Here is a 170,573-nt window from a genome sequence, read left to right on the forward strand (position 1 = left end):
AGTACGCGCGCACCGCGGAGAGCGTCCTGTCCGCCGACGTTCGTGACCACTTCGACGTCGTCGGTTTCGACCCGCGCGGGGGTCCGGCCGTCCGGGGTGGTTCAGGCGCCGATGAGCCGCGCGGCCAGCCAGCCGGTGACCTGCGACAGGCCCACGCGCTCCTGCGCCATGGAGTCGCGTTCGCGGATGGTCACGGCCTCGTCCTCGAGGGTGTCGAAGTCGACCGTGATGCAGTACGGCGTGCCGACCTCGTCGTGGCGGCGGTAGCGGCGGCCGATGGCGCCGGCGTCGTCGAACTCGACGTTCCAGTGCTTGCGCAGCTCGGCCGCCAGGTCGCGCGCCTTGGGCGAGAGCTGCTCGTTGCGCGACAACGGGAACACCGCGGCCTTGACCGGGGCCAGGCGGTGGTCCAGCCGCAGCACGGTGCGCTTGTCCACGCCGCCCTTGGTGTTCGGGGCCTCGTCCTCGGTGTAGGCGTCGACGAGGAACGCCATGAGGGAGCGGGTCAGGCCGGCGGCGGGTTCGATGACGTAGGGGACCCAGCGTTCACCCTTGGTCTGGTCGAAGTACGACAGGTCCACGCCCGATTCCTTCGAGTGCGTCGACAGGTCGTAGTCGGTGCGGTTGGCGATGCCCTCGAGCTCGCCCCACTCCGAACCCTGGAACCCGAAGCGGTACTCGATGTCCACGGTCCGCTTGGAGTAGTGCGACAGCTTCTCGGCCGGGTGCTCGAAGAACCGCAGGTTGCCGGGGTCGACGCCCAGGCCGGTGTACCAGGACATGCGCTCGTCGAGCCAGTACTGGTGCCACTGCTCGTCGGTGCCGGGCTCGACGAAGAACTCCATCTCCATCTGCTCGAACTCGCGGGTGCGGAAGATGAAGTTGCCGGGGGTGATCTCGTTGCGGAAGCTCTTGCCGATCTGGCCGATGCCGAACGGCGGCTTCTTGCGGGCCGAACCCATGACGTTGGCGAAGTTCACGAAGATGCCCTGGGCGGTCTCGGGGCGCAGGTAGTGCAGGCCCTCCTCGTCGTCGACCGCACCGAGGTAGGTCTTCATGAGCCCGGAGAAGTTGCGGGGTTCGGTCCACTGCCCGCGCACGCCGGTGTCCGGGTCCGGCACGTCGGCCAGGCCGTTCGCCGGCGGGTGACCGTGCTTGGCCTCGTAGGCCTCCAGCAGGTGGTCGGCGCGGTAGCGCTTGTGGGTCTGCAGCGACTCGACCAGCGGGTCGGTGAAGACCTCGACGTGACCGGAGGCCTCCCACACCTTGCGGGGCAGGATGACCGAGGAGTCCAGGCCCACGACGTCGTCGCGGGAGGAGACCATCGTGCGCCACCACTGGCGCTTGATGTTCTCCTTCAGCTCCACGCCGAGCGGGCCGTAGTCCCACGCCGACCGGGTGCCCCCGTAGATCTCCCCCGCGGGGAAGACGAAACCGCGCCGCTTGGCGAGGTTGATGACGGCGTCGAGGCGGGAAGTGGCCACGCTGGGGTCTCCTGTCCGGCTGGGTGTCGGCGGTGCGGCGCGGGGTCCGCGCACGCGAGGAGAGGTTACGCGCTGAGCGCACAACCGCGCCGACCGGTCACACGTCCCCCGGCGACGACGTAGGGTGACCTGACTCTCCCGGTGCGAGCGGGGGCGGACGAAGGAGGACGACCAGCCGTGTCGGCGCCAGCCCGTCGGTCGACCAAGCAGCGTTCGGCCGTGTCCGCGGTCCTGGACGAGGCCGACGCGTTCCTGTCGGCCCAGGACCTGCACGCCAGGCTGCGCGAGCGCGGCGAGAACGTCGGCCTGGCCACCGTCTACCGCGCCCTGCAGGTCCTGGCCGAGGACGGCGACGTCGACGTCCTGCGCACCGACGACGGCGGCGAGGCCGTCTACCGCCGGTGCAGCACCGGTCACCACCACCACCTCGTGTGCCGCCGCTGCGGCGCGACCGTCGAGGTCGAGGGTCCCCAGGTCGAGGCCTGGGCCAAGCGCGTCGGGGCCGAGCACGGTTTCACGGCCGTCCAGCACGTCGTCGAGGTCTTCGGCGTCTGCGCCGACTGCAGCGCCAAGGCCTGAGCCCGCTCCCCGGCCTCCCCGGCCTCCCCGGCCTCCCCGGCCCGGCGGGGGCCGGGTGGGCTCAGCGCTGGCCCAGCCACGGTTCCAGGCCGTCCTGGGCGGCCTTCCAGCCCCGGGCCTCGGCCGGTGTCGCGAGGATCCGTCCGAACGCGGCGCTGACCCGCTCGGCGTCGCCCTCGTCGACACCGGTGACGACGAGCCGGGTCTGCGCACGTTCACCGCGCGAGGTGTCCCACTGCCCGATCGCGCCGATGCTCAGCTGACCGCCGGCGCCGTCCCAGGCGCACACGACCCCCGGTCGCGAGGGGACCCAGAACACCCCGCGGGCCCGCAGCCGGCCCGCGCCGACGGCCTCGATCTCGTCGAGCAGGCGCTGGGGGTGCAGTCCCGCCGCAGTCCGCAGGTCGAGGGTGAACACCCCCAGCCGGTCTCCCGCGCCGCTGGGCCGGGCGGCGCGCGGGTCGCTGCGCGGCGACGGTTGCGCCGCGGCGGGGCGACGTCCGGCGAGCACGTCGGCGGCGTCGGCGGCCAGCAGGTCGGCCACGACGCACCCCGGGGCGGTGACGTGCTCGAGCAGCACGGCCGACCGCTGCGGCAGGTGGCCCTCGACGAGCACGAGGTCGGCCTCGTCGAGCTGGTGGGCGAGCACCTCGCCCACGGCGCGGTCGTCGTCGTGCGGGAACCGGTCGGCCAGCAGCTCGTCACCGAGCAGGTCCACCAGCAGGTCCGGGCCGGAGCAGACGGTGACGACGCCGGTCACCGACACCAGTTCGCCGACCTCCTCGTCCAGCGCGAGCGCCTGCAGCGCGGGCAGTGGTTCGGCCGCCACCGGCAGGGCCAGCACGAGCCGGGCGAAGCGGCCGCTGCGGGCGATGGCCGCGAGGGTCGGCAGGACGTCCTCGCGCAGGGTGCAGCCCAGGCAGGCGTGCTCCAGCGGCACGCGGACGTCCTCGAGGACCTGCCCGAACTCGCTCACCAGCCGGCGCAGCGACTGCGGCGACACGTCGTAGCGCAGCAGCACGGTGCCCGGCTCGCCCCACAGGGCGGCTGCGGTCGCACTGTCGCGCAGCACGGGGTCCATCGAGGTCAGCACGGTCACCGGGAGTCTCACAGCACGCTCCTTCTTGAGATTCGTTCTCAGTAGGGTGACGCTAGCAGACGCCCGACGCGCCCCGAGCGCTGCCACGTGCTGAGCACGAGCAGTGACCACAGGTAACGTCAGGGCCCGACCACCGCCCCAAAGACCCAGGGAGAACCTGTGAACCGCTCCGAACTGGTCACCGCCGTCGCGCAGCGCGCCGGGCTGACGCAGTCCGACGCCGACTCGATGCTCAACGCGCTGGGTGACGTCCTCGTCGAGGCCGTCGCCAAGGGCGAGGCCGTCAAGGTCCCCGGCCTGCTGACCGTGGAGCGCGTCGAGCGCGCCGCCCGCACCGGCCGCAACCCGCGCACCGGCGAGACCATGGAGATCGCCGCGTCCTTCGGCGCCAAGCTCACCGCCGGTTCCAAGCTGAAGGCGGCCGCCGCCGGCAACTGACCGGCCCGCCGGACAGCGGCGACACGCACGCCCGCCTCCCCCGGTTTTCGTCCAGAGCGGCGAACGCGCAAGACTGCCCCCGCTGCTCGCCCGCGAGCGGTGCTGTGACAATCGACACAGCAAGGGAAGTCAGCACGTGCACTCGGAGTCAGCGTCGACCCCCGGGCACCGGCAGGGAGGCGAGGCGTCGCATGACGAGCGTGGACGAGGGCCTGGGCGATGGCCTGGACGAGGCCACCGGCGTGACCGGTCCCGGGGACGGCCCGGTACGCACGTCCGCCGACGTGCTGGCCACCGACGGCGTCTCCTCCGACGAGGGCCACGCGGCGCTGCGCGCCTCGGTCCGCAAGCTCGGTGAGCTGCTCGGGGCGTCCCTGACGCGGCACGAGGGCCGTGAGCTCCTCGACCTCGTCGAGCAGGTCCGGGCCCTGGCCCGCCGCCCCGACGACGGCGCCGAACTGGCCAAGCTGCTGTCGGGCGTGGACGACGCGACCGCGATCAACCTGGCCCGGGCCTTCACGGCCTACTTCCAGCTGGCCAACGCCTCCGAGCAGCTGCACCGCGGCCTGGAGCTGTCGCGGGCCTCCACCGGCGGCCTGGACGGTGCCCTGGAACGGCTCGGCGACGCCGTGCGCTCCGGCGACCTGGACCGCGCCACGGCCCAGGAGATCCTCGGGCGCCTGCAGCTGCGGCCGGTCTTCACGGCCCACCCCACCGAGTCCAGCCGCCGCTCGGTCCTGGACCTGCTGCTGCGCATCACCACCATCGTCGAGGCGTCGGAGGACACCTCCCAGCGTCCCCTCGACGCCCAGCGCGGTCAGCGCCGGCTGGCCGAACTGGTCGACGAGCTGTGGCAGACCGACGAACTGCGCGTCCTGCGTCCCCGCCCCACCGACGAGGCCCGCTCGGCGCTGCACTACCTGCGCAACCTCACCTCCACCGTCCTGCCCGACCTGCTCGAGGACCTCGCCGTGGGGCTGGCCGACCTCGGCCTGGAGCTGCCGGCCGACGCCCAGCCGCTGCGGTTCGGCAACTGGGTCGGCGGCGACCGCGACGGCAACCCCAACGTCACCCCCGAGGTGACGGCCGAGGTGCTCGCGATGCAGCACGACGCCGCCCTCGACGTCCTGAGCGCCGCGACCCGCGACCTCATGACCGAGCTCGCCGCCTCCACCCAGATCGTCGGGTTCTCCGAGGAACTGCTGAGCTCCCTGGAGGCCGACGCGGAGGTCCTGCCCGAGGTGCGCGCGGCGCGCGAGCACCTCAACGGCGAGGAGCCCTACCGCTTCAAGCTGTCGTACGTGCTGGCCCGCCTGGAGGGCACCCGCGCCCGGCTGCACAGCGGCGCCGAGCACGTGCCCGGCCGCGACTACTCCTCGGTCCAGGAGTACACGGCCGACATCCGGATGCTGCAGGAGTCGTTGCGCGCCAACGACGGCGAGCTCGTCGCCGACGGCGCCGTCGCCCGCCTGCTGCGCGTGACCCGCGCCGTCGGCTTCGGCCTGGCCACCCTGGACGTGCGGGAGGACGCCGGAAAGCACCACACGGCGCTGGCCGCGATCTACGACCGGCTCGGCGAACTGATCACCCCCTACGCCGACCTCGACCGGGCCGCGCGGACCAAGCTGCTGTCGAAGGAGCTCACCGGGCACCGCCCGCTCATCGGCGCGGCCGCGCGCACCCTGACCGGCACGCCGGCCAAGGTGGTGCAGCTCTTCTCGACCATCCGCACCTCGCTGGACCGTTACGGCGACGACGTCATCGAGACCTACATCGTCTCGATGACCAAGGGCATCGACGACCTGTTCGCCGTCGTCGTCCTGGCCCGCGAGGTGGGTCTGGTCGACCTGGCCGAGACGCCCGGGGCGAACGACGTCGCGCGCATCGGTTTCGCGCCGCTGTTCGAGACGGTCACCGAGCTGGAGAACGCCGAGGAACTGCTCGAGGGGCTGCTGTCCGACCCCTCCTACCGCCGCGTCGTCGCCGCCCGCGGTGACGTGCAGGAGATCATGCTCGGCTACTCCGACTCCTCCAAGGACGCCGGGATCGCCGCCTCGCGCTGGCAGATCCACCGCGCCCAGCGCGCACTGCGCGACGTCGCGGCCCGGCACGGGGTGACGTTGCGCCTGTTCCACGGCCGCGGCGGTTCCGTCGGCCGCGGCGGCGGCCCCACCGGCGAGGCGATCCTGGCCCAGCCGTACGGAACCCTCGACGGCCCGATCAAGGTCACCGAGCAGGGCGAGGTGATCTCCGACAAGTACGTCCAGCCGCGCCTGGCCCGGCACAACCTGGAGGTGGCCCTGTCGGCCGCGCTCGAAGCCTCCACGCTGCACCGCGCACCGCTGCAGGCCGGGGAGACGCTGCAGGGCTGGGACGAGACGATGTCCGTGGTGGCCGCCAAGGGCCAGGAGGCCTACCGCGCCCTGGTCCGCGACCCGGGCCTGGTGCCGTTCTTCCTGTCCGCCACCCCGGTCGAGGAGCTCGGCAACCTCAACATCGGCTCCCGGCCCTCCCGCCGCCCCGGCGGCACCGGCGGCCTGGAGGACCTGCGGGCCATCCCGTGGGTCTTCGGCTGGACCCAGAGCCGCATCAACGTCCCCGGCTGGTTCGGCGTCGGCTCGGGCCTGGAGGCCGCCCGCGCAGCCGGCCACGGCGAGGACCTGCGCGCGATGTACGCGGACTGGAACTTCTTCCGCAGCTTCGTGTCCAACGTGCAGATGACGCTGGCCAAGACCGACCTCGGGATCGCCGCGCACTACGTCGAGGAACTCGTGGCCCCCGAGGCCCGCGACGCCTTCGACACCATCCGCGCCGAGCACGCCACGACGCTGGAGCAGATCCTCTGGCTCACCGGCCAGGACGAGCTCCTGCAGTCCTCCCCGGTCCTGAAGCGGACGCTGGAACTGCGCGACGCCTACCTGGCCCCCCTGCACGCGCTGCAGGTCTCGCTGCTGGCCCGTTCCCGCGCCAGCGGTCAGGACGTCGACCCCGCGCTGCGCCGCGCACTGCTGCTGACGATCAACGGCATCGCCGCGGGGATGCGCAACACGGGCTGACGCGCGTGGCCCGGGTTCGGACCGTTGACGCATCGGGCCGGTAGGTCCGGCCGGATGCGTCGACGGTCCGCTCTCAGGGGGCCGGCGTCGGGGTGTCCGCGGCGCCGCCGTAGCGCCGGTTGCGCGTCGCGTAGGTCTCGATCGCCTTCCACAGCGCCAACCGGTCCACGTCGGGCCACAGGACGTCGGAGAACACCATCTCCGCGTACGCCGACTGCCACGGCAGGAAACCCGACGTCCGCTGCTCGCCCGAGGACCGCCAGAACAGGTCCACGTCGGGCATGTCGGGTTCGTCGAGGTACTTCGCGACGGTCTTCTCGTCGACCTTGTCCGGGTTCAGCTTGCCGGCGGCGACGTCGAGGGCGATGAGGCGCGCGGCGTCGGCCAGCTCGGCCCGGCCGCCGTAGTTCACGCACATCGTCAACGTGCAGACCGTGTTGTCCTTGGTGAGTTCCTCGGCGGCCTCGAGTTCGTTGATCACGCTGCGCCACAACCGGGGACGACGTCCCGCCCAGCGCACCCGGACGCCCCAGGAGTTCATGACGTCGCGCCGCCGGCGGATGACGTCGCGGTTGAACCCCATGAGGAAGCGGACCTCGTCGGGGCTGCGCTTCCAGTTCTCGGTGGAGAACGCGTACGCCGACACGTGCGTCACGCCGATCTCGACGGCTCCGGCGACGACGTCCAGCAGCGACGCCTCGCCCATCTTGTGGCCCTCGATGCGCGACAGGCCCCGCTGGTTGGCCCACCGGCCGTTGCCGTCCATGACGATCGCCACGTGCTGGGGGACCAGGTCGGCGGGCAGCTGCGGCGGCCGCGCCCCGGACGGGTGCGGCGGCGGCGCGACCACCTCCCGCGGCTCGGGACGGCTGGCGGCACGACGAAGACCTGGCACGGACCCAGGGTGCCAGGTGAGACGATGCACCACGTGCACGCCCACACACCTCTCCCCCTCACGGCACTGGTCCGCCACGGCGAGACCGACTGGAACCGCGACGGCAGGCTGCAGGGCCGCACCGACATCCCGCTCAACGACACCGGCCGCGCCCAGGCCCTCGACCTGGCCCGTCAGCTCGTCGGCCAGGGCTGGGTGGCGATCACGTCCTCCCCGCTGTCGCGGGCGCGCGAGACCGCGCAGATCATCGCCGACGTCCTGGACCTCGAACTGCTCGCGCCGCACGACGACCTGGTCGAACGCGACTTCGGGCAGGCCGAGGGCGGCGACCGCGAGGACCTGGCCGCGCGGTTCCCGGACGGCGAGCGCCCCGGTCAGGAGTCCTGGGCGGACCTGGCCGCCCGCGGCGCCGGGGCGTTGCGCCGGCTGCGTGCCGAGCACGGCGACGACCCGCTCATCGTCGTGGCCCACGGCACCTTCATCCGCGGCACCGTCGACGGTCTGGTGGGCGTCGAACTGCCGCGGCTGGCCAACGCGACGTCGGTGCTCGTCGAGGGTTCGGGGGACGACTGGCGGCTGGCCCGGGAACCCCAGAAGGCCTGAGTCAGAAGGCGCAGCTCCAGAACTCCTCCAGGAACGCCGGCGTCACGGGCGAACCGAACTCGGTCTGCGTCAGCAGGATCCCCACGGTCGCCGTGGTGGGGACGACGTGCGCGCTGGTGCCCGATCCGCCGACCCAGCCGTACCGCCCGGTGTCCGGGTGCACCGAACCGCCGAAACCCCACCCCTCGGCCTGGAGGAACAACTCCCCCTCCCGGCGCTGCCCCTGGCCGAGGTGGTTCGTCGTCATGAGCCGTACCGACTCCGGGGACAGGACACGTCCGGGGACGAGGAGTTCGCGGGCGAAGGCGTACCAGTCGTCGAGGGTTCCCACGAGCCCACCGGCTCCCGAGGGGAACGCCGGCGGCGCGCCCCACCGGCCGTCGGCGGAGTCGGTCGGTTCCAGACCGTTCCCGGTCGACCGGTAGGCGGCGCAGAACCGGTCCAGGTCGGTCACGTGGAAACCCGCGTCGCGCATGCCGAGAGGGCGCAGCACGCGGTCCGAGACCACCTCGGGGAACGGCCGGCCGGCCACCCGGGACAGCAGGACGCCCAGCAGGTCGTAGCTGGTGCCGTACAGGAACGCCTGCCCCGGCTGGTGGCGCAACGGCACCGCGGCCAGGTCCGCGATCCAGCGGTCCGGCGGCTGCATCAGGTCGATCTCCAGCCCGGGCTGCAACGTCAGCAGCCGTTCCACCCAGGCGCCCTCGAACGTCGAGGGGAAACCCCACCCGCAGCACGACGTCAGCACGTCGGTCACGGTGATCGGCCGCTCGGGGGGCACCGTGTCGTCCAGGCCGGCGCCGGGCTCGCGCAGCACCCGCACCCCGCGCAGTTCCGGCAGCCACCGCTCGACCGGGTCCTCGAGCCCCAGCGCCCCGTCCTGGACGAAGGTCATCGCGGCGGCCGCGGTCACGGGTTTGGTGATCGAGGCGTAGCGGACGATCGTGTCCCGCCGCACGGGGCGTCCCGTGGCGAGGTCGGCGACCCCGGCGGCGGCGACCTCCTGCTCCCCGGCCCGATCGACCAGGGCGACCGCCCCGGCGACGGTGCCCTCGCGCACCCAGCTCTCCAGCAGTTCCGTCAGCACGGGACTGCTGACCGCGCGGTCAGCGGGAAGTCATCGACTCCTCCCGTTCGACGTGCCGCAGCGAGCGGATACCGCGTTCGAGGTGCCACTGCAGGAACGCCGCGACCAGGCCGCTGCCCTCCTTGCGGCAGCGCTCCTCGGTCTCGTCGGCGACCGACCAGTCGCCGGTGAGCAGCGCGGCCAGCAGCTCCAGGGTCTGCGGGTCGGGGGCGGCCGAGCCCGGTGGCCGGCAGGGGGTGCACACCGCGCCACCGGCGGCGACGTGGAACGCGGCGTGCGGTCCGGGTTCGCCGCAGCGGGCGCAGTCGGCGAAGCTCGCGGCGTACCCGGCGATGGCCAGCGAGCGCAGCAGGTAGGCGTCCAGGACGAGCGGGGCGTCGTGCTCGCGGCGCGTCAGCGTCCGCAGCGCCCCGACGAGCAGCAGGTGCTGCTGGGTGGCGTTCTCCCGTTCGACCTCGGTGAACCGCTCGGCGGTCTCCAGCAGGGCGTGCCCGACGGTGTAGAGGCCGTAGTCGGCGGCCAGCACCTGCCCGTAGGGCGCGATGACGTCGACCTGGGTGATGGTGTCCAGCGACCGGCCGCGGTGCAGCTGCACGTCGACGTAGGTGAACGGCTCGAGCCGGGCGCCGAAGCGCGAGGACGTGCGCCGCACCCCCTTGGCCACGGCGCGGACCCGGCCGTGGTGGCGGGTCAGCAGCGAGACGATGCGGTCGGCCTCACCGAGCTTGGTGGCGCGCAGGACGACGGCCTCGTCGCGGTAGCTCTTCGCTCCCCCGATGCTCGACCCGCTCGCTCTGACAGCCACCGGGCCACTGTAGGCGCCGGTTCCGACACTGCGGCTCAGGCGGTGGTCAGGCGGTCGCGCCCCGAGCGCTTGGCCAGCGCGCAGGCCCGGTCGGCGGCGGCGAGCGCCTCGGCGGCCGGGGCGGGACCGGCCAGCCCGACCGACACCGTGACCCGCAGCCCCAGGGAGATCTCCAGCCAGGGTTCCTTGCGCACGACCTCGAGCAGCTTCTCGGCCGTGGCCGCCGCCCCGGCTCCCCCGCCGGGCACCAGGACGACGAACTCGTCGCCGCCGTAGCGGACCACGACGTCGTCGTCGGAGACGTTGCGCTGCACCAGGTCGGCGATCCGCTGCAGAACGGCGTCACCGGTGTCGTGACCGTGCTCGTCGTTGACGGCGCGGAAGCGGTCGACGTCGAGCAGGACGGCGCTGAACCGCTGGTCGGGCCGTTCCAGCACCTGCTGCAGGCGGCGCCGGTTGCCCAGCCCCGTCATGGGGTCGACCAGGGCGGTGCGGCCGATGCGTTCGTGCTGCTCGGCCATCTCGCGCTGGCGGATGCGGTCCTGCAGGGCCTCGAACCGGCTCTCGCGGTCCTCCCACAGCCGGGTCAGCGACACCTGCGCGAGCTGCTCGAGGGCGTCGGCGGCCTCGCTGCGGCCTTCGTGCCGCACGGCGTTGCGGGCGCGGACGGCCAGGGCCGTCAGCCCCCACACGTCCAGCTGCGTCGCCGAGGACACGCGCTGCACCGCGTTCAGCAGCTCGGTGGCCCCGGCGCGGTCACCGGCGTCGGAGGCCGCCGTCGCCGCAGCGATGCGGGCGATCTGGGTCTCGGCCAGTTCCTCGCGCAGCCGGAAGGCGGCCATCGCGGGTCGCAGCCGGGCCTGGGCGAGGTCGGCCTCGCCGGTGCGCTGCAGCACGAACGCCTCGAGGGCGTCGGCGCGCGCGGCCATCTCGGGGTAGTCGGTCTCCAGGGCCAGCCGGCGCATGCGCGCGACCCGGGCGAGCGCGACGGCGTAGTGCGGCCAGGCCTCCCCGCCGCGGCCGGCGACCTCGAGCATCGCCCCCCAGGAGACCTGCAGGACGGCCGCCTCCTGGGCGACGTTGAGCCGGACCCGGGCGGGCGGGAACGTCAGGGCCAGCATCTGGACCATGAGCTCGTCGGCCGGTTCGAACAGGGCCAGCGCGTTGAGCGCCAGGGCGACCGACATGGTGGCCGACAGGTGGTCGTAGCCGCGGATCGGCTGGGCGGCGACGATGAGCTGCCCCTCGGCGAGGTGGTCCATCGCCAGCGCGGTCATGCCCAGGTCGACGCGGGACTCGGCGAGCAGGGCGAGCGCCTTGGCGCGCCACACCTGGTCGACGCCGGGGCCGAGCCGGCGCAGCAGGCGGCCGGCCTCCTCGCTGGCCTCGCCCGCACGGCCGAGCTGGTGCAACGCGACCCCGCTGATGAACTGCAGGTACCGGGCGGTGCGCTCGTCGCCGGCGGCCTCGCAGAAGGCCAGCGCCTCGCGCGCGGCGACGATGGCGCGTTCGCCGTAGCCGTCGAGGTAGAGCTTGTGCGCCCACTCCGCCAGCGCGTCGAACGCCCCGAAGGGACTGACGGGTTCGAGCTCGGTGCCCACCGTGCCCCTCCGTCCCGTTGATCACTCGTGGTGACTGATCTTAACGGCCCGCGAGTCGTTGCGAGGGGTGGACCTTCTAGATGCACGCTCAACCACATCCCCGTCGTGATCCCGCACGGTACACCGCGCAAGATCACGACGGGCTGCGTCGATCAGCGCAGGGCGCGGTTGACCGCCGAGACGATGGCCTTCAGCGAGGCCGTCGTGATGTTGTGGTCGATGCCGACGCCCCACAGGACGCGGCCGTCGACGGCGCACTCGACGTACGCCGCGGCCTGCGCGTCGCCACCGGCGGACAGCGCGTGCTCGGCGTAGTCCAGGACCCGCACGTCGACGCCCTGGCTGCCCAGCGCCGAGCAGAACGCCGCGATGGGCCCGTTGCCGGTCCCCTGCACGGTGTTCTCGGCGCCGCCGTCCAGGAGGTCGACCTCCAGCACGTCGGCCCCGTCGACCTGGCTGACCGAGCGGGTGGCGCGCAAGGCGAATCGGCCCCACTGCGGCGTTCCCGTCTTCGAGGGCAGGTACTCGTCGGAGAAGACGTCGAAGATCTGCGCGGAGGACACCTCCCCGCCCTGGGCGTCGGTGCGCTCCTGGATGACGCGGGAGAACTCGATCTGCAGCCGGCGCGGCAGGTCCAGCTGGTGCTCGGCCTTCAGCAGGTAGGCGACCCCGCCCTTGCCGGACTGGGAGTTCACCCGGATCACGGCCTCGTAGGAGCGGCCGACGTCCTTGGGGTCGATGGGCAGGTAGGGCACGGCCCACTCGATCTCGTCGACGGTCTTCCCGGCGGCCGCCGCGTCGCGCTCCATCGCCTCCAGGCCCTTCTTGATGGCGTCCTGGTGCGAGCCGGAGAACGCCGTGAAGACCAGGTCGCCGCCGTAGGGCACCCGCTCGCCGACGGGCAGCTGGTTGCAGTGCTCCACGGTGCGGCGGACGAGGTCGATGTCGGAGAAGTCGATCTGCGGGTCGATGCCCTGGCTGAACAGGTTCATGCCCAGCGTGACGAGGTCGACGTTGCCGGTGCGCTCGCCGTTGCCGAACAGGCAGCCCTCGATGCGGTCGGCGCCGGCCAGGTACCCCAGTTCCGCCGCAGCGACTCCCGTGCCGCGGTCGTTGTGCGGGTGCAGCGACAGGATGACGTTCTCGCGGTGGTTCAGGTGCCGCGACATCCACTCGATGGAGTCGGCGTAGACGTTGGGGGTGGCCATCTCGACCGTGGCGGGCAGGTTGACGATGACCTTGCGCTCGGGGGTCGGCTCGAAGACCTCGACGACCTCGTTGCAGATGCGGGCGGCGAACGCCAGCTCGGTGCCCGTGTAGGACTCCGGCGAGTACTCGTAGTAGACCGTCGTGTCCGGGATCGTCTCCTCGAACTTCCGGCACAGCCGCGCCCCCTGCAGCGCCAGGTCGACGATGCCGTCCTCGTCCATCCCGAAGACCACGCGCCGCTGCAGCACCGAGGTGGAGTTGTAGAGGTGGACGATCGCCTGCTTGGCCCCGCGCAGGGACTCGTAGGTGCGCTCGATGAGGTGCTCACGGGCCTGGGTCAGCACCTGGATGCGCACGTCGTCGGGGATCAGGTCGTTCTCGATCAACGTGCGGACGAAGTCGAAGTCGGTCTGGGAGGCCGAGGGGAAACCCACCTCGATGTCCTTGTAGCCCATCTGCACCAGCAGCGTGAACATCCGCAGCTTGCGCTCGGAGTTCATCGGGTCGATCAGGGCCTGGTTGCCGTCGCGCAGGTCCACGGCGCACCAGCGCGGCGCCTGCGTGATCGTCTTCGTCGGCCAGGTGCGGTCGGGCAGGTCGACGACGATCTGCTCGCCGAAGGGCCGGTACTTGTGGAACGGCATGGCCGAGGGCTTCTGGGTGTTCTCCACTGTCTTCTCCTCACGGGGCTGGCTGCTGTGGCGGCCGGCGCGCACGACGAGGTCCCGCGACGGGGAGACCGGCCTAGCTGGCCCCGCCGCGGCGACGAAGGAGGAGGTTCTCCAGTCGAGCCATGCGACCACCGTACCCCCATCGCCGTGGCACGGACACCTCGCCCGACGGGCCCACGTCTGCGGGCGTTGTCCGCCCATGTGGACGTGTGGCACGATGGCGGCACCTCCGACGACGAAGGACGGACGATGACCAGCAGAATCACCGAGGTCACGATCACCCCGGTCGCCTTCCGCGACCTCCCGCTGCTCAACAACGTCGGCGTCCACGAACCCTTCGCCCTGCGCAGCGTCGTCGAGATCCGCACCGAGGACGGGGTCAGCGGCCTCGGCGAGAGCTACGGCGACGCCGCCCACCTCGACCGCCTGCGCGCCGCGGCCCAGCGGCTGGAGGGCCTCGACGTCTTCGACCTGCACGCCCTGGGCCGCGAGGTCGTCGCCTCGCTGGCCGGCGACACCACCACCGGCGGGCACGGCATGGGCCTGCAGGTGACCAGCTCGAACACCGCCGACCGCGTCCTGTCCCCCTTCGAGGTCGCCTCCCTGGACGTGCAGGGCAAACTGCTCGGCCGCCCCGTCAGCGACCTGCTCGGCGGCGCCGTGCGCGACGAGGTCGCCTACAGCGCCTACGCCTTCTACAAGTGGGCCGGGCACCCCGGGCAGGACGAGGACGAGTGGGGCGCCGCGCTCGACCCAGCCGGTGTCGTCGCCCAGGTCCGCCGCATGGTCGACGAGTACGGGTTCACCGCGGTCAAGCTCAAGGGCGGCGCGTTCCCACCCGAGCAGGAGGTGGAGGCGATCAAGGCCCTGCGTGCGGAGTTCCCCGACCTGCCGCTGCGACTGGACCCCAACGGCGCGTGGACACCGGAGACCTCCGTGTGGGTCGCCGAACAACTCGAAGGCGTCCTGGAGTACCTCGAGGACCCCACCCCCGGCATCGAGGGCATGGCCACCGTCGCGGCGAAGCTCAAGGGCCGCACGGACATGCCGCTGGCCACGAACATGTGCGTCGTGGCGTTCGGGCACCTGCCGCCGGCCATCGCCGCCGACGCCGTGCAGGTCGTGCTGTCCGACCACCACTTCTGGGGCGGTCTGCGGCGCTCGCAGGACCTCGCGCGGATCTGCGAGGTGTTCGGCCTGGGGTTGTCGATGCACTCCAACTCCCACCTCGGCATCAGCCTGGCCGCCATGACCCACCTGGCGGCGGCGACCCCGAACCTCGACTACGCCTGCGACACGCACTGGCCGTGGAAGCGCGTCGAGGACGACGTCGTCGTCCCCGGCGTCCTGTCGTTCTCCGGCGGGGCCGTGAAGGTCCCGACGACGCCCGGGCTCGGCGTCGAACTCGACCGCGACGCCCTGGCCCGGTTGCACGAGCAGTACCTGGGCTGCGGGATCCGCAACCGCGACGACACCGGGTACATGCGGACGGTCGATCCGGGTTTCTCCCCCCGCACCGCCGTCTGGTGACCCGCGGGGAGCACCCTTCCCGCTCTCCTCGAGTCGTCCACGAGGTCGGGAAGGGTGCTCTCCGCCGGATCAGCGGCGGCGCAGCACCGCGTGCTCCAGCCCACGGGCCAGGGCGTAGCCGGCCACGGACAACGCCGCCACGACGGCGGCGACGATCCACATCATCCGGTAGTCCAGAGTTCCGCGGCTGGCGCCCAGCAGGTTCCCCAGCCCGGTGCCGGTGACGAACTGCTCGGCCAGCACGACGCCGGTCAACGCCCGCGGCACCGCCAGGCGGACGGCCGACAGCACGTGCGGCAGCGCCTGCGGCAGGACGTACCGGCTCAGGACGGTGGTCCGGGAGGCGTTCACCGACCGCAGCACCTGCAACGGACCGGTGGGGGCGGCGGCGATCCCCTGCGAGATCGCCACCAGGGCCGGGAAGAACGTCACCGACACCGTGACGAGCACGATCGTCAGCGTGCCCCGGCCGAACAGCAGCGCGATGAGCGGGGTCAACGCGACCAGCGGCATCGTCTGGCTGAGGAACGCGAACGGCAGCACCGTCCGCGCCGCCGCGGGGAACACGCTCAGCGCGACCGCGAGGACCAGCGCCAGCAGCAACCCGGCGCCCGCACCGAGCACGGCCGGCGGCAGGCTCACCGACAGCGCGTCGAGCAGCTCCGCCCGGCGCTCGGCCGCGATCGGTGCCGTCGTCAGCGCCTCGACGACGTCGAGCGGGGAGTTCATCAGCGTGCGCGGCAGCCCGGTCGCGGCCAGGAACGCGTACCAGGCGACGACCACCACGGCCAGCCCGCCCAGCGGCCACAGGAACCGCACCGGGTTCCGCGTCGTGCGACCCTGCGCCGGCACCTCGGCGGCGAGCCGCGCCGTGTCCGCCCCGGCCGCCGCCCGCAGCACCCCGAAGACCCCGTACACGACGACGCTCAGGACCGTCGCGGTCAAGCCGACGGCCCACAGCGCCGCCGGATCCGCGCGCCCCATGGATCCCAGCAGGTAGACACCGAGACCGTCTCCCCCACCGAGGAACTCACCGAGCATCGCACCCAGCACCGCGGCCGGGGCCGCGACCTGCAGACCACCCAGCAGGTCCGGCAGGGCCGCCCGGGCACGCACCAGCGCAGCCGCCCGGAACGCGCCACCACCGGCGGACCGGACCACCGCGAGCGCGTCACCGGGCGCCTGGGACAACCCCAGACCGGTCGCGACCAACGTCGGGAAGAACACGCACAACGCCGCGAGCAGGACCCGCGGCCACGGCGCCTCGAACGCGATGCCCAGGATCGGCGCGACCACCACGACCGGCAGGCAGAACAGCACGACGGTCAGCGCCCGGCCCAGCCGCTCGGCCACGGGCGACAACGCGAACAGCACCGCCACGAAGACCGCCACGAGGTTGCCCAGGGCGAACCCGGCCGCCGCGCTCGTCGTGGTGGCGAGCACGTGGTCGGGGTAGTCGGCGCGGTGCTCCCACCACGATCCCGCGATGGCGGTCAGCGGGGGGAAGGCGGAGACCAGACCGCTGCGGCCCAGCAGTTCCCACAGCACGGCCAGGACGAGGAACGAGGCCCCCGTCCGGGCGACCCTCACGCCGCGACTCCCGCCACCGCCGCCGCCAGCCGCCGCGAGACGTCGTCGCAGAACGCGTGGAACTCCGGTGCGCGCAGCAGTTCGACGTCCCGTGGCCGCGCGAAGGGCACCTCGACGACGTCGCACACCCGGCCGGGCCGGGCGCCCATGACGACCACCCGGTCGGCCAGGAACACGGCCTCGGAGATGGAGTGCGTGACGATGACGGTCGTGCTGCGCCGCCGCGTCCAGATGCGCTGGAGCTCGACGTTCATCGACACGCGCAGCAGTTCGTCCAGCGCGCCGAACGGTTCGTCGAGCAGCAGCAGGTCCGGATCGAGCGCCAGCGCGCGGGCGATCGCCACCCGCTGCCGCATCCCACCGGACAGCTGCCGGGGCCGGGCGTCGGCGAACCCGTCCAGCCCGACCAGGGAGATGAGGTCGTCGATCGCGGAGCGGTCGACCTTCCGGCCGGCGGCCTCCAGCGTCAGCGACACGTTGCGGCGCACCGAACGCCACGGCAGCAGCGAGGGGTCCTGGAACGCGACCCCCACCCGGCCGGTGCGCCGGGCCGCCGAGGGGGACCCACCGTCCACCTCGACGACCCCGCTGGTCGGTTCGTCCAGGTCGCCGAGCAACCGCAGCAGGGTCGACTTCCCGCACCCCGACGCACCGATGAGCGCGGTGAACGAGCCGGCCGGGAACTCCAGGTCGATGCCGTCCAGCGCGGTGACGTCGCCGGACCGTCCGGCGTAGGTGCGGCGCAGACCGCGGACCGAGACGGTCGCACTCACGCGCCGGCCCCGTCGCGCCAGGCGCGCAGTTCCTCGATGGGCGGCAGGAACTCGTGCTCGGTGCCGGGCAGCATGTCCCAGCGCACGAAACCGGCGGTCCGGCCGTGGTCGGGAACGTGCAGCGCGCGGGTCGGGGTGACGATCCAGTCGACGGCGACGTCGTGCGGTTCGCCGTCGAGGTGCTCGTCGACGACCTGCTCGTCGTGGACGACGTCGACGACCACGGAACCCGCACCGGTCAACCCGATCTCCGACAGCACCGCCCACTCCAGGTCGAAGTAGCCGTGCCCCTTGCCGAAGCGGATCCCGTTGCTGCTCACGGCCGATCCGCCGGTGATCAGCAGCGGCAGTTCCGGTCCGCCGCGCAGGTCGGCGAGGCTGACGGGCGTGCCGTACCAGTCCAGGCCGTCCAGCGTCGCGGCGTAGTTCACGTCCCGCTCCGGGACGACGCCGGGACCGATCTGCAGGAACCCGCGGCGGATGCCGTAGGTCGTGACCAGCAACGTCTTGCCGGCGTACAGCGCCTCGCGGCGCAGCAGTTCGGTGGAGTTGTCGGGCGTGATGAACACGCGCTCGGCCCGCCGCCAGGCGTCGAGCTCGAGGACGCGGGCGGTGGCCTCCGAGCTGCCCTCGAAGTCGGCGATGAAGGAGGAGAAGTCCCAGTGGAACCGGGAGTCGGGGCGTCCGACGCGGCGCAGGGCCGCCCAGATGCGGTCCCGGTGCTGCTGGACGATGTCGACGCTCACGAGGTGCGGCCCTTCAACGGTGCGGTGCGCTCGCCGGGGGCGGGGCGCAGGGACTTCAGGTACGGGTTGTCGGTGAGGCGTTCCTCGCCCACCGCGTTCCAGGTGATCCCGGCCGGCCGGGCCGGCGGGACGGTGTTCTCGTGCGAGCGCGACGGGGTCAGCACCGTGTCGACCCGCACTCCCCCCGCCAGCGGTTGCAGGGGGACCGAGACGACCTGCTCGTCGTGGGCGATCCCGACCACCGCGGTGGCGGCGTCGGCCAGGCCGAGTTCGGCCAGGATGCCCCACTCCAGGTCCAGGTAGGCGCTCTCGCTGCCGACGTGGACGCCGTCGGTGCTGAACGCGACGGCGCCGGTGACCAGCAGGTCGACGTGCGACAGGACCCGCAGCGCGGCCAGGTCCAGCGTCGTCCCGAACCTCTCCAGACCGTCGAGCGTCGCGGCGAACTCCCGGTGCTCGGCCGGGACCGCGGAGGCGTCGAGCCGGACGAAACCGCGCCGCAACCCGTAGGTGGGCACGACGACGGTCTTGCCGTCGTCGAGGGCGGCCCGCACGAGGGCGCGCAGGCTGTTGTCCGGGGTGATGACGACGAGGTCCGCGGCGCGGTACTCGGCGCGCTCGCGCAGGGTGGCGAGGCACTGCTGCGACCCGGCGAAGTCGGGCACGAAGGCGTGCACGTCCAGGTGCCACCGGCTGTCCGGGATCGCGATGCCGCGCAGCCGTTCCCCGATCAGCGCCCGCAGCTGGGCGTGCCGGCGCACGTACGTCCCGCGGCCGGGCTCGGAGCTGAGCAGCCCGTCCCGGACGAGTTCCTCGGTGGCCCGACGCAGCGTTCCCCGGCTGACGCCGAAGCGTCCCGTCAGCACGCTCTCGGCCGGTAGCGGCCCGTCGTCCTCCCAGGGGTGGGTCAGCGCGAGTTCGCGCAGGGCCGCAGCGACCTGCGCGTACGCCGGACCCGTCGTCACCGGGATCACAGGTCCTCGAGCAGCGAACCGTCGAACATGTCCTCGGTGGCGGTCAGGCCGACGAGGGCGAGGGACTCGATGGTGGCGGCGATGCTCTCCGGGGTCAGCGCGAAGATCCCGGCCTGGTCCTCGACGAGAGGCTTCTGGGCCTGGTTGAAGAACAGCTCGTTCTCCAGGGTGCGGCCGGTGCCCTCGAACCAGGTGTCCATGAACTGCGGCGGGTACAGCGCCGGGTCGGCGAGGTTCGCCTCCCAGCCGCGACGGCTCGCGCGCAGCCACGCCACGACGTCCTCGCGCCGGTCCTCGAGCAGTTCGCGGGTCACGACGACGGTGTCGTTGGGGATCCGGTAGCCCGCGTCGTACAGCAGGAAGGAGGAGGCGGCGGCGCCGGCCTGCTCGAGGGTGAACGGCACGTTGGTCACGAAGTCGAGGGTCGCGTCGACCTCGCCGTTCAGCAACGGGGTCGGGTCGTAGGCGTAGGGCACGACGCTCACGCCGTCGAGGGCGATGTCGTTGACCGTCAGCATCGCCTCGAAGGCGAGCCGGTTCACGTCGGGCACCGCGACGGTCCTGCCGACGAGGTCAGCCGGGGTGGCGATGCCGCTGGCCGCCAGCGAGACGACCCCGAGCGGGTTGCGCTGGTACTGGGTGCCCACGACGACGAGCTCGGCGCCCTGCTCGGTGATGGCCGACACGGTGGTGTCCGGGCTGGTGAGCGCGATGTGCGCGGCGCCGGACAGCAGCGAGCTCTCGGGGATGACGCTGGGGCCGCCGGAGACGTACTCCAGCTGCAACCCCTCCTCGGCGTAGTACCCCTCGTCGATGGCCACGAAGTAGCCGGTGAACTCCGCGTCGTTGATCCAGGAGGCCTGGAAGGTCAGGGAGCGGTCCCCGGCGTCGCCGGTCGCGGAGTCGTGGCGCGAGCAGCCGGCCGCGAAGAGGCCGAGGGCGCCGAGGGCGGCGCCGCGCAGGACGGTGGCACGGGTGGGGTTGCGCACGGGTACTCCGGATCTCGCGACAGGTGGTGAGGGCCCATGGTGCACGACCCGTGTTTCAGAGGTGTAAACGTCTAGTCGTTTGAATGTCTTCTCGGAGGACGTGCGAGCATGCACGCGTGTCTGCCTTCGCCGCGCTGCCCAAGGTCGAGCTCCACCTGCACGCCGAGGGGACCCTGGAGCCCGAGCTCGCCTTCGCGCTGGCCCGGCGCAACGGCGTCGAGCTGCCGTTCGCGACCGAGGACGACCTGCGTGCGGCCTACGACTTCACCGACCTGCAGTCCTTCCTGGACCTCTACTACGCCACCACGGCCGTCCTGCGCACCCGCCGCGACTTCCACGACCTGCTCTGGGCCTACCTGGAACGTTCTGCGGCGCAAGGCCTGCGGCACGTGGAGGTGTTCTTCGACCCGCAGGCCCACACCGTGCGCGGCGTGGCCTTCACCGACGTCGTCGACGGCCTGACCGACGCCCTGACCCGCGCGGGGACCGAACTGGGCGTCACGGGCGGGCTCATCCTGTGCTTCCTGCGCGACCGTCCCGTGGCCGAGGCCGCGCAGACGCTGGAGGAGGCCCGCACCCGGCTCGACGTGCTGCTCGGCGTCGGCCTGGACTCCGCCGAGGTCGGCTTCCCGCCCACCCCCTTCGCCGGGGTCTTCGCCCGCGCGGCCGAACTGGGCCTGCACCGCGTCGCGCACGCCGGTGAAGAAGCGCCGGCGTCCTCAGTCCTGGAGGCGCTGGACGCCCTCGGCGTCGAGCGGATCGACCACGGGGTGCGCTCGCTGGACGACCCCGACCTCGTCGCCCGCCTGGTGCGCGAGGAGGTCCCGCTGACGGTCTGCCCGCTGTCGAACCTGCGGCTGCGGGTCGTCGACGACCTGGCGGAGCACCCGCTGCCGGCGATGCTGGCGGCCGGGCTGAAGGTCAGCCTGAACTCCGACGACCCCGCCTACTTCGGCGGGTACGTGGGCGACACCTTCGACGCCGTGGCCGAGCACCTCGGCCTGGACGACGCGACGGCGGCCCTGCTGGCCCGCAACGCCGTCGAGGGGTCCTTCGCCGCACCCGCGCGCAAGGCGGAACTCCTGGCCGGCATCGACGCCTGGCTCGCCACCCGCTGACCCACCCCACCCCCTTCCCGACGATCGAGGACTCGAGAACGACGATCGAGGATTCGCGACGTCTGCCGAATCCTTGATCGCCGGGGTCGAGTCCTCGATCGCCGGGGTTGAGGGGCGGTCAGACGGCGACGGGGGTGCTGGACACGAGCGGGTGGAAGCACTCCGCGACGTGCTCGCTGCCGTGCTGGTCGCGCACCAGCGGCGGCGCGGCCACCGAGCACTCCTGCGTCGCCTTCCAGCAGCGCGTGCGGAACCGGCACCCCGACGGCGGGTCCAGCGGCGAGGGGATCTCCCCCGACAGCACGATCCGTTCCCGCCGGTGCTCGGGGTCCAGCGTGGGCGCCGCGGACAGCAGGGCCGCGGCGTAGGGGTGCTGGTGGCGGTCGTAGACGTCGTCGGTCGCGCCGGACTCCACGATCCGGCCCAGGTACATGACCACGACGCGGTCGGCGACGTGCCGCACGACCGACAGGTCGTGGGAGATGAACACGTAGCTCACGCCGAGTTCGCCCTGCAGGTCGGCCAGCAGGTTCAGCACCTGCGCCTGCACCGACAGGTCCAGCGCCGACACCGGTTCGTCGCAGACGATGACGTCCGGTTTCAGCGCCAGTGCACGGGCGATCCCGAGCCGCTGCCGCTGGCCGCCGGAGAACTCCGAGGGGAACTTGCCGGCGTCGCTGGGCCGCAGGCCGACCAGGTGCAGCAGTTCGCGGACGCGGGCGGCCCGGTCGCGCGAGGTCCTGTACATCCCGCGGTGGGTGCGCCAGGGTTCGGCGACGATGTCGCCCGCGCTCATCCGCGCGTTGAGCGAGGCGAACGGGTCCTGGAACACCATCTGCACCCGGCGGCGGAACTCGAGGAGCTCCTTGCCGCGCAGCGTCCACGGGTCGACACCGTCGAACCGCACGGTTCCGGCGTCGGGGCGTTCGAGCATCAGCAGGGTGCGGGCCAGCGTCGACTTCCCGCAGCCGGACTCCCCCACCAGGCCCAGGGTCTCCCCGCGGCCCAGGTCGAGGTCGATCCCGTCCAGGGCCCGCAGCCCCTGCGTCCTCCCGTGCGAGGTGACCGGGAACGTCTTGGTCAGACCCCGCACCTTCAGCAGCGCCTCGTTCACGCGATCGCCCCCTCGAACCCGAGTTCCTCCGCGAAGTGGCAGGCGACCCGGCGCTCCCCCGAGGACCGCACCGCGGGCCGTTCGGCCCGGCACCTCTCCCGCACCAGCGGGCACCGGTCCTGGTAGACGCACGAGGCGGGGATCTTGTGCAGTTCCGGCGGCGACCCCCCGATCGAGGCGAGTTCGGTCCCCTTCGGCGTCCCGGCCGGCACCGAGTCCAGCAGCCCCCGCGTGTACGGGTGGTGCGGGTGGGCGAAGACCTCGGCGACGGGACCGGCCTCCACGACCGTCCCGGCGTACATGACGACGACGTCGTCGGCCTCCTCCGCGACCAGCGCGAGGTCGTGGGTGATGAGGACGACGGCCATGTTCCGCTCGGTCCGCAGTTCCCGCAGCAACTGCATGATCTGCGCCTGGACCGTCACGTCGAGCGCCGTCGTGGGTTCGTCGGCCAGCAGCACGGCGGGGTTCAGCGCCACGGCCATGGCGATGAGCAACCGCTGCCGCATCCCGCCGGAGAACTGGTGCGGGTAGGCGTCGACCCGCGTCTCCGGGCTCGGGATCCCCACCCGCGCCATCAGCCGGACGGCCTCGGCGCGGGCGGCCTTCCTCGACATCCCCTGGTGGATGCGGAACGGTTCGGCCAGCTGGGTCCCCACGGTGTAGACGGGGTTCAGGGCGGTCAGCGCGTCCTGGAACACGATGGCCAGCCCCGGGCCGGCCAGCCTGCGCCGCACCGAACGTCCCGCGGTGACGAGGTCGGTGTCCCCCAGCCGCACGGCACCGCCGGCGACGGAGGCCACCGGTTCCAGCAGGCCCACCAGCGCCTGCGCGGTCAGCGACTTCCCGCAGCCGGACTCCCCGAGCAGGGCCAGGGTGCGGCCCGAGCGGGCGCCGAAGCTCACGCCGTCCACGGCGCGCACGGTTCCGGCGGGGGTGCGGATGTCGACGCTCAGGCCGTCGACGTCCAGGGCGGGTGCTCCGGTCAGGACGGTCACAGTTCCTCCGAACGCTTCGCGGCGAGCCTGTCGGCCCGCCGCAGCCGACGACGCTGGGACCGGGGCAGCGTCAGCCGCCACCGCTGCGCCGGGTCGGTCGCCAGCCGCGCCCACGCGGCCAGGACCGTCGCGGACACCGTGGTGACGACGATGCACAACCCCGGGAAGAACGACAGCCACCAGGCCGTCGCGAGGTAGGTGCGGCCCTGGGCCACCATGAGCCCCCAGCTGACGTCCGGCGGCTGGATGCCGATGCCCAGGAAGCTCAGCGAGGACTCGCTGAGCATGACGAAGCAGAACTCCAGCGTCGCCACGGTCAGCAGCGTGGGCAGCACGACGGGGAACACGTGCCGGCGGATGATGGACCGCGCCGGGGTGCCGAAGGTGCGGGCCGCGTCGACGAACAGCCGGGTGGACAGCTCGGCCGACTCGGCCCGGGCGGTGCGCAGGTAGATCGGGATCCGGGTGACCGCCAGCACCGCGACGATGTTCGCCGCGCTGGGGTTGAAGACGAACAGCACGACGACGGCCATCAGCAGCGAGGGGAAGCTCATGATGACGTCGGCGACGCGCATCGCCACGGTCTCGCGCCGGCCGCGGTGGAAACCGGCCCACATGCCGATGAGGGTGCCGACCACGAGGGCGATGAGCACGGCGGGCACGGCGACCGAGAACGTCGTCCGCGCCGCCAGGACCAGCCGCACGAGCACGCTGCGGCCCAGCGGGTCGGTGCCCAGCAGGCCGGCGACGCCGTGGTCCAGCGAGGGCGCCCGGCGGGCCTCGCGCAGGTCCAGGTCGTCGGCGGTGTCGGACAGCAGCACCGGCCCGAACAGCGCGACGAGCGTGATGAGGGCGAGGACGACCGCCGCGCCGAACGCGACCCGGTCGCGCAGCAGCATGCGCCACAACGACACCTTCGAGGTCGGCTTCTCGACCGCGACGGCAGGCGCTGCCCCGGTTTCTTCGACAGTTGCCACGTCACACCGCGACCTTCTCGCGCACGCGCGCGTCCAGCAGCGCGTACCCGACGTCGATGAGGATGTTGAGGACGAAGATCGTCACGGCCGTCAGCAGGACGGCCGCCTGCAGGACGGCGAAGTCGCGGCCGAGGATCGAGTCGATCATGAGCTTGCCGATGCCGGGCCAGCCGAAGATCGTCTCGACCACGACGGCGCCGTTGACCAGGCCGACCGTGAGGTCGCCGGCCACCGTCAGCGCCGGGGCGGCGGCGTTGCGCAGCGCGTGGTGGGTGACCACGCGCAGGTCGTCGGCGCCCTTGCTGCGCGCCAGCCGCACGTAGGGCGCCGACAACGCCGAGACCATCGCCCCGCGGACCACCTGGGTCAGCACCCCGACGGGCCGGATGACCAGGGTCAGGATCGGCAGCACCCAGCTCGCCGCCCCCGCGTCGACCCCGGAGGTCGGCAACCAGCCCAGGACGACCGCGAACACCAGGACGCCGGTGATGGCGAACCAGAAGTCCGGGACGCTGGCCGCGGTCATCGACAGGAACGAGGAGATCCGGTCGGCGATCGAGTTCGGCCGGAACGCGGCCCAGGAACCGATGACGACGGCCGCCAGGACCGCGATGAGCATGGTCGTCGCGGCCAGTTGCAGCGTGGCGGGGAAGGCCCGCAGCGCCATGGCCGCGGCGTCCTCACCGGTGCGCAGCGAGGTGCCGAAGTCCAGCTGCACCACCCCGGCGAGGTAGTCCAGCAGCTGCCGCCACCACGGGTCGTCGAAACCGTTGGCCGCGGCGAACTCGGCGCGTTGCTCGGCGGTCGCCGACTCGGGCAGGTACAGCGAGGTCGGGTCGCCCGTCAGCCGGGCCAGCAGGAACACCCCGAGCAGCACGACGAACAGCGGGACCAGGCTCGTCAGCGCCCGGCGGGCGGCGAAGCGCACCATTCAGCTCACCTCCGGCGTGGGTTCCATGGCAGCGAGGTGCATCTCGTCCCCCGTCGCGGAGTTCGGTTCGTAGTCGACACGGTCGGACCGGGCGATCGCCCCGGTCATGTGGGCGATGTAGGCGTACTGGCCGACGGTGTCGGGTTCGTCGGCGAACACCTGCGCGAGGGCGTCCTGCCGCTCCTGCCCGGACAGCGCCTCGGCCGCCCGGATCCGCTCGTCGAACGCGGGGTCGCCGCCGGAGCTCTGCTGGCCCTCGCTCAGCAGGTACTGGTCCATGCTGAACGCCGCGTCGCCGGCCTGGTTGCCGTGCTGGATGACCAGCAGGTACGGACCGGGGTCGTTCGGGAACGGCCGCTGCTGGAACTCCACCGACTGCACGGTGTCGACCATCCGGATCGAGACGTCCAGCCCGAGGTCGGCCAGTTGCTGCTGGACGACCTGCACGGCCTCGTCGATCATCGGGAACTGCCCGGTGCGGCCGATGAGCCGGATCGGGACGTCGAGGTCGACACCGTCGGCGCGGGCCTCGTCGAGCAGCTGCTGCGCCTGCGCGGGGTCGTAGGGCACCGGCTCCAGGTCGGGGTTGAACCCCACGATGCCCTCGGGGACGAGTTGCGCGGCGGGTTCGGCCCCGTTGCCGAAGAGGATCTGCGCCAGGCTCGTCCGGTCGACGGCCAGGTTGATCGCGCGCCGGACGCGCGGGTCGTCCAGCGGCGGTTCGCCGACCTGCATGCGGATGGCGGTCGTCTCGTTGTTGCGGTAGTCGACCTCGGTGGCGCCGGCACCGTCCTCGGGGCCGATCGAGGTGGCGATCTCCGCCTCTCCCCCGACGACCATGGCGGCCCGCACGCTGCCCTCGGTGCGCCACTCGTACTCGGCCGCGGCGTACGCGGGCGCCTGGCCCCAGTAGGTGTCGTTGCGGGTCAGCAGCAGCCGCTGGCCGGCGTCCCAGCGCTCGACCCGGAAGGGGCCGGTGCCGACGGGTTCGCGGACCTTGGCGTCGGTGCTGGTGGAGGTGGGGACCACCTCGATGAAGGACACCCGCAGCGGCAGGATCGGGTCCGGCTCCGGCGTGGTGACGACGAGGGTCTGCGGGTCGACCACCTCGGTGCCGAGGTCGACGTCGCCGAAGACGTACCCCTCGACGTCGCAGCTGACGTCGGAGTCGAGCGTGCGCTGGATGGAGAAGGCCGCGGCCTGCGCGTCGAACGGGGTGCCGTCGCTGAACGTCACGCCCGGCCGCAGGTGGAAGGTCCAGGTCGTCGGCGAGCTCTGCTCCCACGCCGTGGCCAGCAGCGGCAGCAGGTCACCCGTCGCCGGATCGCGTTCGACGAGGGGTTCGGTGATGTTGGAGCGGACGACGACGCCCGTGGAGGTGAGCGAGGCGTCGCACGGCTCGAGGGTCGGGGGTTCCTGCGGCAGCACGATCCGGACCGTGTCCGGCGAGGCCGGCGAACCGCTGCCGGAGTTGGCCACCGAGCAGGCGCCGAGCAGCAGCACGGCGGAACCTGCGGCCAGCGGCCGGACGAGGTGGTGCGTCATTGCGGTTCCTCCACCGGACGGCAGTGTCTACGGGTGTGGATGGAGTCTGGCGACCGAGACGGAATCTAGGCTGCTCACGACCCGACGTCAAGCAGTGCAGTCGCCGTACACATCCGTGGACAATGTTCCCATCCGTGGCGATGGCTGGTACGGTCGGCACCACCGCGCGAGGCACGGGCGCCTCCCGGAACCGACACCCGGAGAATCATGAGCCAGAGCAGCTACGCACCTGACGACCTCCGCCGGGCCCTGGGCTCGGGGCTGCTGTCGTTCCCGGTCACGCACACCCGCCCCGACCTCTCCTTCGACGAAGCCGGCTACCGCGAGCACGTCAGCCACCTGTCCGGCTTCGGGGCCTCGGGCCTGTTCGCCGCCGGCGGCACCGGGGAGTTCCCCGCGCTGACCCGCGAGGAGGTCGTCGCGATCGTCGCCGCCACCGTCCAGGCCAACGCCGGGGCCAGCCCCGTCGTCGGGCCGGTCGGGTACGGCACGTCGACCGCGGTCGCGATGACGAAGGAGGTCGAGGCCGCCGGCGCCGACGGCATCTTCGTCCTGCCGCCCTACCTCAACGAACTGACCCAGGACGGGCTCTACGAGCACGTCGCCGCGGTCTGCCGCAGCACCTCCCTCGGGGTCGTCGTCTACCACCGGGCCAACGCGAGGTTCACCGCCCGCACCGTCGCCCGGCTCGTGGAGGAGTTCCCGAACTTCGTCGGGTTCAAGGACGGCATCTGCGACATCGACCTGATGGCGACCCTGTACGCCACCCACGGCGACCGGCTCGTCTACGTCGGCGGCCTGCCCACCGCGGAGACCTACGCGCTGCCCTACCTGGAACTGGGTGCGACGACGTACTCCTCGGCGATCTTCAACTTCGCCCCGCAGTGGGCCACCGACTTCTACGCACGGGTCCGCGACCGCGACCGCGAGGGGGTCTACGAACGGCTGCGCGAGTTCGTCATCCCCTACCTCGACATCCGCAACCGCGCCAACGGCTACCCCGTCTCGATCGTCAAGGCGGGCATGACCGCGGTGGGTCGCCCGGCCGGTCCGGTGCGGCCACCGCTGACCGACCTGACCGCCAGTGAACTGGCCGAACTCACCGACCTCGTCAAGAAGGTGATCTGATGACGCTCACGGGACAGATGTTCCTGGCCGGCGACCGCGTCCTCGGCTCCGGCGGCGAAGTGCACGCCACCGACCCGCGCACCGGCGCCACCCTGGAACCGGCCTACCGCTACGGCACCGCCGCCGACGTCGACCGCGCCGCGACCGCTGCCGGGCAGGCCTTCCGCACGTTCCGCCGCACCGATCCGAAGGTCCGGGCCGAGTTCCTCGACGCGATCGCGGACAAGCTCACGGCGCTGACCGAGCAGGTCGTCGAGCGCGTGCAGGCCGAGACGGGCATCGCCGAGGCCCGCGTGCGCGGGGAACTGGCCCGCACGACCAACCAGCTGCGGCTGTTCGCCGGTGTGGTCCGCGACGGCTCCCACACCGGCGTCCGGATCGAACCCGCACTGCCGGAGCGCACTCCCCTGCCCCGTCCGGACCTGCGCCAGCGCAAGGTGCCGATCGGCCCGGTCGCGGTGTTCGGGGCCAGCAACTTCCCGCTCGCGTTCTCCGTCGCCGGCGGCGACACCGCGTCGGCGCTGGCCGCGGGCTGTCCCGTCGTCGTCAAGGCGCACTCCTCGCACCCGGGCACCTCCGAGCTGGTCGCCGGCGCGATCGCCGAAGCCGTCGCCGAGCACGGCCTGCCGGCCGGCGTGTTCTCGATGCTGTACGGCGAGGGCCGCGAGGTCGGCACGGCGCTGGTCGCGCACCCCGCGATCGCCGCGGTCGGGTTCACCGGTTCCCGCTCCGGGGGCACGGCGCTGGTCGCCGTCGCCAACGCCCGGCCCCGCCCCATCCCCGTCTACGCGGAGATGTCCAGCATCAACCCCGTCGTCCTGCTCCCCGGCGCGCTCGCCGAACGCGGCTCGGCGATCGGCGCGGCCTTCGTCGGGTCCCTCACGATGGGCGTGGGGCAGCTGTGCACGAACCCCGGCCTCGTGTTCGCCGTCGAGTCCGCCGGTCTGCAGGACTTCCTCGAGGGCGCCGGCGCGGCGGTGCGCGAGTCGGCCGCGGCCCCCATGCTGTCGGCGACGATCTGCTCGGCCTACGACCGCGGCGTCCAGGCACTGCGCGAGAACCCGGCCGTGGAGGAGGTCGCCACCGGCCTGGACGACGAGTCGATCTCCGCCCGCGGCGTGACGCACCTGTTCACCACGACGGGTGAGGCCTTCCTGGCCGACGAGAGCTTGTCCGCGGAGGTCTTCGGTGCGTCCTCGCTGGTGGTGCGGGTGCCCGACGCCGCGCTGCTGCCCGAACTCCTGGAGCGGCTCGAGGGGCAGCTCACCGCGACGGTCCACCTCGCCGAGCAGGACGTGCCCGCCGCCGAGGAACTGCTGCCCGTGCTGGAGGAGAAGGTCGGCCGGATCGTCGTCAACGGCTGGCCCACGGGCGTCGACGTCGGAGCCGCGATCGTCCACGGCGGGCCGTTCCCCGCGACCAGCGACGGCCGGTCCACCTCGGTCGGCACGCTGGCCATCGACCGGTTCCTGCGGCCGGTCGCCTACCAGGACGTGCCGGCCGCGCTGCTGCCCGCGGAGGTCCGCGGTGAGTGATGCGCCCGTCGTCGTCGGCGTCCGGGTCGTCCCGGTCGCCGGCCACGACGACATGCTGCTGAACCTGTCCGGGGCGCACGCCCCGTACTTCACGCGCAACGTCGTCGTGCTCACCGACTCCGACGGCCGCACCGGCGTCGGCGAGGTTCCCGGTGGCGAGGCGATCCGCACCACCCTCGTCGAGGCCGGCGAGCTCCTCGTCGGGCAGCCCGTCGGGCGGTACCGCACGCTGCTGCAGCAGGTGCAGCAGACGTTCGCCGGGCGCGACGCCGGCGGCCGCGGGCTGCAGACGTTCGACCTGCGCACCACCGTGCACGTCGTGACCGCCCTGGAGGCGGCGCTGCTGGACCTGTTCGGCAAGTTCCTCGGGGTTCCCGTCGCCGACCTGCTGGGCGAGGGCCGGCAGCGCGACCGGGTGCAGGCGCTGGGCTACCTGTTCTTCGTGGGCGACCGGACCAGGACCGACCTGGCCTACCGCGCCGAACCCGACGCGGCCGACGACTGGTCGCGGTTGCGGCACGAACCGGCGATGGACGCCGCGTCGGTCGTGCGGCTGGCCGAGGCGGCGCAGGCGAAGTACGGGTTCGCCGACTTCAAGCTCAAGGGCGGGGTGCTGCCCGGCGAGGAGGAGGTCGAGGTCGTCACCGCGCTCGCGCAGCGCTTCCCGGACGCCCGCATCACCCTGGACCCCAACGGCGGCTGGCTCCTGGCCGACGCCGTCCGGTACGGCAGGGACCTGCGGGAGGTCCTGGCCTACGCCGAGGACCCGTGCGGCGCCGAGGGCGGGTACTCCGGCCGCGAGGTCATGGCCGAGTTCAAGCGCGCGACCGGGATGACCACGGCCACCAACATGATCGCCACCGACTGGCGGCAGCTCGGGCACGCCGTGCGCACCAACGCCGTCGACATCCCGCTGGCCGACCCGCACTTCTGGACGATGGCCGGTTCGGTGCGGGTGGCGCAGTTGTGCGCCGCGTGGGGACTGACCTGGGGTTCGCACTCGAACAACCACTTCGACATCTCCCTGGCGATGTTCACCCACGTCGCGGCGGCGGCTCCGGGCGACGTCACGGCGATCGACACGCACTGGATCTGGCAGGACGGACAGCGGCTGACCCGCGAGCCGCTGCAGATCCGCGAGGGGTTCCTCGACGTCCCCACCGCTCCCGGCCTGGGGGTGGACCTGGACGAGGAACGTCTCGCCGCGGCGCACGAGCTGTACCAGCGCGAGGGGCTCGGGGCACGGGACGACGCGATCGCCATGCAGTACCTGGTTCCCGGGTGGACGTTCGACCCGAAGCGACCGGCTCTGGACCGCTCGTGAGCGTCCTGGTCGTCGGCGCGCTGAAACCCTCGCTGGTCCAGACGCTGCGCTCCCGGTACGGGGCGCGGGACGTCCCCGCCGACGACGTGGACGTCGTGGTGACCTCGGGACGGTTCGGCGTCGACGCCGAGCTCATGGGGCGGTTGCCGAACCTGCGGGCGGTGCTGAACTTCGGTGTCGGGTACGACACGACCGACGTCGCCGAGGCGACGCGGCGGGGAGTCGTCGTGACGAACACGCCCGACGTGCTGACCGACTGCGTGGCGGACACCGCCGTCGCGCTGGTGCTCGCCGTGCTGCGGGGTTTCAGCGCCGCGGACCGCTGGGTGCGCGCGGGCCGGTGGCCGGAGGGCGGGAACTTCCCGCTGACCCGCCGGGTCAGCGGGTCCCGGGTCGGGATCCTCGGCCTGGGCCGGATCGGCCGGGCGGTCGCGCACCGGCTCGAGGCGTTCGGCTGCCCGATCTCCTACCACAACCGCCGGGAACTGCCCGACGTCGCGTACGGGTACGCCCCCGACGCGGTGTCGCTGGCCGCCGCGTCGGACGTGCTGGTCGTCGCGGCCGCCGGCGGGTCCGGATCGGCCGGCCTGGTCTCCGAGCAGGTGCTCGAGGCCCTGGGTCCGCGGGGGTACCTGGTGAACGTCGCCCGCGGCAGCGTCGTCGACGAGGACGCGCTCGTGAAGGCCCTGCAGGACGGCCGGATCGCCGGCGCCGGGCTCGACGTGTTCGCGCACGAGCCGCACGTCCCGGCCGCCCTGCTCGATCGCGACGACGTGGTCCTGCTGCCGCACCTGGGCAGCGGGACGGTGGAGACGAGGAACGACATGGAGCGACTGGTGCTGGACAACCTCGAGGCGTTCCTGCGCGAGGGACGTGTGCTGACCCCTGTCCCGGAGTGCACGTGAGCGGCGAGCGGCGCGACGCCGTGACGGAGCGGAGGGGTGTGGTGGCATGAGCGTCGTCGTGGGCTGGATCTCCTCCGACGCCGGGCGGACCGCGTTGCAGCACGCGGTGCAGGAGGCCGGACGTCGTTCCACCGACCTCGTCGTGCTCGGCACGCGCCCCGGCTCGGCCGAGGAGGCGGAACTGCGCGCCGACGTCGAGCTCCTGCGCGCCTCGAGCGGGGTGGAGGTGTCGATCCGGCACCTGACCGGCGACCGCGACGCGGCCGAGGAGCTCATCGACGTGTCCTTCGAGGAGGAGACCGAGGTCATCGTCCTCGGGATCCGCCGCCGCTCCCCCGTCGGCAAGCTGCTGCTGGGCAGCACGTCTCAGCGGGTGCTGCTCGAGGCGCAGTGCCCAGTGACGGCGGTGAAACCCCCGCTCCCCGCCTGACACCCCGCCCCGCCCCGCCCGCGATCACGGTCCGGCGCTGCCCGGCACCGCGGCCGTCGTGCCCCCGCGACCGCACACCGGTACGTTGCCGACGTGAACGCGCTGACGTGGGACCCCGCCCAGTACGCCCGTTTCTCCGCGCCGCGGGCCCGCCCGTTCCACGACCTGCTGGCCCGCGTCGAGGCCTCCGACCCCGACCTCGTCGTCGACGTGGGGTGCGGCCCGGGGAACCTCACGCTGGAACTGGCCCGGCGCTGGCCGGGGGCGCGGGTGCGGGGTTTCGACTCCTCCCCCGAGATGATCGCCAAGGCGCCGGTGGACCACGGCGTGGAGTTCGCGGTCGCCGCGGCCCAGGACTTCGACGCGACCGGGGTGGACGTCGTCGTCAGCAACGCCGTCCTGCAGTGGATCCCGGAGCACCGGGACCTGCTGCGCCGCTGGGCCTCGCAGCTGGCCCCCGGCGCGTGGCTGGCGTTCCAGGTGCCGTCGAACTTCGACGCCCCCTCGCACCGGCTGATGCGCGAACTGGCCGACTCCCCGCCGTGGCGGCACCGGCTGGCCGGGGTGCTGCGCGGCAGCGAATCGGTGGCCACCCCCCAGGAGTACCTCGACCTGCTGGCCGGGGCCGGGTTGCTGGCCGACGTGTGGCAGACCGAGTACCAGCAGGTCCTGGCCGGTGAGGACCCGGTGCTGGAGTGGGTCCGCGGGACGGGGCTGCGCCCGGTGCTGCAGGCCCTGGACGCCGCCTCCGCCGCGGAGTTCGAACGCGAGTACGCCGCGCTGCTGCGCGAGGCCTACCCGGCGCGCGACTACGGCACGCCGTTCCCGTTCCTGCGCACGTTCGCCGTCTCGACCGTGCCGGGCTGATCGGCCTCCAGCAGTTCCAGCAGGTGCGGGGCGGGTGAGGCCGCCGTGGAACTCACCACCGAGACCACCCACTGCGGGGTGTCGGCCGGCATCGGGACGACCGCCAGTCGCGCCGCCTCGGGTTTGGCGGCGACGTGCCGGGGCACGATGGCGATCCCGAGACCCCGCCCGACGAGGTCGAGCAGGGCGTGCACGTCCCCGACGCTGAAGCGGACCCGCCGGTGCACGCCGTGCCCGGCGCAGGCGGCGTCGGTGATCGGCCGCACGCCCCAGGAGGGGACGAAGTCGATGAACGGCGAGGTCGTCAGGTCCGGCCAGGCCACGACCGACCGGCCCGCCAGCGCGTGCTCCGGCGGGGCCAGCAGGACGAGTGGTTCGCGGCCGAGCTCGGTCGCCGGCAACGCCCCCAGGTGCTCGGTCGTGGCGACGAAGGCGAGGTCGAGCTCCCCCTCGCGCACCCGGCCCACCAGGTCGTGCGAGCCGGCCTGCTCGAAGTGGACCTCCACCTGGGGGAAGCGCCGGTGGAAACGTTCCAGCAGCGTGGAGACGTCCACGACGCCGAGGCACTGCTCGGCCCCCACCCGCAGCGTTCCGGACAGCCGCCGGGTGGCCTGGACGACGGCGTCCCGGGCGGCCGTGGCCTGGGCGAGCATGGTGCGGGCGAAGGGCAGCAGCGCCAGGCCCGCGTCGGTGGGCTGCACGAGGCGGGGGCTGCGGTCGAACAACGCCGTGCCCAGTTCGTCCTCCAGCGTGCGGATGGCGGCCGACAGCCCGGACTGCGAGACGCCGCTGAGCGCCGCCGCGCGGGTGAACTGCCGTTCGTCGGCCAGGGCGACGACGTACTGCATCTGACGCAGGTCCATCCAGAAACTGTACTTCTGCCCGCGAGAAGAGGCAGTTGTTGGACTTCTGGGGTGGTGGTTCCTAGGCTCGCGCCGTGAAGCAGCGCAGCCTCGGGCGCCCCGGCGCCCCCACCACCCGGCAGGTCTCCGCCATCGGTCTCGGCGCCATGCCGCTGAGCATCGAGGGCCGCCCGGACACCGACCGGGCCATCGCCACGATCCACGCCGCCCTCGACGCCGGCGTCACCCTCATCGACACCGCCGACGCCTACCACCGCGACGCGGGCGAGGTCGGCCACAACGAGGAACTCATCGCCCGCGCCCTGCGCGAGTACGGCTCGGCCACCGACGACGTCGTCGTCGCCACCAAGGGCGGCTCCCTGCGCCCCGGAGACGGGACGTGGTACCAGAAGGGCGACCCCGCCTACCTGAAGGAGGCGGCGAAGGCCTCCGCCCAGCGGCTCGGCGTGGAGGCCATCGGCCTGTACCAGTTCCACCGCCCCGACCCGAACGTCCCGTTCGCCGACTCCGTGGGTGCGCTGGCCGAACTCCTCGACGAGGGCGTCATCGTGCGCGCCGGCATCTCCAACGCCGACGTGGCCCAGATCGACGAGGCGGACGCCGTCCTGTCCGGCCGGCTGACCTCCGTGCAGAACCAGTTCTCCCCCGCCTTCCTCAGCAGCCGCGGCGAACTGGAGCACTGCGCACAGCAGGGCATCTCGTTCTTGCCGTGGTCGCCCCTGGGCGGCATCTCCAACGCCGCCGAGCTCGGCTCGCGCCACGCGGTGTTCGCCGAGGTGGCCGGCGAACGAGGCGTCAGCCCGCAGCAGGTGGCCCTGGCCTGGGAACTGTCCCTGGCCGACCAGGTCCTGCCGATCCCCGGATCCTCCCGGCCGGCGAGCATCCAGGACTCCCTGGCCGCCGCGGACCTCGTCCTGTCCGGCGAGGAACTCACCCGCCTCGCCGAGGGGACCCGCTCGTGAAGACCCTGGCCCTCGGTGGCACGGACCTGCAGGTCCCCAACGTCGTGCTCGGCCTCATGCGCATCGCCGAGATGGACGACGAGGCCATCCGCACCCTCGTCGCCACCGGCCGCGAAGCCGGCATCACGATGGTCGACCACGCCGACGTCTACGGCGGATCGCTGCACAAGTGCGAGGAGCGTTTCGCCCAGGCGGTGAAGCTGTCGTCCTCCGAGCGCGAGAACACCGTCATCCAGACCAAGTGCGGCATCGTTCCCGACGGCCCGTACTTCGACTTCTCCCACGAGCACATCCTCTCCTCGGTCGAGGGTTCGCTGAAGGCCCTGGACACCGACCACATCGACGTCCTGCTGCTGCACCGCCCCGACGCCCTGGTCGAGCCCGACGAGGTCGCCCGGGCGTTCGACGAACTCCACGCGGCCGGCAAGGTGCGCGCGTTCGGCGTCTCCAACCACACCCCCGGGCAGCTGGAACTGTTGCGCCGCAGCGTGAAGCAGCCACTGGTCGCCAACCAGCTGCAGCTGTCCGTCACGCACGCGCCGATCGTCGCCCAGGGTGTCGCGGCGAACATGCAGGACCTCGACCAGTCGATCTCCCGCGACTCCGGGATCCTGGACTACTGCCGCCTGCACGACATCACCGTCCAGGCGTGGTCACCGTTCCAGGCCGGGTTCTTCGACGGGGTGTTCCTGGACAACCCGAAGTACCCCGAGCTGAACGCCGTCCTCGACCGGCTCGCGGCGCAGTACGACGTTCCGACGATCGCCGTCGCGACGGCGTGGATCACGCGCCACCCGGCGAACATGCAGGTCGTCCTGGGCACGACCAACCCCGAGCGGGTGCGCGCCGCGGCCCAGGGCTCGGACCTGCCGCTGACGAAGGCGGAGTGGTACGAACTGTTCCGCGCCGCGGGTTACCGCGTCCCCTGACGCTCCGCCCGGACGGTGGCCGTCTCGTCGAGTGCGAGGCGGCCCCCGACCGGCAGGTGCACCGCTCCCGGCACCCCGAGCCGGCGGGCGTGCGCCACGAACCGCGGTCCGGGGTCGACGAACCGGTCGCCCATCGTCCGCCCGAGGGCGATGGGGTGCAGCGTCCCCCAGTGCACGGGAACCGAGTGGGCCGGCCGGACCCGGGACACGAGTTCGGCGGCCTGGCGGGGGTCGAGGTGGTGCGGGCCGAGGGTGTGGCCCCAGCCGCCCACGGGGACGAGCGCCACGTCGGGGGCGCGACCGGCCGCCGACACCACCTGGTCGGACTCGTCGAACTCCCCGGTGTCCCCGATGGCCCACAGCAGCAGGTCGTCGGGGTCACGCTCCGGGAACGCACCCGGAACCCGCACCACGTGCTCGACGGCGACGGCGTCGCGCGGGGCGCGGCTGAACCCGCTCGCGGTGCGGTGCCCCGCGTGGTGGGCGGGCAGCGCCGTGACCTGCACCGCGCCGCCCCCGAAGGGCAGGTCGACGCTCGCTCCGACGGCCACCTCCAGGACGCGGGTCGCCGGCAGCCGCAACCGCCAGCGGATCCAGTCCGAGGAGCCCGGCGGGGTCACCAGCACCGCGGGGCGCAGCCGCCGCAACGAGGGCAGGTCCAGGTGGTCGTGGTGCAGGTGCGAGACGAGGGCCAGGTCGCACCCGGCGGACGCCGAGGGATCCGGGGTGCGCGGGCGCCGGCGCAGGTGCGCCAGCCCGGGCCGCAGCACGGGGTCGGTGACGATCCGCAGGTCCCCCTCCGGCCGGGTCACGTCGACCGTCACCGTCGAGTGCCCCAGCCACCTCACCACCACACCCACGCTCTGAACCCCCTCGGTGATCGAGCACGACAGTGCTCGATCACGGTCGTAGTCGGACTTCGCGCATCCAGCGCACGAGTTGTTCGTGGACGGTGGCCGCCCCCACCAGCGGGGCCTCGCCCGGCACCGAGCGGTCGCGCAGGTCCTCCTCGACCTTCCACTCCGCCGGGTGCACCAGCACCGCCTGCGTCTGCCACCCGCCCAGGCCGCCGTGGGAGCCGACCTGCTCCTCGAACGCGTGGACCTCTCCCGTCACCGGGTCGACGGTGGAGTGCACGAACAACGCGGGAGCGTTGCGGAAGCGCATCACCCGCAGCAGGTCCCCCGCCGCGCGCGGGCCGACGGCCAGCAGCGGATCCGTGCCCGTGACGCGTCCGGAGACCAGGTCGTGCTCCCCCTCGGGGCCCAGCACGACCACGTCGGAACCCCGGCGGCCCACCACGAAACCCACCCCGCGGGTCTCCAGCAGACCGGGCACGAGGGCCGGCCAGCGCCGGTCGAACTCGGCGAGGTCGATGCGCCCGTCGGGGGCGTCGGGCACCGACAGCAGCGCCGTGCAGCCCGAGGTGGCCACCACGACCGCGTCGCGGGAGGGAACCGGTTCGCTCTCGTGCCGGGCGCTGACCCGCTCGGCCTTGGCCTGGGTGCCGAAGTCGCGGACCAGGACGTCGACACGGCCGCGCATCTCCTCCCCCGCCGCCGTCGTGACGACCGGGTGCGTGGGACCGGCCTCGTCGAGCAGCCCGGCCACGACGTCGCGCAGGGGCCGGCCGCTGACCTGCAGGAACGTCGGTCCCTGCGCCTGCCCGTGGTCGGACAGCAGCACCACCCGGTACTCGCGCGGGGACACCGCGGCCACGTCGGCCAGGGTCTGCAGCACGCGGTCGATCCCGGCGAGGGCGTCGAGCGATTCGGCGCGGGCGACCCCGGCGTGGTGGGCGACCTCGTCGTAGTCGAGGAAGTCGACGAACACGACCGGCCGCCCGTCGGTGAGGGCCTGGGCGACGAGCGAGACGTTCAGGTCGCGCAGCAACCCGTTCGTCAGGGCCCGCAGCAGGACGTACCAGCCGCGCCGCGGGATGCGCGGTTCGATGCGGCGGACCCGCTGCTGCCAGCCCTGGTACAGCTCCTTGACGACCTCCCCGATCGTCAGGATCACGCTGCGCACCAGCACGAACGGGCGCGCCACGTACCGCAGGTAGGGACGGCCGGAACCTCCGGCCCGGGAGGTGGACACGACGAGGTGGGCGTGCGTGGCCTCACCCGAGAACAGGTTGCCGATGCTGGCCCCGCCGCCCGCCAGCAACCCGGTCCGCCCGGCCGCGTGCGCGGCCTCGCGGGCCCGGCGCTCGATGACCGCGGCGTCGGCGGGCCGGTTCGCGACCAGCACCCGCCCCAGTTCGGGGTCCCACCAGCGGAACGCGGGGATGTCCTCGGTGGACCCGTGCAGGAAACCCGCCTGGCTGGCCGGTGTCGTGGACGGCAGTTGCGCGCGCCAGCCCTCCGCGACGTGACTGCCCTGCCGCAGCCAGCGCGCGACCGTCGTCAGCGTTCCGGAGTGCAACCCGAACTGCAGCAACGGCATCGACAGGCCGTCGACCTGCACGACCAGCAGTCCCGGCGGCCGGTCCTCACCGGTGCGGCCCGGCCGGCGGCGCAGCAGTTCACGCACCACCCAGCGGCTGTCGTTGGAGCCGACGACCCAGCGGGCGGTCACACCGACCAGCCCGGTCCACAGGTAGACCTGCCACAACGCGTTGAGCGAGGTGAGGTCCAGTCCGGGCACCACGGTCAGCGCCGTGTGCAGCAGCAGCAGCTGCACCGCGACGCCGAGGACCACCGTGACCATGGGTCCCAGGACCGCCACCAGCGGCCCCAGCACCGGCCGGAGGAGCAGGTCGCCGATCGCCAGCACGGCCGCGGAGGCGATGAGCCAGAACGGCGAGCCGTACTCGACACCGGTGACCAGGTGGGCGCTGATCCACAGCGCGAACGCCGTGGGCAGCAGGGACAGCACCAGGTCGCGCAGGTCCCGCGCGGTGAACGCGAACCAGGTGCGCACGTCGGCTGTCTCCCGGACCCGCCGTCTCAGAAGCCCAGTCGCTGCAACTGCTTGGGGTCGCGCTGCCAGTCCTTGGCGACCTTGACCCGCAGGTCCAGGTGGACGCGGGTGCCCAGCAGCGCCTCGATCTGCCGGCGGGCGCGCGTCCCGACGTCCTTCAGGCGCGAGCCGCCCTTGCCGATGACGATGCCCTTCTGGGAGTCGCGCTCGACGTAGAGCCAGACGAAGACCTGCAGGACCCCGCCCGCGCCCTCGGTCATCTCCTCGACCACGACGGCCAGGGAGTGCGGCAGTTCGTCACGCACCCCCTCCAGCGCGGCCTCGCGGACGAGCTCGGCGACCATCACCGTCTCGGGTTCGTCGGTCAGTTCCCCCTCGGGGTACAGCCGCGGCCCCTCGGGCAGGTGCGAGAGCAGCACGTCGGCGACGGTGTCGACCTGTTCACCGGTCTTGGCCGAGGCCGGGACGACGTCGGCGAAACCGCCGAGGACCTCCTCGCCGAGGGCGGCGACGGCCAGCAGCTGCTCGGCCACCTGCTGCCTGGACGCCTTGTCGGTCTTGGTGACCAGCGCCACCTTGACCGAGCGCGGCACCGCCCCGAGCGCGTCGGCGATGAACCTGTCGCCGGGGCCGATCTTCTCGTCGGCCGGGATGGTGAGGGCCACGACGTCGACCTCGGCGAGCGTCTCGTGGACGAGGTCGTTCAGGCGCTGCCCGAGCAGGGTCCGCGGCCGGTGCAGGCCGGGGGTGTCGACCAGGACCAGCTGGGCGTCGGGCCGGTGCACGATGCCGCGCACGGTGTGCCGGGTCGTCTGGGGCCGCGAGGACGTGATCGCGACCTTCTGCCCGACCAGGGCGTTGGTCAGCGTCGACTTCCCGGCGTTCGGTCGCCCGACCAGGCAGGCGAAACCCGAACGGTGCGGGGCGTTCTTCTCAGTCATCTTCTCGCCCTCCGGCGCGTTCCTCGACGAGTTCACGGTCCCGCTCGCCCTCTCCCTCGGGCAAGCGGTGGACGAGGACCGTCCGCACCTGGTTGCGCCGGCCGGCGCGGGCGTCGGCCTCCAGCCGCAGGCCGTGGACCTCGGCGACCGCGCCGGGGACGAGCACCTCCCCCAGGGTCTTGGCCAGCAGCCCGCCGACGGTGTCCACGTCCTCGTCCTCGATCTCCTTGCCGAACAGCTCCCCGAGGTCCTCCACGTGCAGCCGGGAGGACACCCGGTACCCGCCGTCCTCGAGCCGTTCGACCTCGGGCGCACCGCGGTCGTACTCGTCGGAGATGTCCCCGACGATCTCCTCGATGATGTCCTCGATGGTCACCAGCCCGGCCGTCCCGCCGTACTCGTCGACGACGATCGCCACGTGCACGTTGTCCCGCTGCATCTGCTTGAGCAGGTCGTCGACGGGCAGGCTGTCCGGTACGAAGACCGCCGGCCGCGCCACGTGCTCGACCAGCTCGCTGCGGGCCCCCGTGGGGTCGGCGTGGAAGCGGCGCGCGATGTCCTTGAGGTAGACGACGCCGAGCACCTCGTCGGCGTCGTCGCCGACCACCGGCATCCGGGAGAAGCCCGAGCGCAGGAACAGCGCCTCGACCTCGTGCAGGCCGGTGCCGCGGCGGGCGGTCACCAGGTCGGTGCGCGGCACCATGACCTCGCGGGCCAGGGTGTCGCCGAGCTCGAAGACCGAGTGGATCATGCGGTGCTCGCCGGCCTCGATGACGGAGGTCTCCCCGGCGAGCTCGACGATCTCGCGCAGTTCGGTCTCCGACCCGAACGGGCCGTAGCGCAGCCCCCGCCCGGGCGTCACCGCGTTGCCGACGGCGACCAGGGCCCGGGCCAGCGGCCCCAGCAGGGCGGCCAGCGGGGCCAGCACCGGAGCGGCCATGAGGCCGACGGCCTCGGCGTGCAGGCGGCCCAGCGTCCGCGGGCCCACCCCGACGAGGACGAAGTCCAGCGCCGACATGCCCAGACCCGCCAGGACCAGGACCAGCCACCAGGACTCCACCCAGCTGGCCACGACGACCGTGACGCAGACCGCGGCCAGCGTCTCGAAGACCACGCGCAGCAGCGTGCAGACCGCGATGACGGAGGCGGCCGACTCCAGCACCCGGGACAGGGCGGCCGCACCGCGCCGGCCGTCGGCCTCCAGGTCGCGGGCCCGGCGCCGGGAGGTCCCGGCGACGGCGGACTCGGCCGCGGCGACCAGACCGGCCGCGACGACCAGCACGACGGCCAGGACCAGGAGCGGGACGGCGGGTGCGCCCACGTCTCAGTCCCCCGACGGCAGGGCGCGGTGCCCGACCGTGGGGGTGGGGTCCCCGGGGCGGCCGATGCGGGCCAGGAAGCCCAGCACCAGGCGCCGCTGCAGGGTGAACATCTCGCGTTCCTCGTCGGGTTCGGCGTGGTCGTAGCCGAGCAGGTGCAGGATGCCGTGCGTCACCAGCAGCAGCACCTCGTCGGCGGTCGCGTGCCCGGACGCCTTGGCCTGCGCCGCGGCGACCTCGGGGCAGACGACGACGTCGCCGAGCAGTCCCGGCTCCGACATGCCGCCCTCACGGCCGGGACGCAGCTGGTCCATCGGGAAGGACATGACGTCGGTGGGACCCGGCTCGTCCATCCACTGCACGTGCAGCCGGGACATCGCCTCGGTGTCGACCATGAGGATCGACAGCTCGGCCAGCGGGTGCACGCGCATCTCGTCCAGCACGTACCGGGCCAGCTGCGACACCTCCACGGTGTCGACCCCGCGGCCGGCCGCGAAGCAGCTCTCGTCGACGACGTCGATGCTCATCGGTCGCCCATCCCCCGGGTCACCGCTTCCTGCCGTGCGCCCCGGTGGACCGCGGACGCGAGTCCTCCCAGCGCCCGTAGGCGTCGACGATCTCCGACACCAGCCGGTGCCGGACGACGTCGGAGGAGGTCAGGCGGGAGAAGTGGACGTCCTCGATGCCCTCCAGGATGTCCTGCACGACCCGCAGCCCCGACTCGGTGCCCGCGGGCAGGTCGACCTGGGTGACGTCACCGGTCACGACGATCTTGGAGCCGAAGCCCAGCCGGGTCAGGAACATCTTCATCTGCTCGGCCGAGGTGTTCTGGGCCTCGTCGAGGATGATGAAGGCGTCGTTGAGCGTGCGGCCGCGCATGTACGCCAGCGGCGCGACCTCGATCGTCCCGGCGGCCATGAGCCGCGGGATCGAGTCCGGGTCGAGCATGTCGTGCAGCGCGTCGTACAGCGGCCGCAGGTACGGGTCGATCTTGTCGGTGAGCGTGCCGGGCAGGAACCCCAGCCGCTCGCCCGCCTCGACCGCGGGCCGGGTCAGCACGATCCGGTTGACCTGCTTGGCCTGCAGCGCCTGCACGGCCTTGGCCATCGCCAGGTACGTCTTGCCGGTGCCGGCCGGGCCGATGCCGAAGACGACGGTGTGCTCGTCGATGGCGTCGACGTAGTGCTTCTGGTTCACCGTCTTGGGCCGGATGGTCTTGCCCCGGCTGGACAGGATGTTCAGCGTCAGGACGTCGGCGGGACGGTCGCCGGCCGTGCCCGCGGCCTGGGCGCGCAGCATCGCGACGGAACGTTCGACGGCGTCGGGCGACAACGGCTGGCCCGCGCGCAGGACGGCGGTCATCTGGTCGACGAGCCGCTCGACGAGGGCGACCTCCCCGGCCGTGCCGCTCACGGTGATCTCGTTGCCCCGCACGAGCACGTCGACGTGGGTGAAGGCCCGTTCGAGGACGCGCAGCAGTTCGTCGCGGGCTCCGAGGAGCCCGACCATCGGCACCTCGGGCGGCACGACGATGACGTGCTTGGTCTGGCCGGTCGCCTCGGGGGTCGTCGGGGTCGCGTCGGGTTCGGGAGTGGTGTCGGTGCTGGCCATGATCGCCCCGAGGGGCTGTTCGCCTCCGTGTGAGTGCTCTTCGTCGCTCCGATCCTAACGAGCGGACCCGCGCGGGTCTTCCTCGTTCGGCGTCCCGGCCGTCGTCGTTCCCAGTCGCTGCACCAGGCGCAGCGCGTCGTGCGGGGCGTGACCGTGCGCGTCGTTGTCGAAGTACACGACGACGTCGGCCTGCCGGGCCCAGTCGCGGACCCGGGCCGCCCAGGCGTCGAGGGCCGCGTCGGAGTACCGGCTGGTGTACAGCTCGGTGTCGCCGTGCAGGCGGACGTGGACCAGGTCGGAGGTGACGGCGTCGATGAGCGGCCAGCGGCCGGCGGAGTCGGCGACCACCGTCGCCACGCCGTGCGCCCGCGACAGCTCCAGCGCCGCGCAGGTGCCGAAGGACTCGTGCCGGGCCTCCAGGGTGTGCCGGATCCGGCGTGCGCCCAGACCCGGCGGGACCTCGGTCGCCGTCCGGTCCCCGGCCAGCCGGCCGTCGTGCCGGCGGGCCAGCGCGGCGGCGTCGGCGACCGTCCGCGGCAGGAGGGCGAAGAAGTCGGCGAGCAGGACCGGGTCGAACGCGACGGTCTCGGGCAGCTGCCACAGGACCGGCCCGAGCCGGTCGCGCAGCTCCAGCACCCCGGAGGCGAAGAAGTTGGCCAGTGGCGTCTGCACGTCGCGCAGCCGCTTGAGGTGGGTGATGTACCGGCCGCCCTTGACGGCGAAGGTGAAGCCCTCGGGGGTCTGCTCGCGCCAGGAGGCGTAGGAGGTGGGCCGTTGCAGGGAGTAGAAGGACCCGTTGATCTCGATCGAGGAGAACCGCTGCGCGGCGTAGGACAGCTCCTCGCGCTGCCGCAGGCCCGCGGGGTAGAAGTCCCCCCGCCAGTGCGGGTAGGTCCACCCCGAGATGCCGATCCGGACGTCCCCCACGTGGTCATCGTCGGCGGTGCGGCGGTGGTGTGCGCGGCGAGCCGTGGCACGTCGCGCACACCCGCCACGCGTCCCCTTCCCCCGCCGCCGCGGCGGTGCCACAGTCGCGGGGTGGACAGTTCGACGGTGGACGACCCGTTCGACGGCGGTCAGCTGACCGTCTGCCTGGTACCGGAGGCGGACCAGGAACTGCGCTGCCTGCGGACGCTGCGCGAGGCCGGCCTGCAGGCCACGATCGAGCACTGCACCCCGACCGCGGAGGACCCCGTGGTCGTCGTGGCCGTGCCCTGCGGCCACCGGCCCACCCACGACGACACCGTCGCCGCGACCGCCCGGGTGACCAGGGCGCTGCGGGCGGCCGGTCTGCACGCCGAGGTGCAGGGCACGGGTCACCGGACCCTGGTCGGCTGACCCCCTCAGCGCTTGCGCAGGTCCCGGGCCAGTTCGGCCTGGGCCACGACCTCGGCCAGGCCCGCGCCCGTCGAGGCGGTGACGGCCGCGGCGACCGCACCCTCCAGGAAGGGCGCGTCGACGAGGGTCACGGCGGCGTCCTCCAGGTCGAGCAGGACGCTCCTGGCCGTCAGCACCGCGCTGCCGAGGTCGACCAGCACGGCGACCTCCTCCCCCTCGGCCACCGCCGTGCGCAGCGCCTGCTCCAGGGCGTCCGCGTCGGTGCCCAGCCGGCCGTCGGCCGTCCCCCCGACCGCGACGAGGCGGGCGGAGCCGGCCACCTGACCCGCCAGGTCGGCGACTCCCCGGGCCACGTCGGCGCTGTGCGAGAGCAGGACCACCCGCACGCTCACGCGCTCACCCTGACCAGGGCTGCGAACAGCAGCACGATCGACTCCGCCCCCGGGTCCCGGTGCCCCACCCCGCGTTCACCCAGGTAGCTGGCGCGACCCTTGCGGGCCACGAGCGGTTCGGTGGAGGCGGCCCCCTCGGCCGCGGCCGCCGCGGCGACGCTGACCGGACGCCCCGCCTCGAGCGCCTCCACGGCCGGGGCGAGCGCGTCGAGGAGGGTCGCGTCGCCGACCTGCGCCGCGCCGAGCGAGACGACGCCCTCGAGCCCGGCCCGCAACGCCGCCGCCAGCGCCGGCTGGTCGACCTCGGTCGCAGCGCCCAGCGACTTGCCCGCCCGGCGCAGCAGGGTCCCGAACAGCGGCCCGCTCGCGCCGCCGACGGTGCTGACGAGCGTCGACCCGGCCTTGGTGAGGACCGCCCCCGGGGTGGAGGGGGCCTCCTCGTCCAGCGCGGCGACGACGGCCCGCATCCCGCGCTGCAGGTTCACCCCGTGGTCGGAGTCGCCGATCGGGCGGTCGAGGTCGGTGAGGTCGGCGGCGCGGTCCTCGACCTGCGCCGCGAAGGCCCGCAGCCACTCGGCCGCCGACTTCGCGTCCAGGGTCACGGTGTCGGGGGTCACGCGCGCCACCTCAGGGCCGGGGTCCGCACGGGCGCGTCCCACAGGTCGAGCAGTTGCGGCGTCGCGCGGCACACGCTGACCATGCTGCCGGCCATCTCCAGACTGGTGACGTAGTTCCCCACCAGCGCCCGCGCGATCCGGCCTCCCCGACCGGTCAGCTCGGACACCACGTCCCCGGCCAGGACCTGCAGCTCCAGCAGCGGGGTGCCGCCCATGCCGTTGACCAGCAGGATGAGGTCCTGGTCGTCCACGGGCATGTCGTCGGCGATCGCCGCGACGGACGTGCGGGCGATCTCGCGGGCCAGTTCCCCGTCGGGAACCCGGACCCGCCGGCGGCCGGGTTCGCCGTGGATGCCGATGCCCAGTTCCATCTCACCGGGAGCCAGGTCGAAACCCGGCTTGTCCGAACCCGGTGTCGTGCAAGGACTCACCGCGACCCCGAAACTGCGGCTGGCCGCGACGACGTCGCGCCCCAGCGCCGCCACGTCGGCCAGGCCCATGCCCTGCTCGGCCGCGGCGCCGAGGATCTTCTCCACGAACAGCGTCCCCCCGGTTCCCCGCCGCCCGGCGGTGTAGGTGCTGCCGGAGACGGCGACGTCGTCGTCGACCAGCACGGTCTCGACGGCCACGTCCTCGTCGTCGGCCAGTTCGGCGGCCATCCGGAAGTTCATGACGTCGCCGGTGTAGTTCTTCACCACGTGCACGACCCCGGCCCCGTCCGCGGCGGCTCGCGTGGCCGCCAGGACCTGGTCGGGCACGGGGGAGGTGAACACCTCCCCGCAGGCGGCGGCGTCCAGCATCCCGAGCCCGACGAAACCGGCGTGCAGCGGTTCGTGTCCCGAGCCACCGCCGGAGACCAGCCCCACCTTCCCCGGGCGTCTGTCGTCGGCACGGGACACGACGTGCTGCTCGAGGTTCACGGAGAGTTCAGGGTGGATCGCGGCCAGTCCGCGCAGCGCGTCGGTGATGGCGTCGGCGGGGTTGTCGAGCAACTTGACGACGGTGTCCATGAGGAGCTCCTCTGCCCGGGAGCGCCCAAGGTATCCCCAGTCCGCGACCTGCGGAATCGGTTGGCGGACATCGGCAGACCGGCCCCGCGGTTCCTGCCGCTCCTGCCGACCCGGCGCGGTCACGTCGACGGGTGTGCCTGCTCACCGCTGCGAGGAGGCACCGCGGCTCGGAGCGCCGGTCCGTTCCCGGCACCGCCCGTCACCGCCGTACGGTGAGGGGCGTGGCCCTGCACCTCCGACTCGTCGCGACCCTGCAGGACGACCAGCTCGTGCTGACCATGCTCGACGGCCGCGAGCACAGCAGGATCTTCGTCGACGACGGCATGGACGCGGCCGGGCTCGAGCTCTACGAACTCGGCGCCGTCCCGGCCCGCCTGCTGTGGTCGCTCGAGGAACTCGACGCGGCGCTGGACCGCAACGGCTACGCGCGGACGACCCCGTGGCGCTTCGGCCCGACCGCCGAGATCACCCGCGTCGACTGAGGCGCGCGCCGGTCGGTCACCGGGCGTGGACGGCTGCGGGGTCCTCGAGGTACACCAGGTCGTTGCCGTCGGGATCGGTGAAGTGGAACATCGGCGGAACGCCCTGCCAGCGCAGGACCTCCTCGTTGTGCATCCTCACCCCCTCGGTGCCCGACAGCCGCTCGTGGGCGGCGCCGGCGTCGGTCGTGCCGAGCCGGATCGCCATGGGCAGCGGGCTGCCGGGCGGCAGCAGCACCAGGCCGACCTGCGAGCCCGGCGGCACGACCTCGACGTAGCGGGCCCCCGGCATCGCCTCCACGTCGGTGCGCAGTTCGCAGCCCAGCACCTCGGTGTAGAACTCCAGCGCGGCGTCCTGGTCGGCCACGGGCACCGCCACGCTCAGCACGGTCGTCGTCATCGGCATGCCCTGCGGACTCCGGGGCGGTCGGGAAGTCATCGCCGGCGCCGTCACGACTGGCGGGCACCGGGTCCGGCGTCGAAGGTGGCCTGGTGCCCTCCCCCACGCCCGGCCGCGGTCCCAGCACGTCGCCCACCCACGCCGAGGTCCTGATCGTCGGCGCCGGCAACGCGGGGATCTCCCTGGCCGCCAGGCTCCTGCGCGACGGCGCGCGCGACGTCGCGATCGTCGAGCCGTCCCCGGTGCACCGCTACCGCCCGCTGCTGAACTACGTCGGCACCGGGCACGCCGCACCCCCGGACGTGGAGCGGCCGACGGGCTCGGTCATCCCCGCCGGGTGCCGCTGGATCCAGGACGCCGTCGAGACCGTCCACGCGCAGGCCCGCACCGTGCGCACCCGACGGGGAGCGGACCTCACCTACGGCACGCTGGTGCTGTGCCCCGGCATGCGCGAGGACTGGGCGGCCACTCCCGGACTGCAGGACGCCTACACCGCCGGCTGGGCCGGCTCGACGTACGTCCCGAGTTCCGCGCCGCTGGTGTGGCCGGCGCTGAGGAACGTCCGGGAGGGTTCGGTGGTCTTCACCGTCCCGCCCGAGCCGGCGCCGTGCGGGCCCACCGCGCTCAAACCCGCGCTCACGGCGTGCGACCACTGGCGCCGTCGCGGAGTGCTGCCCGACCTGGACGTCACCGTGGTGCTCCCCGAGGCCCAGCCCCTGGGGGTGGCCGGCGCCGACGAGCACCTGGAGGCGGTGTTCGCCGCCTACGGCGTCACCGTGGTGCGCCGGGCGCGCGTGGACAGCGTGGACCCGGTGCTGCGCTCGGTGGACGTCGCCACCCCCACCGGCACCCGGCGGCTGGACCACCTCGCCTACGCCCACGTCGTCCCGCACTACCGCGCCCCGGAGTGGATCACCCGCAGCGGGCTGGGCGAGGCCTCGCCCGCCGGGCTCGTCGACGTCGACCCCACCACGCTGCGCTCCCGGCACCACCAGGACGTCTGGGCCCTCGGCGACGCCGCCGCCCTGGCCACCCGCTCCTCGGGCGGGGCGCTGCGCAAGCAGGTGAAGGTCCTGGCCCACAACCTCGCCGCCGCCGCCGCGGGCCGCCGGCTCCGGTCCTACGACGGCTACACCGTGATGCCCGTGACCACCTCCCGCACCCAGCTCATGCTGGTGCAGGCCGACCGGAGGCGTCCCCGTCCGCTGCCGCTGCCGGACCCGTTCGCGCCGCGCCGCTCGGCGTGGTGGTTCGACCGTCACGTCCTGCCGCAGGTCTACTTCCGTCGTCTGCTGCGCGGCAAGGTCTGAGGACGGCAGCGGCGGTTCAGTCCACGACGACGGTGCGGTCCACCGGTTCGGGGTCGGCGGGCTGGACGCTGGTGCTGGGGAAGTCGGCCAGCCGACCGGACTCGGCCAGGTCCCAGTCGTCGAACGTCAGCCCGCTCTGCAGGTAGACGACGAGCAGGCGGGCCAGGGCCACCAGCCCGTCGACGTGGGCGCGTTCGTGGCCGTGGCTGGACTCCAGCCCGAACCCCAGCAGCGCGTGCCGGGCCTCGATCCCGGCCTCCAGCGCGGGAGCGGCGTCGGAGCGGTAGTGCCGGTAGACGTCGCGCACCGCGGGGATGCCGTGCTCGCGGGCCAGCCCGTGCAGGCGCCGGGTCAGGTGGTAGTCGAACGGCCCGGTCATGTCGAGCATCGCGATGCTCACCAGTTCCTCGCGGGAGGCCTGTCCCTCGGCGACCACCGCGTTGTCGACCGCCACGAGTTCGGCCACGTCGGGAGCCAGGCCGTGCGTCGCGCCGAAGCCGACCTCCTCGCCGATCGTCACGAGGAACTGGGCGCTCACCTTCAGCGGGAGCCCGGCGTCGCGCAGCGCCTTCAGCGCCGCCAGGCAGGCCGCCAGACCCGCCTTGTCGTCCAGGTGCCGGGACTTGACGTAGCCGCCGCGGGTGATCTGCGGGGCCGCGTCCAGGGCCACGTAGTCGCCGACCTCGATGCCCAGGGCGGCCACGTCGCGGGCGGACTCGACGGGCTCGTCGATGCGCACCTCGACGTAGGGCCAGCCCACGCCCTGGGTGTCGATCTCGTCGCCGAAGGTGTGCCCGCTGCTCTTGAGCGGCAGCACCGTCCCGGTGTACACGCGGTCGTGGTCGTCGGTGAAGATCGTCACGTGGGCGCCCTCGGAGAAGCGGGCGCTGTGGCTGCCGACCGGGACGACCTCGAGGCGGCCGGTCGGCTTCACCCGCTTGACCATCAGCCCGATGGTGTCGGCGTGCACGACGACGGCCCGGCGCACGCAGGCGGACTCCCCCGTCAGCGTGGCGCGCAGGATCCCGCGGCGGGTCAGGTCGAAGGGCAGCCCGAGCGCGGCGATGTGGTTGCCGACGGTCTGCATGACGGCGTCGGTGCGCCCCGAGGGGCTGGGGATGCGCAGGAGCTCCATCAACGTGGTCGTGAGGTACTCGACGTCGATCGCGACGTCCTGGGGACCAGCGGGGACCTGGGGCTTCTTCGCGGTGCTCATCGCAGGCGATGCTGCCAGGGAACGCGGCAGGATGCCCTGGTGGACCTCGCAGACGTGCTGGACGACCTCTACGGCTCGCCCCCGGCGGAGTTCACCGCCACCCGCGACGCCTACGCCCGGCAGGCGCGGGACGAGGGCGACCGGGACCTGGCCGCGCGCATCGCGGCGCTGAGGAAGCCGCCCGTGCCCGCGTGGGCGGTGAACCTGCTGGTCCGCGAGCGCGGCGACGACGTCGAGCAGCTGCTGCAGCTGGGCGCGGCGATGCGCGAGGCCACGGCGTCGCTGGCCGGTCCGGAGCTGCGCGAACTCGGTGTGCAGCAGCACAAGGTGCTCGACGCCATGCGGGTGCAGGCGGGGCGGCTGACGCTGGCGGCCGGGGTGAGGCTGTCCCTGGACGTGGGCGAGAAGGTCGTCGCCACCCTGCGGGCGGGCATGAGCGACGCGGCCGCCGCCGATGCGGTCCGCACCGGGCAGCTGGTGCGCACGCTGGAGGCCACCGGGTTCGGCGAGGTCGACCTCGAGGGCGCGACGGCCGCGGACGTGGCCCTCGCCTCCCCCGGGCCGGCGCCGGCGACGAGGGCCGCGGTCCGCAGGAAGGCGCCGCCGCGCGACGAGCTGAAGGCCCGTCGCGAGGAGAAGGCGCGCCGGGAGGCCGAACGGCAGCGCGCCGAGGCCGAACGCCGCGACCGTGAGCGCCGGGAGCTGCAGGAGGCCCTGGAGCAGGCGCGCGAGGACCTCGAGGACGCCCGGCGGGAGGCGTCGTCGGCCGCCGGCGACCTGACGTCGGCCCAGCGCCGCGCCGAGGACCTGACCCGCCGGCGGGAGGACCTGCAGGCCGAGCTGGACGCCGTGACCGGACTGCTGGAGACGGCGTCGGAGTCGCTGCGCAGCGCCGAGCGGGCCGCACACGCCGCCGACGAGCGGATCGGGCACGCCGAACGCGAGGTCGAGCGCCTCCGGGCCCGCCTCCCCGACTGACCGCTGGCACGCCCGGCTGCCCGCTGGTACACCTCGCTGCCCGCGGAAACAACAGTCTCCGTCGCGGGACGGCCCCGCAGGCGACGGAGACTGTTGTTTCCGCGGGGGAAGAGGTGACGGAGCGGGTCGGTCAGCGCTGGTCGACGGGGCAGACCCAGGCGACCCGGCCGGCGAAGGTCCAGTTCCGCACCGGTGTTCCGCAGCGACGACACGTCTCGCGCTTGTAGACCCAGCGTTCGTCGGGGGCGGTGGGGTCGGAGACGACCTGCCCGGCGTCCACCCCCACCCGCAGGTGCTCGACGGCGAGGTCCCACAGCAGGCCGGCCTCGTCCTCGTCGACCCGGCGGGTCGGGTCGATGCCGGCCAGGAACAGCAGTTCGGCCCGCCAGGCGTTGCCGATGCCGGCCCAGACCGACTGGTCGAGCAGGGCGGCGCCGACCGCGGCCCGGGCCGAGGCCAGCCGGTGCGCGGCCTCGTCACGACCGGCCTCCCCGACACGCAGCGGATCGGGGCCCAGCGTGGCCAGCAGGGCGGTGAAGGCCTGCTCGTCCATGGCCTCGCACCGGCTGGGGGCGATGAGCGAGAACGCCGTCGTCTCCCCCGCCAGCCGCATCCGCGTGCCCCCGCGCGGGGGCAGGGACAGGTCGTCGGTGCGCAGGAAGATGCCCTTCATGCCCAGGTGGACGTGCACGTCCGGGGCGCCGTCGAAGGAGTAGACCAGGTGCTTGCCGTAGGCCTGCACGTCCTGCAGGCGGTGCCCGTCGAACGGGGTCGCGTCGAACTTGCGTTGCGGGCTGGTGACGGACAGCACCTGCCCGGCGAGGGCCTCGCGCTGGTCACGGGCGTGGCGGTGCAGGGAGTGGGCTTCGGGCACCTGCCCAGTTCACCCCAGCGAGGCGGGTTTCGCAGGCGTGAACAGCCACTCGGTGAAGAACTCGTCCAGGTCGGCGCCGCTGACCTCCTCGGCCAGGGCGGTGAACTGCGGGATCGTCACCGCCTGCCCGCGGTGCCCGGCGTACCAGGTGCGCAGGATCTCGAAGAACGCCGCGTCGCCGACCTCCTCGCGCAACGCCTGCAGGGTCATCGCCCCGCGGTAGTAGACGGCCGCGTCGAACAGGGCGTCGGGGCCGGGGTCGCCGATGGTGACCGACCAGAACGGGTCGTCCGCCGCGAGGCCCTCGGCGTAGAGGTCCAGCAGCTGCGCGGGGGTCTCGTACCCCTGCGCACCCGACCACAGCCACTCCGCGTAGGTCGCGAACCCCTCGTTGAGCCAGATGTGCTCCCAGCCGGCCAGTCGCAGTTCGTCGCCGAACCACTGGTGGGCCAGTTCGTGCACGACGACGCTGTCGCCGGTGAACGCCGAGGAGAAGAACACCGGGGAGTACACCGGCCGGGTCTGCGTCTCCAGGGCGAACCCGAGCGTCGGGTCGTCGTCGACGATGCCGCCGACCGTCTCGAACGGGTACTCGCCGAACTGGCCCGACAGGAAGTCGACGATCTCCGGCTGGCGGTCCAGCGAGGCCCGGGCCACCTGCCCCGCGGTCGGGGCTTCCGGGTCGTCGGTCAGCACCAGCCCGTCCAGGTCGGGGTCGAGGGCGTCGATGTACGTCAGCCCGCCGACCTCGCGGGTGGTCACGTCGAACTCCCCGACCGCCAGGGTCAGCAGGTAGGAGGCCATCGGGTCGCGCGCCGACCAGGTCCAGGTCGAGAGGCCGTCCGCGGTGCTGACCGGACCGGGCGTGCCGTTGGAGACCACGGTCAGCCCGTCGGGCACGGTCACGCTGAGGTCGTACGTGGCGGCGTCGCGCGGGTGGTCGTTGACGGGGAACCACGTCGCGGCGCCGTCGGGCTGCCCGGCGACGATGGCGCCGTCGTCGGTGTGCATGAACCCCGAGGTCCCCAGTGCGTCCTGGACCGGCTGGGGTGTCCCGGAGTAGGTGACGACCGTCGAGAAGGTCCGGCCGACGCCGACGGGGGTGTCGGGCAGCACGACGAGTTCGGAGCCGAGACGGACGAAGGCGCTCGGGACGCCGTCGACCGTCACGGACGCCACGTCCAGCCCGGACAGGTCCAGGTCGAAGCTCGTCAGGTCCTGCGTCGCCGTCGCCGTGATGGCCGCGGACCCGCTGAGCAGGTCGGTGGCGGGGTCGTAGGCCAGGTCCAGTTCGTAACCGGCGACGTCGTACCCGCCGTTGCCGTCCAACGGGAAGTAGCGGTCACCGATCCCGGGCGCGCCGGGACTGAACCCGGCCGACGGATCGGGCAGGGCCGCGGCCGAACCCGCCGACCCCGCACCCAGCACACCGCTCAGGACCAAGGAGGAGACCGCCAGCCGTCGCCGCATGCCGGGACCCTAGTGCCGCTGAGCGTTCCCTGTGAACCCTCGGGTCTCGGGGAAGAGCAGGTCCAGGAACCGCTCGGCGGTGGGCCGCGGGGCGTGGTTGGCCAGGCCGGGTCGTTCGTTCGCCTCGATGACGACGTGATCGGGACCGGAGACGTCGGGGACCAGGAAGTCCAGGCCGGTCACCGGGATGCCGATCGCGCGGCTGGCCGCGACGGCCGCCTCGACGAGGGCGGGGTGCAGCTCGTCGGTGACGTCGTCGATCGTCCCGCCGGTGTGCAGGTTCGCGGTGCGGCGGACCTCCAGCCGCTCCCCCCGGGGCAGCACGTCGTCGAGGCAGTACCCGGCGTCGGCGACGACGGCCTCGGTGGTCGTGTCCAGCGGGATGCTGGACTCGCCGCCGGTGGCCGCCTCGCGACGCCTGCTCTGCCTCGCCACCAGGGTCCGGATGGAGTCCGACCCGGTGCCGATCACCGCAGCCGGACGCCGGACCGCGGCGGCGACGACCTCGTGGTCGATCACGACGACGCGCAGGTCCTGCCCGGCGACCAGTTCCTCGACGAGGACGTCCGGGCAGTGCGCGGCCGCCGCGGCGACCGCCGCGCGCAGCTCCTCACCGCCCCGCACGCCGACGGTGATGCCCTTGCCCTGCTCGCCGCGGGCGGGTTTGACCACGACGGGCCCGGTCTCGGCCACCAGCTGCTCGACCTCCTCCAGCCCCGCGGTGTCCCGCAACGGGTCCTGCGCCAGCTCCACGGCCCGGGGCACCCGGACCCCGCGGGCGGCCAGGAGCCGGCGGGTGACCCGCTTGTCGTCGCAGCGGCTCATCGCCACGGCGCTGGTCAGTTCCGACAGCGACTCCCGCGTCAGCAGCGACCGGCCGGCGTACGTCAGCCGCATCTCGCCGCTGGGCGCGTCGGTGACCTCCACGCGCACCCCGCGCCGCAGCGCCTCGTCGGCGATGATCCGCGCGTACGGGTTCAGCCGGGCCAGCCCCTCCGGTTGCGGGGAGAACAGCGGCCGGTTGATGGGGTTCTTGCGCTTCACGACCACCGGCGCGGCGGGCTGGAAACCCAGCCGCCGGTACAGGGCGATGGCGCCGGCGTTGTCGTGCATGACCGACAGGTCCAGCATCGCCCGGCCCCGCGCGACGTAGCGCTCGGCCAGCGTGCGCACGAGGCACTCCCCCACCCCGCGCGGGGCGGCCTGCGGGTCGGCGGCCAGGCACCACAGGCTCGCCCCTTGGTCGGGGTCGCCGAAGGCCAGGACGTGGTCGACGCCGGTGACGGTGCCGACGATCCTGCGGGTGCGGGTGTCCTCGGCGACGAGGTAGGTGAACGTGCGGGTCCGGTGGTTGGCCCACATCACGTCGACGTCGGAGGTCACCATGCCGCAGGCGGCGTAGATCCGGTTGACCTCGTCGAGTTCGGCACGCTCGCGCACCATCCGCACGAACACGTCGTGGTTCCGGTCGCGCGGGGCGCGGTAGCGGGCCAGCGGCAGCCGGAACGTGATCGAGGGATCCATGAACAGCTCGTGCGGGGCCAGGCCGACGAGGACCTGCGGGTCACGCACGTACATGGCGATGTCGCGCTCGCCGGTCTCCTCGGCCCGCAGGGCGTCGACGACGTCGCGCTGGTCGGTGAAGGTCTGGCCGAAGACCAGCCGGCCCCAGCCCATGTCCAGGACGACGTCGGAGGTCATCTCCGCGGTCAGCCACTGCGAGGGGCGTTGCCAGTTGCGGCTGGAGATCGCCGGGGCGTCGTAGCTGCGGTGCCGCAGCCCCGCGACGGGGCCGCGGCGCTTGGTGCTGGAGTTCACGGTCCGGCTCCGTCTCAGTCGATGCCGTGCTGCTGCAACCACATCTCCAGCAGCCCCAGTTGCCACAGCTTGTTGCCGCGCAGCGGGGTGAGTTCCCCGTTCGGGTCCCGGAGGAGTTCGGCGACGTACCCGGGCCGGAACAGGGCCCGGTCGCGCGCGGCCTGGCTGGACAGCGCGTCCTTGACCATGCCGAGGACCTTGCCCTCGAGGTGGGTGATGGCCGGCACCGGGAAGTAGCCCTTGGGCCGGTCGATGACCTCGCGCGGGATCACCCGGTACCCCACCTGCTTGAGGACGCCCTTGCCGCCGTTGGCCAGCTGCAGTTCCGGCGGAACGGCGGCCGCGAGTTCGACGAGTTCGTGGTCGAGGAACGGGACCCTGGCCTCCAGCCCCCACGCCATCGTCGTGTTGTCGACGCGTTTGACCGGGTCGTCGACGAGCATGACCTCGGTGTCCAGGCGCAGCGCCGCGTCGACGGCGGTGTCCGCGCCGGGGCGGGCGAAGTGCGCGGCGAGGAACTCGCGGGACACGTCGTGCCGGGGCAGCCACTGCGGGTTCAGGACCTGGGCCATCTGGGCGTGGTCGCGGTCGAAGAACGCCCGCGCGTAGGCGTCGACGCCCTGCTCGGGGGTGAGGCCGGTGAGCGGCGGGTACCAGTGGTAGCCGCCGAACACCTCGTCGGCGCCCTGACCGGACTGCACGACCTTGATGGTCTGCGACACGTGCTGGGACAGCAGGTCGAACGCGACGACGTCGTGGCTGACCATGGGTTCGCTCATCGCCCCCACGGCGTGCCCGAGCGCGCCGACGAGTTCGTCGCCGGTCACCCGGATGCGGTGGTGGTTCGTCCCGAAGCGCTCGGCGATGACGTCGGAGTAGGCGAACTCGTCGCCCTCACGGCCGCCCACGGACTCGAACCCGATCGAGTACGTCGCCAGGTCGGTCTGACCCTGCTCGGCCAGCAGTGCGGTGATGAGGCTGGAGTCCAGGCCCCCGGACAGCAGCACCCCGACGGGCACGTCGGAGACGGTGCGCCGCTTCACGGCCGTGCGCAGGGACTCCAGGACGGCGTCCTCCCAGTCGCGCGCGGAGAACCCGGCGAACTCCTCGCGGCGCACGTGGTTCGGCGCCCAGTACCGGTGGTCCGTCGACGTCCCGTCCGGTTCGACGACGCGGACGGTCGCCGGCGGCAGTTTGCGGACGCCCGTCAGGACCGTGCGCGGGGCCGGGACGACGGCGTGCCAGGACAGGTAGTGGTGCAGGGCGACGGGGTCGATCGTCGTGTCGACGTCACCGGCGGCCAGCAGCGCCGGCAGGCTCGAGGCGAACCGGAGGCGCCCGGGCGTCTGCGCCAGGTACAGGGGTTTGATCCCGAGCCGGTCGCGCATGAGGACGACGCGGCCGGTGTCGCGTTCGTGGACGACGACGGCGAACATGCCGACGAGGTGGTCGACGACGTCGGTGCCCCAGCGGTGGTAGCCCTTGACGATGACCTCGGTGTCGGACGTCGAGACGAACCGGTACCCGTAGCCGATGAGTTCCTCGCGCAGCTGCGGGTAGTTGTAGATGCAGCCGTTGAAGACGGCGGTCAGCCCGAGGTCGGGGTCCTGCATGGGCTGGGCGCCGCAGGCGGACAGGTCGATGACCGACAGCCGCCGGTGCCCGAAGGCCACCCGACCCTGCGCCCAGTACCCCTCCCCGTCGGGCCCGCGTGGTGCGAGGGTCTGCGACATCCGCTGGACGGCGGCGACGTCCGCCGCGCGCCCGTCGAACCTGACTTCACCGCAAAGACCGCACATGGCGCCCCATCGAACCCGATGTTCAGCCCGGCGGCCAGGTGAAGTCGCGGCCACCGAGCACGTGACCGTGCACGTGGAAGACCGACTGGCCGACGGCCGTGCCGGTGTTGAAGACCAGCCGGTACTCCCCGCCGCAGCGTTCGTCGGCGATCTGCTGGGCGACCTCGACCAGCCGCGCCAGCGTCTGCGGCGCCGCCGCGGCGAGCTGCGCGACGGTCTCGTACCGCTCGCGCGGGATCACCAGCACGTGCGTGGGGGCCTGCGGGTTGACGTCCTCGAAGGCGACGACCTGCTCGTCGGAGTGGACGATCGTCGCGGGGACGTCGCCGGCGACGATCTTCAGGAACAGGTCGTCGGGGGCGCGCTGGACGCGGGAGACCTCGGCCATGCGCCTCACGCTACCGCCCGTCGGTGGGGGGGCCGGGGGGGGGGGGGGGGGGGGGGGGGGGGGGGGGGGGGCGGGGGGGGGGGGGGGGGTCTCGCCCCCCTCCCCGCCCCCCACCCCCCCACCCCCCCCCCACCCCCCCCCGGCCCGCGCGCGCCGCCGCCGCCCCGGCGCCCCCCCCCCCCCCCCCCCCCCGCCCCCCCCCGGCCCGGACCCCGATCGCCCCGGCGCGCCCACGACCCCCACCAAGATCTTCTCCGCTTGGATGTCAACCGTGACCCTGCGTGACTCGTCTATGCAGCGTGATGGTGACGCAGGAGCGTGTGGTCGTGACTGACGACCCGCGTTCGTGGACGGCTGACGAGGCGATCAGCGCGCTGTACGCGGCGCACTGGCGCCGTCTCGTCGCGCTCGCGGCCTCGCTCATGGGCGAGTCGGCGAGCGCCGAGGAGGTCGTGGCCGACGCCTTCGTCACCCTGCACCGGCGCTGGGGCCGCTTGTCGGACAAGGGCTCCGCGGTCGCCTACCTGCGCACCAGCGTGGTCAACGGCTCACGGGACGTCCTCAAGCACCGCGTCGTGGCCGACCGCAAGCGGCCGCTGCCGGACCCCGCCCCCGAGGGACCCGAGGAGCACGCCCTGCGGGCCGAGGAGCACCGGACGGTGCTGGCCGCGCTGGAGGGTCTGCCGGACCGGCAGCGTGAGGTGCTGGTGCTGCGCTACCAGGGCGAGCTGTCCGAGCAGGACATCGCCGACGCCCTCGGCATCAGCCGGGGTGCGGTCAAGACGCACGCGCACCGCGGGCTCACCGCGTTGCGCGCAGCCATGTCGCAGGAGGAGGAACCGTGAGCGACCAGACGCCGCTGGGTCCGCTGCCGGACCCCGACGGCGACGACGACCTGAGCCCCACCGCGCGGCAGCTGCGCGACGCACTGGCCGCACGGGCGGCCGGGGTGCAGCCTGCCGACCGTCTCGAGGAGATCCGCATGACCAGCCGTTCGAACCGACGCCGTTCCCGCGCCTTCGCCGCCGTGGCCGGCGTGGCCGCCGTCGTCGTGGTGGGTGGGGGCGCCTTCGCGGTGACCCAGCGCGGTGACGACAACGTGACGACGGTCGCGGCCAGCACCTCCCCGACCCCCAGCACCCCGGAGCAGACACCGGCGCCGACGCCGACGCCGACCGGGACGCAGCCCGAGAGTCCGGCGCCTCCGCAGACCCCCAGCGTCGCGGCCGCGACGCAGACGCAGACCCCGGCCCCCGCGACCAGCCCGGCGGCCGACGCGACGCTGCCCACGGGCGCGTCCTCGGTACCGGTGTACTGGCTCGGCGGCGAACCGGCGAAGCTGTTCCGCGAGTACGTCCCGGTGAGCGGTGCCGCCGCGGACGACGCGACGAACGCGCTGCGCGCCATGCTCTCCGGCGACCCGACGGACCCCGACTACACCAGCCCGTGGTCGGCGGACGAGTCCGCGACCGTCACCGGGGGCGACGGCCGCCTCGTCGTGGACCTGTCCGCGGCGGCCGCCGCGGGCAGCACGGGGGACGCCGGGACCGCGGTCCAGCAGCTCGTCTACACGGTCACCGCCGCCGCGGGCGAGGACCAGCCGGTCGAGATCCGGGTCGACGGGCAGTCGCGTCCGACGTTGTTCGGCACGCCGGTCGCCGAGACGCTGTCGCGGGCACCGCAGGCCGACGTCCAGGCCCCGGCGTGGATCACGTCGGTCACCCCCGGACCGGGGTCGGTGACGGTCGAGGGCGTCGGGACGGCGTTCGAGGGCACGCTGGTGTACACGATCACCGACGCGGCCGGCACCGAGGTCGCGCGCAGCTGGACGCAGGCCGGGGCGAACGGGACGTACGCCGAGTACTCGTTCACCGCCCAGGTCCCCGCCGGCACCTACACCGTCGCGGTGTTCGCCCCCGACGAGTCCGACGGTGAGGGCTCGGTGTCCGTCGGCGACACCAAGGAGTTCACCGTCTCCTGAGGCCGCGGTCCGGGTCCACGGTTCGGGCGCGCGGTGACCGCGCGCCCGATCACCGCGCACGCGGTGACCCCGCGCCCAAACCCCCACGCCCGCAGCCCGGCACGCGGCGACCCCGCGCCCGAACCTGCCTGCGCGCGCTCGACCCGCGCGGGGCTCAGCGGCCGGAGAGCCGGTCGCGCAGCTTGGAGAACACCCCCTGGTGGGCGGGGGCGAGCTTGCCGGCGGGGCGGACCTCACCGCGCAGTTCGGCCAGCCGCCGCAGCAGTTCCTCCTGCTCGTCGTCGAGGTCGCGGGGGGTGGCGACCTCGAGGGTGACCAGCAGGTCGCCGCGGCCCTGGGCGCGCAGGTGCTCGGCGCCCTTCTGCTTCAGCGTCACGACCTCCCCGGCCTGCGTACCGGGCCGCACGTCGACGTCCTCGGTCCCGTCGAGGGTCTCCAGCGGGATCGTCGCCCCGAGCGCGGCGGCGGTCATGGGGACCTGCAGGGTGCACATCAGGTCGTCCCCGGAGCGGGAGAACACCGGGTGCGGACGTTCGTGGATCTCGACGTACAGGTCGCCGGGCGGGCCGCCGGCGGTGCCGACCTCGCCCTGGGAGGCGAGCTGGATGCGGGTGCCGGTGTCCACGCCCGCGGGGATGCGGATGGTCAGCGGCCGGCGCGCGCGGATGCGGCCCTCCCCCGAGCACTCCAGGCACGGCGAGGGCAGGACGGTGCCGAAGCCGCGGCAGGTCGGGCACGGCTGGGTCGTCATGACCTGGCCGAGCAGCGAGCGCACGACGCGCTGGACCGAGCCCTGGCCGTGGCAGATGTCGCAGGTGGCCGGGCTGGTGCCCGGCTGGCAGCACGACCCCTTGCAGGTGGGGCACAGGATCGCGGTGTCGACCTGGATGGAGCGCTCGCCGCCGAAGGCCGCCTCGGCCAGGTCGACGTCGACGCGGATGAGCGCGTCCTGGCCGCGCTGGGTGCGGCTGGCCGGCCCGCCGCCCCGGCCGCCGCCTCCGGCGCCCTGGCCGAAGAAGGCGTCCATGATGTCGGAGAAGCCGAACCCGGCCCCGAACCCGCTGCCGCCGCCGGGCATCGAGCCGCCGCGGTCGTAGGCGGCGCGCTTGTCGGCGTTGGACAGCGTCTCGTAGGCCTGGGAGACCTCCTTGAACTGCTCACCCGCGTCGGGGTTCACGTCGGGGTGCAGCTTGCGCGCGAGCTTGCGGTACGCGCGCTTGATGTCCTCCGCCGAGGCGTCCCGGGAGACGCCGAGGACGTCGTAGTAGTCGCTCACGAGGTCGGGGTTCTCCTGTCGGTTTCCATCACTGGGCCGTTCACTGGGCGAGGATGCGCGAGACGTAGCGTGACACCGCACGCACCGCGGCCATCGTGGTCGGGTAGTCCATCCGGGTCGGGCCGAGCACGCCGAGCCGGGCCAGGACCGTGTCGGAGCCGGTTCCGTAGCCGCTGGTGACCACGGAGGTGCCGTCCAGGCCCAGGTGCAGGTTCTCGGCGCCGATGCGGACGGTGAGGGCCCCCCGGTCGTGCTCGGGGTCCTCGGCCATCTCCTGGACCAGCCGCAGCAGCACGACGTGCTCCTCGAGCGCCTCCAGCACGCTGCCCAGGGACGTCGTCAGGTCGGAGGAGGACTTCACGAGGTTGGCGGTGCCGGCGATGACGACGCGCTCCTCCAGCGACGCGGTCAGGCAGTCCCCCAGCGCCGCGGCCACTTCCGCGGCGATCGCCATGTCGGCGGCCGGGGTGGCCTGGACGACGTCGGTCAGGGCGTCGCGGGCCTCGCGCAGCCGCTTGCCGGCGACGGAGGCGTTCAGCCGGGTGCGCAGCGCGGCCAGCGACACCCCCAGCGCCTCGACGTCGGTGGCCGAGCGGATGTCCAGCACCCGCTGCTCGACGCGGCCGGAGTCGGTGATGAGGACCAGCAGGGCGCTGCGGCCGCCGACGCTGACGAGCTCGACGTGCCGCACCGCCGCGCGCGAGAGCGAGGGGTACTGCACGACGGCGGCCTGCCGGGTGATCTGGGCCAGCAGCCGCACCGTGCGGTCGACGATGTCGTCGAGGTCGTCGGCGCCGTCCAGGAAGGTCTGGATGGCGCGCTTCTCGGCGGCCGACATGGGTTTGACGCCCGCGAGGCGGTCGACGAACAGCCGGTAGCCCTTGTCGGTGGGGATGCGCCCGGCGCTGGTGTGCGGCTGGGTGATGTACCCCTCCTCCTCCAGCACCGCCATGTCGTTGCGGATGGTGGCCGGCGAGACGCCGAGCTGGTGGCGCTCGACGAGCACCTTGGAGCCGACGGGCTCGTGGCTGGAGACGTAGTCCTGGACGATGGCCCGCAGCACCGCGAGCCTGCGGTCGTCGCTCATCCGTCCCTCCCTGCGGTCTGGCACTCCTCGCACGTGAGTGCCAAGTCTAGGCCGTCGGCCTCCGCCGCGCCTCCACCCTCAACCCCGCGCGCCTGGCTAGCGTTCCGGCGTGGCCACCTACGAAGACCGGTACGGCAGCGACGTGCTGTCCAGCGACCCGCACGCCCGCACCCGTCCCAAGCCGGTGCACCGCGACGAACCGGCCGTGACGGGGCTGGTCGTGGAGGACGTCGAGACCGGCTGGGTGGGCGCGGTCGTGCGCGTGGAGAAGAGCGGCGGGGTGCACGTCGTCGTGCTCGAGGACGCGAGGGGCCGCACCCGCACCTTCCCGCTGGGCCCCGGCTTCTGGGTCGAGGGCCAGCCGGTGCGGCTGGTGGCCCCGAAGGCGGCGGGGCCGGCGCGAGCGACCCGCACGGCCAGCGGCTCGGTCGCCGTCGCGGGCGCGAGCGCGCGCACGGCCCGCGCCTCGCGGATCCTCGTCGAGGGCCGGCACGACGCCGAGCTCGTCGAGAAGGTCTGGGGCGACGACCTGCGCATCGAGGGCGTCGTCGTGGAGATGCTCGACGGCGTCGACGACCTCGACGCGGCCATCCGCTCCTTCGGCCCCCGCCCCGGCCGGCGGATCGGGGTGCTCGTCGACCACCTGGTGCCGGGCTCGAAGGAGTCGCGGATCGTGGCGCAGGTCGGCGCGAGCCCGCACGTGCTGGTGCTGGGACACCCCTTCGTCGACGTGTGGCAGTCGGTGCGGCCGCAGCGGCTGGGCTGGACCCGGTGGCCGACGATCCCGCGCGGGCAGTCCTGGAAGCACGGGATCCTGGCCGAGCTGGGCTGGCCGCACGCCACCCAGGCCGACGTCGCGCACGGCTGGAAGCGGATCCTGGGCACCGTGCGCACCTACGCCGACCTCGAGCCGGCGCTGCTGGGCCGGGTGGAGGAACTGGTGGACTTCGTCACCGCGGACTCGGCGGACCGGTGACCCCGGCCCCGACCTGGGGAGGAGACGGCGGGGCGGCAGAACCCGACTCCGGGCGGACGACAACGGCGGGGGAATGCGCCAGCATCGAGGGGTGAGCGAACACCAGTACCCGCCGCCGCAACACCACCAGCAGTACGCTCCCGCCCCGCTGTCGCCGTCCGACGAACGCATGTGGGGCATGTTCGGGCACCTGTCGGCCATCGCCGCCGGTTTCCTCACGTTGCCCTTCCTGGGCCCGCTGATCGTCTTCCTGGTCTTCAAGGACCGCAGCGGGTTCGTCCGCGGGCACAGTGCCGAGGCGCTGAACATGACGATCTCGCTGGTCGTCTACGAGATCGTGCTGACCGTCGTCTTCTCGATCCTGACCGTCGTCACGCTCGGGATCGGGTCGGTCCTGTTCGCCCTCCTGGCCGTCCCCGCCATCGCAGCGCTGGTCTGCGCGGTCCTGGCCGCGGTCGCCGCCAACCAGGGCCGCGTCTACCGGTACCCGTTGATCATCAGGATGGTCCGCTGAGCCGCACGTGCTCCCCCAGCGCCCGGCGCAACGCGCAGGTCGGCGTGCGCCGGGCGTCCGGCACCGGCCGGCCGTGCAGCGCGACGCCGGTGCCGGGACCCTGGGCCAGGGCGAACGGGGCGCCCCCTCCAGCCCGGGGGCGACGTCGTGCACGCCTCCCGCGACCAGCGCTTCGCGCACGGCCTCGACGCAGCCCGCCAGGATCTCGTCGTCGCCGGGGTGGGTCCTGCCCGCCGTGGTGCTGGCCGGCTGCATCGCCGGGTCGATCGCGGTGGGGGGGGGGGGGGGGGGGGGGGGGGGGCGCCGCGCCCCCCCCCCCCCACCCCCCCCCCCCGCCCCCCCCCCCCCCCCCCCCCCCCCCCCCCCCCCCCCCCCCCCACCGGATCACCGCCCATCGGGATCAGCGCCACGGTCGTGACCCCCGCCCGTTCGTAGTCGGCCAGCCGGCTCCGCACGTGCTCGGCCGAGCCCACCAGGCAGCACGCCTCCAGCAGACCCTGCGGAACCCTGAGCGCCGCCTGCGCCTGCCGGCCCGTCAGGAACAGCTCCTGCACCTCGTCCACCGCGTCGGCGAAACCCAGCCGGCGTCCGAGGTCGGCGTAGAAGTTCTGCTCCCGCGACCCCATCCCGCCCAGGTACAGCGCCAGGTGGCGCCGCACCGGCAGTTCGGCCTCCGCACGCTCCTGCCCCCGCGCCGTGGTCACGACGAACGGCACACCGGCCGTCACGGCGAAACCCCGGACGGGGTCCTTCCGCCGCGAGAAACCCACCCGCAACCGGTCGAACGACTCCGCGGAGTTCTCCGGGACCAGCAGCGACGGCAGCCACCCGTCGGCGATCTCCCCGGCGAGTTCCACGTTACGCGGTCCCACGGCCGCGAGGTGGATCGGCAGGTCCGCGCGCGGCGCCGGCTGCATGAGCTTCAGCGGGATCCCCGGCCCACCGGGCAGCGGCAGGTGCAGGTGCTCCCCTGCGTAGCGGGACTCCCCGCGCGCCAGCAACCGCCGCACGACCTCGACGTACTCGCGGGTCCGGGCCAGCGGCCTGGCGAACGGCTGCCCGTACCAGCCCTCGGCGACCTGCGGGCCGGACACCCCCAGCCCCAGCTGGAACCTGCCGCCCGACAACCCGTCCAGGGTGGCCGCGGTCATCGCCGTCGCCGCCGCCGCGCGCGCCGGGACCTGCAGCACCGCCGACCCGAGCCCGATGCGCGTGGTCTGCCCGGCCAGCCACCCGAGCACGCTGACGGCGTCCGTGCCGTACGCCTCGGCCACCCACACCGAACCGAACCCCGCCTCCTCGGCGGCGCGGGTCAGCACGAGGGCGTCCCGGGCCGCCGCGCCGACGGGGCCGGTGAGGTATCCGAGGCTCAGTCCCAGGTCCACCCCTGCACGCTACGTCCACCCACCCGCGGCGGCGCGGAACGCGGGGGGTGGGACCCTGAGCACGTGGGACTGGGTGGCGCGCCGGGTGAGTGGGACGACTACGAGTGGTTCCGGCTCGAGGACGTACCCGGCCGGAAGGTCGCCGCCGCCGTCGCGGAGGCCGGACCCGACCCGCTCAGCGACGCCCTGCGCCTGCTCGTGCGCGACTACCCGGTCTGGGCCGGGCAGGGAGCCAGCCGCGTCCTGCTGGTCGACCTGGACAACCTGCGCGCCACCCGCGAGCGGCTGCGCGCCCGCCTGGCCGTCGTCGTCGAGCTCGCCCGGCAGGCCGACCACGTGGCGCTGGCGGGTCAGATCGGCGCGGTGCAGCGGTCCCGGCCGTGGCTGGAGGAGTTCGCCGACCGGGCGGTGGCCGTGGCCGACGGCGCCGACGTGGCCGACTTCGCGCTGCTGGCGGCGGCCCGGACGGTCGCCGATCCCGTCGAGTTCCTCGTCGTGAGCAACGACGGCATCTTCGCCGACCTCGCCGAGCGCGGGGACGTCACGATCCTGTCCCCGGGCATCGACGCCCTCAGCGAGCGCCTGCACGGGGCCGCGAGCCTACTGGTGGACCTCGCCGTCCTGGAGGTCGAGGCCGCGCGCACGCTGACGTCGTGAGCCGGCCCGCGGCTCCTCAGTCCAGCAGCCGCCGGACCACGGCGTCGGCCAGCAGACGCCCGCGACGGGTCAGGGCGACGCGCCCGCCCGGGGCGGGTTCCAGCAGGCCGTCGATCAGCAGCTGCGCGGCCTGCGTCCGCACCCCCCACCAGGCGGGGTCGAAACCCTCCGCCAGCCGCGAGCGCAGCAGCACGTCCTCGACGCGGCGGTCGTCCTCGGCCAGGAGCTCGCGCGCGTAGGCGGGCGACTCCCCGGCGCCGGTGCGGCCGGCGTAGGCGGTGGGGTGCTTGACGTTCCACCAGCGCACGCCGCCGACGTGGCTGTGGGCGCCGGGGCCGATGCCCCACCAGTCGCCGCCGCGCCAGTACGCCAGGTTGTGCCGGCAGGCGAACTCGGGCCCACGGGCCCAGTTGCTCACCTCGTACCAGGAGAACCCGGCGGCCGAGAGCGTGTCGTCGACGATCTCGTACTTGTCGGCCTCGTCGTCGTCGGAGGGTTCCGGCACCTCACCGCGGCGCATCTGCCCGGCCAGCTTGGTGCCCTGCTCGACGATGAGGGCGTAGGCCGAGACGTGGTTGGGTTCGCAGGCCAGCGCGGCGTCCAGGCTGCGGCGCAGGTCCTCGTGCGACTCCCCCGGCGTGCCGTAGATGAGGTCGAGGCTGACGTCCAGGCCGGCCTCGCGCGCCCAGCGCACGGCCAGCGGGACGCGGGCCGGGTCGTGGGTCCGTTCGAGGACGGCGAGCACGTGCGGAACGGCGGACTGCATGCCGAAGGAGACGCGGGTGAAACCGGCCGCCCGCAGCTGCGCCAGGCTCCCGGGGGTCACCGAGTCGGGGTTGGCCTCGGTGGTGACCTCGGCGTCGGCCGTGATCCCGAACTCCTCGCGCACGGCCCCGAGCATCAGCGCCAGGTCGCCCGCGGGCAGCAGGGTCGGGGTGCCACCGCCGAAGAAGACCGTCGAGGCGGGCCGGACGGCGTCGCCGAGCACCCCGGCGGCGAAGCGGACCTCGCGCGCGGCCGTGGCGGCGTAGGCGGCCTGGGAGCCGCCGCCGCCGAGCTCGGTGGCGGTGTAGGTGTTGAAGTCGCAGTAGCCGCAGCGCACCGAGCAGAACGGGACGTGCAGGTAGACGCCGAAGCTGCGGTGGGCCGCGTCGGCCAGGGCCGGGGCGGGCAGGGAGCCGTCGGTGGGGACGGTCTCGCCGTCGGGCAGGGTGCTCGGCACCCCTCCAGTGTCACCCCTGCGCGGGAGTGCCCGTGCCGGGTACCCGTGGGGGGTAGGGGTTGCATCGGGAACCCCCGGGGGGTATCAAGGAGGCATGGAGCACGGGCCGGGGTACGCCGGCGACAAGGACGAGGTCCTCAAGCGGCTGCGCCGCGTCGAGGGGCAGGTGCGCGGGCTGCAGCGCATGGTGGAGGAGGACGCCTACTGCATCGACGTCCTGACCCAGGTGTCGGCGGCGACCAAGGCCCTGCAGGCCGTCGCCCTGTCGCTGCTCGACGACCACCTGGGGCACTGCGTCGCGGACGCGGCCGCCCAGGGCGGTCCCGTGGCCGAGGCGAAGATCAAGGAAGCGAGCGCGGCGATCGCGCGGTTGGTGAGGTCCTGATGCACGAGTTCAAGGTCAACGGCATGACGTGCGCGCACTGCGTCAGCGCGGTCACCGAGGAGGTCTCCGCCCTGCCGGGCGTCGAATCGGTGCACGTCGAGCTCGTCGCCGGCGGCACCTCGACCGTCACCGTCACCAGCAGCACCCCTCTCGAGGAGTCGGCCCTCGCGGCCGCCGTCGACGAGGCGGGCTACGAGTTCGTGCGATGAGTTCCGTCGAACTCGCCATCGGCGGGATGACCTGCGCCTCGTGCGCGAACCGCATCGAGAAGAAGCTCAACCGGATGCCGGGCGTCGAGGCCAGCGTCAACTACGCCACCGAGAAGGCCACCGTCCTCCTGCCCGCGGGGACCGACGTCGCCGAAGCCATCGCCGTGGTCGAGAAGACCGGGTACACCGCCTCGTTGCCCGATCCGGAACCGCCTGCGGCGCAGGAGGACCCGGTGACCTCCGCCGCCGGTCGCCGGCTGGCCGTCTCCGCGGTCCTCGGGCTGCCCGTCCTGCTGCTGTCGATGGTTCCGGCGCTGCAGTTCACGAACTGGCAGTGGCTCGCGTTCGCCCTCACCTCCCCGGTCGTCGTCTGGGGCGCCTGGCCGTTCCACCGCGCGGCGTTCCTGGGCGCCCGGCACGGCGCGGCGACGATGGACACCCTCATCAGCCTCGGCGTGGCCGCGGCCTACGCCACGTCGGTCGCCTCGCTGTTCTTCGGCGACGCCGGGATGCCCGGCATGCACATGGAGCTCTCGCTGCTCGGCTCCTCCGGGGACGAGCTGTACCTGGAGGTGGCCGCCGTCGTCACCGTCTTCGTGCTCGCGGGCCGGTACCTGGAGGCGCGGGCGCGACGACGCTCCGGGGCCGCGCTGCGGGCGCTGCTGGCCGTGGGGGCCAAGGACGTGGGGGTCCTGCGGGACGGTTCCGAGGTCCGCGTCCCCGTCGCCGACCTGCGCGTCGGCGAGCACTTCGTCGTCCGCCCGGGCGAGACGGTCGCGACCGACGGCACGGTGCTCGAGGGCGCCTCGGCCGTCGACCTGTCCGTCGTCACCGGCGAGTCCGTGCCCGTCGAGGTCGGCGCCGGCGACGACGTCGTGGGCGGCACGGTCAACGCCGGCGGGCGGCTCGTCGTGCGGGCGACCCGCGTCGGCGCCGACACCCAGCTGGCCCGCATCGGCCGGATGGTCGAGCAGGCCCAGTCCGGCAAGGCGGCGGCGCAACGGCTCGCCGACCGGGTCTCGGGGATCTTCGTGCCGGTGGTGCTGGTCGGCGCCGCCGCCACGCTCGTGGGCTGGCTGCTGGCGGGAGCGCCGGTGACCGAGGCGCTGACGATCGCCGTGGCCGTCCTCGTCATCGCCTGCCCGTGCGCGCTGGGGCTGGCGACCCCGACGGCCCTGCTGGTGGGGACCGGCCGGGGTGCGCAGCTGGGGATCCTCGTCAAGGGACCCGAGGCGCTGGAGTCGACCCGCCGCGTCGACACCGTCGTGCTGGACAAGACCGGCACCGTGACGACGGGGCGGATGGCGCTGGTCGCCACGGTGCCCGCGGCCGGCGTGTCCGAGGAGGACCTGCTGCGCGTCGCCGGCGCGCTCGAGGACGCCTCCGAGCACCCCGTCGGGCGCGCGATCGCCGCCGGGGCGCGTTCGCGGGTCACCCTCCCGCCCGTCTCCGGCGTCGAGGCCAGCGCGGGCGCCGGGATCGCCGGCACCGTCGAGGAGGTCCCCGTCCGCGCCGGACGTCCGGCCTGGGTGGGCGTGGAGGTCCCCGACGACCTCGCCGCCGCGCTGACCGACGCCGAGTCCGCCGGCCGCACGGCCGTGCTGGTGGCCGCCGGTGGCAGGGCGCTGGGCGTCCTGGCCGTGGCCGACACCGTCCGGGACTCCAGCCGGGACGCCGTCGCCGGGTTCCGCGCCCTGGGCCTGTCCCCGGTCCTGCTGACCGGCGACAACGAGCGCACCGCCCGCGCGGTGGCCGACACGGTGGGCGTCGAGGACGTGGTCGCCGAGGTCCGCCCCGAGGACAAGGTCGCCCACGTGCGCCGGCTGCAGTCGCAGGGCAAGGTCGTCGCGGTCGTCGGGGACGGTGTGAACGACGCCGCCGCCCTGGCCACGGCCGACCTCGGCATCGCCATGGGCAGCGGCACCGACGTGGCCATCGAGGCCGGCGACCTCACGCTCGTGCGGGCCGACCTGACCGCCGCCGTCGACGCCGTCCGGCTGTCCCGGCGGACGCTGGCCACCATCCGCGGCAACCTGTTCTGGGCCTTCGCCTACAACGTCGCGGCGCTGCCGGTCGCGGCGGCGGGGTTGCTGAACCCCGTCGTCGCCGCGGCCGCCATGGCGTTCTCCTCGGTGTTCGTCGTCAGCAACTCCCTGCGGCTGCGCGCCTTCCGCTGAGGCCCCTTCCGCTGACGCCCCGGGGTCGGCGGGGTGGCGCCACGGACGGCAGTTCCCCGCCGCCGGGGTGTGTCGGGTCTGGACCCGACCGGCACCGCGCACCAGATTCCTCCCGACCACCACGACCGACGAGGGGACCCGCACGTGCCGACCACCGCCCGCCGCCCGGCCGGGGACCTGCCGTGACCGTCGTCGCGCTGGGGGCCAGCGGTGGCACCGGCCGGCACGTCGTGGAGTTCGCCCTGGCTCGCGGCGTCCCCGTGCGCGCCCTGGTGCGCGATCCCGCCCGCGCCGGGTTCGCGCCCCGGCACGACCTCGAGGTGGTTCCCGTCGACGTCCACGACCCGGCCACCGTCGCCGGCGCCCTGGGACCGGAGGACGTCCTCGTCTCGACCCTGGGCAGCAGCCGGAAGGCGGCCCCGGGGACGCTGACCGCCGGCGCGCAGGCCGTGCTGGCCGCGGCACCGCGGCGCATCGTGTGGATGGGCGCGGCCGGCACCGGCCCGTCGGCGCACACCACGGGCCGGTTCACCCGCACGTTCCTGGCCGCCGTCATGGGCGACCACGTCGGTGACAAGGAGCGGGCCGACCCGGCCGTGCTCGAAGGCGGGGGCGTCGTCGTGCACGTGGGCCGGCTGGAGGACTCGGCCACCACGCAGGGCCACACCCTCGTCCCCGCCGCCCGGGTGCCCCGGACGTTCTCACCGCACGGGGCCTCGCGCCGCGAGGTGGCCCGGCTGCTGGTCGAGGCGGCCCTCGACGAGGGGGTCGCCCCCGGGCTGCACCTGGTGCGCCGCCTCGGCTGAGCGGCGCAGGACGGAACGTTCCGGCACGTCACCACGCGGTCCGCGTGCCGGGACGTCCCCGCCGGCGACCCCCTGCGGTTGCGGCGGCCGGTGCGCGGCAGTTCCCTCGTGCCATGTCGAACTCGGTGGAGTCCCACGTCCGGCGGGGTGAGGCCTTCGCGCGGGCGCACGAGGACGGGTTGAAGAAGCTGGGCCGCGTCGGGGTCGCGGCCGAGGGGATCGTCTACCTGCTCATCGCCTGGCTGGCCGCGCAGGTCGCGCTCGGCGGCGCGGGCGGGTCGGCCGACTCCAGCGGCGCGCTGGCGCAGGTCGCCGCCCAGCCGTTCGGGGTCGGGCTGCTCGGTCTGCTGGCCCTGGGCTTCGTCCTGCTGCTGGTGTGGCAGGCCATCGAGGTCGTCACCGGGGACCGGACGTCGCACCGGGTCAGCGCCGCGGTCAAGGCCGTGGTGGCCGCGGCGCTGGCGTTCTCCTGCCTCCGCGTCGCCACCGGCGGCGGCTCGTCCTCGGGCCAGCAGCAGCAGACGCTGACCCAGCGCGTGCTGGAGGCGCCCGGCGGTGCGGTCCTGGTCGTGGTGGCCGGGCTCGTCGTCGTCGGGGTCGGCGTCGGCCTGGCGGTCCGCGGCGTCAAGAAGAAGTTCGAGGAGAAGGTCGAGGGGACGCTGTCGCGGCCGCTGACCGTCCTGGGCGTGGCCGGCTGGATCGCGCGCGGGGTCGCCTTCGCCGTCCTCGGTGCGCTCGTCGTCGTCTCGGCCACCGGCGACACCGGCAAGTCCCGCGGTCTGGACGCGGCCTTCCGCGAGATCGCCGGACAGCCGTTCGGCACCGCGCTGCTCCTGCTCGTCGCCCTGGGACTGGCGGCGTACGGGGTGTTCGAGCTGGTCACCGCACGCCGGCGCCGCCGGGCGTGACCGGGTGGCCGCGGGTGGCCGCGGGTGGTCCGGGACACGACCGGCCCGGGACCCATCCGGTCACCCGGCTGCTCCGAACTGGGGGTGGCCGCACGTCCGACGCCCGGGAACGGGCGGACCGCGGCCGCACCGCAGGGTCGAACCTCAGGAAGCAGGAGCAGGCGTGGCGCGCAGGATCATCACCCCCCGGGACATCCGTGACCACGTCCTGCGCCTCGGCGAGAAGCACCCGCCCATCCCGCTGGAGTCGGTCGACCGGACGGTCAAGGACCCCCGGCGGGTGCGGGAGACGTTCGGCGGTGTCATCGACTACCTCGCCCGCGTCGAGCTCGAGGTCGACCGCAACGTCCTGGAACTGCTGACCCTGCTGCCCGACGTCTCCGAGACCGACCGGCTGTTCTACGCCGACGTCTGGCAGCCGCAGGAGATCCAGCACGGCCTGATCCTCGACCGGCTCCAGCAGGACATCGACCTGCCCCCGGCCGACCCGAACACCGACGAGGTCAGCGCCAGGATCCGGCTGCTCGGCTCGCTGGCCCACCTCAGGCCGGTCCAGGAGGTCGCGCGGCTGCTGTACTACCTGACGGGCGCGGCGACGGAGAAGTCCGCCGTGGTGGCCTACAACGCCCTCGTCGACGGCCTGGACCGGATGGGTGAGGACGCCGTCTCCAGGACGGTGGTCCAGCCCATCCGCCGGCAGGAGCCGGGGCACTTCGCCTTCTACCGCCTCTCGGCGACGGAGATGATCCAGCAGAACGTCCTGTCGCCCTGGCAGTTGCGGCTCGCGAAGGTCCTGCGACGCAAGTCCTTCGTGCCGGTGGGTGCGCACACCCCGCAGCACCGGGCGCAGTTCGGGGGCATCCTGCAGACCCTGGGCCTGGCCGAGCGGGTCGAGGACTTCGCCGCCCAGGTCGGGCTGGTCGAGCGCGAACTGCTGTGGGCGCGCGACCAGGGGATGCGGGTGCCCGACCACGTCCTGGCCGCCCTGCGCGACACGCTCGAGCAGTTCCGGGCCCAGGGCGCTGCGGCGACGGTGTGAGCCGTCCGCGGGGCGCACGACCGGAGCGCTGCCGTGAGCGCTAGCGTCAGCCCGTGCCGCTGACCGATCTGCCGTTGGACGCCCTGCGCACCTACACGGGCGACCTCTCCGAACCCGCCGACCTCGACGCGTTCTGGGCCGACAGCCTGGCCCGCGCCCGCGAGCACGACCTGGAGCTGACGCTCTCGCCGTACACCGGCCCGGCGCTGCCGGCGCTGCAGGTCGACGACGTCCGCTTCGCCGGCTGGAACGGCGACCCGATCGCGGCCTGGCTCGTGCGGCCCGCGCACCTGCCAGGCCCGCTGCCGGTCGTGGTGGAGTTCATCGGCTACTCCGGTGGCCGCGGCCTGCCCGTCGACCGGACGGCCTTCGCCGCAGCCGGCGTGGCGCACCTCGTCGTCGACACCCGCGGCCAGGGCCACGACACCCCCGACCCCGACCCGGACGTGGCCGGCGGGCAGTGGGCCCGCGGGTTCATGACCAAGGGCATCGACGACCCGGCGACCTACTTCTACCGGCGCGCCTACGTCGACTGCGCCCGCGCCGTCGACGCCGCGCACGCCCTGCCGGACGTCGGCGTCGACGTCGACACCTCGCGCGTCGTCGTGCGCGGCGGCAGCCAGGGCGGGGCGTTCTCGATCGCCGCGGCGGCGCTGTCCGGCGACCGGGTCGCCGCGGCCATGGTCGACGTGCCGTTCCTGTGCCACATCAGGCGGGGCGCGCAGACCGCCTCCGACGGCCCCTACCTCGAGGTCGTCGACTACCTGCGCCGGCACTCCCCCGAGAACGTCGAGCGCGCCTTCACGACGTTGTCCTACGTCGACGGGGCGAACCTGGCCTCGCGGGCGCAGGTCCCGGCGCTGTTCAGCGTGGCGCTCATGGACCCGGTGTGCCCGCCGTCGACGGTGTTCGCGGCGTTCAACCGCTGGGGCCACCAGGACAAGGACGTCGACGTCTGGGAGTTCGCCGACCACGCCGGTGGCATCGGCTTCCAGGTGCAGCGGCAGTTGCGGTTCCTCGACCGGCTCGGGTTGCGGTGAACCTGCCCGAGGAGACCGACCCCTGGTCGCTGTCGCTGGTGGCGCAGGTCGAACGCGATCCCGTCCCGACGCACACCGATACCCTCGTCGCGGCGGCCCGGGCGGTCGTGCTGCTCCTGGCCGACCCCCGGGTCACCGACCCCGAGGGGGAACTGCACGACGCCGTCCAGGCCTGGCGCGACCGCCGCATCCGCAAGATCTGCCGCCGGGCGCGCGGGGCGAAGTGGGACCGCACGGCCGCTCTCCCCCACACCGAGGCGCGCAGCGGGGACGCCGTCGTCCGGGTGTTCGCCCCGCACCCGCGCGACGAGGTCCCGGAGCTGCTCCGACCCCTGCAGGTCGGCGGGCTGGACCTGGCCGACCCCGACGACCTGGAGGTGCCCGGGCCGGACGGGCTGCTGACGATCCGGCTCACGCCGGGGGTCACCATGTCGACGGGCAAGGCGGCCGCCCAGGTCGGGCACGCTGCGCAGCTGGCGTTCGAACGGCTTCCGCAGGCGGCCCGCTGGGCGCAGCAGGGTTTCGGCGTGCGCGTCGTCACCGGTGCACCCGTCCTGCCCGAGCGCGACCGGGTCGACGTGCGCGACGGGGGTTTCACCGAGGTCCCCCCCGGGACGGTCACCGCCAGCGCGGGTTTCGAAGGGACGATCTGACATGCCGGTCGAAGGTGTCGCGCTGCGGCGCATGGGGTTCCTGACGATCGGGTCGTTCGACCCGGCCGACCCCGGCCCTGGCCACGAGACCACGCTGCAGGTCGTCGAACTCGGTGAGCGGCTGGGTTTCGACAGCGCCTGGTTGCGGCACCGGCACCTGCAACCGGGGATCTCCTCCCCCATCGCGGTGCTCGCGGCCCTGACCCAGCGGACCTCGCGCATCCACCTCGGCACGGCCGTCACGCCGTTGGGCTGGGAGAACCCGCTGCGGCTGGCCGAGGACTTCGCGACCGTCGACGTCCTGGCCCACGGGCGCGTCAACCCCGGGGTCAGCGTCGGGCCACCCGTGCAGTTCGAGCACGTGAAGCACTCCCTCTACCCCGACACCGCCGACGTCGAGGACTTCAGCTACGAACGCGTCCTGCGCCTGCAGCGGTTCCTGCGCGGGGAGAAGGCCAGCGACTTCGCGGGAACCCAGGGCATCGAGGTGTTCTCCGACCGCGTCGAACCGCACTCACCCGGCCTGGCCGACCGGCTCTGGTACGGCGGGGCGAGCCTGCGCTCGGCGCAGTGGGCCGGGGACCACGGCCTGAACCTGCTGGCCTCCAGCGTGGTCCGCGCCGAGGGCGGTTCCACGGACTTCGCGCAGATCCAGGCCTCGCACCTGCGCGCGTTCGCCGAACGGCACCCCGGCGGCCGGACCTCGCAGGGCCTGGTCGTGGTCCCGACCGACTCCGCGACACCGGCGCAGGTCGAGAAGTACCGCGCCTACGTCGAGCACCGGTCGGCGCGCGTGGGGGTTCCGCAGGGCCCGGGGCGGTTGCTGTTCGCCCAGGACCTGCTGGGGACGTCGGAGCAGATCGCGGCGGCGTTGTGGGCGGACGCGGGGTTCCAGCTCGTCGAGGAGGTCGTGTTCGCGCTGCCGTTCGGTTTCGAGCACGACGACTACGTCCAGATCCTCACCGACATGGCGACGCGGCTCGGGCCGTTGCTCGGGTGGTCCCCGACCTGAGCCGGGACCGCCACCCGAGCCCCCGTCACGGTCCGGGCCACCCTGCGCAGGGCACCTCTGGACCCGACCCGCGGCCCGGTGAGAGCATGCCGCCGGTCGGGCCCACCGGCCCAGCTCCGTCCCGTCACCGTGGAGGACGAATGCCCGAGCCGCTGCGAACCCTCATGACGGCCACCCTGCTCGAGGTGTTCGGCGAGCGTGACCCGGATCGACGCACGGCCGCCATCCGGCGCACCTTCAGCGAGGACGTCGTCCTCGTCGACGCCGAGGAGACCGTGACCGGCCACGAGGCCCTGCACGCCAAGGTGCAGCGTCTGCTCGACCAGGCTCCGGGGTACGTCTTCACCCCCGCCGGCCCGCTGCACGAGGTGGCCGAACTCGGCCACCAGGCGTGGAACTTCGGCCCACCCGACGGGAGCCCCGCGGTGTCCGGCATCGACATCGGGGTCGCGCAGGACGGCCGTCTGGCCAGGCTCTACACCATCCTGCTCCCCGCACCCGACGGCCGGAACCCGTGACCGGACCGCGGATCCCCGCCGAACCCCTGTCCTACGAGCGGTTCCCGTCCAGCGCGCTGAGCAGCGACGGCATGGTCGTGCTGCCCGCCGACCACACCCCGCGGTACGGCAGCGCGACCCTGGACGTCGAGTACGCGCACAAGTCGGGCCGGCCACTGCACCTCCAGGTCCTCACCCCGCCCGTGGCCGGCCCGCACCCGCTGGTCGTCTACGTGCAGGGTTCGGCCTGGGGCGAGCAGAACCTCGGGCAGGAACTACCCGCCCTGGCCGACTTCACCCGCCGCGGGTACGTCGTCGCGATCGTGGAGTACCGGCCCTCCGTCGTCGCGCCGTTCCCGGCACAGGTCCGCGACCTGGCGTCCGCCGTGCGCTTCCTGCACCGCCACGCGGACTGGTTCGACATCGCCCCCGGGCGCACCGCGCTGTGGGGTGACTCCTCCGGGGGGCACACCGTCGTCATGGCCGCCCTCACCGACGGCAACCCCTTCTTCCGCGACGCGGGCGAGGGCTGCGAACCGCTGGGCGTGCGGTGCGTCGTCGACTACTACGGCCCCAGCGACATCACCCGGATGAACGACGAACCCTCGACCATGGACCACACGACGGCCGACTCCCCCGAGGGGCTGCTCCTGGGCGGGCACCCGGTGCTGGCCGACCCCGGGCTGGCGGCCCCGACGAACCCCGTCAACCACATCGGCGACTCGCCCGTGCCGCCGGTGCTCGTCGTCCACGGCAGCAAGGACCGGCTCGTGCCGTTCGGGCAGAGCGTGCTGCTCGTCGACGCGCTGCGGGCCGCCGGGCATCCGGTCACCTTCTACCGGCTCGAGGGCGCCGACCACGGAGGCCCACCGTTCTGGGCCGGACCCGTGCTCGACGTCGTCGAGCGGTTTCTGCAGGAGAACATCGCTCCGGCGACGACCAGGACACCACGTGAGGAGAGACGGATGTCGAACGGCGAGGACTTCAACACCCAGGTGATCGAGGAGTTCCGCGCCAACGCGGGCAGGGTCGGCGGCCCCTTCGCGGGAGCGCCCCTGGTCCTGCTGCACCACCGGGGCCGCAAGAGCGGACGCGAGTTCACCGCACCGATGATGTACCTGCAGGACGAGGACGACGCCGACACGACGTACGTCTTCGCCTCCAAGGGCGGGGCGCCCACGAACCCCGACTGGTACTTCAACCTCCTCGACGCCGGCCGGGCCACCGTGGAGGTCGGGACGCAGACCTACGACGTCGAGGTGCGCGAGATCACCGGAGCGGACCGCGACCGCGTCTACGCCGAACAGGCGCGGCGCTACCCCGGCTTCGCCGAGTACGAGCGGAAGACCGCCGGTGTCCGCACCATCCCCGTGCTGGCACTGACGCGGATCCGTTCCTGACCGGCTGACGTGGAACGTTCCGGCACCTCCGGGTGCCGGAACGTTCCACGTCGACCGCCGGCGGCTACTTCTTGGCGTTCTTGTCCTTCGCCTTGTCCCCCGCGGCGTCGGAGGACAGCGCGGCGATGAAGGCCTCCTGGGGCACCTCGACCCGGCCGACCATCTTCATCCGCTTCTTGCCCTCCTTCTGCTTCTCCAGCAGCTTCCGCTTGCGGGTGATGTCACCGCCGTAGCACTTCGCGAGCACGTCCTTGCGGATGGCGCGGACGTTCTCGCGGGCGATGACGCGGGCGCCGATGGCGGCCTGGATGGGCACCTCGAACTGCTGGCGCGGGATGAGGTCCTTCAACTTGCCGGCCATCATCACGCCGTAGCCGTAGGCCTTGTCGCGGTGCACGATCTGGCTGAAGGCGTCGACCTGCTCGCCCTGCAGCAGCACGTCCACCTTCACCAGGTCGGCGGCCTGGTCGCCGTCCACGTCGTAGTCCAGCGAGGCGTACCCGCGGGTGCGGGACTTCAGCTGGTCGAAGAAGTCGAAGACGATCTCGGCCAGCGGCAGCCGGTAGCGCATCTCGACGCGGTCCTCGGACAGGTAGTCCATGCCCTGCAGGTCACCGCGCCGCTGCTGGCACAGTTCCATGATGGCGCCGATGAAGTCCGACGGGGCCAGGATCGTGGCCCGCACGACGGGTTCGCGGACCTCGGCGATCTTGCCCTCGGGGAACTCCGAGGGGTTGGTCACCTCGACGACGCGCTTGTCCTCCAGCGTCACCTCGTACGGCACGCTGGGCGCGGTCGAGATGAGGTCGAGGTTGAACTCGCGCTCGAGACGTTCGCGGACGATCTCCAGGTGCAGCAGCCCCAGGAACCCGATGCGGAACCCGAACCCGAGCGCCACCGACGTCTCCGGCTCGTACGACAGCGCGGCGTCGTTCAGCTTGAGCTTGTCGAGGGCGTCGCGCAGCAGCGGGTAGTCCGACCCGTCGATCGGGTACAGCCCGGAGAACACCATGGGCTTGGGGTCGCGGTACCCGCCCAGGGCCTGCGTCGACGGCTTGGCCGCGTTGGTGACGGTGTCGCCGACCTTGGACTGGCGGACGTCCTTCACCCCGGTGATGAGGTAGCCGACCTCGCCGACGCCCAGGCCCTTGGACGGCGTGGGTTCGGGCGAGCTGACGCCGATCTCGAGGAGTTCGTGCGTCGCCTTCGTCGACATCATCGCGATGCGCTCACGCGGGGACAGCTGCCCGTCGACGACGCGGACGTAGGTCACGACACCGCGGTAGGTGTCGTAGACGGAGTCGAAGATCATCGCGCGGGCGGGCGCGTCCGCGTCGCCGACCGGGGCGGGGATCTGCTTGACGATCTCGTCGAGCAGCGCGTCGACGCCGACACCGGTCTTGCCCGAGACGCGCAGGCAGTCCTCGGGTTCGCAGCCGATGAGCTTGGCCAGCTCCTCGGCGAACTTCTCCGGCTGCGCCGCGGGCAGGTCGATCTTGTTCAGGACCGGGATGATCGTGAGGTCGTTCTCCATGGCGAGGTACAGGTTCGCCAGGGTCTGCGCCTCGATGCCCTGCGCGGCGTCGACCAGCAGCACCGCGCCCTCGCACGCCGCGAGCGACCGGGAGACCTCGTAGGTGAAGTCGACGTGGCCCGGGGTGTCGATCATGTTCAGCGCGTAGTCCGTGCCGCTCACGCCCCACGGCATCCGGACGGCCTGGGACTTGATCGTGATGCCGCGCTCGCGCTCGATGTCCATGCGGTCCAGGTACTGCGCCCGCATCGCGCGCTCGTCGACGACGCCGGTCAACTGCAGCATGCGGTCGGCCAGCGTCGACTTGCCGTGGTCGATGTGGGCGATGATGCAGAAGTTGCGCAGCAGCTCCGGCGCGGTCGCGGCAGGTGCCGGTGCGTCGACGGCTCTCGGGGACACGGGTGGGAAGCACCTCTCGTCGGACTTCGGATCGTCGGTCGTCAAGCGGGTACCCATCGTCGCACGAGCGGCAGGCACCTGGTCGGATCCGCCTGTTCCCCTTGACCCGCGGCTTCAACATCACTGAATGTGTTCAGGTGATAGCGATGCAGCTGTCGTTCCTGGTGGGGGCCGTGGCGCTGCTGGTGGCCGGCGTCGGCAAGCTGCGCCACCCCGCCGGCACCGTGCAGGCCCTGCGCACCCAGGGGCTGCCGTCGGCACCGGGGACGGTCCGCGCCCTGGGCGCCACCGAGGTCCTCCTGGCCCTGGCCGGCGCCGCCGGATCCGCGCCCGCCGCCTGGGGCGTGGCCGCGCTGTACGCCGGGTTCACCGGTTTCGTCCTGCTCGCCCTGGGCCGCCGCCGGCCGCTGAGCTCCTGCGGCTGCTTCGGCGGGCCCGACCTGCCGCCCACCCGCACCCACGCCGTGCTCACCGCCGCGCTGGCCCTGGCCGCGGGCGCCACGGCCACCACGACCCCCGGGATCCCCGCGCTGCTCGCGCTGGGTCCCGTCGCGGCGGCCACGGCCGCCGCCCTGGTGGCCCTGCTGTGCGCGCTGACCCTGCTCGTCCTCACCGGCCTGCCCCGCCTCGTGGCGGCCCGCCGGCTCATCCGCCCGGCCCGCTCCGCCAGCACCCGGCCGACCACCTCCAGGGGGAACGCGTGACCACGCTCGTGACGGTCCTGCTCGTCGGCCTGACCCTCGCGGTGGCGCTGCTGGCCCTGCTGGTGGCCGGTCTGCTGCGCTCGCACGCGGAGATCCTGCGCTCGCTGCACGAACTGGGCGCCGGCCGGGAGGACACCGCCCCGGGCGCGGGAGGCGGCGTCCCCTTCGAGGTGGGCCGCGGCGTCGTGGCGGGCTCGGGCCCGGTCGGCCAGCGGGCCGGCGACATCAGCGGCTCCACCCCCACCGGTGACGCCGTGCAGGTCGCCGTGGCCGCCCGCGGGACGAACACCCTGGTGGCGTTCCTGTCCAGCGGCTGCCTGACCTGCCAGCGCGTCTGGGACCGCCTGGCCGACCCCGCGCCCCTGTCGCTGCCACCGTCGACGCGGCTGGTCGTGGTGACCCGGGACGCGAACGCCGAGTCCCCCAGCACGGTCGCCGCCCTGGCCGCCGGGCCCACCGCCCGCGGGATCGACGTCGTGATGTCGACCGCGGCGTGGGAGGGCTACGAGGTCCCCGGCTCGCCGTACTTCGCCTACGTCGACGGCGCGAGCGGCCGGGTCACCGGCGAGGGCAGCGCCACCGACTGGGAACAGGTCGAACGCCTCGTCCGCGAGGCCGTCGGGGACCGGACGATCCAGCTGCCGCACCCCCACCACGAGGACCACGACGACGGACGGGGCGACGGCGCGCACCGCGAGGCCCGCGCCGACGCCGAGCTGCTGGCCGCCGGGATCACCCCCGACCACCCGAGCCTGACGCTCACGGCGCACGACCAGACGCACGACCACCCGCACAGCCACCCGCACAGCCACCCGCACGGGCGCCGGTGAGCGCCCTCGCGGTCGCCGCCCTGGCGCTGGGCCTGCCGACGGCCGCCGTCGCCGCGCTGCGGGCCCTGTGGTCGCCTTGAGGCGAGTCGATGCTCTCGAGCATCACCCCGCTCGGGGAGCGGGGCCGCGCCAGCCGGTGGTCCGTGACGGTCACCGCCCACCTCCTCGGCTCGGCCGCGGGGGGCAGCGCCCTCGGCGCACTGCTCGGCGCCCTGGGGCTGCTGCTGCCGCAGCCGGTCTGGTTCGTGGTCCCGGTGCTCGTCCTGCTGGCCGTCGCGACGATCGCCGCCGAGGCCGGGCGCCTGCGCCGGTTCCCCAGCTGGCACCGGCAGGTCGACGAGGACTGGCTGCACCGCTACCGGGGCTGGGTCTACGGCGTCGGGTACGGCGCGCAGCTGGGCGTCGGCGTCGTCACGATCGTCACCTCGCCCGTGCTGTACCTGGCGATGGCGTTGATGGTCGCCACCGGCGGCCCGGTGCCGGGAGCGGTCGTGGGGTTCGTCTTCGGCCTGGTCCGCGCCCTGCCGCTGCTGGCGGCCCGCTCGGTGACCACGCCGGCACGGCTGGCCGCGGTGCACCGGCGGCTGGAACGACTGGCACCACTGGGCCGGCGGGCGAGCGGCGCCTGGGCCGGGCTGGTCGCGCTGACCTCGATGGGACTGACGCTGGGAGGGGTTCTGTGAGACTGGACGCGCACGGCATCTCGGTCGACGCACCGGAGGGCTGGGAGGTGCGCATCACCCGGCGGGCCGCGCAGGGCCACGAGCCCGGCTCGCACCGCCGGCCCGTCCTGCACGCGGCGACGGTCGCGCTGCCCGCCGTGCGCGGCGACTTCGGCGGGGGCGTCACGGGCACGCTGGGCACCGAGGACGTGTTCGTCAGCCTGTTCGAGCACGATCCCGCCGCGGTGGGCACCGGACTCTTCGCCGACCGGGGGTTCCCGGTGCCGACACCCGCCGACTTCGCCCCGAACCGGTTGCAGCGCAGCATTCCCGGCCAGTCCGGTGGTCAGTGGTTCTTCTCCGTCGGCGAGCGGGCGTTCAGCCTGTACGTCGTCCTGGGCTCGCACGCGCGCCGCGCGGAACTGTTCGGCAAGCTCACACCGCTGCTGCGGTCGGTCCGGTTGCAGGGAGGGATCAGCTCGTGAAGGTGCTCGACGAGGTCCTGGGGACGGTCAGCGGCTTCCTGGCCGCGCGCACCAGCCGGCGCGGTTTCCTGGCCCGCACGGCCGTCGTCGGCTCGGCGTTGTCGGTGGGGCCGTGGGGTTTCCTGACCCGCCCGCAGACCGCCTACGCGGCCGTGTGCGGCATCGACTCGACGTGCTCGTCGGGGTACACGGTGTTCTGCGCCACCGTGAACAACGGCGTCAACCGCTGCCCCCCGGGCAGCCTGGTCGGCGGCTGGTGGAAGTCGGACGGCTCAGGGTTCTGCTGCGGTGGCGCGCGGTACTACATCGACTGCCACAGCTACTGCTCCTGCGGGTGCGACGGCCGGCGCAAGTTCTGCGGCGAGGGCTGCCGGAACTGCTCGTGCGGGTGCGGTCCGGCCGGGCAGTGCGACCAGCGCAAGGTCTGCTGCAACGAGTTCCGGTACGGGCAGTGCAACCAGGACGTGGGGTGCACAGGACCGGTGTGGTGCCGGGTGGTGACCTGCACGCCGCCGTGGCGGATCCCGGCGTGGAACTGCACGACGACCTCGGCGACCGACCAGCGCACGAACTCCCACAGCGCCCCCTCGCTGCAGGACTGCACCCCCATCGGCCGGGAGTACACCGCGATCGGCGGGCCCGGCAGCGTTCTCGGCGAACAGCGGACCCCCGAACTCGGAACGCCCGCCCGCAGCGGGACGTACCAGTTGTTCGACTCCGGCTCGATCTACCACTCCCCCGCGACCGGCGCGCACGAGGTGCACGGCACGATCGGCGAGAAGTTCGCCCAGCTGGGGTGGGAGGCCGGGCCGCTGGGGTACCCGACGACCGACGAACTCGCCACCCCCGACGGCCGAGGCCGGTTCAACCACTTCGAACGGGGTTCGGTCTACTGGTCCCCCGACTCCGGGACCGCTGCCGTCCTCGGCGCGATCCGCGAGACGTGGAGAGCGCTGGGCTGGGAGGCCGGCCCGCTCGGCTACCCGGTCACCGACGAACTCGCCACCCCCGACGGCCGGGGCCGGTTCAACCACTTCACGGGCCCACAGGGTGAGGAGTCCGCATCGGTCTACTGGACCGAGCAGACCGGGGCGCACGCCGTGCTCGGGCAGATCCGGGACACGTGGCGCGCCACCGGCTGGGAGGCCGGGCCGTTGGGCTACCCGGTGACCAGCGAGCTGCGTACACCCGACGGGGTGGGCTCGTACAACCACTTCGAGCACGGATCGGTCTACCTCTCCCCGCGCACCGGCGCCTGCGCGGTGCTGGGCGCCATCCGTGGCGTGTGGAGCGCGTGGGGCTGGGAGGCCGGACCGCTCGGCTACCCCTCGACGGACGAGCGGGCGACACCGGACGGCCGAGGCCGGTACAACCACTTCACCGGCGCCGACGACGAGGGGGCGTCCGTCTACTGGTCCCGCGAGACCGGGGCGCACGCGGTGCTCGGCGCGATCCGCGACGCGTGGGCCTACCTGGGCTGGGAAGCCGGCCGGCTCGGCTACCCGACGTCGAGCCGGCAGCGGACACCGGACGGCCGCGCGGCGTACAACCACTTCCAGGGCGGGTCGGTCTACTCCTCGGCCGACACCGGCACCCACGCCGTCCTGGGGGCGGTGCTGGACCTGTGGCGGGCCGGCGGGTGGGAGACCGGGCCGCTGGGGTTGCCGACCACCGACGAGGCCGCGGTGTCCGGCGGCTCGTTCCAGAACTTCGAGGACGGCTCGGTCTACGTCTCGGCCTCCACGGGGGCGCACACCGTCTCCGGCCCCGTTCGCGAGGCGTTCCGCACCGAGGGCGGACCGCGGGCCTGGGGTTTCCCGACCGCCGAACCGGAACCGCAGCGCGACGGGCAGGTCCGGCAGTCCTTCCAGCGCGGGACGGCCGTGCTCGACGTGGACAGCGGGCGGGTCACCTTCGGCTGAGGCGGCGATCCAGGACTGGACATCGGCGATCAAGGACTCAGCGCCGGCGATCAAGGACTCGAGGTCGGCGATCAAGGACTCGAGGTCGGCGATCAAGGACTCGAGGTCGGCGATCAAGGACTCGAGCGTCTGGATCGAATCCTTGATCACCGCATCCGAGTCCTTGATCACGGGGGGGCGGGTCAGGCGGGGGCCGGGCTGGTCCCCGCACGCCGGCAGGCCAGCAGGAGCGCGGCGAGCGTCAGCAGCGCCCAGGCCAGCAGCACCAGCCGGGGTTCCCAGCGCTGGGTGTCGGGGAAGTAGGCCGCCGCCCGCAACGCCGAGACCGTCGCTCCTGACGGCAGCCAGCGGTGCAGGAAGCTGAACGGCTCGGGCAGCAGCGCCGGCGCCACGGCGCCGCCGGAGGACGTGTTGCCCAGGAGGATGAACAGCGTCCAGGTCGGCAGCAGGGCCCAGCGTCCCAGGAGCACCGACATCGTGGCGGCGAAGCAGTTGGCCGTCACCATCTGCAGGCCCAGCGCCCACCAGGTCTCCAGGAACGGCAGCGGCTGGTCCAGCAGCACCACCGTCGCGGCGACGATGGCGAGGCTGCCGACGACCGCGAGCGCCGCCGCGCAGGCCAGCCACGCCCGCATCGACAGCGGTCCGGCGTTGGCCCGCAGCTGGAAGGCACCCACGAACCCGATGACGGTCGCGGCGATCGTCACGTAGAACGCCGACAGTCCCGAGGGGTCGTCGGGCGGCAGGGGGTGCAGGTCGCGGGTGGTGAGCCGCGTCGCGGTCTGCTCCTGGGCCTGCGCCGACGCCTGCCCGAGCACCCGCGCCACCGAGGCGCCGGAGGCGCTGGAGGTCTCCAGCACGACCGTGCCGTCGTCGCGCACGAGCACGACGGCGTACTGCTCCTGCTGCTCGACCGCGCGCTCGGCGGCGGCCGCGGAGTCGAACGGGGTGATCACCAGCCCTTCGGAGGTGGCCTGCTGCAGCGCCCGCAGGTAGGGGGCCTGGTGGTCACCGACGACGCCGATCGCGAGCGCCCGGGCAGTCGGGCGGCCCAGGGCGTCGAGGTAGAGGCAGGCGAACAGCGCTCCCATGACGGCGGCGATGAGGACGACCACGGCCGCGCTGCGGTACGGGCCGCTGCGCAGCAGGGAGCCCTCGTGCGAGGAGTGGCGGGCGCTCACCGGACCCGGTCAGACGTCGAGGTCGCCACCGTCGAAGCCGCCGTCGTCGAAACCCCCGTCACCGAAACCCCCGCCGCCGTCGTCGAAACCCCCGTCGTAGCCCACGTCGGTGGTGTCGTCGCCCGCGTCGTAGCCCTGGTCGTAGCCCTGGTCGTAGCCCTCGTCGTAGCCCTGCTGCTCACCGGCCTCGTACGCCTGGTCGTCGCCCCAGTGCTCGTTGCCGAAGTCGTCGGGGATGAGGGCGTCGGCGATGGCGGTGCCGACGAAGGCGCCGGCGATGCTGGTGAGCAGGGTTCCGCCGAGGCCCATGCCCATGCCTCCGCCGAAGCCGCCACTGAAGCCCCCGCCGCCGAAGCCCCCGCCGCCGAAGCCCCGGCCGTAGCCGCCGGAGCCGTACCCCGGGCCGTTGTTGAAGACCTGGACCAGGGTGCCGGGCCGGCGGACCTCGGCGCGGGTGGCGGTGCGCGCCAGCGACCGGGGGTCGTCGCCGCGCTGTTCGGAGGCGGGGACGACGGTCGACAGCTGCTCCAGCACCTGGCGGCGCTGCTCGGGCGACAGCTGGGCGAAGGCCTCGGCGTGCGCCTGCTCGATCTGGTCCGGTGGGGCGGTGCGCAGCATGTACCGGTAGCGCGCGAGCGCCGCCTCGTCGCCGTCCTGCCGGGCACGGGTCGGGGGGGCACTCGAGGGGGCACTCGGGGGAGCGCTCGGCGGCGCGTACTTCGGCGCCTGCCGGCTCTCGCGACGGCCCAGCAACCGGTCGAGCAGTCCCATGGTGTCCCTTCCCGCGTCGTGCTGCTCCTGCCCGGGAACGACACCACGCCACGCCCTCGTGCGCACCCCGGGCCGGGGAGGCACGGCGGTCAGAACGTCCAGCGGGTCTGCCCCGGCGGGTTCCCGGTCGCGAACCCGAAACCCGCCCGGGGCCGGACCCGGTACACGGTGGCGTGCCCGGGTCCGTGGTGGAACCTCCCGCCGGCGACGGTGAACCGCCAGGACTCGCCGTGCGCGGCGGCCATCGCCTCGGCCACCTCCCGCAGCACGGACTCGTCCGTGACGACCTCGCTGCTGCCCTCGACGACGACGTCCAGACCCCCCGGTCCGCCGGGGGACGTGACGACGACGGCGGGGTTGCCGGCGAGGTTGCGGCTCTTGCGCTCGTCGGGACCGCTGCAGAACCACAACGCGCCGTCGTGGACGGCCCCGACCAGCGGGGTCTGGTGCGGCCGGCCGTCGGGGCGGACCGAGGTGAGCAGCCACCGGTCGGCCGTGGTCAGCTGTTCCAGGGCCTGCTCCCACGGCACGGGCGTCGCCTCGGGTGCGGAGTAGCGGGCGTCCAGGGTCATCTCCATGCCGGGGGTGACTCCTCCCACGGCCCGAACCGATCGGTCAGCCAGCGCCGGAACGCCTCCGTCCACTGCGCGGTGTGCGGGAGCGCCAGCCGGCCGTGCTCGCCCCAGGCGACCCCGTCGGCCAGCCCGACACCGTGCCGGCCCTCGGGGTAGACGTGCAGTTCGACGGGCACGCCGTGCTCGGCCAGCACCCGCGCCCAGGCCAGCGCGTTCGGCAGCCCGGGAGGGTCCTGCGCCGTCGCCCACACGAACGTCGGCGCCGTGCGCGCGTCGACGTGGGTGACCGGCGACAGTTCCGCGGCCAGGTGCAGGTCGTCCCCGAGCAGTCCGCTGACGGCGCCGGGCGGCAGCAGGGCCAGGTCGGCCAGCCCGTAGGACTGGACGTGGAAGGCCGGTCGCGGAACCGTCGGCGGTCGCGGCTCGGTCGACAGCACCGCACCGGTCGCCAGCAGACCGGCCAGCAGACCGCCTGCGCTGGAACCGATGACGCCGATCCGGTTCCGGTCCGCGCCCGGCAGGAGCTTGCCGGCCTGCAGCGCGGCCAGCGCCGCGCGGGCCTGCTGCAACGCCGCGGGGAACGGGTCGGGCCGCAACCGGTACCGCAGCACCACCGCACCCAGGCCGATCGAGTTCAGCCACCGCGCGTACCCCTCGCCGTCGTGCGCGGTGTGCTCGCGGAACCCACCGCCCGGCAGCACCAGCAGCGCGGGCGCGCCCGGGACCGGGTGCTCCTCGAGCTGGAGGCCCTTCACAACGGCCCCAGGACGTCAGCGGGGTCCTCCCGCAGGTCGAGGGTCTCCAGCACCGTCAGCAACCGCCTCTCCTCGAAGCGGAAGTGGTTCTCCACGACCGCCTCCACGCCCTCCAGGTGCCGTTCCAGTTCCCCGGGGTCCGCCTGCCGGTCCACCGCCTCGCGCAGCGCCGCGAGCAGGTACGCGATCGTCGAGTGGTCCTGCTCGAGCTGCCGCAGCACCGGGCGCAGGTGCGGGTGCCGGGCGGCGATCGCCGGGAAGAGGGTGCGGTCCTCGCCCGTGTGGTGGCCGTGCAGGGCGGTGCACAGGCCGCGGCAGTACAGCAGGAGGTCGTGGGTCGAGTCCGCGTCGAGCGTCTCCCGGGTGAGGCGCAGCGCCTCCCGCAGTCGTGCGTGCACCTGGCGCAGTTCCCGGCTCCAGGCGACCAGCCGTTCCGTCTCGCGCTCAGTCACGCGGGAACGGAAGGGTTCGACGGATCACGTCGATCTCCCCTCGGTCCGGCGCCTCCATGCCTGGGACGGACTCCCACCGGCACGCGACGCTGGACCGGACGCTACCCCGCCCCCCTGCGGCGATCAAGGATCCGACGGCGGCGACCGAGGACGTCGGTCACGTCGCGTGTCGTGGGGCGGTCCGTCGCGCTGGTAACCTTGACGACGCCTTCGCTCTGTGCGGAGGTCACGGTCTCCCGCCGTCCCTCCCGGTGTCCCCACGCCGGAAGTCCCCGGTGGAGCGACCGCCCTCTGACACCGATCAGCGATCGACAGGAAGACGGAACACGTGGCGAACATCAAGTCGCAGAAGAAGCGCATCCTCACCAACGAGAAGGCGCGCCTGCGCAACAAGGCCGTGAAGTCGGAGCTGCGCACCGCCGTGCGTGCCTTCCGCGAGGCGCTGGCCGCCGGTGACGGCGACAAGGCGCAGGCTGCGCTCAAGGTCGCGAGCAAGAAGCTCGACAAGGCCGTGAGCAAGGGCGTCATCCACAAGAACCAGGCCGCCAACCGCAAGTCGGCCATCGCCAAGGCTGCGGCCAAGGCCTGATCCCCGGATCCCTGCGCGAAGGGCCGGTTCCCACCAGGGAGCCGGCCCTTCGCCCTTTCCCGGCGTGGTCGAGCACTTCCGTGATCGAGCACTTCCGGGCCACGGTGGGACGGGTCAGCGGCGGGCGGCGGCCACGACGCGGACGGCGCGTTCGAGCGCGTGCTCGGGATCCACACCCCCGCCCTTGACGGCGTGGTCGGCCTCGGCCACGGCCAGGATCGCCTCGGCCATCCCCTCCGGCGACAGGTTCCGCACCTCCCGCTGAGCCCGCTCCACCAGCCACGGCGCCATCCCGAGGTCCCGGGCGAGGTCGGCGGGCCGGCCCCGGCCCGCGGCGGCGACCTTCGCCAGCTGGCGCAGCCGCGAGGCCAGCGCCGCCACGACCACGACGGCCGGGACGCCGGTGGCGGCCGCGTGCCGCACGAGCACCAGCGCCTGGCCCTCCCTGCCCTCGATCGCCGCATCGGCCACCTCGAAGCCCGTCGCCTCCCGGCGGCCCCCGTGGTACCGGTGGACGTCGTCCTCGGTGACGGTGCCGTCGGTGTCGGTGAGCAGCTGGTCGACGGCCGCGGCGAGTTCCCCGAGGTCGCTGCCCAGGGCGGCGACGAGGGCCCGGGCGGCGTCGATGTCGATCTTCCGGCGGGCCCGGCGCACGTCCCCGAGGACGAAGTCGACCTTGTCCTGGTCGCGTTTGAGCGGCTGGCAGGAGACCTCCGCGAGCCCGGGCACCGCGCGCGCCGTGTCCAGCACCTTCTTGGCCTTGTTGCCGCCGCGGTGCCGCAGGACCAGCACGACCGTCTCGACGGGGGCGGTGAGGTACTCCAGGACGTCCTCGACGAAGGCGTCGCTGGCGGCGTCCACCCCTTCGACGAGCACGAGGGAGCGTTCGTCGAACAACGACGGAGACGTCCACGTGGCCAGCTGCCCCCGCTGGTACCCGGCCGCGGTGACGTCGGTGCGTTCGAACGTCGGGTCGAGGGCACGCATCCGCGTCAGCAGCGCCGTCAGCGCCCGGTCGGCGAGGTGCTCCTCGGAGCCGGCCAGCAGCACGACCGGCGCCGGTTCCAGGTCGTGCGGTGCGACGGTGCCCGGCGCGGGTGCGCCCTTCTTCGCGGGCTTCGCGGCGGACTTGCTGGCGGTCTTGGCGGGCACGGGCCCACTGTCGCACGGGCTCCCGACAGCCCGTCCGTGGCGCACAGTGGGTGTGTGGCAGGACGCGTGGGCCAGCTGGGGGCCGGCCGGATGGGGTCGCCCGTGCTGCGGAGGTGGCTGGAGGCCGGGCACGACGTCCTGGTGCACGATCCGGATCCTGCGCGCGGCGCGGCGGCACGGGACGCCGGAGCCACCACCGCGGACTCCCCCGCGGCGGTCGCGGCCGCCGTGGACGTCCTGGTGACGGTGCTGCCCGGTGCCGCCGAGGTCGCGGACGTCGTGCCCGCCCTCGTCCCGGTGCTGCGGCCGGGATCGGTGTGGCTGGACCTGACCAGCGGTGACCCCCGCACCACCGACCGGATCGCGACCGCGCTGAGCGGCCGGGGAGTCGCCACGGTGGCGGCCGCCGCGGGAGGCGGGCCCGCGGCCGCGGCGGCCGGTTCCCTGGAGCTGTTCGTCGGCGGGTCCGCACAGGACCGGGTCGCCCCGCTGCTCGCCGAACTCACCCGCAACGGCGGGTCGCTGCGGAACCTGGGCGAGCGGGCCGGGGCCGGGCAGACGGCCAAGCTCCTGGCGAACCTGCTGTGGTTCGCCGAGTCGGTGGCGGTGACCGAGGCGCTGCTCATCGGCCGCGAGGCCGGGCTCGACGTGCGGGCGCTGCGGGCCGCGCTGGCCGGTTCGGCGGGTGACAGCGTGTTCCTGCGACGGCACGCCGACGCCCTGCTGGCCGGCGACGACCTCACCGACTTCTCACTGCCCCGCGTGCTGGAGGAACTGGAGGTCGTCGACGAGCTGGCCGGCGGGGTTCCGCACCCGCTGCACCGGCGGGTGCTCGAACTGCACCGGGAGGCGCTGGCCGAGTTCGGGCCGGTCGACGGTGAGCTCATGGCCGCCCGGCTGCTGGAGCGCCGCGCCGGCCGCCCGCTGACCGAGCCAGGAGTGCTCGATCACCGAAGTGCTTGATCACCGAAGTGCTTGATCACCGCGGGGGTGGGCAACCGACCGTCGTGATCGAGCCCGGGCAGGGGTCACAGGCGCCGGTGGGTGAACTCCCCACCGACCAGCGTCGCGACGACCTCGGTGCGCCGCAACGCCTCCGCCCCCTCCTGCGCGAACGTCCGGGACGGGTCGGCCGCCACCAGCGCGAGGTCGGCGACGTCCCCCACGAACACCCCGCGCCGGCCGCCGCAGCTCGCCGCCAGCGCGACGTCGAAGGGCAGGTGCTGTTCGGGGTGCCAGGGTTCGCGTCCGTCGACCGTGCGGTGCACGGAACTGGCCAGCGCGTCCCACGGGTCCAGCGGCGCGACGGGAGCGTCGGAGCCGAGCCGCAGTTCGGCCCCGGCCGCGTGCAGCGCCGCGTACGGGTAGGCACGTTCGACCCCGGTGGGCCAGTGCACCTGCACGGCGTCGCGGTCGTCGACGGCGTGCCGCGGCTGGATGCTGGCGATCACCCCGAACTCGGCGAACCGGGGCAGGTCCGCGGGGTGGACCTGCTGGGCGTGCTCCAGGCTGCCGGTGCACCCGACGGCGGCGAAACCGTCGAGCGCGACGCGCACGGCCTCGTCGCCGATGGCGTGCACCGCGACGGCCAGGCCGTGGGAGGTGGCCCGGCGCAGCGCGGGTTCCAGCTCCTGCGGGGCGATCCGCAGCATCCCGTGCCCGCCTGAGGGGTACTCCTCGTGGCAGAAGGCCGTCCGGGTGCCCAGCGATCCGTCGACGACGAACTTCACCGGCCCGACGGTGACGCGGTCACCGGCGAGCGGGTCGCCCGTGCGCTGCCCGGCGGCGACGGCCTCCTCGAGCCAGTCCGGCCAGACGCCGGCGGCGATCCGCACGGCGGGCCGCTGCCGCCGGATCCAGACGTCGACGGGCGCGTACTCCAGGTCGACCAGGCCGGTGACCCCGCGGGCCGCGGCGGCCCCGGTCGCCTCGTGCACCCAGCGGTCCAGGACCTGCTCCCCCACCTGCCCGAGCGCGGCCAGCAGCGCCATGGCCGGGCCCTCTCGCAGCACGCCCGTGGCGTCGTCGAGGCCGAACCGGCGGGCCGCGGCCGAGTTCGTCCACGCCGCGTGCAGGTCCGCGCTGACGACCACCACGGGACGGTCGGGGAACCGCGCGTCGAGGACGTCCCGGTGCGCCGGCCGGCTCCACAACGCGTCGCGGTACCCGTGCCCCACCACGAGGTCCCCGCCCGGCCCGGCCTGCGCGAGCAGGGTGTCGGCGACCTCCTCCGGCGAGGTGGCGGCCAGGACGTCGACGCGCCGGCGGGCGCAGGCCCACTGGGTGAGGTGGACGTGGGAGTCCACCAGCCCGGGCAGCAGCACCGCACCGCCGGCGTCGACCCGTTCCACGTCGCTCGGGACGTCCAGGTCCCGGCCGACGGCGGCGACCCGGCCGTCGGCCAGGAGCACGTCCAGGACCCGGCCCGCTCGCCGGACGTCGCGCAGCAGCCTCACCGGCTGGTCTCCACTCGTGCGGCCCGGCGGCGGGCCTGCTCGGCGGGGTGGGCACCGGGGCTGCCGCCAGCGACCGGCAGGTGGCATCGTCCCGCGGCGCGGTCAGGACCCGGCGAGGGGGTCCGTCCTCGCCGGCGCGGCTCGCCTACCGCGCGACCACGGTCACCCGGGTGCCGCCGGCGTCGGCGCACGCCGGGCCGCCGCAGTCGAGCAGGAGGAGGTCGCCGGCGCGCAGGACCGCCTGGGAGCTGATCGAGGTGCTGGGGCTCAGCGGCCAGAGGACGCCGTCGTGCGGCTGGACCGGCAGCCTGAGCCTCCTGGTCTGCCACCCGCCCGTGCACTCGCCCTTGGCGTCCACGTCGCCGAGCCGGCCCGCGTCGACGCCGAAGTCCCCGCCGTCGTCCCACGGCGCGTCCGAGTCGTACTCGCTGATGAAGCCGTCGACGGTGTACCGCTCGCCCCGGGGGCAGGCGAAGGAGACCGGCCAGGTCACGAGCGTGCCCTGCCTGCTCACCGTCGCCCGGTCGCCGACGTCGAGCCGGGGGTCGGTCTCCGGGGCGGCCTGAGCGGGTGAGGCCGTGGCGACGAGAGCCAGGGCGGCGGTGAAGAGCGCGGCGGTGCGTTTCACTTCTCCTCCAGGAAACTCAGCAGGCTGTCAGGATGCCCAGCCGACCCCGCCGTGTCCAGAACGGGTTCGAAGGCGCCTCCTCCGGTCCTGAGCCCCGGAACTCACTGCGGCGGAATGGATCTCGTTCCTAGGGGGCGACCCGCGCGAACCGCGGGACGGTGCGCAGGTCGCACACCACCCGGACCTGCGCCGGCCCCTGGAACAGGGTGCCGTCGGGGCCGCGCCAGTGGCCGGCGGGCAGGACGACGTCCCGGTGCGTCGCGCCCCGCTCGAGCACCGGGGCGACGAGCAGGTCGGGGCCCAGGAGGAACTGGTCGCTCACGTGCTCGGTCCCGGGTTCGTGGTAGGCCATCGCCCGCACGACGGGTTCGCCCGTGGTGGCGGCCGCCTGCACGAGGCCGAGGAGCAGCGGCAGCAGCTCGGCACGCAGCGCGAGCGCCGCGTGGACGGCCGCGAGGTGTTCGGCGTCCAGGACGCGGGCCGGGGAGACCGAGAACTGGACCATCGGTGCCAGGCAGGCGATCTGGGCGTAGCGGACGAAGAACTCCTGGTCCACCTCCCCGGTCACGGCGCCGATCTCCCCGCCGCCGACCATGTCGGGGCAGGAGAAGGCGTACCCGAGCAGTCCCTGGGCGACGAGTTCGGGCACGAGCGACCCCAGGCCGTCGGACCCCCAGGACGGTGGTTTGTCCTGCAGGCGCTGGGCCAGCGGCTGCCCGCCCTGCCGCCAGCAGGCGCGGAACTCGTTGAACGAGAAACCCAGGCCGACGCGGGCCCAGCGTTCGGTGAGGTCGACGGGTTCGGCCGGCTCGGCGGTGCGGTCGTCGAGGCGGAAGTCGCGGGCGTCCCCGCCGTCGAACTTGAAACCGTCGACCCCGGTCGTGGCCCGCAGCGCGTCGAGCCGGCCGGTGAACCACCCCACGGCGTCGGGGTTCGACAGGTCCAGCACCGCGCTGAACCCGTTCCACCAGCGGCGCACCGCGACCTCCCCGGCGGCGTCGCGCAGCAGCAGACCCCGGTCCTGCAGGTCGCGGAAGGTCGCCGAGTCGGGGGTCACGAACGGGACGACCCACAGCATCACCGGGCAGCCCCAGGCGTGCAGCTGCTCGACCATCGCGGCCGGGTCGGGGAACCGGGCCGGGTCGAACACCAGGGTTCCGTGGTCGGGGGCCCAGTTGTCGTCGATCATGACCACGCCCGGGGGCAGGCCGGCGTCGAGCAGCGCCCGGACGTGGGCCAGGACACCGTCCTGGGTCGGCGCCCAGGGCAGTTCGATCCACGTGTTGTACTGCGGGGCGGTGAACAGCTCCCGCGCCGGGGTGCGTCCGGAGGCGGGGAAGAAGCGTTGCGCGGCAGCCAGGTAGGCCTCGCGCAGGTTCTGCCCGCCGCGGCCGAGCAGCAGGTCGCGGCCGCTCACCCGCAGCCGGCCGGGCTCGACGGTGAACGCGAACGGCCGCTCGGACCAGACGACGCGGCCGGTGCTGGACAGCAGCAGCGGCCCGGCCTGGTTCGACGGCGGCCGCTCGACGGTGCCCGGCAGCGGCGCGAGGTCACGGGTGAACGGCTTCGCGCCGAAGGGCATGGAACCGCCGTCGTCCACCGCTCCGCCCCACCACACCTCGCCGGTCTCCAGGGACAGGTCCAGTTCGTCGCCGACGAGGGTGAACGTGCCGGTGGACGGATCGTTGTGGTGCACGGGTCTCCCTCGACGCGGTGGTGGAGGCGATCCTAGCCAGGGGCGGTCTCCCGCACCCCGTCCCGGAGCCCGGCCGCACCGGAGGTGGGCGTGACGATCCCGGCCGAACCGTCGACGACGACGTGGTCGCCCGTGCGCAGCCGGCGGGTTCCGTCCGCGGTGCCGACGACGGCGGGGATGCCGAACTCGCGGGCCACGATGGAGGCGTGCGCGGTGAGCGCGCCACTGTCGGTGACGACCGCTGCGGCCGTGGCGAACAGGGGGGTCCAGGCGGGCGTGGTGGCCGGGGTGACCAGGACCTCTCCCGGGCGCAGGCTGGAGGCCTCGGCGAGGTCGGTGAGCACCCGCACCACTCCGGAGACCCGGCCGGCGCTGGCGGGCTGCCCGACCACGGCGCCGGCCGGGACCGGGCCGGGCCGGCCGTTCCCGGCGATCCGTTGGAGGGGACCGCCGCCGCGGGGGCCGTGCCGGCCCAGGGTGAGCGGTGCGAGGTGTCGACGCTGCGCCTGCCACCGTGCCCGCCGGTCGCGGGCGGTGGCCGACACGGCACCGGCGGCGCCGAACTCGCCGCGGTGCAGGAAGAACACGTCGTCGGACTCCTCCAGCGTTCCGCGCCGCACCAGGAGTTCCCCGATCCGGCGCACGACGGCTCGCAGCACCGGCCAGCCGAGGGTGAGTTCGCGGACCTGGTGCTCGCGCACCTCCGCGTAACGCCGGTTCACGGCGAGCAGTCCGCTGAACTGCCGCCGCCGCCGGGGATCGGCCAGGGCCGCGAGGCAGGCGGCCTCGGCCTCCTCCCGCTGGGCGCGCAACCCGTCCCGACGCTCCGGGCGGTCCGGCGGACCGGCCTGCGCGCCGGTCTCGCCCAGGGTGGGCCGGTACCAGTCGACGGTGGACACCGCGTGCGGTGGTGGCCGGGTGTCGACGCCCTCCAGCCCGCTCACCAGGACCTGCACCCCGTCGGCCAGCGGGCCGTCGGGCCCGGTCAGCGCGCCCAGGTGGCGACCGGCGAAACGGGCCAGGCACCGTTCCATCTTCCAGGCCGCCCCGCCGACGACGGCCAGGAACCACAACTGCCGGCCCGCCACCGATCCGATCCGATCGACCAGGCCGGTCAGGTCGTCCAGATCCTCCAGGTCACCGGCGGTCTCCAGGCGGTGCTCGGCCTCCTCGACCAGCCGCCGGTACCGGGGCAGTTCCACGTCCTGCCACAGGCGGTGCAGGTCCCGCAGAACGGCCCGGTCGGCGGCGACCGGGTCGCGGAAGACGTTGCCCAGCGCCTGGTAGAGCACCGGGACGATGCGGCCGCGGGTGTGCACCAGCGCCTGCACGAGCGTTCCCGGGCCCGGGCGCGGGGTGGTGTTGTAGTACCAGCCGTCGACCAGCGCGTGCGGGAACTCGACGGCGATGCCGATGCTGTCCCGCATCCCGTCCAGGTACCCCCGCTCGAGCAGTTCCAACAGCCAGTCGCCGAACAGCGGGGTCACCGGCTCGGGCAGCCACTCCCCCAGACGGAAGTTCCGCATCCACACCCCCGGACCGGGTGCCGTCCACTCGACCGGGTCGGGCAGGGCGGTCATGGGTCTGGCCTGCAGGAGCAGCAACCGTCCCCCGGGCCCGATCGCCCACTCGAGGTCCACCGGGATCCCCCGGCCCCCGGACGCCAGGGCCCGGGCCACGTCGGCGCCCAGGGCGGCGACCGCAGCGGCCTGCGCGGCGTCGATCGCCTCCTCGTCGAGGCGCTGCGCTCTCGCCCTGCCGTCGCGGACGGTCCAGTGGTCGCCGTCGGCCTGCCCGCTGACCAGTCGTTCCCCCAGGCCCCGGACGGCGGTCACCACGGTCTCGGCGCGGTCCCCGGTCAGCGGGTTGGCGGTGAAGGCGACCCCGGCCGCGACGGCCGGCACCATCACCTGCACGAGCACCGCCATCTCGGACTGCGCTGCGGGGTCGACGTCACGACCGGCCCGGTAGGCGGTGGGAACGGCGCCGGTCGCCGCCCGCAGGCAGCGGTCGACGGCGTCCGGGACCTCCTCGGCCCGCAGGTTCAGGAACGTCTCGTACTGCCCGGCGTAGGAGGCGTCGGCGCCGTCCTCGGTGGTGGCCGAGGACCGCACCGCCAGCAGTTCCCCGTCCGGCGCGATGCCCGGCAGGGCCTGCAGGAGGGCCGCGGTCACCTGCTCGTCGACCCGGCCGCGGGCCGCGGTCGTCACGACCAGACCGGCCGGCACCGGGAAACCCGCCGCCGCCAGCCGGGCCAGCGGGGCGGCCTTGCCGCCCACGACGGTGGCGGGCAGACCGGCCGCCTCGACCAGCGGGACCACGATCGGCGCTGTCATGTCCTGCCTTCCACCGGGTGTCGGGGCGGGGAACCGGACGTTACCCGCAGGTGACCGGCGCCCGCCACGACGAGTGACGGGCATCATCCCGCCGAGTACCGGGCGCGGCGATCGGCTTGCGTGGCATCGGATCCCCGCACGAGGGTGCGCAACTCCCCCGCCGTCCCCACCACCGCGACGTCTCCGCCGGTGTCGGTCCGCAGGACCCGGGCGCCCGTCCCGGCCAGCAGGTCGAGGGTTCCCGGCGCCGGGTGACCGTGGTCGTTGCCCTCACCGACCCCGACGAGGGCGACGCGTGGGCGGACCGTCGCGTAGAGGTCCTCGAACTGCGTGGCCGACCCGTGGTGGGCGACCTTGACGACGTCGACCGTGGTGCCCGCGGGCAGGCGCGCCAGCAGTCGGCGCTGCCCGCCGTCCTCCAGGTCCCCGGTCAGCAGGACCCGCACCCCGGCCACCTGCGCGAGCAGCGACACGCTGGCGTCGTTGACCTGCGCGGAGTCGGGTGCACGCACCCGGCCGGCCGCGGGTTCGGGTCCCAGGACCGTCCAGGACACCCGACCGGCCGCGCCCTCCTGCCCGGCCTGCGCGACGGTGACGTCCGCACCCGCCTGCGCGGCCGTCCCGGAGACCCGCCCGGCAGCGGGGTCGACGGCCAGCGGGGACACCAGGACCGTTCCCACCTCGCGACCCTCCAGCGCGCCGGCCAGACCGCCGACGTGGTCGGCGTGGAAGTGGGTGAGCACCACCGCGTCCAGCCGTTCCACGTCGAGCCGGTCCAGGCACCCGTCGACGAGGACGTCGTCGGGGCCGGCGTCGACGAGCACCGCCGACCGCTGCCCCGAGCGCAGCACGAACGCGTCGCCCTGGCCCACGTCGCAGCCCACGACCAACCAGTCCGGTGGCGGCCACGGACCCGACGGCCCACCCCAGCCCGGCGCGCACCGCACCAGCAGCGCGCCGGCCAGCGCCAGCACCGCCGCCGCCGCCAGCCACGGCCGGCCCGCGCCCCGCCGTTCCCCACCCTGGCGGCGGAACCTGACCACCGCCGCGACCGCGCCGAGCAGCAGCGCGGTCAGCACGGCGACCACGGCCGCACCGACCGCCCCGGAGGGCACCGGCAACGCCGTCGGCAGTTCCGCACCCGCCCGGGCCACGACGGCGATCCACCAGGTGCACGACCCCGCCGGCCACGCCAGGACCGCCGCACCCGCGGGCCACACCGTCGCCAGCAGGGTCGCACCCAGGCCGATCACCGTCGCCGGCGCCACCGCGGGGGCGACCAGCACGTTCGCCGGGATGGACACCAGGTTCACCGACGGCTGCAACAGCACCACCACGGGACCGCAGACCGCCTGCGCGGCAACCGGAACGGCCACCGCGTAGGCCAGCGGGCGGGGCGCTCCGGCCTCGGCGAGCCGGTCGGCCCAGGGCCGGGCGAACAGCACCAGCGCGCTCGTGGCCAGCGCCGACAGGACGAAGCCGAACTCCCGCGCCAGCCACGGGTCGGCCACCAGGAGCACCACGACCGCCGCGGCCACGACGGGGATCCCGCGGACCGGCCGCCCGGCCGCCAGACCGGCCATGCCGACCCCACCCATGACCGCCGCGCGCAGCACGCTGGGTTCGGGCCGCGCCAGCACGACGAAACCCACCAGGCCCACGCCCGCGACCAGCAGGCGGCTGCGGCGACCGAACCCCAGCCAGGACGCGACCAGGACGAGGAAACCCACGACGAGCGTGGTGTTCGAGCCGCTCACGGCCGTCAGGTGGGTCAGCCCCACCTGACGCATGGCGGCCTCGAGGTCGGCGGGCAGCGCGGAGGTGTCGCCCACCACGAGACCGGGCAGCAGTCCCCGCGCGTCGGCGGGTTGCCCCGAGACCGCCTGCCGCAGGCCGGAGCGCAGGTGCTCCGCGGCGCGCAGGGCCGGCCCGGGTGCGCCGGCCGCGACGGGCGGCCCGCTCGCCGAGACCAGGACCAGGGACCTCTCGCCCGGGTCGGCCGGCCCCCACCGCCCGTCGAACTCGATCTGCTCGCCGAACCGGACGTCCCGCCAGGCCTGCGCGTCGGCGAACACGGTGGCCGGGGTGGACAGCGCGGTCGTGGTTCCCCGCCCGGTCAGCCCGGTCAGCCGGACGTCCAGGACGACGCGGGGCGGTCGCCCCTCGCGGGAGGCCAGTTCCCGCGGGTCGGAACCGACGGTTGCCGTGACCGTCCCGGACACCCGGCGCTCGGCGAGCTCCGCGACGCCACCGGAGGAGGACCTGCTGTGCTGCACCGCGACCGAGAACAGCACCAGCAGGCACCCGCAGGCCACCAGCACGACCCGGGCGCCGCGACGGACCAGGACCAGTCCGGTCACGGTGACCAGGAGGGCGGCGGCCCCGGCCACCACCGCCCGCCACCCCAGGTGCGGGGAACCCGTGGCCCAGAACGCCGTTCCCCACGCCCCGCCGGCGAGCGCCGCCAGCCGCAGGTCCAGGGCGACCGGCGGGGGCCCGACGGCCCGGCCGGCGCTCACACCGTCACCAGGTCGCGCAGGTCCTCCAGGACCTTCGGGCCGATGCCCTGGACCTCGCCGAGGTCCTCGACGGACGTGAAGTTCCCGTTGGTCTCGCGCCAGGCCACGATCCGCCCGGCGAGGACCTCGCCGACGCCGGGGAGTTCGTCCAGGTCGGTGGCCGAGGCGGTGTTGAGGTTCACCGGACCCGGTGCGGCGGAGGCGCCCTGGTTCCCCGCCGGGGCGGGGGGAACCTCACCCGGCCCAGGTACCAGGACCTGCTCGCCGTCGACGAGGACGCGTGCGAGGTTCACCGCGTCGAGGTCGGCGTCGGGCGCCGCGCCCCCGACGGCCGTGAGGGCGTCGGAGACCCGGCTGCCCACGGGCAGCGTCACGACGCCGGGTGCGGCGACCCGCCCCGCGACGTGCACGACGACCACCGTCGGCGCCGCCGACGCCGCCGACGCCGCCGACGCCGTCGGAACCGACGACGCTGCCGCGGGAACGCCCGCGGCGACCGGTCCGCTGCGTTCGGGCAGCGCCTGCCCCGGGTCCCCGGCCGGCGCCGGCCAGCTGCGCCAGGCCCAGAACCCCAGCACGGCGGCCACGAGGAGACCGATCAGGAACACCCCGACGGCCGCCCGGGGATCGACACGCACCCGGGCGGCCCGCACCCCCGGCGGGGTGCGGTCGGCGACCCGGCGCCGCCACTCCCCCAGGGGTCCCCCGGCGGCCTGGCCTCCTTCGGGCCCGTCGAGGTCGTCGTCGAGGTCGTCGTGGCCGAGGTCGTCGTGGCCGAGGTCGTCGTGGCCGAGGTCGTCCAGCGGGTCGGGGAACTCGCGGAACTGCCGGGCCGCGATCCCCCGGGCACGCGAGAGCGCGTCGCGGGACCGGTAGGACGAGGGCACGCCGAGAACCTAGGCAGCCCCCGCCGGCGGACCGGGCCGGCACCGACCCGGTTGTGGACGGCGCGGAGCCCGGATGCCCTGTGGACACCGCGGTGTCACGTGGCGGCGCGCGTCCCCAGGAGTTCCCGTTCCACCTGCGCCTGCACCTCGGCGACCATGTCGAGGTCATCCGGGTGCAGCAGCCACTGCACCTGCAACCCGTCCATCACCGCGACCAGGCGCCGCGCCGCCGAGTCCGGAGCCGGGTGGCCGCAGTCGGCGAAGGCGTCGGACAGGGTCGCGACGATGCGCCGGTAGCGCTGGTCGAAGAAACCGTGCGCGGGGTGCTCCGGTGAGGTCGCCTCGGCGGACAGCACGCTGAACAGCTCGACGATCCCGCGCCGGCCGGTGTTGCGGCGCACGACGTCCACCAGTGCGGCCAGTCGCTGCCGCCCCGACCCCTCCTGGAGGTCCGAGGCGGCCGCGTCGTCGACGTCGCGGCGCTCGAGCACCGCCAGCAGCAGCGACTCCTTGTCGCCCACGTGGTGCAGCAGCCCGGCCAGCGACAACCCGCAGCGGGAAGCGAGGTCGCGCAGGGAGGCTGCGCGGTACCCCGACTCGGCGAAGAGGGCCACCGCCTCGGTCAGGATCAGCTCGCGCCGGGCGCGCCCCTTCGCGTACTCCCCGCGGGTGGCTCCCTGGTTGGCCATGAGCCAATACCTATCACCTGAACGGTTTTGGGGGTAGCCTCCCGCCATGACCGACACCGACGTCCCGAGCTCGCCGGCCGAGCTGCTCGCTCAGCTGACGCTCGAGGAGAAGGCCGCCCTGCTGGACGGCTCCGACTTCTGGCACACCGAACCCGTGCAGCGGCTGGGCATCCCGGCGCTCATGGTCACCGACGGCCCGCACGGCCTGCGCAAGCAGAGCGAGGGCGGCGACCACCTCGGCCTGAACGCCAGCGTGCCGGCCACCTGCTTCCCGCCGGCCGCCGGGCTGGCCTCGTCGTGGAACGTCGAGCTGCTGCAGCGCGTGGGTGAGGCCCTGGGGCGCGAGACGCGCGCCGAGAAGGTGTCGGTCCTGCTCGGCCCGGGCGTGAACATGAAGCGCTCCCCCCTGTGCGGGCGCAACTTCGAGTACTTCTCCGAGGACCCGGTGCTGGCCGGCGACCTGGCCGCCGCCATGGTCGCGGGGGTGCAGAGCCAGGGCGTGGGGACGTCGCTGAAGCACTACGCGGCCAACAACCAGGAGACGCAGCGGATGACGATCTCCGCCGACGTCGACGAGCGCACGCTGCGCGAGATCTACCTCACCGCCTTCGAGCGCGTGGTGAAGAAGGCGCAGCCGTGGACGGTCATGTGCTCCTACAACCGCATCAACGGCGTCTACGCCTCCGAGGACCCGTGGCTGCTGACCCGGGTCCTGCGCGAGGAGTGGGGTTTCGAGGGCCTCGTCGTCTCCGACTGGGGTGCGGTCAACGTCCGTGAGGACGGCGTGCGCGCCGGGCTCGACCTGGAGATGCCGTCGTCGTCCGGCGCGGGAACCCGGCGCATCGTCGAGGCCGTGAACGCCGGGACGCTGAGCACCGAGGCCCTCGACAAGGCCGTGCTGAACGTCCTGAACCTCGTCGAGAAGGCCAGGGCCGCCCTGGCCGACCCGGGATCGTTCGACGTGGACGCCCACCACGCCCTGGCCCGGGAGGCCGCCACCCAGAGCGCGGTCCTGCTGAAGAACGAGCAGAACGCGCTGCCGCTGGCGGCGACCGGCGGCACCGTCGCCGTGGTCGGCGAGTTCGCGCGCACCCCGCGCTACCAGGGCGCCGGCTCCTCGCAGGTGAACCCGACCCGGCTCGACGACGCGCTCAGCGCGCTGACGGCCCAGTTCCAGGGGTCGCGCGAGGTGACCTTCGCCGCCGGCTACGTCCCCGAGTCCGAGGAGGCCGCCGAGGAACTGGTCAGCCAGGCCGTCGCCCACGCGGCCGCGGCCGAGGTCGTCGTCGTCTTCCTGGGTCTGCCGGCCTCCTACGAGTCCGAGGGTTACGACCGCGAGCACACCAACCTGCCGCCCACGCAGCTGGACCTGCTGGAACGGGTCGTCGCCGCGAACCCGAACGTCGTGGTCGTGCTGGCCAACGGTTCCGTCGTCAACCTCGAACCGTGGCAGCACTCGGTCAAGGCCGTCCTGGAGGGCTGGCTGGGCGGCCAGGCCGGCGGCGGCGCCGTCGCCGACCTGCTCTGCGGTGTCGCCAACCCCTCCGGCAAGCTCGCCGAGACGATCCCGGTGAACTACCGCGACAACCCGACGATCGGGAACTTCCCCGGCGAGCAGGGTCACGTCCGCTACGGCGAGGGCCTGCTCGTCGGGTACCGCTGGTACGACGCGCGGTCGCTGCCCGTGGCCGCCGCGTTCGGTCACGGTCTGTCCTACACGACGTTCGAGTACTCCGACCTGCAGTTGCAGGCCGGCGAGAACGGCCTCGACGTCCACGTGACGATCCGGAACTCCGGGGACGTCGCCGGCAGCGAGGTCGTCCAGGTGTACGTGGCCGACACCGAGGCCAGCGTCTCTCGCCCGGACGCCGAGCTGAAGGGTTTCGCCCGCGTCACCCTGGAGCCCGGCGAGAGCCGCGAGGTCGTCGTGACCCTGGACGAGCGCGCGTTCTCCTTCTGGCACACCACCGCCGGGCGGTGGGTCGTCGAGGGCGGCGAGTTCGGCGTCCGCGTCGGCGCCTCCTCGCGCGACATCCGCCTGGCCACCACGATCGAACTCCCCGGCGACGGCGTCGTCACCCCGCTGGCGCAGGACTCCGAGGCCGAGGAGTGGCTGGCGCACCCGTCCGCCGGCGAGAAGGTCCGCGAGGCGCTCGAGGGCACCGCGTGGAGCGAGATGATGTTCGACCCGCACAACGGGCAGATGATGCGGGCCATCCCGCTGCTGCGCCTCACGCGCTTCCCCGGGTTCCCGATCGCCGAGTCCGACCTGCCGAAGCTGCTGTCCGAGGCCGACGCCTCCTGAGCGGTTCCGCCCGGGGGCCGACGACCGTCAGCTCCCGGGCGGGCCGTCCACCGGCAACGGCCGGACGTTCACAGGTCCAGCACCATCACCACGTGCGGCTGCCCCTCGGCCTCGGCCCGCCAGCCCTCGCGCATGCCGAGCTTGCGGGTCACCGCCAGGCTCGCGGCGTTGCCGGGGTGGACGACGGAGATCAGCCGGGGCAGCGCGTGCACGTCCCGCGCTCGTGCCACCCAGGCCCGGGCGGCCTCGGTGGCCAGGCCCTGGCCCCACACGTCACGGGCCAGCCGCCAGCCGATCTCGACGTCGTCGGGGTACCAGCGCATCCGGTGCAGCCCGGTGAAACCCAGGAAGCGGCCGTCCGCGCGGCGCTCCACGGCCGTGAGGCCGAACGGCTGCCCTCCGGCCGACAGGGTCTCGAAGCACCCGTCGGCGTAGTCGGCCAGCCGGTCGGAGGCCTCGCGGTCCAGCACCGAGGGGAAGTACCGCATGACCTCGGGATCGGCGTTGAGCGCCGCCAGCGGTTCGCGGTCGCTCGCCGTCCACCGCCGCAGCAGCAGCCGCGAGGTGGACAGCGGGAAGCCCGTCACGGTTCTCAGGCCGGGACGATGTTGACCAGCTTCGGCGCCCGGACGATGACCGTCCGCACCCCCTGGCCCTCCAGCGCCGCCTGCACCTTCTCGCTCGCCAGCGCCAGTTCCTGCAGCGCCTCCTGCGAGATGTCGGGCGAGACCTCGAGGCGGTCGCGGACCTTGCCCTTGATCTGCACGACGCAGGTCACGGTGTCCTGGACCAGCAGCGCCTCGTCCACCGTCGGCCAGCCCGCCCGGGCGACGGCCGGTTCGTGGCCCAGCAGGGACCACATGTCCTCGGCGACGTAGGGCGCGAACAGCGACAGCACGATCGCGACGGCCTCGGTGGCCTCGCGCACGGCGGGGTCGCCCGCACCGGCACCGGAGTCGATGGCCTTGCGGGTCGCGTTGACCAGTTCCATGACGCGGGCGACGGCGACGTTGAACCGGTAGGACTCGACGTGCTGCGCGATCTCGTGCAGCGTCCTGTGCGTCACCTGGCGCAGCGCCACGTCGCCCGTGGAGAAGTCCACTCCCGCAGGGGAGGTGACGTCGCGCGCCAGTCGCCAGGCACGGCCCAGGAACTTCGCCGACCCCGACGGGGACACGTCGGCCCAGTCGATGTCGTCCTCCGGCGGGCCGGCGAACGCCATGGTCAGGCGGATGGCGTCGACGCCGTGCTCCTCCAGCTGCTCGGACAGCCGGACGATGTTCCCCTTCGACTTGCTCATCGCCGAACCCTCCATCTGCACCATGCCCTGGTTCAGCAGGCGGGTGAAGGGTTCGTCGAAGGGCAGGTACCCCATGTCGTGCAGCACCTTGGTGATGAACCGCGCGTACAGCAGGTGCAGGATCGCGTGGGTCACGCCGCCGACGTACTGGTCGATCGGACCCCACTTCGCGATGAGGTCCTCGTCGAACGCCTTGGTGTCGTCGTTCGGGGACACGAAGCGCAGGTAGTACCAGGACGAGTCGACGAACGTGTCCATCGTGTCGGGGTCGCGGCGCGCGGGAGTTCCGTCGACCGGGCTGGGCACGTTGACCCACTCCTCGGCCGCCCCCAGCGGGGAGGTTCCCTTCGGGGTCAGGTTCAGCCCCTCCGACGGCGGCAGCACGACGGGCAGCTGGTCCTCGGGGACGGGAACCTCGCCGGTCTGCGTGTGCATGATCGGGATCGGCGTGCCCCAGTAGCGCTGCCGGGAGATCAGCCAGTCGCGCAGCCGGTAGTTCTTCGCCGGCCGGCCCTTGCCCTCGGTCACCAGCAGCTCGATCGCCCGGGCGATGCCGGCCTTCTTGTCCAGACCGTCCAGCGGGCCGGAGTTCACCAGCACCCCGTCGCCCGCGGTGGCCTCACCGGACTCCGCCGGGTCCGGCAGCGGGTCGCCGTCGGCGTCGCGGACGTCGACGACCACCCGCACGGGCAGGCCGAAGGCGCGGGCGAAGTCCAGGTCGCGCTGGTCGTGCGCGGGCACCGCCATGATCGCGCCGGTGCCGTAGTCGGCCAGCACGTAGTCCGCGGCCCAGATCGGCAGCCGCTCGCCGTTGACGGGGTTGACCGCGAACCGGCCCAGGTCGACGCCGGTCTTCTCGCGTTCGGAGGACAGCCGGTCGATCTCGGACGTCTCCTGCACCTGGGTGCGGTAGGCCTCGAACGCCTCGCGCACCTGCGGGGAGGCACCGGAGGCCAGTTCCTCGGCCAGGTCGGAGTCGGCCGCGACGACCATGAAGGTCGCCCCGTGCAGGGTGTCCGGACGGGTCGTGTAGACCGTCACGGGCTCCTCGCGGCCCTCGATCGCGAACTCGACCTCAGCGCCGGTGGAACGCCCGATCCAGTTGCGCTGCATCGAGATGACCTTGGCGGGCCACTTGCCCTCCAGACCGTCCAGGTCGTCCAGCAACCGGTCGGCGTACTCGGTGATCCGGAAGTACCACTGCGTCAGCTTCTTCTTGACGACCTTCGCGCCCGAGCGCTCGGAGGTGCCGTCGGGCAGCACCTGCTCGTTGGCCAGCACCGTCTGGTCGACCGGGTCCCAGTTGACCAGGGAGTCCTTGCGGTAGGCCAGGCCCTTCTCGTACAGCTTCAGGAACAGCCACTGGTTCCACTTGTAGTACTCCGGGTCCGACGTGTGCAGCACGCGGTCCCAGTCGAAGGAGCACGCGTAGCGGCGCATCGAGGCGCGCTGCTGGGCGATGTTGTCGTACGTCCACTGCCGCGGGTCCAGCCCGCGCTTGATGGCGGCGTTCTCGGCCGGCAGGCCGAAGGCGTCCCAGCCGATCGGGTGCATGACGTCGAACCCGCGCTGCATCCAGTACCGGGCGATCACGTCGCCCAGGGCGTACGCCTCGGCGTGACCCATGTGCAGGTCGCCGGAGGGGTAGGGGAACATGTCCAGCACGTACTTCTTGGGGCGCTCGTCCCCGGCTTCGCCGCTGCGGAACGGCTTGAGCTCGTCCCAGACGGGCAGCCACTTGTCCTGCAGCGCGAACGCGTCGTAGCGCTGCTCCTCGGCGTCCTCGGGGCGCGCCTGTTCGTCCGTCTGCGTCATCTCGTCCTCTCGGTGCATCCGTGCTCCCGCATCCGGAACTGCCTCGAACAGCGGAAGACCCCTCGCGCAGGAGGGGTCACGGTGCGAGCACCTGCGGGGGGCAGCAGCTCAGCACCGGCTGGGAAGTCGGCGGGATGACACGGGGGTCAGCCTACTCCGTCGGGCAGGCCTCAGGCTTGCGGGCGCTCCGGGCGCGCACCGCGGTCGCTGCGCCGACGGCCCCACCCGTGCTGGGGTGTGCTGCGGCGCAACGCACGGCGTTGGGCCAGGGCCTGCTCGGCGCGCACCAGCAGGTCGCTCACCCCGCCCTCGTCCCACGGGGCCAGCACGGCGGCGCCGGCCTCGACGGCCAGCCGGGTCGCGCGGTCCCCGCCACCGGCCAGCCGGCCCTGGGCGAGCCCGACCCGGATGCGGCGCTCGAGCTCCTGGGCGTGCAGCCCCGATCCCGGCCCCAGCACGACGAACCGGCCATCGCCCTCGCGGGCCACGACGTCGGAGGTCCGGGTGGCCCCGCGCAGCGCGGCCGCGGCCGCGACCCACTCGGCCTCCCGGCGGCTGCGGACCTCCTCGACCGTGCGGGCCGCTCCCCCCAGCACCACGCCCGGGGTGACCTCCACGACGCACGCGTGCACGGCCCCACCCGAGCGCCGCGCGGACTCCAGGACCTGGTTGCCGACGAGCACCAGCCCGCGACGGTTCAGCAGCCCCGTGACGGTGTCGTTGACGTTCTCGTCGCGGGCGGCCTCCAGCGCCGACAGCAACTGGTCGGCGGCGTGCTCGGCCGCCCGGTGCGCCCGCACCGAGGCGATCAGCGCGCCGGCGAGCACGGCCGCGACCACCGTGACCGCCACGAGGGCGACGACGAGGACCACGGTGAGGGAGGCCACGGCCGCCGTCACCGCGACGGCGACCGCACCGGCGGCCGGGACCAGCAGGAGGGCGGCACCCAGCCCCCGCGTGTCCGGTCCGGTGCCGGCGCGGGCGGGACGGATCGTCGGCTCGCCGGGCCGGGGCGCGCTGCTCACGCTCACGTCCTCGGCAGGACGTGCTCCGGTCTGGATGCGGCGAGCGGGTGAGGAGCGCATCCACCGATCTTCGCGCGCCCCGGTGACCGGTGCCCCCAGCTCACCCCTGGCGGCGCGAGAACTCACCCGCTCGGCGGACCTGGTCGGGGGTCGGGCGCACCCCCGTGTACAGCGCGAACTGCTCGGCGGCCTGCAGCGCGGCGACCTCGGTGCCCGTGACGACGGCCCGTCCGAGCTCGCGGGCCAGCCGCACCAGCGGGGTGTCCTCGGGGACGGCCACGACCTCGAAGACGGCCTCGGCGGCCTCCACGACCGCGCGCGGCACCGGCAGCTGGTCGGCGCCCGGCCCACCGGCCATGCCGACCGGCGTGGCGTTGAGCAGCAGGGCCGGCCGGAGCTGGCCGACCTCGGCCTGCCAGCGCGCGCCGTACTGCTGCGCGAGCGCCCGGCCGGTCTGCTCGTTGCGGGCCACGACGAGCAGGTCGCCGAAGCCCTGGTCGCGCAGGGCGGCCAGCGCGGCCTTGGCCATCCCCCCGCTGCCCAGGACGGCGGTGGTCCCGCGCGGGGTGATCGCGTGCTCGGTCAGGAGCCCGGCCACGGCGAGGTAGTCGGTGTTGCACGCGACCAGCCGCCCGTGCGTGTTGACGATCGTGTTGACCGAGTCGATGGCCGCGGCCGACGGCTCGAGTTCGTCGACGAGCGGGATGACGGCCTCCTTGAAGGGCATCGAGATCCCGGCGCCCCGGATGCCGAGGGCACGGATCCCGCCGACGGCCGCCGGCAGGTCGGTCGTGGTGAACGCCTTGTAGACGAAGTCGAGGCCGAGCTCGTCGTAGAGGAAGTTGTGGAAGCGGGTGCCCAGGTTGCTCGGGCGACCCGACAGGGAGATGCACAGCTGGGTGTCCTTGGAGATCACCCCGCCATCCTGGAACACGCCTGGGATGTTGATGGTTCAATGACCACGTGAAGCGCATCGGATTCCTGTCCTTCGGGCACTACCAGCCGGTCCAGGGCTCGGCGGCCCGGACCGCGCGCGAGGCCCTCGTGCAGACGGTCGAACTGGCGGTCGCGGCCGAGGAGCTCGGCTTCGACGGCGCCTACGTCCGCGTGCACCACTTCGCCCGCCAGCAGGCCGCGCCCTTCCCCGTCCTGGCGGCCATGGCCGCCCGCACCAGCCGCATCGAGCTGGGCACCGGCGTCATCGACATGCGGTACGAGAACCCGCTGTACATGGCGGAGGAGGCCGCGATGACGGACCTCCTCTCCGACGGCCGGCTCCAGCTCGGCGTGAGCCGGGGATCACCCGAGCCCGCGCTGCACGGCCCGGCCACGTTCGGGTACGTCCCGGCCGACGGTGAGACCGAGGCCGACATGGCCCGCCGGCACACCGAGGTCTTCCGCCGCGCGATCGCCGGCGCGGGCGTGGCGGAGTCGAACCCGCGGATGACCGGCCGCAGCGTCCAGCTGCCGGTCCTGCCCCAGTCCCCCGGCCTGTCCGAGCGGATCTGGTGGGGCTCGGGCACCCGCGAGACCGCGAGGTGGACGGCGCAGCAGGGCATGAACCTCATGAGCTCGACCCTGCTGACCGAGGACACCGGCGTGCCGTTCGACGAGCTGCAGGCCGAGCAGATCGCGCTGTACCGGCAGGTCTGGAAGGAGTCCGGCTGGCAGCGTGAGCCGCGGATCTCGGTGAGCCGCAGCGTGGTGCCGATCGTCGACGACCTCGACGAGGCGTACTTCGGCCGCGACCGGGGCTCGACCGACCAGGTCGGCTCCCTCGGCGAACCCGGACTGGCGCGGTTCGGGAAGACCTACGCCGGCGACCCCGACCAGGTGGCCGAGGACCTGGCCGAGGACGCGGCGGTGCGCGAGGCGGACACGTTGCTGGTGACGATCCCCAACGCCCTCGGGGTCGACTACAACACCCACCTCATGAGCTCGATCGTCGAGCACGTGGCGCCGGCCCTGGGCTGGAGCCGCGCCGCCTGACCCTTCCGCCGACGGCCCGCCAGGAGGACGCTGGACCCCCAGCAGGTCCGTCGGAGGGGGCGGGCGTGGACGTCTCGCGGCGCACGGTCACGTCGGCGGGCGTCGGTGCGGCGGCGCTGACCGCCCTCGGCGCCGGGCACGGCGGCAGCGAGGACGTGACGTTCTGGGCCCGGGACCTGCTGACCGGCCGCCGGACCTCCCGGGGGCCGGGGGAAACCCGTCCGGTGCTGACCCTGTCGGCCGGCCCCGCCCTCGGGCTGCTGCTGCACGACGACGGCGTTCCGGCGCTGTGGCGGCGCGTGCGCTACTCCCGCGACGACCTGGTCGGCTCCTCGCCGGTGTGCGCGTGGCACCTGCAGGACGGCCTCACCGTCGCCCAGCTCGGCGACGCGGCACTGCGCCGGGCCGACGCCACCGCGACGAACCTGCTGCTGACCCGGGCCGGCGGACCCGCCGCGGTGACCGCGTTCTGCCGCGGTCTGGGCGACGACCGGACGCGTCTGGACCGGGTCGCCCCGGCCTCGCGCTCCGCCGCGCCCTGGGATCCGCAGGACACCACCACCGCGGCCGCCCTGGGCCGCACCTACGGAGCCCTGGTGCTGGGACGGGTGCTGCCGCCGGCACCACGCGGCCGGCTGACGGCCCTGCTGCCGACCTCCCCGCTGCCCGGCGACTGGTGGCTGACGCACACCGCCGCCGTCGGCCGCTACGGGACGGGGGCGCTGGTCGGCGTGGCCCGTCGCGGGCGGCGGGCGGTGCTGGTGGCGGTGACGGTGCGCCGCGGTCAGCCGGCGACGTACGGGTCGCGGCCCGCGCTGGCACGGATCGTCACGGGCCTGCTGCGGGAACTGGACCGGTCGTGGTGACGACGTCCCGGAGACCGGCCCGGGAAACACGAAGGGCCCGGACTTCCGTCCGGGCCCTTCTCGTGTGGAGCTGAGGGGACTCGAACCCCTGACCCCCTCCATGCCATGGAGGTGCGCTACCAGCTGCGCCACAGCCCCTTGCCTCGTTCATCCCCCGGGGTTCCCCCCTGGCGACGAAGAGAACATTACCCTACGCAGCGGGGTGGTCCTGACCACCCCCGTTCCCCGGGCGTCTCAGCCTTCCGCGCCGACACCCGCTCCGGCCGGGCCCGCGTTGTACTCCTCCAGCACCCAGCCGCCCGCGCGGCGGGTCAGGAGGGCCCAGTGGCAGTTGCGGAAGCCCGCCAGGGCGCCACCGGCGCTCACGGGCAGCCCGACGAGCCGCAGGACGCCGGCCTTGAGCGCGGCGCCGTGCGAGGCGATCAGCAGGGCCCCACCGTCGGCGACGGCGGCCGCGTGCCGTTCGACGGCACCGGCGACGCGCAGGCCCAGTTCGGTGCGGTTCTCCCCGCCGCCCATCCGGACGTCCTCGCCGCGGCGCCACGCGGCGTGCTCCTCGGGCCACTTCCGCGCGATCTCGGTGCCGAGCAGGCCCTGCCACTCCCCCGCGTCGACCTCACGCAGGGCGGGGTCGCGGGTCAGGACGTGACCGGTCAGCGAGGTCAGGGCCGCGGCGGTGTCGACGGCCCGGGACAGGTCGGAGGCGACGACGGCGTCGAACGCGAACGTGGACAGGTGCGCGGCGGCGGCCGCGGCCTGGACCCGCCCGACGTCGTCGAGCGGGACGTCGAGCTGCCCCTGGAAGCGGTTCTGCGCGTTGAAGGGAGTGCGCCCGTGCCGCCAGAGGACGACGGTGCGCGCGGTCACGCCGCGACGTCCCTGCACGACGTCACGGCGCGCCGCTGCCGGCTCACGCCTGGGCGTCGCTCGCGGCGTGCTCGGGCAGCGCGATGAGCGGGCAGTCCTTCCAGAGCCGCTCCAGCGCGTAGTACTCGCGCTCCTCGGTGTGCTGGACGTGCACGACGAGGTCGACGAAGTCGAGCAGGACCCAGCGGCCCTCGCGCTCGCCCTCGCGCCGCACGGGCTTGGCGCCCAGCGGCAGCAGCTTCTCCTCGATCGCCTCGGCGATCGCGCGCACCTGGCGCTCGTTGGGCGCCGAGGCGAGCAGGAAGGCGTCGGTGATGAACAGCTGGTCGGAGACGTCCAGCGCGATCACGTCGGTCGCGAGCTTGTCCGTCGCCGCAGCCGCGGCTGCGGTCACGAGCTCGAGAGAACGGTCGGTGGCGGGCACGGGGCTCCTCGGGTTGCGAATCGGTCTAGCCGGTCGATTCTCCCACGGCGGCGGGCTCGGGCTGCGCCTCGAGCGCGTACAGCCGGTGCTTGGAGATGTGCTGGACGACACCGTCCGGGACGAGGTACCAGACCGGCAGGCCGTCGGCGACGCGCTGGCGGCAGTCGGTGGAGGAGATCGACAGCGCCGGGACCTCCATCAGGCTCACCCCGTCCAGCGGCAGCCCGTCGTCGGACAGCGCGTGGCCGGGCCGGCTGACACCGACGAAGTGGGCCAGCGACCAGAGCTCGGCGACGTCCTTCCACTGCAGGATCTGCGCGAGCGCGTCGGCGCCGGTGATGAAGAACAGGTCGGCCTCGGGGCGCAGCTGGCTCAGCTCGCGCAGGGTGTCGATCGTGTAGGTGAACCCACCGCGGTCGATGTCGATGCGCGAGACCGTGAAGCGCGGGTTGGACGCCGTGGCGATGACGGTCATGAGGTAGCGGTGCTCGGCCGGGGCGAGGTCGCGGCGCGCCTTCTGCCACGGCCGCCCCGTCGGGACGAAGACGACCTCGTCGAGGTCGAACCGGGCCGCCACCTCGCTGGCTGCCACGAGGTGACCGTGGTGGATCGGGTCGAAGGTGCCGCCCATCACCCCCAGGCGTGGGCGGCGACCCACCGTCGAACTCAGTGACGGGTCCCGACGCTGCGGAAGGCCAGGGTCACGATGAGCATGGCGGCCAGCACGCACACCGCGATGATGCCGAAGGCGATGGGCGGGAAGGGCAGCTCACCGTGGACCTCTTCGGTCTGCTGAGCGGCTTCCGCGACGAGCGCGTGCAGCATGGGAACGTCCTCCACGGGGTGCGACAGGTCTGACTCGTCGGTCAGTCTCGCACGTCACCCCCTGGGCGCGTGCGGGAGGATCGCCCCGTGTCCCCCGACCCGCGCCCGGCGCTCTCGGTGGTCGTGCCCGCCTTCGACGAGGCCGAGGTGCTGCCGGTGTTCGCCGCGCGGCTGCGGCCGGTGCTCGACGGCCTCGCGGCCTCCGGGCTCGAGGGCTACGAGGTGCTCGTCGTCGACGACGGCAGCACCGACGCCACCCCGGTGCTGCTGGCCCGGCTGCGCCGGCAGTGGCCGCAGCTGCGGGTGGTGCGGCTGCGGACGAACTCCGGTCACCAGGCGGCCCTGTCGGCCGGCCTGGCCCGCGCCCGGGGCCGCGACGGGGTCGTGACGATGGACGCCGACCTGCAGGACCCGCCGGAACTGCTGCCGCGGCTGCTGGAGGCGGCGGCCGCCGGGCACGACGTCGTCTACGCGGTGCGCGAGGACCGCTCGGTGGACTCGGTGCTCAAACGCGTCACCGCCGCCGGCTTCTACCGCCTGGTCCGCACCCTGGGCGGCCGGGCGCGCGAGCAGGCCGGCGACTTCCGCTTCACCAGCCGGGTGGTCGTCGACACGGTGCTGGGGCTGCCGGAGGCGCACCGCGTCCTGCGGCTGGTCGTGCCCGAACTGGGGTTCGCCTCGGCCACCGTGGGGTACGCGCGGCAGGCGCGCGGCGCCGGCCGGACGAAGTACCCGCTGACCCGGATGCTGCGGTTGTCGCTGGACGCCATCACCGGCTCCTCGACCGCTCCGCTGCGGCTGGCCACGTTCTTCGGCCTGGGCGGGGCGCTGCTGACGTCCCTGCTGCTGCTGTACGCGCTGGTCTCCTTCACCTTCGGCCAGACCGTGCCGGGGTGGACCTCGACGCTGGCCGTGGTGGCCGGGGTGGGCACGCTGCAGCTGCTGTGCCTGGGCGTGCTCGGGGAGTACGTGGGCCGGCTCTACGTGCAGGCGCAGAACCGGCCCACGTACCTCGTGGCGAGCGACTCGCTGGAGGAGCGGGATCAGACCCGGACGTGACCGTCGCCGAGGACCTGCCAGGTCGTCGTCGTCAGCTCGGCCAGGCCCATCGGCCCGCGCGCGTGCAGCTTCTGGGTCGAGATCCCGACCTCGGCGCCCAGGCCGAACTCCCCGCCGTCGGTGAACCGGGTCGAGGCGTTGACCGCGACGACGGCCGAGTCGACGGCGGCGCAGAAGTAGTCGGTGACGCGGACGTCGGTGGCCAGCACGGCCTCGGTGTGCGCCGAGCTCCAGCGGCCGATGTGCTCGACGGCCTCCTGCACCGAGTCGACCACCCCGACGGCGATCTCCAGACCGTGGAACTCCGCGGCCCAGTCCGCGTCGGTGACCTCCTGCGCGGGAACCCCCGCGGCCCGCGCGGCCGTGCGCGAGCGCTCGTCGGCGTGCAGGACGACACCGGCCTCGTGCAGCGCGGTCAGCAGCGTCGGCAGGAAGTCGGCCGCGAGCGCCGAGTGGACCAGCACCGTCTCGGCCGCGTTGCAGACGCTGGGCCGGGAGGTCTTGGCGTTCAGGACGACGTCGACGGCCTGACGCAGGTCGGCCGAGGCGTCGACGTAGACGTGGCAGTTGCCGACGCCGGTCTCGATGACGGGCACGGTGGCCTCGCGCACGACGCGCTGGATGAGGTCGGCACCGCCGCGCGGGACCAGCAGGTCGACCAGGCCGCGGGCGGTCAGCAGGACCCCCACGCCGTCGCGGCCGTGCTCGTCGACGCTCGTCACGGCGTCGGCGGGCAGGCCGGCCGACTCCAGGGCGCCGCGGATGACGTCGACGAGGACGGTGTTGGTGCTCATGGCGGCCGATCCGCCGCGCAGCACGACGGCGTTGCCGCTCTTGAGCGCGAGGACGGCCACGTCGACGGTCACGTTGGGCCGGGCCTCGTACACGACGCCGAGCACGCCCATCGGCACCCGCAGCTGCCGCAGCTTCAGGCCGTTGGGCAGCGTGGAGCCGCGGACGACCTCGCCGACGGGGTCGGGCAGCGCGGCGACCTCGCGCACGGCGCCGGCGACGGCGGCGATGCGGGCGGGGTCCAGGGTGAGCCGGTCGAGCAGGTGCTCGGACGTCCCGGCCGCGCGGCCCCGCGCCAGGTCCTGGCCGTTGGCCGCGACGATCCGCTCCGTGGCCGCTTCCAGCGCGTCCGCGATCGTCTGCAGCGCAGCGTCCTTCGTCGCGCGGGTCGCGATCCGCAGCGGTCGGGAGGCGACCTTCGCGCGACGGCAGACGGCCAGTACGGCGTCCTCGACGGAGGTCCCACGGTCGGCGGCGAGAGTCATGCGGCCAGCGTACGCCCCACCCCCGGATCGTTGAACGATCCGCTACCGATGGCTGGGCAGTTCACCAGGGGGCGATGTCGCCGATCAGGTCCAGGGTGCGGGCGCGGCGCAGCGGCCGGCGCAGGCGGCCACCGGACTGCGCCGCGACGCGGTGCTCCACGGTCTCGCGGTCGACGACCTCCACACCGACGACCGACCAGGCCGGCAACCCCGCGCTGACGCGGTGGTCGGGCCACAACCGCAGCGCCATGGCGGCCGCGTCGTCGACGTCGCGGGCCTCGTCCCAGTACCGCACCTCGGCGCGGGTGGCGCTGTAGCGCACGCTGGACAGGAACGGGTGCTCGGCCAGCAGCCGGTCCAGCGCCGCCCGCACGTCGCACACGTCGGTGGCGTGCCCGGCGACGGTCAACGTCACCGACCACAGGGGCAACTGCTCGGTCACCTCGTCCTTGACGTCGTCGAACACCAGTCCGGCCCCTGTTCTCGAGATCGTCCGCTGGCCGCCGAACGCGGTCAGCGCGCCAGGAGCACCAGGTGATCGCGGTGGACGACCTCGCGCTCGTAGGCCGGACCCCACTGCCGGGCGAGTTCGCGCGTCGACCGGCCGAGCATGTCCGGCAGTTCCTCCGAGGAGTAGTTCACCAGCCCGCGGGCCACGGCGTGACCGTTTCCGTCGACCAGGTCGACCGGGTCCCCGGCCCGGAAGCGACCGGACAGGCCCACGACCCCGGCGGGCAGCAGCGAGGAACGGTTCGTGCGGACCGCGCGCACCGCTCCCTCGTCCAGCACCAGCCGGCCCGCGGGTGCCGCGGCGTGCGCCAGCCACAGCTGCCGGGTGCTGCGCCGGGACCGGCGGGCGGCCGGGACCGTGAACCACGTCCCCACGTCCTGACCCGCCAGCGCCTCGTGCGCCAGGGCCGCCGACGTCACCAGCGTCGGGACGCCGGCGGCGACGGCGATGCCCGCGGCCTCCACCTTCGTCGTCATCCCCCCGGTCCCGACGCCGGCGGCTCCGGCCGACCCGACCGTGACCTCGGCCAGGTCCTCGGGCCCGCGCACGGTGCTCAGCCGTCGCGCCCCCGGCCGCGAGGGCGGCGCGTCGTAGAGGGCGTCGACGTCGGACAGCAGGACGAGGGCGTCGGCCCGCACCAGGTGGGCGACGAGGGCCGCCAGCCGGTCGTTGTCACCGAAGCGGATCTCGTGCGTGGCCACGGTGTCGTTCTCGTTGACGACCGGGACGACCCCCAGGCTCAGCAGCCGTTCCAGCGTGCGCTGGGCGTTGCCGTAGTGCGTGCGGCGCACGACGTCCTGCTCCGTCAGCAGCACCTGCCCGACCGTCAGACCGGCGTGCGCGAAGGCCCGGGTGTACTCGGCCAGCAGCAGCCCCTGCCCCACGCTGGCCGCGGCCTGCTGGCTGGCCAGGTCACGCGGGCGCTTGCGCAGTCCCAGCGGCGCCAGGCCGGCCGCGATGGCACCGGAGGAGACCAGGACGACGTCCCCGCCGTCGACCCGGCGCTTGGCCAGCACGTCCACCAGCGCGTCCAGCCGGGAGCCGTCCAGCCCCCCGGCCGCGGTGGTCAACGAGGAGGACCCCACCTTGACCACGACACGTCGCGCCCCGGCCAGGTCCTCGCGCCGGGTCACCGTGGAGGCAGTGCTCACCGCGGCCGCTCAGCTCTCGTCGTCGGCGGTCCAGTGCCCCGCCCGGCGCTCGTCCTCCAGCTCGCCGCGGGCGGCGGCCTTGGCGGCGCGGCGCTCGCGCTCCTGCAGGCGCTTGGCGTCGCGGGTGGGCCGGGAGTGGTCCTCCAGGCGCAGGTCCGTCCCGCGCTGACCCAGGACCTCGGCGCCGGAGACCATCGTGGGTTCCCAGTCGAAGACGACGGCGTTGGCGTCGTCGCCGATGACGACCTCGGCCCCCGGCGTCGCGCCGGCCTTGAACAGCTCGTCCTCGACGCCGAGCCGGGCGAGGCGGTCGGCCAGGTACCCCACGGCCTCGTCGTTGGTGAAGTCGGTCTGCCGGACCCAGCGGCGGGGCTTCTCGCCGCGGACGCGGAAGCGCACCGAGGCGTGCTCGCCCTCGCCGTACTCCTCGCGGGTCACGCTGAAACCGGTCGCGTCCACGGCCGGCGGGTTCAGCACGATGCGCGTCGGAACCGCCTCGGGCGCGGCCGCCCGCGAGGCCGCGACGAGTTCGGCCATGGCGAAGGACAGTTCGCGCAGCCCGGTGTGCGCGACGGCCGAGACGACGAAGACCGGCGCGCCGCGCTTCTCGAGGTCGGCACGGACGATGTCGGCCATGTCGCGCGCGTCGGGGACGTCGGCCTTGTTGATGACGATGATGCGCGGCCGGTCCTGCAGCGGGACCGTCCCGTCGTCGACGGTGTAGGCGGCGAGTTCCTTCTCGATGGCCTCGAGGTCGCTGATCGGGTCGCGCTCGGTCTCCAGGTTCGCGCCGTCCAGGACGTGCACGAGGGCGACGCACCGCTCGACGTGGCGCAGGAAGTCCAGCCCGAGGCCGCGGCCCTCGCTGGCCCCGGGGATGAGGCCGGGGACGTCGGCGACGGTGAAGCGCACCGAACCGGCCTCGACGACACCGAGGTTGGGCACGAGCGTCGTGAAGGGGTAGTCGGCGATCTTGGGTCGCGCCGCGGACAGCGCCGCGACCAGGCTGGACTTGCCGGCGCTGGGGAAACCCACGAGCGCGATGTCGGCCAGGGTCTTGAGCTCGAGGACGACGTCGAGCTCCTCGCCCGGTTCGCCCAGCAGCGCGAACCCGGGGGCCTTGCGCTTGGCCGAGGCCAGTGCCGCGTTGCCCAGGCCACCGCGGCCACCGGGGGCCACGACGTACCGCGTCCCGGCACCGACCATGTCGGCGAGCAGTTCGCCCTTGGTGTTGCGGACGATGGTGCCGTCGGGCACGCCGATGACCAGGTCCTCACCCTCGGCGCCGTTGCGGTGGCTGCCCATGCCGAACTTGCCGTCGGGGGCGCTGCGGTGCGGGCGGCGGTGCAGCTCCAGCAGCGTCGTCACCTGCGGGTCGACCTCGAGGACGACGTTCCCGCCGCGGCCGCCGTTGCCGCCGTCGGGCCCGCCCAGGGGTTTGAACTTCTCGCGGTGCACCGAGGCGCACCCGTTGCCGCCGTCACCGCCGGACGCGTGCAGAACGACGCGATCGACGAAGTGCGTCGACATGGGTCTCTCCTAGGGCTCGAGGGGGGAACTGCTGGTGGAACGCACGAGGGGCGGACCGGATCTCTCCGGCCCGCCCCTCGCGTTCACGACTGGTGCGTCGTCACTCGCCCGCGACGATGTTGACGACCTTGCGACCACGACGGGTGCCGAACTCGACGGCGCCCGGGATCAGCGCGAACAGCGTGTCGTCGCCGCCACGGCCCACACCCGCACCGGGGTGGAAGTGGGTGCCGCGCTGACGGACGAGGATCTCGCCCGCGCCGACGACCTGGCCACCGAAGCGCTTGACGCCGAGGCGCTGCGCGGCGGAGTCACGACCGTTGCGCGAGGAGCTCGCGCCCTTCTTGTGTGCCATGAGTCAGCTCACTCCCCGATGCTGGTGATCTTGACACGGGTGAGCTTCGCGCGGTGACCCTGACGCTTGCGGTACCCGGTCTTGTTCTTGTACTTCAGGATGGTGATCTTGGGGCCCTTGGCCTCCTCGACCACCTCGGCGACGACCTTGACACCCGCGAGCGCCGAGGCGTCGTGAGTCACGGTCTCACCGTCGACGAGGAGCAGGGGCTGCAGCTGCAGCGTCTCCCCGCTGGCCACGGGGACCCGGTCGATGGTCAGCACGTCGCCGACCGAGACCTTCTCCTGCCGGCCGCCGGCGCGGACGATGGCGTACACCACAACGAACCCGTTTCTCTCGTCACGAACTGGAACGCCACCGAACTGCGGAAGCTGACTGCACCCTCAGAGCGTGTGGCTCGCGCACGATGGCGCACCAAGGGTCAAGCGTACGTAACGCCCTCCCCCTGGGTCAAAACGGCTCACTCACCGCCGGTCGGTTGCCCCTCCGGCTGGTCGGCGGAGCCCTCCCGCTCCCGGCGGCCGGCCGCGGCCACGGCCGCGATCGCCGCCAGGACGGCGGAGTCCTTGCCCGGCTCCCGGGAAGCCTCCTGGGCGCTCTCCTCGACGGCAGCGGCCTTGGGAGCCTCCCCCTGCCCCGGCTCCGGCGCCCCCTTGTCCCGGCCGCGGCCACGCCGGCGGGACTTGCCCGAGCCGGCGGCCGAGCCGTTGCCGTTCCCGGACCCGTTGCCCGACCCGTTCTGCGGTCCGGCGGACGGCTGCGGTGCCGGGTTGGCGTCCGCCGCCGCGTCGAGCTCGTCCAGGACGGCCGCCAGGCCCTGCCCGGTCCGCTTGCGGGTCATCTGGACCAGGCCCAGCGAGGTGACCTCGGCGACCTGGTGCTTGGTCCGGTCCCGGCCCAGGCACTCCACGAGCCGGCGCAGGACCAGGTCGCGGTTGGACTCCAGGACCATGTCGATGAAGTCGATGACGATGATCCCGCCGATGTCGCGCAGCCGCAGCTGCCGCACGATCTCCTCGGCCGCCTCGAGGTTGTTGCGGGTGACGGTCTCCTCGAGGGTGCCACCGGCGCCGGTGAACTTGCCGGTGTTGACGTCGATGACGTGCATCGCCTCGGTCGGGTCGATGACCAGCGACCCGCCCGAGGGCAGCCAGACCTTGCGGCCCAGGGCCTTGGCCAGCTGCTCGTCGATCCGGTGGTGCTCGAAGACGTCCTGGCTGCCCTCCCAGCGCTCGAGGCGCCCGGCGAGGTCGGGGGCCACGTCGGCGACGTAGCCGTGGACCGCGTCCCAGGCGGCGTCCCCGGAGACGACGACCTTGGAGAAGTCCTCGTTGAAGACGTCGCGCACGACGCGGACGGTCAGGTCCGGTTCACCGTGCAGCAGGATCGGCGCGTTCTTGCTCTGCGCCTTGGCCTGGATGGCCTCCCACGTCGCCTGCAGGCGCTGGACGTCGGCACGCAGCTCCTCCTCGGCCACGCCCTCGGCGGCGGTGCGCACGATGACGCCCGCGCCGGCGGGCACGACCTCCTTGAGGACCTTCTTCAGCCGCGCGCGCTCGGTGTCGGGCAGCTTGCGGGAGATGCCCGTCATCGACCCGCGCGGGACGTAGACGAGGTAGCGGCCGGGCAGGGAGACCTGGCTGGTCAGCCGGGCGCCCTTGTGGCCCACCGGGTCCTTGGTGACCTGGACCAGGACGGGGTCGCCGGACTTCAGCGCGGCCTCGATGCGCCGCGGCTGGCCCTCGAGCCCGGCGGCGTCCCAGTTGACCTCACCGGCGTACAGGACGGCGTTGCGTCCCTTGCCGACGTCGACGAACGCGGCCTCCATGCTCGGCAGCACGTTCTGCACGCGGCCGAGGTAGACGTTGCCGACCATCGTCGTCTGCGCCTGCTTGGCGCCGTAGTGCTCCACGAGGATCCCGTCCTCGAGGACGCCGATCTGGGTCTTGTCGTCCTGCTGGCGCACGACCATGACGCGCTCGACGGACTCGCGACGGGCCAGGAACTCGGCCTCGGTGAGGATGGCGCGCTTGCGACCGGCCTCCCGGCCCTCGCGGCGGCGCTGCTTCTTGGCCTCCAGGCGGGTCGAGCCGCGCAGCGCGGTGATCTCGTCCTCGCCGGTGCCGCCGGTGCCGCCGGTGCTGCGCGGCCGGCGCGGTTCCCGGACCCGGGTGACGGTGTTCGGCGGGTCGTCGGGCGAGGTCTCCTCCGAGTCGGCCGCCCCCCCGCGGCGACGGCGGCGACGACGGCGCCGGGACGAGCCCGACGACTCCTCGCCGTCCTCGCCGGTGTCCTCGCCGGCGTCCTCCTCGGACTCCTCCGGCTCCTCGGTCTCGTCGGACTCACGGGCCTCCTCGTCGGAGTCCCCGGTCGGAGCCTCCTCGTCGGAGTCCTCACGGGTGCGGCTGCGGCGGCCCCGTCCGCCGCGGCGACGGCGGCGGCGCGGTGCACCCCCGTCCTCGTCCCGGTCCTCGTCCTGGCCGTCCTCGGTGTCGTCCTCGGCGCCGGCGTCGTCCAGGGTCTCCTCGAGGTCGTCGGCGGTGCCTTCGAGCACGTCCTCGTCGACCTCGTCGACCTCGTCGGTCTCGTCCTGGTCGGCCTGCCCGGTCTCGAAGGCGCGGCGGGCGAAGACGTCGAGGGCGTCCTGGTCGGCTCCGGGCGGCGGGCCGGCCGGGGCGGAGGCGCGGCGACGGCGCCGAGGCGCCTCCTCGGCCTCGGGAGCCTGGAAGAACAGGGCGGTCGCGCGGGCGGCGGCGTCGGCCGCGCGCTCGGCGTCGGTGCGCTCACGGCGGCCACCGCGGGCCATCCCGGCGGCGCGCAGGAGCACCGGGTCGTCCATGAGGTCGGGCTGGGTCTCGGGCTGGGCCTCGGATCGGGTCTCGACCTGCTCCTCGACGGGCGCCTCGGCCGGGGCCGCACCGGCCCCGGTGGGCTGCTCGACGGGCGCCTCCTCGACGGGGACGTCCTCGGCGACGGCGGCGACCTCGGCCACCTCCGGCACCGGCGTCGCCTCTGGAGCCGCCGGGGTCACGTCGACGGTCGGCTCGACGGTCGGCTCGACGGGCGCAGCGGTGGCCTTGCGGGAGCGGCGGCGCCGGGCAGGAGCCTTGACCGGCTCGGCCGGGGCCTCGTCGGCGGCGGGCTCGGCGGCCGCTTCGGCCGCGGCGACCGGTTCGGCGACCGGCTCGGCGACCGGCTCGGGGCTCACCTCGGGGGTGGCCACCTTGCGGGTGGCGCGGCGCGTGCGGCGGCGCGGGGCCGCCTCCTCGGCAGCGGGCACCTCGGCAGCGGGTGCCTCGACCGCGGGGGCGTCGGGGGCCGGCACGGTCACGGGGGCGGGCGTCTCCGCCTCGACGGTGGTCTCGACAGGGGCCTCGACGTGCGCCGGCGGGCCGGCGGGACGACTGGCCGCGCGACGTCGCCGCGGCTTCGTCGCGGGGGTGGTCTTCTCGTCCGCGGCAGCTGCGGCGGCGTTCTCTTCAGGTGTGGTCGTCACGGGTTGCTCCGCTTCGCCCGCAGCGTCCGCTCCACCGGTCAACCCGCGGCCGCTCGAGCGTCCTCGTCGGAATCGCCGGGCGGGTCGTCCCGCACCCGACGGAAGTCCTCGGTGCACCGGCGGGTTCGCGCGACGCGTGCTCCGCCCGTGCCGCCGGCGGTCGTCGTCCAGCACGAGGGCCGGGGCGCCTGCGAGGTCCTTCCACCAGACCGCGGCGCTGCCCGGGACCCGCGCACCAGGCGGCGGTCTCGACGGCGGGCCGCGCGCCCGGTGTGGGGAACGCTCGGCCACCGCCAGTGTGGCACAGCCGACCGCAGGTGACCCTTCGCACCGATCCGGCAGGAACGTGGTCAGGAGGCCCCCGCGTCCGCTACGGTCTGATCAACACCCATCCAGAGTGGCCGAGAGACCTGGCTCGTCGACGCCACAGCAACCACCGCGCGAGCGGCAGGTGCTCCCGCCAGGGGCGATGGAGGAACCGCTGTGACCAGCTGTACCCGTCTGACCCGGCGTTACCACGTCGACCTCTCGCGCACGGCCTCGATGACCTGTACCCCGGGTTCGTCGATGCGCCGGGGGACGCTCCGCGCTCTCTGACCAGCGCAGTCCCTCCCCCAGACCCCTCCCGAGCGCGCCGCCACCGCGCGCACCCCCGACGGACGTCCGTCCGCCCACCCACCGGAGCACACCCATGTCCGCGCCCCGTCGCACCCCTCTGCCCACGAGCACCTCGCGCCTGATCGCCTCCCGCCGCCGGGTGCTGTCCTCCGCCCTCGGCATCGGCGCGCTCGGTGCGCTCGCCGCCTGCGGTGAGGAGCAGTCGGCCTCCGGGCTGGCCGCCGCGCAGGCCGTCGACCTGCAGGGCGCGACCATCAAGCTGATGGTCAACCAGCCGCACGTGCTGGCCTTCACCGACCTGCTCGGGCCGGCGTTCGAGCAGGAGTTCGGCGGCAAGCTCGAGGTCACCGCGATCCCCTACGACCAGCTGACGAGCAAGCAGATCCTGGACGTGCAGGGCGGCGACGGGGAGTTCGACGTCTTCGACTACTTCTACTTCGGCCTCGGTGAGCTGGTGAACGCCGACGCCCTCGTGGACCTGACCGACTGGATCGGCGCGAACGGCGACATCGGCACCGACGACTTCCTCCCGTCGGTCTACGACCCGTACACGCTGCTGGACGGCAAGCGCTACGGCCTGCCCTTCGACGGCGACACCCACGTCCTCTACTACAACGCCGAGGTTTTCGAGCGGTACGGCGTGCAGCCGCCCACGACGTGGGACGAGTACGACGCCGCCGCGGCGAAGATCACCCAGGACTCCGGCGGCAGCGTCTACGGCGCGATCGTCGAGGGCCAGCAGGTGCCGATGATCCTCGGCTGCTCCTTCATCAACCGCCTCGCCGGGTACGGCGGGACGCTGGTCGACGCCGACGGCGGGCCGGCGTTCGCGGGCCAGGAGGGGCTGGCCGCGCTGCAGCACCTCATCACCGTGGCGCCCTCGGCGCTGCCGACGCCGCTGCAGACCGGCTTCGACCAGGCCAACTCGGCGTTCCTGGCCGGTCAGGGCGCGATGCTCGACACCTGGACCGACCTGGGGCTGAAGGCGCAGGACCCGGCCAGCTCGAAGATCGTCGACAAGTGGGGCGTGGTGACGCTGCCGGTCGGCGGGTCGAACACGACACCGCGTTCGGCGCTGGACTCCGGTTTCGGCCTCGGCGTCTCGACGGCCTCGTCCCAGCAGGACAAGGCGGCCGCGTTCATCAAGTGGGCCACCGACCGGGAGCGCAACTTCCTGCTGGCCTCGACGGCCGGGTCGGGCATCGACCCGGCCCGCACGAGCGTGCTGGAGTCGGCGGAGTACGCCACCGCCGCCGGGAAGGCGACCGACGTCATCCGCGAGGGCCTGACGGGCGACCCGCTGGTGTGGCCGAAGCAGGCCGGCGCGCCGAAGGCCCTGCAGGACCTCGTCGACCAGCTCGCGCTGGCCATCCAGGGCACCGAGGACCCGCAGGCCGCGCTCGACAAGGCCGCCGAGAGCTGGGGGAAGACGCTCGGATGACGCTCCTGGACGAACGACGCGGCACCGTGCCGCGCCAGCGCGGCAACGGCTCCCGGCGCGCCGTCCCCGGACGGCACCGCCCGGGGCACGTCTCGACGTGGCTGGCCGCGCCGAGCCTGGCCGGGCTCGCCCTGATGCTCGTCTACCCGACGCTGTTCGTCGTGGCGCTGGCGTTCACCAAGTCGTCGCTGGCCAAACCGCTGCAGGTCTTCACCGGCACCGACAACTTCGTCGAGGCCTGGGAGTCGGTGGCGTTCGCCGGCTCCCTGGTGCGCTCGGTGGTGTTCGCCGTCGTCGCCGCGCTGGCGGCGACGGCCCTCGGAGTGGTGCTGGCGCTGCTGCTGCACGCGCGGGGCACCCGGTTCGGCGTCGTCGGCACGATCCTGCTGCTGCCGCTGGTGACACCACCGGTCATGGTCGGGGTGGCGTGGAAGCTCATGCTGGCCCCGGTCGGCGGGGCGTTCGGCGGGCTGTTCTCGGCGCTCGGGTTCCCGGGGGCCAACCCGCTGGGCGACAGCGTCGGCGCGTTCGGTGCGCTCGTCGTCATGCACGTGTGGCAGTGGACCCCGCTGGTGACGTTGCTGGTGTTCGCGGCCCTGCTCGGGGTTCCCGAGGAACTGCGCGAGGCGGCCGCCCTGGACGGGGCCGGGACGTTCCGGTCGTTCACGAACGTCGTGTGGCCGGTCATCGCACCGAACGTGTTCTCGGTGCTGCTGCTCGAACTGGTCATCGGCCTGAAGGTCTTCGACCTGGTCACGGTCGTGACGCAGGGCGGGCCGGGGGTGTCCACCATCGTCAGCAGTTTCGAGATCTTCCGGACCGGCATGCGGGGCAGCTACGAGATCGGCACCGCAGCGGCCGAGACGCTGGTCTTCGGGCTCGTCGTCGGGGTGCTGACCACCGTCGTCACGCTGCTGCGGGCGCGCGCCGTGAAGGCCGACCAGTGAGCGAGCAGAGGCGCGTCGGCGCCTGGACGCAGGCGACGCGCCGACGAAGTCGCTGCGCGGCGCCGGAGGGAGGCGCCGGCTCGAGCGCCTCGACCGAGCGAGTCGGGGCTGCACGGTGAGCGCGGCCGTGCTGCGCCGCGGGGGTCTGCGGCTGGTCCTGGCGCTCGTGGCGTTCGTCGCGCTGCTGCCGATGCTGTTCATGGTCTCGCTCTCGCTGCGCAGCGTCGACGACATCGCCAACGGCGGGTGGCTGCCCAGCGTGTTCGTGTGGTCGAACTTCCGGGCCGCGTTCGAGACGGTCCCGCTGTCGACGATGCTGGCGAACTCGTGGGTCGTCGCGATCGGGGCGACGCTGCTGACGTCGATCGTCGCCGTGCCCGCGGCGTACGTCACCGCCCGCGCCGGTCAGCGCGGTGAGCGGTTGCAGACGCTGCTGCTGGCCAGCTACTGCGCTCCCCCGATCGTCGCGGTGCTGCCGCTGTACTACCTGCTCAAGCAGGCGGACCTGACGAACTCCGCGCTCGGGCTGGTGCTGGTCAACGGCCTGGCCAACGTCCCGGTCGCGGTGTGGCTGCTCGACGGTTTCGTGCGGCGCATCCCGGTCGAGATCGAGGAGGCCGGCTGGGTCGACGGCCTGTCGACGACGCAGGGTTTGCGCCGCATCGTCCTGCCGCTGCTGGCCCCCGGGCTGGTCGCGGCGCTGCTCATCTGCCTGTTCCTGTCCTACAACGAGTTCCTGTTCGCGGTGTCGTTCTCCCAGAGCACCTCCAGCCAGACCCTGCCGGTCGGGCTGTCGCTGTTCCAGGGGGACCGCACCGTGCAGTTCGGCCAGCAGGCCGCGGCCTCGCTCGTCGGGATCGTCCCGATGTACGTGCTCGCGGTGGTGGCCCAGAAGTGGCTCGTCGGCGGGTTGTCCGCCGGGGCCGTCAAGTGAGGGAGTCGCACGTGTCCGATCGCCGCATCCACCTGAACGCCTTCGACATGACCTGCGTCGGCCACCAGTCCCCCGGGCTGTGGAAGCACCCGGCCGACGAGTCGCACCGCTTCGACGACATCCGGTACTGGACCGAGCTGGCGAAGCTGCTCGAGCGCGGGAAGTTCGACTCGCTGTTCATCGCCGACGTCCTGGGGATCTACGACGTCTACCAGGGCGGGCCGCAGACGGCGCTGCGCGAGTCGACCCAGGTCCCGGTCGGCGACCCGCTGCTGGCGGTCTCGGCCATGGGGGCGGTGACCGAGCACCTCGGGTTCGGCGTCACGGTGTCCCTCACCTACGAGCAGCCGTACTCCTTCGCCCGCAAGATGGCCACGCTGGACCACTACACGAACGGTCGGGTCGGCTGGAACGTCGTCACCAGCTACCTGGAGTCCGCCGCGAAGAACCTGGGCCTGTCGACGCAGATCTCCCACGACGACCGCTACGAACTCGGCGAGGAGTTCATGGAGGTCGTCTACAAGCTGTGGGAGGGCTCCTGGGAGGACGACGCCGTCGTGCGCGACCGCGAGGCCGGCGTGTTCACCGACCCCGACAAGGTGCACCCGATCGAGCACCACGGCCGGTTCTTCGACGTCCCCGGCATCGGCCTGACGGCCCCGTCCCCGCAGCGCACCCCGGTGATCTTCCAGGCGGGCGCCTCGCCACGCGGCATCGCGTTCGCGGCCCGGCACGGTGAGGCCATCTTCAACACGGCCACCCGTCCCGAGGTCATGCGCCCGTGGGTGGACCGGTTGCGCGCCTCGGCGGAGCAGGCCGGCCGTGACCCGCGCAGCGTCAAGGTGTTCACCCTGGTGACGATCATCACCGCGGCCACCGACGAGGAGGCGCGGGCCAAGTACGAGGAGTACGCGCAGTACGTCAGCTACGACGGCGCGCTGAACCTGTACGGCGGCTGGAGCGGGCTGGACCTGTCGAGCTACCCGCCGGACGAACCGCTGGAGTACGCCGAGACCCAGGCCGTCCGCAGCGCCGTCGAGGCGTTCTCGACCGCCGACCCCGACCGCAAGTGGACCCCGCGGGACATCGCCAACTGGGTCGGCATCGGCGGCATGGGCACGGTGATCGTCGGGTCCCCCTCGACCGTGGCCGACGAGCTGCAGCGGTGGATCGAGGTCGGTGACGTCGACGGGTTCAACTGCGCGTACGCCATCACGCCGGGCACGTTCGAGGACATCGTCGAGTTCGTCGTGCCCGAACTGCAGCGTCGCGGCGTCTACCCCACCGAGTACGAGGGCGAGACGCTGCGCGAGACCATCTACGGCAAGGGGCAGGTGCACGTGCGCGACGACCACCCGGCGGCGCGGTTCAAGGCGGGCGCGCAGTGACCGCCCACGTCATCGCCGACGCCGCCGAGGCGCTGGCCGTCGCCGAGGAGTTCGGGGCCGGGCTGGCCAAGGGCGACGCCGCGCGGGACGCCGAGCGGCGGCTGCCGCACGAGGAGGTCGCCGCGCTGGCGCGGACGGGGCTGCTCGGGCTGACGGTGCCGCGGTTCTTCGGCGGCGCCGGCCTGGGCGCCCGCGACCTCGGCGACGTGTTCGTCGAGATCGCCAAGGGCGACTCCAGCGTCGGGCAGATCCCCCAGAACCACTACTTCTTCGTCGACGTCGTGCACCACGTGGGAACCCCGGAGCAGAAGCGCTTCTTCTACGGCGAGGTCCTCGCGGGCCGGCACTTCGCCAACGCGCTGTCCGAGCGCGGGTCGAAGACGGCCTGGGAGTACGACATCCGCTTCGAGAAGCAGTCCGACGGGCGCTACCTCGTCGACGGCGTGAAGTACTACGGAACCGGGACGCCGTTCGCGCCGTGGATCCCGATCTACGCCACCGACCGCAGCGAGGACCCGGACGGGAGGCTCGTCGCCGCGTGGGTCGAGGCGTCCGACCCGGGTGTCACGATCCAGGACGACTGGATCGGCATGGGCCAGCGGACCACCGGGTCCGGCACCGTGCGGTTCGAGAACGTCCTCGTCGAGGCCGACCGGGTGCTCCCGGCCGGGAGGATGTTCGAGCAGGCCGAGACGTTCGGCGCGTTCGGCAACTTCCTGCACGCCGCCATCGACGTCGGGATCGCCTGGGCCGCGCTGCGCGACGCCGCCGAGCTGGTGAAGACGGTCGCCCGGCCGTGGCCGGAGTTCGGCGCCCCCAGCGCCGCGCAGGACCCGCTGGTCATCCAGGAGTTCGGTGACCTCGTGCTGCGCACCCGCGCCGCGCACGCCCTGCTGCGCGAGGCCGGGACGGCCATCGACGCCGCCCGCGGGGACCTCACCGAGGAATCGGCCGGGGAGGCCTCGCTGGCCGTCGCCGCCGCCCGCGCGGCCGCCGACACCGCCGCGGTGTCGGTGTCCTCGGACGTGTTCGCCCTCGTCGGCACCCGGTCGGCGGCCAAACCGCTGAACCTGGACCGGCACTGGCGCAACGCGCGCACCCACACCCTGCACGACCCACGCCGTTCGAAGTTGCAGCACCTCGGCCGGCACGCCCTGCTCGACGTCTTCCCGCCCGCGAACGGGTGGGTGTGAGGAGAACCGTGACCACGTCCGAACAGGTCCTCGAGGCGGCGCGCGACGTCGCGAACCACCTCGCCCTCGACGCCCTCGAGCGCGACCGCGCGAACGCCGAGCCGTTCACCGAGGCCGAGCTGCTGCGCAAGGCGGGGCTGCCGAACGTCCTGCTGCCCACCGGGATCGGCGGTGGCGGCCTGCCGTGGTCGGTGGCGCTGGAGGTCGTGCGCGAGATCGCCCGCGCCGACGGCTCGATCGCCCAGCTCGTCGCCTACCACTACGTCAACGCGCACAACCTCGTGTGGGTGGCCGACGACGCGGGCCGGCAGCGCTGGGGGGTGCCGAGCGCGCAGCAGCAGTGGTTGTGGGGCGACTCGGTCAACCCGGTCGACCCCGACCTGCAGCTGGTGCGCGACGGGGACGGCTACCTGCTGCGCGGCACGAAGAACTTCTCCACCGGCGCCAGCGTCGGGGACGTCACCGTCGTCGGCGGGGTCACCGACGACGGGCAGGACCTGCTCGTCGTCGTCCCCCGCGAGACCGAGGGGTTCGTCAAGGGCGGCGACTGGGACAACCTGGGCCAGCGGCTGTCCGCCTCCGGCTCGGTGCGCTTCGACGACGTGCGGATCACCCCCGACGCCGTGCTCGGTTCGGCCTCGAAGAGCGGCGCGTTCGGCTCACTGGTCACCCCCGCGATCCAGGCCGCGTTCGGGCACTTCTACCTGGGCGTGACCCGCGGGGCGCTGGAGGCGGCCTCGGAGTACACCCGCACGACGTCGCGGCCGTGGCTGCTGTCGGACGTGAGCAGCGCCGTGGAGGACCCGTACGTGCTGGCCACCTACGGCCGGCTCGTCGCGCGCCTGCGGGCCGCGGAGGCGCTGGGCCGCAGCGTGGGTGAGTCGCTGTCGCAGGCGCACGAGCGCGGCGCGGACCTGACGTGGGCCGAGCGGGGTGAGGTGGCCGAGGAGATCGCGGCCCTCAAGGTGGTCTCCTCCGACCTGGCGGTCGAGGCGACCTCGGCGATCTACGAGGTGACCGGCGCCCGGGCGTCGGCGAACAAGTACGGCTTCGACCGGTTCTGGCGCAACGTGCGCACCCACACCCTGCACGACCCGGTGCAGTACAAGGCCCGCGAGGTGGGCAACCACTTCCTCACCGGCGCCCACCCGGACTTCACCCTCTACACCTGACGTGCCGGGTCGGTGCGCAGCGCTGGCCCGCTGGTGATCGAGCACGACCGTTCGGCGGTCAGGTGCAGTTCCGCGAGACGTGTCGTGCTCGATCACCAGCGGGTTCGCGCTAGCGCGCTCCCCGCGTGTGGCGGAGCAGCACCGCGCCGTGCGGGTCGAGCGACACGGGGATCGCGGTGCTGCCGGGGGCGACGCCGCGAGTGGTGTCCTCCTGCACCGTGACCGGGGCGGTCTTCACCGCGGTGCCCGTCCACAGCTCCTCGACCGTGCCCAGTTCGGCGGGCAGGTCGACGTTGCGGCTGTCGAGGACCACCTCGAGCGGTTCGTCGGCCAGGTTGAACGCCGCGACGTAGCCCTCACCGTCGGCACCCCGCGCGGTCCACAGCACGAGCGGTCCCTCGCGGAACACCTCGCGGTTGCCGGTGCTCTCGAGCACGGCGAGCACGTCGGCGTTGGTGAACAACGCGATCGTCGCCGGGTCCGAGCTCGGCAGGTCCCCACCGATCATCAGCGGCGAGCGGGCGACGACCCACAACGTCACGAGCGTGCGCCGTTCGGCCGGGGTGAGCCGGTCGTCGCGCGGTTCGCCCCGCTCGGCGCGGATCCCGACGCGTCCCAGCGGGAGCATGTCCCCGTCGGGCCAGCCGGCCGGGCCGGCGTGCGGGGCCCAGCGGGCGAACCGTGCGAAGTTCGCCTCGACGTCCTCCCACCGGTCCCACAGGTCGTCGCAGATCCGCCACATCGTCGCGTGCTCGCGCAGGTGCTCCAGCCGCGACAGCGACAGGTCCCGGCCGGGCGACAGGCTGAGGGCGATGTCGCGACCGGACCGTTCGATCGCCCGGGCGTACGCCTCGACGTCGGCGGCCTGGTAGGGCCAGAGCATGTCGTCGGCCTTGAGGAAGTCGACGCCCCACTGCGCGTACAGCTGCAGCGTGGAGTCGTAGTAGGCCTGGGCGCCCGGGCGGGAGTGGTCGAGCCCGAACATGTCGGGGTTCCACTCGCAGACGTTGTCGCGGTCGGCGACCTGCGAGGCCCGGGCGCTCGACCCCGCGACCGGGGCGTCGGCGTCCACGGCCAGCCGGGGGATCCCGCGCATGACGTGGATGCCGAACTTCAGTCCGAGCGCGTGCACCCGCTCGGCCAGCGGCCCGAAGCCCGCTCCCCCGGCCGCGCTCGGGAACCGGCCCGGGTCCGGCACCAGCCGGCCGAACTCGTCCAGGCACAGCGGGGCGCCGGCGTTGTAGCCGTGGGGCTTGGCCGTCGGATCGGACCAGTCGATGTCGACCACGACGGTGTCCCAGCCGTACGGCAGGAGGTGCTCGGCCATGAAGGCGGCGTTGTCGAGCACCTCCTGCTCGGTCACGGTGGTGCCGTAGCAGTCCCAGCTGTTCCAGCCCATGGGCGGACGGCTCATGCGCGCAGGTTCTCCGGCAGCCGCTCCGCGTGCGCGGCGAGCAGTTCGTCCGTCATGGCCCGGGCCTGCTCCAGGGTCAGCAGCGCCGCGGTCAGCGGGTCCACCGCCACGGCGTGGTGGACGTTCTCGCGGTTGCCCGTCAGGGCCGCCTGCACGGCGAGGGTCTGCACGTTGACGTTGGTGCGGTTCAGCGCGGCCAGCTGCAGGGGGAGCTCCCCAACGGCGGTGGGCTGCACGCCGTTCTCGTCGACGAGGCACGGCACCTCGACGCACGCGTCGGAGGGCAGGTTGGAGATGACGCCCACGTTCGGCACGTTGCCGTAGACGACGCTCGGGACGCCCGTGACGACGGAGTTCACGATCGACGCCCCGTACTCGACCGACGGCTTCAGCTCGGCCTTGAGCTTGTCCAGCTGGGCGTCGATGTCGCCCTGGTCGTCGTGGCCCACGCAGATCTCGTAGTAGTCCCAGCGCTCGGGGATGTACTGCCGGATCATCTCGGCGTTCTTGCGGAAGTACGGCAGGTACTCCGAGGCGTGGTGGCTGGACTCGGTCTCGAAGTAGCCGAACGCGTTCATGATGGTCGTGCGGACCTGCTCGTTGCCGCCCTCGTAGGTGCTGGCGGCCTGCGCGGCCTCGCTGTGGTCGCCGTCGTCGCCGAGCAGGTCGCCGGCCGCGCGGCCCACCTGGTGACGCTCGTTCATCACCTCGCGCAGCCGCGGGTAGAGGTCCTCGGTGCCGCGGCGGAACTTCAGGATCCACGCCTGGTGGTTGATGCCGGCCGAGAGGTAGTTGACCTCCTCGTAGGGCACGCCGAGGGTGCGGGCCAGCATGCGGGTGGTGCCCTGCACGCTGTGGCACAGGCCGACGGTCTTCAGGCCCTTGGCGTTGAGGAACGCCGTGGCCATGGCCATCGGGTTGGCGTAGTTGATGAACACCGCGTCCGGGCACACCTCCAGGGCGTCGGCCGCGATGGCCTCGTACGCCGGCACGGAGCGCAGGAAGCGGAACACCCCGCCGGGGCCGACGGTGTCGCCGACGGTCTGGTCGATGCCGTACTTGCGCGGGATGAGGACGTCGTCCTTGTAGGCCTCCACCCCGCCGACCTGGAAGGTGATGATGACGAAGTCGGCGCCGTCGAGCGCCGCGCGGCGGTCGGTCGTCTCGACGACCTCGGCGTCGAAGCCGTGGTGGGCGACGAGCTTGCGCGCCGCGTCGGCGACGGGCCCGAGCTTGTCGGGACGGATGTCCATGAGGCACAGCTGCGCGGACCGCAGGGCCGGGAAGCTGAGGATGTCGCCGATCAGGCGGAAGGGGAAGACGAAACCACCGGCGCCGATGATGGTGATCTTGGGGCTCTGCGTCATGGCTCGACCCTAGGCGCGCACCCCGCGCCGAGTCCTCCGGGGAACACCTGCGACCTTCCAGGATCCTCAGGTAACCTCGCAGTGTGGAAGTGGTCGAGCCAGCACTCTGGGTGCACCGTGGCGCGGTGCCGCCGATGCGCGAGTTCCACCGGCACGACGACCTGGAGATCAACGTAGCGGTGCGCGGCTCGCTGGACTACCTGCTCGGCGGCGAGCGCGTCAGCGTGCCACAGGGGCACACCGCGATGTTCTGGGCGGCCGCACCGCACCGGCTGATTCCCGCGGAATCACCGCAGGACAGCGACATCTGCTGGATCCACCTGCCCCTGGCGGCCGTGCTGCGCTGGTCGCTGCCCGAGGAGTTCTCGGCGACGGTGATGTCGCACGGGACGGTCGTCGTGCCGACGGAGGCCATCGGCCACCACGTCGAGGCGCAGTTCTCCACCTGGCAGCGCGACCTGGCCTCCGGGGCCCACACGGAGACCGTCCTGCTCGAGGCGAACGCGATGGTGCTGAGGATCCTGGCACACCAGGGCGCCTCCCCCGTCCCCCGGCCGCGGCCGGACCTGCGCCCCGTCGCGCAGATGGCGCGGTACACGGCCGAGAACTTCCGCAACGCCGTCTCGACCGCCGACATCGCCCGGGCCGCGAACCTGAACCCGAACTACGCGACCACGCTGTTCCGCCGGGCCACCGGCGTGACCCTGGGCGAGCAGCTGCTGCGGCACCGCATCGCCGAGGCGCAGCGGCTGCTGCTCACGACCTCGATGACGACGACGGCCGTCGCGCACGCCGCCGGCTTCGGGTCCGGGAGCAGCCTGTACGCCCACTTCGCGCGGGCCTGCGGCTGCTCCCCCGGCGCCTACCGCGCCACCCGCACCCTCGTCCCCTGACCGCCCGGGAACCGGCACGTCGCCCCCACGGGTCCGGTCACCGGACCCGTGGATGGAGCCGGCGCCCTGCGCCGGACGACGTGCCGGCCCGCCGGCTCACTCGTCGGGGTCGGTGAACAGGCTGTTCAAGCGGTCGTTCGCCGCGTTCAGCGAGTCCACGTCGGCGTTGAAGGCCATGACGTTGTCCATCGCCGAGCTCATGGTGCTCTGGATCTCCGCCGCCTGCAGGACGGCCGGGTAGGGGAAGGTCGTCCCCTGCTCGATCTGGTCGGTGAAGGCGCTGATGTCGAACCCGGTCTCGCCCAGCGAGGCCTTCGACGTCTCGACCGTGCTGGCGATGGCCGGCATGACGACCCCGGCCTCGGCGACCACGGACTGGCACTCCTCCGAGGCCAGGTACTGCACCCACTTCCACGCCGCCCCCTTGACCTGCGACGACGTGGAGATCGAGTCGGCCAGGGAGTTCTGCATCGCCGCGCGCTGCCCGGAGGGGCCGATCGGCGTGGGCGCCAGCTGGAGGTTGACCCCCTGCAGGGAGCCGTAGTTGGCGGTGTTCCAGGAGCCCTCGCTGACGATGGCGTACCGGCCGGCCTGCATCTGCTGGTCGGGCGAGCCGCCCTCGGTGAAGGCCAGCGGCGGCATGTACCCCTTGTCGATGAGCCCGCGCCACCACGAGTAGGTCTCCTGGAAGCGCGGGTCGTCGTAGTTGAACTTCGTGCCCCACGACTCCTTGTCCATGTACCACCAGCCGGTGGTCATGGCCAGGTAGCTCCACTCGACCTGACCGAACGGCGCCCCGGAGGAGCCCAGGCCGAGGCCGTAGGTCTTCACCTTGGTCTTGTCGAAGCCCGGTTCGTCGCCGCGGACACCGTTCTCGTCCACGGTGAGGTGGGCGATGACGTCCTCGTAGGTCCCCCCGTCCTGCGGGTTCCACGTGAGGTTCTTCATCTGCTCGGCGGTGATGCCCGCCTCGGTCGTCATGTCCTCGTTGTAGAACAGCCCGACGGTGTCGAAGTCCTTGGGCAGCCCGTACCGCTTGCCGTCCGGACCGATCCACAGCTCGGTCGTGCCCTCGACGTAGTCGTCCAGGTCGATGTCGGACGCCGCGAGCTGCTCGTCGATCGGCACGATGAGCCCTCGCTCGGCGAACTCGCCGTAGCGCTGGGTGTGGTCGGCGAAGACGTCGGGTGCGGAGTTGGCGACGAACCCGGTGAACAGCTTGTTCCAGTAGTCGTCCCACCCGAACTGCTCGATCTGGATCTCGATGTCCGGGTTCTGCGCCTGGAAGTCGATGGCGCACTGCTGGTAGGCCGGCAGCTGCGCCGACTCCCACAGCCAGTAGGTGACGGTGCCGGTGTCGCCGTCGGCGCCGGGGTCGACCCCGTAGCTGCCGCAGGCCGACAGCATGAGCGCGGCCCCGGCGGAGGCGACGGCGTTCCGGACCCTCTTCTTCGAGAACTTCACGGGATTCCTCACTTGATGCCGGAGAAGCCGATGGAGTTGACGACCTTGCGGCTGAAGATCGCGAACAGGATGATCACGGGCAGTGCCGCCATGAGCGTCGCCGCCATCAGGCCGGCCCAGTCGGGAGCGCCCTGCGGGGTCTGCGAGCGGAAGATGCCCAGGCCGACGGTCAGGACGCGGTGGTCGCGGTCGGAGGCGACCAGCAGCGGCCAGAAGTACTCACCCCAGGCCTGGATGTACTGCAGGATCGTCAGCGTCACGATCGGGCCGGAGGCCATCGGCAGGATGACCTTGAAGAACCGGCCGACCGCCGAGGCGCCGTCGAGCCGGGCGGCCTCCTCGACCTCGCGCGGGATCCCCAGGAAGAACTGCCGCAGGAAGAAGATGGCGAACGGCGTCATGAAGAAGAACGGCAGGATGATCGCGGTGTAGCTGTTCAGCAGCCCCAGGTCACGCATGAGCAGGAAGTTCGGCAGCTGGGTGAAGATCGGCGGGACCATGAGCGCGGTGAGGAAGAGGAAGAACACCGCGTTGCGGCCCGGCCACTTCAGCCGGGAGAACGCGTAGGCGGCCATCGCGCCGAAGAACACCTGGCCGGCCGTGATGAAGCAGGCCACGAGGACGGAGTTGAGCAGGTAGCGGCCGATGTTGACCGACGCCCCGGACCCGGCCTGGGCCTGCGCCTCGGCCGTGCTCGCCAGGCCCAGGACGCGCTCGAACGCACCCAGCGTGGGTTCCACGGGCAGCAGGTTGGACGGTTCGGTCGCCAGGAACGCGCCGTTGGAGAAGGCGGTCCGCAGCATCCAGTAGAACGGGAAGAGCGTGACGAGCATCATGACGCCGAGCGTCGTCCAGGCCAGGACGCGGCCGACGCCGGGCCGCCCGCGACGGGCGCCCCCGGTGGGTTTCGAGACCGCGACGGCCTCGTCGAACGTGGTAGCGGTGGTGGCCACGACGCCTCCTTGGGATCTCTGGTCGCTCAGGCGACGTCGGACTCGTCGGCGCGCATCAGCCGGAGCTGGACGAACGCGACGACGGCGAGGATGAGGAAGAGGACGACCGAGACCGCCGAGGCGTACCCGAACTGGTAGCGCTGGAAGGCCAGGTCGAAGATGTAGTACTGGATGACGCGGGAGGCGTCACCCGGACCACCGGCGGTCGTGACGGCGACGGTGTCGAAGGCCTGGAACGAGCCGATCACGGTGATGACCAGCACCAGCGCCAGGATCGGCCGCAGCAGCGGCAGGGTGATGCGCCAGAACATCTTCCACTCCGAGGCACCGTCCACCCGGCCGGCCTCGTAGACGTCGCCGGGGATCATCAGCATGCCCGCGAACAGCAGCAGCGCCGTGTAGCCCAGGTGCCGCCAGGTGTTGATGAACGCGATGGTCGGGATGGCCCAGTTCTGGTCACCGAAGAACGGGATCGCGTCGAGCCCGACCCAGCCGAGGATCTCGTTGGTGATGCCGATCTGCGCGTCGAGCATCCAGTAGAAGACCAGGGCCACGACGACGTTCGAGATCAGGTACGGCAGCACGATGATGCTGCGGACCAGGATCGAGCGGGTCAGCCGGTGCAGCAGGACCGCCAGCAGCAGCGCCAGCACCGTCTGGGTGCCGATGTTGATGACGACGTACTGCACGGTCACCTTCATCGCGTTCCAGAAGGTGGCGTCGGACAGCAGGGCCGTGTAGTTCGCCAGGCCGACGAACTCGGGCCGGTTGAACACGTCGTACTCGGTGAAGCTGAAGTAGATCCCACGCAGGGTGGGCCAGAAGTAGAAGACGACGAACCCCAGCAGTGCCGGGGCGATGAACGCCAGTGCCGTCAGCCGTTCGCGGGTGCTGCCGTTGACGTCGGGGCGCAGGTCCTGCCCCGACACCGAGACCCCCCGCGCGCGAGCGGCTCTGCTCGTGATGGCCATACCGGTGAGACCTTCCGTCCGCTGGTCAGTCCTGCCCGGCGTGCGCCGGGCCGGTGGAACGTGTCGAGAGTGTTGCCGTGGTGCGCAGCAGGAGCAGTTGCTCGGGCTGCAGGGCGGGGGCGGTGATCCCGACGGTGGCCAGGACCCGGCCGGTGGCCCGGACCGGGGCGACCGTCCAGGGGACCGGGTCCCCGGCCCGCAGGCGCGGGGTGTCCCCCGGCGCCTGGACGCGCAGTTCGTACTCGACGTCGGGCAGCAGCCCCGGGATGCGCAGCCGGCCGGGGATCGACAGGTCCGGCGTGGTGAGCTGGACGACGGCGAACAACCCGTCGCTGCCGTCGGCCGCCACGACACCGTGCAGCGCCAGGGAGTCGTCGGCGACGTCCGCGCGCACGACCCGGCCGGTGTGCAGCAGCGGGCGGACCTCCTTGTACAGGGCCACCCACGCCGCCAGCTCGGTCCGTTCCGCGGGGTCGAGGCGCGTGATGTCGGTCTCGATGCCGAAGGAGGCGAACAGTGCCGTGCCCGCCCGGAACGACAGGTCGGTGGCCCGGTGGGTGGTGTGCGAGGGCGAGGCCCCCACGTGCGAGCCGACGAGCTCGGGCGTGACGACCTGGGTGGTCCAGCGCTGGATCTGCTGGCGTTCCAGCGGGTCGATGCAGTCGCTGCCCCACACCCGGTCGGTGTGCTCGAGGATCTCCAGGTCGACGCGCAGGCCGCCGGAGGAGCACGACTCGATCTCGACGCCCGGGTGCGCCGCGCGCAGTTCGTCCAGCAGGCGGTACACGGCCAGGGTCTGGGCGTGCACGCCGGGGGCGTGCCCGGCGCCGGAGCCCGCCTCGAGCAGGTCCCGGTTGTGGTCCCACTTCAGGTAGGAGATGTCGTTCTCGCTCAGCAGCGCGTCGAGGCGGCCCAGGAGGTGGGCGTAGGCGTCGGGGTTGCCGAGGTCGAGGACCTGCTGCTGCCGCGAGACCAGCGGCAGCCGGTCCGCGGACGGGCGCAGGATCCACTCCGGGTGCGCCCGGGCCAGGTCGGAGTCGGGGTTGACCATCTCCGGTTCGACCCACAGGCCGAACTCCAGGCCGAGTCCGGTGACGACGTCGATGAGCGGCTTCAGGCCCTGCGGCCAGACGTCCTCGTCGACGTACCAGTCCCCCAGGCCCGCGGAGTCGTCGCGGCGGTGCCGGAACCACCCGTCGTCCAGGACGTAGCGCTCGGCGCCGACCTCCGCTGCGGCCCGGGCCAGTTCGCTGAGCCGGTCGAGGTCGTGGTCGAAGTACACGGCCTCCCAAGTGTTGACGATGACCGGCCGCGGGGTCCTGGGGTGGTGCGGGCGGGCGCGCAGGTGGTCGTGGAACCGGGCCGCGACGCCGTCCAGGCCCTGTGCCGAGTGCGCGGCGTAGACCCAGGGCGTCGTGTACGACTGGCCGGGCGCGAGCCGCACCTCACCGGGCAGCAGCAGCTCACCACCGGTCAGGACGGTGGCGCCGGTGTACTGGCGGTCCACGACGGCGCGGTGGTTGCCGCTGAAGGCGACGTGCTGCGCCCACACCTCACCGGTCCGGAAGGAGAAGCCCGGGGTGCCGACCGCCAGGACGAGCGGGGCGTCCGGGCCGGTGCGGCCGCGGCGGTTCTCCCGCACGTGCGCGCCCACCACGACGGGGCGACGCTGCGGGATGCGCTCCTTGGCCCAGCGGCCGGCCAGGTCGAGGATCTCGCCGGCCACCGGGGGCAGCGGCAGGGCCGGGGCGAGCTGCCCGACCTCGTAGGCCGGGCCGTCGGTCGCGGTGTTCGTCAGTTCCGCGCGGTGCCGCAGCAGGCCGCTGGGCAGGAGCTCCAGGACGATCCGCAGGCCGAGCCGGGCGTCGGGGTCGTCGGCGAGGACCTCCAGCAGGCCACCGTCGGCGCGCTCGTCGAGGGTCACGGCCGTCGGGACGAACCGGGTGGTCCAGTCGGCGCCGGCGCGCGATCCGCTGACCGCGGGGGTGCCGCTCCAGCCCCGCGACTGCTCGGGCAGCAGGCTCAGCGGCTGTGGGACGTCGACGTCGTTGTTGGCGCGGGCGGTCTCACCCGTGCGCACGAGGTCGTCGAGCACGGCCGGGTCGACGGCGCCCAGGTCGGCGCCCCAGTGCAGGACGCTGGGCAGCCGGTCGGCCCCGAGGTGCAGGACGAGACTGACGCCCGCGGCGCGCAGGTGGACGACGCGGGGTTCCGGCCGGAGGTCGGCGGGCTGGGCGTCGGTGTGCAGCAAGGTCACGTGTGCTCCGTGATCACGTCGTCGTGGCGAAGGTCGTGCGGTGGGTGAGTTCTACGGCAAAACTCACACGGGCGTCAACAGTCCCTCAGAGCCCGGTCGGGACCGTGACCGCGCCGTGACGAGCCCGGGAGTGACTTCCGTCGCGCAAGTCCTCTACAGTCACGCCACGCGACCTGCTGCGATCACCGACGATGAGGGGGTGCGTGTGAGCCTGGACCAGAGCGTCAGCCCCGCGGCACACCCGCAGGTGGTGTGGACCCCGCTGACCGGCACCGCGCACAGCATCGCGCTCGAGGTGCTCCTCGACGGGCCGCTGCCGCGCAGCGAGCTCGCCCGCCGGCTCGACCTGTCCGCCGGCAGCCTGACCCGGCTGTCCAAGCCGCTGCTGGACTCCGGCCTGCTCGTGGAGACGACCGGCGTCTACGACCCCACGTCGGGGCGGCCCACCCGGCCGCTGGACGTCGACGACTCCACCCACCACTTCGTCGGGGTCAAGCTCACCGCGGACACCGCCTACGCCGTCCTCACCACGTTGCGGGCCACGGTGGTGGCCGTCCGGGAGGCTCCGCTGACCGACCGCGACCCGGACACCGTCGCCACCGTCGTGGGGGGCCTGGTCCGGACGCTGGCCGCGGGTGAACCCCGCGGCGTCCGCGCCGTCGGCGTGAGCCTGGGCGGCAAGGTGGGGCCGGAGGGGTCCGTCGACAGCGCCCGCTACCTCGGCTGGGAGGACGTGCCGTTCGGCCCGGTGCTCGAACGCGAGCTCGGGCTGCCGGTCGTCGTCGACAACGACGTCCTCTCGCTGACCCGGGCCGAGCAGTGGTTCGGCACCGCGAGCCGCTGCAGCCACTTCGCCCTCGTCGTCATCGGGGTCGGCATCGGGTACGGCCTCGTGGTGCACGACGAGGTGCTGGACCGGCCCGACGCCGGGGTCGGGCTGCTGGGCCACTTCCCGCTCGATCCCCACGGACCGATGTGCCCCGACGGGCACGTCGGGTGCGCCGAGGCCGTCCTGACCACCGCCGCGCTGGAGTTCCGCGCGTCGATGGCGCTGCGGCGTCAGGTGTCCGTCGAGGAACTGCTCGACCTCGCCGCCGCGCAGGACCCGGCCGCCCGGCGCGTCGTCGACGAGGCCGCCCGCAACCTGGGGACCCTGCTGGCCGCCGTCGGGAACTTCGTCATGCCGGAGAAGATCGTGCTGTCCGGCGAGAACGCCCGGCTGGCCGACGTGGGCCGCGAGGCGCTCACCGCCGGGATCCGCGCCGGCCGCAACCCGCACGCCTCCGAACTCGACGTCGACGTCCAGCACACCGGTTTCACCGAGTGGGCCCGCGGCGCCGCCGTGACCGCGATCCGCACCTTCGTGCTCGGCCACCGCCGCTGACCCCGCCCCGTGATCAAGGATTCGACTCCCGCGATCAAGGATTCGACGGGTGGCAGGGGCGGTCGAGTCCTCGATCGCCGGAGTCGAGGCCTCGACCGGCGGGTGGCGCGGAGCGGGTCGTGGCCGGCGGGGTGAGCGCCTAAGCTGACCCGGTGCGGATCCCCGGGGCGACGAACGGACGACTGGTGCGTCGCCGTCACGTCGACCTGTGCCGGACGCACGCCGCCACCTGTCGCTGAGGAGTCCCCCACCGGAACTCTCCTCAGGAGCCCTCGTGAGCCCGTCCCTGCTCTTCGTCGGCGCCGGTCCGCGCACCCTCGGTGTCCTGGACCGGTTGTCGGCGCACGCCTCCACGTCCGACCGGCAGGTCGACGTGCACGTCGTCGATCCCTTCCCACCCGGGGCGGGACGGATCTGGCGCGCCGACCAGCACCCGCTGCTGTGGATGAACTCCCGCGCGGCCGACGTCACGGTGCTGCCGGACGAGACCTCGAGCCTGGCCGGGCCCCTGCGCCCCGGCCCCACGCTGTACGCCTGGCTCGCCGAGCACCGGCACGCGCTGGCCGCGGAGTTCGCCGCGACGGGTCAGCAGGCGCTGCACGAGGAGGTGCTCGGAGTGCACGAGGGCACGTTCGTCTCCCGCGCCCTGGGCAGCCGGTACCTGAGCTGGGCCTGGCAGCACGTGCTCGAGGAACTGCCGCCGACGGTGCGGGTGCACACCCACGCCACCCGGGTCGTCGACCTGGACGGAACCGGCCGGCAGCGGGTCGTGCTGGAGGACGGGACCGAACTGGCCGTCGACGCCGTCGTCCTGGCCCAGGGCCACCCCGACGTCGTACCGGGACCGCGGGAGGTGGCCGCCCGCGAGTTCGCCGACCGGCACGGGCTGCGGTACGTCGATCCCGGGTACACCAGCGACCTCGGCCTGACCGAGGACGAGCGGACGCTGCCACCGGGGGCGGACGTGCTCGTGGCCGGGATGGGGCTGGCGTTCGTCGACCTCGTGGTGCTCACCGGTCAGGGTCGCGGTGGGCGTTTCAGCGAAGGGCCCGAGGGCCTCGTCTACCACCGCAGCGGCCGCGAACCCGTGCTGCACGTGGGCAGCCGGCGTGGAGTTCCGTACCGGTCGAAGATCACCTACGGGCTCGACCAGCGCCCCACCCTGCCGCGGTTCTTCACCGCCGCGCTGCTGCCCGACACCGGCCGCCCGCTGAACCTGCGCGCCGACCTGTGGCCGCTGGTGGCCAAGGAACTGGCCGGCGCGCACTACGCCGAACTGTTCCGCGCGCACGCCGGGCGGACGGCGTTGCCGGCCGAGGAGTTCGACCGCCGGTTCGCCGACGCGGCCTGGGGCAGCGCCGAGCTCGACGACCTCGTGGCCGCCGCGGTCCCCGACCCGGCCGACCGGCTCGACCTGCACCGCCTGGACCGCCCGCTCGACGGGTGCTGGGCGGCGTCCGGGCAGGAGGTGCACGAGAAGGTCCACCGGCACGTCGCGGCCGACGTCGCCCGGCGCGCCGACCCCGCGTACAGCATGGACGCGGCGGTGTTCCACGCCCTGCTGTCCTGCTACGTCACGGTGGCCGGGCTGGCGCACGCGGGACGGCTCGACGAGCAGTCCGTCGTCGAGGTCGACGGCTGGTGGCACGGGTTCTTCAGCTACGTCGCCTCCGGGCCCCCGCCGCGGCGGCTGCGCGAGCTGCTCGCGCTGGCCGACGCCGGGGTCGTCCGGTTCCTCGGCGGCGACGTGCACTTCGCCCCCGACGAGGTCGGGCAGTGCTGGACCGCGCGCTCGGCGAACTCCCCCGACGTCGTCAGCGCCGCGGTGCTCGTCGACGCGCGGCTGCCCGAGGCGCGGATCACCGCGAGCGCGGATCCGTTGCTGCACCGGCTCACCGACCGCGGCGAGGTGAGCGAACTCGGGAACGGCCGGCTCGTCGTCGACGCCGGGCAGCGGCTCGTGCACGCCGACGGGACGGTGCACGAGCGCCGGTTCGCGCTCGGTCCCTGGGTCGCCGGCGGTGGCTGGGCGGCCGCGTTCGCCCGGCCGGGTCTGGACGCGGGGTTCTTCCGGCTGAACGACCGGGTGGCGCAGGCGTTGCTGAGGGTGCCCGGTGAGGCCGTCAGCGTCGTCGGCCCGCGAGCAGCCAGTACCGCGCCGTCCCGGCGAACGGAACCCGCCCGCTGAGTTCGACCTCGAGTTCCTCCAGGTCCGCCGCGACCCGGTCGTCGACGCGTTCGGCCTCCTCCAGCAGCGTCGTGACGGCCAGCACCCCGGCCCGGTCGCCGACCTCGCACCCGGCCTCGGTCAGGGCGTCCTCGACGAACTCGGGAGCCAGTCGCAACGCCGTGTGCCCCGTTCCGGGATCGGTGGCGCGTTCGGCGTCCACCGCGACCCAGCCGGCCGCCGGCCCGTCCCGCAGCACGGCTGCGACCACGTCGGCGGGCGGGTTGGGCGCCAGCAACGACACGAGCCCGCCGGGCCGCGCCGAGGACACCAGCGCGGCCACGTCCGCCCGCACCTGCTGGTGGGAACTGCGGTGCTGCAGCACGTCGTGGCACAGCACGACGTCGAACGATCCCGACCCGCCCTCGCGGTGCCGGGTCAGCGCCGCCAGTGCGGCCAGGTCCTCCAGGTCGGCGTTCACGGTGTGCACCCGATCGACCACCCCGGCGGCCGTGGCCGCGGCGCGGGCCAGGGCGAGCATCTCCGGGGAACGGTCCAGGACCGTCACGTCGTGGCCGGCCAGGGCGAACGGCAGCGCGTCCCGCCCGTCACCGCCGCCGGCGTCCAGGACCCGCAACCCCGCGCCCAGTTCCGCCGTCCAGGACGCCAGGACCCGGGCGACGACGTGGTACCGCAGGCGGCCCCACGGGGAGTCCTGCCACAGCGCCCACGCCCTGTCCTCCGGGGAGGGCCCTGCCGGGGAGTTCTCCGTGGGTTCCACCGCGTCAGCCGAACAGGCGGGCGCCGGCCAGCCGGGCACCCTCGCCGAGGGTGGCGAGCTTGGCGACGGCGATCTGCGGGTGGATGCGGCCACCGAGTCCGCAGTCGGTGGAGGCGACGACGTTCTCGGCGCCGACGACGGAGGCGAACCGCTCGATGCGGTCGGCGACGAGTTCGGGGTGCTCGACGACGTTGGTGGCGTGGCTGACGATGCCCGGCACGATCTTCTTGCCCTCGGGCAGCTCCACCTCCTGCCAGACCTTCCACTCGTGCTCGTGACGCACGTTGGCCGCCTCGAACGAGTACGACCCGGCGTTGATCTCGAGCATGAGGTCGACGATGTGCTTGAACTCGATGTCCGTGGTGTGCGGGCCGTGCCAGCTGCCCCAGCACAGGTGGAACCGGATCTGCTCGGTGGGCAGGTCGCGGATCGCGTGGTTCAGCGCCTCGATGCGGATGCGGGTGAACGCGCGGTAGTCCTCCACGGAGGGTTCGGGGTTGATCTGGTCCCAGTTCTCCGCGATGGACGGGTCGTCGATCTGCACGGTGAGCCCGGCCTCGACGACGGCCTTGTACTCCTCGCGCATGACGTCGGCCCACGCCCAGATGTGCTCCTCCTCGGTGGCGTAGTGCCGGTTGGAGATGCGCGCGCCGCTGCCCGGGGACAGCGAGGTGATGAACCCCTCCTCCAGGCCCGCCGCGGCCAGGCCGGCCTTGAGGTTGGCGATGTCGGAGGCGATGGCCTCCTGGCCGACGTAGGACAGCGGACCGGTCGTCGCCGGGAACGCCGTGGCGTTCTTGCCCGTGGAGATGCCCGACGTCGGGTCCTGGTAGGCGTCCTTGAAGATCGTCCAGTCCCGGCGGTCGGGGAAACTGGTCAAGGCGACCTTGCCGGGTTCGGAGCGCACGACCGGCTGGGTGAACAGGTCCTCGCCCGTCACCTCGAGCCCCGCGACGCGCTGGAAGGAGTAGGACCACCAGGCGCCGTAGTCGACCGCGCTGGACATGGCCTTGCCGTACTCGCCGTCACCGACGATCGTCACGCCGAGCGCCTGCTGGCGTTGCACGAGGTCGACGACCGCGTCGGTGAGCAGCGCGTCGAACTCCGGCGTGCGCTCGAGGGTGAAACCGTCCTCGGCGATCCGGCGGGTCTCGTTGGCGGCGATGAGTTCGGGCGTGCGCGGCAGGCTGCCGGCGTGGGAGACGGGGATCTGCTTGGTCACGGGTGGTGCTCCGTTCAGGGGTTCGGTCGTCGGGTCAGCGCAGCGCGCGGGTGAGGTCGTCGAGCAGGTCGTCGGGATCCTCCAGCCCCACCGACAGGCGCAGCACCCCGTCGGTCAGGCCGATGGCGGCCCGGCCCTGCTCGCCGAGGCGGCGGTGCGTGGTGGTGGCGGGGTGGGTGGCCAGCGACTTGGCGTCGCCGAGGTTGTTGGAGATGTCGACGATCGTCAGGGCGTCGAGGACCTCGAAGGCCCGTTCCCTGCCGCGGCCGGCCGGGGCGTCGAGTTCGAAGGTGACGATCGTGCCGCCCAGTTCCATCTGCCGCTCGGCCAGGTCGAACTGCGGGTGGCTGGCCAGCAGCGGGTAGCGCACCCAGCGGATGCCCGCCTGCTGTTCGAGGTGCTCGGCGATGCGCAGAGCCGAGGCGGCCGAGTGCCGCACCCGCAGGCTGAGGGTTTCCAGCCCCTTGGCCAGCGTCCAGGCGTTGAACGGGCTGAGCGTCGGGCCGGTGTGCCGGGTGAGTTCGCGGAACCGGCCGTCGACGAACTCCTTCGTGCCCAGCACCGCCCCACCCATGACGCGGCCCTGGCCGTCGATGTGCTTGGTCGCCGAGTAGACGACGACGTCCGCGCCGAACGCCAGCGGCCGCTGGCCGACGGGTGAGGTGAAGGCGTTGTCCACCACGACGATCGCCCCCGCGGCGTGCGCGAGTTCGCTGACGGCGGCGATGTCCACGAGTGTCTGCATCGGGTTGGCCGGCGTCTCGAAGAACACCGCCTGCGCCGGCGTCGACAACGCCCGTTCCCACTGCGCGAGGTCCTCACCGTCGACGAACTCGGTGACGACCCCCCAACGCGGCAGGATCTCGTCGAGGACGGCGAAGCAGGACCCGAACAGGCTGCGGGCGGCGACGACCCGGTCCCCCGCGCCGAGCAGCGCGGCGAGGGCGTAGAACACCGCCGACATCCCGCTGGCCAGGCCGTAGCACGCTTCGGCGCCCTCGAGCCGGCGCAGCCGCTCGGTGAACACCGACACCGTCGGGTTGCCGTAGCGGGAGTAGACGTACCGGTCGACGTCACCGGCGAAGGCGGCCTCGGCGTCGGCCGCGGTCTCGTAGACGTAGCCGGAGGTGAGGTACAGCGCCTCGGCGGTCTCCTCGAACGGTGACCGGGTCAGGCCGGCGCGCACGGCCGTGGTGTCCGGCCGCCACCCCCGGTCCGTCACGGTGCTGGATCCGTCCGCTCCGTCGCGACGCGGAGGACGCCGCTCGTCGCTCACGACTGCCGCCAGGGCAGACCGGCCGCGCGCCAGCCGGACCCACCGCGGTGGCCGTCGGCGTCCAGCGGCCCCTCGAAACCCTCCAGGACGTTGTAGCTGGGCGTGATCCCGGCCGTCGTCGCCGCCTCGGCCGCCGCCACCGAGCGCTGCCCGGAGCGGCACAGGAAGACGACCTTGCGGTCGCTGCCCGGGGTGATCCCGGCGGTCGCCAGCTCGCCGAGGAAGCGCTCGGGGTCGACCGGCAGCCAGCTCACGAGGACGGGATCGGTCCCCAGCGCCGTCGGCGTCCCGACGAAGCGCCACTCGGCCTCCGTGCGGACGTCCACGAGGACCGCGTCGGGGTCCTCACGGACGAGGTCGAAGGCCTCACGCGGGGTGAGGTCGCCGGCGTAACCCACTGTTCCTCCCATCGGTCCTGGCATGAGCACCCTCCCGAGGGGGGTTGCTGCGGCGTCGACGAGCCAGGTCTCTCGGCCGCTCTGGATGGTCCGGTCAGCGTAGGGCATGGGCGCCCGCACCGGGTCCAGGACGGTGCGACGCGTCGCGGCTGCGGGGCCGCACCCACCGCGGTGCCGGGCGCGAGGACGCCGAGGACGCCGGGCTCCGTGCGCGGGGCCGTCGGCGCCGGGGTGGATCGGTCAGAGGAGGCGGTGCATGACGTGCAGTCCCACGTAGCCGTGCTCGGGGTGGTCGAAGGCCTGCGGAACGGTGCCGACGATGGCGAACCCGAGACCCTGCCACAGCGCCACGGCCGCGGTGTTCGTCTCGACGACGGCGTTGAACTGCATCGCCAGGAAACCCTCCTCGCGCGCCCAGGCCAGGACGTGCTCGGCCAGGGCCCGGCCCACGCCGCGACCCCGGGCGGCGGGCGAGACCATGAAACTGGCCGTCGCGACGTGCGATCCGGCGCCGGGGCGGTTCGGTCCGGACTTCGCGGTGCCCAGCACCACCCCGTCCTCCACCGCCACGAAGGTCCCCCACGGCGGGGCGTCCACCCACAACTGCCGCGCCCGTTCCGAGGTCAGTCCCTGCGGCAGCGCGTACGTCTCGCCGTCGGCGACGATCTCGTCGAAGAACGGCCAGACCTGCACCCAGTCGGCGTCGGTGAACTCGCGGATCTCCACGCCACGCACGCTACCCGGGCCGGCGTTCCGGTCACGGTGCCGGACGTCCCGGTCCGGCTCAGGCGCGCAGCAGGGCGTCGGTCAGCGCCGACCAGCTGAGCAGCGCGCACTTCACCCGCGCCGGGTACCTGGCCACCCCGGCGAAGGCGACGGCGTCGCCGAGGACCTCCTCGTCCCCGGGGTCCTCGCCGCGGCTGGTGAGCATGTGCTGCACCGCTTCGCGCAGCGGTGCGACCTGCTCGACGGACAGGCCGACGACGAGGTCGTGCAGCACCGAGGCCGAGGCCCGGCTGATGGAACACCCGACCGCGTCGTACGACACGTCACCCAGGACGTCCCCGTCGAGACGCACGCGCAGCGTGATCTCGTCGCCGCAGGTGGGGTTGACGTGGTGGGCCTCGGAGCCGAACGGTGCCCGCAGCCCTTCGCCGTGCGGGCGTTTGGAGTGCTCGATGATCAGCTGCTGGTACAGGTCCACGCCGCTCAGAATCTCACGCGAACAGGGCGCGGACGCGGTGCAGCCCGCGCAGCACGGCGTCCACGTCCGAGGGCTGGTTGTACGGCCCGAAACTCACCCGGGTCGTCGCCGCGACCCCGAACCGGCGGTGCAGCGGCCAGGCGCAGTGGTGCCCGACCCGCACCGCGACACCCTCGTCGTCGAGCAGCTGACCGACGTCGTGGGCGTGCACGTCCTCGACCACGAACGAGACGAGCCCGACGCGGTCGGCGGCGTCCAGCGGCCCCAGGACCCGTACCCACGGCAGGTCCGCGAGTTCGGCCAGCAGCCGCCGGGTGAGGTGGCGTTCGTGCGCCTCGACCCGTGCGGTCCCCGAACCGTCGGGCCCCAGACCGCGCAGGTAGTCGACGGCGGCGTGCAGGCCGACGGCCTGCGCCGTCATCGGCACCCCCGCCTCGAACTTCTGCGGCGCCGGCGCGAACGTCGAGCGTTCCATCCGCACCAGTTCGATCATCGATCCGCCGGTGAGGAACGGCGGCATCGCCTCGAGCAGGTCGGCCCGCCCCCACAGCACCCCGATGCCCGAGGGTCCCAGCATCTTGTGCCCGGAGAACGCGGCGAGGTCGACGCCGAGGGAGGGCAGGTCGACCGGCAGGTGCGGCACGGACTGGCAGGCGTCCAGCACCACGAGGGCGCCGACCCGGCGGGCCGCCTCGACGAACCGCCGCACGGGGGCGAGCCCACCCAGCACGTTGGACGCGTGCGCGAAGGCGACGACCCTGGTCCGCTCGCTGACCAGCCCGTCGAGCGCGTCGACGTCCAGGACGCCCTCGTCGGTCACCGGCACCCAGCGCAGCACCGCACCCGTGCGCGCGCACAGCTCCTGCCACGGCACGAGGTTGGCGTGGTGCTCGGCCTCGGTGACCAGGACCTCGTCGCCCTCGGCGAGCACGAACCGCGGGTCGACGACCTGCCCGGCCGGCGCCGTTCCGCGGGTGGCGTACGCGGTCGTGGTGCTGAACGCGTGCGCGACCAGGTTGAGCGACTCGGTGGCGTTCTTGGTGAACACCACCTCGGCGGCCGGGACGCCGACGAAGTCCGCGATCGCGGCGCGGGCGGCCTCGAAGTCGTCGGTGGCCTCCTCGGCGAGCTGGTGGGCACCGCGGTGCACGGCCGCGTTGCGCGTGGCGTAGAACGTCCGCTCGGCGTCGAGGACGGCGAGCGGTTTCTGCGACGTCGCCCCGGAGTCCAGGTACACCAGGGGTTTGCCGGAGCGGGTGGTCCTGCCCAGGATCGGGAAGTCGGCCCGCAGTGACGCGAGTTCTGCGTCGCTGAACGGGGCGGCCAGCAGTTCGGCGGTCATCGCGGGTCCTTCTCCCCCGCCGGGACGGCGACGGTGAGCCGGTTCTCGGCCGGCGGCAGCGGGCAGGTGGCGTGGTCGGTGAAGGCGCACGGCAGGTTCTGCGCGCGGTTGAAGTCCAGCACGACGCGGCCCCCGACGGTCGGGACGGGCACCGAACGGGTCGTGCCCGTCGTCGTCACCCCGCTCGTGGCGTCGGTGAACAACGCCGAACCGCCCCGGAACACCGTCAGCTGCTGCGGGCCGCCGAGCTCGAACCGCACGACGCCGACGGCCTGCTGGTGGTGCTGCAGGCCCTCGACGACGGCGCCCACGACGACGTCCTGGACCTGCGCGTGGGGCACGAACTCGGCGTCGAGCACGTAGCGCTCGTCGAAGTCGAACACCGGCACACCGGTGAACGCGGCCAGCGTCGGGGACTGCGGGTCGCGCACCCGTAGCGCGTGCATCCCGCTGCGCTGCATGACCTCCACCCGCCGCTCGCCGATCCCGACGAGGATTCCGGGACCACCCTCGACCGTCTGGACGCGCACCGTGCCGTCGACCACGGCCCCCTCGACCACGACCTCGTCGGCCGCGGTGGCCGTGACCGAGACGCCGCCCTCGACCGAGCCCCAGACACCGGGCAGTCCCTCCACGGCGGCGGGTCCGCCGACGAGCCAGTGCAGACCGGTCAGGCTCAGCCACCCGTGCGGCTTGCTCAGTTCAGCGGTGCGCGAGGTGCGCCACGCCTCCCAGGCGGCGCGGGCGGTGTCGATGTCGGCGGTCGTGGTCACGAGGACTCCTCAGGCGGTGGCGCGGACGGTACCGGTGGCGTGCGGGTGCTTCAGGCCCAGGTGGTCCCGCAGCGTCGTTCCGGTGTACTCGGTGCGGTAGCTGCCACGCTCCTGCAGCAGCGGGACGACCTCCTCGACGAACTCGTCGAGCCCGGTCGGGGTGAGGTGCGGCACCAGGATGAAACCGTCGCAGGCGTCGGCCTGGACGTAGGCGTCCATCTCGGCCGCGACCTGTTCGGGGGTGCCGACGAACTGCTGGCGCCCGGAGACCTCGATGACCAGTTCGCGGGCGTTCCAGCCCTTCGCGGCGGCCAGGTCGCGCCACTCGCGGGCCACCTCGACGGGGTCCCGGGGGAACCGGGTACGGCCCTGGGCGATCGTCGAGGTCGGGTCGGGGTCCTCGGCCGGCAGCGGGCCGTCGGGGTCGAACCCGGTGAGGTCGCGCCCCCAGACCTGCTCGAGGAACGCGACGGCCTGCTCCGGCCCGACCTGCTGGAACCGGATGGCGCGGGCGTTCTCGCGCGCCTCGTCCTCGGTGTCGCCGAGCACGAACGTCGCCCCGGGCAGGATCCGCAGGTCGTCGCCGGACCGTCCGTGGCGCACCGCGCGCGAGCGCATGTCGGCGGTGAACCTCCTCCCCGCCTCCAGCGTCCCGTGCATGGTGAAGATGGCGTCGGCGTAGGTGGCGCCGAACTCGCGGCCGTCGCCGGAGTCACCGGCCTGGAACAGCACCGGGTGCCCCTGCGGGCTGCGCGGCAGCAGCCCGGTGCCGCGGACGTCGAACTGCGCGCCGTGGTGCTCCACGGGCGAGATGCCGCGGGCGAACACGCCGGTCTCCGGGTCGGCCACCAGCGCGTCCTCGGCCCAGGAGTCCCAGAACTTCCGGGCCAGGTCGAGCAGTTCGCCCGCGCGCACGTACCGGTCGGCGTGGGCCAGGTAGCCGCCGCGGCGGAAGTTCTCCCCGGTGAACGCGTCGGAGCTGGTCACGACGTTCCACGCCGCGCGGCCCCCGGAGAGGTGGTCCAGGGAGGCGAACTGCCGGGCCACCTCGGCGGCCTCGTTGAAGGTCGCGTTGATCGTGCCGGCCAGGCCGAGGTGGGTCGTCACCGAGGCCAGGGAGTTCAGGACGGTCAGCGTGTCGGGGCGGCCGACGACGTCCAGGTCGTAGATCTTCCCGCGCTGCTCGCGCAGCCGCAAGCCCTCGGCGAGGAAGAAGAAGTCCATCAGCCCGCGCTCGGCGGTGCGGGCCAGGTGCTCGAAGGAGGAGAAGTCGACCTGACTGCCGGCGCGCGGGTCGCGCCAGACGGTCGTGGCGTTGACGCCGGGGAAGTGCGCCCCGAGGTGGATCTGGCGGCGGGCGGCGGGGCTCACGGCTGACCTCCGGAGACGGCGTAGCGGCTGGCGGGGCGGGGCAGGCCGAAGCGGTCCCGCAGGGTCGTCCCCGCGAACGGCGCCCGGGGCAGCCGGGGCACGACGTCGGAGACGATGAGGTCGAGCGTGGCGGGCAGGTCCAGCGGCGCCAGCACGACGCCGTCGACGCCGGCGGGCAGCGCGTGCAGCAGCTCGACCAGCGAGTCCGGGGTCCCGAGGTGACGCAGCGTGCGCGGCGCGTGGCCGGGGCTGAGCTCGTCCAGGCGGGCGGCGACCTCCAGCGCCTCGCGGGCGTCGCGGCGCAGCAGCACCTCGACGTCGAGCAGCACCGTCGCCTCCAGGCCGGCGGCCGTGGTGCCGGCGCTCGACTCCCCGGTCGCCTCCAGCCGCACGACGTCCGCGTGCGCGCGCGCCACCGCCAGGGAGTGCTCGTCGCGGACCGGGACCACGACCAGCGGCTGACCCTGCGGCGAGCGGGGGGTGATCGAGGGGCCCTTCACCGCGAAGAAGCTGCCTCGGAAGTCGATGTGGTGCAGCTTGTCGCGGTCGACGAAGCGGCCGGTGGCCAGGTCGCGGACGACCGCGTCGTCCTCCCAGGAGTCCCAGAGCTGCCGGACCACCTCGACGGTCTCGCCCGCCTCGTGCCACGCCGTCGGCGCCGAGGGGGAAGGCCTGCGGCCGAACGCGTCCGCCTCCTCGGCGGTCGTCGACACCTCGACCTGCCAGCCGGCGCGGCCACGGCTGGTGAAGTCGAGCGCGGAGATGGCCTTGTGGGTGTGGAACGGCTCGGTGTGGGTCGTGGTGACGACCGGGACGAGGCCGGTGCGGCGGGTCAGCGGGGCCAGGTTGGCCGCGATCGCGACGGCGTCGAGCCGGCCGCGCTGGTCCCTGTCGTCGGCCGAGCCGAGCCGGAAGGAGTCCGGGACGACGAGCAGTTCCAGGTCGGCGGCGTCGACCGTGGCGGCCAGCCGGCGCCAATGGGCGGCGGTGAAGAGCTCGGCGGGGCGGGCGCCGGGCAGGCGCCAGGCGGCGGGGTGACGGCCGGCGGCGTCGAGTTCGACGCCGACGCGCAGCGGGCTGGACAAGGTGGGACCCCCTCGGGGCTGACGTGACCTGCCGGGCCGCCCTGGTGAGCGCCCGGAACCCGCGCGGTGTTCCCGGCGGGAGGAGTGATCAGGTCAACGACAGACGGCCGAGCGCGTGCGGCACAGGTCGACGTGACGTCGCTGCACGGCGAAGAACGGACGGGCGGCGCGCGGGCTTCGGCTCGCCTCGCTCGTCCGGGTGCTCTCCACGGCCCGAGCGTACGGCGCGGCTACCCTGGCGACCAAGCCGGCCACGGGCCGGTCCTCCGCCTGCCCCCTGCGAGCCCAGCGAGGACGACCACCGCATGACCAGCACGCCCACGTCAGACCACACCGGCGAGCTGGTGTTCGCCCCGTCGGCCGCGTTCACCGCCCAGGCCAACGTCGGCGCCGGGGAGTACGAGCGCGCGGCCGCCGACCCCGAGGCGTTCTGGGCCGAACAGGCCCGGCGGCTGCAGTGGGACGAGCCCTTCCACACCGTCTTCGACGGCTCGACGCTGCCGACGGCGCAGTGGTTCACCGGCGGCAGGCTCAACGTCGCGGTCAACTGCGTCGACCGGCACGTCGCCGCCGGCCGCGGCGACAAGGTGGCGCTGCACTGGGAGGGCGAACCGGGCGATTCGCGCACCGCCACCTACGCGCAGCTGCAGGACGAGGTCTGCCGGCTGGCCAACGCCCTGGAGGAACTGGGCGTCGGGCACGGCGACCGCGTCGTGCTCTACCTGCCGGTGCTGCCCGAGACGATCGTCACGACGATGGCCTGCGCCCGCATCGGCGCCGTCGTCTCGCTGGTCTTCGGGGGTTTCTCGGCCGAGGCGCTGCGGTTCCGCGTCGAGGACACCCAGGCCAAGCTCCTGGTCTGCACCGACGGGCAGTTCCGGCGCGGGACGGCGGTCGCGGTCAAGGACGCCGCCGACGCGGCCGTCGAGGGCCTGGACCACGTCGAGCACGTCCTGGTGCTGCGCCGCACGGGCGAGCAGACGCCGGACATCCCGTGGACGCCCGGCCGCGACGTGTGGTGGCACGACCTCGTCGACCGCCAGCCGACCGAGCACACCGCGCCGAGCTTCGACAGCGAGAACCCGCTGTTCATCATCTACACGTCGGGGACCACCGGGAAACCCAAGGGCCTGGTGCACACCAGCGGTGGGTACCTCACGCACACCTCGTGGTCGCACTGGGCGGTGTTCGACGTCAAGGACGACGACGTCTACTGGTGCCAGGCCGACCTGGCCTGGGTGACGGCGCACTCGTACGAGATGTACGGGCCGCTGTCCAACGGGGTGACCCAGGTGATCTACGAGGGGTCGCCGCTGACGCCGCACCCGGGCCGGCACTTCGAGGTCATCCAGAAGTACGGCGTGACGATCTACTACACCGCGCCGACCCTGGTCCGGACGTTCATGAAGCACGGCCCGGAACTGCCCGCGCAGTTCGACCTGTCGTCGTTGCGGTTGCTGGGTTCGGTCGGGGAGGCGATCAACCCCGAGGCGTGGTTGTGGTTGCACCGCAACGTCGGTGGCGGTCGCTGCCCGATCGTCGACACCTGGTGGCAGTCCGAGACCGGCGCCGCCGTCGTGGCACCGCTGCCTGGTGTCACCCCCTTGAAACCCGGGTCCGGCACGGTGCCGCTGCCGGGGCTGTCGGCCACCGTCGTCGACGAGGCGGGGAACGAGACGGCGCCCGGCGAGACCGGCGTCCTGGTCATCACGAAACCCTGGCCGGGGATGGCGCGCACGGTGTGGCGCGACCACGCCCGGTTCGTCAAGAGCTACTGGGAGCCGTACGCGGCGCAGGGCTACTACCTCGCCGGCGACGCCGCGACGAAGGACGCCGACGGGTACGTGTGGATCGGTGGCCGCATCGACGACGTGCTGAACGTCTCGGGTCACCGGCTGTCGAGCATCGAGCTGGAGTCCGCCCTCGTCTCCCACCCGCGGGTGGCCGAGGCGGCCGTCGTCGGCGCGCCGGACGAGACGACCGGGCAGCGGATCGTCGCGTTCGTCATCCTGCGCGGCGAGGGGTCGCAGGACGTCTCGGCGGAACTGCGCGACCACGTGGCGAAGGAGATCGGGCCGGTCGCCAAACCCCGCGACGTCGTCGTCGTGCCGGACCTGCCCAAGACCCGCTCGGGCAAGATCATGCGCCGGCTGATGGCCGACATGACCGCCGGCCGCGGCGGCGGGGACGTCACGTCCCTGCAGGACGAGACCGCCCTGGCCGCCGTCGAGACGGCCTGGGCCCAGTACGTGCAGTCCCGCCCCTGACCGTCCGGCGCCGCGCGCCGGCTCCACCCCGCCGTGATCGAGCACTGTCGTGCTTGATCACGGCGGGAGGTGGGGTCAGGAGGGCTCGCCGATGCCGCCGGCCTGCGCCGCGGCCTCGACGTCCATCCAGCTGACCTCCCAGACGTGCCCGTCGGGGTCCAGGAAGCTGGTGCCGTACATCCAGCCGAAGTCCATCGTCGGGGCGTACTCGGCGCCGCCGTTGGACAGCGCCCGGGACTTCAGCTCGTCGCACTCCTCCCGGCTGCCGGCCGACAGGGCGACCATGACCTCGTTGGTCCCCTTCGGCGCCGCCTCGGAGTGCAGGAACTGCGCCCACTTGGCCGGCTCGTGGACCAGGACGATGATGTTCTCCTCCAGGACGATGCACGCGGTGCCCTCGTCCTCGAACTGCGGGTTCAGGGAGAACCCGAGCGCCGTGAAGAACGACTTCGCGATCTCCTTGCTGGCCACGGGCAGGTTGATGAAGGCCATGCGCATGGTGGGCTCCTCGGGGTCGTGGGCCCGGCCGGGCCCTCCTGCTCCTACCGACCCCACCCCGGCGCAGAACTCATCGCCGCGTCAGAGGCCGGGGAACCAGAGCCCGATCTCGCGCGCGGCCGACTCCGGCGAGTCCGACCCGTGGACGAGGTTCTGCTGGACCTTCAGACCCCAGTCGCGGCCCAGGTCGCCGCGGATCGTGCCGGGCGCGGCCGTCGTCGGGTCGGTCGTGCCCGCCAGCGAACGGAAGCCCTCGATGACGCGGTGGCCCTCGACGACCGCGGCCAGCACCGGGCCCGACAGCATGAACTCGACCAGCGGCTCGTAGAACGGCTTGCCCTCGTGCTCGGCGTAGTGGCCGGCGAGCAGCTCGCGGGTCGCGGTGCGCAGCTCGAGCGCGACGAGGGTGTACCCCTTGGCCTCGATGCGCCGCAGGACCTCCCCGGAGAGGTTGCGCCGCACACCGTCGGGCTTGACCAGGACCAGGGTCCGCTGCAGGTTCGTGTCAGTCACGCGCCGACCCTAGCGAAGGAGCCCGTGACGGCTGTCGGTGGTGAGGTGTGCACTGGCCCCGTGTACCGCGAACGGGCCTGCCGCATCGCCGGCGCGAGGGTGTGGGAGAACCGTCCCCCGGCACCGGGCGGTGGTCCCGTCCTGCCCGACGGGTGCATGGACCTGCTGTGGAGCCGAACCGGTCGAGAGCTCCTGGTGGCCGGCCCCGACACCCGTCCCCACCACGGCGAGCACTCCCCGGGCGGGTGGTCGGGCCTGCGCTTCGCCCCCGGTCAGGCCCCGGCCCTGCTCGGCGTCCCCGCGCACGAACTGCGCGACGCCCGCGTGCCGCTGGCCGACCTGTGGGACGGCGCGCTGGTCCGGCGGCTGGCCGAGCAGGTCGAGGCCGCCGACGCCAGCGGTCGCGCCGGGGCCGCGCTGGAGGCGCTGGCCGCGTCGGTCCCGGCCCGCGACGACGCGCTCGTGCGCGCGGCCCGGTGGCTGGCGGCGGGCCGCACGGTCACGGACGTGGCCGACGACCTCGGTCTCGGCGTCCGCACGCTGCACCGGCGCAGCCTGGCCGCGTTCGGCTACGCCCCCCAGGTGCTGGGCCGGGTGCTGCGGTTCCGGCGGGCCGTGCGTGCCCTGCGGACCGGTCGAGCACCTGCGCAGGTGGCCGTGGCCGCGGGGTACGCCGACCAGGCGCACCTGACGCGGGAGGTCCGCACGTTCGCGGGCGTGACGCCCCGAGCCCTTCAGCTCAGGGTCGCGAAAAGGTCCACCGACCCGCCGTCGGGGTCGAGCACCGTGGCGTAGCGCTGCCCCCACGGCGCGTCGAACGGTGCCAGGTGGGTCCCGGCACCGGCGGCGGTCAGCGCCGCGAACAGCTCGTCCACCGCCTCGGGGCTGCCGCAGTCGAAGGCCAGGCCGATCCGGTTGCCCGCGGTCTGCGGCGTGTACGACGGGTCGAAGGACCTGATCGTCTCCTCGGTGTCCCACGCCAGGCGCAACCCGCCCGGCAGCGTGACCTCGACGTGCGGGGCGGCGTCGGCGCCGGCGGGGACGTCGAGGCCCAGCCGGCGGTAGAAGGCCAGCGAGGTGGCCATGTCGGCGACGACCATGCCGATGAGGTCGAGCTTCGGGACGACGCGTGTCGGTGTGCTCATGTCCACAGCCTCCCCGGCGCGGTCCCCCCGCGTCTTGAACGGATCGGACACGATGGTCCGGTGCGTCACGACCGCGAGGACACCACCGCCCAGGAGGCCGCGCTGCGAGCGGCCCGCGACGAGGCCGCGAGCGTGCTGGCCGAGCTGGCCGCCGAGGCGCGGGCACTGGCCAAGGCCTACGGCGGACGGTCCGCCCGGATCCCGGACGGCTCGGCGCTCGCGGGGCTGGTCGACGCGGCGCGCCGGGCCGAGGAGGCCGTCGACATGGCCGCGCACGACCTCGCGACGGCGCGCGGCGAGGACGCCTGACCACGTCCCACGCCCTCCGACGTGCGGTGATCCAACCGCGGGCGGACCATCGAGGACGGGCTCCGGCGCGAGGCGCGGGGCGACAACGAGAAGGGCCCGTCATGAGTTCCGAAAACGTACCGGACGTCGACGAAGGACAGCGCACCACGACCAAGGTGGTGATGATCTCGATCGTCGCCGCCATCGGCGGTTTCCTCTTCGGGTTCGACACCTCGGTCGTCAACGGTGCGGTGGACGCCGTGACCGACCAGTTCGCGCTGTCCAGCGGCCTGTCCGGTTTCGCCGTCTCCTGCGCCCTGCTCGGCGCGGCCGTCGGCGCCTGGTTCGCCGGGCGCATCGCCGACCGGTTCGGCCGCAAGTCCGTCATGGTCGTCGGCGGGATCCTGTTCGCGGTCGGCGCGGTCGGTTCGGCGTTCGCCTTCGCCGTGTGGGACCTCATCCTGTGGCGCGTCGTCGGGGGGCTCGGCGTCGGTGTCGCCTCCGTCATCGCCCCGACCTACATCGCCGAGGTCGCACCGGCCCACATCCGCGGCCGGCTGGCCTCGCTGCAGCAGCTGGCCATCACCGTGGGCATCTTCGCGGCGCTGCTGTCGGACGCCTTCATCGCGAACACCGCCGGCGGTGCGGCCGAGTCGACGTGGCTGGGCTGGGAGGCCTGGCGGTGGATGTTCCTCGTCGGGGTCGTGCCGTCGGTGGTCTGGGCGTTCCTGGCCCTGCAGGTCCCCGAGTCCCCGCGCTACCTCATCGCCAAGGGCGAGACCCAGCGCGCGGGTGAGGTGCTGCGCGAGGTCCTCGGCACGCGCAGCCTCGAAGCCGTGCAGCGCAAGGTGAACGACATCAAGAACTCGATGCGGCGCGAGCACGACCCGAGCCTGCGCGACCTGCGCGGACCCCGCTTCGGGCTGCTGCCGATCGTGTGGGTCGGGATCCTGCTGTCGGTCCTGCAGCAGGGCGTCGGCATCAACGTGATCTTCTACTACTCCACGACGCTGTGGCAGGCCGTCGGCTTCGACGAGTCCGACGCCCTCACGACGTCGGTCATCACCTCGGTCACCAACGTCGTCGTGACGTTCATCGCGATCGCCACGGTCGACAAGATCGGCCGCAAGCCGTTGCTGACCATCGGGTCGGCGGGCATGTTCGTGTCCCTGACCGTCATGGCGATCGCGTTCTCGCAGGCCACCGGGAGCGCCGAGAACCCCTCGCTGCCCGATCCCTGGGGGCCGATCGGCGTCGTCGCCGCGAACGTCTACGTCATCTCCTTCGGCGCCACGTGGGGCCCGGTCGTCTGGGTCCTGCTGGGTGAGATGTTCCCCGGCAAGATCCGCGCCGCCGGCCTGGCCGTGGCCGCCGCCGCGCAGTGGCTGGCGAACTTCGCCATCTCCACGACCTTCCCCTCGCTGGCCGAGCTCGGGTTGCAGTTCGCCTACGGGTTGTACGCGGTGATCGCGTTGCTGTCGTTCGTCTTCGTGCGCAGGGCCGTGCAGGAGACCAAGGGCCGGGAACTGGAGGACATGGACTCCCCGGCGAGTCCGGCGTGACCCTGCACCTGCCCCACGAGGAGGGCCGCGACGCCCTGCTCGACGAGCTCGCGTCGTGGCAGCAGGTCCTGACCGCCTTCGACGACCTCGAGGCCCCCAGCCGGTGCGCGGGCTGGAACTGCGGACAGCTCCTGGTGCACGTGCTCCTCGGGCTGCAGGAGGTGGCGCTGGCGCTGCTGGACGTCGCCGAGCCGGGGCCGGTGACCGTCGACGCCGCCGGGTACTGGGCGCGCTACCCGGCCGGAGGGGACCCGGACCGGGAGGCGCGCAGGCTCGACGGGTTCGTCCGCGCCTACCCCGAGCCGTCGGAGCTGACCGGCCACGTCGGCGACACCGTCGCCGCGCTGCTGCGCGGGGTGCGGAGGTGCCGTGAGGGGCGGGTCGGGTTCCAGGACCTCACCTTCGGCACGGGCGACTTCCTCGGCAGCTGGGCCGTCGAACTGGCCGTGCACCACCTCGACCTCATCGCCGCTCCCCCGGCCGCCTCGGCGCTGCACCTGGCCCGGCGGACCGTCGACGACCTCGCCGACGGCGCGGTTCCGGCGGACTGGGACGATGCGACGGTGGTGCTGGCCGGCACCGGACGGGTTCCGTTGACCGACGGACTGCGGCAGGAGTTCCCCGCCCTCGCCCACCGGTTCCCCGTCCTGCGCTGACCCCGTGCTCGATCACCACAGTGCTCGATCACCACGGTGCTCGATCACCGTGATCAAGCACAGTGGTGATCAAGCACGGCTGGTCAGAGTTCGACGACGTGGGCGCGGACCGTGCCGCCCTCGACCCAGCCCCTCCCCTCGGCGTGGGCGAGCATGCCCTCGAACTGCTCGTCCCACGCCCCGTCGGCGCCTTCGGCGTGCGCGGTCTGGCGCAGCCACTCGACGCTGACCCGGACGTGGGCCGTGGTCAGGTCCTCGCCGAGGGCGTCGAGCTCGCCGACCGACCCCAGCACGGCGGACAGCTCCGCGACGGTGGTCCCCGGCGGGACGGCGACGTCGAAGGACGTGAACTCGTCCCGCTCGAGGAGTTCGGCCGGGTCGACGGCCGCGGGGTCGATGGAGATGCGCACAGCGGTCCTCTCAGGACTGTTCGGCGAGGCGGCGGGCCACCTCGGCCTTCTCGCGGTCGACACGGGCGCCGATCCGCAGGGCGAAGAACCAGATGACGGCGAAGGCGGCGCCGATGCCGAACATCATGGGCACCACGAAACCCCCCGCGACGATGACGACCTGCAGGACCCAGCCCAGGACGTACCCCACGGGCGAGCGCAGCATCCCCGCGCACAGGACGCACAGCAGCATGACGATCCCGCCGACGACCAGGTAGCTGACGGAACGGTCCTCCATCGGCACCAGGCCGTACGCCACGAGCGTGGCGAAGAACACCAGCAGCGCCTCGCAGGAGAGGGTCGTCGCGGCGAACAACCGCTTGGTGCTGCGCTTCACTGCTTCCCCTTCCCCAGCAACGCCCGCGCGTCCCCGGCGAGCACGACCGACCCGGCGACGACGACCCCGGCACCGGAGCCGCCGATGCCGCCGCCGGCTCCGGCCTCGGACTCGGCCAGGTCGACGGCCGTGGCGATGGCCTCGTCGAGACGTTCCACGACGTGCACCCGGTCCTCCCCGAAGACGTCCTCGGCGATCTCGCCGAGCTCGGACGGCTCCAGTCCGCGGGCCGAGCTGGACCGGGTCACGACGATCTCGGCCAGGACGGGTTCGAGGGCGTGCAGGATGCCCTCGACGTCCTTGTCGCCCATGACCGCCACGACGCCGACCAGCCGGCTGAGCGTGAACGCCTCCGCGATCGCCGTGGCCAGCGCCTGCGCCCCACCCGGGTTGTGCGCGGCGTCGGCCAGGATGAGCGGGGACGTGCGCAGGACCTCCAGCCGTCCGGGGGAGGTGACGTCGGCGAACGCCGCCTCGACCAGCGCGGGCATCAGCGTGCCGCCGGGCATCGCCAGCAGCGCCTCGGCCGCGCTCAGCGCCGTGGCCGCGTTCTCGGCCTGGTGCGCGCCGTGCAGCGGCAGGAACACGTCGGCGTACAGGCCGCCGCGGGTGCGCAGCGAGACCTGCTGTCCCCCGACGGCCAGCGTGCGTTCCTCGACGCCGAAGTCCAGCCCCTCGCGCACGACCGTGACGCGTTCGGCGGCGGCCTTGGCCAGCAGCACGGCGCCGGCCTCCTCCTCCTGCCGGCCCAGGACGACGGTGGAGCCGTGCTTGATGATCCCGGCCTTCTGCCCGGCGATCTCCTCGATCGTCGACCCCAGCCACGTCTCGTGGTCCATCGAGACCGGCGTGACGACGGCGACGTCCGGCTGCACGACGTTGGTCGTGTCCCAGGTGCCCCCCAGGCCCGTCTCGATGATCGCGACGTCGACGGGGGTGTCGGCGAAGGCGGCGAACGCCATGAGCGTGAGCACCTCGAAGAAGCTCAGCCGGGGCTCACCGCGCTCGGCGGCGCGCTCGTCGACGATCGTCACGACGGGTTCGACGTCGTCCCACGCCCGCACGAACGCCGCGTGCGAGATGGGGTCGCCGTCGATGGCGATGCGCTCGGTGATGTCGACCAGGTGCGGGCTGGTGAACCGGCCGGTGCGCAGGTCGTGCTCGCGGACCAGCCGTTCCACCATGCGCGCCGTCGACGTCTTGCCGTTGGTGCCGGCCAGGTGCACGACCCGGTAGGCCAGCTGCGGGTCCCCCAGCAGCCCGCACGCCTCGCGCACGCGGTCCAGCTTCGGGTGGATGCGGTGCTCGGGGTTGCGGGACAGGATCTGGGCGACGACCTCGGCGAACCGGTCCTCCTCCTCGGCGGGCCCGGCCGGGACGAGCTTGCCCGTGGAGTCCATCCGGGGCGAGCGGCGGTCCTGCGGCACCCGGCCGCGGCGCAGGCCGTCGGTGCCGAAGGCCTCCCCCGTGTCGTCGGTCCCGTCGCCGATCGGCCCGAGGAGTTCCTCGAGCTCACGTTCGGGGTCGAAGGGGTCACCCATCACAGGTCCTCCGTCCGGGACACGGCGATGCGCACCTCGTGACCCTCGACCGAGCCCACGAGCGTGGCGGACTCGGCGGGCAGCGCGTCGGCCGAGCCGCTGGAACCGAACTGCTGGGCCAGCGTCTCCTCCACGACGAGGTTCTGGTGCGTCACCAGCGCCTCCCACACGGGCCCGTCGGCCGCGACCGTGAGCCGGATCCGGTCCGACACGTGCAGGCCGGCGTCGCGCCGGGCCTGCTGGACGAGCCGGACGACGTCGCGGGCGATGCCCTCGGCCGCCAGTTCCGGGGTGACGGTCGTGTCCAGGACGACGAACCCGCCGCCGTCCAGCGCCGACGTCGCCCGCCCCGTGTCCGCGCCCTCGACGGAGGTCGACAGCTCGTACTCGCCCTCGACGAGCTCGACGCCACCGGAGACGACCGTCCCGTCCGGACGTTCCTCCCAGTCCCCGCTCTTGGACCCCTTGATCGCCTGCTGGACCTGCTTGCCCAGCCGGGGACCGGCCGCCCGCGCGTTGACGGTCAGCTTCGCGACGACGCCGTACTCCACGGCCCGCTCGATCGGGCCGAGCGCCACCTCGCGGACGTTGACCTCGTCCGCGACGAGGTGCGCGAACGGTTCCAGCGCCGCCGGGTCCGACACCAGCACCTCGAGCCGGCCGAGCGGCAGCCGCACCCGCAGGCCGTTGGCCTTGCGCAGCGCGAGCGCGCTCGAGCACGTCGCCCGGGCCTCGTCCATCGCCGCGACCAGCGCGGGGTCGCTGGGCAGGTCGACCGGATCGGGCCAGTCGGTCAGGTGCACCGAGCGGCCACCGGTCAGCGTCCGCCAGATCTCCTCGGTGAACAGCGGCAGCAGCGGCGCGAGCATCCGCGTCGTCGTCTCCAGCACCGTGTGGAGGGTGTCGAAGGCGTCGCGCGCCCGGTCGGACTCCCCGTCCCAGAACGCCGCCCGCGAGCGCCGGACGTACCAGTTCGTGAGGGAGTCCAGGAACTGCCGGGACGTCTCGCAGGCCCCGGCGATGTCGTAGGCGTCGAGCTGCTCGGTCACCGCCACGACGGTGTCGTGCAGCTTGGCCAGGACGTACCGGTCCAGGACGTCGGTCGAGCTGGTCCGCCACCGCGGGGTGTGGCTGGAGGTGCCGGAGTACAGCTGGAAGAACTGGTAGGTGTTCCACAGCGGCAGCAGCACCTGGCGGACGGAGTCGCGGATGCCCTGCTCGGTGACGATGAGGTTCCCGCCGCGCAGGACGGGCGAGCTCATGAGGAACCAGCGCATGGCGTCCGAGCCGTCGCGGTCCAGCACCTCGGACACGTCCGGGTAGTTGCGCAGCGACTTGCTCATCTTGCGGCCGTCGTCGCCGAGCAGGATGCCGTGCGAGACGCACGTGGTGAACGCGGGCCGGTCGAACAGCGCCGTCGCCAGGACGTGCAGCGTGTAGAACCAGCCGCGGGTCTGCCCGATGTACTCGACGATGAAGTCGCCCGGGTAGTGGCTCTCGAACCACTCGGTGTTCTCGAACGGGTAGTGCACCTGGGCGAACGGCATCGACCCGGACTCGAACCAGCAGTCCAGGACCTCGGGAACCCGGCGCATGGTCGACTTCCCCGTCGGGTCGTCGGGGTTGGGCCGGGTCAGCTCGTCGATGTTCGGGCGGTGCAGGTCGGCCGGGCGCACGCCGAAGTCGCGTTCGAGGTCGTCCAGCGATCCGTACACGTCGACCCGCGGGTAGTTCGGGTCGTCCGACGTCCACACCGGGATCGGGCTGCCCCAGTAGCGGTTGCGGCTGATGGACCAGTCGCGCGCACCTTCGAGCCACTTGCCGAACGAGCCGTGCTTGACGTGCTCGGGCACCCAGGTGATCTGCTCGTTCAGCTCGACCATGCGGTCGCGGATCGCGGTGACCTTGACGAACCAGCTGGAGACCGCGCGGTAGATCAGCGCGTTCCCGCACCGCCAGCAGTGCGGGTAGGAGTGGTCGTAGGTCTCCAGGCGCAGGAGGACGGCACCGCTGGGGACGCCGTCGCGCAGGGTGCGGCTGATCTCCTTGTTGGCGTCGAAGACGTGCATGCCGGCGAAGTCGCGGACCTCGGCGGTGAACGTGCCGTCGGCGGCGACCGGCACGACCGGGACGATGCCGGCCGCGTCGGTGACGAGCTTGTCGTCCTCGCCGAACGCGGGGGCGATGTGGACCATCCCGGTGCCGGAGTCGGTCGTGACGTAGTCGGCGGCCAGGACCTGGTGGGCGTTCTCGCGGCCGGCGAAGTAGTCGAACGGCGGAACGTAGTGCCGGCCCAGCAGGTCCGCGCCGCGGTAGCGGGCGACGACGCGCTCGGCGGCGTCCTCCCCCAGTTCGCGGGCGTAGTTCCCGAGCCGGTCGGCGGCGAGCAGGAACTTCTCCCCCTCGTGCTCCCCCGTGCCGGTGACCACGACGTACTCCAGGTCGCGGTGCACGGCCATCGCCAGGTTGCTGGGCAGCGTCCAGGGCGTGGTGGTCCAGATGAGCGCCAGCACGCCGTCGAGGTCGTCGCCGGCGTCGGTGAACCGGAACCCGACGGTGACCGCGGGGTCCTGCCGGTTGCGGTAGACGTCGTCCAGGCGCGTCTCGGAGTTGCTCAGCGGGGTCTCGCACCGCCAGCAGTAGGCCAGGACGCGGAAGCCCTCGTAGACCAGGCCCTTGTCCCACAGCGTCTTGAAGGCCCACATGACCGACTCCATGTAGTCGGTGTCGAGGGTCTTGTAGTCGTTGTCGAAGTCGACCCAGCGCGCCTGCCGGGTGACGTACTCCTCCCACTCCCGCGTGTAGCGCAGGACCGAGGTGCGGCAGGTGTCGTTGAACGTCGCGACGCCGAGGGCCTCGATCTCGGACTTGTGGGTGATCCCCAGCTGCTTCTCGGCCTCGACCTCGGCGGGCAGGCCGTGGGTGTCCCAGCCGAAGCGGCGCTCGACCTGGTGACCGCGCATCGTCTTGTAGCGCGGGACGAGGTCCTTGACGTACCCGGTCAGCAGGTGGCCGTAGTGCGGCAGGCCGTTGGCGAAGGGCGGGCCGTCGTAGAAGACGAACTCCCCGGCCGCGGAGCCCTTGCGGGCCTCGACGCTGGCGCGGAAGGTGTCGTCGGCCTTCCAGGAGTCGAGGACGCGCTGCTCGATCTCGGGGAAGCTGGGGCTGCTCGTCGCATCACCTGCGACCTCCGCCGCCGTCTGCGGGGCTTCCGTCACGTCCTCGGACACCGTGTCTCCTCGACTGAACTGCTCCAGCCGCGAGGACGACTCCCGCCGGGGCCGGCGGTGCCGCGGTACCACCCCGCTTGCCGTCCCCCGACGGTCCGGGGACCTGCGGGGACGACCACTCTCGTCCGGCGTGCTCACGCGGGCCGGACCCGCCCGGGTCTAGTGAGACCCCTGCGGGAGGGGTCCGTTCTTCCGGAGGCTCACCGGTGATGGCCGGTTCGACGCCTGTGCATCCATCGTAACCGTCCCGGGCTGCCCGGTCTTCCCCGTTCGGAGCGTCCCGTGACCGACTGACACCGAGTCATGACTGGTGGTCAGCCTTGATGCGACCTCTCGTCACATCGTGTGATGAAGCCGCCGCCAAGCGGTCGGAACATGAGCACAGCGTTACCTCGTGCGGCGGAACGGAGGCAGCGGCGGAGCAATCGGCTACCTAACGTCACTGACGAGCCCGCGCAGCAGTTCCCCACCGCAGCGCCCGTCGCCCGCCCGGAGGCACCCCATGGCCGTTCAAGAACTCGCTCCACTGCTGGTCCAGCCCGACCCCCGGGTCGTCGAGGGCACCCTCGTGCCCCGCGCGACGGTGCCGGTCCCCCGCGCGAACATCGCCGAGCGCCTCGCGGAGACGGCACTGTCCGCCCGGCGCGTGCTCGAGGTCACGATGCACCGGCTGCGCTACCGGCCGGCCACCCGCCGCGTGGCCAAGATGGCCGTCCTGCTGCCCGCGCACAACGAGGAGCAGGACATCGAGGCGTGCCTGGACTCGCTCATGGCGCAGACCCGCACCCCCGACCTCATCGTCGTCGTCGCGGACAACTGCACCGACGACACCGTGAAGATCGCCCGCCGCTACCGCGGGGTGAAGGTCGTCGAGACCTCCGGCAACACCGACGCCAAGGTCGGCGCCCTGTCCACGGGCTACACGGAGTTCCTCGCCGGCGGCGCGTTCGACGTCATGGTCAGCATGGACGCCGACGTCGTCCTGGACCCCGACTGCCTCGCCGACCTCGAGGCCGAACTCCTCAAGACCCCCAGCGCGGCGGCCGTGTCGGCCAAGTACCACTTCGCCGAGGGCACCGGCGGCTGGTTCAACCGCCAGCTGGTCCGCGCGCAGAAGATGGACTTCACCCAGTTCCAGGTCCGGGCCAACGAACGTGCCCGCAAGACCACGATCGTCGGTGGGCAGTGCTCGGCCTTCCGGTTCAACGCCGTCGACGAGGTGGCCCGCCGGCACCGCCGCAACGCCCCGTGGACGAACGAGACCGCGACCGAGGACGCCCAGCTGGGCCTGGAACTGCAGGAGATGGGCTGGACGACCGTCATGTCGGCCAGCGCCCGCGCCCAGGTCGGCGCGATGCCGACCGTGCGCGCCCTGTCCGGCCAGCGGGCCAAGTGGAACGCCGGCCTCATCTCGCTCATGACGACCATGCCGCTGTCCAAGCGGACGCTGCCGTTCTGGTTGCAGCACATCGGTCTGGGACTCAACGTCCTCATGCGGCTGGCGTTCGTCGCGCTGCTCGCCGCCTCGGTGTCGGTCTCGCAGTTCGTGTGGTCGTGGTGGTGGCTGACCCCGACCGTCCTGGCGGCGCTGTACCAGCTGAAGATGGCCCACCTGTCGCCGCACCGTACGCGCGCCGACTACCTGTTCGCCGTCCTGTGGCTGCCCGGTGAGCTGTGGCTGTGGTTCTCCGGCTGGAACACCGCCAAGTCGTGGGTGACCCACCTGCTCGGCAAGCGCCGCGACCTGTGGGCGGCCCAGGCCGCGGCCGAGGCCGGCAAGCGCACCGGCAACGGCTCCGGCGCCCTGCTCGGCACGCTCATGGGTTCGGTCGTCGTCTCCTCGGTGGGCGCGTGGTACTGGCTGACCCAGGCCAGCGTGGAGTTCCAGCGCGCCGTCCTCACCGTCGGGTGGCGAGCGCTGGCCTTCCTGACGATCTGCGCCAGCGTCCTGCTCGTCGTGAAGCTGCTGCGCCCGACCCGCGGGCTCACCGCCTGAGGCACCCCACCAGCTCACGCCGAACGGCGCGCACGGTCCCCGGACCGTGCGCGCCGTTCGGCGTCCGCGCCCGGGCTCAGGCCGTGATGTCGAACACCAGCACGCCGTCCTGCGGGTGCAGCAGCGGGCCGACGAACTCCTTGAACGCGGCGTGCTCGGGGTCGGCGTGAGCCGGGTCGTCCACGACCGGTGTGCCGACGTAGTAGTTGCGGTCCCCCTCGGAGGCGAAGGTCACCACGATGCCGTGCCGGAACCCGTGACCGACCTCCTCGCCGCTGCCCTGCTCCCCCGCCTCGATCGAGACGACGTACGGCTGCCCGTCCTCGCGCCGCGAACCGGCCAGGGCCCGGAAGCGCCGCAGCACCTCCTGCTCCTGCTCGGGCGTCACCTCCTCGCGGTAGCGGAACAGGACCACGTGCCGCACCGTCCCCGGCCGGTAGTCGCGGGCGGTGAAGGCGGCGGGTCCCACCTCGGCCAGTTGGCGCTTCAGCTCCTCGATCACGTCCGCATCCTGCCGCAGCCCGGGCGGAGCGCCCGGCAGCCGCGCAGCGGTGGACGTGCCGGCGGGAGGTCAGCGCGCGACGACCGTGCCGCGGCACGACCGGGCGGGCCCAGCCTCCGACCGGTTGCCGATCGAGTCGACCGCCCGGACGGGGCTGACGGGGACCGGCACGATGGCTCGGTGCGCACTCGCAGCTCCCGGCCCGGCCCTCGTTCGGTCTGCTCGTGAAGCAACGCAGGAAGAACCACCCGTCGAGGCGGCGAGCCCCGCTGGTGACCGCCGCCGCGGTCCTGGTCCTGGGTGCGGTGGGCGCCTGGGCCCCGTGGCGCGCCCCGGACGCAGCCTCCCGCCCGGACGGCGTGGAGGTGCGGGACTGCGACGCCGGACCCAGCACCGTCACGTTCAGCGCGACCCTGCAGCCGGCCGCCCCCGGAACCGCCGGTGGGCCGGTCGGCGAGGCGGCGCCGCAGGCGGTGCTGAGCACGCCGGTGTTCTCACCGGCCAGCGAGCAACAGGTCGGGCCGAGTGTGGTCCTGCGGCTCCGCCCGTGCGAGGCGGCGGGAGTGGAAGTGGCACTGACGGCCTCAGGCTGGGTCAGCGTCCAAGCGCAGCGGTTGCAGGCCGGTGGAGCGACGGTCCACATCGACGACCCGCACCAGTTGCCGTGCGAGGAGTACGGCGCCTGCGGGGCGTGGTCGGGGTGGTACCTGACGCTGGGCTCGGCGGGGTCGGGATCGACGAGCTTCACGACGCCGGTGCGGTGGGCTTCTGCGGGGCAGGCGCCGGGGGTGCTGGACAACGAGGGTGTGCTGGAGGTGTCGGTCGAGGTCGACGGTGCATGACCGATCGGTCAGCCCGTGGCGACGGTGGACTCGGTGGCGGCCTCCCGCCGCCGGAGCTGAGCCGGTCGGCGATCTCAGGCGTTTCGGCACGAGCGCGCGAAGCGCGAGCGAGTGCTCGGCACTCCCAGGCCGGTGTGCCCGTGTCTGCCGCGGAAGGCCCTCACGGATCCAGCTGGGTGGCCCCGTCGGTGAGTTCGCGGCTGATGTCGAGGTGGCCGCTGTGGCGAGCGGACTCCTGCAGCAGGTGCAGCAGGATCCAGGCCAGGGTCGGCCGGACGTCGGTGTCGCCGTAGCTGCGCGCCGCGACCACCTCCGGCGCCGTACGGCGCAGGATGCGCAGCGAGTTCTCGTGCTCAGCCCGGTAGTAATCGCAGATGCGCTGCGGGGTGTCGTCCGCGCTGACCTGCCACTCCTGCTCAGCGGTACCCGGCCAGCTGAAGTCGACGTCCTCGCCGGCGAAGACGTGCCGCATCCAATACCGCCTGACCGAGGCGGAGTGCTTGACCAGGCCGAGGGCGGACCAGCCCGAGGGAACCGCCGGGGTGGTCTGCTGCTGCGGGCTCAGCCCGTCGAGTCGGCGGAGCAGGACCTCGCCGTACCACTCGAGGTAGTCCACGGCCAGGGCGAAGGTGTCGGGACTGTCGGCTGAGGGTTCACCGGCGAAGGGCATGGGACGAGGATGCCGACGACGTGCGGAGCTGGCCACACCCGGCGCTCCGGCTCCCGTCGACCTCGCGTCTCCTGGAGCGAGCGCACGGCCCGCGGCGAGTCCGTGGAATCGGTCGCTGCAGCGGATCGTGGCTCCGGTGCTCCTCGTGTGGCCGGCTGAAGACTCGGCGCAGCGGACTGTTCGCTGCTGCGACCGGGTCCAGGCGAAGTGTTCGCCCCCCTCAGACACCGACCATCGAGCAGACTCAGCCGGTGCGCTCCGTCCTGCCCCTGGCCACTCTGCTGATGGCGACCGCCGCGTGCGGCGCCCCGTCCGACCCGGCAGGCGGCTCAGCGGTGGATCAGCGTGAGTTCGAGACGCCCACGGTCAGCTCGGCCCCCTCCTTCGGGAGCGACGCCGCCGGGTCGGGGTGTGGACCGCCGCCGGACGCAGCCGACGGTGACGCCTGGTTGTGCGTCCAGGAGAGCACACCCGACCCCCGAGCCGAGCAGGAACGGCTGGCGGCCCTGGCGGCGCAAGGGCGAGGGAGGTCGGAGCAGGAGGCGCAACGGGCCGCCGACGAACGGTTGCGAGAGGTGGTGGCCGAGGACGAGGATCACGGGTTCAGCGCCGAGGACGAGGCGCAGGCAGCAACCGGCGTCCTGCCGGCCGACCGGGGATCGCTGCTCATCCGGACCGACGTCACCCACCAGTCGCAGTGGGAGGCGTTGCGCGGCGTCCTGCAGACGCCCAGCCCCGAAGGGTTCGTGCCGTACCTGACCACCGTCGAGCACCCACGGTGGGCGGGTGCCTCCGTCGAGGACCTGGCCGCCGTTGCGCCGCCGAACGTGCTGCTCGTGGTCGCCGACGCAGCGACGCTGACCTCGCCGGAGATGCCGCTGCTGGTGCAGCAGGTCGATGGTGGTGCGGCCCGGGAGTTGCGTGTGGCCGCGCAGGTTCTGGCCTCGGTGGAGGACAACTCGTCCCTCACGACCATGGACTGGGACGACTTCGCGGGTTCGGCTGATCCTGATGGGGTGTTCCGCGGTGTGCACTGAGCAGTCGCCCTGGCCGGCGGGGTGGAGGGAGTCGTCAGGTGTGTGAGGCGGCGCCACGACCGGTCACTCCGCCTGCGCAGCGCGGCATGACCGCGAGGTGGTCGGAGCAACCGGAGGACCTTCTCGTCCGAGTCTCGCAGGTCGTCGAGGACGAGGACGGCCCTAGCCTCCGGAAACCCAGCTCGGGGCCGGGGTCGGTCGTGCTCAGTTCCCCACGGCGCGGGAGCTCGTCGATCCAGTGGCGCGCCTGCACCTCGGTACCGTCCTCACCAACGCAAGCATCCGGTTCGCCCCGCCCGATCTGACGCGCAACGGCCGGCCGCCTCACCGCATGGGTCGGCCGGTTCCACATCGAACCCGCCGAGGAGTTGCGTGTCAGACCGCACACCTGCACCGGTGAGGAAGCCACCGCGCCGCTGGCCGTGGCTGGCCCTCCTGCTCGCTCTCTCGCCCGTGTCGTTCGCGGGAGCGGTCGCCTGCAACTTCTTCTCCGCCCTCGCAGAGTGCGGCTTGAGCGACTGCAGCGGGGGCGGGCTCGGCATGCGTCAGGACGCGCGGAGCCCAGTTCCGTGGCGAGTCGCCTCCGGCGTCGTGCTCGTCCTGCCGATCGTTCTGGTGCCGTCTTGGCTCCGGTGGTACGTCCGGCTCCCGATCGCGGTCATCCTCGCAGGCGCTTGGACCGCCTGGCACCTGCGCTGACGACGTACCAGGCAGGTCCTCGTCGAGCCCAGCGGCTCGGCCCATGACCTCGTGTGGACACGGGCACCGCGTGCCGTCGTGAGAGGCAGGTGCTGGTGAGGCTGCAGGAGGACTGCCGAGGCGCCACGAGAACGCCATGAGCGCCACGAGCTTGGAGTGGCTCGCGCCGGCTCCTGCGCCTCCCACACTCGTGGTGTGTGAGCGAGTCGATCATCGAGGTGGGCCCTGCCTTGTTCGGCCACTGACGGTGGTGGTGGTGGTGGTGGTGGTGTCCCCCGGGTCAGCGTCCTTGTCGGCATCGTTGTCGGCGCTGCACCCGGCCGCCGCCAGGCTCACCCCGACGATGGCCGCAGCGGCCAGCGCGCCGCGGCGTCGGTCGTCGCCGGCGTTGTCGAGCGATGGGTGCACCGTGGTCGCCGTTCTGGGCTGCGTGGGGTGACCCCTTGATCGGCATGAGGTGGAGTCGCCTTGAGTTCGGCCAAGCTCGCGCGGGCAGCGGGATGACCGTGAACTCGCTAGCGCCGCACCTGGGCCATCGCCATGCTCCAGTGATGACTGCACCAGCCGAGGACGCCTGCATCCTGTGCCGTCTCATCGACGGCCGGCTCGAGACCAGCCGCGTCTACGAGGACCAAGACGTCGTCGCGTTCATGGACTACCAACCGGTCAACCCGGGCCACGTCTTGATTGCACCCCGCCGCCACGCCCCTCTGCTCGACGACCTCGACGAGACAACTGGTGTTGCCGTCTGGCGGGCCGGTCAGCGCCTCGCTCGTGCGCTGCGTCGAAGCGCCCTGCGGTGTGAGGGAGTGAACCTGCTGCTGTCCGATGGGGAGGCAGCGTTCCAAGAGATCCCGCATGTCCATCTGCACGTCTTTCCCCGCTACGCCGGTGACGCCTTCCGCCTCAGTGCGGACTGGCGTCCTCGTGAGCGGGAAGAGCTCGACGATGCAGCCGCGCAGGTGCGGGGCGGGCTCGCGACCTTGCTGACCTGAGCTCCATGACCATGCGGACGGCGGGATGAGCGGTACCTCGGCTCAGGCATCGAGGGAAATCGAATAGGGCACGTACCGCCCAGAGGAACAGTGGAAGCCGGCGCGCGAGTCGTCCGGCGTTCAACCCGTGGCCGGTAGGGCATCGACCTGACGTCCGGTGAACCCGTCGATGACCGCACGCTCGCCCACCGGGGCCGCGACAGTGATCGCCAGTCCATCCATGCAGGCCGCGCTGTCGCCTCCCTGCTGGAAGACGGCGGTGACGGTGACGGTGATGTCTGTTTCGGTCTCGACCACAGAAGCCTGGGGGTCGCCGTTGCAGGAGTTGATGCCCAGGTGCAGGACGTTACCGTCTGCCGACCAGTCGCTGATGGAGGCCGAGGCACGCTCGGATGAGGGTGCGCAGGCTGTCAGCGCAGCGGTGCACACGAGGAGTCCGGTCAGCAGCTGTCGCCTCATCGACGCAGACTCCCTTGGTGGATCGGATTCCTCGGTGACTGGCCCTTCGATGTCCAGGGTGTCAGAGCACGTGCCGATCGCGGGCGCGTCTGGCCCGCGAGGGTCCCTCAAAGGCGGGCAACGTGCTGGTCGCGGGATGACCGTGCGCCCGCGCACCGCGGGATGACCGGAACGTCAGTCTTGTGACAGCGAGGTGAGTCCCAGAGCCACCCGTACCGTTGCTCCGCGTACCTCCTGTCCGAACTCGGCGTTCCACTCGCCGGGAGCCTGCACGTGCAGCGGGTAGGACGCCGGTGTTCTCGCGCAGGTGTCGGGCTGACGCGACGGCGCTCCTAGGATGGCGAGCCCTGGACCAGGGTCCACCCACCGCACCCGGGAGACGACGTGGCAGAGCCCATCGACACCGCCGCACGAGAACGACGCCTGCACACGACGTCGGGTCCCCTCGGCGCCGGGGACGTGGGTCTGGTCCTGCCGCACGAGCACCTCCTCGTCGACTTCCGCCCCGCCGACTCTCCCGGTTTCGCCCAGGCCGACCCGGCCCAGTTCACGTCGGTCGTGGAACCGCTGCTGGCCGGGGCGGCCGCGGCCGGGGTCACCGCGCTCGTCGAGTGCACGCCTCCTGGCCTGGGTCGGCGCGTCGACCTCATCGTGAACGTGAGCCGCCGCACGGGCCTACCCGTGGTGGTCGCAACTGGGATCTACCGGGAACCGTGGGTGCCGGACTGGGTGTACGGCGCGAGCGACGACGAACTCGAGGCGTGGATGCACCGCGAGCTGACCGAGGGCGTCGAGGACTCCGGTGTCCTGGCCGGCTTCATCAAGATCTCGGCGGCCGAGGACGGCATCCGGCCGGTCGAGGAGCGGGTCGTGGGGGGGGGGGGGGGGGGGGGGGGGGGGGGGGGGGGGGGGGGGGGGGGGGGGGGGGGGCCCCGCGGCGGGCGGGGGGGGGGGGGGGGGGTGGGGCGGGGGGGGGGGGGGGGGGGGGCGGGGG

At 73.3% G+C, this 170,573-nt stretch carries 157 protein-coding genes, 1 tRNA gene, 2 pseudogenes and 2 riboswitches; of the genes and pseudogenes, 65 read left to right on the forward strand and 95 right to left on the reverse strand.

Annotated features, from left to right (window positions below; all coding sequences use genetic code 11):
* Positions 1 to 101: 101 nt before the first annotated feature.
* Positions 102 to 1,484: a glycine--tRNA ligase gene (locus ACRYR2_RS09350; RefSeq protein WP_432562585.1), complete on the reverse strand. Its 1,383-nt coding sequence runs from the start codon at positions 1,482 to 1,484 to the stop codon at positions 102 to 104.
* A 177-nt stretch (positions 1,485 to 1,661) separates the two neighbouring features.
* On the opposite strand from ACRYR2_RS09350, the gene ACRYR2_RS09355 reads away from it, so the two are divergent.
* Entirely contained in the window at positions 1,662 to 2,063 is a 402-nt protein-coding gene (locus ACRYR2_RS09355; protein ID WP_432562586.1) for a Fur family transcriptional regulator, read from the forward strand.
* A gap of 61 nt (positions 2,064 to 2,124) precedes the next feature.
* Here the strand turns inward: ACRYR2_RS09355 and ACRYR2_RS09360 are convergent, their stop codons facing one another.
* Positions 2,125 to 3,174 carry a GTP-binding protein gene (locus ACRYR2_RS09360; RefSeq protein WP_432562587.1) on the reverse strand — a complete coding sequence of 350 codons (1,050 nt, stop codon included), beginning with the start codon at positions 3,172 to 3,174 and terminating at the stop codon, positions 2,125 to 2,127.
* A 147-nt stretch (positions 3,175 to 3,321) separates the two neighbouring features.
* On the opposite strand from ACRYR2_RS09360, the gene ACRYR2_RS09365 reads away from it, so the two are divergent.
* Both ACRYR2_RS09365 and ppc read left to right on the forward strand, forming a co-directional pair.
* On the forward strand, positions 3,322 to 3,600 hold the full coding sequence (locus tag ACRYR2_RS09365) for an HU family DNA-binding protein (RefSeq protein WP_432562588.1): 279 nt from the start codon (positions 3,322 to 3,324) through the stop codon (positions 3,598 to 3,600).
* A 191-nt stretch (positions 3,601 to 3,791) separates the two neighbouring features.
* Positions 3,792 to 6,656, forward strand: a complete 2,865-nt coding sequence (ppc, locus tag ACRYR2_RS09370) for a phosphoenolpyruvate carboxylase (RefSeq protein WP_432562589.1) — start codon at positions 3,792 to 3,794, stop codon at positions 6,654 to 6,656.
* Between the two features lie 73 nt (positions 6,657 to 6,729).
* On the opposite strand, the gene ACRYR2_RS09375 is transcribed toward ppc, so the two are convergent.
* On the reverse strand, positions 6,730 to 7,551 hold the full coding sequence (locus ACRYR2_RS09375) for an isoprenyl transferase (RefSeq protein ID WP_432562590.1): 822 nt from the start codon (positions 7,549 to 7,551) through the stop codon (positions 6,730 to 6,732).
* A 24-nt stretch (positions 7,552 to 7,575) separates the two neighbouring features.
* Between ACRYR2_RS09375 and ACRYR2_RS09380 the strand changes: the two genes are divergently transcribed.
* Positions 7,576 to 8,154, forward strand: a complete 579-nt coding sequence (locus ACRYR2_RS09380; protein ID WP_432562591.1) for a histidine phosphatase family protein — start codon at positions 7,576 to 7,578, stop codon at positions 8,152 to 8,154.
* 1 nt (position 8,155) lies between these two features.
* Here ACRYR2_RS09380 and ACRYR2_RS09385 read toward each other — a convergent pair whose 3' ends face one another.
* The 4 genes from ACRYR2_RS09385 to leuA all read right to left on the reverse strand — a co-directional run bounded on the left by ACRYR2_RS09385 (position 8,156) and on the right by leuA (position 13,527).
* Positions 8,156 to 9,238, reverse strand: a complete 1,083-nt coding sequence (locus ACRYR2_RS09385) for a serine hydrolase domain-containing protein (RefSeq protein WP_432562734.1) — start codon at positions 9,236 to 9,238, stop codon at positions 8,156 to 8,158.
* Positions 9,239 to 9,260: 22 nt separating this feature from the next.
* The gene (gene recO / locus ACRYR2_RS09390) at positions 9,261 to 10,046 is read right to left on the reverse strand and encodes a DNA repair protein RecO (protein WP_432562592.1); all 786 of its coding nucleotides are present in this window, start codon (positions 10,044 to 10,046) and stop codon (positions 9,261 to 9,263) included.
* Between the two features lie 35 nt (positions 10,047 to 10,081).
* Positions 10,082 to 11,647, reverse strand: a complete 1,566-nt coding sequence (locus ACRYR2_RS09395; protein ID WP_432562593.1) for a GGDEF domain-containing protein — start codon at positions 11,645 to 11,647, stop codon at positions 10,082 to 10,084.
* Positions 11,648 to 11,799: 152 nt separating this feature from the next.
* Positions 11,800 to 13,527 (reverse strand): 2-isopropylmalate synthase, encoded by a 1,728-nt coding sequence (leuA, locus tag ACRYR2_RS09400; RefSeq protein WP_432562594.1) that lies wholly within the window; start codon positions 13,525 to 13,527, stop codon positions 11,800 to 11,802.
* Between the two features lie 249 nt (positions 13,528 to 13,776).
* Here leuA and ACRYR2_RS09405 point away from each other — a divergent pair, with 249 nt between their 5' ends.
* Entirely contained in the window at positions 13,777 to 15,057 is a 1,281-nt protein-coding gene (locus ACRYR2_RS09405) for a glucarate dehydratase family protein (protein WP_432562595.1), read from the forward strand.
* Positions 15,058 to 15,126: 69 nt separating this feature from the next.
* On the opposite strand, the gene ACRYR2_RS09410 is transcribed toward ACRYR2_RS09405, so the two are convergent.
* The 5 genes from ACRYR2_RS09410 to ACRYR2_RS09430 are packed head-to-tail and all read right to left on the reverse strand — an operon-like array spanning position 15,127 to position 20,129.
* Complete coding sequence (locus tag ACRYR2_RS09410; RefSeq protein WP_432562596.1) at positions 15,127 to 16,647, reverse strand: ABC transporter permease; 1,521 nt, start codon at positions 16,645 to 16,647, stop codon at positions 15,127 to 15,129.
* Positions 16,644 to 17,420, reverse strand: a complete 777-nt coding sequence (locus ACRYR2_RS09415) for an ABC transporter ATP-binding protein (protein ID WP_432562597.1) — start codon at positions 17,418 to 17,420, stop codon at positions 16,644 to 16,646. Before ACRYR2_RS09415 ends, ACRYR2_RS09410 begins: the two co-directional genes overlap by 4 nt.
* Positions 17,417 to 18,166 (reverse strand): 5-formyltetrahydrofolate cyclo-ligase, encoded by a 750-nt coding sequence (locus ACRYR2_RS09420; protein ID WP_432562598.1) that lies wholly within the window; start codon positions 18,164 to 18,166, stop codon positions 17,417 to 17,419. Before ACRYR2_RS09420 ends, ACRYR2_RS09415 begins: the two co-directional genes overlap by 4 nt.
* Positions 18,163 to 19,131 carry a 5-formyltetrahydrofolate cyclo-ligase gene (locus ACRYR2_RS09425; RefSeq protein ID WP_432562599.1) on the reverse strand — a complete coding sequence of 323 codons (969 nt, stop codon included), beginning with the start codon at positions 19,129 to 19,131 and terminating at the stop codon, positions 18,163 to 18,165. Before ACRYR2_RS09425 ends, ACRYR2_RS09420 begins: the two co-directional genes overlap by 4 nt.
* A gap of 5 nt (positions 19,132 to 19,136) precedes the next feature.
* Positions 19,137 to 20,129 carry an ABC transporter substrate-binding protein gene (locus ACRYR2_RS09430; protein ID WP_432562600.1) on the reverse strand — a complete coding sequence of 331 codons (993 nt, stop codon included), beginning with the start codon at positions 20,127 to 20,129 and terminating at the stop codon, positions 19,137 to 19,139.
* A 116-nt stretch (positions 20,130 to 20,245) separates the two neighbouring features.
* On the opposite strand from ACRYR2_RS09430, the gene ACRYR2_RS09435 reads away from it, so the two are divergent.
* Positions 20,246 to 21,247 carry an adenosine deaminase gene (locus ACRYR2_RS09435; RefSeq protein ID WP_432562601.1) on the forward strand — a complete coding sequence of 334 codons (1,002 nt, stop codon included), beginning with the start codon at positions 20,246 to 20,248 and terminating at the stop codon, positions 21,245 to 21,247.
* Between the two features lie 118 nt (positions 21,248 to 21,365).
* On the opposite strand, the gene ACRYR2_RS09440 is transcribed toward ACRYR2_RS09435, so the two are convergent.
* The 5 genes from ACRYR2_RS09440 to ACRYR2_RS09460 are packed head-to-tail and all read right to left on the reverse strand — an operon-like array spanning position 21,366 to position 26,812.
* On the reverse strand, positions 21,366 to 22,361 hold the full coding sequence (locus tag ACRYR2_RS09440; protein WP_432562602.1) for an ABC transporter ATP-binding protein: 996 nt from the start codon (positions 22,359 to 22,361) through the stop codon (positions 21,366 to 21,368).
* On the reverse strand, positions 22,358 to 23,359 hold the full coding sequence (locus ACRYR2_RS09445; RefSeq protein WP_432562603.1) for an ABC transporter ATP-binding protein: 1,002 nt from the start codon (positions 23,357 to 23,359) through the stop codon (positions 22,358 to 22,360). Before ACRYR2_RS09445 ends, ACRYR2_RS09440 begins: the two co-directional genes overlap by 4 nt.
* Complete coding sequence (locus ACRYR2_RS09450; RefSeq protein ID WP_432562604.1) at positions 23,356 to 24,336, reverse strand: ABC transporter permease; 981 nt, start codon at positions 24,334 to 24,336, stop codon at positions 23,356 to 23,358. The genes ACRYR2_RS09445 and ACRYR2_RS09450 overlap by 4 nt, the downstream gene beginning before the upstream one ends.
* Before the next feature lies 1 nt (position 24,337).
* Positions 24,338 to 25,267 (reverse strand): ABC transporter permease, encoded by a 930-nt coding sequence (locus ACRYR2_RS09455; RefSeq protein ID WP_432562605.1) that lies wholly within the window; start codon positions 25,265 to 25,267, stop codon positions 24,338 to 24,340.
* Complete coding sequence (locus ACRYR2_RS09460; RefSeq protein WP_432562606.1) at positions 25,268 to 26,812, reverse strand: ABC transporter substrate-binding protein; 1,545 nt, start codon at positions 26,810 to 26,812, stop codon at positions 25,268 to 25,270. It lies immediately after the preceding gene.
* 207 nt (positions 26,813 to 27,019) lie between these two features.
* Between ACRYR2_RS09460 and kdgD the strand changes: the two genes are divergently transcribed.
* The 6 genes from kdgD to ACRYR2_RS09490 all read left to right on the forward strand — a co-directional run bounded on the left by kdgD (position 27,020) and on the right by ACRYR2_RS09490 (position 33,001).
* Positions 27,020 to 27,940: a 5-dehydro-4-deoxyglucarate dehydratase gene (gene kdgD / locus ACRYR2_RS09465; RefSeq protein WP_432562607.1), complete on the forward strand. Its 921-nt coding sequence runs from the start codon at positions 27,020 to 27,022 to the stop codon at positions 27,938 to 27,940.
* Positions 27,940 to 29,475 (forward strand): aldehyde dehydrogenase (NADP(+)), encoded by a 1,536-nt coding sequence (locus tag ACRYR2_RS09470; protein ID WP_432562608.1) that lies wholly within the window; start codon positions 27,940 to 27,942, stop codon positions 29,473 to 29,475. The genes kdgD and ACRYR2_RS09470 overlap by 1 nt, the downstream gene beginning before the upstream one ends.
* A gap of 52 nt (positions 29,476 to 29,527) precedes the next feature.
* A complete protein-coding gene (locus tag ACRYR2_RS09475) occupies positions 29,528 to 30,799 on the forward strand; it encodes an enolase C-terminal domain-like protein (RefSeq protein ID WP_432562735.1) in 1,272 nt (423 codons plus the stop codon).
* Positions 30,796 to 31,704 (forward strand): 2-hydroxyacid dehydrogenase, encoded by a 909-nt coding sequence (locus tag ACRYR2_RS09480; RefSeq protein ID WP_432562609.1) that lies wholly within the window; start codon positions 30,796 to 30,798, stop codon positions 31,702 to 31,704. Before ACRYR2_RS09475 ends, ACRYR2_RS09480 begins: the two co-directional genes overlap by 4 nt.
* Positions 31,705 to 31,750: 46 nt before the next feature.
* Positions 31,751 to 32,134, forward strand: coding sequence for a universal stress protein (locus ACRYR2_RS09485; RefSeq protein WP_432562610.1), 384 nt, complete (start codon positions 31,751 to 31,753; stop codon positions 32,132 to 32,134).
* 93 nt (positions 32,135 to 32,227) lie between these two features.
* Positions 32,228 to 33,001, forward strand: a complete 774-nt coding sequence (locus tag ACRYR2_RS09490; protein WP_432562611.1) for a trans-aconitate 2-methyltransferase — start codon at positions 32,228 to 32,230, stop codon at positions 32,999 to 33,001.
* Here the strand turns inward: ACRYR2_RS09490 and ACRYR2_RS09495 are convergent.
* Positions 32,944 to 33,864: a LysR family transcriptional regulator gene (locus ACRYR2_RS09495; protein ID WP_432562612.1), complete on the reverse strand. Its 921-nt coding sequence runs from the start codon at positions 33,862 to 33,864 to the stop codon at positions 32,944 to 32,946. The two genes, ACRYR2_RS09490 and ACRYR2_RS09495, sit on opposite strands and share 58 nt — an antisense overlap.
* A 74-nt stretch (positions 33,865 to 33,938) precedes the next feature.
* Here ACRYR2_RS09495 and ACRYR2_RS09500 point away from each other — a divergent pair, with 74 nt between their 5' ends.
* Together ACRYR2_RS09500 and ACRYR2_RS09505 are read left to right on the forward strand one after the other, a co-directional pair.
* Entirely contained in the window at positions 33,939 to 34,826 is an 888-nt protein-coding gene (locus ACRYR2_RS09500) for an aldo/keto reductase (protein ID WP_432562613.1), read from the forward strand.
* Positions 34,823 to 35,755 (forward strand): aldo/keto reductase, encoded by a 933-nt coding sequence (locus ACRYR2_RS09505; protein WP_432562614.1) that lies wholly within the window; start codon positions 34,823 to 34,825, stop codon positions 35,753 to 35,755. The genes ACRYR2_RS09500 and ACRYR2_RS09505 overlap by 4 nt, the downstream gene beginning before the upstream one ends.
* On the opposite strand, the gene ACRYR2_RS09510 is transcribed toward ACRYR2_RS09505, so the two are convergent.
* Genes ACRYR2_RS09510 through ACRYR2_RS09540 form a run of 7 tightly spaced genes read right to left on the reverse strand, consistent with a single transcriptional unit; the run spans position 35,740 to position 43,475 of the window.
* The gene (locus ACRYR2_RS09510; RefSeq protein WP_432562615.1) at positions 35,740 to 36,603 is read right to left on the reverse strand and encodes an MBL fold metallo-hydrolase; all 864 of its coding nucleotides are present in this window, start codon (positions 36,601 to 36,603) and stop codon (positions 35,740 to 35,742) included. The two genes, ACRYR2_RS09505 and ACRYR2_RS09510, sit on opposite strands and share 16 nt — an antisense overlap.
* A 52-nt stretch (positions 36,604 to 36,655) precedes the next feature.
* Positions 36,656 to 38,677 carry a phage holin family protein gene (locus ACRYR2_RS09515; RefSeq protein ID WP_432562616.1) on the reverse strand — a complete coding sequence of 674 codons (2,022 nt, stop codon included), beginning with the start codon at positions 38,675 to 38,677 and terminating at the stop codon, positions 36,656 to 36,658.
* 26 nt (positions 38,678 to 38,703) lie between these two features.
* A complete protein-coding gene (gene era / locus ACRYR2_RS09520; protein WP_432562617.1) occupies positions 38,704 to 39,618 on the reverse strand; it encodes a GTPase Era in 915 nt (304 codons plus the stop codon).
* Positions 39,611 to 40,939 (reverse strand): hemolysin family protein, encoded by a 1,329-nt coding sequence (locus tag ACRYR2_RS09525; RefSeq protein ID WP_432562618.1) that lies wholly within the window; start codon positions 40,937 to 40,939, stop codon positions 39,611 to 39,613. The genes era and ACRYR2_RS09525 overlap by 8 nt, the downstream gene beginning before the upstream one ends.
* Positions 40,940 to 40,942: 3 nt before the next feature.
* Complete coding sequence (gene ybeY / locus ACRYR2_RS09530; protein WP_432562619.1) at positions 40,943 to 41,464, reverse strand: rRNA maturation RNase YbeY; 522 nt, start codon at positions 41,462 to 41,464, stop codon at positions 40,943 to 40,945.
* 19 nt (positions 41,465 to 41,483) lie between these two features.
* On the reverse strand, positions 41,484 to 42,548 hold the full coding sequence (locus ACRYR2_RS09535; protein WP_432562620.1) for a PhoH family protein: 1,065 nt from the start codon (positions 42,546 to 42,548) through the stop codon (positions 41,484 to 41,486).
* Positions 42,549 to 42,602: 54 nt separating this feature from the next.
* Entirely contained in the window at positions 42,603 to 43,475 is an 873-nt protein-coding gene (locus tag ACRYR2_RS09540; protein WP_432562621.1) for a DUF72 domain-containing protein, read from the reverse strand.
* A 111-nt stretch (positions 43,476 to 43,586) separates the two neighbouring features.
* Between ACRYR2_RS09540 and ACRYR2_RS09545 the strand changes: the two genes are divergently transcribed.
* Complete coding sequence (locus ACRYR2_RS09545) at positions 43,587 to 43,886, forward strand: hypothetical protein (protein ID WP_432562622.1); 300 nt, start codon at positions 43,587 to 43,589, stop codon at positions 43,884 to 43,886.
* Positions 43,887 to 43,891: 5 nt separating this feature from the next.
* Here ACRYR2_RS09545 and dhaM read toward each other — a convergent pair whose 3' ends face one another.
* From dhaM to dhaK, 3 genes are read right to left on the reverse strand one after another with little or no spacing between them, the layout of a single operon-like run.
* On the reverse strand, positions 43,892 to 44,278 hold the full coding sequence (gene dhaM / locus ACRYR2_RS09550; protein WP_432562623.1) for a dihydroxyacetone kinase phosphoryl donor subunit DhaM: 387 nt from the start codon (positions 44,276 to 44,278) through the stop codon (positions 43,892 to 43,894).
* A complete protein-coding gene (dhaL, locus tag ACRYR2_RS09555; RefSeq protein WP_432562624.1) occupies positions 44,275 to 44,904 on the reverse strand; it encodes a dihydroxyacetone kinase subunit DhaL in 630 nt (209 codons plus the stop codon). The genes dhaM and dhaL overlap by 4 nt, the downstream gene beginning before the upstream one ends.
* Positions 44,892 to 45,905, reverse strand: a complete 1,014-nt coding sequence (gene dhaK / locus ACRYR2_RS09560; RefSeq protein WP_432562625.1) for a dihydroxyacetone kinase subunit DhaK — start codon at positions 45,903 to 45,905, stop codon at positions 44,892 to 44,894. Before dhaK ends, dhaL begins: the two co-directional genes overlap by 13 nt.
* A gap of 221 nt (positions 45,906 to 46,126) precedes the next feature.
* On the opposite strand from dhaK, the gene ACRYR2_RS09565 reads away from it, so the two are divergent.
* Complete coding sequence (locus ACRYR2_RS09565; RefSeq protein WP_432562626.1) at positions 46,127 to 46,387, forward strand: hypothetical protein; 261 nt, start codon at positions 46,127 to 46,129, stop codon at positions 46,385 to 46,387.
* 16 nt (positions 46,388 to 46,403) lie between these two features.
* Here the strand turns inward: ACRYR2_RS09565 and ACRYR2_RS09570 are convergent, their stop codons facing one another.
* Entirely contained in the window at positions 46,404 to 46,784 is a 381-nt protein-coding gene (locus tag ACRYR2_RS09570) for a VOC family protein (RefSeq protein ID WP_432562627.1), read from the reverse strand.
* A 92-nt stretch (positions 46,785 to 46,876) separates the two neighbouring features.
* Between ACRYR2_RS09570 and ACRYR2_RS09575 the strand changes: the two genes are divergently transcribed.
* A complete protein-coding gene (locus ACRYR2_RS09575; protein WP_432562628.1) occupies positions 46,877 to 48,094 on the forward strand; it encodes an NAD(P)/FAD-dependent oxidoreductase in 1,218 nt (405 codons plus the stop codon).
* A gap of 16 nt (positions 48,095 to 48,110) precedes the next feature.
* On the opposite strand, the gene ACRYR2_RS09580 is transcribed toward ACRYR2_RS09575, so the two are convergent.
* A complete protein-coding gene (locus tag ACRYR2_RS09580) occupies positions 48,111 to 49,310 on the reverse strand; it encodes an osmoprotectant NAGGN system M42 family peptidase (RefSeq protein WP_432562629.1) in 1,200 nt (399 codons plus the stop codon).
* 39 nt (positions 49,311 to 49,349) lie between these two features.
* On the opposite strand from ACRYR2_RS09580, the gene ACRYR2_RS09585 reads away from it, so the two are divergent.
* Complete coding sequence (locus tag ACRYR2_RS09585; protein WP_432562630.1) at positions 49,350 to 50,288, forward strand: coiled-coil domain-containing protein; 939 nt, start codon at positions 49,350 to 49,352, stop codon at positions 50,286 to 50,288.
* A 130-nt stretch (positions 50,289 to 50,418) separates the two neighbouring features.
* Here the strand turns inward: ACRYR2_RS09585 and ACRYR2_RS09590 are convergent, their stop codons facing one another.
* The 5 genes from ACRYR2_RS09590 to ACRYR2_RS09610 all read right to left on the reverse strand — a co-directional run bounded on the left by ACRYR2_RS09590 (position 50,419) and on the right by ACRYR2_RS09610 (position 56,637).
* Entirely contained in the window at positions 50,419 to 51,162 is a 744-nt protein-coding gene (locus tag ACRYR2_RS09590) for a DNA-formamidopyrimidine glycosylase family protein (RefSeq protein ID WP_432562631.1), read from the reverse strand.
* 9 nt (positions 51,163 to 51,171) lie between these two features.
* On the reverse strand, positions 51,172 to 52,632 hold the full coding sequence (locus tag ACRYR2_RS09595; RefSeq protein WP_432562632.1) for a M1 family metallopeptidase: 1,461 nt from the start codon (positions 52,630 to 52,632) through the stop codon (positions 51,172 to 51,174).
* 9 nt (positions 52,633 to 52,641) lie between these two features.
* A complete protein-coding gene (ngg, locus tag ACRYR2_RS09600) occupies positions 52,642 to 54,381 on the reverse strand; it encodes an N-acetylglutaminylglutamine synthetase (protein WP_432562736.1) in 1,740 nt (579 codons plus the stop codon).
* Positions 54,382 to 54,464: 83 nt separating this feature from the next.
* Entirely contained in the window at positions 54,465 to 56,249 is a 1,785-nt protein-coding gene (locus ACRYR2_RS09605; RefSeq protein WP_432562633.1) for an N-acetylglutaminylglutamine amidotransferase, read from the reverse strand.
* Positions 56,250 to 56,271: 22 nt separating this feature from the next.
* Positions 56,272 to 56,637 (reverse strand): HIT domain-containing protein, encoded by a 366-nt coding sequence (locus ACRYR2_RS09610; RefSeq protein WP_432562634.1) that lies wholly within the window; start codon positions 56,635 to 56,637, stop codon positions 56,272 to 56,274.
* Between the two features lie 302 nt (positions 56,638 to 56,939).
* Here ACRYR2_RS09610 and ACRYR2_RS09615 point away from each other — a divergent pair, with 302 nt between their 5' ends.
* Both ACRYR2_RS09615 and ACRYR2_RS09620 read left to right on the forward strand, forming a co-directional pair.
* Complete coding sequence (locus ACRYR2_RS09615; RefSeq protein ID WP_432562635.1) at positions 56,940 to 57,482, forward strand: RNA polymerase sigma factor; 543 nt, start codon at positions 56,940 to 56,942, stop codon at positions 57,480 to 57,482.
* Positions 57,479 to 58,618 carry a Gmad2 immunoglobulin-like domain-containing protein gene (locus ACRYR2_RS09620; RefSeq protein ID WP_432562636.1) on the forward strand — a complete coding sequence of 380 codons (1,140 nt, stop codon included), beginning with the start codon at positions 57,479 to 57,481 and terminating at the stop codon, positions 58,616 to 58,618. Before ACRYR2_RS09615 ends, ACRYR2_RS09620 begins: the two co-directional genes overlap by 4 nt.
* Positions 58,619 to 58,772: 154 nt before the next feature.
* Here ACRYR2_RS09620 and dnaJ read toward each other — a convergent pair whose 3' ends face one another.
* The gene (gene dnaJ, locus ACRYR2_RS09625; RefSeq protein ID WP_432562637.1) at positions 58,773 to 59,894 is read right to left on the reverse strand and encodes a molecular chaperone DnaJ; all 1,122 of its coding nucleotides are present in this window, start codon (positions 59,892 to 59,894) and stop codon (positions 58,773 to 58,775) included.
* 40 nt (positions 59,895 to 59,934) lie between these two features.
* Complete coding sequence (hrcA, locus tag ACRYR2_RS09630) at positions 59,935 to 60,981, reverse strand: heat-inducible transcriptional repressor HrcA (protein ID WP_432562638.1); 1,047 nt, start codon at positions 60,979 to 60,981, stop codon at positions 59,935 to 59,937.
* Between the two features lie 109 nt (positions 60,982 to 61,090).
* On the opposite strand from hrcA, the gene ACRYR2_RS09635 reads away from it, so the two are divergent.
* Positions 61,091 to 61,957: a DUF3097 domain-containing protein gene (locus tag ACRYR2_RS09635; RefSeq protein ID WP_432562639.1), complete on the forward strand. Its 867-nt coding sequence runs from the start codon at positions 61,091 to 61,093 to the stop codon at positions 61,955 to 61,957.
* Positions 61,958 to 62,048: 91 nt separating this feature from the next.
* The gene (locus ACRYR2_RS09640) at positions 62,049 to 62,471 is read left to right on the forward strand and encodes a DUF4870 domain-containing protein (protein WP_432562640.1); all 423 of its coding nucleotides are present in this window, start codon (positions 62,049 to 62,051) and stop codon (positions 62,469 to 62,471) included.
* Here the strand turns inward: ACRYR2_RS09640 and ACRYR2_RS09645 are convergent.
* The gene (locus ACRYR2_RS09645; protein ID WP_432562641.1) at positions 62,435 to 63,856 is read right to left on the reverse strand and encodes an LLM class F420-dependent oxidoreductase; all 1,422 of its coding nucleotides are present in this window, start codon (positions 63,854 to 63,856) and stop codon (positions 62,435 to 62,437) included. The two genes, ACRYR2_RS09640 and ACRYR2_RS09645, sit on opposite strands and share 37 nt — an antisense overlap.
* Positions 63,857 to 63,919: 63 nt before the next feature.
* Here ACRYR2_RS09645 and ACRYR2_RS09650 point away from each other — a divergent pair, with 63 nt between their 5' ends.
* Positions 63,920 to 64,513, forward strand: coding sequence for a hypothetical protein (locus ACRYR2_RS09650; protein ID WP_432562642.1), 594 nt, complete (start codon positions 63,920 to 63,922; stop codon positions 64,511 to 64,513).
* Between the two features lie 16 nt (positions 64,514 to 64,529).
* Here ACRYR2_RS09650 and hemW read toward each other — a convergent pair whose 3' ends face one another.
* Positions 64,530 to 65,735 carry a radical SAM family heme chaperone HemW gene (gene hemW / locus ACRYR2_RS09655; protein ID WP_432562643.1) on the reverse strand — a complete coding sequence of 402 codons (1,206 nt, stop codon included), beginning with the start codon at positions 65,733 to 65,735 and terminating at the stop codon, positions 64,530 to 64,532.
* Positions 65,736 to 65,829: 94 nt separating this feature from the next.
* Between hemW and ACRYR2_RS09660 the strand changes: the two genes are divergently transcribed.
* The 12 genes and pseudogenes from ACRYR2_RS09660 (at position 65,830) to ACRYR2_RS09715 (ending at position 75,861) form a co-directional block, all read left to right on the forward strand.
* Entirely contained in the window at positions 65,830 to 66,120 is a 291-nt protein-coding gene (locus tag ACRYR2_RS09660) for a metal-sensitive transcriptional regulator (protein WP_432562644.1), read from the forward strand.
* Positions 66,120 to 66,329 (forward strand): heavy-metal-associated domain-containing protein, encoded by a 210-nt coding sequence (locus ACRYR2_RS09665; protein WP_432562645.1) that lies wholly within the window; start codon positions 66,120 to 66,122, stop codon positions 66,327 to 66,329. The genes ACRYR2_RS09660 and ACRYR2_RS09665 overlap by 1 nt, the downstream gene beginning before the upstream one ends.
* Entirely contained in the window at positions 66,326 to 68,506 is a 2,181-nt protein-coding gene (locus ACRYR2_RS09670) for a heavy metal translocating P-type ATPase (RefSeq protein ID WP_432562646.1), read from the forward strand. The genes ACRYR2_RS09665 and ACRYR2_RS09670 overlap by 4 nt, the downstream gene beginning before the upstream one ends.
* A gap of 182 nt (positions 68,507 to 68,688) precedes the next feature.
* Entirely contained in the window at positions 68,689 to 69,312 is a 624-nt protein-coding gene (locus ACRYR2_RS09675; RefSeq protein ID WP_432562647.1) for an NAD(P)H-binding protein, read from the forward strand.
* A gap of 113 nt (positions 69,313 to 69,425) precedes the next feature.
* On the forward strand, positions 69,426 to 70,220 hold the full coding sequence (locus ACRYR2_RS09680; RefSeq protein WP_432562648.1) for a DUF1206 domain-containing protein: 795 nt from the start codon (positions 69,426 to 69,428) through the stop codon (positions 70,218 to 70,220).
* 163 nt (positions 70,221 to 70,383) lie between these two features.
* Positions 70,384 to 71,259 (forward strand): GTP-binding protein LepA, encoded by an 876-nt coding sequence (locus ACRYR2_RS09685; protein WP_432562649.1) that lies wholly within the window; start codon positions 70,384 to 70,386, stop codon positions 71,257 to 71,259.
* A gap of 53 nt (positions 71,260 to 71,312) precedes the next feature.
* Entirely contained in the window at positions 71,313 to 72,299 is a 987-nt protein-coding gene (locus tag ACRYR2_RS09690; protein WP_432562650.1) for an acetylxylan esterase, read from the forward strand.
* Positions 72,296 to 72,952 carry a hypothetical protein gene (locus ACRYR2_RS09695; RefSeq protein WP_432562651.1) on the forward strand — a complete coding sequence of 219 codons (657 nt, stop codon included), beginning with the start codon at positions 72,296 to 72,298 and terminating at the stop codon, positions 72,950 to 72,952. Before ACRYR2_RS09690 ends, ACRYR2_RS09695 begins: the two co-directional genes overlap by 4 nt.
* A 1-nt stretch (position 72,953) precedes the next feature.
* The gene (locus tag ACRYR2_RS09700; RefSeq protein WP_432562652.1) at positions 72,954 to 73,964 is read left to right on the forward strand and encodes an LLM class flavin-dependent oxidoreductase; all 1,011 of its coding nucleotides are present in this window, start codon (positions 72,954 to 72,956) and stop codon (positions 73,962 to 73,964) included.
* Positions 73,965 to 74,104: 140 nt separating this feature from the next.
* On the forward strand, positions 74,105 to 74,482 hold the full coding sequence (locus ACRYR2_RS09705; RefSeq protein ID WP_432562653.1) for a nuclear transport factor 2 family protein: 378 nt from the start codon (positions 74,105 to 74,107) through the stop codon (positions 74,480 to 74,482).
* A gap of 71 nt (positions 74,483 to 74,553) precedes the next feature.
* Positions 74,554 to 75,315 (forward strand): annotated as a pseudogene (locus ACRYR2_RS09710) (alpha/beta hydrolase fold domain-containing protein); the annotation flags it as partial.
* Positions 75,316 to 75,426: 111 nt separating this feature from the next.
* Complete coding sequence (locus ACRYR2_RS09715) at positions 75,427 to 75,861, forward strand: nitroreductase family deazaflavin-dependent oxidoreductase (RefSeq protein WP_432562737.1); 435 nt, start codon at positions 75,427 to 75,429, stop codon at positions 75,859 to 75,861.
* Between the two features lie 64 nt (positions 75,862 to 75,925).
* Here the strand turns inward: ACRYR2_RS09715 and lepA are convergent, their stop codons facing one another.
* Positions 75,926 to 77,794 (reverse strand): translation elongation factor 4, encoded by a 1,869-nt coding sequence (gene lepA, locus ACRYR2_RS09720; protein WP_432562654.1) that lies wholly within the window; start codon positions 77,792 to 77,794, stop codon positions 75,926 to 75,928.
* 146 nt (positions 77,795 to 77,940) lie between these two features.
* Here lepA and ACRYR2_RS09725 point away from each other — a divergent pair, with 146 nt between their 5' ends.
* The 5 genes from ACRYR2_RS09725 (at position 77,941) to ACRYR2_RS09745 (ending at position 82,397) form a co-directional block, all read left to right on the forward strand.
* Positions 77,941 to 78,498 carry a MauE/DoxX family redox-associated membrane protein gene (locus tag ACRYR2_RS09725; protein ID WP_432562655.1) on the forward strand — a complete coding sequence of 186 codons (558 nt, stop codon included), beginning with the start codon at positions 77,941 to 77,943 and terminating at the stop codon, positions 78,496 to 78,498.
* On the forward strand, positions 78,495 to 79,328 hold the full coding sequence (locus tag ACRYR2_RS09730) for a hypothetical protein (RefSeq protein ID WP_432562656.1): 834 nt from the start codon (positions 78,495 to 78,497) through the stop codon (positions 79,326 to 79,328). The genes ACRYR2_RS09725 and ACRYR2_RS09730 overlap by 4 nt, the downstream gene beginning before the upstream one ends.
* Positions 79,329 to 79,417: 89 nt before the next feature.
* Positions 79,418 to 80,011, forward strand: a complete 594-nt coding sequence (locus ACRYR2_RS09735; RefSeq protein WP_432562657.1) for a hypothetical protein — start codon at positions 79,418 to 79,420, stop codon at positions 80,009 to 80,011.
* On the forward strand, positions 80,008 to 80,475 hold the full coding sequence (locus ACRYR2_RS09740; protein ID WP_432562658.1) for a hypothetical protein: 468 nt from the start codon (positions 80,008 to 80,010) through the stop codon (positions 80,473 to 80,475). The genes ACRYR2_RS09735 and ACRYR2_RS09740 overlap by 4 nt, the downstream gene beginning before the upstream one ends.
* On the forward strand, positions 80,472 to 82,397 hold the full coding sequence (locus tag ACRYR2_RS09745) for an LGFP repeat-containing protein (RefSeq protein WP_432562659.1): 1,926 nt from the start codon (positions 80,472 to 80,474) through the stop codon (positions 82,395 to 82,397). Before ACRYR2_RS09740 ends, ACRYR2_RS09745 begins: the two co-directional genes overlap by 4 nt.
* Positions 82,398 to 82,579: 182 nt before the next feature.
* Here ACRYR2_RS09745 and ACRYR2_RS09750 read toward each other — a convergent pair whose 3' ends face one another.
* The 5 genes from ACRYR2_RS09750 to ACRYR2_RS09770 form a co-directional block, all read right to left on the reverse strand.
* Positions 82,580 to 83,578, reverse strand: coding sequence for an ABC-2 transporter permease (locus tag ACRYR2_RS09750; protein WP_432562660.1), 999 nt, complete (start codon positions 83,576 to 83,578; stop codon positions 82,580 to 82,582).
* Positions 83,579 to 83,587: 9 nt separating this feature from the next.
* Positions 83,588 to 84,349: a hypothetical protein gene (locus tag ACRYR2_RS09755; protein WP_432562661.1), complete on the reverse strand. Its 762-nt coding sequence runs from the start codon at positions 84,347 to 84,349 to the stop codon at positions 83,588 to 83,590.
* Positions 84,350 to 84,438: 89 nt separating this feature from the next.
* Entirely contained in the window at positions 84,439 to 84,927 is a 489-nt protein-coding gene (locus tag ACRYR2_RS09760) for a pyridoxamine 5'-phosphate oxidase family protein (protein ID WP_432562662.1), read from the reverse strand.
* Positions 84,918 to 85,679, reverse strand: a complete 762-nt coding sequence (locus tag ACRYR2_RS09765; protein ID WP_432562663.1) for an alpha/beta hydrolase — start codon at positions 85,677 to 85,679, stop codon at positions 84,918 to 84,920. Before ACRYR2_RS09765 ends, ACRYR2_RS09760 begins: the two co-directional genes overlap by 10 nt.
* Positions 85,676 to 86,131: a hemerythrin domain-containing protein gene (locus ACRYR2_RS09770; RefSeq protein WP_432562664.1), complete on the reverse strand. Its 456-nt coding sequence runs from the start codon at positions 86,129 to 86,131 to the stop codon at positions 85,676 to 85,678. The genes ACRYR2_RS09765 and ACRYR2_RS09770 overlap by 4 nt, the downstream gene beginning before the upstream one ends.
* A 328-nt stretch (positions 86,132 to 86,459) precedes the next feature.
* Here ACRYR2_RS09770 and rpsT point away from each other — a divergent pair, with 328 nt between their 5' ends.
* The gene (gene rpsT / locus ACRYR2_RS09775; protein WP_432562665.1) at positions 86,460 to 86,720 is read left to right on the forward strand and encodes a 30S ribosomal protein S20; all 261 of its coding nucleotides are present in this window, start codon (positions 86,460 to 86,462) and stop codon (positions 86,718 to 86,720) included.
* A 114-nt stretch (positions 86,721 to 86,834) separates the two neighbouring features.
* Here rpsT and holA read toward each other — a convergent pair whose 3' ends face one another.
* A complete protein-coding gene (holA, locus tag ACRYR2_RS09780; protein WP_432562666.1) occupies positions 86,835 to 87,872 on the reverse strand; it encodes a DNA polymerase III subunit delta in 1,038 nt (345 codons plus the stop codon).
* A gap of 54 nt (positions 87,873 to 87,926) precedes the next feature.
* Between holA and ACRYR2_RS09785 the strand changes: the two genes are divergently transcribed.
* Entirely contained in the window at positions 87,927 to 88,835 is a 909-nt protein-coding gene (locus tag ACRYR2_RS09785) for an NAD(P)-binding domain-containing protein (protein WP_432562667.1), read from the forward strand.
* A 65-nt stretch (positions 88,836 to 88,900) separates the two neighbouring features.
* Here the strand turns inward: ACRYR2_RS09785 and ACRYR2_RS09790 are convergent, their stop codons facing one another.
* The 7 genes from ACRYR2_RS09790 to ACRYR2_RS09820 all read right to left on the reverse strand — a co-directional run bounded on the left by ACRYR2_RS09790 (position 88,901) and on the right by ACRYR2_RS09820 (position 99,083).
* Positions 88,901 to 90,328, reverse strand: coding sequence for an amidohydrolase (locus tag ACRYR2_RS09790; protein WP_432562668.1), 1,428 nt, complete (start codon positions 90,326 to 90,328; stop codon positions 88,901 to 88,903).
* Between the two features lie 145 nt (positions 90,329 to 90,473).
* Positions 90,474 to 90,956, reverse strand: a complete 483-nt coding sequence (locus tag ACRYR2_RS09795; protein WP_432562669.1) for a hypothetical protein — start codon at positions 90,954 to 90,956, stop codon at positions 90,474 to 90,476.
* Positions 90,957 to 91,083: 127 nt separating this feature from the next.
* Positions 91,084 to 92,652 carry a glycoside hydrolase family 31 protein gene (locus ACRYR2_RS09800; protein ID WP_432562670.1) on the reverse strand — a complete coding sequence of 523 codons (1,569 nt, stop codon included), beginning with the start codon at positions 92,650 to 92,652 and terminating at the stop codon, positions 91,084 to 91,086.
* 32 nt (positions 92,653 to 92,684) lie between these two features.
* Positions 92,685 to 94,988 (reverse strand): PEP/pyruvate-binding domain-containing protein, encoded by a 2,304-nt coding sequence (locus ACRYR2_RS09805; protein ID WP_432562671.1) that lies wholly within the window; start codon positions 94,986 to 94,988, stop codon positions 92,685 to 92,687.
* 83 nt (positions 94,989 to 95,071) lie between these two features.
* A complete protein-coding gene (locus ACRYR2_RS09810) occupies positions 95,072 to 97,507 on the reverse strand; it encodes a ComEC/Rec2 family competence protein (RefSeq protein WP_432562672.1) in 2,436 nt (811 codons plus the stop codon).
* Positions 97,504 to 98,394, reverse strand: coding sequence for a helix-hairpin-helix domain-containing protein (locus tag ACRYR2_RS09815; protein WP_432562673.1), 891 nt, complete (start codon positions 98,392 to 98,394; stop codon positions 97,504 to 97,506). The genes ACRYR2_RS09810 and ACRYR2_RS09815 overlap by 4 nt, the downstream gene beginning before the upstream one ends.
* Positions 98,395 to 98,489: 95 nt before the next feature.
* A complete protein-coding gene (locus ACRYR2_RS09820) occupies positions 98,490 to 99,083 on the reverse strand; it encodes a TetR/AcrR family transcriptional regulator (RefSeq protein WP_432562674.1) in 594 nt (197 codons plus the stop codon).
* A gap of 46 nt (positions 99,084 to 99,129) precedes the next feature.
* On the opposite strand from ACRYR2_RS09820, the gene ACRYR2_RS09825 reads away from it, so the two are divergent.
* Positions 99,130 to 101,388: a glycoside hydrolase family 3 C-terminal domain-containing protein gene (locus ACRYR2_RS09825; protein WP_432562675.1), complete on the forward strand. Its 2,259-nt coding sequence runs from the start codon at positions 99,130 to 99,132 to the stop codon at positions 101,386 to 101,388.
* 68 nt (positions 101,389 to 101,456) lie between these two features.
* On the opposite strand, the gene ACRYR2_RS09830 is transcribed toward ACRYR2_RS09825, so the two are convergent.
* The 4 genes from ACRYR2_RS09830 to ACRYR2_RS09845 all read right to left on the reverse strand — a co-directional run bounded on the left by ACRYR2_RS09830 (position 101,457) and on the right by ACRYR2_RS09845 (position 106,444).
* Positions 101,457 to 101,975, reverse strand: a complete 519-nt coding sequence (locus tag ACRYR2_RS09830) for a GNAT family N-acetyltransferase (protein ID WP_432562676.1) — start codon at positions 101,973 to 101,975, stop codon at positions 101,457 to 101,459.
* Positions 101,976 to 101,980: 5 nt separating this feature from the next.
* The gene (gene leuS / locus ACRYR2_RS09835) at positions 101,981 to 104,503 is read right to left on the reverse strand and encodes a leucine--tRNA ligase (protein ID WP_432562677.1); all 2,523 of its coding nucleotides are present in this window, start codon (positions 104,501 to 104,503) and stop codon (positions 101,981 to 101,983) included.
* Between the two features lie 170 nt (positions 104,504 to 104,673).
* Entirely contained in the window at positions 104,674 to 105,528 is an 855-nt protein-coding gene (locus tag ACRYR2_RS09840; RefSeq protein WP_432562678.1) for a GGDEF domain-containing protein, read from the reverse strand.
* Positions 105,529 to 105,628: 100 nt separating this feature from the next.
* Positions 105,629 to 106,444 carry a shikimate 5-dehydrogenase gene (locus ACRYR2_RS09845; RefSeq protein ID WP_432562679.1) on the reverse strand — a complete coding sequence of 272 codons (816 nt, stop codon included), beginning with the start codon at positions 106,442 to 106,444 and terminating at the stop codon, positions 105,629 to 105,631.
* A gap of 47 nt (positions 106,445 to 106,491) precedes the next feature.
* Between ACRYR2_RS09845 and ACRYR2_RS09850 the strand changes: the two genes are divergently transcribed.
* A complete protein-coding gene (locus tag ACRYR2_RS09850) occupies positions 106,492 to 107,517 on the forward strand; it encodes an LLM class flavin-dependent oxidoreductase (protein WP_432562680.1) in 1,026 nt (341 codons plus the stop codon).
* 65 nt (positions 107,518 to 107,582) lie between these two features.
* Entirely contained in the window at positions 107,583 to 108,383 is an 801-nt protein-coding gene (locus tag ACRYR2_RS09855) for a serine hydrolase (protein WP_432562681.1), read from the forward strand.
* Positions 108,384 to 108,448: 65 nt separating this feature from the next.
* Here the strand turns inward: ACRYR2_RS09855 and ACRYR2_RS09860 are convergent.
* From ACRYR2_RS09860 to ACRYR2_RS09880, 5 genes are all read right to left on the reverse strand, one after another.
* A tRNA-Ala gene (locus ACRYR2_RS09860) sits at positions 108,449 to 108,521 on the reverse strand.
* 96 nt (positions 108,522 to 108,617) lie between these two features.
* Positions 108,618 to 109,250, reverse strand: coding sequence for a histidine phosphatase family protein (locus ACRYR2_RS09865; protein WP_432562682.1), 633 nt, complete (start codon positions 109,248 to 109,250; stop codon positions 108,618 to 108,620).
* 43 nt (positions 109,251 to 109,293) lie between these two features.
* Positions 109,294 to 109,674, reverse strand: a complete 381-nt coding sequence (rsfS, locus tag ACRYR2_RS09870) for a ribosome silencing factor (protein ID WP_432562683.1) — start codon at positions 109,672 to 109,674, stop codon at positions 109,294 to 109,296.
* 25 nt (positions 109,675 to 109,699) lie between these two features.
* Complete coding sequence (gene nadD / locus ACRYR2_RS09875) at positions 109,700 to 110,344, reverse strand: nicotinate-nucleotide adenylyltransferase (RefSeq protein WP_432562738.1); 645 nt, start codon at positions 110,342 to 110,344, stop codon at positions 109,700 to 109,702.
* Positions 110,341 to 110,499 (reverse strand): hypothetical protein, encoded by a 159-nt coding sequence (locus ACRYR2_RS09880; protein ID WP_432562684.1) that lies wholly within the window; start codon positions 110,497 to 110,499, stop codon positions 110,341 to 110,343. Before ACRYR2_RS09880 ends, nadD begins: the two co-directional genes overlap by 4 nt.
* Positions 110,500 to 110,586: 87 nt before the next feature.
* Here ACRYR2_RS09880 and ACRYR2_RS09885 point away from each other — a divergent pair, with 87 nt between their 5' ends.
* On the forward strand, positions 110,587 to 111,558 hold the full coding sequence (locus ACRYR2_RS09885) for a glycosyltransferase family 2 protein (RefSeq protein WP_432562685.1): 972 nt from the start codon (positions 110,587 to 110,589) through the stop codon (positions 111,556 to 111,558).
* Here ACRYR2_RS09885 and ACRYR2_RS09890 read toward each other — a convergent pair.
* The 7 genes and pseudogenes from ACRYR2_RS09890 to ACRYR2_RS09920 form a co-directional block, all read right to left on the reverse strand.
* On the reverse strand, positions 111,543 to 112,835 hold the full coding sequence (locus ACRYR2_RS09890) for a glutamate-5-semialdehyde dehydrogenase (protein WP_432562686.1): 1,293 nt from the start codon (positions 112,833 to 112,835) through the stop codon (positions 111,543 to 111,545). The two genes, ACRYR2_RS09885 and ACRYR2_RS09890, sit on opposite strands and share 16 nt — an antisense overlap.
* Before the next feature lie 61 nt (positions 112,836 to 112,896).
* Positions 112,897 to 113,301, reverse strand: coding sequence for a hypothetical protein (locus tag ACRYR2_RS09895; protein ID WP_432562687.1), 405 nt, complete (start codon positions 113,299 to 113,301; stop codon positions 112,897 to 112,899).
* A gap of 47 nt (positions 113,302 to 113,348) precedes the next feature.
* A complete protein-coding gene (gene proB / locus ACRYR2_RS09900) occupies positions 113,349 to 114,497 on the reverse strand; it encodes a glutamate 5-kinase (protein WP_432562688.1) in 1,149 nt (382 codons plus the stop codon).
* 9 nt (positions 114,498 to 114,506) lie between these two features.
* Entirely contained in the window at positions 114,507 to 116,027 is a 1,521-nt protein-coding gene (gene obgE, locus ACRYR2_RS09905; RefSeq protein ID WP_432562689.1) for a GTPase ObgE, read from the reverse strand.
* 100 nt (positions 116,028 to 116,127) lie between these two features.
* A complete protein-coding gene (gene rpmA, locus ACRYR2_RS09910) occupies positions 116,128 to 116,382 on the reverse strand; it encodes a 50S ribosomal protein L27 (RefSeq protein WP_432562690.1) in 255 nt (84 codons plus the stop codon).
* 8 nt (positions 116,383 to 116,390) lie between these two features.
* The gene (rplU, locus tag ACRYR2_RS09915) at positions 116,391 to 116,702 is read right to left on the reverse strand and encodes a 50S ribosomal protein L21 (protein WP_432562691.1); all 312 of its coding nucleotides are present in this window, start codon (positions 116,700 to 116,702) and stop codon (positions 116,391 to 116,393) included.
* A 473-nt stretch (positions 116,703 to 117,175) separates the two neighbouring features.
* Positions 117,176 to 119,323: pseudogene (locus ACRYR2_RS09920) on the reverse strand (Rne/Rng family ribonuclease); the annotation flags it as partial.
* A 940-nt stretch (positions 119,324 to 120,263) separates the two neighbouring features.
* A riboswitch (SAM riboswitch) is annotated at positions 120,264 to 120,354 on the forward strand.
* Positions 120,355 to 120,569: 215 nt separating this feature from the next.
* On the opposite strand from ACRYR2_RS09920, the gene ACRYR2_RS09925 reads away from it, so the two are divergent.
* The 6 genes from ACRYR2_RS09925 to ACRYR2_RS09950 all read left to right on the forward strand — a co-directional run bounded on the left by ACRYR2_RS09925 (position 120,570) and on the right by ACRYR2_RS09950 (position 127,571).
* Complete coding sequence (locus ACRYR2_RS09925) at positions 120,570 to 121,937, forward strand: ABC transporter substrate-binding protein (protein WP_432562692.1); 1,368 nt, start codon at positions 120,570 to 120,572, stop codon at positions 121,935 to 121,937.
* Positions 121,934 to 122,884, forward strand: coding sequence for a carbohydrate ABC transporter permease (locus ACRYR2_RS09930; RefSeq protein WP_432562693.1), 951 nt, complete (start codon positions 121,934 to 121,936; stop codon positions 122,882 to 122,884). The genes ACRYR2_RS09925 and ACRYR2_RS09930 overlap by 4 nt, the downstream gene beginning before the upstream one ends.
* A gap of 115 nt (positions 122,885 to 122,999) precedes the next feature.
* Entirely contained in the window at positions 123,000 to 123,818 is an 819-nt protein-coding gene (locus tag ACRYR2_RS09935; protein ID WP_432562694.1) for a carbohydrate ABC transporter permease, read from the forward strand.
* An 11-nt stretch (positions 123,819 to 123,829) separates the two neighbouring features.
* A complete protein-coding gene (locus tag ACRYR2_RS09940) occupies positions 123,830 to 125,206 on the forward strand; it encodes an LLM class flavin-dependent oxidoreductase (RefSeq protein ID WP_432562695.1) in 1,377 nt (458 codons plus the stop codon).
* Positions 125,203 to 126,399, forward strand: coding sequence for an SfnB family sulfur acquisition oxidoreductase (locus ACRYR2_RS09945; RefSeq protein ID WP_432562696.1), 1,197 nt, complete (start codon positions 125,203 to 125,205; stop codon positions 126,397 to 126,399). Before ACRYR2_RS09940 ends, ACRYR2_RS09945 begins: the two co-directional genes overlap by 4 nt.
* Before the next feature lie 8 nt (positions 126,400 to 126,407).
* Entirely contained in the window at positions 126,408 to 127,571 is a 1,164-nt protein-coding gene (locus tag ACRYR2_RS09950; RefSeq protein WP_432562697.1) for an acyl-CoA dehydrogenase family protein, read from the forward strand.
* 109 nt (positions 127,572 to 127,680) lie between these two features.
* Here ACRYR2_RS09950 and ACRYR2_RS09955 read toward each other — a convergent pair whose 3' ends face one another.
* The gene (locus ACRYR2_RS09955; RefSeq protein WP_432562698.1) at positions 127,681 to 128,985 is read right to left on the reverse strand and encodes a glycoside hydrolase family 27 protein; all 1,305 of its coding nucleotides are present in this window, start codon (positions 128,983 to 128,985) and stop codon (positions 127,681 to 127,683) included.
* Positions 128,982 to 130,352 (reverse strand): alpha-glucosidase/alpha-galactosidase, encoded by a 1,371-nt coding sequence (melA, locus tag ACRYR2_RS09960; RefSeq protein ID WP_432562699.1) that lies wholly within the window; start codon positions 130,350 to 130,352, stop codon positions 128,982 to 128,984. The genes ACRYR2_RS09955 and melA overlap by 4 nt, the downstream gene beginning before the upstream one ends.
* Before the next feature lie 134 nt (positions 130,353 to 130,486).
* Here melA and ACRYR2_RS09965 point away from each other — a divergent pair, with 134 nt between their 5' ends.
* Positions 130,487 to 131,245 carry a helix-turn-helix domain-containing protein gene (locus ACRYR2_RS09965; RefSeq protein WP_432562739.1) on the forward strand — a complete coding sequence of 253 codons (759 nt, stop codon included), beginning with the start codon at positions 130,487 to 130,489 and terminating at the stop codon, positions 131,243 to 131,245.
* Positions 131,246 to 131,341: 96 nt separating this feature from the next.
* Here the strand turns inward: ACRYR2_RS09965 and ACRYR2_RS09970 are convergent, their stop codons facing one another.
* Genes ACRYR2_RS09970 through ACRYR2_RS09985 form a run of 4 tightly spaced genes read right to left on the reverse strand, consistent with a single transcriptional unit; the run spans position 131,342 to position 136,890 of the window.
* Positions 131,342 to 132,709 (reverse strand): ABC transporter substrate-binding protein, encoded by a 1,368-nt coding sequence (locus ACRYR2_RS09970; protein WP_432562700.1) that lies wholly within the window; start codon positions 132,707 to 132,709, stop codon positions 131,342 to 131,344.
* 8 nt (positions 132,710 to 132,717) lie between these two features.
* Entirely contained in the window at positions 132,718 to 133,662 is a 945-nt protein-coding gene (locus ACRYR2_RS09975; protein ID WP_432562701.1) for a carbohydrate ABC transporter permease, read from the reverse strand.
* 26 nt (positions 133,663 to 133,688) lie between these two features.
* Complete coding sequence (locus ACRYR2_RS09980) at positions 133,689 to 134,633, reverse strand: carbohydrate ABC transporter permease (protein WP_432562702.1); 945 nt, start codon at positions 134,631 to 134,633, stop codon at positions 133,689 to 133,691.
* A gap of 25 nt (positions 134,634 to 134,658) precedes the next feature.
* A complete protein-coding gene (locus ACRYR2_RS09985; protein WP_432562703.1) occupies positions 134,659 to 136,890 on the reverse strand; it encodes an alpha-galactosidase in 2,232 nt (743 codons plus the stop codon).
* Between the two features lie 205 nt (positions 136,891 to 137,095).
* On the opposite strand from ACRYR2_RS09985, the gene ACRYR2_RS09990 reads away from it, so the two are divergent.
* Complete coding sequence (locus ACRYR2_RS09990; RefSeq protein WP_432562704.1) at positions 137,096 to 138,274, forward strand: ROK family protein; 1,179 nt, start codon at positions 137,096 to 137,098, stop codon at positions 138,272 to 138,274.
* Positions 138,275 to 138,548: 274 nt separating this feature from the next.
* On the forward strand, positions 138,549 to 140,462 hold the full coding sequence (locus tag ACRYR2_RS09995; RefSeq protein WP_432562705.1) for an FAD/NAD(P)-binding protein: 1,914 nt from the start codon (positions 138,549 to 138,551) through the stop codon (positions 140,460 to 140,462).
* Here the strand turns inward: ACRYR2_RS09995 and ACRYR2_RS10000 are convergent.
* The 10 genes from ACRYR2_RS10000 to ACRYR2_RS10045 form a co-directional block, all read right to left on the reverse strand.
* Positions 140,398 to 141,222, reverse strand: coding sequence for a class I SAM-dependent methyltransferase (locus ACRYR2_RS10000; RefSeq protein WP_432562706.1), 825 nt, complete (start codon positions 141,220 to 141,222; stop codon positions 140,398 to 140,400). The genes ACRYR2_RS09995 and ACRYR2_RS10000 overlap by 65 nt on opposite strands.
* A gap of 4 nt (positions 141,223 to 141,226) precedes the next feature.
* Entirely contained in the window at positions 141,227 to 142,444 is a 1,218-nt protein-coding gene (locus ACRYR2_RS10005) for a cobalamin-independent methionine synthase II family protein (RefSeq protein ID WP_432562707.1), read from the reverse strand.
* A gap of 34 nt (positions 142,445 to 142,478) precedes the next feature.
* On the reverse strand, positions 142,479 to 143,666 hold the full coding sequence (locus ACRYR2_RS10010; protein WP_432562708.1) for an O-succinylhomoserine sulfhydrylase: 1,188 nt from the start codon (positions 143,664 to 143,666) through the stop codon (positions 142,479 to 142,481).
* 50 nt (positions 143,667 to 143,716) lie between these two features.
* The gene (locus tag ACRYR2_RS10015) at positions 143,717 to 144,118 is read right to left on the reverse strand and encodes a rhodanese-like domain-containing protein (protein ID WP_432562740.1); all 402 of its coding nucleotides are present in this window, start codon (positions 144,116 to 144,118) and stop codon (positions 143,717 to 143,719) included.
* A 5-nt stretch (positions 144,119 to 144,123) separates the two neighbouring features.
* A riboswitch (SAM riboswitch) is annotated at positions 144,124 to 144,210 on the reverse strand.
* A 148-nt stretch (positions 144,211 to 144,358) separates the two neighbouring features.
* The gene (locus tag ACRYR2_RS10020) at positions 144,359 to 144,844 is read right to left on the reverse strand and encodes a GNAT family N-acetyltransferase (RefSeq protein ID WP_432562709.1); all 486 of its coding nucleotides are present in this window, start codon (positions 144,842 to 144,844) and stop codon (positions 144,359 to 144,361) included.
* Between the two features lie 58 nt (positions 144,845 to 144,902).
* The gene (sufU, locus tag ACRYR2_RS10025; RefSeq protein ID WP_432562710.1) at positions 144,903 to 145,322 is read right to left on the reverse strand and encodes a Fe-S cluster assembly sulfur transfer protein SufU; all 420 of its coding nucleotides are present in this window, start codon (positions 145,320 to 145,322) and stop codon (positions 144,903 to 144,905) included.
* 13 nt (positions 145,323 to 145,335) lie between these two features.
* Complete coding sequence (locus tag ACRYR2_RS10030) at positions 145,336 to 146,664, reverse strand: SufS family cysteine desulfurase (RefSeq protein WP_432562711.1); 1,329 nt, start codon at positions 146,662 to 146,664, stop codon at positions 145,336 to 145,338.
* Complete coding sequence (locus ACRYR2_RS10035) at positions 146,661 to 147,437, reverse strand: DUF1684 domain-containing protein (RefSeq protein ID WP_432562712.1); 777 nt, start codon at positions 147,435 to 147,437, stop codon at positions 146,661 to 146,663. Before ACRYR2_RS10035 ends, ACRYR2_RS10030 begins: the two co-directional genes overlap by 4 nt.
* Positions 147,438 to 147,446: 9 nt before the next feature.
* A complete protein-coding gene (locus tag ACRYR2_RS10040; RefSeq protein ID WP_432562713.1) occupies positions 147,447 to 148,808 on the reverse strand; it encodes an NtaA/DmoA family FMN-dependent monooxygenase in 1,362 nt (453 codons plus the stop codon).
* On the reverse strand, positions 148,805 to 149,893 hold the full coding sequence (locus ACRYR2_RS10045) for an LLM class flavin-dependent oxidoreductase (RefSeq protein WP_432562714.1): 1,089 nt from the start codon (positions 149,891 to 149,893) through the stop codon (positions 148,805 to 148,807). Before ACRYR2_RS10045 ends, ACRYR2_RS10040 begins: the two co-directional genes overlap by 4 nt.
* A gap of 305 nt (positions 149,894 to 150,198) precedes the next feature.
* Here ACRYR2_RS10045 and acs point away from each other — a divergent pair, with 305 nt between their 5' ends.
* Positions 150,199 to 152,160 (forward strand): acetate--CoA ligase, encoded by a 1,962-nt coding sequence (gene acs / locus ACRYR2_RS10050; protein WP_432562715.1) that lies wholly within the window; start codon positions 150,199 to 150,201, stop codon positions 152,158 to 152,160.
* Positions 152,161 to 152,235: 75 nt separating this feature from the next.
* On the opposite strand, the gene ACRYR2_RS10055 is transcribed toward acs, so the two are convergent.
* The gene (locus ACRYR2_RS10055; RefSeq protein WP_432562716.1) at positions 152,236 to 152,658 is read right to left on the reverse strand and encodes a VOC family protein; all 423 of its coding nucleotides are present in this window, start codon (positions 152,656 to 152,658) and stop codon (positions 152,236 to 152,238) included.
* An 81-nt stretch (positions 152,659 to 152,739) separates the two neighbouring features.
* Complete coding sequence (gene ndk / locus ACRYR2_RS10060) at positions 152,740 to 153,171, reverse strand: nucleoside-diphosphate kinase (RefSeq protein ID WP_432562717.1); 432 nt, start codon at positions 153,169 to 153,171, stop codon at positions 152,740 to 152,742.
* Between the two features lie 60 nt (positions 153,172 to 153,231).
* Here ndk and ACRYR2_RS10065 point away from each other — a divergent pair, with 60 nt between their 5' ends.
* Entirely contained in the window at positions 153,232 to 153,966 is a 735-nt protein-coding gene (locus ACRYR2_RS10065; RefSeq protein WP_432562718.1) for a helix-turn-helix domain-containing protein, read from the forward strand.
* Here ACRYR2_RS10065 and ACRYR2_RS10070 read toward each other — a convergent pair.
* Positions 153,906 to 154,316 (reverse strand): VOC family protein, encoded by a 411-nt coding sequence (locus tag ACRYR2_RS10070; RefSeq protein WP_432562719.1) that lies wholly within the window; start codon positions 154,314 to 154,316, stop codon positions 153,906 to 153,908. The two genes, ACRYR2_RS10065 and ACRYR2_RS10070, sit on opposite strands and share 61 nt — an antisense overlap.
* A 60-nt stretch (positions 154,317 to 154,376) precedes the next feature.
* On the opposite strand from ACRYR2_RS10070, the gene ACRYR2_RS10075 reads away from it, so the two are divergent.
* From ACRYR2_RS10075 to ACRYR2_RS10085, 3 genes are all read left to right on the forward strand, one after another.
* Positions 154,377 to 154,625: a hypothetical protein gene (locus tag ACRYR2_RS10075; protein ID WP_432562720.1), complete on the forward strand. Its 249-nt coding sequence runs from the start codon at positions 154,377 to 154,379 to the stop codon at positions 154,623 to 154,625.
* 101 nt (positions 154,626 to 154,726) lie between these two features.
* Positions 154,727 to 156,166 (forward strand): sugar porter family MFS transporter, encoded by a 1,440-nt coding sequence (locus ACRYR2_RS10080; protein ID WP_432562721.1) that lies wholly within the window; start codon positions 154,727 to 154,729, stop codon positions 156,164 to 156,166.
* Positions 156,163 to 156,822, forward strand: a complete 660-nt coding sequence (locus ACRYR2_RS10085) for a maleylpyruvate isomerase N-terminal domain-containing protein (protein ID WP_432562722.1) — start codon at positions 156,163 to 156,165, stop codon at positions 156,820 to 156,822. The genes ACRYR2_RS10080 and ACRYR2_RS10085 overlap by 4 nt, the downstream gene beginning before the upstream one ends.
* 83 nt (positions 156,823 to 156,905) lie before the next feature.
* On the opposite strand, the gene ACRYR2_RS10090 is transcribed toward ACRYR2_RS10085, so the two are convergent.
* Genes ACRYR2_RS10090 through ileS form a run of 4 tightly spaced genes read right to left on the reverse strand, consistent with a single transcriptional unit; the run spans position 156,906 to position 162,379 of the window.
* Entirely contained in the window at positions 156,906 to 157,232 is a 327-nt protein-coding gene (locus ACRYR2_RS10090; RefSeq protein ID WP_432562723.1) for a hypothetical protein, read from the reverse strand.
* Between the two features lie 10 nt (positions 157,233 to 157,242).
* Complete coding sequence (locus ACRYR2_RS10095) at positions 157,243 to 157,608, reverse strand: DUF4233 domain-containing protein (protein WP_432562724.1); 366 nt, start codon at positions 157,606 to 157,608, stop codon at positions 157,243 to 157,245.
* Positions 157,605 to 159,149 (reverse strand): bifunctional folylpolyglutamate synthase/dihydrofolate synthase, encoded by a 1,545-nt coding sequence (locus ACRYR2_RS10100; RefSeq protein ID WP_432562725.1) that lies wholly within the window; start codon positions 159,147 to 159,149, stop codon positions 157,605 to 157,607. Before ACRYR2_RS10100 ends, ACRYR2_RS10095 begins: the two co-directional genes overlap by 4 nt.
* Complete coding sequence (gene ileS / locus ACRYR2_RS10105) at positions 159,149 to 162,379, reverse strand: isoleucine--tRNA ligase (RefSeq protein ID WP_432562726.1); 3,231 nt, start codon at positions 162,377 to 162,379, stop codon at positions 159,149 to 159,151. The genes ACRYR2_RS10100 and ileS overlap by 1 nt, the downstream gene beginning before the upstream one ends.
* A gap of 502 nt (positions 162,380 to 162,881) precedes the next feature.
* Here ileS and ACRYR2_RS10110 point away from each other — a divergent pair.
* Complete coding sequence (locus ACRYR2_RS10110) at positions 162,882 to 164,375, forward strand: glycosyltransferase family 2 protein (RefSeq protein WP_432562727.1); 1,494 nt, start codon at positions 162,882 to 162,884, stop codon at positions 164,373 to 164,375.
* A gap of 76 nt (positions 164,376 to 164,451) precedes the next feature.
* Here the strand turns inward: ACRYR2_RS10110 and ACRYR2_RS10115 are convergent, their stop codons facing one another.
* Entirely contained in the window at positions 164,452 to 164,877 is a 426-nt protein-coding gene (locus ACRYR2_RS10115) for a Dabb family protein (protein WP_432562728.1), read from the reverse strand.
* 224 nt (positions 164,878 to 165,101) lie between these two features.
* On the opposite strand from ACRYR2_RS10115, the gene ACRYR2_RS10120 reads away from it, so the two are divergent.
* On the forward strand, positions 165,102 to 165,719 hold the full coding sequence (locus tag ACRYR2_RS10120) for a hypothetical protein (RefSeq protein ID WP_432562729.1): 618 nt from the start codon (positions 165,102 to 165,104) through the stop codon (positions 165,717 to 165,719).
* Between the two features lie 160 nt (positions 165,720 to 165,879).
* Here the strand turns inward: ACRYR2_RS10120 and ACRYR2_RS10125 are convergent, their stop codons facing one another.
* On the reverse strand, positions 165,880 to 166,389 hold the full coding sequence (locus tag ACRYR2_RS10125; protein WP_432562730.1) for a DinB family protein: 510 nt from the start codon (positions 166,387 to 166,389) through the stop codon (positions 165,880 to 165,882).
* Between the two features lie 251 nt (positions 166,390 to 166,640).
* Here ACRYR2_RS10125 and ACRYR2_RS10130 point away from each other — a divergent pair, with 251 nt between their 5' ends.
* Together ACRYR2_RS10130 and ACRYR2_RS10135 are read left to right on the forward strand one after the other, a co-directional pair.
* Positions 166,641 to 167,426, forward strand: coding sequence for a DUF6924 domain-containing protein (locus tag ACRYR2_RS10130; protein WP_432562731.1), 786 nt, complete (start codon positions 166,641 to 166,643; stop codon positions 167,424 to 167,426).
* Between the two features lie 1,250 nt (positions 167,427 to 168,676).
* Complete coding sequence (locus tag ACRYR2_RS10135; protein ID WP_432562732.1) at positions 168,677 to 169,120, forward strand: HIT family protein; 444 nt, start codon at positions 168,677 to 168,679, stop codon at positions 169,118 to 169,120.
* A gap of 120 nt (positions 169,121 to 169,240) precedes the next feature.
* Here ACRYR2_RS10135 and ACRYR2_RS10140 read toward each other — a convergent pair whose 3' ends face one another.
* Positions 169,241 to 169,579 (reverse strand): hypothetical protein, encoded by a 339-nt coding sequence (locus tag ACRYR2_RS10140; protein WP_432562733.1) that lies wholly within the window; start codon positions 169,577 to 169,579, stop codon positions 169,241 to 169,243.
* A gap of 459 nt (positions 169,580 to 170,038) precedes the next feature.
* Between ACRYR2_RS10140 and ACRYR2_RS10145 the strand changes: the two genes are divergently transcribed.
* A partial coding sequence (locus tag ACRYR2_RS10145; protein WP_459115343.1) for a phosphotriesterase family protein occupies positions 170,039 to 170,573 on the forward strand: 535 nt, incomplete at its 3' end.

The sequence above is a fragment of the Kineococcus deserti genome (genome assembly GCF_050871945.1).
GTDB lineage: Bacteria > Actinomycetota > Actinomycetes > Actinomycetales > Kineococcaceae > Kineococcus.

Coding starts and splice junctions, on each gene's coding strand:
- ppc (WP_432562589.1), top strand. CDS start 3,792: ATGACGAGCGTGGACGAGGGCCTGGGCGATGGCCTGGACGAGGCCACC.
- ACRYR2_RS09380 (WP_432562591.1), top strand. CDS start 7,576: ATGCACCACGTGCACGCCCACACACCTCTCCCCCTCACGGCACTGGTC.
- ACRYR2_RS09405 (WP_432562595.1), top strand. CDS start 13,777: ATGACCAGCAGAATCACCGAGGTCACGATCACCCCGGTCGCCTTCCGC.
- ACRYR2_RS09455 (WP_432562605.1), bottom strand. CDS start 25,267: ATGGTGCGCTTCGCCGCCCGCCGGGCGCTGACGAGCCTGGTCCCGCTG.
- ACRYR2_RS09460 (WP_432562606.1), bottom strand. CDS start 26,812: ATGACGCACCACCTCGTCCGGCCGCTGGCCGCAGGTTCCGCCGTGCTG.
- kdgD (WP_432562607.1), top strand. CDS start 27,020: ATGAGCCAGAGCAGCTACGCACCTGACGACCTCCGCCGGGCCCTGGGC.
- ACRYR2_RS09470 (WP_432562608.1), top strand. CDS start 27,940: ATGACGCTCACGGGACAGATGTTCCTGGCCGGCGACCGCGTCCTCGGC.
- ACRYR2_RS09475 (WP_432562735.1), top strand. CDS start 29,528: ATGCTGCTGAACCTGTCCGGGGCGCACGCCCCGTACTTCACGCGCAAC.
- ACRYR2_RS09485 (WP_432562610.1), top strand. CDS start 31,751: ATGAGCGTCGTCGTGGGCTGGATCTCCTCCGACGCCGGGCGGACCGCG.
- ACRYR2_RS09495 (WP_432562612.1), bottom strand. CDS start 33,864: ATGGACCTGCGTCAGATGCAGTACGTCGTCGCCCTGGCCGACGAACGG.
- era (WP_432562617.1), bottom strand. CDS start 39,618: ATGACTGAGAAGAACGCCCCGCACCGTTCGGGTTTCGCCTGCCTGGTC.
- ybeY (WP_432562619.1), bottom strand. CDS start 41,464: ATGAGCATCGACGTCGTCGACGAGAGCTGCTTCGCGGCCGGCCGCGGG.
- ACRYR2_RS09535 (WP_432562620.1), bottom strand. CDS start 42,548: ATGGCCAGCACCGACACCACTCCCGAACCCGACGCGACCCCGACGACC.
- dhaK (WP_432562625.1), bottom strand. CDS start 45,905: ATGGACACCGTCGTCAAGTTGCTCGACAACCCCGCCGACGCCATCACC.
- ACRYR2_RS09570 (WP_432562627.1), bottom strand. CDS start 46,784: ATGACGACGACCGTGCTGAGCGTGGCGGTGCCCGTGGCCGACCAGGAC.
- ACRYR2_RS09580 (WP_432562629.1), bottom strand. CDS start 49,310: ATGAGCACCGCGAAGAAGCCCCAGGTCCCCGCTGGTCCCCAGGACGTC.
- ACRYR2_RS09595 (WP_432562632.1), bottom strand. CDS start 52,632: ATGCGGCGACGGCTGGCGGTCTCCTCCTTGGTCCTGAGCGGTGTGCTG.
- ACRYR2_RS09605 (WP_432562633.1), bottom strand. CDS start 56,249: ATGTGCGGTCTTTGCGGTGAAGTCAGGTTCGACGGGCGCGCGGCGGAC.
- ACRYR2_RS09610 (WP_432562634.1), bottom strand. CDS start 56,637: ATGGCCGAGGTCTCCCGCGTCCAGCGCGCCCCCGACGACCTGTTCCTG.
- ACRYR2_RS09615 (WP_432562635.1), top strand. CDS start 56,940: ATGGTGACGCAGGAGCGTGTGGTCGTGACTGACGACCCGCGTTCGTGG.
- hrcA (WP_432562638.1), bottom strand. CDS start 60,981: ATGAGCGACGACCGCAGGCTCGCGGTGCTGCGGGCCATCGTCCAGGAC.
- ACRYR2_RS09660 (WP_432562644.1), top strand. CDS start 65,830: ATGGAGCACGGGCCGGGGTACGCCGGCGACAAGGACGAGGTCCTCAAG.
- ACRYR2_RS09665 (WP_432562645.1), top strand. CDS start 66,120: ATGCACGAGTTCAAGGTCAACGGCATGACGTGCGCGCACTGCGTCAGC.
- ACRYR2_RS09670 (WP_432562646.1), top strand. CDS start 66,326: ATGAGTTCCGTCGAACTCGCCATCGGCGGGATGACCTGCGCCTCGTGC.
- ACRYR2_RS09680 (WP_432562648.1), top strand. CDS start 69,426: ATGTCGAACTCGGTGGAGTCCCACGTCCGGCGGGGTGAGGCCTTCGCG.
- ACRYR2_RS09700 (WP_432562652.1), top strand. CDS start 72,954: ATGCCGGTCGAAGGTGTCGCGCTGCGGCGCATGGGGTTCCTGACGATC.
- ACRYR2_RS09705 (WP_432562653.1), top strand. CDS start 74,105: ATGCCCGAGCCGCTGCGAACCCTCATGACGGCCACCCTGCTCGAGGTG.
- ACRYR2_RS09715 (WP_432562737.1), top strand. CDS start 75,427: ATGTCGAACGGCGAGGACTTCAACACCCAGGTGATCGAGGAGTTCCGC.
- ACRYR2_RS09725 (WP_432562655.1), top strand. CDS start 77,941: ATGCAGCTGTCGTTCCTGGTGGGGGCCGTGGCGCTGCTGGTGGCCGGC.
- ACRYR2_RS09735 (WP_432562657.1), top strand. CDS start 79,418: ATGCTCTCGAGCATCACCCCGCTCGGGGAGCGGGGCCGCGCCAGCCGG.
- ACRYR2_RS09755 (WP_432562661.1), bottom strand. CDS start 84,349: ATGGGACTGCTCGACCGGTTGCTGGGCCGTCGCGAGAGCCGGCAGGCG.
- ACRYR2_RS09760 (WP_432562662.1), bottom strand. CDS start 84,927: ATGGAGATGACCCTGGACGCCCGCTACTCCGCACCCGAGGCGACGCCC.
- ACRYR2_RS09805 (WP_432562671.1), bottom strand. CDS start 94,988: ATGACAGCGCCGATCGTGGTCCCGCTGGTCGAGGCGGCCGGTCTGCCC.
- ACRYR2_RS09820 (WP_432562674.1), bottom strand. CDS start 99,083: ATGGCCAACCAGGGAGCCACCCGCGGGGAGTACGCGAAGGGGCGCGCC.
- ACRYR2_RS09825 (WP_432562675.1), top strand. CDS start 99,130: ATGACCGACACCGACGTCCCGAGCTCGCCGGCCGAGCTGCTCGCTCAG.
- leuS (WP_432562677.1), bottom strand. CDS start 104,503: ATGACGCAGACGGACGAACAGGCGCGCCCCGAGGACGCCGAGGAGCAG.
- ACRYR2_RS09880 (WP_432562684.1), bottom strand. CDS start 110,499: ATGCTGCACGCGCTCGTCGCGGAAGCCGCTCAGCAGACCGAAGAGGTC.
- ACRYR2_RS09890 (WP_432562686.1), bottom strand. CDS start 112,835: ATGACTCTCGCCGCCGACCGTGGGACCTCCGTCGAGGACGCCGTACTG.
- obgE (WP_432562689.1), bottom strand. CDS start 116,027: ATGTCGACGCACTTCGTCGATCGCGTCGTTCTGCACGCGTCCGGCGGT.
- rpmA (WP_432562690.1), bottom strand. CDS start 116,382: ATGGCACACAAGAAGGGCGCGAGCTCCTCGCGCAACGGTCGTGACTCC.
- ACRYR2_RS09925 (WP_432562692.1), top strand. CDS start 120,570: ATGTCCGCGCCCCGTCGCACCCCTCTGCCCACGAGCACCTCGCGCCTG.
- ACRYR2_RS09930 (WP_432562693.1), top strand. CDS start 121,934: ATGACGCTCCTGGACGAACGACGCGGCACCGTGCCGCGCCAGCGCGGC.
- ACRYR2_RS09955 (WP_432562698.1), bottom strand. CDS start 128,985: ATGAGCCGTCCGCCCATGGGCTGGAACAGCTGGGACTGCTACGGCACC.
- melA (WP_432562699.1), bottom strand. CDS start 130,352: ATGACGCAGAGCCCCAAGATCACCATCATCGGCGCCGGTGGTTTCGTC.
- ACRYR2_RS09965 (WP_432562739.1), top strand. CDS start 130,487: ATGCGCGAGTTCCACCGGCACGACGACCTGGAGATCAACGTAGCGGTG.
- ACRYR2_RS09980 (WP_432562702.1), bottom strand. CDS start 134,633: ATGGCCATCACGAGCAGAGCCGCTCGCGCGCGGGGGGTCTCGGTGTCG.
- ACRYR2_RS10030 (WP_432562711.1), bottom strand. CDS start 146,664: ATGACCGCCGAACTGCTGGCCGCCCCGTTCAGCGACGCAGAACTCGCG.
- acs (WP_432562715.1), top strand. CDS start 150,199: ATGACCAGCACGCCCACGTCAGACCACACCGGCGAGCTGGTGTTCGCC.
- ACRYR2_RS10055 (WP_432562716.1), bottom strand. CDS start 152,658: ATGCGCATGGCCTTCATCAACCTGCCCGTGGCCAGCAAGGAGATCGCG.
- ACRYR2_RS10070 (WP_432562719.1), bottom strand. CDS start 154,316: ATGAGCACACCGACACGCGTCGTCCCGAAGCTCGACCTCATCGGCATG.
- ACRYR2_RS10080 (WP_432562721.1), top strand. CDS start 154,727: ATGAGTTCCGAAAACGTACCGGACGTCGACGAAGGACAGCGCACCACG.
- ACRYR2_RS10100 (WP_432562725.1), bottom strand. CDS start 159,149: ATGGGTGACCCCTTCGACCCCGAACGTGAGCTCGAGGAACTCCTCGGG.
- ACRYR2_RS10110 (WP_432562727.1), top strand. CDS start 162,882: ATGGCCGTTCAAGAACTCGCTCCACTGCTGGTCCAGCCCGACCCCCGG.
- ACRYR2_RS10125 (WP_432562730.1), bottom strand. CDS start 166,389: ATGCCCTTCGCCGGTGAACCCTCAGCCGACAGTCCCGACACCTTCGCC.
- ACRYR2_RS10135 (WP_432562732.1), top strand. CDS start 168,677: ATGACTGCACCAGCCGAGGACGCCTGCATCCTGTGCCGTCTCATCGAC.
- ACRYR2_RS10140 (WP_432562733.1), bottom strand. CDS start 169,579: ATGAGGCGACAGCTGCTGACCGGACTCCTCGTGTGCACCGCTGCGCTG.